Here is a 230,686-nt window from a genome sequence, read left to right as displayed (position 1 = left end):
ATTATGGGCGCGACGGACAAAGGTTCGCACCCTGCCGCCGCGCCACTCGCTATCGGGCTATGTCTCACACTGATTCACTTGATCAGTATCCCAGTGGATAATACCTCGGTAAACCCGGCGCGCAGCACCGGTGTGGCTATTTTTGCCGGGGGTATTGCACTGCAGCAATTGTGGGTATTCTGGCTGGCACCGCTAGTCGGAGGTGCTCTAGGCGGTGCCATTTATCGTGTGCTATTTAGCCCGCCGGAAGAGCTGAACAACCCATAGTGATATACAGGTCACTGCTGTGGTTGTCCCGCAGTTGTGGCCTGTTTCCCGCGCCAACTGACAGCTAACAGTCCTACCAGAGATATGCTCACCAAGAGCAGCATAGCGGCTTGATATCCTTGATAGAAAGTGGTGTAAATCAAGCTCGATACCGCAAGGCCAATAGCCCCGCCAAGATTATGTAAGGTCCAGGCTACTCCCATCGCGCTTCCCCCTTGCTCAGCAGAGACCGCGTTCAGCGCGCTAACAGCCGCAGGGCTGAGAATTGCCCCCCAGCCAATGCCCATTAAACTAAAGGCAACAATAATTATCCATAGCGCACTGTTTGCAGTGAATGTCGCCTGTAAACCGGCAGAGAGTGCCAGTGCAACAAAACCAAGGATCAAAGGAGGACGCGCACCAGCTGCATCAACCCAACGGCCAATCAGTGGCGAAATCAGTGCCATAATGGCGGTGGTAGGGAGTAAGAGCAGGCCGAGGATTAATCCACTGTAATGGCGAGTACCTTCCAGATATATCGGCATCAAGAAGAAAGCGGCACAGTAGAAAAAGGCCAATAACGCACTTGCCAGACAAGCAATAGCAAAAGCGGGGATACGAAATAGACTCAATTTAACCAAAGGGGCAGGGACACGGCTTTCAATATGGAAAAAGGCCACCAAGAGCAATATTGCGACGGCGATAACAGCGAGAGTTTTATGGCTTAGCCACCCCCATTCAGCGCCTTGATTGATGCCCAACAGTAAACTTGCCAGCGCACTGACCAGTAAAACCACTCCTGCGATATCTAATACTGGACGCCCTTCAGATAAGCGGGATTCCCGTATATTGCCGAGACAAAAGGCAAAACTAAGTAGAATTAAGGGGGTATTTAACAAAAATACCCAGCGCCAGCCCAAGGTGCTAACCACGATGCCACCGAGAACTGGCCCTAATGCCAGTCCTAACCCATTCACGCCCAGTAACATGCCAACAGCGCGCCCCCGCTGATGAGCGGGGAATGCATCTGCCACAATAGTCACTGTGACGGTATACAAAACGGCACAGGCGGCACCTTGAATAAAGCGCCAGCCATTCAACACCATGATGCTCTCGGCTAATCCCGCTCCCAGAGATGATAAGCCAAAGGCGATCATTGCCAAATAAAGCATCCGCCGCCGGCCATATAAGTCGGCCAGTCTTCCAGCGGTGACCATAAAAGCGCATAAGGCCATTAGAAATAGTGAAACTACCCATTGGACACGATGAATACTGGCAGACATATCCTGCGCAATCGCCGGGATGGCGGTGTTAACGACTGTAAAATCAATGCAGCCGAGAAAGCTGGCAATACTGATACCCATCAGCATCCTAATCAGATGTGGGGCGGTGTTCGTTGAGGCTGATAGGTTGGGTATGATTTTATGCATGCTGATAGTGACTCATAATCGATTGGTTAGCTGATAGACTTTGTAGTTTACTGGCGAATTCATATAGTCGGTGGCGCTAGTTTGGCGTCTAATTGACGATAATATTTCTCCAATAGACAAGCTCGTTAATAGCAGTAATCAAGGAGTCGCAATGATTTCCAGCGATCGCCTCAATGGCATCCGGGCATTTGTACAGGCAGTGCAGGCGGGGGGGTTTAGCCGAGCGGCCGAGCAACTTGGGTTGTCTCGCTCAACAGTAGGTAAAGCGGTTGCTCGTCTGGAAGAGCGGCTATCAGTGCGTTTATTCCAGCGGACAACTCGCCGCTTATCACTGACGGATGAGGGACGAATTTTCTATGCCGATTGTGTCCGCGCCTTGACTGCTCTTGATGCTGCAGAAGCACACTTAGCCGCGCGGGCGACAGCGCCAAGTGGCCGGTTAAGAATTTCATTGCCGGTATTATTTGGTCAGCAATGGGTGATGCCGACACTGCTCACGCTGGCGGATAATTATCCCGCACTAGAGATTGAAGTGCTGTTTTCCAACCAACGGGTAGATTTTGCCGAGTCAGGTATCGATTTAGCGGTGCGCATTGGGGAGACCGGTGATGCGGCGGGGCTGGTAGCACGCAAGTTAGGTGAACAGCAGCAAGTGTTGTGTGGCAGCCGTGAGTACTTCGCCTCCTATGGTTATCCGCAACATTGGCATGAGCTAGCTGGGCATCGCACTATTAGTAAATTACAAAACGGTCATCTTGAAGCATGGCAGTTATGGGATAGCCAAGGGCAGATTCAGTGGGTAATGCCAGCCAGTCGATTACGCTTTGATAATATTGCCGCGGTAGCGGCGGCAACACTTGCCGGTCAGGGAGTGGCTTTGCTGCCCCGTTGGTTAGTGGGTGAAGCATTGCGCTCAGGTCAGTTATTGGAAATTCTGCCCGGTAGTACAGGGCCGGGTTTGCCTATCCATGCCGTCTGGCTAAAAGGCGGCGTAATGCCAGCTAGATTGCGGGTGGCTATTGATGCCTTGGTTGAGGCTTTTGTCCCACAGGCTCCCTGGCAATAAATCCTCTTACAGTTATTGCTATCAGTGATAAAGTTTAAGCAATATTTTGTCTGATTTATATTTACCGCATACCGACAGGGGAAACACCGCACCATGGATTACAGCAAAATTATCAAAGAGATTGGGCGTGGTAAGAATCATGCCCGCGATCTGGATCAGGCGACGGCCTATGAACTGTATAAAGCTATGTTGGCGGGGCAGGTTCCGGCATTGGAGTTGGGCGGTATCCTGATTGCCTTTCGAATTAAAGGCGAATCTGAGCAGGAAATCTTAGGTTTCTACCAAGCGATGCAAGAACAGGTTATGTCACTGCGAGCGCCGCAGGAGCGTCCACTACCGGTGGTGATCCCCAGCTATAACGGTGCGCGCAAACAAGCTAATCTGACCCCGTTGCTGGTATTGTTGCTTTCCCGCCTTGGCCTGCCAGTGGTGGTGCATGGGGTAACCGAAGACAATAGTCGGGTGACCAGCGCCGAAATTTTCCAACACTTAAATATCCCATGGTCACTCGACTCCAATGCCGCGCAACAGCGTCTGGACCAAGGTTTACCGGTGTTTATCCCAGTATCGGCATTATCAGCCCAATTAGATGAACAGTTACAGCAACGCTGGCGTATGGGGGTCAGAAACAGCAGTCATACGCTGGCAAAACTGGCAACCCCCTTTATTCATGATAAAGCGCTACGTCTGGCCAGTGTTTCTCACCCTGAGTATATGCAAAAAGTGGGCGGTTTCTTCCAGTCAGTCAATGCTCCAGCCCTGCTCCAGCAAGGTACCGAAGGGGAGGTTTATGCCAATCCATTACGCTGCCCGCCTATTCATTATATTAATCATGGTGAGCAGCAAATTTTACTGGATCGCCAACCCGAACCGACGGAGCTGGCCTTGCCAGATTCGAAAGATGCAGCAGTAACGGCAGGCTGGATTGCCAGCTGTCTGGCGGGTGAGTTGCCAATCCCTGATGCTATCCAAAAGCAATTGGCATGTTGTTTGGTGGCAGCTGGGCGGGCAGAGACGGTTGAGCAGGCGCTGCAACAGATTAAAATCAGCTGAATCATCGGCTCAGCTGTGGTGAGCAATATAATAGATAAATAACCTGTAATTATCATATTGGGTTATTTATCTATTTTTTACCGTGCTAAAAAGTGCTGAAAACTTTTCAAAATTCCACTTTTCAGTATGAGATTTTCTATTTTTATCTCTTCCATTGTGTCTTCCGCGATAAAATATTTTCTTCGCACGAAGGGTCAGCTAATCAGCGTTTATGACCAATAAATATATTTTTTGACCTGTTAATTGAATATTAAAAGGGTAATCGCTCTTTTTATCAATTAAGTCGGTTTTTTGCCTCATTTCTGTATGTTTTTACCTCATGATAATCGCCATTTGTTGTCTGTTGTGACAGTGCTAGACTGAGAAAAGGCTATTGATTTTCTTACTCGAATATTGCTGAAAAGGAACGCTATGCAACCGGCTTTGAACTACTTTAATGCTCTGAATCACGATTATCTGGCGGTCCATCAGGCTAAAGAAGATCTCTTCTGGCAGAACTATATGGGGCTGGGTGGTGCTGATATTGCACAGCAATTTTCTGCGGCAGAAACGGCCTACAAGCGGTTTATCGCCCAAAGCCATCGTCTAAAAGAATTACGAGACTTAATGGCCTCGGTGGAAAGTCAGCCTGCTAGCGCAGAGCGCGATGCACTGATGCATGGGCTTCAGGGGTGGTACCGTTTTTTTGACTGTAATGCCATCGAAGACCCGAACACACAAGCACTGCTTGATGAGATTATTTCCGCTGAATCAGATCTTTATCAGCGGCGTAAAGCTTTTACTCTGACACATATTAATGCTGCGGGTGAGCGGGTGCCTGCTTCATTGGGCGAGCTGTTGACCAACCAAGGCACCAATGAAAACGCCGAATGCCGCCACAGTTCACATTTGGCATTGCGTGAGCTGGAACAATGGCTACTGCATAATGGTTTACCGGAGTTAATCAATTTACGTAATAAGTTTGCGCGGCAAATGGGCTATCGCAATTACTTTGATTACAAAGTAAATAAAACCGAGCGCATGACGCCAGAACAGCTGTTCACTATTTTGGACCGCTTTGAAGAACAGACACGTGAAGCTAACCAGCGCAGCTTGCAGCAATTAGCCGCAGAAAAAGGTGCGGAAACACTGGAGCCATGGAATATTCGCTATGCCAGCAGTGGTGATGTTACCCGCCAATTAGACCCTTATTTCCCATTTGCCGACTCCCTTGACCGCTGGGTCAATAGCTTTAAACGGTTGCATATTGGTTTTCGTGGCGCGCAGATGAACTTGGATCTGCTGGTTCGGCCGGGGAAATATGAAAATGGCTTTATGCATGGCCCGGTTCCGCCTTTTGTTGACCAAGGGAAATGGATACCGGCGCGGATCAACTTCACCAGTTTGGCCAAGCCAGATCAGGTCGGAAGTGGTGCCTCAGGGCTGAATACCTTATTTCATGAAGGTGGACACGCGGCGCATTTCGCCAATATTGTGCAAAATGCGCCCTGTTTTTCGCAGGAGTTTCCGCCCACATCTATGGCCTACGCCGAAACCCAATCTATGTTCTGCGATAGCCTGCTCGATGATGCCGATTGGTTAAAACGTTATGCCAAAAACAGTGCCGGCGAACCCGTTCCTGATGCCTTGATTCAAGAAAGTATTCGGGCACGGCAACCTATGCGTGCTTTTAATGAGCGACATATCTTGTTGGTTCCTTATTTTGAATGGCAGCTTTATCAGTGGGATGATGCACAGCGCACGCCACAGGCCATAACTCAATTAGCCCGGGATATTGAGTTAAAAATTCTAGACGTCAGTGGTAGCCCACGGCCAACATTGGCTATTCCTCACTTACTGTCGATGGAGTCTGCGTGCTCCTATCAAGGGTATTTACTGGCGCTGATGGCGGTTGAGCAGACCAGAGCTTTCTTCCTTAAACGCGATGGCTATTTAACGGATAACCCGGCAGTTGGCCCAGATCTGGCTCAACATTATTGGCGGCCGGGCAACAGTGTCAGCCATGACGAGACACTGCGCAGTCTGACAGGAGAGGGTTTTAACCCAGATTATCTGGCAAATGTGTGTAATCAAACCGTTGAAGAAGCTTGGCTGCTGGCACAGCAAACCATTGAACAGGCCGCTTTGCGCCCGCAACCCACCGCAGATTTTGATTTAAATGTCACTCTGCGGATAGTGGATGGCGATAAACTGCTGGCCGACAATCAGCAGGGGGATGAGATGATGTGCCGCACATTCGCCAAAGCAATAAATGCCCTGCTTGATTAAGTATAAATTTGGTATTTTGTAAGCAAAAAAAAGCCCATCCAGCACTGATTAACACAGTACTGATGGGCTTTTTCTTTTTTAGCAGTAATGCTAGTTGGGGGGAAATTTGAATATCGCTAACATTGCTGTAAATTCAAAGATAACAGTAGATTAGTTATAAATAACCGCAGTACCGTGCATCAAGTTATTGCCTGTTGCTGAAGTAATGGTGAAGGCTTTAGCACCGGCAGCATCGGCTTTTTCTGCCAGTTGCGCTTTCAAGCTGCTTAGGCTAGTGGCACCACTGACAGAGATCACACCGACTTGGTCTAATTTAGCAGCATCTTGGCTATTAACGTATTCTGCGGCAAAGCTACCGAAAGACAGAGTAGAGAGGGCGATAACTGCAACGAAATTTTTGATGTTTTTCATGATGTATTCCTATTCGGTTTTAAGGTTGAAAGGGCGCTCCCTTTCGATAGAAGCTATGTTACGCCCTTGTTGAAATTTTAAAACCGGATAGAATTGAGTAAATCATTCAAAATATTTGAATATTTATTGCCGCGGTTGTGTTCCCTCTGGCCGCAGTAAGTCAAAGCGTAAATCGTCGGAGACTTGGTAATAAGTGCTGGGGCCGCCGCCACGTAAAATGGGTTGTGCCGCCATTGCTTGATAAATCCCCTCGGCATTAATTAATTCACGATGAATATGTACCGCAATTACTTCGCCTAGCACTAGCCAGTTATCAATCGTTGCCCCTGCTGCATTTTTTAGCTGTATACATTGGGTCAGTTTACATTCGAAATTCACCGGGCTTTCTGCCACACAATCGACATTGACGCAGCGACCTGCTCTGGGCGTCAAGCCAGCAAACAGAAATTCATCTTGCTCCGGCGGCAAGGTGGCGGAGCTGTTATTCATGGCCATCGCCAGTGGTCGAGTTGCCAAATTCCACACAAACTCACCGGTCTCGGCAATATTGGCGACACTATCCTTCCAGCCACTGCTGGAAAAACCAATAATCGGTGGGCGGTCACTAAAACAATTAAAGAAACTATAAGGTGCGAGATTACGCTGGCCCGCACGATTCACCGAAGATATCCACCCGATAGGACGTGGGCCAATAATCGATTTCAGAGGATCATGAGCCAGGCCATGGCCAGCCGCAGGTTCGTAGTAATAATAATTTTCAGTACTCATACATTCCTACCATTGCACGATGGTCACATGAGGCCAAAACTGGCAAATCCGTCAGCCATTCTGGCTAGCAATAAATGGGCTAGTGGCGAGCAGTCTCTTTAGCTGCTCGCCCGCTGAGCGCTAATTTATGCTATCTTACGCGCCAGAAAATGCCTACCAGAGAGTCAGTACGATGGAAAACAAAAAAGTATTCCCGCAAGAAAAAAGTGGATTGCACCCTAGAAACCGTCATCGCTCGCGTTATGACTTTGATGCGCTTTCAGTGAGTTGCCCAGAATTAATCTCTTTTTTGGCCCCAAATGCCTACGGTGATATTTCTATCGATTTCGCTGATCCTGCGGCAGTGAAAATGTTAAACAAAGCCTTGTTAAAACATTTTTATGGCATTGAATATTGGGATATTCCCGCAGACTTCTTATGCCCGCCGATTCCGGGGCGTGCTGATTATGTGCATCATTTGGCTGATTTATTAGCCAGTTGCAATGATGGTGTGATCCCGCAGGGCAAAAATATCGCGTTGCTGGATATCGGTGTCGGGGCTAACTGTATTTATCCGATTATTGGTCAGCGAGAATATGGCTGGCGCTTTACCGGGACTGACATTGATTCGCAAGCACTCAGTGCGGCAAAAATGGTGGTCTCCATGAACCCGACACTGAAAAATACGTTGCGGCTTAAGCATCAGAAAGACCCACAAGCTATCTTTGACGGGATTTTGGCACTGAATGAGCGCTACGATGCCACCTTGTGTAATCCGCCGTTCCATGGCTCCGCAGAAGAGGCCGCCGCAACCACGCGCCGCAAGTTGCACAAGCTAGGTAAAGGTGAAGTCGCGTTCAAGCCCGTGCAAAACTTTGGTGGTAAAAATAGTGAGCTGTGGTGTGAGGGCGGTGAAGAAGGGTTCGTCAGCCGCATGGTAGCGGAAAGCGCAACCAAGGCGAAAAACTGCTTCTGGTTTACCTCATTGATTTCCAAGAAGACGACATTGCCCGCTATTTATCATGCACTGCGTTATGCCAATGCAGTAGAAGTTCGTACCATTGACATGGCACAAGGGCAGAAGGTGAGCCGGTTTGTTGCGTGGACGTTTTTGACGCCGGAGGAGCAAGCCGCCTGGAAAGCCGAACGCTGGACCCTGCGTTCTTGACGCCGCAGCTGTGTTCGCCGCATTCACTCACCCGAATCACTTACTGATGTAAGCTCATCGGGATGAGTTCACTTGCTGCCTTGCTGCAACGCCAATAACTTTGGGTATCCCTGCGTTTTTGATGCTACAGCGGTGTTCGCTGCATTCACTCACCCAAATCACTTACTGATGTAAGCTCATCGGGGTGAGTTCACTTGCGGCGCTGCTTCTTGTATTTGCTTAGTTGAATAATTTACTTATGTAAGCTTATTACTTGCTGCCTACTTACTTTAGGCTAAGCTGATTAAGATAAGTCTTAGTCAGGCATTATAAGCTGGCAAGTAATCGTTATATTTTGATTTTTAGTTATCTTTTAATTTCATTAACTCATATACCTCATCGTCCAGGGTGAAGAATAAAACCTAAAGAGTTCTAAAGGCTGTTTGGGTTTTATATGGTACGCACGTTGATAAGCACATTGTTAATTTGCAGCTCAATCATTCGCCATAAGGACTTAACTTATGCTGTTTAACTTCAGCTCATCTCATGCCTCCCCGCGCGCAGAACTAACATCAATTGATAATGCTGTTCCGATGATTATTTTTAAGCCTGATGGCACAGTAAAACATGCTAATTCGTTATTTTTACAGGCAATGGGATATCAACAAGATGAGGTGGTAGGTAAGCATCATAAATTATTTTGTGAGCCGCATTATGTACAAAGTGATGCTTATCGCCGTCATTGGCAATTGCTAAATGAGGGGCGACCCATTACCGATAATATTAAGCGTGTCCGTAAAGACGGCACTATTATTTGGTTGCAGGGAACCTATACACCAGTGCTTGATAGCCAGGGAAGAGTGGTCGAGATAATCAAACTGGCGAGTGATATTACTGATCGAATTTTACAATCTCAGGAGCATCAGAGTTTGCTCGCGGCACTTAATCGTTCAATGGGAATGATTACCTTCACTCCGCAAGGCACTATTTTAGATGCCAATGATAACCTGCTAAAAGTTATTGGTTACTCCCTGGCTGATATCCAACATAAATCCCATCAGATGTTATGTACCCCTGAATTTGCTCACTCGGATGAATATCGTAAGCATTGGCAACGGTTGGCGCGGGGAGAGTTTATTATCGGGCGTTTTGAGCGGGTAAATAGCCGTGGTGAACGAGTATGGCTGGAGGCGAGTTATAACCCGATTATGGACAATGACGGGCAAATACTGAAAGTGGTAAAAATTGCCCAAGATATTACGCAACTGATGTTGCAGCAGGAGCATGAAGAAAACCTGATCCGCGATGTGCATCATTTATCATTAACCACTGACCGCTCGGCATCACAGGGAGCCGAGATTGTTCAGCAGGCAGTACGTGGTATGCAAGAAGTCGAGTCTGTTGCCCGTGAAACATCGGATGTCGTCAGTGATTTAGGCCGCTGTTCAAAAGAGATTGGCACCATTGTAGAAGCTATCCGCAAAATCTCTTCGCAAACTAATTTATTGGCGATTAATGCTTCTATTGAAGCGGCTCATGCCGGTGAGCATGGAAAAGGTTTTTCTGTGGTAGCCAGTGAGGTGCGCATGCTGGCAGAGAGGTCACGTAAGGCGGCGACGGAAATCGAACACATGACAAAGACCATTCAGAATGGCGTCACGGCGGCCATTAAGGGTATGGATGTGTGTGTTGAGCATGCGGGGGGCGGGGTAACGCTGACGCAAGATGCCGGTGAGGTCATCAATCAGGTCAATATTGGGATGCAAGATGTTGTGAAGTTGATGGCAGCATTTGCTCAGGTGAAGAATCAGCAAAGCATGGTATGACCGGGCAGATGGCGACAAAATAAAAAACTGGCGGGTATCTTACTGATACCCGCCAGTTTTGTTTTAGCTGCTCATCAAGAAACGTGTTGCAGGAATTCCCGTAAACGTTCACTTGGCGGATTAGAAATCAAGCTATCTGGCTCGCCATCTTGTGCCACCCGGCCTTTATCAATAAAGATCAGGCGAGAGGCCACTTTCTGCGCGAAGCCAACTTCATGGGTCACGATGACCATGGTCATGCCTTCTTCGGCCAAATCTTTCATTACCGTCAAGACTTCGTGGCGCAATTCCGGGTCCAGCGCAGAGGTGGGCTCATCAAACAGCATCAGTTTCGGTTTGACCGCCAGTGCACGGGCGATAGCGACACGCTGCTGTTGACCACCAGAGAGCTCGGCGGGGTAATGATGAGCGCGATCTTCCAGACCCACCTTGGTCAATAACTCCATGGCGAGTTTATTGGCCGCTTCTTTAGAAGCCTTACGCACCCGGATCGGGCCAAATGCCACGTTTTCCAGTGCTGTCAGATGCGGGAACAGATAAAACTGCTGGAACACCATCCCCGCTTCTTGGCGAATCAGGCGTTCATCAACTTTGGGATCATTCACATCCAGGCCGTCGACAATCAATTGACCGCTGGTAATAACTTCCAGCTTATTGATACAACGCAGTAGGGTTGATTTACCCGAACCGGAAGGACCAATAATAACCACCACTTCTCCCTTGGTGATATTCAGATTGATGTCGTGGAGCACCTGGGTTTTACCAAAGTGTTTGGAGACGTTTTTAAATTCAATCATATGATTTTCAGTTTTCTTTCTAACCGGCGCAGAACAAAGCTCAGAGCCAAGGTGATTATCAGGTAGATCACCGCCACCGCACTCCATATTTCCATAGCGCGGAAGTTGCCGGCAATAATTTCTTGACCCTGACGAGTCAGTTCGGCTACGCCAATCACAATAAACAGTGAGGTGTCTTTGATGCTGACGATCCATTGGTTACCTAATGGCGGCAACATGCGGCGCAAGGCCAAAGGTGCAATCACATAACGCAAGGTATCGCGCTTGGATAAACCCAGCGCCAGACCAGCTTCACGGAAGCCATTATGGATTGATAGCACTGCACCACGGGTGATTTCCGCGATATAGGCACCTGAGTTAATCATGATCGTCACAACGGCTGCTGAGAAGGGATCGATGCGCAACGGCATCATCATCGGCAATGCGAAGTAGATAAACATCACCTGTACCACAATCGGCGTGCCACGGATCAGTTCAATAAAAACTAATGCGATATTTCTGCTCAGCCAACCGCCATAGGCGCGGGCAAAACCTGCGGTAACCCCAATAATCAGGCCGCCAAGCAACCCCAGGACCGAAATCCATAGGGTTAACTTGGCGCCTTCAAGCAGGATTGGGATGGCGGGCCAAATAGCGCTCCATTCAAACTGCATGGATATTCTCCTGGTCTAAAAACGGCAAAAATTAATTACTTAGGTTCTACGCCGAACCATTTTTTATAGATTGCAGCGTAAGTGCCGTCTTCTTTCAGGGATTTCAGCGCAGCATTCACTTTTTCACGCAGGTCGCTGCCTTGTGGGAATGCTACACCATACTGCTGAGCTTTGATGGACTCGCCCACGGCTTTGAACTGACCATTGCCCGCAGTTTTGATGAAGTAAAGGATGTTTGGTGTGTCATGCAAAACGGCATCAGCACGGCCAGTACCTAACTCCAGATAAGCATTGTCGATATTCGGGAATTGGCGTAGGTCTTTGGTTTTGATGTTAGCTTTAGCGTAATCAACAGAACCGGTGCCGCTTTTTACTGCCAGCACTTTGCCAGCCAGGTCAGCTTCGCCTTTGATGTCGTTGTTATCTGCTTTTACCATCACCAACAAGCCACTGTTGTAATAGCCATCAGAGAAATCGACTGCTTTTTTACGTTCGTCGGTGATGGTGATACCCGCCAGTGCCAGATCCACGTTTTTGGTTTGCAACGCAGGAATGATGCCACTGAAATCCATCGGTTTCAGGGTGTACTTCAGATCCAGTTTTTTCGCGATGGCATCCCATAAATCGATATCGAAACCGACATATTTATCCCCTTGTTTGAACTCAAAAGGAACGAATGCGGTATCTGTTGCAACAATCAGTTCTTTCTCTGCGGCGTGGGAGCTAACGGCAAAGGCCAGCGCGAGTGCGGCCAATGAAACTTTGACAAGTGACTTCATAAGTGGGAGTTCCTTTGTGCTTTTGTGGATATACCCTGTGATCTTGGTATCGCAGTCAACCTGCAATGCCAATGGCCTGAGGCATGGAGATCCATTTTTATATTTCAGGATGCAATATGAAAAGATCGTGCCAGAAATGCAAGTTATTTAAAAATAAAGAATTTTCTCGAAGTAATTTGCATGCAAATACTTAGTCGACACCAATTGCACCAATATGACCCACCAAAATGGTGCATCAATATCATTTTGGTGCAACTAATCCATTATTTACTTATTATTAACTCGTTAGGCAATAATAAACAATCGGTAATCAACATTAATGTAACAATATTGTTAAGTCCATCGGATTTCTGGGCGAAAAGGGTGCGGAGGAGGAAAAGGAGGAGGGGACTATCTAAGTTGGCTATCTTTACTGCCACGGCGATTATAGCCACTATGAGTTGCTTGGTGTTTATCTAACTCATCTTGGCAAGTCAGACAATATTTAACACCGGCCAATGCTTGGCGCCGGGCCTCTGGAATGGCTTGCCCACACTCCAGACAATATATTTCACTCTCGCCTTTGCCAAGCGCTTGTCGGGCGCGTTGGACTGCGTCTTCAAGGGTGGAGTCAATTTGATCTTGTACTGCGCCGTCTCCGGCCCATCCACTTGCCATATGACCTCCATGAACAGAGCCGGATAATTACCGGCCCTGTCTCGATTCTATCACTTGGAATCTATCGGATAATGGGTAGAGAATTACTCAATATTAGCTTCAATAAACCACAGGAATTTATCCAGATCACGGGATGCGGCAGTGAACATATCTGCACTGTCTTCGTCTTTAACTTCTGATATTGCTTTGCGGACAAAGTTAGCCACGATGCCATAACGATCGGCCAACTCTTTCAGGTGCTCTTGCACACTATGAATATGGGTTGGATAGCTTTTCAGTGGGGTTCTGTCAGTGACCAGTTGTGCAGTACCGAGCGCAACACCGCCTAATTGTACGGCGCGTTCAGCGAAGGTATCCAGGTGATCATTAATGGCCGCGCGGAAGCCATCCAACATTTCATGGACAGCAATAAAGTTGGCACCGCGCATATTCCAGTGAGCTTGTTTGGTGATAAGCGACAAGTCGATAAACTGAATGACCATCTCGTTTAGCAGTTTAATCGTCAACGCTTTAGTGTGCTCATCAACGTCATTACGTGTGTAGATGAGTTCGGAAGATTTTGCTTTTACCAGTTTTGCTGTACTCATAATAGGTATCCCTTTATTGAGTTGATTGCCAATTTCTTCACCGGCATAAGTATAACAAAGATATTTAACTTTGTAGGTTAGATAGTGCCTATCAATTAAATAGCTTATTAGCGAGAGTGTTTGAAAATGTAATTTAGTGTTTCTTTACTAAAATAGGGATGTTTCTCTTTCTGTGTCTAGTTGATAATGACTATCGCTGTGATTTATATGTATTTTATTATTTAAATATTTTTAAGTTATTTATGAGTGGTATTTTATGCTGAAGATGACTTGAAGGTGTTGTTAATTAATAAGTTGGCGTGGCGACTTGCTAATAACTGACATAATAATGATATGGAATCTTAATAGTTTCCTTTCTGGACTATTTTGTTGCCATTTTATCAACATGTTATGCCGGTTAACTCATTTAACCGGCATGTTTAAGTGGCTATTGTGCTGTGCGGGCGACAATAAACAAGCGCGGAAAGGCGAGTAAGCGTCGGCCATCAACTTGCTGTGGATACTCGGCATCAATGATAGCCAGATAATCCTGTAGGAAATCCAATCGCATAGCTTCCGAAAGTGGCTCAAGGAAAGGCCGCAAACCGGTGGAACGTAACCAGTCAACAATCGCCTGTGCCGAGGGCATTGGGTGGTAATAGGTGGTGCGCCAGATATCCACTTGTTCAGCATGGGGGGCTAGCAAATCATAATATTGATTGGCCGTGAGCACTTTTGCCCGAATTGCGCCCGCCTCCTGTAGCGTCTGTTGCCATGGGCCATTTTCTGCGACCTCCCGCATGGCTCTATGGCTGGGTTCATCCAGGTTATCGGGCATTTGAACCGCCAGAATACCGCCGGGCGAAAGTTTGGTAAATAAAGAAGGGAAAAGTTGCTGGTGGTCGGTTAGCCACTGCAATGAAGCATTGGCATAAATGAGATCCTGCGGCTCTGAAGGTTGCCACTGGCGGATATCGGCTTCGAGAAAAGCGCAATCAGGTAAGCGCTGCTGTGCACTGAGCAACATGGCTCTCGAGTTATCGATACCGACAAGTTGGCTATGGGGAAATCGCTGGTGCAGCAATTGGGTGGAGTTACCCGGCCCGCAGCCTAAATCACTGATACGCTGTGGTGCGTCAAGAGCAATATGTGCCAGCAGATCATGGGCAGGGCGGGTGCGCTCGGCTTCGAATTGGCGGTATAAATCAGGATCCCAGTCTTGCATGCATGGCCTCCGGTAAAAAAACAGTGGAGTGATGTGGGTGAGTAACCGTCACTATCACTCTTCTAACCTCAAGTTTTACAACAGCAAATAACAAAAATATCTTACATATTTTGTAATGGCCCACTAAACAATACGGCGCCGGTTGGTTGGCCGGTTGGTGACCCACCGTGGGGCTCCAGACTGATAGCCAGTAATGAATTCCCGCTTAATTGATTGCCGGCCAGTGCCAGTTGCGTTGGGCCATGCGGATTGAGTAAACCCAGTGAGTGGGGTTTTTCGCCCGCAGGAATAGTCCATAATTCAAGGCTATTGTTGTCACTTACTGCAATAGGATTCAGCGGTGTGAGTGTCAAACTGCGGGTTGATTTCTCAAGGCTGACGACCCATTGACCACTTTGCTGACTGTTCGACAACACCGCCACCGGTATGGCTGTTGGAGGCTCTACCAACAAACGGGGTATCACTAACATGGCGGCAAGACCGGCAGCTACTGCCCAGCCAATATAAGACCAACGATTCCGTTTGATGTGGCGTACATTTATAGGTGGCAACTGTAACTCCAGTCGTTTCCAAACGCGCTCAGGCGGCGCTAACGGAGTTAGTTGGTTATCCAATTGAGTAAATAGGCTTTGCCAACTGGCAACATCTGCCGCCAGTCGTGCATCACGGCGTACTCTGCGTTCAAAGCGTATCCGGGCCAGTCCGCGCAGGGTTCCCAGCGCATACTCTGCGGCCAGTGCTGAGTCATATTCGCGTCTGTTTTTCATAAGCCTACGCAGTCCTTCAGGTGGTCCAGTGCACGACGTATCCAGCTTTTTATCGTACCAAGTGGTTGCTGCAAATGAACAGCGATTTCCCCATGAGAAAGCCCTTGGTAATAAGCCAACATAATACTTTGGCGTTGTTCTGCCGTCAGATGTGCCAGGCAGCCCGCCAATTGCTTGGCTTCACTGTCTTGCTGCAATTGTGCCAGGGGCGTCAGAGAGTTATCGATCAGATAATCTGTGTCGTCATCGTCCAAGCTTTGCAGGCGATTATCACTGCCCCGCATCAGATCGATTGCCCGGTTGCGTACGATATGAGTTAACCACGTCAGCGGCGCACTGAGTTGCGCATTATAATTCCCCGCTCGGTTCCAAACGGTGAGAAAGCTGTCGTGTAAAACTTCTTCTGCTCGGGCAGGATTGCGGAGCATTCGTAAAGCGACCGCGAATAATCGGGGGGAGGTGAGTCGGTAAAGCTTTTCAAAAGCGGACTGATCGCCTTGAGCTATGGCATCTATCAGCCCGATCTGTTGTTCCAGCGAACATTCATTCATGCGCCAATCCCTAAAAAAACCCGTCAGGTGCAGTGAGACACTGCACCCAGTATAGACGGGTTTTATTTAGGCATCAGGACAGTATCAATAACATCGATAACACCATTTTTCTGTTGTACATCATAGGTGCTGATATTGGCGATATTGCCTTTAGCATCTTTGAGCTGAATATTATGTGGGCCGTTACTCATAATCCATAGTGGCTGCCCGTTAACTGTTTTCAGTTCAGCAGATCCTCCACCGGCTTTAATTTTACTTTCCAACTGTTTCATATCGTACTTCCCAGCCACCACGTGATACGTCAGGATCTGAGTGAGCAGGGCTTTATTTTCTGGTTTGACCAGATTTTCAACCGTACCTGCTGGCAATTTTGCGAAGGCAGCGTCAGTGGGCGCGAACACGGTAAAGGGACCGGGACCTTGTAGGGTATCAACTAACCCGGCAGCTTTCACTGCAGCAACCAAAGTGGTGTGGTCTTTCGAGTTCACCGCATTCTCAATAATGTTTTTGCTCGGGAACATTGAAGCGCCACCCACCATGACAGTTTCGGACATCATGGCGGCCATTGAAACACTGCTGAACACTAAGGAAGCACAGATAGCGGTACGAATAAGCGTTTTCATAATGTATTCCTTTTAGGGTAGTTGAGGTGAAGTCTTGCCTCACATCTACCTATACGAATCAGCCTGGTGTTTTGGATGCAAAAAAATTGAAAAATAATGAATAAAAAACGCCAGCCCGCGAAATGACTGGGCTGGCGTGTAGTCGATTAAAATTTTTTCTGGGGGAATTGGGCCGTCAGTGCTGATCTGCTACCAGTGCTCGATGCATAACATAGGCATCAACATAACCTAATTCACTATGGTTAAATGCGTCTGGCAGGGTGGCGATTATCTCAAAACCTAACTTTTGCCAAAGTGCAATTGCCAGGGTGTTGGTGCTGACCACAAAGTTAAACTGCATTGCCCGGTATCCCAGAGTGGTTGCCTGCTCAATGCAATGAATCCCCAGTGCTTTGCCAATCCCTAATCCACGAGCTTGCCCGTCAACCATAAATGAAGCATTGGCGACATGAGAGCCAAGGCCACGTTGGTTATCGATTAATTTATACATGCCAACAATGCGTTGCTCATGCAGCGCGACAAAACAGCGAACACCGGGGCCAAACCAGTAATCATAGGCATCTTGTTCAGGCGTATCTGGAGTGAACACGTAGGTGTCACCACGGCTGATTACCGCCTGAAACAAGGGCCATATTTGGCCAAAATCTTCGGCAGTCGCAATTCTGATTTCCATATACGGCTCCTTTTCAAGCAACTTGATCAATTTGTGGTTTGGATTTAATTGTCAGAGTTGCGCCGATAGACGCGCTGATAATGGATGCCAGTGCCAGCCATTGAATCAATGTCAGATGTTCATTTAAAAATACCAGCCCCGAAACCGCTGCTAATGCAGGTTCCAAACTCATTAATGTACCGAATGTGCGTGTAGGGAGGCGGGTTAGAGCGACCATCTCAAGTGAGTAGGGCAATGCGGTAGACAAAATAGCCACAGCCAAAGCAACCGGTAAAATTGCCGGGTCAAACAGCGCCAAGCCATTGTAAGCTATACCAATCGGGCAGAAAACCAGTGCCGCAATCAGAGAACCCACAGCCACGGTTCCGGGGCCATGATCGCCCCCGGCTTTTTGGCCTGAAACGATATAAAGAGCCCAACAAGCCCCGGCACCCAGCGCACAAGCTGCGCCAAACAAATCAATGGTGCCGATGCTATTCCCTAATGGTAAGAGGAACCACAAGCCAAGAATGGCTAAACCGACCCAGATAAAATCAACTGGGCGGCGTGAAGCTAACATGGCGACGGCCAAAGGCCCGGTAAACTCCAAGGCAACGGCAATGCCCAGTGGCACTGTTTTTAACGACAGATAAAACAGGAAATTCATGCCACCTAATGTCACCCCGTAAACAAGCAAAGGCAAGCGGCTACCCGCTTCAAACCGCATCCGCCAGGGTTTAAAGATAACAAACAGAATCAGTGTGCCGATGCCAAGGCGTAGGGAGGTTATCCCTTGAGCACCCACCAACGGGAACAGACTTTTTGCCAAAGATGCACCACTTTGTATTGAGATCATGGCGATTATCAGCAAGAAAATCGGAAGCAGTGGGAGTGAATGTTTGGATGAAGGAGACAGAGACATCCTTTTAAGCCTCAAAGAAAAATAGTCGGTATCAATGTCAGCCAGTGTAAATGAAATGTCAGCGAAGTGTTTGAAAATAACCAAAGACTTTAAATAGGCAGCAGAAAAGAACAAAAAAATTAATTATTTTCTTGAGTTGCTGTTTTTTAACGCTATTTTTGTCGCTAATTTGAGCATGAAAATTAAGAATAGTCTGGAAGGCTTTTAGTGATGGAGGTCACAAAGAGGAGTAGAATAGCAGAAAATCGTAAAGGTATTAACAAGATAGAAGATGCTTGAAATTCTTTGTTACACCAAATAATTAGTTAGACAATCATTATCAGGCAGAGTTTCTAACTGTTTATTGTTATAATTTGATGGTGTTTTTGTTTCATCTAAAAAATTTGCGTCTTTCGAGGTGGTTATGAATAAAATTACATGTCTTTCAGCTGTAGCAGCTTGTGTATTGGCAGTCACTGCAGGTTCTGCTTTTGCTGGTGAAAGTACCGTTTCTGGTGGTTATGCCCAGAGCGACTACCAAGGTGTTGCTAACAAGGCTTCAGGTTTCAACCTGAAATACCGCTACGAGTGGAGTGATTCTCAACTGGGTTACATCACCTCTTTCACTCACACTGAAAAAAGCAGCTTCGGTGATAGCTCTTCTGTATACAACAAAGCGCAATACTACTCCATCACTGGTGGCCCAGCATACCGCATCAACGATTGGGCTAGCATTTATGGCTTGGTCGGTGTGGGTTATGGCCGTTTCAGCCAGAACTTCCCAACTTCTGCTAGCGCTAAAGATAGCACCAGCGAATACGGCTTAACTTACGGCGCAGGTATGCAGTTTAACCTGATGCAAAATGTTGCCCTGGACGTTTCTTACGAACAGAGCCGCATCCGTAGTGTTGACGTTGGTACTTGGGTTACTGGCATCGGCTACACTTTCTAAGTATTTGCTTAGGATTATCAGCATTCATCTTTAATAGTGAGATGCTGTAATTGATAAAAATCCGCTCTCGAGCGGATTTTTTTTCGCTAGTAATCATCTGATTAATATCAGAAAGTGACTTTAGCGCTGCGGCATTGGGGCGGGATAAAACTATCTCACCGCGTTGGCGGCATCCGCAATTAGCTCGATGATTGATTGTGGGCGCGAGAGATGTGCAGCATGGCCAGAGGGTAATTCAATGACTTTTTGTGCCTGAATGCGTTTGGCAAATTCGCGTTGTGTTTCGACGGGCAGCATTCTGTCTTCTGTTGAAATCTGATACCAACAAGGTTTTACCCGCCAGGCTGGCTGAGCCGATTTATCGGTAAAAGCACGTGCTGCTAAGGGTTTTTGTACCAAAGCCATTACCAGAGCTTCATTTTCATCGAAATCCTGACACATATTCTCATGGAATTTATCGGTGTCTACCCACAAAAAACCATTGTCATCCGGGCGAATGTAAGCCGCGCCAACAGGGGGAGCACGCAAAGCAAAAGTGCTTGATAAACTCTCACCAGCATCTGGAGCAAACGCGGAAAGGTAAACCATTCCGACCACATTTTGCAGGTGCCCAACTTGGGTAATTACCATTCCACCATAAGAGTGACCAACTAATAATGTTGGGCCATATAATGCAGTGGTTAGCTTAATTGTGCGTTCCACATCATCAGCCAATGATGTTAGTGGATTTTGGATAGCAATAACCCGATGCCCCATAGCGTGAAGGGCGGGAATAATATATCGCCATTGTGAGCCATCAGCCCACGCGCCATGCACTAATAGAATATTTAGTTTTGCCGCCATATATCCCCCAGAACGGGTATTATCGTAAGTCGAGCATAATATCTCTATGCAGAAACGGTATTATTGACGAATAACAACTTCTTCTCATTTACTACTGATGTTAATTACGACTATCAAACTTGGTTATATGTTATTAAAATTAATAAAATCTGTTATTAGACATAAAGTATAAAGCCTTAGTCGTGAATGGCTTTAAGATAAATACTAAAGTGTGATGGTAATTAACCCATTAGTGCGATATAAAATCCCTTATAACAAAAAACATTCTGTATTAAATAAGAAAAAACAACAGATTAACCAAGTTTTATATTCAGGTTTTCATAGGTAATTTACTGGTAAAATTGGAATAATATGACACACTACTTATAGCTCTGATTGACTTTCACATTTCTTGATTGTGATTAATTCATCAAGCTAAAATAGAAAAATAAATAATATAAAACAATAAGTTGCTATAAAAATAGGTTGTAATCATGACAACACTTAGTAAACCGGTAGCGCCTATGCTGCATGATACTCAACTCGAACAGCAGATTTTACGACGTTCGATCATTTGTACTTTATTTATTGCCATCATGGGGATCATTTTCGGTATTGTATGTGGTTCGATGTCGATTATTTTCGATGGTATGTTCTCTGCTTTAGATGCAGGTATGTGCAGTTTATCTTTGTTGGTATCACGATTACTGGGCCAACCGAATAGTCGGCGTTTTCAATATGGTTTCTGGCATGTCGAACCTCTGGTTTTGGCCTTTAACGGCAGCTTATTGGCTCTCCTTTGTCTGTATGCTTTTGTTAATGCTATTAAAGGTATTATTGATGGTGGCCGGGAATTAGAGCTTGGTTGGGCTATTGTTTATGCCTTAGTGGTCAGCATTTTCTGTTTTACTATTTTCTTAAAACAGCGGCGTTTAAATAAACGTGTTAAGTCTGAATTAATCGCGCTGGATACCAAAAGTTGGCTGATGTCGGCTTGTATTAGCTCTGCTTTATTAGTGGCTTTTTTACTTTCCTGGAGCATGGAAGGTACCCGCTATGAGCATTTGGTTGTTTATACTGACCCTAGCGTATTGGCATTGTTAACGTTGATTTTGATTCCTGTTCCGATAAAAACAGTTATCTCGGCGGTCCGTGAAGTATTGCAAATGACACCAGATACCTTGGATGCTTCGATGGAAAACTTAATGGACAGTTTAATGGCGAAGTACAACTTTGTTGATTATTCGCACTATGCAACTCGTATTGGACGAGGATTGTTTGTTGAAATTCATGTGGTTATCCCGCCTGAAATGGAAAATAGCGGAGTATCCTATTTTGACAAAATACGCGATGAAATCTCTCATGCGATTGGTGAGTCAGGCCCACATCGCTGGTTAACTATTTCCTTCACCCGCAATGCGAAATGGTTATAGCGAAAACGTAATGGGTCAGGTGACGTTACATTAACTAACTTGGGTAATGAATAAGATGATTGCTAAACGCCATGTAAAACTTAACCCTATTGATGCCCCACCAAGATTCGATGCTATCGCCAAAATAGCGATAAGTGATAGCACTATTGCTGCCCGTAAAGCTAAAGTTATCAGCAATATGATTCAGGCTAATATCGACTACTTACTTGTTTATGCTGATAAAGAACATGGGGGTAATTTTGAATATCTGACTGGGTTTATCCCCCGATTTGAAGAAGCCGCCATGGTGTTGCATGCTTCTGGGGACGTCTATTTATTGCTGGGCAACGAGAATTTGAAGTTATCTCAATATGCCCGAGTCAGTAATACAGCAATCCATGTACCCTATTTTTCACTGCCAAACCAGCCAATGGAAAACAGTAAAACGCTGGCCGAATTATTGGCTGATAGCGGAATTCAGCGCGCTAAAAAGGTCGGGGTTGTCGGGTGGAAACTGTTTACCAGTCAGTTGGATGATAATAACCAGCTGTTTGATATTCCTTATTTTCTTCTGGTTGCGATTAAACAGTCTGTTTCATCCGAAACAGCAATTATCAATGCTACAAGCCTATTTATTGGCAGTGATACTGCGGCCAGAGTAACGAATAATGCTAATGAATTAGCACATTATGAATATGGCGCTAATCTGGCTTCTAACTGTGTTCTCAAAGCATTAGCCACGGTAGACGTTGGCATAACAGAAAAGCAACTTGGTCACTTTTTGGCTGATGAAGGGCAGCCAAATACGGTTGTGATAATTGCCGCTACGGGCGAGCGTTTTGAACAGGCTAATTTGTATCCGGGGGATAAAGCGATACAACTTGGCGATAAGATATCTTTGACTACCGGTTTTAAAGGCGGCCTGAGCAGTCGAACCGGTTATGCTGTTCACCATGCTGATGAATTACCTGCGGCACAAAGAGATTATCTCGATAAAGTTGCTATTCCCTATTACACCACGGTAGTTGCCTGGCTGGAAAATATTCGCATCGGAATGCCGGGTAAAGAGATGTATGCATTAGTTGAAACTGTTTTCCCTAAGGCGAAATACCACTGGTCATTAAATCCAGGCCATTTGACTGCAGATGAAGAATGGCTTTGCTCGCCGATTTATTCTGGTTCAGAAGAAAAAATCCGCAGTGGGATGTTATTCCAAATTGATATTATTCCTTCGGTAAAAGGCTATGCCGGGGTGAGTGCAGAAGATTGTATTGCACTGGCGAACCAACAGTTGCGTGCTGAACTGGCGACTCATTACCCAGAAGTTTGGCAAAGAATACAACAGCGCCGTGCCTATCTGAGCAATACACTGAATATTCATCTCAGTGAAGAAGTGCTTCCGATGTCCAATACTGTGGGCTATTTACGGCCTTTCTTGTTGGATAAGTACAGTGCCTTGCAATGCGTCAAGGATGCAACACACTGAAAATAGAGCTGTTTGCATCTTCTATAACAGGGGCTATTTAGCCCCTTTGATGTGTCATTAGCCCCGCTATGCTGTTGGCCTACTACCCGATTTATCCCCCTGCTGAGATTTCATGCAAACTGGAGGCGATACTCTTGCCATCTTGTGGCATAATGCGCGCCGAATCACATTTTCTAGTATTCTTGAATATCCCTATTCAGTAATCCAATCGAGAGCGAGCTCTGTGCTAAGTACTAACAATATCACCATGCAATTCGGCAGCAAGCCGCTGTTTGAAAACATTTCAGTAAAATTCGGCGGCGGTAATCGCTATGGTCTGATCGGCGCTAATGGCTGTGGTAAATCCACATTCATGAAAATCCTTGGTGGTGATCTGGTGCCAAGTGGCGGTAACGTCTTCCTAGACCCGAATGAGCGTCTGGGTAAATTGCGTCAGGATCAATTCGCCTTTGAAAACAACACAGTGCTGGACACCGTTATCATGGGTCACGGCGAACTGTGGGAAGTAAAAGAAGAGCGCGACCGCATTTACGCCATGGCTGAAATGAGCGAAGCAGATGGCTATAAAGTGGCTGATCTGGAAGTTGCCTATGGTGAAATGGATGGTTACAGCGCAGAAGCCCGTGCCGGTGAATTGTTGCTTGGCGTCGGTATTCCGGTTGAACAGCATTATGGTTTGATGAGCGAAATCGCTCCCGGCTGGAAATTGCGTGTATTGCTGGCGCAGGCCCTGTTCTCTGACCCAGAAATTCTGTTACTTGACGAACCAACCAACAACTTGGATATCGATACTATCCGCTGGTTGGAACAAGTGCTGAACGAACGTAGCAGCACCATGATCATTATTTCCCATGACCGTCACTTCCTGAATATGGTGTGTACGCACATGGCGGATCTGGATTACGGCGAATTGCGTGTTTATCCGGGTAACTACGACGAATATATGACCGCGGCGACTCAAGCCCGCGAGCGTCTGTTATCTGATAACGCCAAGAAGAAAGCTCAGATCTCTGAGCTGCAATCTTTTGTTAGCCGTTTTAGTGCTAACGCCTCTAAATCCAAGCAGGCAACTTCTCGCGCCCGTCAGATTGATAAAATTCAGCTTGATGAAGTGAAGGCCTCTAGCCGTCAGAACCCGTTTATCCGCTTTGATCAGGATAAAAAGTTGTTCCGTAATGCGCTGGAAGTTGAAATGTTGACCAAAGGTTTTGATAACGGCCCACTGTTTAAGAACCTGAATTTGCGTCTGGAAGTGGGTGAGAAAGTGGCTATCCTCGGGCCAAACGGTATCGGTAAATCTACTTTGCTGAAAACCTTGGTCGGCGATTATGAGGCTGATACCGGCACGGTAAAATGGTCTGAAAACAGTAAGATTGGTTACTACGCGCAGGATCACGCCAGCGATTTTGAAATCGACCTGACGGTATTTGACTGGATGAGTCAGTGGAAACAGGAAAAAGACGACGAGCAGGCTGTGCGCAGCGTGTTAGGCCGTTTGCTGTTTAGCCAAGATGATATCAAGAAGAAAGTTAAAGTGCTGTCTGGTGGTGAGAAAGGGCGGATGTTGTTCGGTAAGCTGATGATGCAGCGCCCTAACATTCTGGTAATGGATGAGCCAACTAACCACTTGGATATGGAATCCATCGAATCTCTTAACATGGCATTGGAAATGTACGAAGGCACATTGATTTTCGTCTCCCATGACCGTGAGTTCGTCAGTTCTCTGGCGACGCGTGTGATTGAAATGACACCGAAAAAACTGATCGACTTTACCGGTAACTACGAAGATTATCTGCGTAGCCAAGGTATTCAGTCCTGATTGTTTGACTGAGTGTTAATAAAAAAGCTGATGCCTTGCATCAGCTTTTTTTTGCTTGAATAACCCGGTGATTGCCCAGCTACACTTTGCCGCAAACCTCGCAGTTGGCATCTTTTGCCAGCTTCAAACTACGAAACTCGGCCGTCATGGCATCGTACATCAGTAGGCGGCCCGATATAACTTGCCCATAATCAGCCAGCAGTTTTATGGCCTCCATCGCCTGTAGGTTACCAATAATACCCACCAATGGGGCCATGACACCGGCTTCAACGCAGGTTAGGGCATTATCACCAAACAACCGGCTCAAACAGCGATAGCAAGGCTGGTTTTCCTGATAGGTAAATACACTGACTTGCCCCTCCATGCGAATTGCCGCACCAGAAACCAGTGGTTTATGCTGCGCATAACATAGGCGATTAAGTTGCTCGCGGCTGGCGACATTATCAGTACAATCTAATACTAACTGATGCTCAGCTATCACAACGGAGAGTTGCTCATCATTTAACTGCGTATCAATGGTTTCCAGCTGTACATCGGGATTCATCTCTGACAGTGTCAGGGCCGCAGAAGCCACTTTAGCCATCCCGATGCGGTTGTCGCGGTGCAGAATTTGCCGCTGCAGGTTAGAGAGGGAAACAGTATCAAAATCCAGCAGTGTAAGGTGACCGACACCTGCCACTGCCAGATATTGTGCTGCTGCGCACCCAAGACCACCTAAACCAACAATTAATACCTTGGCTGCATTGAGTTTTTCCTGACCATCAAAATCAAAACCACGCAGGACGATTTGCCGGTTATAACGCAGGGTTTGTGCATCGGAAAGTTCAGGCAACATGTCCGCCTCTCAGCAATTGATTGTTCAATTATTCACTAACTCAATAGCCCATTAAATAACTCGATCTCAACGGTTTCACCGACGGCTACCGAGCTACGCTCCCGTTCAAGAACAATAAAGCAGTTACCTTGGCTGAATGAGCTGAAAACGTGAGAACCTTGATGACCGGTGCTACGTACTTCCAGTTCACCATCGGCATTAGTGGAGACAACCCCACGCTGGAAGTCCAATCGGCCCGGTGTTTTTTTCAATTTTGTGGTTGTTTTCGCCTTCAATCGTAATGGCGGATGCCACTCAGAATGGCCCGATAGTTTAGCGATAAGCGGTTGCACCAACTGATAAAATGTCAGGGCCGCAGAGACCGGGTTACCCGGTAATCCGCAAAACCAGGCGTTTTCCAACTGGCCAAAAGCGAAAGGTTTACCGGGCTTGATGGCTAACTTCCAGAAACCAATATCTCCCAGCTCATCTAACATCTGCTTGGTATAATCGGCTTCACCCACTGAAACACCACCACTACTAATGACCAAGTCAGCGGCAGCATCAGCTTGTTCAAAAGCTTTGCGCAGTGCTTGTTGATCATCAGGGATGACACCAAGATCAATAATTTGACAACCGAGTTGTTGCAGCATCAAACGGACCGCAAAGCGGTTGGTATCATAAATCTGACCTTCACCCAAGGGCTGCCCGACCGGTTGCAACTCATCACCGGTCGAAAAAATGGCGACCTTCAATGTACGGAAAACCGTCACCTCCGCAATACCCAATGAGGCCAAGAGCGGCAATTGTGCCACGCCTAATTTTACCCCCGCAGGGAAAACGGCGGCACCTTGTTGGATATCTTCACCTGCCAGCCGGATATTTTGCCCAGCATGTACATTGCCACTAAATATGATCCCTTGTTCACTCACCGTCGCTTGTTCTTGCATGATGACGGCGTCGGCACCCGCGGGTATTGGTGCGCCAGTCATGATTCGCACGCAAGTATTGGCAGGCCATGTATCTTTAAATGGTGCACCTGCAAAAGCCTTACCGGCCACCGGCAATGGCGTTGTACTGCTAAGCTCATTACAGCGCACAGCATAACCATCCATGGCTGAGTTAGCGAATGGTGGTACGGCAATCGGCGATGTAATAGCACAAGCTGTGATACGTCCCGCAGCATCAGTGAGTGCGACGGTTTCTGTAGTCTGTAATGGCGTGACCTGTGACAGCATTTTAGTCAGTGCTTGTTCCAGAGAGAGTAAATCCGAGGTATTACAGTGATCCATGCTGAACTCCGTGGTCTGAGGGCATCGTTGCAAAAAGATAGAATGCCTACCAAATAAGAGAGCCATTATGGCAGAGATTGCCATGCGGGTGAATTGATGGGGGGCAAAGAGGCTTCAGACTGATATTGTCTTAATCAGCAATACTCTTTTTTATTATCAGTTGCCCTTATCAGGCGAAGTAGGAGGGGATATGGACTATCAAAAAATTCTGAAATTCTGGTTTAAAGAAATGGATCAGGCGCTGTGGTTTAAAAAAGACGAGGATTTTGACGCCTATTTACGCCAGCATTTTGGTTCAGTCTGGCAGGCAGCTTCTAAAGGGGAGTTGGCTCACTGGCGGCGGAATATTGAAGGGCGCTTGGCTGAAATACTGATATTAGATCAATTTAGCCGAAATCTGTTTCGCGATTTACCGACTTCTTTCTCCTGTGATGGTATGGCATTGGTGTTGGCACAAGAGGCAGTTAGCAGCGGTCAGGTAGGGCAGTTATCTAAGACGCAGCGTGGTTTTCTCTATTTGCCCTTTATGCATTCAGAATCAGCATTAATTCATCAACAAGCATTGGTGCTCTATACGGAGTTAGGTGATGAGCTCCAACTGGACTATGAACTGCGCCATAAAGCGATTATTGATCGTTTTGGCCGTTATCCGCACCGTAATCATATTCTTGGGCGCGTATCCAGCGCAGAAGAACAAGCCTTTTTATTACAGCCGGGATCAGCATTTTAGCCCGCAGAAATAAAGTACAACAGCTTGGTAATATTCCGCCCCTTCATCGGTAGGCGGAATATTACCTATGATGGCTTATTTCTGCGGTTACTCTCTCAAAAAATTCTAATCACACATGTTTGATTACATATTTATGCAATTGACATCACAAGAGGAAGTGAGGTTTTTCCTAAACTGCCGTCTGGGGGGGAACTCCAATTGAAACGATATTGTTACCAATATATAACAACATAACAATATAGAAATGAGAGTTCAGTGCCTGCACATATTCGGAGCTGGGTTTATGGCGGCATGGACGTCCCACAAGATGACGGACACATCAATATGGCAGACACAACATCAGTAGATGCGGCATCGGCAGAAAGTACAGCAATAGCCGCGCATTCAGCTCGGCTAACGGAACAAGCGGATACTCGGCAGAGAATTCGGGCCATTGTTGGTGCTTCTTCGGGTAATTTGGTTGAATGGTTCGACTTCTACATTTATTCATTCTGCGCGCTCTACTTTGCGCCCCTTTTTTTTCCTAATGATAATCCTACGACCCAGTTAGTTCAAACTGCGGGGGTTTTTGCTGCGGGCTTTTTGATGCGCCCAATTGGCGGTTGGTTATTTGGATATATCGCCGATAAGCATGGCCGTAAGCTCTCGATGCTTATTTCGGTCTACATGATGTGCGCGGGATCGTTAATGATTGCCTGCTTACCCACTTATGCCTCAATTGGTAGTCTGGCCCCTATTTTGTTATTGGTTGCGCGTCTATTTCAGGGGTTATCTGTTGGTGGAGAATATGGTACTAGCGCCACTTACATGAGTGAAGTTGCGGTGAAAGGGCGCAAAGGTTTTTATGCCTCTTTCCAATATGTCACGCTAATTGGCGGACAATTATTGGCATTATTAGTGCTGGTTTTATTACAGCAAACCCTGCCATCGGAAGTATTGCATAGTTGGGGATGGCGTATTCCTTTTGTATTGGGGGCATTACTGGCCGTGGTTGCACTTTACTTACGGCGCTCGCTAAATGAAACTTCGGATGAAAAGACACGCAATAAAAAAGATGCTGGTAGCTTAAAAGGGCTGTGGAAGAACCGCCGTGCTTTTATTATGGTATTGGGCTTCACAGCCGGTGGTTCGCTCTCTTTTTATACTTATACCACCTATATGCAAAAGTATTTGGTCAATACCGCAGGGATGGATGTAAAAACCGCCAGCTTAGTCATGACGGCAGCACTGTTTATTTTCATGATAATCCAACCACTATTTGGTGCGCTATCCGACCGTATTAGCCGGCGAACGTCCATGCTGATTTTTGCTTTATTATCAATGCTGCTCACGGTGCCAATTTTGCATGCACTAAAAGGCGTCACCAGCCCCTATATTGCTTTTGCCCTGATTGTCACGGCCCTAATTATTGTTAGCTTCTACACCTCCATTGGCGGGCTACTGAAAGCAGAAATGTTTCCACCAGAAGTTCGGGCTTTAGGTGTTGGCTTATCCTATGCCGTCGCCAATGCAATGTTTGGCGGTAGTGCTGAATATGTGGCGCTATCACTCAAATCATTTGATATGGAAAGCAGCTTCTTTTGGTATGTCTCGGCAATGTGTTTCTTAACTTTCTTGGTTTCTTTACGTTTACATCGTAAAGGACAAGAAGTTGAACTATAAACGGAATAATAGCGGCCAATAGTATCTAGCTACTGAAGTCACAACTCGGTGGCTTCAGTAGTACTAGTTATATAGTTCTGGATGGTGGCTAGCAATTTCCCGGTGCCGCAGCATGCATCATTATATCCTTTGGTGTGTCTACGATTAATCACTCGATCATGGGGGCAACCGCCATGGCAAATAGAAAACCACTGACAATGATGCATTTTTTTAGTCGCTTCTTTTTCCTCATTGATGGCTTGTTGATTATGTGGTGAGCGTGCTAGAAGATCTGCTAAGTCAGTAGATAATAGTGAACCATAAATACTGTTTTGATCACCGACATATTTATCGCAAGGTGATACATCCCCATTGGGTTCCAGAGTAATAATTTCTTGTGAGCAATTACCTGACCAGTAGCAGGCAGCTGGTTTCTGGCTAGGATTTTTTAGCACCTTTATAAAATCGTCAAAAACGGCAATATGTATTTTTTCTTGGTAATCTTTTACCCAGAGAGTAAATAATATTGAGAGGAAATGAATAAACTCAGCATAACTGATAAAATTATAGCCAACATACTCACCTTTGACCAACCGATTATCTGGCACGATATTAAGAAACTCAATGCAATTTAATTCTATTGAAATAAAATAATCTAGCATTTCTCTCATGTCAGTTTGATATACATCTCGGTCAACAACAATGAGTGCGCCATATAAAATATTATGCTGGCGAAGTTTTTTAATTCCTTGTGCAACACGATCCGATGTCCCTCGCCCTCGATAATCAATTCTCCGCTTATCATTTACAGTTGGGACTCCATCAAGGCTAATCCCGACATTCATGCCAATGCCTTGGATGAATTTTAGCCACTCATCCGAAATGTTGACTAAGTTTGACTGCATGGTGTTGGTTATATATTGTTCTGGTCGTTTAAATTGCTGTTGTAACCATATAAGCTTTTTAAAAAAAGAAGGTTTTAACAGTGTAATTTCTCCTCCATGCCATACAAACTCAAATCTGTTTACATTCGGAATAGCAAGGAGTTGGCGTACAGTATGCACTAAGGTCTGAAATGAAACTGTCTGATTGGGGCCTTCAGCCCATGAGTGGCAATAAGTGCAGCGCAAGTTACATAAACGTGTTGCTTTCAACACAATAACTAACTTCTCTGCTTTAATTGCTTTGGCAGAAATGCTTTGTTTTATTTCTTCATTATATATTTCTAGTTCATCAATCTCTAATAATTTGGGTGCTGGAATCTTCCCTATGAGATAAGCGGATAAATTTTTATATTCACAAGCATCAAGTTTCTTTAAGTTTTGCACATTTATATTATTAATATCAATGCAATCAATATTTTTAATCGGTATGTTATTTTCCATAATGTATTCCTATCTTGTCATGTGAAATTACCATCCTTCATGTTAACGACTCTATTCCCATATGCAGAGGCTTCATCTGAATGTGTCACCATAATAATAGTGGTGCCTTTTTTATTAATATTTTTCAATTGTTGAAGCACTGTATGTGAATTTTTACTATCCAAATTCCCAGTTGGTTCATCAGCTAAAAGTAATGCAGGTTTAGATACCATTGCCCGGGCTATTGCTACGCGTTGTTGTTGGCCGCCAGATAATTGTATCGGTTTATGGTCTCTCCGGTTCTCAATACCGAAAAGCGTCAAGACTTGATCGACTCGTTCAATGCGCTCTTTCTTATTAATACCGCGATATTTAAGCGGTAACGCAATATTATCAAAGACGGATAAATGGGAAATAAGATTAAATGACTGAAAAATATAACCTATAAGTGATCTTCTCAGAATGATTTTTTGTGAATAGGTCAACTTGGTGACATCTTTTCCGGCGAGAGTGAGTGAGCCACTGTCTAGGTTATCAAACATACCAATGATATTGAGTAGTGTTGATTTACCTGACCCGGATGGCCCCATAATAGCAACAAAATCACCTTTTTCTACAGAAAAACTAAGATGATTAAGAACCTTGGTTTTTATTGTTTTAGTGATGTAACACTTCTGGGCATTTTGAATGGTTAGCATATTATTTGAACTCAATGATAGAATATTCATTATTATTGGTATTAGGAGGCATAACAATTTGTTGTCCAGCCATTAATCCTGTGGTGATTTCGGTTTTTATAGCGCTTCTACGTTTAGTTTCAATCTGAGTTTTAACCGCCTGATCCTTTTCTGGTTGGTAGATATAAATAAATTTATCCCCATGCTTATCTGAAATAACACTCTCTGTAGGTACCAGTAATACATTGTTATTTTCTTCGTGTAATGAGATTTGTATTTCAATCGATTGTCCCCTTTTTAGTGGGATGGCGCTATCATGGTAAGGTACAAGTTTTGCTTTAAATTTACCATTTTCAACAATGGTTGATACAGATTCAATGAGTAATGGAATATCTTGACCATTTATTTGTGAAACGATATGGCTCTGTGGGATTATCTTATCAAGATAATATTCACTGAAGTAAACATTAAAATAATAGGACTGTAAGTTATCTATGATTGCAATTTTTTCACCCGGTTTTATTTGTTGGCCTAACTCAATATCTAAAACAGATAATGTCCCATCAATAGGTGCAGTTATTACTAACTGATCCATACCGTTTTCGATCATTTTCATCATCCGTTCAAGCAATAAAATTGAACTATCAATACTATTCAATTGTGGGGGGAATGACTCTTTGTTTTTATTATCATGCACCCGTAGTATATCAATTTTTGCCTGCCAGTTTTTTAACATACCAACCTGATATTCTAATTCTGACTTTGCAATCATCGATTTTTTGTCAAGTTCTTGATGTCTATTTAAATCTTTAGAAATTATAGCTATTTGGTGTTCAGCTTCCTGCAAGCTAATCTTTGTATCTCGATTATCTTGCTCCAGCAGTATTTTCATATTACGCAGGTTATTTATTTTTTCAGCAATGGTGGCTATTCTGGATGTTGCCTCCAGCATAAAGTCATAGTTTGATAAATTGGCAATAACATCCCCTTTTACAACAGTATCAAAGGCCTGTTTAGTAATATTAATAATTTTCCCGCCTCGCTCACTCGATACAATTATACTCTCCTTTGGTACAGTAATAGCTCGGGTAATGAGTCGCTCATGATAAGCTTCTGGTTTTATTGTATGAAAAATAGCATCATCTCGAGAAATGAGTAAGGTTTGTTGTGCGGTAGATAAATAATATACAGAATAAATACCTGAAATAAATATCAGCAATACGCAAATAATGACTAACTTAGCACTTTTATTTATAGATGTTTTTTGTTCTATTTTTATATCCATAATGTTTATTTATTTCTCCTGATAGTCAGTGTGCTGTTATTAAAAATAAGTGTAATAGTCATAACAACAATCACGAATAAAATGAAACTAAGGAGTGCGCAAGTTGCATAGACATAGGATACGCCACTGACTAAACTGTACTGATTCATCCACCGATGTAATAATAAAAAACTGACAGGAAGTGATATTCCGGTGGCGATAACTATAGGGATTAGATTCTGCTGTATAAAGAAAATGATGTTAGTATAAATAGAACCACCAATTGATGTCATTATTTCTAATGTTTTGCCAAGGCGTTTAGTTTCAGATGTGCTGATTATTATTGTGCTAATAATAATTAATATAATTGATAATAGAGTAACTCTACTAATGGTTTTCTGCATGAGTATATTATTGTCAAAATACTCTTCGTGTAAATTATTGACTGATTTTATTTGTTCAGGATTAACACCATAGTGCTGTAGTAATCTTGTTATAGTGTTTATATCCCGTATGTCGTGGAGTTTTACTGCGGCATAGCGTTGAATATCATGTTTAATGAAAATAAGTAGTGGTGATGGAGTGTTTTCACGATCTGCGAGATAAAAATCATCGACTATCCTCATGATTTTTACTGGTTGCTGCATATCCTCTTCGTTTATATAGAATAAATTATTTAATACTTGGTCATAAGAATCTAACCCCATTAAAGTTAAGAAAGACCTGGTTACAATAGCATGATGTATATTTTTATCATCACTGGGTAGGATAGGATTTTCACTACCTGCAAGAGTTTTTATGCCCCACGTATTAATAAAGTGTTTATTTACATTCACTGTATATACTGTAGTTAACTTATCTTTCTCTTGCTGGTTATGATGAAACACCGAGATATTAGTTCTCGACATGTCAAATGGCTGCCAACTACTCATTGCAATATTATTTGTTTGAATTTCTGCTCTTAATTTATCTTGCAAGTTATTTATTGATACATGAGATTTTAATTCATCATTTAGTGCGAATGTCACGATATTCTCAGTTTCATAACCAAAGTTATTATTTTGCATAAACCGCATTTGCGTCGTGATGCCAGCCCACAAATAAATAATGATGCCAGCAATAATCAGCTGTAAACAAAACATGAGGCTCTGTATACCTTGGCTACGAGACTGTTGAGTGTAATAGCTGTTATTCGGGCGAGAAAGGGTAAACAAAAATAGAAAATGAGCCAGTAAAATAGCCAGGTATGTGGCTGCTAGTGTAATAGAGAATGCGGTTAAGAAATCTTGACTACCATGAGTGAGAATTAGCTCTCTGACCCCATCCGAGAGTTGTATTAGAGAGACTAAGATGAATATAACCAACAAAAGCATAAATACAGTTTGCAATGTTGCAATGAAGAATGACTCAATAATGAGTTGATAATGGGAGGCGCCTACGGCTTTTTTGACATAAAAACTGTTTTTCTTGTTTGCATTAATGACATTGTTAATATTGAAGAAATTCATGGTTGTGGTTAAAAAAACAAATAAACCAGAGGCATATAAAATATTTAAATATGCTGATGAAATCACCATGCTGATCTCATCAGGTAATGCATTATCGTAATGAATATCGGTAATATGGCGAGTCGATAACTGGATGAACTCTTCAGGGCTAAAAGGGGCACCAGGAAGTTGAGGGGCGTACTGGCTGATGTACGAATTCAGTTGCTCAGCATTGGGCTTGGTTCCGGGTTCCATAGTAATAAATGCATAGGCGTGTGTATCATACCAATCATGTCTTTTATCTTGGTAGCTATCTATAATTTCAGGGGCCAATGCTATGATTGCTTTGGTGTTAAAACGACTCGACTTATTGAATTCAACTACTTCCTTAATGATAAATTGCCCTTTATCCCCTAATGTAATGACATGCCCTTGCGGACTATCCAAATGAAGATATTGGCGGTTGAATTCTGGAGTGATAATAATTTCATTACGTGCCAGATAGGGGATTTTTTGTTGGTAAGGATTTAAAGTGTTAAAAAAGTTAGCGCTAACGGCATAGATATCTACATTTGAGTGGTTTTTATCGTGGACTTGCAAGCGGGTGAATATACGAACAATGGCGCTAACATGTTTGATATCTTTATCATTCTCCAAAATAGAAATAAGCGGCAAGGGAACTTGTGCTGATTTTATTTCATCACCATTGGGTAAATTAAAACGTGTTTCTATTCGATAAATATCTTTGTAGTTTTCATGCTGTTTTTCAATGCGAAAGTCAGTTAAATAAAGAAGTAACACTAGAAACGATGAGATTAATCCAATGGCCGTTACTATTATTGCTAACAGGCTTGAGATTGGGCTTAGCTTCAAATCATTAAAAAATTCACTTGTCAGCATAGGGGAATATCTCACTGGTTTTAATAAAATCTAGTGATGTTATTACTAATAAAATGGCGTTGTATTACTGATTAGCATTAAAATAAATTACATTCAGCATTCGAACCAGGTTGAAATCTATTGGTTAGCTATTGAAATTAAGATGCTAGTAAAAGCATCTTAATCGATTTACATTAAATGATTTCATTGGCTAGCTTATTGTTGTGTAAAGCTTTTTGACCAGTTCCAAGCGGTTATTTTATTTTCAGACTCACTATTTTTTAGATTTTCAATTTCTTGGGCATCTATAGACAGCCCGCTATTTTTAAAGGATTCCTCTAATGATTCCAGTTTAGTTCTCAGTGCTATCAAATTTGTATTACTTGTTTTCTTCTCTGGTTGATGTGAAGTATATATATAATTCTCCATTTAAATAATTCCCTTTAGATGTGACAGAACAGCGGTAAGTGTTGAGCCATTTATTTGTAATTCTTTTTTTAGAGTTTATCAATGTTTTTTGTGTCTGAGATTTTTATCGCCATTAATTAGTTTCATTATTGTTTTATTCTTTATTAGATATATTCGTAACGGAAGTCATTATATATTTTTGATCAAATAAAAAAGCCCCAACAGGGGCTTGTAATATTTACTGTAGATCATTGAGTTAGTTACATCAGTTATGGATGCAAATACTCTGCGTGGAAGCGCAAATGATCTTCAATAAAGGTCGCTATGGTGAAATAGCTGTGGTCATAACCTGGTTGAATACGCAGCGTCAGAGGCCAGTCACGCTGACGTGCTAACTCAGCCAGTTTTGCTGGTTGTAGCTGGTCGGCCAGGAACTGATCACCATCACCTTGATCAACTAACATCGGCAGTTGGGTTTGCGCATGAGTCAGTAGATGACAGCTATCATATTGCAGCCATTGGCTCTCATCAGCGCCCAAATACGCCGCAAAGGCTTTGCGGCCCCAAGGCACCTGACATGGGTTGACGATCGGCGCAAAAGCAGAAGCAGACTTATACTGCTGCGGGTTTCGCAGTGCCAACATCAGTGCGCCGTGACCACCCATTGAGTGACCACAGATAGATTGCCGCGCACTGACGCTAAAATGCTGGCGGATCAATGCGGGCAGCTCCTGACTGATGTAATCATACATGTGGAAATGTTCAGACCAGGGGGCTTGTGTCGCATTCAGATAAAAACCGGCACCCTGACCCAAATCATAACCGTCATCATTGGGGACGTCATCACCACGTGGGCTGGTATCTGGCATGACCAATACCAGCCCTAGTTCAGCCGCAACCCGCTGTGCACCTGCTTTCAATGTAAAATTTTCATCGTTGCAGGTTAAACCCGACAACCAGTAAAGCACCGGAGGTGGATTATCATCCCGTGGCGGCGGCAGATAGATGCTGAAGGTCATATTGCAATTCAGGCTGCTGGCAGCATGGCGATAGCGTTGTTGCCATCCACCAAACATCCGGTGCTCTTCGAGAAGTTCAAGTGACGTATTCATGCGTTGTCTGCCTCCTTGCCTTATTTATCTTGTGAAGATTGATCGAAATGAATCACGGTACGGATGGATTTGCCTTCATGCATCAAATCAAAGGCTTCATTGATTTGATCCAGACCCATGGTATGGGTAATAAAGTCATTCAGGGCGAATTTACCATCCAGATATTGCTGCACAATGCCTGGCAACTCTGAGCGGCCTTTCACCCCACCAAATGCCGAACCGCGCCAGACCCGGCCAGTAACTAACTGGAATGGGCGGGTTGAGATCTCTTCACCTGCACCGGCGACACCGATGATCACGGATTCGCCCCAGCCTTTATGGCAGCACTCTAAAGCTGAACGCATAACATTGACGTTGCCAATACATTCAAATGAGAAATCTACGCCGCCATCAGTCAGCTCGACAATCACCTCTTGGATAGGTTTATCATAATCTTGCGGATTGATCAGGTCAGTTGCCCCCAGTTTGCGGGCCAGCTCGAATTTGCTGGTATTCAAGTCGATCCCAATGATGCGGCTGGCACCTGCCATTTGCGCCCCAATGACCGCAGACAGACCAATGCCACCCAAGCCGAAGATAGCGACGGTATCGCCCGGTTTGACTTTGGCAGTATTGATAACTGCGCCCATGCCGGTGGTGACACCGCAGCCCAACAAGCAAACTTCTTCTAATGGTGCTTCTTTATTGATTTTTGCCAGTGATATTTCTGGCACAACAGTCAATTCAGAGAATGTTGAGGTCCCCATATAGTGGAAGATAGGTTGACCATTTTTAGAAAAACGCGTGGTGCCATCGGGCATCAAACCTTTACCTTGCGTGCTGCGGATCGCCTGACACAAGTTAGTTTTACCTGAGCGACAGAATTTACATTCACCGCATTCAGGCGTGTACAGTGGAATGACGTGGTCACCCACAGCAACGCTGGTCACACCTTCACCAATCGCTTCAACAATCCCGCCACCTTCATGGCCAAGGATCGCCGGGAATACCCCTTCGGGATCTTTGCCAGATAAGGTGTAGGCGTCAGTGTGGCATACCCCACTGGCGACAATCCGTACGAGCACTTCGCCTTTTTGTGGTGGCATCAAATCCACTTCTTCAACAGATAATGGCTGGTTTGGCCCCCATGCGACTGCGGCGCGGGTTTTAATCATCTCCATGGTGTTGCTCCTATAGCTTCTGCGTGATGAGTGTTATATAAATATATTCTTTATGTATCATATATGTTGCACTCAACTGTTTACGATGAGTGTCAATCGGTATTGTATGAATTATGACCGTAAATTGGGGTTCTGCTCGCCTAATCACGCTGTTTCAATGTGCTCAATGATCAGCTCTTTAAGTGCGCGGACATTGGGGCTAAAAGCATCTTTACGCCAAATCAACCAAGTGGCGGTATCAGCAATATCGGGCGGTAATTGATGGACTTGCACCCGCTCATGCCCCGGTAACAGGGCCAGTACCGAGTGCGGGATCAGCGCTAATCCGGCCCCGCTGGCGACACAGGCTAACATGGCATGGTAGGACTGGATTTCCATGATATGCCCAGGCAATACGCCAGCTTGGCGGAACCAGCTTTCTAGCCGCAAGCGGTATGAGCAACTAGGACGAAAGGCAAATAGCGTTTCATCCACAGCATCTCGGGCTTGCGTAATGAGCGGATGATCCAGACAGGAAATAATCACTAATTGTTCGTCGAAAGAGCGGCAGCCGTGGAGCTCATCATGCTGCACCGGGCCATCAACCAATGCGGTTGCCAAGGTACCCGCGCGAACTTGCTCAATGATTTCACCCGATGTGCCGGTAATGAGTGATAAAGAAACCTTGGGGTAGCGCTGATGATAAGCCGCCAACAAGCCCGGTAGACGGGTGGCGGCTGTGCTTTCCATCGAGCCAAGCGGGAAGTTACCCGCCGGTTCACCGGCATGAGTAATGCGCATTGCCTCGTCGCTCAGTGCCAAAATTCGGTTGGCATAGCAGAGAAAATTATGGCCCATCGGTGACAGGCGCAGGCGCTGTTTTTCACGAATAAACAGGTCGGCTCCCAGCTCGATTTCAAGCTGGCGTAGGCGTGTCGTCAAATTTGAAGGGACGCGGTGCATTTGCTCCGCTGCTCGGGCAACGGAACCGGTTTCTGCTACGCAACAAAACATGCGCAGCTGGGTCAGGTCCATAAGTATTCTCTTTTTGTGATGAACTTAATGAGTATTATTCATTTTTTGTGATTCTAATGCTCAGGCATGATATTGGCAACTTTCTTTTAACAGACTGACAGAGCAACAGGCGGGCAGGGCAGATGGCATTAAGAATTGCATTAAGTGGTTTTCTGGCTCTGGTGGTGGCGATGGGGATTGGGCGTTTTGCCTTCACTCCACAAGTGCCGCTGATGATAACAGAGCATCAATTCACCCTGACCGGTGCTGGGCTAGTTGCGGCCTTTAACTATTTGGGATATCTGTTTGGTGCCTTTGATGCCATGCGTGCCAGTCGCCATGTCGAGCGCCGCTTATGGCTAGGATTGTGGGGCGCGGTAACTTTAACCTTGCTATCTGCGGTCGTCGATGGGGCGTGGTGGCATGGAATAGTGCGTTTTGCTATTGGTTGGGCCAGCGGTTGGTCGATGGTGCTGATTGCCGCCTGGACAAATGAACGGCTGGCGCATTTTGGTCGCCCAGCCTTGAGTGCGGCAGTTTTTGCCGGGCCGGGGGCGGGAATATTCATCAGCGGTATGTTGGCTGTGGCTATCCATAGTTATGGTTTATCTGCCGCAGAAGCCTGGCTGGTCTATGGCGTATTGGCACTGATTATCATTGCGGCCATCAGTATTAATCTGCCGCGCAGTGGGGAGCTGCATCGCCCACATATCGCTGCGGTTCCGCTGACGCTAACACCTGCACTGAAGCGTTTGGTATGGAGCTACAGTCTGGCTGGGTTTGGCTATATCCTACCGGCGACATTTTTATCGCAAATGGCTACCGCCCGTTTCCCTGACAGCCTCTTTGCCCAGTTTGTCTGGCCTGTTTTCGGTGGGGCCGCAGTGATAGGTATCACTATCGGTATTTTGACTCGTCATTGCCTGACATCGCAAACACGGCTGGCATTGACGTTATGGATTCAGGCATTGGGTGTCTTGTGTGCCGAACTGGTGCCGGGGGTAGGTGGGTTGGCGTTGGGTGCATTACTGACCGGTGGCGGGTTCCTCTGTGTTGTTCAACTTTCTTTACAACATGGTCGCGAACTGGCCCCAGAGCACACGCGTTATATGGCCGGTTTACTGACTACCGGCTATGCTGTTGGGCAGTTGGTTGGCCCAATATTATCTGCGTTATCAACGGCATTGACTCACCGGCTGGAGCCTGCGCTATATGTGGCGGTGGTCGCGCTGATTATCGCGGGCGGCTTGGTAATTAAAACCCCCGCTCGCGCTCAAGAAGCCGTCACGGGGTAAATGTTGATAAGGAGCTGGCAGAGATGCAGCTCTTTCATCATGATATAAAGAACAACCGCAAATGAATAACAATCACTGGATAATCATTTTGCTCTCAACTAAAGTGGGGAGCAAAATCTGAACGTGATCTGCATCATGTTTATCCCGCTCAGATACGTACGCCTGTTGGAGAAAAGAATGTCATCGCTGAGTAAAGAAGCTGAGCTGGTTCATGAAGCACTGCTGGCCCGTGGGCTTGAAACCCCACTGCGCAAACAAGAATTAGATGCCGAAACGCGCAAAACTCGGATTCAGGAACATATGACGCAAGTCATGCAATTATTGAATCTTGATTTATCTGACGATAGTCTGGCTGATACGCCGAGACGTATTGCCAAGATGTATGTTGATGAGATTTTCTCCGGACTGGATTACGAAAATTTCCCCAAAATTACCCTGATCGAAAATAAAATGAAGGTCGATGAAATGGTAACGGTGCGGGATATCACCCTGACCAGCACCTGCGAACATCATTTTGTGACCATCGATGGTAAAGCGACCGTGGCTTATATTCCGAAAGATAGCGTGATTGGTTTATCCAAAATCAACCGTATCGTGCAATTTTTTGCCCAGCGTCCACAAGTCCAAGAGCGACTGACTCAGCAAATTTTGCTGGCGTTGCAGACCTTATTGGGGACTAATAATGTCGCAGTTTCCATTGATGCAGTACATTATTGCGTGAAAGCGCGTGGTATTCGTGATGCCACCAGTGCAACCACCACCACATCATTAGGCGGATTATTCAAATCCAGCCAGAATACCCGCCAGGAATTCCTGCGTGCGGTACGCCACAACGGCTAATTAGCCTTTTGCCAGAGCGGGCATCAATGGGTGCCCCAATACAGGATGTCGGGTATGCGTCAACGCATCGCAACGCTAGACAGTGCGCGAGGTCTGGCCATTCTTGGCATTCTTCTGCTTAATATTAGTGCCTTCGGTCTGCCAAAGGCCGCTTACCTTAATCCTGCTTATCTCGGCCTTCCCTCGGTATCTGATGCTTGGACATGGGCCATTCTTGATATCGTGGCACAAGCCAAATTTCTGTCTATTTTCGCCATTTTATTTGGTGCAGGCCTTGAGCTTCTGCTTAAGCGCGGCAAGGGCTGGATACGGGCGCGGCTTTCTCTATTGTTATTGTTGGGATTAATTCACGGTATCTTCTTCTGGGATGGCGATATCCTCTTGGCCTATGGTTTGATTGGCTTAGTGTGCTGGCGAATGATTCGTGATGCTAAAGATGCCACCAGTCTATTGCGCACGGGGGCGGTGATGTATTTGCTGGGGGTCGCAGTATTGCTACTGTTGGGGTTTATTACCGGTGGGGAACCGGGGCGTTTCTGGCAGCCGGGGCCGGCGGACCTGCAATATGAGCAATTCTGGAAGTTACAAGGTGGGATGGAAGCCTGGAAAAATCGTCTGGATCTGTTGTCATCCAATTTGATTGCTATTGGCGCGCAATATGGTTGGGAACTGGCAGGCTCCATGCTATTTGGCGCTGGATTAATGCGTTGCGGCTGGTTACGCGGCCAATTCAGCTTGCGTCACTACCGGCTTCTTGCTGCATGCTTGATACCGCTTTCATTAATTATCCAAATACCCGGTGTGGCGATGCAATGGGCAGTGGGTTGGGACTACCGCTGGACCGGCTTTTTACTACAAGTCCCTCGTGAGCTAGGAGCCCCATTGCAGGCTGTAGGGTATCTGGCTCTGCTATATGGCTTCTGGCCGACATTATCGGCTTGGCGAGTTAGCCACTGGTTAGCACAGGTTGGCCGGATGGCTCTGAGCAACTACTTATTGCAGACACTGTTATGCACACTGCTGTTCTATCACTTCGGTTTATACCAACAACTCGATCGCTTGCAATTATTGGCCGTCGTCCCACTGGTTTGGCTATGTAACATCCTTTTCTCCTTGTTATGGTTGCACTATTTTACTCAAGGGCCAGTTGAATGGCTTTGGCGAAAATTGACCGCTTATGCCTGTGGTCAATCGTTACAACCTCGCAACACTAAGCTTTAAATACGTCCACAAAGTCAAAATGATGAGGCGGTTGCAAATTTGTATGTAAACGTTTTCTTTCTTGTGACGTATTTCACGTGGTAATTTCAACAAACTGGGTAGGATAGGCCACCTGCCATGCTGGGTTGTTGCAACCTATGCATGGTGACTTATTTATAAAATAAGATTCACGGGATAAGGTCATGGCCACTCTGCATTCAGCTGCAAACAATATTACCATTCGCGATGTGGCCTCACGGGCCGGTGTTTCGCTGGCTACGGTATCCAGAGTCCTCAATAATAGTGCCTCTATCCGGCCAGAAACCCGTGCTGCGGTACTGAAAGCGGTATCTGAACTGGGTTACCGCCCGAATGCAAATGCGCAAGCGCTCGCCACTCAGAGCAGTGACACTGTTGGTGTGGTTGTCATGGATGTCTCCGATCCCTTTTTTGGTGCACTGGTGAAAGCGGTAGACACCGTGGCACAACGGCATCAAAAGTATGTGTTGATTGGTAATAGCTACCATCAGGCTGATAAAGAACGTCATGCGATTGAGGTGCTACTGCGTCAGCGCTGTAACGCACTGGTTGTTCATGCTAAGGCATTGAGTGATGGTGAGTTAATCGCTTTTTTGCAGCAGGTTCCCGGTATGGTTCTGATTAATAGGATTATTCCTGGATTTGAACATCGCTGTGTAGGATTAGACAATGTTAGCGGTGCGCACATGGCGTGTCGCTTGTTGCTCAAACAAGGCCATCAGCGCATTGGTTTTCTCGGCTCCAATCACCCCATTGACGATGTTCTTCAGCGCCAGACCGGCTACCTGAATGCGCTTGAGGGGGCCGGTATCACTGGGCCTGATAGTTGGCGCGCCTATGGCACTCCTGATTTAGCGGGAGGGGAGCGGGCAATGATTGACTTACTGGGGCGCAATTTGCAGCTCAGTGCGGTGTTTGCTTACAACGATTCAATGGCGGCAGGCGCACTGGCCGTCTTGAAAGAAAACGGTATCAGCGTCCCTGAGCAGTTTTCGCTGGTGGGCTTCGATGATATCCCCATTGCCCGCTATACCAGCCCCAAACTGACTACAGTGCGTTATCCTATTGTTTCTATGGCAACTTTAGCCACAGAGCTAGCGCTTGAGGGGGCCAGCCATGCACCAGACCCCCATGCCGCTTACTGTTTTAAACCGACCTTGGTGCCTCGGCATTCCGTCGCAATTTGTGGTGTCGCTCACTAGTTAGGTATTTATTCTTGTGTAACCGTTTTCAATCTGTGAGAAAATTCACAGATTCTTAACAACGAGCCGTCTATGCTCTAGTTGTTTTCTACCTGAATGTATCAATATGTCATCGGTTACCGGATAAAAAAATACCAGGTAACGGGTTTTAGAATAGCGATTTACAAACACGAGTTCCGCAAACGACGAGTTTGTAAGTGACATGGTTTTTGACGACTCAGGCAGCTTTTCGGAGTGGAGTGCGCTCAAGGACGATAGATATTCAGTGTCAGCTGCTTTGAACGATGGGTTTTTCTCACGTTAAGGCGATGGTGTTATCACCCTGTACTACCCTACATAAACCCGGAGATATAAATGAATAAGAAGGTTTTCACATTAGCGACTCTGGTTGCCAGCATGATGTTCGGCGCGGCGGCTCAAGCTGATACCCGTATTGGTGTCACTATTTATAAATACGATGACAACTTTATGTCCGTGGTCCGTAAAGCTATCGAGAAAGATGCTAAAGCATCTCCTGACGTTACCTTACTGATGAATGACTCGCAGAATGACCAATCCAAGCAAAACGATCAAATCGACGTGTTGCTGGCTAAAGGCGTAAAAGCACTGGCAATCAACTTGGTTGACCCAGCAGCAGCGCCGGTTGTTATTGATAAAGCGCGCGCAAACGATGTTCCGATTGTTTTCTATAACAAAGAACCTTCACGTAAAGCGCTGGATAGCTATGACAAAGCTTACTATGTAGGGACTGATTCTAAAGAATCCGGTGTGATTCAGGGTGAGTTGATTGCCAAACACTGGAAAGCCAACCCAGCATGGGATCTGAATAAAGACGGCAAAATCCAATTTGTATTGTTGAAAGGCGAACCGGGCCATCCAGATGCTGAAGCACGTACCACCTATGTTATTAAAACTCTGAATGAAAAGGGCATCCCGACACAACAATTGCAGTTAGATACCGCAATGTGGGATACCGCACAGGCTAAAGATAAGATGGATGCTTGGTTATCTGGCCCTAATGCAAACAAGATTGAAGTGGTTATTGCTAACAACGACGCGATGGCAATGGGCGCAGTTGAAGCATTGAAAGCACATAACAAAACCAGTATCCCTGTCTTTGGTGTTGATGCCTTACCAGAAGCTTTAGCTATGGTGAAATCAGGTCAAATGGCCGGTACTGTTCTGAACGATGCGAACAACCAGGCAAAAGCGACCTTCGATCTGGCTAAAAACCTGGCTGCAGGCAAACCTGCTGCTGAAGGCACTACCTGGAAAATCGACAACAAAATCGTACGTATTCCGTATGTAGGTGTTGATAAAGATAACCTGGCTGAATTTACCAAGTAACAGCAAGTATCTGTGAGATATACCCGTCGTCGAACACGAAGGGCAGAGAATTAACTATTAACCTTCTGGCCCCAATATTGGGTTACCAGTGGCGGGGCCGAAGGTTTTTTGCATTAATCCTTATTTTAGAGCGTGCGCTGATCGGCGAGTAGAATATGTATTCAGCAGATTAAGTCGCGGTTCTTAGCCAGGTACAACTATGGCCGATATTAATACAGCAGAACCCCGCGAGTGGTTGCTGGAAATGAGCAATATTAATAAATCATTTCCAGGCGTAAAGGCGTTAGATAACGTAAATCTTAAAGTGCGGCCAAATTCTATCCATGCATTAATGGGAGAAAATGGTGCAGGTAAGTCAACGCTATTAAAATGTCTGTTTGGTATCTATAAAAAAGACTCCGGGAGTATTATCTTTCAGGGGCAAGAAATAGAATTTAAAAGTTCTAAAGAAGCATTAGAACATGGTGTCTCTATGGTGCATCAGGAATTGAACCTAGTATTGCAACGTACTGTAATGGACAACATGTGGTTAGGACGTTATCCAACTAAAGGTCTCTTTGTCGATCAAGATAAGATGTACAAAGACACCAAAGCTATCTTCGATGAATTAGACATTGAGATTGACCCCCGCGATAAAGTTGCCACGTTATCCGTGTCTCAAATGCAAATGATCGAGATTGCCAAAGCATTCTCCTACAATGCCAAAATCGTCATTATGGATGAGCCAACTTCTTCGTTAACCGAGAAAGAAGTTAATCATCTATTTACGATTATTCGCAAATTGAAAGAACGTGGCTGCGGAATTGTTTATATCTCCCACAAGATGGAAGAGATATTTCAGTTGTGCGACGAAATTACTATTTTGCGTGATGGTCAGTGGATTATCACTCAGCCGCTGGCAGGGCTGACGATGGATCAAATCATCTCAATGATGGTAGGCCGCTCGTTGAGTCAGCGCTTCCCTGATCGCCTCAACAAGCCTGGTGAAGTCATTCTGGAAGTAAAAAATCTGACCTCACTGCGTCAACCTTCGATCCGTGATGTGTCCTTTGATTTACATAAAGGCGAGATTTTAGGCATTGCTGGATTGGTGGGAGCCAAACGTACCGACATTGTTGAAACTTTATTTGGTATTCGTGAGAAAGTTACCGGCACTATTAAATTGCATGGTAAGAGTATTAATAACCACAGCGCCAATGAAGCTATCAATCATGGTTTTGCCCTGGTGACGGAAGAGCGCCGTTCGACCGGGATTTATGCTTATCTTGATGTTGGTTTTAATTCCCTGATATCTAATATCCGCAACTATAAAAACAAATTTGGGCTGCTAGATAATACACGTATGAAAAGTGATACCCAATGGGTTATCGATGCAATGCGGGTAAAAACTCCCGGTCACCGAACCAGTATTGGTTCATTATCTGGTGGTAATCAGCAGAAAGTTATTATTGGCCGTTGGCTACTGACTCAGCCAGAAATATTAATGTTGGATGAGCCGACTCGAGGCATTGATGTCGGTGCTAAGTTTGAAATCTATCAGTTAATGACTGAACTAGCGAAGAAAGACAAAGGAATTATTATTATTTCCTCTGAAATGCCCGAGCTATTAGGGATCACTGACAGAATTTTGGTAATGAGTAATGGTCAGGTTGCGGGAATTGTTGAAACCAAACACACCTCGCAGAATGAAATATTACGTCTTGCATCCTTGCATCTCTAATCTAGTCGAAGGTTCTTATTATGAATGCGTTAAATAAGAAAAGCATGCTCACTTACCTTAAAGAGAGCGGGATTTATGTAGTGTTATTCGTATTGTTGGCAATAATTATTGTCAAGGACCCGACATTTTTAAGTCTGATGAACTTAAGTAATATTCTAACCCAATCTTCGGTGCGCATTATTATCGCACTTGGTGTTGCGGGCCTGATTGTTACCCAAGGGACTGACCTGTCCGCTGGTCGTCAGGTGGGGTTAGCGGCAGTAGTGGCCGCCACTATGTTGCAAGCCATGGATAACGTTAATAAAGTTTTCCCTGATTTACATACCGTGCCGATCCCGATTGTTATCTTAACCGTCTGCTTGATTGGTGCGGTTATTGGTCTGGTTAACGGCATTATCATTGCTTACCTGAATGTGACGCCATTTATTACCACATTGGGTACGATGATTATCGTTTACGGGATCAACTCCCTGTATTACGACTTTGTTGGCGCATCACCGATTGCCGGTTTTGACCCCGCCTTCTCGACTTTCGCTCAAGGTTTCTTGCGATTTGGTGATTTCAAACTGTCTTACATTACCTTCTATGCATTGATTGCTATCGGCTTTGTATGGGTACTGTGGAACAAAACTCGCTTTGGTAAGAATATCTTCGCCATTGGTGGTAACCCAGAAGCAGCAAAAGTTTCTGGCGTCAATGTACCACTAAACCTCATCATGATTTATGCCCTGTCCGGTGTGTTCTATGCATTCGGTGGGATGTTAGAAGCGGGCCGTATCGGTAGTGCGACGAATAACCTCGGCTTTATGTATGAGTTAGATGCGATAGCTGCCTGCGTGGTGGGGGGGGTGTCATTCAGCGGTGGTGTGGGTACGGTTATCGGTGTTGTTACCGGGGTAATCATCTTTACCGTTATTAACTACGGGCTGACTTATATCGGTGTTAACCCGTACTGGCAATATATTATCAAGGGCGCGATCATTATCTTTGCAGTAGCACTGGATTCACTGAAATACGCGAAGAAAAAATAATCGGCGGTTGATAGCAGATACTCTGATAGCGGTTAATTGGCTGTCAAAGTATCGATAACAAGAAAAGCCAGTTAGGGATTAACCCGGCTGGCTTTTCTATTATTACTGTCATTATGATTAAAGTCATTTCGTCAAAATTGTCGATATAAACAGCAGTTTTGATTTAATGGGCTGGATTACGTAGATAGATAATCCAGTAGGTCAGCCCCACCAATAGCCCGCCACCAATGATATTACCGATAGTCACCGGAATAAGATTATCGATGATGAAATTGGACATCGTGAGGGAGGCGAATTGGTCGGGGGTGGCATTAATTGCCTGCCAGAATTCAGGTGAAGCAAAATCACGAATCACAATAGCCAATGGGATCAAAAACATATTAGCGATACTGTGCTCAAAGCCGCTGGCAACAAACATGCCGATAGGCAATAACATCACCACGATTTTGTCAGTCAGAGTATGTCCAGAGTAGCTCATCCACACAGCCAGGCAGACCATCAGATTAGCCAGGATACCTAAACATACGGCTTCAATAAAAGTATGATGTAATTTGTGGTCGGCAGTTTGCAACACATTGAGGCCCCATAAACCATTGGCTACGGTGTGCTGACCGGCAAACCAAATCAGGGCGACAAAAAATAGCGCACCAATCAAGTTACCGAAATAGACGTTAATCCAATTGTAGATTAATTGCCGCCAACTGATCTTGCCACTGGCTTTTGCCACCACAATAAGTACCGTAGAGGTGAATAAATCAGCACCACAAATAATAACCAAAATAAGGCCGAGGGAGAAACAGAGCCCACCGACCAGCTTTGCTAGCCCAAATGCCACGCCAGCAGTACCGGTAGTCGCTGTAATGTAGAAGACAAAAGCAATTGAGATAAAAACACCGGCAGTCATGGCTAAATAAAAGGTTGTTGCCGGGTTTTTGGTGGCTTTATATATACCAACTTGCTCTGCAAGTTTTGCCATATCAACCGGAAGTCGTAGATCAAAGGGATTTTCAATACTCATTGATAACTCCTTATTGCTTATTTTAATGTTGAAGGATGTGGTAAGACAAAAATTAAAATAATGACTTTACTAGCGATAATTTCATGCATTTTTCATACCACCCATTCGGCAACATTCTTTATGGTTTATTTCTCTATTCCTTGGGTGATGAGGTATTTATGTCATTCATTGAGGAGGAATATCGCTATGTAATTAGTTATACACCGATGAGTGTTTGATAAGCTGAAACCGAATAGCTGTAACTGTGTGTAACTTAATGTTTTATTTGATTTTGGTATGAATGAGACGTGATTTCACCTGCCAGCAAGAAGACGTAAATTTTGGTAAAATAGTTTGTTAATCCAGATCAAGCTTATTGCTGGTTAATATATATTTGTTCATTTCAATACTTTAAAGTAACTATCATCCATTTTTTGGGCTTAATTACTTTGGGTATATATGGATAGCGCAAAAAAACTACCCCGCCCCACATTGGCTCAAGTTTGGCAAGATACATTGTTCCAAGTATCTAAAAAATTATTATTGCTGCGGGATATAACCGATTTAGTCAATGAACTCAGAAAACTCTCTTTTTCTGTGGTCCGTTTTCAGCGTGTTAATTTATTACTGCTAAACCCGTTGTATAACCAAATGTCACTTTATACTCATGATGAGGTGACAGACAGGGTGGTGGGTTCACAAAATATCTTGTTTGCCGAAGGCCCCGGCGGGGTAGCTTGGCAGCAACAGACGCCTTTGCAAACTGATCCTAACCGTATGCAAAGGGAGTTTTTAGCTGTTTGTGATTTAGCGCCTTATCAGCAATTGCATTCAGGTTGCCATTTTCCCTTAGGTCATGACAATCATTGGTCGGGTTGTGTTGAGTTTATTAAAACCGATGACAGTGAGTTTGATGAACAGGCCGTGACATTTTTGGGATTACTGGCCGAGGTTGTGGCCATTGCAGTTGATAACATTATTGAAATAAACCGCGCATTCTCTGAACGTGAACAGCTACGTTTTGAACGTGATCATTTTCGAATATTAGTGGATGTCACCAACACCGTTATTTCAAAACTGGAACTGGATGTCTTAGCGGTGGAGGTCTCTAAGGAAATACACCGCTTTTTCAATATTGATTACATCAGTCTGGCAATATGCGGCACCCATAGTGACAAAAATAAGCTGAATGTTTTTTCTACCCGTTATCAGACCGGTAAAGCGGTGCAGCATCGGCAGGCATGGGTAGACATGACCGGGACATTAGCTGGTCAGGTATTACAGAGTCGGGAATTATTACTGGCTAATTTGGACGATATTTCACTCTTGGCGCCGGATGACAAACAACTGGCCAATATGTTGGATGACGGCTTACAGGTGGTTTGCCTGTTACCGCTGTTTTTCGGTCATAAGATGTTGGGAATATTAAAACTGGCGCAGTGCCAGAGTGATATTTTCACTGACAGCAATCTTAAATTGTTACGGCAAATCGCTGCCCGCATTGCCATCGCGGTCGATAATGCTCTGGCTTACAACGAAATAACTCGCCTGAAAGATTCATTAGTAAATGAAAATCTCTATCTGACCGATCAAATTATTCATAATGAAGAGTTTGGTGAAATCATCGGGCAAAGTGCGGGGATTAAAGCGGTACTGGAGCAGGTTGAGATGGTGGCTTCCAGTGATTGTACTGTGCTGATTCTTGGTGAAACTGGCACCGGTAAAGAGTTAATTGCCCGTGCCATTCATAATCTAAGTACCCGTAAGAATAAACGCATGGTGAAAATGAACTGTGCGGCCATCCCCTCGGGTTTAATGGAAAGTGACTTATTTGGTCATGAAAAGGGCGCTTATACCGGGGCTTCCTCACAGCGTATTGGTCGGTTTGAAATGGCCGATGGCGGCACGTTATTTCTTGATGAGGTAGGGGATATTCCTCTTGAATTGCAACCCAAACTCCTGCGGGTATTACAAGAGCGAGAAATAGAGCGCTTGGGCGGCAGTAAAATTATTCCGGTTGATGTTCGGCTCATTGCCGCCACTAACCGTGATTTAAAATTGATGATGGTGAATCGGGAATATCGCAGTGACCTCTATTATCGGCTCAATGTGTTTCCGATTGTTATTCCGCCATTGCGTGAGCGCCCTGAAGATATCCCCTTATTGGTAAAATTCTTCACTCAGAAAATAGCCAAACGCATGAATCGCACTATCGATACCATTCCGGGTGAAACTTTGCGATTGCTCAGCCGTTTACCCTGGCCGGGTAATATTCGTGAACTGGAAAATGTGATTGAGCGAGCGGTAATACTCAGCCGTGGAACCACATTGAATTTACAGTTACAAGAACTGGAATATCATTTATCACCACTAGAAGTTGCCAAACCGATACCAGAAAAACCGCTTCATAAACCCCTGCTACCAGAGAGCGAAGAGCCGGAATTTTCAGAATCAGAACGGATGAGAATTATTCGGGTATTACGTGAAACCAACGGCGTGGTTGCAGGCCCGAAAGGGGCGGCAATTAAACTGGGGTTGAAACGCACCACTCTGTTATCGCGCATGCAGCGCCTGGGAATATCAGTAAAAAGTATTGAAGACGAAGACAGCTTGATGTGAAAAGTAATGGAATGCGAGTTAAATAAATATTTCACCTTGGATGCTGTCACCGCTTTGCCAGTCTGGATACACCCAGACTGGCAAAATACAGCCGTTATTCATCTATCAATTGACTTCAGCTTCTCTACGTAACCGCGCCTTCAACTGGCTATACTCCTGTTGCACGTAATTTTCTGCCCAGATCTGATCCGTAATAGGTTCCAGTTTTACGGCACAATATTTGTATTCCGGGGTTTTGGATATCGGGTCTAAATGATCCAGAGTCAATTCATTACAGGCGCCAATCCACCACTGGTAAGTCATATACACCGCACCGACATTGATGCGTTCACTGACTGATACTCGAGTGATAACTTTGCCGCGCCGCGATTCAACCCAAACCAATTGCTGATCTTCCAGATGCATTTTATTGGCATCTTGTGGGCTGATTTGCACATAACCAGGCTCATCGGCCAAGGTCTGTAATGCCGAACAGTTACCGGTCATCGAGCGGCAAGAGTAGTGACCGACTTCGCGAACAGTACAGAGCACCAGTGGATATTCCTCATCTACCTGTTCCATAGGTGCCCGCCATTCACTGGCAAATAACAATCCTTTACCGCCGGGACGGTCGAATTTATTACCAGCATATAACCACGGCGTGCCGGGGCTGTCCTCGGTGGTACAAGGCCAGGGAATATAGCCTAAACCGGCCATTTTCTCGTAGGTTGCGCCATAATACAGCGGGCATAATTCGCGCAGTTCATCCCAAATTTCTTGGGTATTATTATATTTCATCGGATAGCCGAGGGCCGTCGCCATCAGGCTGATAATTTCCCAATCCGGTTTGACATCACCTTGTGGGTCAACCGCTTTCTCAAAGCGCTGGAAACCGCGGTCGGCGGCCGAGTAAACTCCCTCATGCTCGCCCCACGACGTCGCAGGGAAAATCACATCTGCTTCGGCGGCGGTTTTGGTCATAAAGATGTCCTGCACAATCAGCAGTTCCAACTCGCTGAATGCTTCGCGCATCATCGATAAATCCGGTTCAGTTTGCAGTGGGTCTTCGCCCATCACATAGTTGGCTTTGATTTTGCCTTCTTTCACTTTGTGCGGAACATCGGTCAGTGAGTAGCCAATTTTGCCGGACAAAGAAGGCACTCCCCAGGCTTTGGCAAATTTCTCTAGCGTTGCTGGGTCGGTAACGGCTTGATATCCGGGATACATATTCGGCAATGCTCCCATATCGCAGGCACCTTGCACGTTATTTTGCCCACGAACCGGGCCGACACCGACATTGGGCCGCCCGAGGTTGCCGGTCAGTAAGGCCAATCCGGATAATCCCTTAACGACATCGACACCTTGGCCCCATTGAGTCACCCCCATGCCCCACAAAATAGTGGCGGAAGGTGCGGCGGCATAGATGCGCATTGCTTCACGAATGGTTTGTGCTGGCAGGCCGGTAATGCCTTCAACATATTCCGGCGTATATTTGGCGACTATGGCGCGATATTCATCAAACCCTTCGGTATAGCGCGAAACATAATCTTTGTCGTATAACTCTTCGGTGATGAGGACGTTAGCGAAAGCATTAACCAGCGCCATATTCGAGCCATTTTTCATCGGCAACCAAAGATCGGCAATACGCGCGGTTTCGATATGGCGAGGATCGCAAACAATAACTTTAGCGCCTTTCTCTTTTGCCTTGAGAATTCGCCGCGCCACGATAGGGTGGGAGTCGGCGGCATTATAGCCAAACACTAAAATACATTTGGTGTCTTCAATCTCGCAGATGGAGTTGCTCATCGCGCCGTTACCCAGCGTCACTTGCAGGCCCGCCACTGATGGGCCATGACACACTCGAGCGCAGCAATCAATATTGTTGCTGCCGGTGACTGCACGGGCAAATTTTTGCATGACATAGTTAGTTTCATTGCCCGGCCCACGGGAAGAACCAGTGTGCATAATCGCTTCCGGGCCATATTTTTCTTTAATTTCCCTCAGCTTGCTACTGGCGAATTCGATAGCTTCATCCCATGAAACCGCCTCCAGTTTGCCGCCTTTTTGACGACGGATCATCGGCTGTTTTAAGCGCGGTGTCAGCAATTTGGTGTCATTGAGGAAATCCCAGCCATAGTAGCCTTTCAGACACAATTCGCCCTGATTAGTGACGCCATTCGCGCCTTCAGCACCAACAACCTTGCCGTTTTCAACCAGCAAATTTATTTTGCAGCCGGAGCCGCAGTAGGGACAGACAGTGAGTGCCTTGTGCATGTTAATTATCCTTCGTTCCTGGAGCCGCAGCGGGTTAGCTGCTCTCGTCACCCGAATGACTGACCGCGGTCAGTTCTGCGGGATTTGCTCAATTGCTACCTTGCTGCAACGTTATGGATTTATTCGGTGTTGCAGCCGTGTCGACTAGAAACTCATCTCATTGGCTTCATCCAGCGCCGCCCGCATCTGTTTCTTGCGTAGCATGGCCTGCATGGTGTCGCGACCAATCATGTGGAGTGCCTGAGTTGGGCACACGGAAATGCAGGCCGGGCCAGCGGCGCGGCCCTCACATAAATCGCATTTCTGGGCTTCAGCTTTCAGACAAAATCCTTGCGACAGGCCGTTGAACATTACTTCGACCTGTTTGGTCACCACATTCATGGCCCCATATGGGCAGGCAACAACGCAGGTTTTGCAGCCAATGCATTTTTCCTGCAATACCTGAATGCTGTCAGATGCCCGAATGATCGCGCCGTTCGGGCAAACATTGGCGCAAGGTGCATCTTCGCAGTGACGACACATAATGGCGGTACTGACATTGGGCCCTTTGACCACTTTTAGCCGTGGAGCAAAATTAGCTTTGGTCATGGCATCCAGCCTGCCACCGTTATGTGCCAGCACGCAGGCCACCTCACAGGTGCGGCAACCAATGCACTTTTTTGGGTCTGCAATTATGAACCGGTTCATTGCTTAATCTCCTTACCCTTCATCTTTCAAGTTGCAGCGGTGTTGGCTGCATTCGCTCACCCGAATCACTGACTGGAGTCAGCTCACCGGGCTTCACTTATTTGCCGCCTTCCTGCACCTTGAAATCTTTCGGGTATATCTGTCGTCATCTTTCAAGTTGCAGCGGTGTTGGCTGCATTCGGGCTTCACTTATTCACCTACATATTTCATGGTTTATTGCATGGTTTATGCCAAGTTGACGGGAGTCGATGAAAATGAGCTAAAATCATTGTTTTATAATGAGTTATTTGAATTTTATTAGAATGGAAATAAAGGGGGTAACTGTCGGTGGATGTGACGTCGGCAAATTTGACGACGCCACACCGTCACTCAATTAAAGATGATGAAAACCGCCGTCACCTTGCCAGTGAGGCAGTTGCTGATACAAGGTTTCCACCGCCTGCTTGACGACATCGGTCATGGGAAAATAGAACGCCACCAATGTGGGTTGGATCCCCACGAATAGCACCTCGTGGATATCTTCCTTTAGTTGATCGATCAGAAAATTGAGCGGCAAATTATGGGTGCTCATGATGAACATCTCAGCAATCCGCTCTGGGTCAATAATACGAATTTCCCCTGGGGGCAGCTCCATATCGGCAGCATCGACAATAATCAGCCGTGTCGGCTGTAAAGCGCGAATACGATGGACGACATTCTCGGGGGCTGAGCCGCCATCAATTACTTGCCAATCGGCTAATGGTTGCTGGGTCATGCGCTCGGCCAATAGCGGGCCAGCGCCGTCATCGCCCATCATGCTGTTACCGACCGTTAATACCAGGTTAGTGGTTGCGCCTGAATTGAGCGCTCTGTTGTGTATAGTCATGGGCGACGTTTCACCATGAGATAGATTGCCGGTTCCTGCTCAATATCGTACAGGGTTTGCAGCAGTTGTTGGCTCCATGGCTGGTGCAACGAGGCGGGGTCTTGTGCCAGTGGTGCAAAAGCCTGAGCCAGTAATTGGGTATGAGTGCTGTCGATGGTGATTTCACCAAATTTCAGCAAGCCAGCCATTTTGCGGCGTGCTTCCCCTTCAGGTAGCTGACCGAACCACTGTTGATACTCTGCCAGCGGGCACTCCATAATGGCTTTCAGGCAATCGATGACGCCGACATGGTGACCGATAGCCAATGAGTAATACATCACTTGCTGCGCCTGCTCGGGCATATCATCATCACTGTCGAGGAACTTCTGGTTCAGGGCATAAAAAATAACTTTAGCGGACATTAATATGCCCTCCCGCCAGTTGCGTCAGTGTGATTTGTTGCAGGCTGGCAAATATCTCACTTAGCCGTGGGTCATCTTGCTTATTAAGGTAAATCTTGCAGCGCAGCTCTAGCTCCGCCAAGGGCTGATTGACCAGCAGTGACAAGAAGCTGTCGGTGATTTCTCGCCCCTGACGATACCCCGCCATCCGCCGAGCCTCGCGCTCTAATAACACCCGCAGGCTGAGCGGCGCATCAGGGTGAATCAATGCCGCGCGTTCAGCGTCAGCCTCCTGATGATCCTCACCTTTTAGTTTTTGCTCCAACAAGCCAAGTGCGACAGCAAAGCCATAAATAGTGGCAGCGGGAGTGGGCGGGCAGCCGGGAATATAAACATCAATGGGCACAATGGTGTCACTGCCACCCCAGACACAGTAGAGGTCGTGGAAGATACCGCCACCGCAGCCACAAGCGCCATAAGAGACACAAATTTTGGGGTCCGGTGCCGATTCATAGGCCCGCAGCGCCGGGGTGCGCATAGCGCGAGTCACGGCACCGGTGAACAGCAGAATATCGGCGTGACGCGGTGAAGCCACGACCTTGATACCAAACCGTTCGGTGTCGAACAGCGGGGTAATAGCAGCGAAAATCTCGATTTCACAGCCGTTGCAGCCACCACAGTCCACGCGATAAACATAGGCTGAGCGCTTAATATCCTTCAGCAGTTTGCCTTTTAACTGTGCCACCGCAGGATCAAGGGCGACCGGTTGGCTGACATGGTGGCCCCAGGCCGGTTTTAATGAATGTGGCTGACTCATAGGTTGCTCTCCCCATCCCGACGTGTCTGGTTATTCACAGACATGTTATTCTTAGGCAAGATATTATTTTTAAACAGAATATTGTTTTTAAGCAGAATGTTGTCATTGCCGACAATGTTCTGCTTACGTTTACACTCAGGGCAGGTTTCAAAATGGGGCCGCTGCTGTTCAATATCCTCAGCACTCATCCCGGAGTGAATCAGCAGTGCCATGACGTAATCCACCTCTTTCTTGGGCGCAAAGGGCTTTTGGCACTGTCGGCAATGGACGAGGGTAAAGCTGGCGCGCTGATATAAATCGGCTTTATTGAATACCGCCAATTCAAACTCTTGCGACAACACAATGGCGCGTGTCGGGCAGACTTCCTCACAGCGGCCACAAAAAATGCAGCGCCCGAGGAATAACTGCCATTGGCGAGTGCCACTGGCGAGGTCGGTTTCCATGGTCAGTGCATTGGCGGGGCACGCCATCGTGCAGGCGCCGCAGGCAATGCACTGCTCGGCATCATATTGGGGTTTGCCGCGAAATCCTGAGCTAACCTCGAGCGGCTTGAACGGGTATTTCACCGTGGTATCGCCGACTTTCAGGATGGTTTTAAACAGTTTGAACATTTTTCATCCCTCTATTTAAGCGGCGAATGGGTGCGCTCAATGCCATAACGCTCGATCTCTTTGTAGGGCACGGTGACGGATTTTTGCTTGCGCACATCCACTAAAGTCACGCGGTCAGTACAGGAGTAGCAGGGATCGAGGCTACCGATAATCAATGGCGCGTCGGAAACGGTATTGCCGCGCAGCATATAGCGCAGCACCGGCCAATTGGCGTAAGTGGCTGCCCGGCAGCGCCAACGGAACAGTTTTTGATTGTCACCGGTCATGCTCCAGTGGACATCTTCGCCGCGCGGCGCTTCAGAGAATCCGAGGGCAAACTTGTAGGGCTGATAGTGGACTTTTTCTTCCAGCAGCGGCCCGCCGGGCATGTGGTTCAGACCATATTCAATCATGACTAATGAGTCGAAGAATTCACGTACTCGCACCAGCAGGCGCGAGTGCACGTCACAGCCATCAAGACTAAATAGCTCTTTAGGGACATTGGCATAGTTGGCATAAGGGTGGTCGTGGCGCATATCGCGGGCATAACCACTGGCGCGGATCATGGGGCCGACCGGGCTGAAATCGCGAGCCACTTTGCGGTCCAGCAGGCCAACACCGACAGTGCGTTGCTCAATATTGGCGGTGCTCATCAGCATGTCCACCAGCTCGCTGATATCCGCGCGCATCTCAGCCACCAATTGCAGTGTTTTCAGGCGATCAGCTTTCAGGATATCGCGGCGTACTCCGCCAATCAGATTAAGGCCATAGGTTTTACGCGCGCCGGTGAGCATCTCGGCAATGGTCATGGCTTTTTCGCGCACTCGGAAGAACTGCATAAACCCAGTATCAAAACCGACAAAGTGGCAGGACAAACCGATATTGAGCAGGTGGCTGTGCAGCCGCTCCACTTCGAGCAAAATGGTGCGGATCATCTGCGCCCGTGGCGGCACGATAATACCTAACGCATTTTCAATTGATGAGGTGTAGGCCACACTGTGGGTGAAACCACAAATGCCGCAAATACGATCCGAAAGGAAAGTGACGTCGTTATAGCCCATGCGAGTTTCCGCCAGTTTCTCCATGCCGCGATGGACGTAAAACAGGCGGTAATCGGCATCGATAATATCTTCGCCATCGACAAACAAGCGGAAGTGGCCCGGTTCATCGGAAGTAATATGCATGGGACCGATAGGCACCACCCGGCTGCTGCTACCCGCTTCATTTTCAAACTGATAAGTTTCAGTCTCGCTGGTGGGGGTTGGGCGTTGACGATAATCCATCGTGTCTTTGCGCAGTGGATAGAGATCATCCGGCCAATCGTCAGGTAGGACTAAACGGCGCTCATCCGGCAGGCCAACAGGCTGTAGACCATACATATCACGCACTTCGCGCTCGCCCCAAACCGCGGCCGGGACTCTGGGGGTGACCGATGGGAATTCAGGCCGTTCCGGGCTGATGAGGGCTTTGACTATCACCCAACATTTGTCGCCATAGTGTTTGCCGGTATCAATGCCGTATTGTTCACGGCCTTCCATCGACAGCACATAGTAAATAGCAAAATAGCCATTCAAACTGCGCTCGTCATTGCCGAACAGTACCGATAGCCAGCCACCTTGCTGATAATAAAGGTGCTCAACCACATCGGGCAGGCTATTTAACTTGATGGTAATGGTCAGTTGATTATCTGTTTGCCACTCTTCATCAAGGATTGCCGCTGGAAACTGCTCGCGCAGGCGGGCCACATAGGCAGCCCCCAATTTTTCACCGCTGTGTGGCGTCCCTGATACTGGCTGACCGGAAACTGGAATAGCTGAAATAGGCGTTTCGTGAGTCACGTTACATCTCCTGACGAGTCGGGGTGAATGGCAGAGTGGGATGCGTTTCTGCGGCGGAAGTAATAGGTTGAGCCGGGGATATATCTGGTATGAATGACAAATGCTCCCACGGCAAAATAAAGGGCTGATGAATGGCGTCGCTGCTGTTGTCATTGAGCACAATCTGTGCCGCGTCAGTCAATAAACGGGTCACCGGTGAGGGAATATGGACCCCAAGCAGCAGCATCAGCAGTAATAAAATAGCCATGGGGGCGGTGGTGAGAATACCCAGTTCACCTTTGCTGACTGCCGCCGGGGGGGTACCCAGCACAGTGCTGGCTATCATGCGCACCAAACCTGCCAGCACCAGTGTCAGCAGTAACAGCAACACAATGACCAGTGTGATATGCCCGGCTTTAATCGCGGCGGCAACCACCATAAACTCACTAATGAACACGTTAAAAGGCGGCATCCCAGCCAGCGCTAGCGCACCACCAGCCAACATTACCGCCGTGAGTGGCGCAACGCGGATAATGCCTTTAATCGCCCCCATATCCCGGGTACCATATTTCAACAGCACGTTACCAGAGCCGCAGAATAGTAAGGTTTTTGCCAGGCTGTGATTCATGGTATGGAACAGGGCGGCTAACACCCCCAGCGGCCCGCCAATACCGAGTGCCACGGCAATTAAACCCATGTTTTCCACACTGGAGTAGGCTAGCAAGCGCTTCATATCGCGCTGCGCCAGAATAAAGAATGCGGAGACGGCAACTGACATCATGCCAAATACCAGTAACAGCATTTGCGGGAAATGCGGCCCGATAGCAGCACTGATAATGATGTAATAGCGGATAATCACCAGCAGTGCACAATTAAGTAATACCGCGGATAGCAGAGCACTGGTGGGGCTTGGCGCTTCGCTGTGGGCATCCGGCAACCAAGAGTGCATCGGGAACAAACCGGTTTTGGTGCCAAAGCCAATCAGAATAAAGACAAAGGCCAGATGCATCAGACTAGGGTCCAGCTCTTTGGCGTGTTCAGCCACTACCGTCCAGAAAATGGCGCTACCCGGATCAGCCAGCACATTGGCGGCATTGGCATACACCAGCACCGTGCCGTATAGCCCGAATGCCACCCCGACAGTACAAATAATAATGTACTTCCAGGCTGCTTCCAGTGACGAGCGCTGACCATATAAACCGACCAAAAAGGCGGAACTGAGGGTGGTGGCCTCGATGCCGACCCACATCAAAATCAGGTTATTACTGGTGACGACCAGCAGCATGGTGAACAGAAATAGATGGAAAAATCCATAATAGTTACACAGCGTGCTAACGGTTATTTCGCCATTATTTACTTCATGGCGCATATAGCCGAGGGAGTAGAGGCCGGTGATAAAGCCGATAACCCCCAGAATGGCGAGGAACAGGGCGCTGAGGCTGTCGATATGCAGCCAGTTATGGGCGACCAGAATCTCCCCGCCCAGTGCGACCCGACAGACCACCGTCATCGCCACCACCAGCAGCAAAGTGATACCGGTAAAATGCACCCAAGTGGTCGCCATTCGTGCCGCGCCCCCCAAGAAGCGGCAAGCAAATGCCAACAGCGAGGCTATCAGAGGTATCGCCAGCAGTAACAACAGCAGGTCAGTATTACTCATTTCATTACCCCTTTAGCGCCGTCAGTTGTTTAACATCCAGCGTGTGCAATGTGCGGTAAATCTTGCGCGCCATTAGCGTCATCACCACCACGGCGAAAATGGCATCGGTAGCAATGCCAATCTCCACCAACTCTGGCGCGCGGAAGGCCAGCAGCGCCAACATCAAGTGAGCACCATTTTCCATCAGGCAGTAGCCGAAAATATTTTTTAGAATATTGCGCTGGGTGACGATACACAGCAGGCCAATCAGGAAATGCCCCAGCGAGACAGCGAGCGCGGGTTTCAGCGCGCTAACCATCGGTAACTGCACCGGTTCCACCACGAAGTAGCTCAGCAAGATAATGATGGCGGCGATAAAGATTAGCGTGGCCGTGCCAATAACACCGCCGTTGGCTTTGGGGTCTTCCATCTGACGAAAAGCGCGATACATAATCCAGGGTACCAGCACCACCTTAGTGATAAAGGCGGTCAGCGACCACAGATACAGTTCATGAGCATGCAATGTTTCCGCCAATACCAGAAAAATCAGCACCAATACCAGTGATTGCAAGGCGTAAAACAGCGCCGAGGTGGCGGGCTTCTTGACGATGATTACCAGCAGCGAGGTAATAATTAGCAGCCCTGCCAGATTGTTAATGAGTAATGTCCCGGTCATTTTTGACTCCCTTATCCAAGCCAGGCGACGGCAATAAAGCTTGAGCACACTGACATAATCACCAGAATGACCAGCACCCCCTGCATTGCCAATGGCAGTGGTTTGGCACTGGCAACCTCTTCTGATGGCTTGCCGGGCACGGTTTTCCCGAACCAGTACAGGAACCAACCGAAACTGGCCACCGACTCAATCAGTGCCAGCACCAGCAGCGGTATCAGCAGCCAATGCTCATGAGAAAGTGAGAAGCCCGCGGCGAAAATAGGGAATTTGCTAAAGAAGCCGTTGAAGGGTGGCACCCCGGTAATGGCCAGTGCGGCGACGCAGAACCCCACCCCCAAGAGCGGCATTTTCCCCATGATGCCTCTGAGTTTTGGCAGCATGCGGGTACCGCAGCTGTAACTCAGGGCACCTGCGACCAGGAAGAACAGGCTCTTGGCGAAGGCATGGTTGAAGATGTAGGCAATGCCGCCATCAAAGGCCAATTTCGAACCATAGATAGCTAAAGAGAGTGCAAAGAAAATGTAGGACAACTGGGTGATGGTGGAGTAGGCCAGCAGCCGCTTCATATCTTTTTGCGGCAGATACATAAAGAAGCCATAAATCAGAGTGATAACTGCCATCACCATACCCACAGTACCAATAATCTGTGGCACGTCACCGGCAGAGTAAATGGCGCGGGCAAAGATATAGACGCCGACCTTAACCATCGACGCGGCGTGCAGATATGAACTGACCGGTGTGGGTGCCTCCATCGCGTCCGGCAACCAAATATGCAGCGGCAACTGGGCCGATTTCCCCCAGGCCGCAAACAGGATGCCGCCAAACACGATAATTTTGGTGGTGTGGTCCAGCTGCGCCAGTGCGGTCAGGGCAAAGGTGCCGGTATTCACCAGCAGCACCGCCGCGGCTAAATACAGACCGATGGCAGCTACATGGGTGACCAGCAAGGCTTTGAGTGCTGAACGTAGTGACTTTTGGCTCTGGTAGTAACCAATCAATCCCCACGAGCAGCCGCCAGTGATTTCGAAGAAGAATAACTGACCCAGCAGAGTGGATGACAATACCAGCCCGGCCATTGCGCCGATGAATACCAGTAACAATGCATAGTAGCGGTTAGTGCCTTCATGCGGATGCTCGCGGTTCTCCAGTGTCAGATAGCCGGTGGAGTAAAGGCTAACCAGCAAGCCGAGGAAGACCACGGCGAAAGCAATCAAGGTACTGATCCGGTCGATGGTGATCCCGAATAGCGCCATATCACCGTAATGAATCAGATCAACCGTGACGTCAACCTTTCCGCCGGTGAGATAGACATAAGCCAGTAGCACAGTCCCCAAGGTTGCCAGCAGCGCAAAGAAGGTGCAGGACCACTTCGCCATACGCTGCGGTAAACAGGCCGTCAGGATGGCACCCGCAAACGGGAGCAAAATGGTGGCAAAGGCAGTGTTTACAAGGACTGTATTCATAAGAGCCAGGTTCTCCATGATGGGGTTATTAGCTCCTTAAAGACCAGTGAGATAGAAAACCAGAGCAAGGGCGGCGACGCCAAACCCCAGCCAGGTAACACGAGAGGTCAACAGGAAACGCCCGCGGGCGATGCTGTTTTCCACCAAGGAGGCGAGGACATATATCACCACCAATTTGATAACGCCGGCCAATAGCGCCCAGAGCAGGCCCGGCCCACTAAGCACCGCCAGTTTGCCGAAGGGAATAAACACGCCAAGGAACAGTTGCGCCACCACCACTTGCTTGAGGCTGATGCCCCATTTGACCAGCCCCAATGAAGCACCGGAATATTCAGTCAGTGGCCCTTCTTGCAGCTCTTGCTCCGCCTCGGCGACATCGAATGGGATTTTGCCCATTTCGATAAAGACCGCGAAACCACAAGCCAGTAGCGCCAAAGCGGTAGCCGTCGGTGACTGCCAATGTCCTTGGGACAGTGCGGTACTGATGGTGCCGATATTGGTGGAACCAGCAATCAGTCCAACCACCAGCAGTGACAGAATTAATATGGGCTCGACCAACACGCCCAGTGTCAACTCGCGGCTGGCGCCAATCCCGGCGAAAATACTGCCGCTATCCAGACCCGCCAGTGAGAAGAAGAAGCGAAACAGCGCAAACAGATAGAGTAGGGTAATCAAGTCACCCGCCACGCCAAAGGGCGATGCCAGTGTGAAAATTGGCAGCGCCATAGCAATCAACAACATGCTGCCCAGCAACACATAGGGCATCAGGCGGAAGATAATCCCGGCATTGGCGGGGGCCACATCTTGCCGCTTTAGCAGTTTGGCTAAGTCACGATACTCTTGCAGAATGCCCGGCCCACGGCGGGAGTGCATTCTGGCTTTCACCATGCGCGAAATCCCCGACATCAGCGGTGCTAGCGCCAGCATGATCAGCGCCTGCCCGATGGCGAAAGCAATCATAGAGACCGCAGGCATATCAGTAGTTGGCATTGCTTGTCTCCTTAAATAGCCGCGACAATCAGCAGGATCACCAAGGCGGCAACCACATACAGACAGTAGAGGCGGAAATCACCCTGTTGCAGCCATTGAATACGCTGGCTGAGCCATTGGATCAGGCGGATAAGCGGGGCCACCACTTTGTCGTCCCATACCGGTTCCACCCGGCCTGCACCACTCACCGAACTTTCCAGTGCGCGCTGCATCATCGGGGCGGGGTCCAGTGTTTTACGGATGCGATAGAGCGGGGCAAACATCGCCCGCAGTGGTTGTGTAAAGCCGCCAGCTGACACGGTCATGGCCTGCTCATAGGCATAACCGCAAGCCCAGGGATCACCACCATGGCGAAATGCCAGCCGGCTGCCTCGATAGAGGCTGGCGATCAGTAAAATCACCAGTGGCAAGATGAGTAAGCCGCAGAATATATAGAGGGTGGACAGCATGGCTTGGGAGCTGTGCTGCGGGAACAAGACGGCCCCTTGCGCCACCTGCAAGGCGGGCACCGGCTGAGTGGTTATCAGGCTGGAGGCGATACGGGCAATAACTGGAGCAACATGAGTCGCACCTATCCCCAGCACCAGACAGAGCAATGCCAGCAACAGCATGGCAAGGGTCATTGGCCAAGGAACTTCCCGCGCCAGCGCGGCTTTCTCTGTGCGCGGCAGGCCGCAGAAACTGATGCCGTAAACCTTCACAAAGCACATAGCCGCCAGCGCACCGGTGATAGCCAGCATCACGATAGCAATGGGCCCGGCCAGACGAATAATAAAGCCGCCATCTTTGGTCATGGTAAACAGTGATTGATAGGTAAACCATTCACTGACAAAACCATTGAACGGCGGCAGTGCAGAAATCGCCATGCACCCCACCAGAAATGCCAGTGCGGTATAGGGCATCATTCTGGCCAACCCGCCCATCTTTTCCATGTCTTTAGTATGCAGACGGTAAATGACGGCCCCGGCCCCTAAGAACAGCAGCCCTTTAAATACCGCATGGTTAAGCAGATGGTAGAGCGCGCCAAGCAACCCAAGGGCCGCTAATACCGGCTGGTGGCTGGCAATGCCTATCATGCCGACACCGACGCCCATCAGGATAATACCGATATTCTCCACAGTGTGATAAGCCAGCAGCCGTTTGATATCGTGCTCTGCCAGCGCATATAGCACGCCCAGCACCGACGACACCGCGCCAAAGCCCAACACCACCACGCCCCACCACAATTGGCTGGCTCCAAGTAAATCAATGCCCACTTTGATAATGCCGAAAATACCAATTTTGACCATGACGCCGGACATCAAGGCCGAAGCATGAGACGGGGCCGCAGGGTGCGCGCGCGGTAGCCAGCCGTGAAGCGGTAGCATCCCGGCTTTGGCCCCGAAACCAAAGAAAGCCAGCAAAAAGATAACCGAGGCCATGACCGGCTGTGGATGAGTCTGGCGGAAAGCTGCAAACTCCAGACTGCCGCTTTGGCGATACAGCAGGAAGAAAGCAATCATAATCAGCACGGAACCGGCGTGGGCAATCAGGAAGTAAAGCAGGCCAGCACTGATGGCATCGTCGTCCTGATCGGAAATCACCAGGAAGTAAGAGGCCAGCGACATCATTTCGAAGAAAATAATAAAGTAGAACGCGTTATCCACCACCACCAGTGCCACCATTGAGGCGATGAATAGGTTCATAAAGACACCCATTGCCCAAGCCCCGCGACCTTTGTATTCCTGCACATAAGCCAGTGAATACAGAGCGGTTATGATGACCAAGAGTGAGATAACCATCAGCATAAATGCCGCTAATGGGTCAAGCCGTAAGCTGAATGCGGCGAAGGGAAATGGCCCGGCAGTGACAAAAGTTATCGTGTCGCCCCCGAGCAGTGTCGGTGCGGCAGCGAATAGGCCAACAACCCCACCCAGCAGCGAAGACAGCCCAGCGGCATAGATTGCCAGAGTTTCGCGCCGAGCCAGTAGCAAGGAGAGCAGTGCGCCAGCCAGATAGAGCAGTAAGGCGAGCCACAATAGCTCAAGGGAATTCATCATCTTTTCTGCTCCTCGTGAGAGAGGGAGGACGAAGTGTCCGCGACTATAAAGGGCAGCTCGTTGGCAAATCCGCTGGCGGCGGCCAGACGTTTAGCTTGATTGGCTTGTTCAATGCTGTGCTCATCAACCAGCATCAAGGCATTAGTCGGACAGACCCGCACACACTCCGGCCCCTGTGGCTGGAAACTGCATAAATCACACTTCACCGCGACACTGCGCACTCCCGCATTCCAGGCAAGGAACGGATTCATATTGGCCGGACTGAAGGGAACATCGGACAGTTCAGTCATCGGGATATATTCAGGGAAGGCATCCGGCACCGCTAATGGCTTGCTACCCGCAGGGGTAATTGCGCCAAACGGGCAAGCAAGACCACAGAGTTTGCAACCGATGCAGGTGGTCTCATCCAATTCGACCGCGTTATTGGTCAGGGTGATTGCATTGACTGGGCACACCCGTGCACACCATGCATCTTCGCAGTGGCGGCAAAGAATGGGGGCCGTCACTCTGCTGTTACGCATAACGCTCAATCTGGGATGCTCTTGTAAACCTTTGGCTTTATGCACTTGGCTGCAAGCAGCCATGCAGGTATTGCATCCAATACAAAGCCTCGGCTCCGCAATCACAAAGCGGTTCATAGCCATACCCTCCGGGACAAAAATCTGGTGACAGTCAGGCAGATAGAAATCATTTCCCAGCTCTAAAGCATATTCTGTGCCAGTACCGCAGCTAGCAAGGCGAAAGAGTGGTGAAGGCCCGTCGGCTGTGCATTAGGAGGCAAGTGGATAAGGCGGCGAGATTTAAATGGCAGTAAAAACAGTGTGATTGCCGTGGCTCAGTGTCGACATTAGTGACGAAATCCCAGGGTTCTGGTGACACTTCGACAGTGATTTTTCAGTGATTAAGTTAGCTGTGGATGATTTTGAATTAATAGTGTTATTTATCATTTGGTTAGATTGGTTTTCTCACAAGTAAAATGCGCCCTATTGCTGGCACCATCTTTGCATTGTTTTTACGCGAGATATCCACACAGGAAACACAGTCATGCATGAGATTACCTTGTGCCAACACGCGATTACCATGATGGAACAGCAAGCCCGATTACATGGCGCGCAGAGAATTACCGGGGTTTGGCTAGAAACCGGGGCATTTTCTTGTGTCGAGCCGCAAGCATTAGAGTTCTGTTTTGAATTAGTGTGCCGCGGCACGCTAGCAGAAGGTTGCGTTTTACATCTCAGTCAACAGCAGTCACAAGTGTGGTGCCATGACTGCCAGCAGAATGTGAACTTGCTGAGCAGTAAAGTGACGCGCTGCCCGCTGTGTGCCGGGAGCCATTTGCGCATGGGGGCAAATGATGATGGCGTGGTGATTAAACGGCTGGAGGTGGAATGAGTTTATTAACATTATGCCCAGATGCGGCAGGAGCCAGACTATGTGCATAGGCATTCCCGGGCAAATTGTGGCACTGGATGAAACTCAGGCGGGCACCGCGTGGGTAGATGTCTGTGGCGTGCGGCGTTCAGTCAATATTATGCTGGTGGCGGCAGATGAACCGAGCCGTTTGGCCTTGATCGGTCATTGGGTTTTGGTGCATGTGGGATTTGCCATGAGTCGGTTAGATGAAGATGAGGCACTGGAAACATTACAGTTATTGCAGGAGATGGGCGAGGTTGAAAGTGATGTGAGGCGTTTTTTGGCGCAATAGGGAAAAGTTGTTGAGATCCTTGTTTCGCTTGATATTTGACTCGCTCTCAATACGAATACTGTGGCTCAACCGAGTAGGAGGGCGGGTTGCTCAAACTGTAGTTTTCATTGGTTATATTCCCGATTGTACCTAACACCAAGGCGAAAACTACGGGCTTTTCTTTTTCTCATCCGCTAGCCGGTGTTCCAGTTCGACCAGCTGTTCTGGTGAAACAGCCGGATAGCCTTGTGCATCATCGGGGATGACGTGGACCGCGGGAATAGGGATTAATGGCCCAAGGAAGCGGGGTTCACGTTTCAAAATATAGAGGTCAGAGAGGGCGCCGAGGCGGGCAAAAATCTCGCGTACCCGGACATTAAGCATATCTTTCGGTGATGGTACGGCAAAACACTGCGCTTGAATCCCCATATGCAAGGCAATAAATAGCGCCCGCTCACAATGAAAACGCTGAGTAATGATAATAAAATCATTAGTATCAAAGACTTTTCGGGTGCGAACAATGGAGTCAAGGGTACGGAAACCGGCGTAATCCAGCACGATATCAGAAGGTGCAACCCCCGCGGCGATCAAGTCACGCCGCATGGTCATCGGCTCATTATAGCTTTGCAGGGCATTATCGCCACTGAGCAGTAAGTAACTGACTTTGCCACTGTTATAGGCGTTTATCGCGCCCTGAATGCGGTATTGATAAAACTGATTAATACCACCAGTGCGATAATATTTGGCGGTACCCAGAACTACACCAACCTGCCGATGGGGCAAGTCTTGTAGCTCATCATAGATAAAAGGAGCGGTTTTCCAGCTAATCCAGCGATCGAGCGCAATAGCAGTCACCATCAGCAACCCTGCGATGATAATTAAGCTAATAATCAGGCGTTTCCACATTCTCTGGCCTTCGATGCATTCAATTCACTGTGATATTTGCAAGGCTACTGTACCTGTCGTTGCTGCGCAAGCCATTCTACCCTTCGTCCTTGACGCTACAGCGTTGTTAGCTGCGCTCACTTACCCGAATCACTTACTGATGTAAGCTCATCGGGATAAGTTCGCTGGCTGCCTTGCTGTAACGCCAATGACTTTGGGTGACCCTTCTGGCCCTCGACGCTACAGCGGTGTTAGCTGCACTCACTTACCCGAATCACTTACTGATGTAAGCCCATCGGGATAAGTTCACTGGCTGCCTTGCTGTAACGCCAATGACTGTGGGTGACCCTTCTGGCCCTCGACGCTACAGCGGTGTTAGCTGCGCCCACTTACCCGAATCACTTACTGATGTAAGCTCATCGGGATAAGTTAGCTGGCTGCCTTGCTGTAACGCCAATGACGGTGGGTGACCCTTCTGGCCCTCGACGCTACAGCGTTGTTAGCTGCGCTCACTTACCCGAATCACTTACTGATGTAAGCTCATCGGGATAAGTTCGCTGGCTGCCTTGCTGTAACGCCAATGACTGTGGGTGACCCTTCTGGCCCTCGACGCTACAGCGGTGTTAGCTGCACTCACTTACCCGAATCACTTACTGATAGATTAACCAGCCCATACTTATGCATAGGCCGGATAATATTTAGAACGAAGTGCGTTTGTAGCTGCGGTATTGCGGTTGCCAATAGTTATGTTCGATGGCTTTGGCTAAGGCCTCTTCAGACGTCACAATAGCTACACCTTGCAACTGGGCGGCTTTACCGACCTGCATCGCGATACTCTTTGATACAGCTTGAATATCGTCGATATTCGGCAACAGTGCGCCTTCGCCATTCCGTGCCAGCGGTGAACATTCTGCTAATGCACGGCTGGCCGCCATCAACATGCCGTCAGTAACGCGTTTGGCTCCTGATGCCAACACACCCAAACCAATACCCGGGAAGATATACGAGTTATTGCATTGAGCTATTGGGTAGAGCTTATCTTTATAACTAACAGGTGAGAATGGGCTGCCGGTGGCGACCAGAGCAGCGCCTTCAGTCCAATTAATAATATCTTCTGGCCGCGCTTCAACGCGAGATGTCGGGTTAGACAATGGCATGACAATAGGGCGCGCGCAGTGTTTATGCATTTCACGAATCAGTTCTTCGGTAAACAGGCCCGGCTGACCAGAAACACCAATGAGGACGGTAGGCTTGGCATTACGCACCACATCCAGCAGAGAGATGGCATCACTTGTCAGATTCCAGCTTTTCAATGCATCACTTTTTTGCACCAGTTTACTCTGGAAATCCAATAGATTAGGCAGTTTGTCAGTTAGCAGGCCGAAGCGGTCGACCATAAAGACGCGTGCTCGCGCTTGCTCTTCAGTTAAACCTTCCGAAATCATCTGCGCGATGATTTGCTCGGCAATCCCGCAGCCCGCCGATCCGGCACCAAGGAAGGTCACTGTTTGGTCGCGCAACTGGCTACCCGCGGCATGGCTGGCTGCAATCAGGCTACCGAGAGTGACGGCTGCCGTGCCCTGAATATCATCATTAAAACAGCACAGCTCATCACGATAGCGGTTCAGCAGCGGGGTGGCATTATTCTGAGCAAAGTCTTCAAACTGCAACAACACATTCGGCCAACGGCGTTTTACCGCCTGAATGAATTCATCGACAAAAGCATAGTATTCGTCGCCTGAAATGCGCGGATGGCGCCACCCCATATACAGCGGGTCATTCAGTCGCTGCGGGTTGTTGGTACCAACATCTAATACGACCGGCAAAGTATAAGCTGGGCTGATACCACCGCACGCGGTATACAGAGACAGTTTACCAATGGGGATCCCCATGCCGCCGATGCCCTGATCGCCAAGGCCCAGAATGCGCTCACCGTCAGTCACAACGATAACTTTCACATTCTGCTTGGTGGCATTTTGCAGCATGTCATCAATGTGTTCGCGGTTTGGATAAGAGATAAATAACCCGCGCGCCCGGCGATAGATATCAGAGAAGTGCTCGCAGGCTTCGCCCACGGTCGGGGTGTAAATAATGGGCATCATCTCACTGAGATGGGCATCCAGCAGGCGATAAAACAGCGTCTCGTTGGTATCTTGAATGTTACGCAGATAAATGTGCTTATCATCGTCGTTTTTGAAATCTTGATACTGGCGGTAAGCTCGCTCAGCCTGTTCTTCAATAGTTTCAACCGCTTCCGGTAATAAACCGTGTAAATTGAAGTGGCTGCGCTCATCATTGGTGAAAGCGCTGCCTTTGTTCAATAGCGGGAATTCTAATAGGATGGGGCCAGCGTAGGGGATATATAGAGGGCGCTTACTTTCGTATTCAAGTTCCATGAGTTTCACTCTTAAACGTTATCAAGTCGTTGCCCCGATCCTAAAAGATAAGAAAAATATGTACAGCTTTTGTTAGTTAAATATGTCGGTTACCGGTAAAAATGCGAGTTAACTTGCAGATTTGACTGCTTAATTGCCGGATGCGGACTGATTGACGGTCAACTCAATTCGCTGACCATATGAGACTTCCAAAGTGTTGCCATCGGGATCGGCAAAATAGGCCCAATAACCCACGGGTTCCCCCGAATCTACCGGAGCCGAGCGTAACCGGCCCTCCGCAGTCGCTAGCGCAACCAGCGCATCAACATGCTCTCGGCTGCGGCAGGCGACCCCAAGATGGCCGAATGGGCCGAGTGGCGTATCCTGTAATTCTACTGAACTCACCAGCACTAGGGCAAAAGGGCGGCAGTGATCGGTTATCCACGCCACCTCCATCCCAGGCTTACCGCCAGCACGCCGGTGTACCAACGTCATTCCGGCATAGCGATGATAAAAGTCCAGACTGGCATCAATATCCTTAACGACTAAGGCGATGTGGCTCAGGCCAATGTCGGTTGGAGCGGTGTGGGGGGGTGGTGAGTTCATGGCTTTCTCCCATTGTTAGCTAACGGCATTTTTAGCAAAGTGACGAACAAAGATTCACTTCAGTGCTGGGATGATTCACTATTCACCCGATAATTAGAAATCGATATTTAATCTAATAGGTATTCGCCAAATGAATAGTCTGCGCGCGATCGACCTCAACTTGCTGGTCGTCCTTGAGGTATTACTGACAGAACGGCATGTCTCGCGTGCCGCGCAGCAACTGCATATGAGCCAGCCTGCAGTGAGTCACGCACTGAATCGGCTACGTTATTTGCTGGATGATGAGCTACTGGTTCGAGGTGACGGTGGTTTTCAATTGACCAGCCGCGCTCTGGCGTTGATTGGACCGGTACAGGAGGTGCTAAGCCGAGTGCGCGGTATCGTCGGGCCAGCTCACTTCGATCCGGCGCAGGCTCGCCAACGTTTTCGCATTGCTATGTCGGACTATGGCGCAGCTATGTTGCTGCCGAGATTGTTAGCACGCCTACGCCAGAGTGCGCCGGGGGTTGATATTGTGCTGGTGCAGGCCAGCCGTGAACAGATGCTGGCGCAAGTTATGGCCGGAGAGCTGGATCTGGCGCTGGGGGTATTCCCAACATTGCCACAGCCGCTGCGCTCTTCACTGCTATTCGAGGAGCATTTTGTGTGTGTCGCAGATAAAACTCACCCACTAGTTCGGAAAAAAAACATCACTTTGGATGATTATCTGGCTCAGCCTCATCTATTGGTATCGGTGCAGGGGGAGAGCAGCGGAGAAGTAGAGACTGTGCTGGCGGAGCGGGGATTACAGCGGCGGATCGCGGCGATTATGCCGCACTTTCTACTAGCACCACAGGCGGTGGTGGGCACTGATTTACTGCTGACTATCGCCAGCCGAGTAGTCGCACGACAATGTGATACCCAGGCATTGCAGCAACTGATATTGCCTTTTACTGTACCTTCCTTCTCCTTTGTACAGGTATGGCATGGGCGCAATGAGGATAAAAACGGTCACAGCTGGTTGCGCGGACAAATCAACGACAGTGCAAGGCAGGGTGATAACCGGGGCTAATCATGTCACCCCGGTTTGGCTACGATTTAATTAAAATGTCACTCGTTTTACATCTGTGCAGCCCAGTGCCGCCAGCGTTGACTGGGTTGCATCCCACTGCGTCAGCATAGCTTTACTGCCTTCAACCAGCACTGCGCGGCGGATAGTGCCACAATCTTTGCCGGAAAGATTGGCCAGAATCAATGCCGCTTGTAGCGGTGGAAGGCTGGGATTAAATGCTGCATTCTCGGCATAGCGGCCGGCATATATCGAGCCGTCAGCCGCTTCTAGCGCCACACCGCTGTGTGAAAGGCTGTAAGGGGCATGGCTATGATTTGCGCCATCGAGTGCGGCTTGAGTCAGGGCATCCGTCTGGGCCACTTTATAGCCGTGATCCACTGGATCCATCAGCAAGGTGGTGATGGCTAAATCTTTCGGGCCGAAAGAGTCCGGCAGATATTGCCCCAGTGTGGAAGCTGGACGGCCCGGCAGATGAATGTGCAGGTCAGTTCCGCTGTTCAGTTCATTCATAAACTGCCGGCAATGACCACATGGCGTGTAATTGACGGTAATAGAGATCAAACTGGCCTCGCCACGTAGCCAGGCGTGCGTTACAGCACATTGTTCGGCATGGATAGTCTGTTGCAGCGGTACGCCACCAAATTCCATATTGGCACCGAAATAGAGATTACCGCTGATACCCCGGGCAATGGCCCCAACCATAAAATGGGACACCGGTGTTAATGCGCAGGCTGCGGCCAATGGCAACAACGCAAATGCCAGCGCATCGTCATCTAACCCACTGATGCTTTTCACTGTTTTCACCTGCTCTGCTGTCAGCATGGCAGCGAAATCGTTTGCGCTCAAAATCGGTTCAAGTGCGGTTTGCAGTGAGGTGGGCAGCTTAGCCCAAGGGGCTTGAAAACGTGCTTGCATAGGGTTCTCTCCAATAGTAACGGGATACTATTCTAGGCAGCTTACTGCTTTCTTGGTGTGATGTAGATCTCGTTGTATATGAAATTCATGCAAGTAAAATCTCAAATGAGAGATGTATCTCAAATTTATGCCGCAATATTGGTGCTCTTAGCCAAATAAATGTAGCAGCACTGGGAACAGGAAGGGGGCCAGCAGTGAGGTAATAATCCCGCAGATGACCAGCGCCAATGAGCTGAATGCGCCTTCCTGAAAGTCCAGTTCGGCACAGCGGGCCGTGCCGAGGGCGTGCGAAGCAGTACCCATCGCCAAACCTCTGGAGGCCTTAGTAGTAATTTTTAATATATTCAACAAGCTGTGACCAAATACCGCCCCCAGAATACCGACAAAAATAACACATACTGCACTGATGGCTGGCAAACCATGAATAGATTCGGCAACCGCCATAGCTATGGGTGTGGTCACCGATTTAGGTAATACCGAGGCGGCAATTTCTGGGGTTGCCCCCATCCATAAGGCCACTGCGGTACCGGTAACCATGGCGGTAACACTGCCAATAAAACAGATGCTTATGATTGATTTCCAGCGGGCGCGAATTTGGTGTATCTGCTCATACAGCGGGAACGCTAATGCCACCACCGCAGGTTGCAGCAGGTCATTGAGTATTTTGCTGCCAGCAAAATAGTTGGCATAGGGCATATGCGTGACCAGCAGCAATGGGATGATAACAACCATAGATATCAATAATGGGTTAAGCAGCGGCATTTTCAGCCAGCGCGCCAGACGGCGTGCACTGAAAAACACGATTAGGGTCAGCGGTAGCGACCACCATAAGTTGCTTATCATTTGTCCTCCTCGGTATGGGTGGGAGAACCAATTACTTTGCGTTCACGATGGACATAATGTGAGCTGTAGGCCACCACCAGCATCACAATCAAGGTACTGACAAAGCAGGAGACGACAATCGGGCCGAATTGCTTGGTCAGTTGATCGTAATATTGCATTACACCGACACCGATAGGGACAAACAGCAGTGCCATGTAGCGGATTAGCATATGGCAGCCGGGTTTTACCCATGTTGACGGCAAGATCTGCGAGGCGAGTAAGGCAAACAGAATCAGCATGCCAATGATGCTACCCGGAATAGTGATAGGCAGCAGCAGGGCAACAGCCTTACCGGCCCATAAGCACAGATAGATAATGGCGAAAGCCCGCAGGTACTGCCAACAAAGTGAAGTCACGTTGCGCATAAAAAAGATCCTGAGTGACGGAATGCATTCATCATACAATTAACTATGGTTATGTGCTAGCAATCACATTATGAATAATATTAATGGAAATATGCCAATCACGACTAGCTCTAGTGACCCTAAGCCAGATCAGAGCGACGACATTTGGCGGCACTTTCTTGTTCTTTAGCCAGTTGGTAACCGCGATAGAAAAATATCAGCCCCAGCAGAGCGGCGACAATCAGCATATAGAACATCATTTGTGGTGCTGCATACGCGAGTAAGAAACCACAGAGCACCGGGTTGGCGGCACCCCCTAGCTGGCCGAGGTTTTGTACCCCATAGTAACTGCCTTTGAGATTCGCCGGAGCAATAAAATCGATAAACATGTATTCGACCGGGATAACAATAATTTCGCCCAATGAGAATATTGCCATTGCCAGCATCCACAATGGAATTGAGTCCTGAGCCGCCATAAACCCGAACAAGCCAATAATGAAGAACAAGGTACCCAGCACCAGCCAACGCATTAAGTTTTGCTGATTCATACGGCGGCTTAATAAGTATTGCAGAGTAATCACAATAACCGCATTCACGGTCATCACTGCGCCAATCACCTGATAGGCAAATTTAGCATCGGAAACGGTAATCAGATATTGGGATAAATAGCCAGAGAACTGGCCAAAGACAATGGCGCTGAGCATGCTGCCGAGAGTGAAATAAATCAGTCGCTTATCATGACGCAGAATGCGGAATGTCTGGCGAAAATCAGGTACGGATTCAGTAGGTGAACGTTCTGCGACTGACATATCAGTGCTGTCTATCCTGAATTTCAGAATGATGACAACCGACAGTGCCAGTAGGCCGGAAATAATAAACGGTGCTTGCGGGCCAATGCCGACCACCAACACCCCCAACGCCGGGCCGATCGCCCAACCGACATTGACCAAGGTGTAGTTGGCTGAAAAGGCTCTGATTCGCTCATTGACTGGCAACCAGTCGGCAAAACAAGCTTTGATCGCAATACTGTAGACCGAGTATGCCGAGTGCAGCAGGGCCAGAATCAGGATGATCCACGCCGGATGCTCAATCCATGGCAGGGTAAAGAAGGTGACTGAAAATAGCGCGACCGCCAGCAGAATCAGCTGCTTTCTATTAAATTTATCAACCAGATAGCCGCCGTAAAGGCTGGTGAAAATACCCAGAGTCAAACTCGCCCCCAATACCAGTCCAACCTTATCTGGCGCTAGCTGGAAATGCTCTGCCAGATAGATGGTGATAAAGGGCAGGGTGACGGCTCGCCCTATGGTCAAGACTAGCGATGCAATCAGCAGGTTGGTAACACGCGATGGAAAACCTTTCATGGTATTTTCTTATTTTGATTATTTGGGCATACATGCTTGTTTTTCAATCAAAAAAATGACTAGCACAGCATGACGACAAAGCGGCTCAGCCAATTACAGTAGACTATTACGATGAGAAAGAGAGGGGGTAGGAGGAAAAATTTTTCGCAAACAGCAGATCGATCTAAATCGACCTGCTTTTAATAGATAATTAACCTAAATACTCGATGATTGAGAGACCACCATTATAATCGGTGCTGTAGATAATCCCTTGTGCATCAACAAACACATCACATGACTGAATAACTTGCGGGCGTCCGGGCCGTTTATCCATCATTTTTTCGGGTGCGGCGGGGACTAACGCACCGGTTTCCTTGGGTTGATAAGGGTTGCTGATATCATAAGCACGCACGCCGGCATTTTGATAGGTGGCAAAAATTAATGATGAGCTAATAAAGCTGCCGGGCCGGTTTTCATGCAGATTATGCGGGCCAAAATGAGCGCCTTTTTTCACATAATCTTGCTCATCCGGCACAGGGAAGGTCGAGATGCTTACTGGATTAGTTGGCTCGCGAATATCAAACAGCCAAATGTGTTTCTCACCATCTTCCTGATTATCTAATACCGCCTCATCCAGCACCACTAATAAGTCGCGGTCGGGTAGCGGCAGGGCGGTGTGAGTACCGCCACCAAAAGGGGGGCTCCAGTTGCGATGGCTAATCAGTTTTGGCTCATGGCGGTCACTGACGTCCAACAGGGTCAAGCCACCATCACGCCAACTGCCATAAGCGGTGTCGCCACTGATAATGGCGTGATGCAATGCATAGCGTTTACCTTCAGGCCAGCTTGCGTGTTCTCCGGCGGCGGTATGCATACCGGGCAAAGCATAGCGGCCAGCCACCTGCGGCTTTTGCGGGTCAGCCAGGTCAATGGTCAGAAAGATATAATCACTGTAGCCATCTAACAATGCGGAAACATAAGCCCAGCGCCCACCGACATACCAGATGCGATGAATACCAATGCCATCAAGCGGCAGGAAACTTATCTCGCGCGGTTTATCGGGTGTCGAAATATCAAAAATACGCAGCCCGGCACTCCAACTGCGACCTTCCTGACGGGTACTGACGGTCTGCGCCACCGAACGAGTGTAATACACTTTTTCTTCGGTAAAACTGGCATCCGCGAACAGATCTCGGGCATTAATCACCAAAAGCAGGTCATCATGGGCCTGCAAATGCACATTCCAGGTATTGGCTGGGGCGGCAATAAAACCCGCGGGACGAGGTTTTTTTGCATCTCGCACATCAATAATTGATACACCTTGCGACACCATATGACCGACATAGGCATAGCCGCGGTGCACCATAACCTGCACCCCATCGGGTTTTCCGCCTTGATCACTATGACCAATCAGCCGCATATTGCGGCTGTATTCCGGTGTCGGCAAGTATCCTTGTGTAGCCATCTATTTCACTCCAAATCAATTGACCCTATTGGCTTTTACTGGCCGTTTTTGGCCGCCAGAGTGGCAAACCAAGGTGAGTTGAAATCATCTGACTGGCCCCAGCCCGGAATGATTTTACTCAAACCGGCCACGTTGACAGGGCCAGGTTGACTGGCGAGCAAGGCTTGTGGAATTGATGCTGCGCGGAACTCATAACTGGCTGGCGTCTCTTCACCGGCAATTTTCTTGGCAATTAGGCGCAAGTTAACGGCCCCAATCAGCTTAGGATCAACCGCAACACTGACTTTCCACGGGCTATTGGCTTCACGCATCAATTGCAAATCCTGATTTGAAATATCAATGCTGTACAGTTTGATTTCAGTGCGGCCATTTTCTTGTAAGGCTTTATAGGCACCTTGAGTAAAGGCATCCCAAGTACCCCAGATAGCGTCGATTTTCCCTTTCGGATATTTCGCCAATACTGCGCCCACTTTGTTGGCGGTATCACCTTGAACATCTGAGGAGACGGCACCGATAGATTCAAGTTCATGAATGCCAGGATTCTGTTTCAGCAGTGCCTGATAAGCAGCCTGACGACGTTCCATCGGTGGGAAACCGGCCACCCAGAGTTTGATAATATTGGCATTGCCATTGAAATCTTTGATTAATTGACCAAAAGATTCATTGGTCAGAGAAGCATCGTCCTGCTGGGTAACCGTCAGGCCGGGAATGTCGCCTTGAATGGCGGTGTCAAATACAGACACCGCAATGCCACTGGCGGCAATACGTTTAACTAACTCAGTCGAGTAAGGGTCACGGCCCTGAGAAAGAATAATGCCGTCATATTTCTGGCTAATGGCCTGATTGACGAAGTCTTGGAAGCGCGCGTCATCACCGTTACTTAGGAAAGTATCGATTTTGAAACCCAGTTTTTTACCTTCTTTCAATACACCCGACAGGAACTGTGTGGTGTTGTCATCGGAACCCAAATTACGGATCACCGCAATTTTAATCTGCCCTTGATGCTTAGCGATAGCGTCTGGGATTGGAGCAACAGTGGCGGTGTTTGCTGCGAATACCGGCAGTGCCGTCAGCAGGCTCAGGGCCAGTAAAGGGGAAGCGATTTTTTTCATCCGGAACTCCGTCATGGTGTCGATAAGGTATGCAATGTGGTGTGTTGTTGTCATTGTTATAGCTGTCTTTGTGTCTAGACGTCTATCTGTCTCTGCACAGCATCATAACCATAACTATTTTGATAAGGAATTAACTTTGTTATGAATTTTTGGATCGCGTTATATCTTTTAGTTTGGATAGAGTAAATAAGCAGCAAAAGGTAGGGAGGCAAGTCGTCTGTTATTACAATGGAAGCCAATAGAAACTAATAACCTTTGATTTTACATGGTTAATGTGAGGCTAAATATAACCTTATAGTGACTATGACAATAGTCTAATTATTATTTTATTTCGTTACTAACCGAGTGCTGATATTCTAAATAGCACTGAGGGATAATAATAAAGGCTAATAGCCATAACCGATGTGAACTTTTTACGTTTTTAAATATTTAAAGGATTAAAATCACCATGGGTAAAATTAGCAACCTATGTAAATTCAGAATGGACGCTGCCAATCAGGCACAGCTGAATTCGAGGTATATTATCAATACTGCTGTTAGCGATAGCGCTTTTTGTCGCTATATGTCTCGCAGTGAGTTTCTTTTTCTATTTATTCGCTATTTATTAACGTTAATGGTGATTGTTCTCTTCGTCACGATACTGTTTCCTGATTTAATTGATGACATTATATCACTGTCGCTACGTTCTTTTTTTTCGGTACTTTCATTGGTCTTATTATTGCCTTGCTCGTATCGTTTAGCCAGCCAAAGACTAAGCCCTTATTTACTGGTTTTTCACCTTCTTCCTCTTGGACATTATTTTTTGCCCGGTCTACTCCCGTGGCTCTTATCTATTGTATTTTTACTTTACCTGGTATTTATCAATATCTATGACATCAAGCCGCCAGTGTGTGAGCGGAGAAAACAGTTAGCATCAGTCTTGCCCGATGAGTATCCATTTGGGTTAACTCTGCTTTGTTTTAGTTTGTTATATATAAGTTTTTTCCTGCTAATTGAGTTGGACGATGCCATTATTTCACTGATGGTATTGTCGTGGATTTTCTTTTTGCTGGCTAAATGGCACTGGCCTGTTGTGACATTAAATGTTTTGGGGGCGGTTGGCGTATTTTGGTTTTTTTCATCTGGCTTTGTGGAAGTAAAACATCATAAGAATATTATTATTAATGCCCTGGTTAAAATTTCTTTATTGGATAATATTTTATTTTTGATTTTCTCACTAAGTCTATTTATTAATATGCTTTTTTGGTTGGAAGCTTGGCAACGTGAGCGTCAACCTCAAGTTCCCAAAGAGTAAGAATATAGCTGAGATAAACTGTTAGATATAATGAAAATGCTGGTCAAGTTATCCTTGACCAGCATTTAACTGAGTGAATTTACTTCACTTGCATACCGGGTTGAGCACCATTATCCGGGCTGAGCAGGAAGATATCGCTACCGCCAGGACCTGCTGCCATCACCATGCCTTCTGAAATACCAAAGCGCATTTTACGTGGCGCCAGATTCGCCACCATCACCGTTAGACGCCCTTCCAGTACTTTCGGGTCAGGGTAAGCTGAACGGATACCAGAGAAGACTTGACGGGTTTCACCACCGAGATCTAGCTTCAGTTTCAATAACTTATCTGAACCTTCGACAAAATCGGCTTGTTGAATCAGCGCGATGCGCATATCCACTTTGGCAAAGTCATCAAAACTGATGGTTTCTTGAATCGGATCATCGGCTAATGGACCTGTAGCCACAACTGCCGGAGCCATATCTTCTTTAGAAGAGGCGACCATTTCGTTCACCTTGTCCAAATCAATACGGTTAAACAGTGCTTTAAAGGCATTGATCTGATGGCCCAGCAACGGCTGTTCAATGCTATCCCATGTCAATTCAGTATTGAGGAAAGCCTCAGTACGTTCTGTCAGGGATGGCAATACCGGCTTGAGATAGGTCATGAGAACACGGAACAGGTTGATACCCATAGAACAGATTGCTTGCAAGTCGGCATCGCGGCCTTCTTCTTTTGCCACCACCCAAGGGGCCTGCTCATCAACATACCGGTTGGCAACATCAGCCAGTGCCATGATTTCGCGAATCGCTTTGCTTGATTCACGGCTGTTATAAGCATCAGCAATACTGATTGCGGCATCGGTAAAGGTTTTATACAGGGCTGGGTCAGCAAGTTGGTCGGCTAACTTGCCAGCAAAGCGCTTATTGATAAAACCTGCATTACGGGAGGCCAGATTCACCACTTTGTTAACGATATCGGCGTTAACTCGCTGGACGAAATCTTCCAGATTCAGGTCAATATCATCAATGCGTGAAGAGAGCTTGGCGGCATAGTAATAACGCAAGCAATCGGCATCCAGATGTTTCAGGTAAGTGCCTGCTTTAATAAATGTGCCGCGGGATTTCGACATTTTCGCGCCGTTTACCGTGACATAGCCATGAACAAACAGGTTGGTTGGCTTACGGAAATTACTGCCTTCCAACATAGCTGGCCAGAACAGGCTATGGAAGTAAACAATGTCTTTACCAATGAAGTGGTAAAGGTCAGTTGTTGAGCCTTCACGCCAGAATTCATCAAAATCCAAATCGCCACGTTTGTCACACAGGTTTTTAAATGCGCCCATATAGCCGATAGGGGCATCCAGCCACACATAGAAATATTTACCCGGTGCATCAGGGACTTCAAAACCGAAGTAAGGAGCATCACGGGTGATATCCCACTGTTGCAGACCCGATTCAAACCATTCCTGCATTTTGTTGGCAACTTGTTCTTGCAGTGCGCCGGAACGTGTCCAGGCTTGCAGCATATCGCTGAACGCAGGCAGGTCGAAGAAGAAGTGCTCAGACTCCCGCATTACCGGTGTAGCGCCGGAAACCGCAGATTTTGGATCGATAAGCTCAGTTGGGCTATAGGTTGCGCCACAAACTTCACAGTTATCGCCATACTGATCGGGTGATTTGCACTTCGGACAGGTGCCTTTCACAAAACGGTCGGGCAGGAACATACCTTTCTCAGGATCATAGAGCTGAGAAATGGTGCGATTTTTGATATAGCCGTTAGCTTTTAGGCGGCTATATATCAGGCTCGACAGTTCACGGTTTTCATCACTGTGGGTTGAGTGATAGTTATCATAGCTGATAGCGAAACCGGCGAAATCCTGTTGGTGCTCCTGGCTCATTTCGGCAATCATCTGCTCCGGTTCGATACCCAGTTGCTGAGCTTTCAGCATGATTGGGGTGCCGTGGGCATCATCTGCACAGATAAAATGAACCTGGTTGCCGCGCATTCGCTGGAAACGGACCCAGATATCTGCCTGGATGTGCTCGAGCATATGACCGAGATGAATAGAACCGTTAGCGTATGGTAGCGCGCACGTCACCAATATTTTTTTCGCGACTTGAGCCATAGTGGGAAATTGCTTTCTTTATGTCGATTAAAGGGTCTTTGATGTTAACCGATAAGCGGGTTTGTCGCTAGGGTAAGGCAACCCACAGGCTGCCTTAAGTCATAACCGGTCCATTTTGGCTGATTTTCAGCACATTTGGTTATTAACACGATGAATGTCATTAACACCAGACTACAAGGTTATGCGAGTCGCCTCGGTTTTCTCACTATTCGACGCACACAGGTGCTGATGAGTTCTGGTACACTATTAGAGGTTAATAACGATAAATTTAAGGAGCCGGGATGAGCCCAAAATCCCCCGAGCAGACCACCGCTGACCTGCTGCAATCAAAAGTTTCAAAGGTTCTTGCTACCTTTACTCACCCAACCTTGCAAAAGGATCTCAACACCCTGCGTGCTATTCATCACTGTGCCTTGCTGGACAATGTGCTGCATATCGAGCTGGTGATGCCTTTTGCCTGGCAGTTCGGTTTTGACATATTAAAAGAGTCAGTCAGTGCAGAATTGCTGGCAGTGACCGGTGCCAAAGCCATTGACTGGAAGCTTTCTCATAATATTACGACGCTAAAACGTGCCAATGACCAGCCTGGCGTGAAAGGTGTGCGCAATATTCTGGCGGTCAGTTCCGGTAAAGGCGGGGTGGGGAAATCCAGCACTGCCGTTAACCTGGCGCTGGCTCTGGCCGAAGAAGGGGCAAAAGTCGGTATTCTGGATGCCGATATCTATGGTCCTTCCATTCCAAACATGCTGGGCACCATGAATCAGCGGCCAACGTCCCCTGATGGCAAGCACATGGCACCGATTATGGCCCACGGAATTGCGACTAACTCGATTGGTTATTTGGTTACCGACGAGAATGCCATGGTGTGGCGTGGCCCAATGGCCAGCAAGGCGTTGATGCAGATGCTGCAAGATACCCTATGGCCAGACTTGGACTATCTGGTGATCGATATGCCACCGGGTACGGGTGATATTCAGCTGACATTGTCGCAGAACATTCCGGTGACTGGCGCGCTAGTGGTAACCACACCACAGGATATTGCCCTGATCGATGCCATGAAGGGCATTGTGATGTTTGAGAAAGTGCATGTGCCGGTGTTGGGTATCGTTGAAAATATGAGTATGCATATTTGCAGCAATTGCGGCCATCTGGAGCCTATTTTTGGTACCGGCGGGGCAGAGAAGCTGGCGCAGAAATATCATTGCAAGTTACTGGGCCAAATCCCACTGCATATTTCGTTACGTGAAGATCTCGACCGCGGCGAGCCTACAGTTATCAGCCACCCAGATAGCGAGTTTGCGGATATATACCGCCAGTTGGCGTCTAATGTTGCAGCGGAAATGTACTGGCAGGGCGAAGCTATTCCAACCGAGATTTCATTCCGCGCGGTTTAGTCACCACACTTTGTAAATATCTCAAAGGGTTTGTGAGCTAGGTAGGCGGCAAGCAAGAGCATCCCGATGAGCTGACACAGGTCAGTGATTCGGGTGTTCGAGAGCAGCCAACACCGCGGCAACTTCAAGTATGCAGGGTATGACCCAAAATAATTGGAGTTGCAGGTAGGCGGCAAACAAGAGCATCCCGATGAGCTGACACAGGTCAGTGATTCGGGTGTTCGAGAGCAACTAACACCGTGGCAACTTTAAGTATGCAGGGTATGACCCAAAATAATTGGAGTTGCAGGTAGGCGGCAAACAAGAGCATCCCGATGAGCTGACACAGGTCAGTGATTCGGGTGTTCGAGAGCAGCCAACACCGCTGCAACTTCAAGTATGCAGGGTATAGCACTGGCATCAGACCGGTTAACTCCTTATAATTGCCGCGCTCGAAGCAGCTTGCGTGCTTCGTCTCCCCTCACACTTAGTAATCAGGTCTTTAATTTTATGACTGACAAAGCACACCAGTGCGTCATTATCGGGATAGCGGGTGCCTCAGCTTCCGGAAAAAGTCTTATCGCCAGTACGTTGTATCGTGAATTGCGCGAACAGGTTGGTGACCAACATATCGGCGTCATCCCAGAGGATGGCTATTACAAAGACCAAAGTCATCTGTCGATGGAAGAGCGGGTCAAAACCAACTATGACCACCCTAGCGCCATGGACCACAACTTATTGTTGGAACACCTGCAATCGCTAAAAGCCGGCAAGTCTATTGAACTGCCACTTTACAGTTACACTGAGCATACCCGTAAAAAAGAAACCGTCCATTTAGAACCGAAGAAAGTCATTATTCTGGAAGGGATCTTGTTGTTGACCGATATTCGCCTGCGTCAGGAGATGAACTTCTCGATCTTCGTTGATACCCCATTGGATATCTGCTTAATGCGGCGTATGAAGCGTGACGTTAATGAACGTGGTCGCTCAATGGATTCTGTGATGGCTCAATACCAGAAAACTGTGCGCCCAATGTTCCTGCAATTTATCGAACCTTCTAAGCAATATGCTGACATTATTGTTCCACGGGGCGGTAAGAACCGAATTGCGATCGATATTCTAAAAGCGAAAATCAGCCAGTTCTTTGAGTAATGTTCGTCTGGACCTTTGCTTCTTAATATGGCAGCTTTCATAGTATGTAAGCTGTAACATGCGAATTTTAATGGAGATTTAAGCGATGAGACTGTGCGATCGTGACATAGAAGCTTGGCTGGACAGCGGCAAATTGGGTATCGACCCTCGTCCGCCGGTAGAACGTATCAATGGTGCCACAGTCGATGTTCGCTTAGGCAACCAATTTCGCGTGTTCCGCGGCCACACTGCGGCATTTATTGATTTAAGCGGCCCGAAAGATGAAGTCAGTGAAGCCTTGGAACGGGTTATGAGCGATGAAATCAATCTGCCCGAAGGGGAAGCGTTCTTTCTGCATCCCGGTGAACTGGCGCTGGCCGTCACGTTGGAGTCAGTCACTATTCCGGATGATCTGGTCGGCTGGCTTGATGGCCGCTCCTCTCTGGCTCGCCTTGGATTGATGGTGCATGTGACCGCACACCGAATAGATCCCGGTTGGCAAGGCAGGATTGTGCTGGAGTTCTATAATTCAGGTAAGTTGCCATTGGCTCTGCGCCCAGGGATGTTAATTGGTGCGCTGAGTTTTGAGCCACTCTCTGGACCGGCGGCCCGCCCTTACAATAGCCGTCAGGATGCAAAATATCGTGGTCAACAAGGTGCTGTAGCCAGTCGTATAGATAAAGACTAGCCATTTTTCTCGCTGAGATTTTAGCCCGTTTGGGCTTTATCGCTTGTTTAGACAAGAGGATGTCATGAGACGATTACTAACGACGTTAATTATCCTGCTCGTTGTATTAGTTGCAGGTATGAGCGCATTGGTATTGCTAGTAAATCCTAATGACTTTCGTGCGTACATGGTCAAACAAGTCGAGAGGAAAAGTGGTTATCAACTGCAACTTGAAGGCGATTTACGTTGGCATGTCTGGCCGCAACTTAGCATTATTGCTGGTCGGACGGCGTTAACTGCTCCCGGTGCTACTGCCCCGATGGTCAGTGCTGAAAATATGCGCCTTGATGTCAAACTCTGGCCGTTGCTGTCACATCAACTTGATATTAAGCAGGTGATGCTGAAAGGGGCGGTTATCCGCTTAACCCCAGACAGTGAAGCTCAACAGCAGCCAGGGGCTCCGGTTGCACCAAGTGGAAATGCGCCGGTTGATGAGCATCGAGCCTGGAAGCTCGATATCAATAAAGTCCAGGTTGCCGACAGCTTGCTGATTTGGCAACGGACAGACAATGATCAAGTGAATGTCCGCGATATTAATCTTGAACTGCAACAAGATTCGCAGCGGCAAGTTCATATCTCGCTCTCCAGTCGTGTTAATCGAAATCAGCGGGATGTCACTTTCTCGATGGTTGCCGATGCCGATATGGGGCGTTACCCACAGCAATTCAGCGCCAATATCAGCCAATTTACTTATAAAGTAGAAGGGGCAGATATTCCTGTTGGTGGGGTGAGCGGGGAGGGGACACTACAAGCTAGCTATCAAAGTGATATTCAGCAATTATTGTTGAATCAGCTGAGTTTCTCGGCGAATAACAACCAGTTAACGGGGAGTGCCAAAGCAACTCTCGGTGACGTACCTGATTATGTCATCAATCTGGCTGCCGATAATCTTAACTTGGATACTATCTTTGGGTGGGAGCCTAAAAGCACGGCGGGTAGTAAAGACACGGTTAAACAACCGGCCGTGACTGCCCCCGTTATTGCGATTCAGACTGATGATGATGTTGGGCAGGATTTACAGGCACTGCGTGATTTTACGGCGCAAATTAAACTCACTGCGAATAATTTGGTTTATCGCGCCATCAATGTCAGCCAATTGAATCTGCAAGCATCAAACCAACGCGGTGATGTACAAATCAGTCACTTAACGGGCAAAGCCTTAGGTGGTGATTTCTCCCTGCCGGGATCGCTGAATGTAACTGGCAAGAAGGTGTTAGCCACAGTTGGCCCGGTAATAAATAATATGGAGTTGGGGCCAGTGTTATTGGCTGCAGGTTTACCGCAGATGATGACGGGTAAATTCTCCATGAAAGCGCAGCTGGCTGGTGATGGCTTAGATGTTGAGGCATTCAACCACCGCTGGAAAGGCGATGCACAGTTCAGTATGAATGGCGCGCAGTTGCAGGGGCTGAATATTCAGCAACTTATCCAGCAGGCTGTGACCCGCAGTTCCAGTGATGTCAAAGGTCAGGACCGCTATGAGCGCTATACTGAGGTTAAACAGCTGCAAGCGAAGCTGGCTCTGAATAAAGGGAAAGTCGATGTAAGTAGCCTCAGCGCCGATTCTGCATTGATTGCTATCAAAGGCCACGGGGAACTTAACTTGCCGCAGCAGCAATGTGATATGAACTTATCCGTGCGAGTGATGCAAGGCTGGAGTGGGCAAGATAACTTGGTCAAGTTCTTGCAGAACACGGATATCCCACTGCGCATTTATGGGCCGTGGACGCAACTGAGTTATCAACTGAATGTTGAGCAGCTTCTGCGTAATGAATTGCAGCAGCGCGCTAAGAAAGCACTGAGCGACTGGACTGAGCGTAATCAAGAGAACCGTGCGCAGAAGGATCTTAGAAAGCTTATTGATAAGCTTTAACGAGTATATTCCCCTCCGATAAGTCGAGCGGCTTATCGGAGGATAATGACCTTTCTTTGTTATCTTTCTGTTGTTGCATTGATCATCAATCTCGCCTTTTTAAACATAAAATCCTCTCTCCTGCTCACAAACTAATATTTGTTTCTAAAATCTCTGCGAATCATTGATAGATGTCATAAACTCGCCGGCTGACTTTGGGCAGAGTGCAGAGCTATTTCTGCATATTTACAAGAAAAATCTTAATACAACATCCAGCAACAAATGATAATGCCCAAGAACATGGTGTTGCAGATAGCTAACGAGCTAATCCTCTGTGGCTTCATGGACGAAGGGGATATTCGGTGAGAGAGGGTATATGTTAGATCTTTTGATTGGGATTGTAGTGGCTGTAGGTGTAGGTCGCTATATTATTAAAGGCTATTCTGCCACTGGTGTATTGATGGTGGGTGGCCTGCTGCTGCTAATTATCAGCGCCTTGATGGGCAAAAGCGTATTACCGGCCAGCGCCACCTCAACCGGTTGGCGTGCGACGGACATTGTCGAGTATGTCAAAATCCTGCTGATGAGCCGTGGTGGCGATCTCGGCATGATGATCATGATGTTATGCGGTTTTGCCGCTTATATGACTCATATCGGCGCAAATGATGTGGTGGTTAAGTTAGCATCTAAACCATTACAGATGATTAACTCCCCATATTTATTGATGGTTGCGGCTTACATCATTGCCTGCCTGATGTCTTTGGCGGTGTCATCTGCCACTGGGTTAGGTGTGCTATTGATGGCCACATTGTTCCCAGTGATGGTTAACGTCGGTATCAGCCGTGGGGCTGCTGCTGCAATTTGTGCCTCACCCGCGGCGATTATTCTGGCGCCGACGTCTGGTGACGTCGTGCTAGCGGCGCAAGCCTCTGAAATGCCATTGGTTGATTTTGCATTTAAAACGACATTACCTATCTCTATTGCCGCTATCGTCTGCATGGCGATTGCTCACTTTTTCTGGCAGCGCTACCTTGACAATAAGAGCCAGGAAAAGCATGAGATGATGGATATAAATGACATCACCACCAATGCGCCCGGCTTTTATGCCATCTTGCCATTTACCCCTATTATCGGCGTGTTGATATTTGATGGTAAATGGGGGCCTGAGCTACACATCATCACAGTATTGGTTATCTGCATGCTGATTGCCGCGGTGATTGAATTTTTACGTAGCTTTAGTGCCAAATCTGTATTTAGCGGCCTTGAGGTTGCTTATCGTGGTATGGCCGATGCATTTGCGACCGTGGTGATGTTATTGGTCGCTGCGGGTGTATTTGCGCAGGGATTAAGTACTGTAGGTTTTATCAGCGGTCTAATTGGATTGGCGCAATCTTTCGGTACCGGCGGCATTATTATGATGCTGGTTCTGGTGGTGATTACTATGCTGGCAGCAATGACCACCGGCTCAGGTAATGCACCATTTTATGCGTTTGTGGAGTTGATTCCGAAACTTGCCGCTCAAATGGGAATAAATCCAGCTTATCTGGTCATCCCTATGCTACAGGCGTCGAATTTAGGGCGCACTTTATCCCCGGTTTCAGGTGTTGTGGTTGCGGTTGCCGGTATGGCAAAAATATCACCTTTCGAAGTAGTGAAACGGACCTCCGTACCTGTTCTGGTTGGGTTGATTGTGGTGATTGTGGCAACTGAGATTCTGGTGCCAGTACACTTATAATATCGACAGGAACTGATAAAAAAGCCGGGTAGCGATATGAACTGCAACCCGGCTTTATTTTTGATGATTTACTTGGCTTATTTCAGCCGTCTGAGCGAGTCAGCTACACTTCATAATCAGGATCTGGCGCTGTCAACTGCGTTATTTTGACCTTTAAGATACGGTGACTGCTCACTTCTAAAGGCTCAAATAGATAGTCACCAATCTTCAACTGCTCACCAACCTGAGGTATCCGCTGGGTATATTCCATCAATAACCCAGCCAAGGTGTGATACTCGCGTTTATCATCAATTGGTAATGGCATATAGAGCACTAAATCTTCCAGTGGCATATAGCCGTTCGCAATCCAGCAACCTTCTTCCGTTTGCTGAATATCGTGACGGGCATCGAGTTCCTCACCGGCTACTGGCAGATTACCTGCAATGGTCTCCATCACGTCGGTTAGGGTGACAACCCCTTCGATGGAGCCAAACTCATCGACCACAAAGGCGAAATGCGTTTGTGCCTGGCGGAATTGCTCCAATGCCATCAACAGCGAAACTTGCTCCGGGAAAATTAACGGCTGACGAATCAGCACCCGCAAGTCGAGTTTTTCATCCGCTAACTGCTGCCTCAGTAAATCAATTACGTGAATAACGCCCAAAGGTTCATCTGTCGAGCTATCCTCGGTGACAACAATTCGAGTGTGCAGATTTTTTGTCAGCAATTGAGTCAGTTTTTCAGGTGGATCATTAATGTCCAGATATTCAACATCATGGCGCGATGTCATGATGCTGCTGACTGTGCGTTGGGCCAATCCTAATACGCGCTCTATCATTCGGCGTTCTTGCTCATTAAACACCTCCTGACCGGTGCTGGTATTATCTGCAATCAGATTAGCGCTATGGTTATCTAACTCAGCCTCTTCATGTTTGCCGCTGAGCATTCGCAACACGGCTTCTGCGGTCCTTTCGCGTAATGGGCGGACAGTCGACAGAAAGCGGCGGCGGTTGAACTGCGCAAACTGATTCAGTGACTCAATGATGACGGAGAAACCAATGGCAGCGTACAGATAACCTTTCGGAATATGGTAGCCAAAGCCCTCAGCCACCAAACTGAAGCCGATCATCAGTAAGAAGCTTAAACAGAGAATAACAATGGTCGGATGTGCATTCACAAAGCGAGTCAATGACTTACTGGCTAACAGCATCAAACCAATGGCAATACAGACGGCGGCCATCATGACGGCGAGATGGTCTACCATCCCGACCGCGGTAATCACCGAATCAAGAGAGAAGATGGCATCCAATACCACAATCTGTGCCACTACTGGCCAGAAACGCGCACCTTTACGTTGTTGGTTTTGCTGATGGTCTTTCCCTTCAAGTCGCTCATTGAGCTCCATCGTAGCTTTAAAAAGCAGGAATATCCCCCCGATCAGCATAATCAGGTCACGCGCACTGAATGGATGCCCTGAAATAGTGACCAACGGAGTCGTCAATGTCGCTAACCACGAGATACTGGCCAATAGCACCAGACGCATCAACAGTGCGCACAGCAGACCGGTGACTCGGGCCTTATCCCGTAGATGACGGGGCAGTTTTTCCGCCAAAATGGCAATAAATATTAGGTTGTCAATACCTAACACAATTTCGAGCACAACTAGCGTCGCCAGCCCTGCCCAAATAGTAGGATCTGCGATCCATTCCATATATCTAACTTCACCTTTTATTTCTACGGCTTATGCCGCCAAAGCGAATAATGAACCTATAGGATAAAAATTTCAAATTTAACTATAAAAAACGGATGGTATCTATGACAAAATAAAAAACGTGGAAATGAAAATAAATATATATGACGCTAATTTATAATTAGTGTGTAAATAAGATAAATAAAATAACAGGTTCCCCTTGATTGAGATTAATGTTATATAATGGATAACCAGTAGAAGTTAATAAAAGAGCGTAATTTCCTCAGTGGATTATACGATTATACGATTATACGATTATACGATTATACGATTATACGATTATACGATTATACGATTATACGATTATACGATTATACGATTATACGATCATACTATTAGCAATCTTTGGGGAATACTGTGAGTTAACCAAAAATAGTTATTAGTGGTTGTAAAGCTAAGGGCGGTAGCGTTGTTAAACCTATTAATTAGGTCGGCTATTTATTTTAGATAAAGTGATTACTGTTATTATTTTGGTTCGGAATATTTATAACGCAACTTTATAGTGATTAAGGATATATGGAAACTCCTTCAATGTTAAAAATTAAAATAGAGAACTATAAAAAAAACTGGAATTTAGTCTTGCATCTATCTTGGACCGAAATCAAGGTACGGTATGCTCGTTCTGCTATTGGGCCATTTTGGCTTGTCCTGACCACAGCTATTTCAGTTCTGGGATTGAGTTACATATGGAGCATTCTCTTTAATATGGACAAGGAAACATTTATTCCTTCGCTAACGGTTGGCCTCGTTATTTGGCAATTTCTGGCAGCCTGCATCAATGAAGCACCAAATTGTTTCGCTGTCTATAGTTCAACCATAAGAAATTATACTCATCCAGTATGGATATATCCTACTGCGTTGGTAATCAAAAATTTTATTATTTTTCTTCACAATCTTGTCATTCTAGTCGTGGTTTTGGTGATATATCCTCCAGATTTTGGATGGGCAATTGCGATGATCTTTCCTGCGTTATTATTAATTTTATTGGTTCTAATGCAAATCACAACGATCCTGGCGTTTTTAGGGGCGAGGTATAAGGATTTGGGGGCGGCAATTATTGCTTTTATGTCGATTGCTTTTTTTCTTAGCCCGGTGATATTTATACCTAACCAATTGGGGGTCAAAGAGCATCTGATGTGGTTTAACCCCTTTTCTTATTTAATAACAATTATTCGTGACCCGCTTACCGGTCATGTAAGTGGTAGTTTTGTATACCTGGTCACGATAATTTTTATGTTCATTGCAGTAGCTCCGATGTATTTCTTGTTAACGCGCTACCGCTATCGTCTTTTGTATTGGATATAATCTGAAATGGAAAATAATATCGCAATAGCTAGAATCTGCCTAGAAGACGTGTCTTTGGACTATCCAATCTATAATGCACGAGCTTTTTCTTTACGCCATAAGCTTGCTAAAGCAGTAACCGGTGGTCGCATTCTGAGTGATGCTGGCAATACTACAATTGTTAGAGCTCTTTCCAATATCAATCTGGAAATTAATAAAGGGGATCGTGTCGGTATTATCGGCCACAACGGTGCTGGGAAAACGACCCTGCTTCGTTGCATATCCGGCATTTATCAACCAACAAGCGGTAAATTATATCGCGAAGGTACTCTAGGGGCTTATCTTGAAATAGGTGCAGGGCTTGAACCTGAACTCTCTGGGTATGACAATATACGCCGCTTGTTGATGTTGCGCGGTATTTATAATAAGTATCAATTTGAAGTGCTAGCCGCTGATATCCTTACTTTTTCAGAGCTTAATGACTTTATTAACCTTCCTGTTAGAACCTACTCCTCGGGGATGCAAACTAGGTTGATATTTTCAACGATAACCGCTGAAACACCGGAAATTATGGTTATGGATGAATTTTTTGGTGCTGGTGACACCCAGTTCCAAAAAAAAGCGACTGAACGATTAAATAGTAATATTAATCAAGCTTCAATTTTGATATTCGCGTCCCATGATATGGCCTTATTAAAGAGGATGTGTAATCGATTTTTCTTATTAAATCATGGGAACATCAAGGAGGTTGAAATATGAGAAGGTGCTACTTTAACGTGAGCGAGAGAAGTATTCTAACTTCACTAGCCCCCTGTGCCTTTGATTCTGATGTTACTCAATGTTTATTAGCGGGTTTAAAGTGAAGCTGTGTCGGGAATTTCACAAATGTAATACGCATGTGCCTGTTACATTTCAATACTATGGTGAGTTCCTGTCCAAAACCGGGCAGTTTAATCCGCTTCCGGATTAAACCAGAGATTATTTACATTTCTAAAATTAACGAACAGGAAGGCATATGATGCCAAAAAAAGTTCTGATTACTGGTGTAACCGGCATGGTTGGTTCTCACCTGCTCGATTATCTGCTTGGTCACACTGACTGGGAAATCACGGGTATGTTGCGTTGGCGTTCTCCGCTTGACAATATTACCCACCATCTCCCTAGGATTAATGCGAAAGACAGAATAAAACTGGTTTATGCTGATCTGCGCGACACTATGTCGGTTGAGCATGCCGTTGTTAAAAGTAGACCTGATTACGTTTTTCATTTAGCCGCTCAAAGTTATCCGAAAACATCTTTCGATAGCCCGCTAGACACCCTTGATACAAACATTCAAGGAACAGAACGTTTGCTCGGTGCCCTTCGGAAATATGCCAAAGATGCGATTATTCATGTTTGTGCCAGTTCAGAGGTCTTTGGCCGTGTTTCGCAAGAACAGCTCCCTATTGATGAAGAATGTACATTTCATCCCGCTTCTCCCTATGCAATTTCAAAAGTAGGGACGGACTTGGTCGGACGCTATTATGCCGAGGCATATGATATGTGTGTAATGACAACTAGAATGTTCACACACACCGGCCCACGGCGTGGCGATGTTTTTGCTGAAAGCACCTTTGCCAAACAAATTAGCATGATTGAAAAAGGCCTTATTCCTCCGGTAGTTAACACGGGTAACCTAGATTCATTGAGAACTTGGGCAGATGTTCGTGATGCAGTGCGTGCTTATTATATGTTGGTTACACACAATCCAATTCCCGGGGAATATTATAATATTGGTGGCTCATTTACTCTCTCTGTAAAGGGGATGCTTGATAAACTGATCTCTCTTTCAACAATGGCGAATCAAATCACCACTAAAATCGACCCTGATCGTTTACGACCTATTGATGCCGATTTACAAGTGCCTGATACCAGAAAATTCACGGCACACACTGGATGGAAACCAGAAATTTCATTCGAAAAAACAATGCAAGATTTACTGGATTATTGGCATTCTCGTCTCAATTCTGCGCAGAATTTCCTGACACGTTAAGAGAGAGCTAATTAAATGACTGAAGTCGTAGGCATTATTTCATCTTTTAATATTCTTTGCGGAAACGCTACTTATTCGGAACAGTTGGCACAAGGTATAGAGAAACGCGGAGGCCGAGTTATACGGATTGCAGTACCCGAGACCATTCAGAAAGATGATGACAAAAAAGCGATTGCTGAGATCATTAAACAGGCAAAACAGTGTTCTATAATTAACATTCAAATGGAGCTTGGGCTGTATGGAAGTAATCCGAACGCTTCTTCTAAACATTTAGTTAGCATTTTGAAATCATTACCTGCTAAAACAATAGTAACTGTACATCGGATTGAGAAAAAACCAAACAGTTGGCTAAGAACATTGAAAAATAACATGCCATATATGTCATTTGTAAAAGCGGTATTATTTTCCTGGAAACAAATAGCGCGGCAGTCTTACCTCTTTAAATCTTATCAACGTATATTCAATGAAGTGCGTAAACAGGAATTTATAACTATCTCTCATACAATGAGAGATAATAAATTTTTGAAACAATACTTCGCTGTTGAAAGTATCATGCATCCAATTATGTGGCCGGATACCCTTGTAACGAATAACAAAAAAATGCGAAATCACTCCGGCGTTGAAATTGGTGTTTTCGGCTTTATATCGTCATACAAAAATTTTAAGTTGGTTGTCGAGGCGTTTAGTTATTTATTGGAATTGGAATTGATCCCTCAGGACTCAAGATTAGTGATATCCGGGGGGTACCATCCGGAAGCTCCAGGCTATGGCGATAAATCATTACTTTACATTGGATTCGGCGACTGTAGTTGCACTGACTTTGCGATTGATGGCTTGAAACCCACGGAAGAGATCAGTGCCATGATTCAGATTAAGAAGCTCAAAAATGTGGATTGGCGCATTGGAGCAGATGACAATGAAATGGCCAACCTCATCTCACAAGTTGACATTGTTGTTATTCCCTACTTAGAAACAGGACAGAGTGGATCAGGCATTACGAGCCAGGCGATCCAGTTCGCTAAAAAGCTGATTATGAGTGACACCAAAATGACGCGCCAACATAAAGAATTATGTGATAGCAAAATAATCATTTTCGACACCGCTGCGGTTGTATCGCTAGCGACAGCGATCCTACAAGCTCTGGATACCGAAAAGACCCCTCGCTTTAAAAAGGAATATAACTTTAATAACATCATAAATATTATTACCAAAAAAACAGGTGAGAATGAATTAGAATCAAAGGAATCATAAATAATGAAATATTCTCTTGCATCAAAATCTTGGAACGAAGCTGAATATCAAGCAATGATGGGTGTTCTTAGTTGCGACTATTATAAAATGGGTGCAATCTGCAAACAGTTTGAAAAAGAGTATGCCGCATGGGCTGGAGCGAAATACGCTGTTTTTTGTAACAGCGGAAGTTCGGCCAATTTGCTGGCTCTCGCAGCAATGCGATATGATCCAAGATCTAGAAACGATCAAAGAAATGAAATAATCGTGCCTGCGGTAAGTTGGTCAACGACGTATTATCCGGTCACTCAGTTAGGATACACACCCGTTTTCGCGGACGTTTCTGCGAAAACCTTCAATCTTTCGATTGCAGATATTGAGCGCAAGATCACGCTAAATACCAAAGCTATTCTTACTGTAAACCTCCTAGGAAATCCGAGTGACTTTGATGCGTTAAATACCCTTTGTTCCAGACATGATATCGTATTACTTGAGGATAACTGCGAATCAATGGGGGCAGAATACAAAGGCAAGAAAACTGGAACTCACGGCCATATCGGCACGCACTCGACATTCTTTTCCCACCATATGTCTACAATGGAAGGCGGGCTCTGTGTTACAGATGATGAATTAACTTTTGAGTTAATGAAATCACTTAGAGCTCATGGTTGGGTTCGTGACATTGACAATAAAGAATTATTCTACAAATTTTTCGAAAAGCCACAATCTAAGCTATATGAATTTTTCCATTTTGTTCTTCCCGGATACAACTTTCGCCCGACCGAAGTTCAAGGGGCACTAGGGATTGAGCAAGTTAAAAAATTGGACAGTTTTATCGATGCACGGATCAAAAATGCTCAATACCTTCAAAATGCTCTCCAAAAGCTCAATCTTAACATTCAATTGCAGCAAGAGCAGGTAAACGGAAAATCTTCCTGGTTCGGGTTTGGCTTGTTGTGCGCTGATGCTAAGGCAAGAGACGATCTCGTTGAAATCTTGAATGACAACCATATAGAATGTCGCCCAATTGTATCTGGAAACATGTTACGACAGCCCGTTTTTTCAGATTTCGGGAATCCAAAAGAATTTTTAGGAGCAGAAAAGATACATAAATGTGGCCTAATGATTGGTAATCATCAATTCTCAATCCGAAACGAAATTAACTATTTTATTAATATTCTTAAAAAGAATATTGTATCATGAAAATATGTGTATTAGGTGCAACTGGCGCTATAGGTATTCCTATAACAAGTTTTTTTGAAAATAAGGGAACTGTGCTGAAGCTAAACTCGAAAAATTGTGACTTGAACAACGTCCAGTGTATTGATGATTTTTCATTCTCTGACTGCGATGTCTTTGTAAATGCATCCGGTATATTTGGTGGACTTAAAAGTTATGAGGCGGAAGAACTAGAGGTTACGAATATCTATAATAGCAATCTCTCAGCTCTCATAGATAAGCTACAGCCCTGTACAATAATCAATATATCATCCGCGTCAGTATCAAATGGAAAAAATCACGATAAAAAATCTCCTTATTATAAGTATGTAAAAATAAAACATGAAATTGAAAAATTAATTTCACAAAAAAATACTCCATCAATAATTCATTTGAGGTGTACAAATATAATAAGTAAATATGAGAATTTTATGCGATCCGGACATTCAATCTCTTCAATTTATAGAAAATATATTGAAGAAAAAGATCCGATTGAAATTTGGTCTAATGAGCAAGATTGGAGAGAATATCTGGATGCTGATGATCTGGCATCTCTAATTCCTAAAATTCTCAAGCTTGAAGGGCATCACACTTTAACAATCGGTTCGGGCCAAAAGATTCACATGAGTGAGGTAATAAAACACTTCAATAATTACATGAATTATCGAGGTGAAATTGTGTTCACACAGTTGCATAAAGCTGGCCCTCAATCAGATTTGGCTTTAATTCCTCCAATTTTGCTTGAGGGCGGTATGGTACAAATTACAAGAATAGAGGAATCAATAAAGAAATGTGTTAATCAATGGAAATCAATTAACTTTAAGGATCATTCAAATGCTCTACAATAAGAAAATCGCGCGCTCCAGAGCACCTCTGCGATTAGGGCTTGCCGGTGGTGGAACTGATATTAGCCCTTATTGCGATGAATATACAGGTTATGTACTCAATGCAACTATTGATCGATATACCTATTGTACTATTGAATCATCTAACGAGAAACAGGTGACATTTACAGCAAATGATCAAAACAAATCAGTAACTTTCAATATCGATGAGTACCCATTCCAAATAGATGGAGATTTAATTCTTCTCAAGGCGACATATAATAAAATTATTAGGGAGTTTAATAATAATGTCCCTTTCCCACTTAAAATGACAACATTCTGTGACTCACCGGTAGGTTCAGGATTAGGGACATCTTCTTGTCTTGTGGTAGCAATAATCAAAGCGTTTGAAGAATATCTTTCCATTGGATTTGATGACTACCAAATAGCGCATCTCGCTTATGAGATTGAACGCATTGACTGTAGATTAGAAGGAGGGCGTCAAGACCAATATTCTGCCACATTTGGTGGATTTAATTTTATAGAGTTTTATAACCAAAATGAGGTGTTGGTTAATCCTCTTCGTATTCGAAACTGGATACGCTCCGAATTGGAAAGCTCACTCTTGTTGCACTACACTGGTAAATCTAGATCGAGTGCCGAGGTTATTTCTGATCAAGTAAAAAGCTTCACTAATAAAAATACCAACTGTCTGGATAACATGCATCACATAAAAGAATCTGCTCTTCATATGAAGGAATCAATTCTGCGCGGAGATTTTGATACTTTTGTAGACATTATGAGAGCGGCTTGGGATATGAAAAAGAACAGCTCCGCAAAAGTCTCAACTCCTGAAATTGATAATTACATTGAGCGCGCAATTAAAGCGGGCGCCTTGTGCGCGAAAGTTTCAGGCGCGGGCGGTGGTGGTTTCATTATGTATTTTGTACCACCTGAGTATAGGAATAATGTAATTAAGGTAATTTCTGATGCTAATAGTTGGGTCAGCAATTGTCACTTCACAACCGAAGGTTCTCAGTGTTGGACAGCGCGATGATTGATAAAAATATTTTTTTTAATAGCTTGAAAAAATCAAAAGCCGTTATAGACGATATGATAGAAAATCAGGACGTAAGGGATAGCATATATTCTGCTATTAGACTCGTTTTCAATTGTCTCCAAGGTAATAGGAAACTGCTTTTTGCCGGAAATGGTGGCAGTGCTGCAGATGCACAACATATGTCTGCCGAATATGTATCTAGATTTATGTTTGATCGACCAGGCTTGCCCTCTATTGCTCTTACCACGGATACCTCTGCACTTACTGCAATCGGGAATGATTATGGGTTTGAAAAAGTATTTTCCAGACAAATTCAGGCCCTTGGAAATGAAGATGATGTACTGTTTGCCTACTCGACTTCAGGTACTTCACCAAACATTATTCATGGACTGGAAGAGGCTAAAAATAGTGGCGTGAAATGTATTGGCATGACGGGATCTAAGCCTCAAAGCCAAATAATGGCAGATTTGTGCGATGTAACCATACGGGTGCCGAGCTCTGAGACGCCATACATTCAAGAAGGACACCTGATAATTGGTCACCTTATTTGCCTTCATGTAGAAGAGTTAATTTTTAAAAAATAGAGGTGGTAAAAATCTATGCTGGTAAAGGAGGCAATCATTCTTGCTGGCGGTAAAGGAACACGTCTACGTTCAGTCGTTGCGGATGTTCCAAAACCTATGGCAGATATTTGCGGGAAGCCCTTTCTGGAAATATTGATAGACCATTTTCACGCCAAAGGCATCAAACATTTTGTCCTTTCTGTTGGCTATTTGTCAGATATTATTGTTGGGCATTTTGAGCAGAAATACCAGACAATACATATTTCATTCTCTTTGGAGGACGAACCGTTAGGAACAGGAGGAGGTATCCGCTTAGCTTTTGAGCATATTTTGGGAGATCATGCCCTTATTATAAACGGAGATTCTTTATTTGACGTTGATTTAAATAAGTTAAAACCTTTTACCTCCGCCGATCTGCCCATTATCTATGGTCGTCTCGTTGACGACGTTAGTCGATATGGGCATTTTTTGTATGAAAACAATAAAGTATATCACTATATTGAAAAACAAGGTCATGGATCTGGCTATATAAATGGCGGTATATATGTCCTTAAAAGGGATACCCTTTCATCCTTTCCTTTGAATCAGAAGTTTTCAATAGAAACAGAATTCTTCAGCCAGTTTTCCAAAGAAAACCTAGCCACAATCATTCTTTCTGAGGACTATTTTATTGATATTGGTCTTCCAGAGAGTTATCTAGCGGCACAAAAAGAGCTGAAACCGTACCTCAAAAAAAAGGCTCTTTGTAGTAGTCAATAGCTTGTCAGAAGCGGAGAAGTTTCTATGGGCAATAATAAGCTAATCAATATTCTCCACGTCTATAAAACCTCAAGGCCAGCAAGCTATGGTGGAGTAGAGAGTTTTATTGACACACTGTGCAAAACAGGTTCTAAATTAGGCGTTAAGAATACTGTTTTAACTTTGCATCCAAGCCCAGCAAAAAATCCCCTGGAGATGGACGGCTACGCTGTTCATCAGGCGAAACAGGATTTGTTTGCGGCCTCAACAGGATTTTCGTTGTCAGCATTTAGTCAGTTTAAAAAGCTGGCAGGCGTATCGGATATTATACACTACCACTTCCCCAACCCATTTGCGGACATGCTCCACATGGTATACCCCCCGAAAAAACCATGCGTCGTGACCTATCATTCAGATATCATTAAACAAAAGTACCTACTACATCTTTATAGACCACTGATGCGACGCTTTTTAAATTCAATCAATCATATTATTTCAACATCTCCAAATTATTTTGCTTCCAGCGATATTTTGCAACAGTACGCCGACAAGGTATCTGTTATCCCAGTAGGGGTAGATCACGGATCTTATGAGACTGCCGATCCAGAACGCTTCAATTATTGGCGCACACGTTTGCCAGAGCCTTTCTTTCTGTTTGTTGGAGCTATGAGATATTATAAAGGGCTTCATATTGCTCTTGAAGCCATTTCCGGTACAAAAATCAGGGTTGTTATTGCGGGAGTTAACGGAATTGAAGAAAAGCTAAAAGCTAAAGCCGCATCACTTCATCTGGACAATGTTGATTTTTTGGGCTTCGTTAATGACGAAGATAAAGTTGCGCTTCTTCATCTTTGCTATGGATTTATTTTCCCATCTCATCTTCGCTCTGAGGCGTTTGGACTCTCACTTTTAGAAGCAGCGGCTGTTGGTAATCCTATGATTTCATGTGAAATTGGGACAGGAACAACTTTTGTTAATGCTGCCAATGAAACAGGGCTTGTCATTAAGCCGGGTTCATCTGGCGACTTAAGAGAAGCGATGCAATATCTTCTGGATAATCCAGATGCTGCAGCCAAAATGGGAGAAAATGCAAAAAAACGATCTCGTGAGCTCTTTACTGCAGAGCGCCAAGCAAAATTATATTTTGAGATTTATCAAAGCTTGGTCAATAAGGGGACTACCTGAAAAACAGAAAATATCTCACACTAAGATTATTTTTTATATTTCGAGTGAAATGAAGGTAACCTGATCTCATATTGTTAATGATATTCCACTTGAAGTGGAATACCAAATCTGGTCACCTGAATAGAGGTGATATTACCATCTCATAGCCAAAGCTGGTGATCTAATGACCAGTAATAACAGATGTAATTTCAGACCAGAGTTCAAACTTGAAGCTACCGAGTCTTTAGAGGGGATTACCATCAGTTCAGTCTTTCTGGTTATCGACAAGTGAATAAAATATTTACTGATATTTTAAAAATGTAATCAGGAACTTTCTGATGTAAGCTTTGTTGCGGAAAAATTAATAATGAGCAATCTGAGTTTATTCCGCTAAGTTTGCAGAATCAATACTACCAGATTTAACTGTTTAAAGTTGAAGAGGTCATAGTAATGAAATGTTTGAAAGCAGTCATTCCTGTCGCCGGACTTGGCACCCGCATGTTGCCAGCGACCAAGGCGATTCCGAAAGAAATGCTGCCGGTGGTCGATAAGCCCCTGATTCAATATATCGTGAATGAATGTGTTGCTGCCGGGGTCAAAGAGATCGTGTTGGTCAGCCATTCATCGAAGAATGCGATAGAAAACCATTTCGATACATCATTTGAATTGGAAGCGGCACTGGAATCTCGGGTTAAGCGGCAGTTATTAAAAGAGATTAAAAATATTTGCCCGCCGGACGTTACCATCATGCAAGTGCGTCAGGGCCATGCCAAAGGGCTGGGGCATGCCGTACTTTGTGCTCAATCTATGGTGGGCGACAATCCGTTTATCGTGTTGCTGCCGGATGTTTTGCTTGATGATTCAACGGCTGATTTATCTAAAGAAAACCTTGCCAAGATGATTCAGCGTTTTGAGGAAACGGGGCGTAGCCAGATTATGGTGGAGCCGGTACCACAAGCTGATGTTTCTAAGTACGGTATTGCAGACTGTGGCCATGTTGATTTAGCACCGGGTGAAAGCACGCTAATGACCGCCGTCGTTGAGAAGCCTTCCGTCGCTGATGCTCCTTCTAACCTCGCGGTAGTTGGGCGCTATGTGCTGTCAAAAGATATCTGGCCATTGCTGAAGAAAACGCCTCGTGGTGCAGGTGATGAGATTCAGCTTACCGATGCCATTGCGATGCTAATGGAGCAAGAACCGGTTGAAGCTTTCCATATGACCGGTAAATCTCACGATTGCGGCGATAAATTAGGTTATATGAAAGCCTTTGTTACTTATGGCGTCCGCCACAATACCGAAGGTGAAAAATTTACAGCCTGGCTGAAGCAGCAAATCGACTAAGATTGGTTTAGTCGCTGAATATAGAATGATTTAAATTCGCATGAGAAATCAGTAGGTTAATTATGACCAAATTGAAAGCAGTAATTCCTGTGGCAGGTTTAGGCATGAGAATGCTGCCGGCTACGAAAGCCATTCCAAAAGAAATGCTACCTATTGTTGATAAGCCATTGATCCAATATGTAGTTAATGAATGTGTTGCCGCAGGTATTAAAGAAATTATCTTGATAACCCATTCATCAAAGAATGCGGTAGAGAACCATTTCGATACCTCTTATGAGCTGGAAGCCATGCTGGAAGCTCGGGTTAAGCGCCAACTATTGGATGAAGTGCAATCTATTTGCCCGCCAGGTGTAACTATCATGCATATTCGTCAGGGGCATGCTGAAGGTTTGGGCCATGCGGTATTATGTGCCAAGCCGCTGGTAGGGGATGAGCCATTTGCTGTGTTACTGCCAGATGTTCTGATTGATGATGCGAAATCAGATCTGACTCGAGATAACCTTGCCCAATTAGTCAAACGTTTCGAAGAGACGGGGACGAGTCAGGTATTGGTGCATTCAGTCGAACCCGAGGCATTATCAAATTACTCGGTAATTTCTTGTGAGAAGCCAGAACTGGCTCCCGGTGAAAGCAGCCGAATCAAAGCTATGGTCGAGAAGCCTCAAAGCCCGGCAGACTTGCAATCAAATCTGTCGGCGGTTGGGCGTTATGTGCTATCTGCCGATATCTGGCCGCTATTAGAAAAAACCAAACCAGGGGCATGGGGTCGAATTCAATTGACCGATGCCATTGATGCTTTGGCTGAGGAAAAACCGGTCGATGCTGTGGCCTTAACTGGGCAATCTTATAACTGTGGTGAGAAACTCGGTTATATGCAGGCTTATGTTGCTTATGGATTACGCCATCCAAAACAAGGGGTTGAGTTTAAAGCCTGGCTGAAAGATTTTCTGGCGTAAGCAAAATCAGCGATAAATGAAAAGCAATCCATGTGATTGCTTTTTTTTGTACTATTTATTTCGAGTCATTAAATCATATGTACTGTTTGCTCAGATAAAGCAAACGAGTGCGGACAGCAACTGGTCAGTTGTGCTATCTATCGCACCAATCACTACCCAGCTGACATAATCCTGAGTTAACATGTTTCCCACATCAAAAACCTGTTGGCCTCAAGGCCGGTAGCAGGTGTCATCCTTCAGACAGGAGTTTTTTAATGTCCAAACAACAGATCGGCGTTGTCGGTATGGCGGTGATGGGCCGTAACCTGGCGCTCAACATCGAAAGTCGTGGTTATTCCGTCTCTATCTTTAACCGTTCATCAGACAAAACCGACGAAGTGGTTGCTGAGAATCCAGGTAAAAATCTGGTGCCAAGTTATACCGTTGAAGAGTTTGTTGATTCACTGGAAAAACCACGCCGTATCCTGCTGATGGTGAAAGCGGGTGAAGCAACAGATAAAACTATCGCTTCACTGACGCCACATCTTGATAAAGGTGACATTCTGATTGATGGTGGCAATACTTACTACAAAGACACCATCCGTCGTAATCGTGAACTTTCTGCACAAGGCTTTAACTTTATCGGTACTGGTGTTTCCGGTGGCGAAGAGGGCGCATTAAAAGGTCCTTCAATCATGCCTGGTGGTCAGAAAGAAGCCTACGAGTTGGTTGCACCTATTCTTGAGAAAATTGCTGCTCGTGCCGATGATGGTGAAGCCTGTGTTGCTTATATTGGTGCAGACGGTGCTGGCCATTATGTGAAAATGGTTCACAACGGTATCGAATACGGTGACATGCAGTTGATCGCAGAGGCTTATTCTCTGCTAAAACAGTCTTTGGGTTTGAGCAACGAAGAGCTGGCAAGTACCTTTACTGAATGGAATAAAGGCGAGCTGAATAGCTACCTGATTGATATCACGAAAGATATCTTCACCAAGAAAGATGAAGCCGGTAAATATCTGGTTGATGTGATTCTGGATGAAGCTGCCAATAAAGGCACCGGTAAGTGGACCAGCCAAAGTTCTCTGGATTTGGGTGAGCCATTAACACTGATTACTGAATCTGTGTTTGCCCGCTATTTGTCTTCTCTGAAAGACCAGCGTGTTGCTGCATCTAAAGTACTGACCGGCCCTAAAGTACAGCCTTTCGCCGGTGATAAAGCTGAATTTATCGAGAAAATCCGTCGTGCGCTGTATCTGGGTAAAATCGTTTCTTATGCACAAGGTTTCTCTCAACTGAAAGCGGCTTCAGAGGAGAATAACTGGGATCTGCATTACGGTGAAATCGCTAAGATTTTCCGTGCCGGTTGCATTATCCGGGCGCAGTTCTTGCAGAAAATCACAGATGCTTATGCAGAGAATGCCGATATTGCTAACTTGTTGCTGGCACCATACTTCAAGCAGATTGCTGATGAATACCAGCAAGCACTGCGTGATGTTGTGTCTTATGCTGTTCAGAACGGTATCCCGACACCAACATTCTCTGCTGCGATTAACTACTACGATAGCTACCGCTCAGCAGTATTGCCTGCCAACCTGATTCAGGCGCAGCGCGACTATTTTGGTGCGCATACTTATAAGCGTGTAGATAAAGAAGGTGTATTCCACACTGAATGGATGGAGTAATCCACCTTTCGGCTACTGCGCATTCGCATTTTGAGGTTGGGCAGTGCTCGTCACCCTCACGTACTGAGTGTACGTGAGGGTGACTGCTCGCTGTCCGCAATCAAACGACTTCCGCTTGTTATGCCTTTAGTGGTAAATACCCTTGAGTACATTGTGTTGATGAGTGGTTTACCACAATAAAAATGCCCCCGCAGTTAAACCGTCGGGGGCATTTTTTTATCCTGCAGAAGTGTACAAGAAAATTACTTCTCGTGGCGCTCCCGTAGGCGGCCAATCACTTTACTGAGATCCAAATCCTGATCTTGTAATAACACCAACAGGTGATACATCAAATCTGCGGATTCGTTGGTCAACTCTTCGCGATCATTCACTGTCGCGGCAAGGGCGGTTTCTACACCTTCTTCCCCCACTTTTTGCGCGATGCGTTTAGTACCACTGGCATAGAGTTTGGCCGTATAAGAGCTGGCCGGATCGGCTGATTTACGTGATGCTAGCAGCTGCTCTAATTGATACAGGAAACTCCAGTCGCTGGCCGCCGGTGCGAAGCAACTGTTATTGCCCAAATGACAGGTCGGGCCGATAGGATTAACCAGAATCAACAGGGTGTCATTGTCGCAATCAGGGTAGATATTTACCACATTGAGGAAGTGCCCTGAGCTTTCGCCCTTCGTCCATAGCCGCTGTTTGGTACGCGAGAAGAAGGTCACTTTGCCGGTTTCTTCTGTCACCGCCAGTGCTTCCCGATTCATATACCCCATCATCAGAACTTCACCGGATACGGCATGCTGAACGATCGCTGGCATCAGATTGTCGACTTTTTCCCAATCTAGTTGGTTAATTTGTTGTTCGCTTAACACACTCTTATCTCCACGCCTTGTTCAGACAAATACTTTTTCAATTCGCCGATATTAATGATTTGCTTATGGAACACTGAGGCTGCTAGTGCGCCATCAACATCTGCATCACGGAACGCTTCGAGGAAGTGTTCCGGTGTTCCGGCTCCGCCAGAGGCGATCAGCGGTACATGACAGATAGCACGTATCTGCTTCAATTGGCGCAAATCATAACCGTTACGCACGCCATCCTGATTCATCATATTCAGCACAATTTCACCGGCCCCACGTAATTGGACTTCTTTGATCCAATCTTCGGTCTGCCAGGTGGTGGCTTTGGTGCGCTTTTCGTCACCGGTGAACTGATAAACCTGATAACTATTACTTTCCGCGTCATACCAAGTATCAATACCGACAACAATGCATTGTACGCCATAGCGGTCGGCCAGTCGGGTAATTAACGTTGGGTCCGCAAGGGCCGGTGAATTAATGGAGATTTTATCGGCGCCAAAAGTCAGAATCTGACCGGCATCTTCAACACTCTTAATCCCACCGGCAACGCAGAAAGGAATATCAATCACTTCCGCGACCCGTGATACCCAGCTTTTATCGACAACTCGACCATCTGCGGAGGCTGTAATATCGTAAAATACCAGCTCGTCGGCACCTTCTTGCGCATAACGCTGCGCCAGCGGCACGATGTCCCCAATGATTTCATGGTTACGGAACTGGACGCCTTTAACGACTTGCCCGTCTTTCACATCCAGACAAGGAATTATACGTTTTGCCAGCATGCGATCGCCTCCTTCACGTTAAATTTGCCGTCCAGTAGCGCGCGGCCCACAATCACACCTTGCACACCACTGCCACGTAAGCGGGCGATATCATCCAGACAGCCAATACCGCCGGAGGCCTGAAATGCCACTTGTGGATAGCGCTGACACACTTCCTGATACAGCTCGACATTTGAGCCACTCAAGGTGCCATCACGGGAAATATCGGTGCACAGCACATGTTTCAGGCCGAAAGGCAGAAATTGTTCAACAATTTGCTCTAATGTGGCATCGGAGTTTTCCTGCCAGCCACTAATAGCCACTTGCTTGCGACCGGCCTCATTAATACGGACATCCAGAGCTAATACAATGGTTTCTGAACCGTAGCGCTCAAACCACTGTTGCACCATTTCAGGTTGCTTAACGGCGGTTGAACCGACTACAACGCGCGTCGCGCCAGCTTCCAGTAATGCGATAACATCTTGCTCGTTGCGGATACCACCGCCGACTTGCACTGGCACATCAACACCAGCCAGTAACTCGCGCAATAATGGGATCTGGCGAGCCGCAGGATCTTTGGCTCCAGTCAAATCAACCAAATGCAATACCTGAGCGCCTTGCTGTTGGTAATCCTGTAAGCGTGGCAATGGGTGATTGCCATAGTCGCGCTGCTGGCCGTAATCGCCTTGATGCAAACGCACCACCTTGCCTTCGATCAAATCCAAAGCGGGAATAATCATGGTGCTTACATCTCCAGAAAGTTTTTCAGCAGTTGGGCTCCAGCCGCTCCGGAGCGTTCCGGATGAAACTGCACACCAAAGAAGTTGTCTTTTTCGACTGCGGCGGTAAACGGCTCGCCGTAATTGGCTTGGGCGATGGTATTTGGGCATATTGGCATTGCATATCCGTGCACAAAGTAGAAATAAGTTCCGTCTGGGATACCACGGAACAGATGATTTCCCGCCTGCGCGGTAATCTGGTTCCAACCCATATGCGGTAACGGTAAACCGAAGTCCGTCATCTGTTTTACCGGGGTATCAATAATACTGAGCGTCTCGATACCGCCACTTTCTTCACTGCTGGTTGCCAGCAACTGCATGCCGAGGCAGATACCTAACACTGGCTGGGTACAGCTTTTAATTAACTCGATAAGTTCGCGTTGCTTTAATTGGTCCATTGCGGCGTGCGCTGTGCCGACGCCGGGTAGGAATAACTTATCGGCGCGCAGCACAATCTCCGGGTCACGGCTGATAACCGGCGCATAGCCTAAACGCTGCACCGCATAGGTGACAGAGGAGAGGTTGGCACAACCGGTATCCAGAATCACCACTTCCATCACAGCACTCCTTTGGAACTTGGCAGGGTGTTACCCTCAACACGGATCGCCTGGCGCAAGGTGCGGCCAAATACTTTAAACAGACTTTCTACCCGGTGGTGGTCGTTGCGGCCTTTGGTTTTCAAATGCAGGGTGCAGGCCATAGCATAAGAGAGGGAGCGGAAGAAATGCTCGACCATCTCGGTGCTGAGGTCACCAACGCGCTGGTAGTTAAACTCAGCTTTATATTCCAGGTGCGGTCGGCCGGAAATATCCAGCGCACAACGTGCCAGGCATTCATCCATTGGCAGCACAAAGCCAAAACGGCCAATACCGCGTTTGTCACCCAGTGCATTGTTAATGGCCTCGCCCAGTGCCAGCGCGGTATCTTCCACGGTGTGGTGGTCATCAATATAGAGATCGCCACTGACCTGAATATCCATACGGAAACCGCCATGAGTGGCAATTTGATCCAGCATGTGGTCAAAGAAGCCGACGCCGGTTTTGATCTTGCTGCCACCTTCGCGATCCAGCCAGACATCAACGTCAATCGCTGTTTCTTTGGTGACACGGTTAACGTGAGCATGACGATCGCGCTGTGTCAGTTGCTTGGCGATTTGTGACCAATTCAGACCATCACGTTGATAACGTAAACCACTGATGCCCATGTTTTGAGCCAGTTGCAGGTCAGTCTCGCGGTCACCAATCACATAGCTATTGGCGCTGTTCATCACCCCCTCAGCTAAATAGCTTTCGACCAATGCGGTTTTTGGCTTCCGGCAAGCACAGTTATCTGACGGCAAGTGTGGGCAAATCAAAACCTGCTCAAAATTGATCCCCTGAGAGCTGAAAATCTGCATCATCAGGTTGTGCGGCGGATCAAAGGTTTCTTGAGGGAAACTGCTCGTCCCCAAGCCATCCTGATTAGTGATCATCACCAAACGATAATCTGCTTTTTGCAGTGCCAGTAATGCCGGGATCACCTCTGGCTCCAGCGCCAGTTTATCCAACCGATCAACTTGATAGTCTTCCGGTGGCTCAGCAATCAAGGTGCCGTCTCGGTCAATAAAAAGAAATTTCTGGCTCATATCGTTTCCTTACGGATGCTGGAGGTATGGGTCTTCTCAGTTTTATTCGTGCTATTGAGGCTATCAATACCTGGCAAGGGAGCCAGAGCCGCAATGACTCGCTCACACTCTTGACGGGTACCGATAGTAATGCGCAAGCAGTTGGATAAACTTGGCTGCTTATTTTGGTCACGCAAAATAATGCCTTGATCCCACAGTGTTTTGAACACACTGCTGGAAGCAGTGAAGCGCGCCAGCAAATAGTTACTTTCGCTGGTAAATACCTGTTCAACACAGGCGCAGTCTTGCAGCGCATTCTGAAGCCATTCGCGATTGGCTCGAACTTCATTTACCCGCTGGCGCATTTGCTCAAGGCCCTGCGGGCTGAGTGCTTGTGCGGCAATATCAGCAACCGGTGTTGATAATGGGTAGGGCGCTATCACTTTAAGCAGCAGTTGGATGATATCGCTGTTGGCGAGTGTAAAGCCACAACGTAAACCCGCTAATGCGAAGGCTTTCGATAAGGTGCGCAAAATGACTAAATTCGGATAATCTTTTAACCAACCACTCACTGAGGCTTGTGGACAGAACTCAATATAGGCTTCGTCGATAGCCACGATAGCGCGGCCTTGTGCCAGTTCCAGTATTTCACGTAAATCAGCAGGGTTGATTAAGTTGCCGGTCGGGTTGTTTGGGCTGCAAACGTAAATCAGTTTCACCCCATCCAAACTCTCTTTAATGGTGGGTAAATCCAATTGCCAGTCGGCTTTAGCCTGAACTGTACGCCGTTCAACACCAAAGGTTTCGGCACTCACGGCATACATACCATAAGTCGGCGGGCAGAACAGAATGGCATCTTTACCCGGCTCGCAGAAAGCACGAATCAGCAGTTCAATACCTTCGTCGGCTCCACGGCTGACCAGAACTTGCTCCGTCTCTAAACCCGCGTAGGCGGCATAGCGCTCAATAACCAGCTTGGGTTGGCATTCGGGGTAGCGGTTGAATGTTTGCGCCGTGAGTTGGTATTCGGTCGCCAGCGGATATTCATTCGCATTGAGCCACACATCGCCATTTCCCCCCAAGCGGCGGGCAGACATATAAGGGGTCAATGCGCGGACGTTGGCGCGCGCCAAATCAGTGACATTGGCAGACTTACTCATGCTTGCTCCTTATTGGTGGCCGTCAGGGCAGCGACACGTAGGGTGACGGCGTTTTTGTGGGCGGTCAATTGTTCAGCCTGCGCCAGAGTTTCAATGGTTGATGCCAGACCTAACAGCCCCTGTGGGGTTAGCTGCTGCACAGTCATCCGTTTAACAAAGTCGGCCAATCCCAAACTGGAATAGGTCGAGGTATAACCATAGGTTGGCAGCACGTGGTTAGTCCCGGAGGCATAGTCACCGGCTGATTCTGGCGACCAGTCACCCATAAACACGGAACCGGCATTATCGATTTGATCGATAATATCTTGCGGTTGACGTATTTGCAGAATCAAGTGTTCTGGACCGTATTCATTGCTGATATCAATGCATTGTTGTAAATCTTTGGTGATGATCAAACGGCTGCTTTCCAGCGCCTGGCGGGCGATATCAGCACGCGATAACTGCTGGAGTTGCTCTTCAACAGCGACAGCTACCGCTTGAGCAATAGCCGCGTCTGGGGTCAGCAACACGACTTGAGAATCTGGACCATGCTCGGCCTGAGACAGCAAGTCAGAGGCGATAAACGCTGGTGTGGCACCGCTATCGGCGATAACCAACACTTCTGACGGGCCTGCTGGCATATCAATCGCTGCGCCATCCAGCCGTTGGCTGACTTGGCGTTTTGCTTCAGTGACATAAGCATTGCCCGGCCCAAAGATTTTATTCACTTTGGGTACTGACTCACTGCCGAAGGCCATGGCGGCGATGGCTTGCGCCCCACCAATCTGGAACACTTCTTGAATGCCACATAATTGCGCGGCATACAGAATTTCATCGGCAATCGGTGGTGGAGAACATAAAATGACTCGCTGACAACCCGCAATGCGCGCCGGGGTACCGAGCATCAGCACGGTAGAGAGCAGTGGAGCCGAGCCACCGGGAATATATAAGCCGACGGAGGCTATCGGGCGAGTAATCTGTTGGCAGCGCACGCCCGGCTGCGTTTCAACATCCACCACCGGCATTTTCTGCGCATTGTGGAAGATTTCAATATTGCGTACCGCTTGTGCCATGGCTTGCTTGATGTCGTCATTCAGGCGTCCGGCGGCAGCGGCTATCTCATCGCTACTGATGCGGATATCATTAACTTGCACAGTATCAAAACGTTGGCTGAAATCACGTAAAGCGCTGTCGCCCTCGGCTTTCACCCGGTCGAGGATTTCGCTGACTGTCGCGGTAATCCTGTCTGATGCATTAATAGCCGGGCGGCTCAGCAGCGCTTTTTGCTGTTCTTTGCTGCATTGCTGCCAGTAGATTAGGGTATTGAAATTCGTCGGCTGCATGGGTTACTCCATCATTTTTTCAATCGGTAATACCAGAATGGAGCTGGCACCCAGCGCCTTCAGTTTTTCCATGGTTTCCCAGAACAGCGTTTCGCTACTGACCATGTGCATGGCTACGCGGCTCTTGTCTCCTGCCAATGGCAGAATAGTCGGGCGCTCAGCACCGGGCAGCAGGGTAATGATTTCATCCAGACGCTCGCTTGGTGCGTGCATCATAATGTACTTGGATTCACGGGCTTGAATAACGCCCTGAATACGGGTCATCAGGCGGTCAATCAGTTGCTGTTTGTCAGCCGGCATTTCGCCATCACGCTGAATCAGGCAAGCTTTGGAGCGGTAGATAACTTCAACTTCGCGCAGGCCGTTGGCCTCTAAGGTGGCACCGGTTGACACCAAATCGCAGATGACATCGGCCAAACCGGCGCGTGGTGCAACCTCAACCGAACCATTCAGTAAGCAGGATTTGAAAGTAACGCCTTGTTTATCAAGATATTGCTTTAAAATGTGTGGGTAAGAGGTAGCGATGCGTTTATTTTGCAGACATTGCGGGCCGGTATACTCGGTATCCAGTGAGGCGGCGAGCGACAAGCGGCAGCCACCGAAATCCAGGCGGCGCAAGGTGAAGTAACGTGGATCTTCGCCCTGAGCTCGGCGGCTCAATAACTCTTCTTCCAGCACGTTTTCGCCAATAATGCCCAGATCAACCACGCCATCCATCACCAGCCCAGGGATATCGTCATCACGCACACGTAGGATATCGATTGGCATATTTTCAGCGAAAGCAATCAGGCGCTGTTGTTGCAAATTGATTTTAATCCCGCAGCGCGATAGCAGTTCGTGGCAATCGTCACTCAGGCGGCCTGATTTCTGCATCGCAATGCGCAAACGTGTTTTATCTAACATGGTAATCCTCTTAACCTATTAATTTAATTTTATAAAATCGTGGGCAACAAAAAAGCCCTCGGAAGATAATCTTCCGAGGGCTTTCTCTATTGCGTTCTACCGCCACCTGGAAGATTCGTTAACCGTCTTCCAGCACACATCGGCCTGCAAGACTAGTCAGGATGATGGTGATGATGGTGATTAAATTGAACGCGATTCATAGTAGCTTCTCTGTTTAGGCTTGCTGATATAGCCAAAATAGCCATATGCAGGACGTGCCATAATTTCTGTCAATCAACGTAAACCATTAAGCGGGTAGGGCGCAACCTTTTTTTCATTGGACTGTTTTATTTCAAAGCAAGCGCAGTCGTTTATCTGCTGAATGTGCCTTGCCTTTCGGTGATTATCACTTCTATTTGGGACGATTTAAGCAGAAAATTATTACGGATGACTCTTGTGCCGATGAATGAAAAATTGCCATGTTTTATGAGAATTCCAGCCGTTTGTGGAAGTCAACAGAGTCCACAATACCAAAGACTTTGCTACCACGATGGATGGAGTGACGGTCAAACACGATGGCGCGGCGAATATTATGGGGCTGAAACTGGGCGTGGAAGGCCAGATAAATAAGCACGCCAATCTCTGGGAGAATGTTGTCCAACAGGTGGGCAAGGTACCGCCTCATCGTTCAGTTATATTGATTATTTAATATGGGGAGTGGATTTTTTATATAAATAAATACCTATTAGCATGACTATAACGCCGATTGAAAATAAATATAACAATGAATTTACATTTCCAGCCTGATAATTTGGCATTCCAAACAGATCGGTTTCCATAAAGTAGCTTCTTATAGATTCAATACAAAATAAAATCCCACAAATAATGCCTGATGTGCCTAAATATCTTGCCGGATTCTTCATAAACAGTTCAAAGGTATTATTCGAAAAAAACATATGGTGCTCCATATTTTAAAGTAAACGACAAAGTGTACTTAATTAGCTTATGACGACTTTGTTTGTAGAGTCTGAAGCTTGTGTCTATCCATTATTCAAGCTTTATACACTATGAATTAATGTGAAAAAATGAATCTTCATAGCAAGATAAAACGGCTGAATCGTAAGGCGGTTAGATACTCAACATCCACAGAAATATATAACAGGATCATCGGTACATTTATTGAGCGCGGACATTATTTGTTTTAATCATACTCATTATATTGGGTGTACTATCAACCTAAAAGGGATTTTTATGAGAGTATCAACTAAATTTAACATGTTATCGGCCATTGCTGGAATAACAATATTTTTGCATTCTCCTTTATATGCCGCTGATACAGTGAGAAATTATAAATACTCATTATCTGATGGAATAGATATTTGCTTTAAGAAAGTTAAAGAAAAGCTTGGTAGTGAGACAAAGATTTCAACATTAAGTACATTTTTCTCTTCCGGGGGCGAAATTAAGTCCCGTAACGAGCCGCAAGGTGCGATGACAACTTGTAGTGTCTCTTATCTGAACCCGGAAAACGCGAATAGATTGTTAAGTATGCGCATGGATACTCGAACCGGTGAGTTTCAAAGCCCGCGCCAGGTAGAGATCCGCGTGAGTGGTGATTCAGCAAAATTCAATCTGAATAACTACCTGATTCCTCTTGATAAAATAGATATGTCGTCTCTTCCTGCGTTTATGGCAAGTCAGGAGAATAAATTGAGTGAGCGCTACTCAACATTCGCCTGGACCGGTGTCCGTCTAACCAGTCCGGGTACCTTTAGTAATAAGCATCAGTTGCGTGTTGATGTGGGCGGGCGCCTCGCCGTCAATGACATATTGGATACCGGCTATGCTGAACTCTCGGTAGATGGTAAGACAGTCAATAAAAACCGACTAGTCAAATAAGGGGAGCTGTAATCTGTATTCCTCAAGTGAAGTTAATTGGATGGATACCCATCTAACTTGAGTTTTGATGAATATACGGCTTAAGTCCCTTGCCAATCCAGGTAAGTGGACGAATTCCTAGATCGTTATAAAATCAGTCGCAGCCATCAGCGTATGGCTGCGGTAGATCTTTCCTTTGCGCATATCTTTAGATAAATCAATCAGATCCCTCAATAACAAGTCAATACCATGGTATGGTAATTGTTAGCTTTTAATTATTGGCGTAAGTTTAGGGTGAAGCCATTCTGGAGATGATGACAATGAAAAAGGTATCGATTATAGGTCTTGGTTGGTTAGGCCTGCCTTTAGCGCAATCACTGATTCGCCGTGGTGTTCAGGTGGTGGGGAGTAAAACTACGCCAGATGGTGTTGAGGCGGTCAGGATGAGTGGGATTGATTGCTATCAATTGCAACTGACTCCAGAACTGATTTGTGAACCGGATGATTTGGCGCAACTGATGGCGGCCGATGTCCTGATCATCACCTTGCCAGCCAGCCGCACCACTGAAGCTGGGGCGCAGTATTTCCAGGCGGTGCGGATGGTGGTCGATAGCGCACTGGCTTTTGGTGTGCCACGCATTATTTTCACCAGTTCGACTTCAGTTTATGGCGAAACGCGTGGTCGCATTAAAGAGAGTTCACCGCTGCAACCAGTAACTACTGCAGGTAAAACGCTGGAAGAGCTCGAACTCTGGCTGCACCAACTGCCTAATACCTCCGTGGATATCTTGCGTCTGGCGGGGTTGGTGGGTGCGGATCGTCATCCGGGGCGTTTTCTTGCCGGGAAAACCAATGTGAAAGGTGGTTCGCAGGGCGTGAATCTGGTGCATCAGGAAGATGTGATATCCGCTATCGAGTTACTGCTTAATTTACCCAAAGGCGGTCATGTTTATAATCTTTGTGCGCCCAAGCACCCACGCAAACGTGACTTTTACCCAGCCTGTGCACGGGCCTTGGAACTGACGCCGCCCGAATTTGCCCCAGAAGATATTGAAGAGCCAATCCGTGAGATTGACGGCAGTAAGATTTGCAGTGAGTTGGGGTTCGAATATGCTTATCCGGACCCTGAAAGAATGCCTTTAAACTAATGATATAAAAGGCGAGCGGCTCGAAGTGCCGCTTGCCCTTTCACTCAATACATAGCTAAGTATCATCGCTTCTGATGAATATAGGTGAGTGCCAAGGCCATCGCCAATACCAGCCCTTTGATGATGTCCATTGCATAGTAAGGCACTGACAGCATAACCAGCCCATTTTGCAGTACACCCAGAATCACGGCACCAATCAAAGTACCGACAGCATTAGGTTTACCCGAGCCAGCCAGTGAAAAACCAATATAAGCGGCTGCCACGGCATCCATCAGGTAACCGCCACCGGCATTGACTTGTGATGAGCCAATTCTGGATGCCAGTAGAATCCCACCCAATGCCGCCAAAAGTGACGACAACACGTAGGCCAGCACGCGATAGCGTACTGTGCGAATCCCCGCTAAACGGGCGGCTTCCTGATTGCCGCCAATGGCATACATCCGCCGGCCATGTTTAGTGAGCGACAAATACAACTGCACCACAATCGTCACGGCTAACATAATAAGCACGATAACCGGCACTTGCCCCAATGCTGAAAACATCTCAGGAATGACGCCTTCCGCCATATCGCCACTTGGCAGCAACATATTCTGCGTAATAGAGCCGCCGTAGCTGTAGGTCATTGCCACGCCCTGAATCACAAACAGACTGGCAAGGGTTGCCAGCATATCGGGGATCTTCAGGACCACAATCAGAAACGCGTTAAACAGGCCCACTAGCGTACAAATCAGCAGGGTCAGAATGATAGCGCCGGTGGTGCCAAAGCCGTACCAGACAAACAGCGACACCACGATGGCATTAGCCAGCGAAGCTGTCGAACCAACCGACAGGTCAAATCCCCCAATTGATAGTGAGATTGACACCCCGATAGCAATCACCGTGACAATGGCAATGGAACGCAAAATATTGATGATATTGTTCGGGTCGAGAAAATTATCTGAGGCCAGGCCAAATAACGCGATTAGCGCCACAACGGTGAGTAACATCCCCCATTTGTAGAGAAAATCAAACAACTGGTGACGCCACGGTTGCGCGTCCGGCAGGGGTATTTCTTTACTCACTGAGGGGTTCCTCCGGTTGAAAATAGTAATAATGTTTCTTCGTCGATATCTGCGGCATTCAGCTCGGCAACAATGCGGCCATCCCACAGCACACAGATACGATCACATAAGCCGACCAATTCTGAGAATTCACCGGACGCATAAATAATGCCTTTTCCCTGCTGTGCCAACCCGTCAATCAGAGTGAACAGATCCTGTTTGGCTTTGATATCCACCCCTTTGGTTGGCTCATCAAAAATCAACACTTGAGCATTGCCGCGTAACCACTTGCCGATGGCCACTTTCTGTTGATTACCCCCCGATAAACGGGCCAGTTTCTGTTGGGGCGATGAGGTGCGCACCCCAAGGCGCTGAATCAGTTCTTTAGCCCAACTCAACTCTTGGCGGCGGCTGAAAATACTCCAGCGCGAAAAACTGTCATCGGCAGCCACACTCAGGTTCATCGGGATACCTTCGTGGATAAAAATACCTTCCTTGCGCCGCTCTTCCGGAACCAGAGCCAGCCCTTGGGCGACAGACCTTTCCGGCGATTGCGGTTTCCAGGCTTTGCCCTGCAACTCACCGTGATCAACACGGCTGGGGGTGGCACCAAATAGCGCCTTGCACAATTCAGTTTTGCCCGCGCCAGCCAACCCGGCAATACCTAGAATTTCCCCGTCATGTAATGTTAGGGAGATATCGCGCAACTTATGTTGGTCATGCAACCCACTGACGGACAACAGTGTTTTATGGCTGAGGGCTGCTCGTCGTGGCGGGAAAATATCATCCAAGGTGTGACCGAGCATCTTCTCGACAATTTGCTCGCCAGTCAGGTTGCCCATGGCATCATGGCTGACGCGCTTGCCATCACGTAGCACGGTCAGTTGATCGCAAATTTCGCGCAACTCATGGATTCGGTGCGAAATAAAAACAATCGCCATCCCTTCAGATTGCAAGCGGCGCACCACGCGAAACAGCCGAGCACTCTCTTCTTGGTCCAGTGGCGCGGTGGGTTCGTCCAAAATCAGAAAGCGGCATTGATGGGAAAGGGCGCGCGCCAGCAGCACCTGCTGTTTTTCGGCTAATGTGCAAGACTCCAGCCGCTGGCGTACATTCAATTTGAGGTCGAGTTGCTTGAGTAACGCTTCGGCTTGACGGTAAAGCTGTGGCCAGTTAAGCAGATGCCCCTGTTCAGCTAGCGTATCCAGCATAATATTTTCTGCGACAGACAGCGTGGGGATCAGCGCGACATCAACCTCTTGCTGAACCACATGAATACCGTGCTGCTTTGCGTGCCGCGGGGAGTGAATATCTATCTGCTGACCATCAATATAGATCTCGCCACTATAGTGGCTGTGGGCACCGGAAAGAATCGCCATCAAGGTCGATTTCCCCGCACCGTTAGCCCCCACTAGCGCATGGGTAGAGCCGCCTTCTAGTGTGAAATCAACTTGTTGCAGGGCATGGAATCCAGAGAACGAGATAGAGATATTCCGCATCTCAAGGCGGGAGGAGGAGGTGCTGGACATAAATTTCTGCAACTGCCCTATAAAGTATTTTAACAAACCAGGCAGTCAATAATGCTGCGTAGTCCTCTTTTTTAACACAGTTTCTATTATTCGCAACAAACTAAAATAGTTAAGGTATATCAAAAAATTATTAAACAATGATGGGTATGCCCTTAAGATGGGAAAACAGTGATGGCATCGCAACGTGCAAGAAATAATGATTTAAAAGGAACAGTGGCATGAGCACCAACGCAATCCGAGTGCAGGTCGGGCCTGCAAACTATTTTTCTTTTCCGGGCGCTATCGATAAATTGAGCGAGTTTTATCCGCAGACGGCACTGGATAATGCACTGTGGATCTACGGCGAGCGTGCATTGGCGGCGGCCAGTGATTATTTACCTGCGGCTTTCCATAGCCCATATGCGGTGCATGCTTCATTTTCTACCCATTGCAGTGAGTCTACCGTCGCTGATTTGGTACAACAGGCCGGGAGTGACCGTCAGGTGGTGATTGGTATCGGCGGTGGGGCAGTATTGGATACGGCGAAAGTTGTGGCGCGACAATTGGGATTACCGCTGGTGGCGATTCCGACTATTGCGGCTACCTGCGCGGCCTGGACGCCACTTTCGGTTTGGTATAACGATGCCGGGCAAGCACTGAATTTTGAAATTTTCAAAGATGCTAATCACTTGGTGCTAGTTGAACCGCGCATCATTTTGCACGCTCCGGTGGAGTATCTGCTGGCGGGTATCGGCGATACATTGGCTAAATGGTACGAGGCAGTGGTATTGAGCCCGCAACCAGAGACGTTATCGCTGACAGTTCGTTTGGGATTACAAGCCGCGCTAGATATTCGCAATGTGCTGCTAAAGCAGAGTGAAGCTGCATTGCAGGCGGTTAAGCAGAGCGAATTGACGCAAGATTTTCTGGATGTGGTGGATGCCATTATTGCCGGTGGCGGCATGGTGGGCGGGTTGGGGGAGCGTTATACCCGAGTTGCCGCCGCTCATGCAGTACACAATGGTCTGACGCTGCTGCCACAAACTGAGCACTTCTTACACGGCACCAAGGTGGCTTACGGGATTTTGGTTCAGACCGCACTTTTGGAGCAAGATGATGCATTACAGTCACTGATTGTTGCATTCAATAAGCTAGGGTTGCCGACACATCTGGCGGCATTGGATGTGGATATTAATGACCGTGATGCTATTGAGCGCGTAATTGGCCGAATCCTGAAACCGGGAGAGTCAATTCATTACCTGCCTGTCGAGTTGAATTCAGACAAAATGTGGGCAGCAATTGAGCGGGTGGAAATTGCCGCTCAGCGCTGATACAGCGGGGAAGTAGCCGTTTTGCGGCAGCTAAAATAATATTATCGTTTCAGGTGATTTAACATCTTGTTTTTTGCTCTCAAGTTAGGGCAAAATACACCCCATGCAATAACCGACGTTTAAACGCGTCGGTTATTTTTTTGCATTCGTGTTTTCACTAAATCAAGAGGCCGGACAACGATCCGGATAGATAAACAGGTCCGCGAGCGATTATTCACATACGAAAATCGCCGTTATGAGGAAAGAAAGATGGGGCAATTATTCACACTGGCACCGGTGCCCACCGGTATGCGCTGCACATGCAGCGATTATGGAGCAACAGGTATGGCAAATACCCGTTACACCGCTCTCGTTTCCCCACTTACGTATCCCAGGCAGATACGAAGTTTCCCCGTCACCTCTGACCTGCGAGCGACACTTGCAAATTGGGTTAAAGGTATGGGGAGGCTGAATCATGACGCATAATGCTACTGTTGCAGTCGGCACCAATCAAACTGGTGTAAATAACCGCGTTCAACTCAGAAAAACACTGACGTTGGTCCAAGTGGTGATGATGGGTCTGGCTTATTTACAGCCGATGACCATTTTCGATACTTTTGGCATTGTATCCGGCCTGACCGATGGTCATGTCGCGACTTCTTACGCCATTGCGTTGATTGCGGTGCTGTTCACTGCCATCAGCTATGGCAAATTGGTTAAGCGCTTCCCATCCGCGGGATCGGCTTATACCTACGCCCAGAAATCCATTAGCCCGAATGTTGGCTTTATGGTGGGTTGGTCATCATTGCTGGACTACTTGTTCATGCCGATGATTAACATTCTGTTGGCAAAAATTTATCTCGAAGCGATTTTCCCTGGTGTGCCATCGTGGATTTTTGTTGGCGCACTGGTCAGCCTGATGACGCTGTTTAACCTGCGTGGCATCAATGTGGTAGCAAACTTGAACTCCGTCATTGTAGTGGTTCAGGTGGCTATCATGGTGGTCTTCATGGGGCTGTTGATTCATGGGGTTTATCAGGGGGAAGGTGCGGGTACATTGGTTAGCCCACGTCCGTTCTACTCTGAAAATGCCCATTTGGTGCCGATGATAACTGGGGCCACGATACTGTGCTTCTCATTCCTTGGTTTCGACGGCATCAGTTCGCTGTCTGAAGAAACACCGGATGCCGGTAAAGTGATCCCGAAAGCCATTTTCCTGACGGCGTTAATTGGCGGTGTGATCTTTATTGTGGTGTCTTACTTCTTGCAGCTCTATTTCCCGGACATTTCGCGCTTCAGCGATCCTGATGCGTCACAGCCGGAAATTATGCTGTTTGTTGCGGGTAAATTCTTCCAGTCAGTGATTCTGTGCTTCTCTTGTGTCACGGTATTGGCATCAGGTATGGCGGCACATGCTGGCGTTTCGCGCTTGTTGTATGTGATGGGGCGCGACGGGGTATTCCCGGAGAAAGTGTTTGGTTACGTGCATCCGAAATGGCGTACTCCAGCTATCAACGTATTGTTGGTGGGTGGCGTGGCATTGTCCGCTATTTCCTTTGACTTGGTAACGGCAACGGCATTGATTAACTTCGGTGCGTTGGTGGCCTTTACCTTCGTTAACTTGTCGGTGATTTCACAGTTCTATATCCGTGAGCGCCGCAATCGCACGTTTAAAGATCATTTCAGCTACCTGATTCTGCCGATGATTGGCGCAGGGACGGTCGGTGTGCTGTGGATGAATCTGGAAAGCAGTTCAATGACGCTGGGCTTGGTGTGGGGCGCGATTGGCCTGTTATATATGGTCTGGAAAACCCGCGCTTTCCGTCAGGCGTTGCCACAATTTAATGGCGAACTGGCACAGTAATAGTCTGTTATTGCTGACGAAAAACGGAGCCAAATGGCTCCGTTTTTTATTGGCTGATGTTTACCGATGGGATTAGCTCACCAAACCTCTGGCATATTCAAATAGCGCTTTCAGTAGTGCCAGCTTCTCTTTGTCGTCTTCATACTGGTTATAGAATTGCTCCAGTTGCAGCACGTAGTCTTGCACTCTCTCTGGGCTAAGTGCTGCGCGGCGATGCTCTAACCAGCGCTGTTGCTCACTGTCGGTCAAGGTATTCGGGTAATTGCGGGCGCGGAAACGGAACAACAGCGCCTCCAGCCGTGGATCTTGGAATGTGAGATCCAGCGCCGGTAGATTTTGCGGCTCAGTTTGCAGAATAATTTTCATGGTGGCGCGGTCTGCATCACTGAAAAAGCCATTATACAGTTGAGCATCCACATCATCAGAAGCCACAAAAGCCTCGGCTTCCGCAAACAGTGCCACGACTTTTTCGCGGATTTGCGGGTTTTGCCGCAGTAGTTGGAGATTTTCCAGACAGCGCTGGCGATCAATACCCAATCGCTCGGCATTCTCTGCCAACAGAGTTCTTTCCGGTGCCAGTACCGGGCATTTATTAATATGTACCAGCTTCAGTGGCACGGCGGCGTCTTCAGCATTGAGTTTATCGCGGCGGGTATACAGACGCTCGCGCAGCGTATCGCTATCCAGCGAAAGTAACGGCGACATATCCCCCGCCAGGTCACACATAATCACCGCATTTTTATTGTCGGGATGCCATGCCAGCGGCGCCACCCAACTGGTGTTTCCGCGTGCGGCGCCAAACATACCGGACACATGAACCAGTGGCGTCATATTTGCGATATCAATCAATGCGTTTATTTTATGTTTACTGCGGTGTTGGTATAGGTAATCAAATAATCTCGGTTGTGCCTGCTTAACCAACTTTGCCATGGCAATCGTGGCGTGCACATCAGACATCGCATCATGGGCATGCAAATGCTCGACACCATTGGCTTTGGTCAAATGCTCTAATTTGAAGCTCGGCAGGCCATCTTCATTTTCCGGCCAGACAATACCCTCCGGACGCAAGGCATAGCAGGCGCGCATCACATCCAGTAAATCCCAACGGGAGTTCCCACCTTGCCAGCTATAGGCATAAGGGTCATAAAAATTGCGATAGAAAATATTGCGGCTAACTTCATCATCGAAACGAATATTGTTGTACCCGAGGATGCAGGTGCCGGGCACATTGAATGCCTGATGAATTTGGCGGGCAAACTCGGCTTCATTGACCCCATTGGCTAAAGCATGCTGCGGGGTAATTCCGGTAATCATCACCGCTTCAGGCTGCGGCAGATAGTCATCTGCGGGTTTGCAGTAAATCACCAGTGGCTCTTCGATGATATTGAAATCCAAATCAGTACGCACTCCCGCGAACTGTGCCGGTCTGTCCAATGCAGGGCGCTGGCCAAAGGTTTCATAATCATGAACATAGAAAGTCGGTTGTGTGCGGTTGTCTGGCATTGCCTGAATTAGCCTCTCAAATTATGACATCGTCCATTTAAAATAAATTTTATTTAAAACAATGCCTTAATAATTGTATTTATGCGTGATTCTCTCATCTGAAATGCATCTTACCAAATAAAAACAAACTGGCCCACTTGAGCCCTCTGAGAGTGATGGCTTGCTTGTAAGAATATTCCCATTCAATGCTACATCCAATCCTATATACGCAGCATTAAAACCCATATCAAATACCCTCAAATTTAGTGCAAGTATAAAAAATATAAATACATTAACTTTTGTTTGTTATTAACATTTTGATTTTTAAGTAAAAATACTACACCAGGATATTTTGATATGACTAAAATACGTGGATTTACCGCTAAGGCTTTTCCAGGAAAAGTCTCGGTGCTCTCATCGGCTATACAAAAATCAGCTGCATTAAAAAATGGCAAATTAATCATCGCCATTTTTATCAATGCCATGTTCATGATGGCAATACCTGCGCGTGCCGTAACCATCATTGATGGTGGTGATATCGTCACTGTGCCAGACACACAGCCTTCACCATGGGATATTATTGGCGACATTGATATTGGCGATATTGGCAGCGGGACATTAAATATTTTCAATGGTGGCAGCGTAACGAATAGTGGTTATGCCTATATCGGTCGGGCCAATGGCTCTGGCGAGGTTAATATATCAGGGCCAGGTTCATCCTGGAACCATGATGGCAGTCAGATATTTGTTGGCCATGAAGGTAATGGTGCCTTAAATATTACCGATGGAGGGGTTTTATCCAGTGGCCCTGACGCGGCTTTTATTAATAGTAATGATGGCGTTTTTATTGGTAATGAAGTTGGGGTTCGTGGTATTGCCACGGTCTCTGGAGCAGGCTCCAAATTAGATGTTAACAGCGGATCTATTATTGTTGGTTTATACGGTACTGGCATACTCAATATTACCGATGGTGGCGAGTCGAGTGGTCGGCGAATTGATATAGGTAGCTATGCAGGCTCCTCAGGTATAGCGACGCTATCAGGGGTAGATTCCATCATGAAGAGTTCAGAAAGATTTGTTGTCGGCGTAAGTGGTACCGGCATATTCGATATTCTGGCTGGTGGTGTCGTTGCTAACGAAGGTATCGGTTATATCGGCGCTAATGCTGCAGGACATGGTACGGCGACCGTATCCGGTATCGGCTCTCAATGGAACAATACTGATGCTCTCTATTTGGGCCTTACAGGGGCTGGCACACTAACGATCACTGATAATGGTGAGGTTTCAGCTTCAAGCTTAGTTATTGCAAGATATGCGGGCAGTTCTGGAACTTTAAATATCGGTTCGGCGGCAGGAGAGGTTGCCAGTACAGCAGGCACACTGGATACCACATCCATCACTTTTGGTGATGGTAATGGTCAAATTAATTTCAATCATACCGATACCTCCGGTTCATATACCTTCGCCCCTGCAATCAGTGGTGTGGGCAATATAGATGTGTATAGCGGCACCACCGCGATGAGCGGCCTTAGCGATTATTCTGGTGCGACGACAATCTATGGCGGCACATTGGCAGCCGGCACCACAGGAGCTTTCAGCCGTAATGCGAATTATATCACTCAGAGCGGTGGTACTGTGGACTTGCGCGGCTATAGCCAAACAATGGGTAGTTTGAATCACTCCGGGGACTTAAATTTTGGCAGTGTTCCGGGCACGATTTTAACTATTGCGGGTGATTATACCGGCAATAATGGTCTGCTGAATTTCAATACTTTGTTGAGTGATGACACCTCGGCGACCGATAAGCTGGTGGTTGAGGGGAATACCTCCGGCACCACTCTGGTTACGGTAACTAATGCAGGCGGTAGCGGCGCTTATACCCTGAACGGGATCGAGTTGATCACGGTTGCAGGTGTTTCTGATGGTGAGTTTATCCAGAATGGGCGCATTGTCGCCGGTGCCTATGATTACTATTTAGAGCGCGGAATTGGCAGTAATGAAGCTAATTGGTATCTGAATAATACTATGCCGGCAGAGGGGCCGGGTAGTCCAGGAACTCCGGGTACTCCAGGAACTCCGGGCGAACCTTCGCCAGTGATGATTGAGCGCCCGGAAGCCAGTGGTTACAGTGCCAACCTCGCGGCAGCTAATAACATGTTTGTTACTCGTCTGCATGACCGACTGGGTGAAACCCAATATATCGATGCCCTGACTGGCGAGCAGAAAGTCACCAGCATGTGGCTACGTAGCGAAGGCGGCCATAACCGCTTCCGCGATACTCAAGATCAATTAGGGACCCAGAGTAACCGCTATGTGATGCAACTGGGCGGGGATATTGCCCAGTGGAGCAATGACGGGTTGGATCGTTTCCATTTGGGGATCATGGCCGGTTATGGTAACAGCAAAAGTACCACCGAATCGCGTTTATCAGGTTATAGCGCCCGCGCCTCAGTGGATGGCTACAGCACCGGTATCTATGGCACTTGGTATGCCAATAGCGCAGATAAAACTGGCCTGTATGTAGACAGTTGGGCGCAATACAGCTGGTTTAATAACACCGTCAATGGTCAGGATTTAGCTGCTGAAGAGTACAAATCCAAGGGGGTAACGGCCTCGGTGGAAAGCGGCTATACCTTTAAAGTTGGCGAAAATGTAGCGAAAAACGCTAGCTACTTTATTCAGCCTAAAGCCCAGGTCACCTGGATGGGAGTGAAAGCTGATGACCATAAAGAAGCCAATGGGACTAATGTATCCGGTGAAGGTAACGGCAATATACAGACCCGCCTTTGGGTGAGAGCCTTTATGAGCGGTTATGCGGATCAAGATAAAGGTAAGGATCGCGTGTTCCAACCATTTGTCGAAGCTAACTGGATCCATAACACCAAAGATTTTGGCACCACCATGGATGGCATGACGGTGAAGCAGGCGGGAGCCGCCAATATTGGTGAGCTGAAACTGGGTGTTGAAGGCCAGTTGAGCAAAAAGGTGAATGTCTGGGGTAATGTTGGTCAGCAAGTTGGCAATAAAGGCTACAGCGATACGTCAATGATGTTAGGGGTTAAATTCAATTTCTAACCGCATATAATGTCTCATTAATTTGAGATAAACACTCGTTGCCCGGCCAGTCTAAGAACTAACCATTCTATAGATGCCGGGCTCTATATCTCAATTCTTGAGGCTATTACGCTTTAATTTGGCGGATATCAATTTTATCTCTGATTAATATGTGTATTTCATAAAGTACTGCATCACTCTATCGCCACGAACTAAGTAAAGATAATAGCCTTAATATCAGACGATAGACTAGGGTAAAAAGGCTAATTTTATGAGCATAATCAATTCTCGCCAACAAGTGATATTTAATTAAATTGCAAGTTATTAGTTATAGTCATTTATTTAAATTAAATTAGTTGGTCTGATTAGTAAACTTGACAATTAATTATCATCGTCTTTAATCATAATGTTTAATTAGTAACATCCTCGAGCTTATTATCTACAGGATATACATAATGGAAGAGATGCAGTTCCTTGTTGATAGCAAAGATAACTCTATTGCTTCATCGGGGATTTATTATTGTTACATTTATTACCAAGGTGTTTATAAAAGGGTATTTACCTATCGTAGGGCAAAATCAAGGCGATACGAAATATTGATTTTTATATTAAATTTCAACGTGTTATTTATGATTTCTGGTGTCGCTTTCGTATGTTTTCGCATCACCTTACAGCGGAGTTATGGAGGTTTTATGAAAAGAGTTATGCTAGTTCTCGCGTTAATGATGTCATCTTTTTTTACTTTTAGTCAGGATGTAGAGTTAAATAACTCGAGTGATTTATCACCAGTACCAATAGCAGTTGAGTCCCCGTCCTCTGAAGAAATTGATTGTTGTGAAATATGTTGCAATATTGCATGTGCGGGTTGTGGTCCATAAAAATCATTATTGAGTATTTACTGTGTATTGCGAAAATTACGTAAATGAGTTCGGCCTATAGTAAATTCCCTTTTATAAATACATTGGTCAGTTATGTGAATATTGGTGTTAAAAATCTCGCATATAGTCGTTAGTTTAATAACTAAGTATCTACCGGTTGGCAAATGCCTGTCATTACTCTAGAGAGAATATGCCCCTCTAATTTTGGCATCAAATTCTAGCTCAAAGATTTCACTCCCCGGTTTTTGATGACGTGAGTGGTTGGATGTCTTTCAGAAAGAGGCGGACGCGCCCCATAGTCACTAAAAAATAAAATATTAATTAAAATCATGTGGTAACCATCACTCTGGCACTTTTTTGGGCAGAATGGCAACAGCAGTGTATCAGGCGGTGCTAACCCAAAAAGTCATAAGATATATTTTGAAAAAATTATGTTTCTATCTAAATGTGCCGATCTAACTCATATTTACCTGCCGTTTACTTAGCTATTCATACAATCCGCCTACTGAATATCATAGTAGGACTCATGGTGAAAACACTTCTGTTAACCGGTGCCACAGGTTTCTTGGGCGGCGCAGTATTAGAAAAATTATTGTTAGAGAACTCAGATTTTAATTACTTGTTACTTGTACGGGCTAATACACCGGAGCAGGGCGTCACTCGCATTCGAGAGAATCTGGCGAAATTTTATTTACCTAATGCGCTACTGAATAAAATAAATGCCAGCCATATTTTGTTGGGTGACTTGGCGACACCGGACAGTTTTATTAATGATCCGCGTATTGATGACGTGACACATGTTATCAACTGTGCGGCAGTGGCATCATTTGGCAACAACCCACTCATCTGGAAAGTGAATGTTGACGGCACGCTAGCTTTTGGCAGAAGAATGTCACAAGTTGCTGGTTTGCAGCGATTTATTCACGTAGGTACCGCGATGTCTTGCACACCCGATGCCGATACTCTGGTCAGTGAGCGGGTATTATCCGCAGAAGATGACGCACATTTGGTGGAATACACTAAATCGAAATCGGCGATTGAGCGCCTGCTTGCGGAGCAATGCCCAACCTTGCCATTGGTTTTCGCCCGCCCATCTATTGTGGTCGGACATACGCGCTTGGGTTGCCAGCCCTCCAGTAGTATTTTCTGGGTCTTCCGCATGGCACTAATGCTGCGCAAGTTTATGTGTTCACTGGATGATTATATTGACGTTATTCCGGTTGATTACTGCGCGGATGCTCTATTGTGCATCTTGTTGCACCCAAATTTACCCGAAAATATCTACCATATTTCTGCCGGAGCAACGGACAGTGTCAGTTTTGCTGAAATTGATCAGGCCATGTCTTCTGCTGCCAGACAGAAACCTATGGGTACGGATTATCGCCAGGTAGAATATGGTGCTTTGGTGCAGATGAGAAATCAGTTAAAAGGGATTTTTGGCCCCTGCAATGAGCGGTTAATGTTGAAAGCGATGCGGTTATATGGCTCTTTTGCCATGCTAAACGTGCGCTTTAGCAATGAACGGCTGCTTAGCTTGGGCATGCCGCACTCGCCACGTTTCACCGATTATATTGCTTGCTGTGTGGAATCCAGCTCCGGCATGACTATTCAACAACAAATGGCGGTTGATTTTAAATAAGCTCATTTCCCCGTCGAGTTGTATCCGGCGGGGAGGTGCGGTTTCGATTTATTTCTCTCAACGGAATTTCACGACTTTTCACCACCTTTAACTCAATGTTGGTCGGTAATAATTCGGCTAGACTTAGGCTTTAGCATCTTATTGGAAATAGGAATGTTGTGCGCCTGAATAAAAAAATATCGCCATTGGATAACCTGATTTACACCCATTACCGCATTACTCACGCTTTGCGTATTACGCTGGCGTTTATCCTAACCTTCATGATTATCCGTTTGTTGGCCGTTCCTGAGGGCACTTGGCCACTGATCACCTTGGTGGTGGTCATGGGGCCGATATCTTATTGGGGCAATGTTTTGCCCAGAGCGATGCAGCGTATTGGTGGCACGGTTTTTGGTGCTCTTTCTGGTTTGATCGCCCTGTATCTTGAATCTTACTCTTTGACTCTCATGCTGGCATGGTGCGGGGTCGTCATGTTCCTGTGTGGCTATCTTACCTTAGGCAAACGTCCTTATATGGCCCTGCTAATTGGTATCACATTGGCAGTGGTCTGTGGTTCTGCGCCGGGGGATATGAATACCGCACTGTGGCGCAGTGGCGATGTTATTTTTGGCTCACTATTGGCGTTGGTTTTTACCAGCATTTATCCGCAGCGGGCTTTTACGCATTGGCGGATGCAAATGAGTGATAATTTGCGTGCGATTAGCCAAATTTATGCCGCCTATCTGTCACCTAATGTGGTCGAACGTCCGCGTTTAGAACCTAAATTAAAAGCGGCGCTTAATCAATCAGTGAAGATGCGCGCGCTGATTGCTCCCTCTAGCAAAGAATCCCATATTAATAAGGATGTTTTTGAGGCTATTCAGACATTAAGCCGCAATCTGATCTGCACGCTGGAATTGCTGGTGGATGCTTACTGGTCATCGCGGGAAAGCCACTTTATTATGCTCAATGCTAAAGGGTTACGCAGTACGCAACTGCTGACGATCCGCTCTTTGAATACCTTAAGTGACAGCTTGCGTGATGGCTCACCGGCCCGCGAGCGGGAGGTTGCCGCTGAGTTGGGTGAGATTGCCACTGAATTGAAATCCCTGATGTTGGCTGTTACGCAGGAGCAGCAAATAGAAACACCGATTTATGGCTATGTTTGGTTGAGTATGGAATTGACCAAACAGCTTGAGGAATTGGATGATCTGATTAATATGACTCTGCGCCGGTGATCAATTAGGGTTTAAAGTCGATGAAATTTCTGTCTGGCGGGTAAAGCAGGTAAGATAAGTCAATGAATCTTGTCACCAGGTACAGCAAAGCGGTATGGTGCAGGTAGCCTGGTCACCAGCAATTGAATTTGTGTAAAACTTAAGTGAAGGTGTAAAAATGGATAATGCAATTAAGCCGACTTTCCAGGACGTTTTGGAGTTTGTGCGTATGTTTCGTCGCAAAAACAAGTTGCAGCGTGAAATCGTTGATAACGAAAAGAAAATCCGTGATAACCAAAAACGCGTTCTGTTGCTCGATAACCTGAGTGATTACATCAAGCCAGGTATGAGCATTGAAGAAATTCAGGCCATTATCGCTGATATGCGTACTGCTTACGAAGATCGTGTTGATGAATACACCATCAAAAACGCCGATCTGTCTAAAGAACGTCGTGAGTTGTCGAAAAAACTGAAAGCGATGGGTGAAGTTAAGTAATTTTTTACCCGCGTTAAATCAAAAAGGCTGGTAATCAATACCAGCCTTTTTGTTGTCTATGACCATCCTGAATAGTGTTTAATTTGACGGTTTATCTGGTCGCAAGAAGCGAAGAACCGGCATATTAACCCCTTTAATAAAGATAAAGGCCAGCAGCAACGAGCCCCACAAGGCCATGGTGATATAACTACTGACCCCCATGATATTCAGCCCACTCTCCAGCATTTGCAGCAAGAACAGCGCCAGTACAATCCCGAAAATCTTACCAAAGCCGCCATCAGGATTTACCCCACCTAATACCGTGGCCAAAATAGTGATAAGCAACAGTGACTCGCCATAGGATGCTTTAGCCGAGTTCAGTTTTGACATCATCAGCAGCGCAGCAACAGCACACAGCAGTGATGAAATTACATAGACCCAAATTAGCGTGCGGCGAGTATTAATCCCTGAGAAAAAGGTGGCTTTTTCATTGGAGCCAGACAGATAGATCTGGCGGCCCAAGGGGGTTTTAGCCAGTATTAGCCAGATAATCGCCGCCACAGCAACAAACAGGTAGAGCGGCACTGGGATGCCGAGAAAATAGCTGCGATCCAGCGCCAATACATAGTTCGGAAAATTAGAAATAGCCGAGCCTTTGGAGATAAGCACATTCACACCTTTGAGCAAGGTCATGATGCCCAGCGTTGCCAGAATAGGGGATACCCGCACAATCGAGATAAGTATCCCATTAATCAGGCCGACCACTAAGGCGACTGATGCCCCCGCCAGCAGCATTAAAATCATTGAACTGAACGTGGGTGCCAGATGGGTGCAAACCCACGCCATCACCAGTGCACTGGCATTGGCGGTAGCAATAATTGATAAGTTAATCCCACCAGTTAGCATAGTGATAGCCATTGCCAGCGTTAATACTCCAGCCACTGGGATTTGTGAGGCAATGGACTGGAAGTTCGCTGCAGACCAAAAAACCTGCGGGATCAGCACACTGAATACCACCGCAACCAGCACCAACAGTGCGACCAGCCAGCGTTCGGTATGATCACGTTGAGTTGTTTTCGACATGGTTATATCCCTACCTTATGACGTTGGCCCCAGGCCGTCACACTGATGCTGATAACAATGACCAAACCGATAACCACGGTATGCCAGTACGACGAAATACCCAGTAAATTCAGGCCATTTTGCAATATCGCCAGTAAAATCACCCCCAGCAAAGTGCCGGTTAGGGTACCACGCCCGCCAACAATACTGGTCCCCCCCAGAACGACGGCTGCCAGCACCGTTAGCTCATAACCGAGCAATGAATCGGGGGCCACCGTCAATACGGTATAGGATTGCACCACGCCAGCAATACCGGACAAAAAGCCCATATAGCCATAGACAAACAGTTGCAGCTTGAGAATGCTGAACCCCATGCGCGATGCGGCTTCCTGATTGCCACCCAATGCATAAATTTGGCGGCCAATGCTGGTGCGAGTCATCAATAGGGCGGTGACAATAATGGTGGTCAGCAGTGTCAGGATAGGCAGTGAAAGGCCATAGTCATAGCCATCTGCGGCGGTGAATGAAAATAACATTGGCCCATGTTCAAACCATTCCGGGTAGGTATACAGCCAGACTCCCCGGCTGAGATACAGCAATAACCCATAGAATATATTCAGCGTAGAAATGGTAATAATGATGGATGGTACGCGCAGGCGATTAACCAACAGCGCATTTATCAGCCCCAGTAATAAGCCAATCCCCCCCGCTAGCGCGAAAGCTAGCGGGAAATTGCCACCAAACTTCACAATTAAGGTCACCATGACATATTGCGAAATAATGGTCATGGCCGGGAATGAAATATCAATACCGCCAGAAATCAAGACGATAAATAACCCGCAAGCCAGAATAGTTAACATGGCATAGTTATTTATCAAATCATAAATATTGGCGAGCGTCAGAAAATCTGGGCTGGTGAAAGCAAGATAAGTCGAAATAATCAATATAGTGAAAGCCAACATCACTTCATGGCGTTTCAGTTGTTCTTTATTGAATAGACCTGATTTAGCCACCTCAGGTTGATTAACTGCATGGGGGTTAGCCATTTACTACCTCCGCAATGGCTGCTTCGCTGCTGTTGCCCGGCAAAAACTCCTGCACCAGCTGCCCGGACCGCATGACTAAAATACGGTGGCTGTTAAAGTAAGCTTCATCAATCTCGTCGCATACCATCAATACCGCAATCCCCCGTGCGGCCAGTGCATTGATAATATTATAAATACCGGCTTTGTTAGCGATATCGACCCCGACGGTCGGAGAGTCGAGGATCAATATTTGCGGATCGGTTGCCAGCCATTTGGCAATGGCAATGCGCTGTGCATTCCCGCCGGATAACGTATTGACCGGCAAATCACTGTTACCGATTTTGATCGACAGATGTTTGACCATATCTTCCACCAGAGTATCGACCCGCTCAGTGCGCATCAGGTGGAAAGTATTTTTCAGTCGGTGCAAAACCGTGGCACTGATATTGTCGCGAATGGATTGCTCCATAATCAGCCCGGTGCTCATTCGGTCTTCCGAGACATAGCCGACCCCGGCCGCAATGGCATCACGGTTACTGGCAAAAATCATCGGCTCATCATTAATACGAATGGTACCCGACTCTGGCGTGGTTAAACCGAATAGGCTGAGACACAGCTCAGTGCGACCAGAACCCAGTAAACCGACCAACGAAACAATCTCGCCGGGGTGCAGAGTCAGTGAAATATTATGATATTCATTGCTGCGGGAAAGTTCTTCTACGGCCAGTACCGGCGGGCGGGCCGCAGTATAGGGAGGCAATACCTGAAAATCGAATTTCATGCCGGTCATCAACCAAGCCAGCCGTGCGTTATCCACCTCAGCCGCCGGATAGGTGCCGACCCAATCACCATCTTTCAACACCGTGATACGGTCTGAAATCTCCAGCACTTCACTTAAGCGGTGGCTAACAAATACCACACAGATATTGCGTGATTTTAGCTCGTGCACTACGCGCAGTAAGCCGTTAACTTCTTGGCGGGTTAGGGAGGCGGTAGGTTCGTCCATAATAATCAGGCGGGCATCTTGTGCCAGAGCGCGGCAAATGGCGACCAACTGTTTTTGGGCAATAGGTAAATTCTCAACCAATTCATCCAGATCAAGATGGGCATCAATGCTGTTGATGACGCGCTCGGCAGTCGCGCGCATCTGGCGTTTGTTCACCCACAGATGATGGTGGTAATGGTTCATGGCGATATTCTCAGCCACGGTCAGGTTCGGAAATAATGACAAATCCTGATAAATAACCTGAATCCCCAGACGGACGGATTCAATCGGCGTCAGGGTAGAGTAGGTTTTGCCATCGATAGTCATTGCGGCATCAGTATCGGGTTGATAGACACCGGAGATAATCTTGATCAGTGTCGATTTGCCACAACCGTTCTGCCCTGCGAGGCAATGAACCTCACCCGGTAATAGGGTCATAGCCACCTTATTTAGCGCCTTGACGCCATAAAAGGTTTTACTGATATTTTCCAGGGTAATGAATGGCTGCATACCTACATCCTCGTGATTCTGTTGGGCATTAATAGCAGAGCCGAAGACCATCCTCGGCTCTGCGATAACACAAAGAATCAATACAGCGAATCGACGTTATCTTTGGTCACTCTCAGCACATTGTGGAACTGAATCAGATGCTTATCCTGATCAACTTCCGCTTTGCCCACCCCTGGAATCTCCATGCCAGTCTCGATTTTCTCGCCTTTCAGCACTTTGTCAGCCACGGCTGTCAGCGCGTAACCGGCAGAACCTGGGTCATAGGTGACGCCCATGGCGATATCACCGCTTTTAACCAGTGAAGCCGCTTGAGATGGGATCATCATGCCAAACACATGCACGTTGTTTTTCGCCCGTTTCTCTTTCACCGCACGACCAGCACCAATTGGGCCTTGTGAACCGAAAGCGACGATGCCTTTCAAGTCACTGTGGGCTTTCATCAAATCCAGTGTGGTGCGGCGTGAGTCATCAATACTCTCGGCGACAGGCATACGGCTGGTCACTTCGAACATTTCTGGATAGTGCTCTTTCTGATATTTAACAAACAAATCGGCCCACAGGTTATGTTGTGGCACGGTCAGGCTGCCGACATAAATGACATAACCGCCTTTGCCGCCCATGGCTTTCGCCATCTCTTCCACGTTATCTGCGGCGAATTTGGCGTTATCGATAATTTCGATATCCCAGTTGGCGCTTGGCTGCCCCGGTGATTCGTTGGTTAACACCACGATACCGGCGTCACGGGCTTTCTTGAATACCGGCTCCAGCACATCGGCGTCGTTCGGTACGATGCTGATCGCGCTGACTTTTTTGGCAATTAAATCTTCGATGATTTTAACTTGTTGTGGCGCATCGGTGCTGGATGGGCCGACTTGATAGGCTTTGATGCCCAGATCTTTACCGGCATGTTCCACACCTTCACCCATGCGGTTAAACCACGGCATCCCGGCGATTTTCGAGATATTAACGACTTCGACTTCTTGCGCCAGTGCGCTGCCGGAGCACACCATCATGCTAAGCAAACTGGCGGCCAGTAAGGTTTTTACACTCAATTTTTTCATCTAAGGCTCCAAGAGCGGGTGTAGGTTGAGGTTATCGTTATTTCTTGAGGTGCTGGTGCAATATTCTTATCTGTTATTACATGAGTTTTATTTATGTTTTTAAAAAAATGAAGATTTAACAGGCATCAGATTTTACATCTGCACTACATTTCCTGTAGATGGACTCTAATACTCCGATAGCTATTTTCCCCATATCTTTGAATGCTATTTACATGGACAAAATAGCTGCTTTCCCTGTTTGTGACTGGGGTCATGATTCTGAGGGGTAAGGCAAAGGGAGTTACAAAAAAATGGTAGTAAAAAGAGGAATAACAATGCTGTTTACATGGATATTATGGTCTGCTGAGTGCTTGGAAGCTTAACTAGGGTGTAGGACTGAATAGCTGCTTATCTGACTATCGTACTCCGCCAGGTACCATAGCTAATAGGTGCTGGCGTGGGTAATGTTGTGTGATGCCGCGTTGCTGTAATTGCCAATATAACTTTTCGACATCATGACGTTGGCGGTTTAATAGCAAGCCGACCACACTGCCGCTGTGGGCCACATTCAGGCCATATAAATCCAGCTCCTCAACTAATGCCAGCAAGGCTGCAAAGTCGGGTTTGACCAATAAATGCTGGCTGGCTCGTGCACTGAGGGTGGTGGCTTGACCTAACAAGGAGCAATCGTGCTGGGCGGCGGCTTGCGCAAATAATTGCCATGCTTGCTCCAACGTGGCGGCACTTGCCAATAATGCTGTTTGACGATCACGCCGATGGTAGTCTTCGGTGCTGAGGATATGCGGACTTTCCAGTAGCAGAATATCTAGGTTGGGTTGCCAGTCATACGAAATTTGCGTGGCGGCGCTCTGGTGGTCAAATAAGGTTAGTCGCTGAAATAACGTGCTGTCAGTGGGCTCGAGATTAACACATAGGGTAGCAAGTGCAGCCTCATCGAGGGTTTCTCCCAGATGACGGGCAGTAGCCAGCGCGGTGGCAGCAATATCTGCGGTACTGCTGGCCAACCCTTTTGCCACTGGAATGGTGGACTCAAAACTGATGTGCAGGCCACGGGCCATCTCCACCGGCAGGCCGAAGTGCGCCAGTACTGCCGCCAGCATCTGGCGCATGCGCGGCCGCTCATGTTGACTTGGCGCGCCGTTGCTGACGGACACGGTGCTGAACCAGTTGACCGGGCAGGAAATCAGCTTCTCACCCCCCAGTATCCAGCCCTGAATCAACTCACCACAGGAGGCCGGGCAGCGGGCTTCAGCCATGGCTGAAAACCTGCCGCAGGGCGGTGATGAGCTGTTGGTTATCTGCCGCACTTTTAATGGCGACACGGTAGTGGTCGCGCGTCAGACCAGGGTAATTGGCGCAATGGCGGATCAGAATATGGTGCTGTAAAAGTGCTGGCTGCAAGTCAATTTCAGGTTTCAGGCAGCGCAAGAAAATATAGTTTGCCGTACCTTGCCACACCTGCAATGCCGTTATCTGACACAATTCCTGATATAGCCAGTGCTGCTGCTGTTCCAGCCATTGATGAGTGGCCTGAATATAAGGTTGGTCATCAAGAATAATCTCACCCGCCAGTGCCGCAAATGCATTGATAGTCCAAGGCTCGCGCTGTTGCTTCATCTGGCGGATAGCGGCCAAATCACCGCTGAGCAAGTAACCCAAGCGCAATCCCGGAATGGCAAAAAATTTAGTCAGTGAGCGCAATACATATAAGCGAGGGAAATCAGCTAATTGAGGCGTTAATCCCGGCGCATCTGGCAGAAAGTCGATAAAAGCTTCGTCGACAATCAGGGCGATTTGCAGTTGATGGCAGCACTGCACAATGGCTTGCAACAGCGCAGGATCTGGCATCAGGCCGGTTGGGTTATTGGGGGTCGCTAGAAACAGGCAATCAGGGCGCTGTTTTTCCAAGACGCTGAGTAGGCGCTCATCGGGCTGATAGCCGTCGGCTTCGCTCATTGCATAATCATGAATCTGACAACCCGCACGATGCAGGGCACGGCGGTATTCCGCAAAGCCGGGGGTCAGCAGCATTGCTGTTCGCGGTTGCAGATACTCTACTACGGCATAAATCAATTCGGTGGCACCATTGCCCGCCATGATGTTTTCCGGCAAGCAGTGGTGGGCGCGCGCCAGTGCGCTGTGCAATTGGCGGTACTCAACATCAGGGTAGTGTTCAGCACGGGCTAACTGTTCAACAATGGCAACCTTTAAAGAATCCGGCATACCCAACGGGTTGATATTGGCACTGAAATCAATGATGTTCGCTGCATCTGTCCCGATTTTTAGTGCCATTTCCAGCACATTCCCACCATGCTCACTCATCGCTACATTAAACCCTTAGTTAGCTTGTGCGTTTAGAATACCATAGGCGAGGGAATTGAGTTTAGCGACAACACTTCTGGTGTGAATGCCAGAATCTCCCGCAGGCGCACCACCTCGCCAATAACAATCAGAGCCGGGGCCGATAAACCTTGCGCGGCAACTTGGTCTGCCAGAGTGAGCAGTGTGCCGCTGGCGACTTGCTGCTGCTGATGGCTGGCGTACATCACCACGGCGGCAGGGGTGGTTGGCGCTTTACCTCCAGCGATCAATTGCTGGCAAATCGCCGCCAGTTGCGTCATCCCCATCAGGATAACCAACGTACCTTCCAATTTGGCGAGTGTGGCCCAATCTTGCGGCTCATTACCTTGGCGCAAGTGGCCGGTTATCACATGAAAACCGGAGGCATAATCTCGATGAGTTACCGGGATCCCGGCATAGGCCAGCCCGCCAATAGCCGAGCTTATCCCCGGTATCACTTCAAAGGGAATATCGGCCAGTGCCAACGCCTCGGCTTCTTCCCCCCCGCGGCCAAACACATAAGGATCACCGCCTTTGAGCCGCACGACATTTAATCCGCGCTGCGCGCAATCAACCAGAATCTGATTAATCTCTGGCTGTGGGACTAAGTGGTGATTAGGATTTTTGCCCACATTAATCATTTCGCAGCCATCTGGGGCTTCAGCCAGCAACTCGGCACAGACCAAACGGTCATAAACCAGTGCTTGGGCCCGACGAATCGCCTGTAATCCTTTTACGGTAATCAGCGCCGCATCCCCTGGCCCTGCGCCCACCAGCCAAACTTTCCCACTTTTCATATTATTTCTCATTGTATGGCGAGAGCCGGTTGTACCGGCAGATGCAGTGCCACGCGCAGAACATCACGGGCAATCATTAATTCTTCATTGGTATTGACGATAGCAATTTGCACTGGGGCATTATCCTGTTGGATAAAAAACTGATTTTTTAAGTTTTTCTCTTCATCCAGTTCAATTCCCAGAAACGCCAATTCGCGGCATATTTGCTGACGGGCAGTGCGGGCATTTTCCCCAATTCCGCCGGTAAAGATCAGCGCATCAATTCCGCCCAACTGCACAATATAGCTGCCAATCACGGCACGAATTCGTTCGGCAAATAGCTCAAGAGCAACCACCGCGCGGGGGTTACCATTGCTAGCGGCTTGCTCCACATCACGGTAATCATGTGAGATCCCCGAGATACCCAACAAACCGGATTGGTTGTTGATCAGATAGTTAATTTCAGCCGCACTTTTGCCTTCGGTTTGCTGAATAAAAGGCAGAATTGAGGGGTCAATATCGCCGCTGCGGGTACCCATCATGATGCCCGCCTGCGGGGTAAAGCCCATGGAGGTATTCACCGAGCGCCCATTGCCAATGGCGCAGATGCTGGAGCCGTTACCCAGATGACAGGAAACAATTCGCAACTCCTCCAGTGGTCGCCCCATACGTTCGGCACAGACCGCACTGACATACTTATGGCTGGTACCGTGAAAACCATAGCGGCGAATGCCCAGCTCTTCATAGTAGCGCCACGGCAGCGGGTAGAGATAAGAGGTCTGGCTGAGTGTTTGGTGAAATGCGGTATCAAATACCGCCACGGCGCTGGCATGGGGCAGGGCTTGTTGAAACACGCGGATACCCAATGCATTAACCGGGTTATGCAACGGGGCCAGAGTGCCAAGTTGCTCAATTTTATCCAACACTTGCGGGGTTATCAGCACTGAATCGGCAAAAGCTTCGCCCCCGTGCGCGACACGATGGCCGACGCCACTGATTTCATCCAGTGAATCAATAATATTGTGTTCGATAAGCGCCTTAAGCAGGTGTTCGGCACCTTGGCGGCAATCGGCTATTGGCAGGGTTTCCCGCCATTTCACATCACCAGCCCGCAGGTTAAACACCGCATCATCCATGCCGATGCGCTCGATTAATCCCTGACACAGTACCTGCTCATCACCTTGGCCAGTTTGCGCATTTAGCATGGAAAACAACTGAAATTTCAACGAAGAACTGCCGGCGTTAATCGCCATAATCTTACCGGGCATGCGACTCTCCAGAATGATTCAAAAATGTCATAAGGTCAGTTAACCCCTCGCCAGTCAGCGCCGAGGTCACAAAAATATGGGGTGCGCCCGCTTGAGTCAGGCAATCCGCGGCCCACGCCAGTTGCTCTGGGTGGCTGACGGTGTCGGCTTTGCTGATAATGCCGACCACCGGTTTGTTGAAAACCTGTGCCAACATGGGGGCGAACCAGCTTTGTGTGGCATCGGCGTTTTGCACCAATCCCACCACATCGGCCTCACAAGCGCTGGCAAGTAAGGCACTGTATAAACAACGGTTTTCCAGATATTCACCCGGCGTGTCGATGGCATTGTCCTGCCAGATAATGGCCTGGGTTTTCTGGTAATTGAGTGCCTCGCCCTGCAAGCGCTGAATCAGCGAGGTTTTACCGCACTGACTGGGGCCAATTAACATGATGCGCTGCATGGCATCAGGTCCGAGTCATCGGGCAAGCAGTAAACTTCATCATGTCACCCAAGGTGTGAATCACTTGTTTGAGCGCATACTCCACCGCCGAAACATCGCCGGTAAACACCACTGCGCCGGTAAAACGGTCGATAAAACCAATCTCGACTGCACCGGATTTAGTGGCGATATCACTGGCAATAATGGATGCTTCGCTGGGGGTGATGGTCAAAATACCAATGGCACTGCTGACATCGTTTAACCCCAATTTTTTATAAAGTGCCTTATTGGGGTTGGCTATCAGATGCGCGAGAGTTATCTGTTTACCGGGAACATATTCCTGAATCACGCGCTCGGGGGTGCTGTTCGTTTCCATCATGCCTCCTGAACTAACTGACGCCACAGCGCCTCATGGGGACGTGGGATAACGGCGCTGTAAACCAATAATCCCTTTTCACCGGCGCACTGGCTGGCCACCTCCACGGCGGTTTGCACATCGGCAATATCACCACTGAGCACTTGGTAGCATTTGCCGCCAATGCCAAACGCCATATGAATACGTACCAACGTGACATTGGCGGCCTTGACGGCGCGGTCGGCCGCGGTAATACAGGCCGCCACACTCCAGGTTTCGACGACCCCTGCCGCCTGACGGTTTTCCACCGGATTCAAGCCGCTGATAGCCGGTAATACTGAGGGATGAAGGTTGGGGAGCACGATGCTATCAACCAATAAATGGCCGCTGTGTCGCTCGCCATTTTGTACTGACTGGCTGACCGCACCGATATCGCCGCCGACCATCAGCAGATACTTGCCGGGGCACAGAGTTTTGCTCACCAGCAGGTTGACGTTGGCACTTTTTAGCATCAGATCGCAGACTTCCATCCCTTTGGCGATACTGCTTAATTCAACAATTCCAATGGCTTGTGACATGCCCACTCCTCTTTAAGAAACCCGGTCAATGGTGATGGCGCTGGTACTGATGGCGGTGATAACACCGCGGATACTGGCGTGTAGTGGTGCACCCAAGGCACTGTTTGGGATCTGCCCGATCAGTTGGCCTTGCTCTACTTGTTCACCCACAGTGACAATGGCTTCGGCGGCCGCACCAATATGCTGGCGCAGCGGCAAAATGACCTGTTGGGGCAGATAAGCCTCTTGGTTAAATGGAGCGGCTTGATACCAGTCAGTCAGATCCAGGCGGGCAATCAGTCGGGATGTCGGCACCATACGGTAATTAGCCATCGGGTCGGCTGCGCGCAGCTCACCTTGATAACGAGCACCTTGTGCTCGCAACTGGGTTTTCAGCAGGCGATTAATGCGCATTGGCGAGATATCCACCGGGCAGGCGTAGCTTTCACACACCCCACACTCTGAGCAGGTGAGGGCGCTGAGCAAGATATCCGGGGTAGCAACTTGTTGATAGATAATCGCCCGCACCAGCAGATGCGGTGGCAATTCATGGCCGATCAAGTGGCGTGGGCACAGCTCGGTGCACATGCGGCACTGTTCACATACCGTGCGGGCAATGGCTAACACATCTTGATCACTGCGGGCGCGGCGAGTGATGAGTAGATGGTCAGCGGGCAGCACCAACAGGCCACCGGTGGTTTTAGTCACCGGTTGGTCAAGGTCATGCACAGCATGGCCCATCATCGGGCCGCCATTGATATAGGCCGGGTTATTGATGGTGACGCCACCGGCTAGCGCCAGCACTTCCCGCAGCGGAGTACCCAATGGCACCGTAAGGGTTAATGGCCGCGCCACCGCGCCATTCACTGTCAAGGTACGACGAGTCACCGGCCATTGTTGTTCAACCGCGCGCGCCACATTAAGCAAGGTTTGTACGTTATTGACCACCACGCCAATACTGACGGGCAGAGCCGCAGGGGGCACCCGGCGACCGGTAGCCAGCCAGATAGTAATCACTTCATCACCGGCGGGGTAAACGTCGGGTAAAATATGCAGGCGAATCTGTGCGGGCAGCAGAGGAGTCAGCGCCGCGATCGCCGCTACATATTTGGCTTTCAGCGCAATAATTCCCTCGCGCGCGCCAGTGGCGGTCATGCCATACAGCACCCCACGCACCAGCCGCGCAGCCTGACGCGGGATCAACTGCTGGTCCACTTTCAGCATCGGCTCGCACTCAGCGGCATTGACCAGGAAAATATCTGCTTGCGCCTGAAGCTTCACCGCGGTCGGGAACCCAGCCCCACCCGCCCCGACCACACCGGCATCACGTACCCGCTGCTGGATGGTGGCAGCATCACATTGCGCCAGTTCTCCATAAGCAGGGGGAGCGCGCAGTAAGGAGGCATCAGGCATCTGAATATCACTCATAAAGTGCCTCGATAATTGCGCGGATGTCATTATCGTCAGCTGGGCGTGGATTCGTGCGCAGTGTGACGTCCGCCAGTGCGGCGGTTATCATGTCCGGGATCCGTTGTTGTAACTGGCGCTCGTTTACTTTCATCGCCGCTAAGGGTTGAGGTATCCCGCACTGGCGTTTCAATAGCTCAATTTGATGAATGAGCTGATTGACGGCCCCTCGTTCATCACCTTTTACCGGGCTGAAATGGCATATTTTCGCCAGTCGGGCATAACGTTTACGCGCCCGTACATCGGCGGCATTAAAACGAATGACCGGCACTAACAGCAGCGCATTCGCCAAACCATGAGCGATGTGAAATTGCCCGCCCAACTGGTGCGCGATGGCATGATTGATACCCAGCCCAGCCTGACTGAATGCCATGCCAGCCAGGGTGGAGGCATTGTGCATTTTGCCGCGGGTAATCAGGCAATCACCTTTACGGCAAGCGGTTGGCAGGTGACGAAACACCAACTGCACCGCTTTCTCTGCCAGTGCATCGGTAAAATCACTGGCGCGCGGCGACACATAGGCTTCCAGCGCATGTGTCAGCACGTCCAGCCCGGTGTTGGCGGTGATAACCGGTGGCACTGTTGCTACCAGCGCCGGATCCAAAATGGCGATATCCGGGTAAATCTCATCGTCAAATAGAGGATATTTAATACTTTTTTCCGGGTCACTGATCACGCAAGCACTGGTGACTTCCGAACCCGTGCCGCTGGTGGTCGGGATGGCGATACAGGTTTCTATCTCCAGACCTTGCTTGCGACTAAACCAGACAATGGCTTTGGCCGCATCCAGCGCCGAGCCACCACCAAAACCGATCACAATATCCGGGCTTAGCGCATGCATTTGCTCGATACCCTTGACCACGGTGGCGATATTCGGGTCCGGCGTGATATCGCTGAACAGGCTTATCTGATTGTCGGCGGGCAGGGCTGTTTTAAGGCGATCCAACAGCGGGGACGTCGCCAGAAAGCCGTCGCAAATTATCCAGATTTTGCGCTGATGGAAGCGTTGCAGCACTTTGAGGCTGCCTTCCCCGCTATAAATGCGTGTTTGCAGGAAAAAAGTCTTCATACGTCCTCGCTCAGCGAATAGAAAAACCGTTGGTCAGTACACAACGACGTTGGCGCGCAAAGGTGCGAGCTGACGTGGTGCCTTCTCCGGTCGGGGTGGCGATGGTAAAAGTGGTAAAGCCTTCGCCACCGACGCCAATCCCGGCATAGGACGGGCCGTTTTTGACAAAAATAGAGGTCTGCAATAGACGGGCAGCCAGATTCAGGCGCGAAACATTCTGCGAATGCATGGTTGCGGTGTGATGCAGGCCGGCTTCGACTTGCAGTGCCAGTGTCAGGCCGGCATCAAAGTCCTTTACCCGAACGACCGGTAACAGCGGCATCAATTGTTCAGTGGTGACTAGAGGATCGTCACCGGCCACTTCAACCAGTAACAGACGCGGTGCTTTGGCCGGGCAACTGAGTCCGGCGGCTTTCAGCAACTCAACCGGGCTTTTGCCGACCAGGTTTTTATTGGCGTGGCCCTGCGGGGTCAGACAGGCTTTGCGCAGGCTGTCGACATCTTGTGGATCACTGATAAGCAAAGCATCGAAAGCCTGCATTTGTTGCAATAGGCGGTCGGCGACACTCTCCACTACTATCAAGCTTTTCTCTGCAATGCAGGGCAGGTTATTGTCGAAAGATGCACCGGCCACAATATCCTGTGCCGCTTTTACCAATTCGGCGGTTTCGTCCACCAGACAAGGCGGGTTACCGGCTCCAGCCCCAATCACTTTCTTGCCGCTTTTCATGCCCATGGCCACAATGGCTGGCCCGCCAGTAATGGCGAGTAAGGCAATTTTGTCGTGCGCCATCATCTGTTGCGTAGCTTCAAAACTGGGGTCTTTCACCGTCACCACCAGGTTGCGGATGCCACAACTGTGGAAAGCGATCTCTTCAATTTGGGCAATTAAATCCAGCGATACTGCTTTGGCACCGGGGTGCGGACTGAAATAGACGGCATTACCGGCAGCCAACATGCTGATACTGTTGTTGATAATGGTTTCCGTCGGATTGGTGCTGGGGGCGACGGAACCAATCACGCCAAATGGCGAGAATTCAAATAACACCATGCCGCCATCCCCGGTCAGGGCGGTGGTGGACAAATCTTCAATGCCGGGGGTGTTTTCCAATGCCGCTTTATTTTTCAGGAATTTATCTTCTTTATTCCCCATGCCGGTTTCGCTGGCACCGCGTTCAGATAAAGAGGCTAGCTGCGGTTTGAGTTGCTCACGAATAGCGCTGATAATGGCGCTGCGGGTTTTCATCGGGCTCTGCTGATAGCGCAAAAATGCGCTATGGGCGGCATTCACTGCTTCATCCACGCTGGCAAAAATAGCGCTGGAGGCAGACGCAGTTGCGGGCGTCAGTTGCTCGGTGAGGATAGTGCGAATGAGAGACTCAAGGTTATTAATGTTCATTATTCATTCCTCAGATGTAAAGCCGATATGGCCGCTTCTGCTATGTGCATATCTTGTTCGACGCTACCGCCGCTAATCCCTAAACCGCCTACCAGTTGGCCATTGCGCCACAGCGGGTAGCCGCCACCAAAACTCACCACTTTACCGCCGGTGCTGGCTTCCAGTTGGAACAGGTCGGCCCCCGGCTGAATAGCGTTGCTGAGTTGGTGTGTGGCCGTTTTCATCGCCACCGCGGTCCAGGCTTTTTTCGGGGCCAGCTCACTGCTCACCAGTAGGGTGTCGGGCATACGGTAGGTCATAATCATATTGCCGTGGCGGTCGACCAGTGCCACGACCACCGCAATATGTAATTTCATGGCGGCATCGATAGCCAACTTAACCAACTGATGGACATCAGAAAATCCGAGTCCGGCAGTAGCGGGTGGTGTGGTTTGCGCCGCCGCAGTAGGGGGTGCTTGCATGGCTGATGCCTCAGTGGCCGCCAGATAACGGGCTACCACGGTTTGAGCGGTTTGTTGTAACTGCTGGCGCTGGTCTTCATCGCGAGCCAGTGCATACAGGCAATCGGATAACCGATTCAGGTATTGCAATAGCACCGGGCGCACGGGCACTTGCTCTGCCAGTTCAATCAGCCGCCGCTCGCAGCGCCGCGCCAGAGTGCGGGCAAAATGCAGCCGGCTACCGGCTTCGGTATTTCCGGGCAGGATAAAACCGTGCACCGGGGGTAACTGCGCCATGCAGCGGTCAACGGCGTGTTCCAGTGCATGAATGTCTTGTTCGTGAATACTTTTGCGGCCAACTGGCGGAGTCTCGATACCTTCACTGGCCAGTTCGGCACTGAAATAAAACAGCTGATGCTGTACGGCATCGAGTAACAGAAGGTTTTCCTCACCTTGTGCTACACGGGCACACAAACTCAGTGCGGCATTCAGTTCATCCAGGGTGCCGTAGGTTTCTACCCGTGGGTGGCTTTTTTTCACCCGTTGGCCGGTGAACAGGGCCGTAGTCCCCGCGTCACCTGTTTTGGTATAGATGCTCATAAAGTCACCTGCTCAATCAGTAAGAACACTCATCGACGATGGCGACGATCGCCAGATCGATGGCATCATTCGGCTCGGCAAACACCCGCCGGGCGCTGGACCCTCCTGATAACAGCACCAACTCTCCCTGACCGGCACCCACCGAATCGACCGCCACTTCATCCGGCGTCTTGCTATCCGGTGGCAGCGAGCCATCACCGGCAACACGGCGCACCAACAGCAGTTTTTTCCCAATCAAGGTGGGTGATTTTTGCGTTGAGACCACGGAACCTACCACTCTGGCCAGTTGCATGATTTACTCCTGCCTTAACAGTTGAATGTGACCGGCTGACAACTGGTCTTGCGCCAGCGGTGTCACCAGTGTGTGGTGGTCAATAAGCAACCAGCCGGGGCCGAGTGTGGCAATATCGCGATAACTCAGTACCTTACCGGCATAGAACCGCACGGCTATGCCACGGCTGTCACTGAATGTCAGCGGCAACGGGCGCAGCGCAGCGGCGGGCAGTGCGGGCAGTAACTGGTGGTGCAGGCTGATATGGACTTTCATCCCCCATGACCAGGCTTCGTTCAGTGCGGCTACCGCCGGACAGTGGGTATCGGATTGCGCCAAGCGGCAGATAAATGCCAAATCCGGTAGCATCAGGTGCAGATTGGCATGTTGCACGAATACCGCTGGATCAAGCCCGGCGCGCAGTTGAGGCAGCAACAGGGCGTGAACCCGGCGCTCGCGCTCAGCCAACCGCGTGACAATCTGGCTGACCAGTTGCTCGGTTTGCGCCTGAGTCAGATTCATGGTTGCGTTGTCCGTGGTGGCGTCAACAAAGTGGCAAAGGCGGCCGGGTCGTCGGCACCTGCGGCATTGGCCTCGTCGGTATCGATGTGCATTTCCAGTCTCATTTGGGGTGAAACGCGAATAGCGACATCGTCCATAATTAAGCGACGACCACTGCCCTGAATGGCTACCTGCACCCGGTCGCCGTGTTTTACCCGGTAAATAAGGGCATCCAGCGGTGACATATGAATATGGCGCAGTGCCACAATCACCCCATGGGGCAGTTCCAGCTCAGCGTACGGGCTGACCAGCCGGATTGCCGGGGTGCTGTCCAGATTGCCAGACATGCGCAGGGGAGCATTAATCCCCAAGATGCGGGCATCGGTGCGGGAAATTTCCACCTGGCTGCGGCTACGTAACGGGCCAAGAATCCGAACGTTTTTTAGGCTGCCCTTTGGCCCGACCAAGGTTACCGTCTGTTCGGCAGCAAATTGGCCGGGTTGCAGCAGCGTTTTTTTCTCGACCAGCGGTTGGTCTGGGAACAATTGCTGGTAGTCCTGCACCGAGAGATGCAGGTGTCGATTGGAAACCCCAAGCGGGATCGGACGAAGACGCATTTCGTCGAGGATCTTACTGACAACGGGTTCCAGTAACGCTTTTTCCATCAGACTTTTCCTCGTTTACCCAAGTGGATACAGCGAAAGCGAGGCTCACCTTTATGGCGTCGGCAAGCCGGATCGAGACAGAGATTACAACTCACGCGCGGAGCTGGCTGGGCCTCACTTTCATCGGTGCTAACTGCGGGTTCGGCAGCACTAATGGCCTGTTTGGGCGCATCATCGCTGGCGATATCAGCAGGTTGCTGGGTATCGGCTTCTTCTGTCTCTTCAGCAACTGAGCGGGTTTCTACTGCCGGTTCGACAGCTGTCACCTCGGCAGCGGCTACCTCAACAGCAGCCACCGCAACAGCAGCCACCGCAACAGTAGGAGCCAGCCAATAGGTCATCAGCGCTGTTGCCGGACGGGCCAGCACTGCGCGTGAGACCAAACCATGATGCTGTTCGGCAAAGGCGGCACCGGTACTGATTGCCGCCTGAACCGAGGCCACATCACCGGTCAGGCGGATTAACATCCAGCCGGAGCCGTTGGTTTTTTCTATCCCGATCAGCTTGACGGATGCCGCTTTTGCCATGGCATCCGCCGCGCCGATCGCCAGCGCTAGACCGCTAACTTCAAGTAAACCCAGTGACGTTTTCACGCTGTGCTCCTCTTCTTACCCTTAGGCAGAGGTCGGTAAAATGGCTTCTACATCGCTATGCGGGCGCGGGATCACATGGCAGGATTTAACTTCACCCACCGCGCTGGCTGCCGCAGAACCGGCATCAACAGCTGCTTTTACTGCGCCGACATCGCCGCGAACCATGACAGTGACTAAGCCAGAGCCGATTTTTTCGTATCCCACCAGTTGTACGTTGGCAGACTTGACCATGGCGTCAGCTGCTTCGATAGCCGCGACCAGGCCTTTGGTTTCAACGAGTCCGAGTGCGTTGTTCATAGATTTGAGTTCCTTGTTATAAAGTTAGGGCTATCTTGTTTGCCATTTTGAACCCCGGCAGTGCTCGCCATCCTCACGTACTGTTTGTACGCTCCGGTGGCTGTGCGCTGGCGGAGTCCAAACTGCCTGCACTGATAACGCCCTGCTATTTGAGTGTGGAAAACTTAAACGGTAAACCTTTAACCAACCGGGCGGCGTTGTTGCCGAGTCGCCGTAGTTGGTCTTCGTCTTGTGCCCACGCCTGCCGGAACAGCGGGCTAGCGGGCGGTAAATTACGGTAATGCACCACTACTTCGTCGGCCGAACATGCCAACCCCACCAACAGTGGAGAGCGGGTGGCTGCCTGCCAGGCGCGCTGTATGGCATCGGTGTCATCGTCTTGCTGCCATTGCCAGGGAATGCCTTCTTCCTCTATGCCCAGTAACACCTGGTGCCAGATGGCCTCTGGTGTTTGTGAGGTTCGGCTGATTACGATGGCGGGAGCATCATTGGTGAAGTTCATCAGTAACTCTCCCGCTGATAGGCCAGAATCAGCCCGGTTGCCACCGCATTGCGCGGACCTTCACTGGCGCGAATATTGCCGCGCCCTGCCACCAGCTTGTAGTGGGAGAGGGCATCGGTCACCAATTGCGGGATTTCGAAGTCCAGCGACGAGCCGCCGACCAGCACCACGAAGGGAATATCGCGGATATTGCCGGTTGGGCTGACTTGACGCAGGGCGCGTAGCGCATTGGTGACAAACACCCGCTCTTTCGCCGAGCGGCGGATATTGCGCACTTTCTCCAGTGCGTAATCCCCCGGCAGTGGCACCAGACCTTCCGGTTTGACGACCACCAGCCGGGCAAAGACCTCGGGCGGCAGCGGTTGTGGGAAGAACTGCACGCTGCCGTCTTCGTGGCGCAGGTGGAACAGACTTTCCACTTTTGCCAATGGATATTTCTTGATGTCTTCGGCCAGATAGCGGTCTTGAAGATCCAGTTCAGAGGCAATGATCATCGTGACCATGTCTCCGGCTCCTGCCAGATGAGTCGCCACTATTTGACCTTGGGCATTGATGATGGAGGCGTCGGTAGAACCCGCGCCCAAATCGAGGATGGCGAGTGGCCGTCGCGTCCCTGGTGTGGTCAGCGCGCCGAGTATCGCCGCTTCGGCTTCCGCCCCCCCGACCTGTACATCAATATTCAGGGTCTTCTCGATTTCACTGGCAATATGCGCCATTTGCAGACGATCAGATTTCACCATGGAGGCGATACCTACCGCCTGCTCGAGCGAGAACTCGCCCGCCAGACCGCCAATGACATTGACCGGCACGGCGGTGTCGACCGCCAGCAAGTCTTGAATAAAGATTTCATTGGCTGGTTTGTTGGTCAGTTCTGCCATGGTATGGCGCACGTGCTCGAGCATGCCGCCGATATTGGTGCCGGGTTCACCGCTGACATTGTCCAGATGCCGAAAGCTGTTCACTGCGGTCATAATGGCTTCACTGCCGCTGGCAACATCCACACGGACAGTGCGACCCTCGGCAAACAACTCCAGATGACCGGCCGGTATGGCGCGCGCTTTGACATCCCCTTCAGGTGTTTTGACGACCACCGCTGAACGAGTGCCAATCAAGGCGCGCGCGACCGGAACAATGTTTTTGGTTTCTTCGGCACTGAGTTCAAATACCGTGGCAATGCCATAAGGGTTAGAGAGGTTTTCAATCACCTGACCCGGCATGGCAACTTCAACCGCCGCCAACATGCCCATGGGGATGCGGTCGATATGCAGCACCTCATCTACAATCGGCAGCGGGTGGTTTAGGCGGTTGCTAACCAGTACGCCATCATCGCGTTGCAAGATAATCGCGGTAATGCGGTATCCGGCACCGTTAGCGGCGTTGACCACGGCGGCGACATCAGCAAAATCGACAGTTGAGGGCACCACCAGAATGTAAGGTTGGGCGGGATCACGAGTTACCAGCTCATCAATAGTGATGGTCAGCCCGACACCCAGCCCCAGCCCTCCGGGGGTTTTCGGGTTGTGGCCGATCATGGTGGATTCAGTGATTATGGTTTCAGTGATGGTTTCCATCGCCACATCACCAATTACCGGGGTTGCCTCATTGATGCGAATCAGACTGATATCACTGAGGGTGATACCGGCCTTTTCCACCAACATATTCAGCGCCTTATTGATGCCGAATAGATTGCGCTGCGTCCCCTTGACACCGGTGGTCTCCGTCAGAGTGCTGGCAACAAACTGTAACTGACCGTCAGTTGCGCATTGTGCCAATGCCACTTCTGTTGATGAATTACCGATATCCACACCGACTATATACCGCCCCATATTCCTTCCCTTAAATTGCTGACAGCTTATTTGCCCACATAACCCTCTGCTTGCGCCGAGGTGAGCGAAGGGCCTATATGGCTAGGAGCGCTCCGGCGACTTACGCCGCTACGACCCCAATGACATATCTCCCTTCGTTTGCTATTGCTGAATTAATCGTCGCCTTTCAGCTTCTTGCGCTGGACATACAAAACGGCAGCTTCGCGCACAAAAGCGGCGCAAATAGTGGCTTGGTATGTTTTTTCCAGATCATCGGCGATGGCATTCAACTCTTCTTTACTGGAGCGGAATGGGCGCAGGGCGTTATAGATATCCAACACCTTGTCATCTGGCACCGCAGTCAGCTCGGCCGCACGTTCGAAGTTCATTGCCAACAGTGGGCGACCGGCATCTTTGGCGATAGAGGCCTGAATACGCAGGATTTCCGGTGTAATACGTAAATCCTGTGAGGTCACACTGCCGTTCAACACGTTAGCCAGCGTCAAGTCATCCAGAGTTTTATTGGTGGCGGTTTTAACCCAGTCTGGGTGCTTATTCGCCAGCGGATAGTCAGAGACTTTGGCATCGCTGCGCGAACTGGCTGCCGGTGCTGGGCAAGCAGCAGGCGACTGGCCTTGCAAGCTGTTCATCTTGCTCAACACATCGCGAACCATGGATTCAATAGCTTCGGAATTCATTGTGTTTTCCTTTGTTAAAGCGCTACCCGGAGTTCCTGAGGATTCTTGCCAGTCACCACATATTTGGTTTCTTTAATGTGCAGAATCGCTGATTTAGCCTGATATTTTGGCCGGGCCATTTGGTCATTCAGAGTTGGAACCGGTTGTGGTGACTCCCGCTTGGCGTAACGCGCGGCGTTTTTGCCAATCAGCCGGTAGGTTTCCAACGTCAACAACGGTGCTTGCGGGAACAACTCCAGATTGGAGAGTGGCGGCAGACCTTGCTGATGAATAACCGTGGTGCCTTTTGACTGAATGCCGATAGAAATCCCGGAACCACTCAGGCGGTTGCCTTCGACGGCAACAAAGGCCACGTCGGAGGATTTAAAGCAGCGGATAACGCGCGCCTTAATCCCTTCCTCTTCAATACCGGCAATCAGTTCGCGCAGAATGTTTTTATGCGGTATCCCGACGATATTGGCGGTTTGTGACAGACCAAATGCTGGCCCAACCGCAATAATGACTTCGTCCTGTTGGCTGCCGGGGCGGGCTTCACCTACTTCAGTGAGAAAATCCCCTGCTGCTCCAGTGCTTACCGCCGCTACGGGTTGAGTCTCTTGCTTAAAGGAGACGGTATTCTGGTCTCCCTGCATTTCCTGTAATACGCCCTCAATAATTTGGCGTAACAGTTTTTCGTTAATATCCACCATCTCGTGAACCCCTTAGCCAAGCTCATTCGGATCAAGCGCGTTTGGAATATTTTTGATCTCTTCCCAACGTGCACCTTCCAGCCGGTAACCGGTAGCTGGCCCTGCGTAGTCATTGACGTCATTCACTGCCGACAGCACTTGGTTGTCGCCTTTGATGATCGCCGAGGTATGCAGATAGTCACCGGCAATCTTGGCTTTCTGGATGTTGAGCATGTCTTGCGCCACATCTTCGAAACCGCCTTGTGCCAAGGCCTTAACCACTTCCAAACCGGTGCGGTTTTTGCTGATGATTTCCTGAGCGAACTTGATGTCTTCGACGATGTTACGTTCCGGCATATCTTTCGAACCGTGGGCATAAGTCGCCGCAATGACTTCTTCGTCAGTGATCGGTGGCAGGCCCATACCGGCGAACACGGCTTGCAGCGCGCGCGCGGCTTTATTACGAATGGCCACCACGTCAGCTTCCAATACCGGACGCAGGCCACCATCGACTTTCAGGTCGCGTTGCATCACGTTGTAATCGTCAAAGTCTTCGGCATCTTCGTTGGAGCCGGCGAACATGTTGTCGTAGTTCGGCACCGCAGAATAACCAGAGGAGATAAAGTCAGTACCGGGCAGGAACTGCATCAGCAGGCGAGCAGTACGGCGCATATCTGAGTGGGTAAAGGTCTGGTCGTTACTGGACGCACACTCCAAATCCAGCGCTGAACAGATCAGGTTTTCTGCCAAAATAGCGCGAATGCCAGATGGCACCGCCGATGGCACACCGACGCAGCTGACGGAACCGTTTTGCAGCCCCTGAACCCCGGCGGCTTTGGTGATGTAAATGCAGCGCGCTTCCAGATACAGCATGGATTTACCTTCGGCATAACCCATTTGTACTTCAGAGCCGGAACCCGAGGTAAAGCGCATTTTCAAGCCGCGTGATGCATAGGAAGAGGCAAGGAAACCTTTTGACCATGGCGTGTCATCACCGTCGGTGAACACCGGTTCAGTGCCATAAACCGAAATAGTTTCGGCGTAACAGGTGTGGCCTAACATCCCCAGTTTCAGCTCGGTAGCTTCTTCCAGAGAACATTGCGTCAGTACACCCGGGCGACCCACTTGCGAACCTACCAACAGCGCGATGGCGTTGAACGGCGCGTAACGGGCCACAGCCACAGTGGTTTCTTGCTCATCGAAGCCACGGAATGCACCTTCGGCGGCGTCAGCGGCAATCTGCACCGGATTATCTTTCACGTTGGTGACGTGGGCTTGTTGCGATGGGGTACGACGAGCGCGCATTTTCTGCATCGACATCATCATTTCCACCACGTTCATGTGGGATACCACCTCGACGATCTTGGCCGGTGTCATGGCGGTCGTCAGTGGCACAATGGTGCGGCGCGACACATTTGGGTCACACAGCATATTGGCCAGCTTGATGGAATCCATCTTCATCACTTCTTCTGCGTGCTCCAGATTGATACCGTAGCGGGCGATAAAGTGGTCGATCAGGTCGAAACTGCTTTGTGGTTTGCCGTCCAATTCGGTCACCACACCATTAACAATCTTGATGGAAGGTTTCGGATCATTCGGGCTTTCCATGGCAATAAAGCCTTCCTCGATCCACTCTTTGACAAAGCCGTCCTGATTAACCGGGCGTTTCGCCAACGCTTCAAATCTTTTCGATTTCATGAAACAGCCTCACTGTGGCGTCAGATATAAGAAGGGCGGTCGTTTTTCGGTTCAGAACCCAAGGTCGCTAATACCGTTTTGCCGATCTCACGGGCAGAAATCACTGCCTGACGAACTGCGCCAGAATCACCGGAGATAACCAAGATCACTTCGTTACTAAAACTGGTGCCTTGGGCCGGGGAGCTGTAAGCCACCACGTCAACATTGGCGGATTTAACGGCGGTATCGGCCATCAAAACACCAATGGATGCCGGTGCGCCGACAATCACCCCGCAAGAGCGGCCCAGTGGCGCGCCGAATGCTTTTTCTAGTGCATGGCTGGCGCGGGCGCTGTACTGCAATTCGATGTGGCCGGCTTCATTGCCATAAACGTCACCGAACGTCCGGTCTAACTCTTTCAGGGCGACTTCGACGGCGCGTTTTACGTCTGAAACATCGTCACCACCGAAAATAATCAGCGAGCCATGACCTGCGCCGCCTTTGGTATCACGCGGTAATTCAATGCTGACCACTTCGGTATTGGTGGCTTTTACTGCTTCATCCGCCGCCATAATGTGTGGGCCAGCACCGGTACGTGCGCCTAAAATGCCAATGGAGCGATAGCGTTTTTCCAGCTTCATTGCATCGAGCAATGCGCTGTCAACGTTGGCGATTACCAGTCCGACCGTGTCACCGATCGCGGTACCAACAAATTCCGTTAAACTGCAAGTTTTCTCAGCCATAGCCGTATCTCGTTGTTTATAGGATGGTTGTTTATTGAATGATGGTTTATCAAATGAGGGTGAAGAAGATGTCGAAGCCGATTCGCTGACTTTCGCTATCACCTGCGCCATGATTTGGTCGACCAGATCATTGCTGCTCATTAGCGACTTCCTTTAGGTAAAAAAGCCTCGACATCGGTATGTGGGCGCGGAATAACATGGGTGGATTTCACTTCGCCCACGTTAGCGGCGGCAATGGCGCCAGCATCAGTGGCAGCTTTAACTGCCCCCACGTCACCACGTACGATGACGGTGACCAGACCAGAGCCAATTTTTTCGTAGCCCACCAACGTCACATTGGCCGATTTCACCATGGTGTCAGCAGCCTCAATGGCAGCGGTCAGCCCTTTGGTTTCCACCATTCCTAGTGCTTCTTGTTGCATAAATACCTCGACGGAATATCAGGAGCCTTGTTGTGGCTTGAATTGTCATGTTCAGAAATAACGTTGTCAGGTTCGTGCTGGGATTGAATATACAAACAAGCAATGAAAAAGAATGGCTGTAATGAATTTACTGGCGAGAATGGTTGGTGATGAAATAACAAAATATTGTCATTGGATATCTTAACGTATTATTTTATAAGTCTATTTCGCAATCTATTTGTAGTAATAATTGGTTATGGCATCTTCAGAATTACAATTTAAGTAGTGACATTGAATATTATCTTTGATATTTACGCGCATTAATATAAAGGAGGTGTGGCTCACATTAAATGAGAAACTGCGAGCTTGATAACAATAATAGAAAGAATAAATGGCAAGAAAATCACATTATTTAATAATCCACTGAATTGTTTACTCTCAAGACGTTGAGTGGTTTTTTTGACAGTAAAATAGCAATAATTTGTTATTGGTAGTCTAGTTTTTGTTTAATTAATGGCAGATTACGACAACACTTTCATTTTTCGTCTCTTTATAGTGAGTAGGTCATGGGCCGTGCATTCGATACAGAACGTCATATAACTTAATTAATCACAAGCAGGGTAACCCTATGAACGACTCGCTCAAAGCTCAGTGTATTGCGGAATTCCTCGGTACCGGGCTGTTTTTATTTTTTGGTATTAGTTGTCTGGCTGCAATGAAAGTAGCTGGCGCCAGTTTTGGTCTGTGGGAAATCTGTATCGTATGGGGGCTTGGGATTTCACTGGCCGTCTACCTCACTGCCGGTATTTCCGGTGCCCATCTCAACCCAGCTATCACCATTGCTCTATGGCTGTTTGCCTGTTTCCCTGGCCGTAAAGTAATTCCTTACAGCATTGCACAAGTTGCGGGTGCTTTTGGCGGTGCAGCACTGTCTTATATGCTGTATCACAACTTATTCACTGACTTTGAAACTGCCCATCAGATGGTGCGCGGTAGTTTAGAAAGCCTACAACTGGCGAGTATTTTCAGTACCTTCCCATCACCGGCTATCAGTGTTTGGCAGGCCGCCTTTGTTGAAATTATCATTACCTCGATTCTAATGGGGCTGATTATGGCGCTGACCGATGACGGTAATGGTGTGCCGCGTGGGGCATTGGGCCCACTCTTGATTGGTATTCTGGTGGCGGTAATCGGTGCCTCTACCGGCCCATTAACCGGGTTTGCCATGAACCCAGCGCGTGACTTCGGTCCTAAAATATTTACCTTCTTTGCGGGCTGGGGAAAAATATCAATGACTGGCGGGCGTGATATTCCTTATTTCATCATTCCTATCGTGGCACCTATTATTGGTGCATGCTTGGGGGCAGCAGTTTATCGCGTCTTTATTGGTAAAAATCTGGCTTGCAATACCTGTAAGTTAGATGATGAAGAAACAGTGAAATAGTCCTGAAAATTAATGATGACTTCCTCATCTTGGGACTGCAAACAGGTATTAAGGTGAGGAAATTTCGTGATCTGTTCTGGTTAATGCACTGATTATAGTCCCCTGTTGATTATGACTCTGGTAAGGTTGATAGTTATTTCTCTCCAATTTACCGGAGATAGACCGCCACAGGGATATTAGGTTTTCATCTTGTTAATGGGAATTGAAATATAACAATGTAGTAACACATTTATCATTGCAGGGATGATTTATAGCAACAAACGAAACTTAATAACAATAAATTAAAATTAACTGAGAGGTTTTATCATGATTTCTGCCAGTTCTCTAAACTCAGAGCTCATAAATAAAATCGCGCAGGATTTTGCTCAAGCAACTGGGCTGGCAGTGGTGGTGGTGAATATTCACGGCGAAGAGATTTCTGACTTATTTAATTTCACTCCGTTTTGCCAATTGATGCGCCAGGATCCGGTTAACCACCTTCGTTGTCGAATGAGTGATCGTTGCGGTGGCCTTGAAGCTTCCAAATCTAATGAACCTTGTATCTATCGCTGCCATGCCGGGTTAACGGATTTTTCTATTCCACTGGTTATTGCCGGTCACTTGGTTGGTTTTGTTTTATGCGGTCAGGTGCGGTTGCATTCAGATGTTTATCTTATTGATATTCTTAGTATCGATAATAATTGGAAACAGAACCCGGCACTGTTAGATGAATTCCACAATGTGCCCATTATGGATTTCTCGCGAGTGATCGCTTCGGCGGATTTACTGAAGTTGATCGTTGAGAACTGCTTGAAAAAACACCTCAATTTTGTGGTGATTAATGACAATATGGGCAGTAAAGAGCCTGGCAGAATACGGCCGGTCCATCCCCATGACAGTAAAATGAAGAAAGCACTGCGCTATATCGATACGCATCTATCAGAAGAGTTGCGGCTTGAAGAGGTTGCCGCCAAGGTCTATCTCAGCCCTTACTACTTCAGCAAATTATTTAAAAAATATCAGGGCATAGGTTTTAATGCTTGGGTGAATCAACAGCGGATGGTCAATGCGAGAGAAATGTTGCAACACAGCGATTGGAGCATTGCCAGCATTGCCAAGAATCTGGGCTTTTCACAAACCAGTTATTTCTGCAAAGTATTCCGTCAGGCCTATAATGTGACGCCGCAGGTATTTCGTTCACTTTCTTCTGAACGTAATGAAATGGAATGACAGTTATTGATTTAATATCAATTTATCATGTTTTTAATTCATGTTTTCTTATTTAAAAATTAAACGGGTAATTATTTTTTAAAGTAATTAATGACAATTTTTTGTTATAGAATTAAATGAAAAAATTAGTCTAATAGACTGTTACTTCATGCTTTTTTTGAGTTGATGGCAATTTTTTGTTATAAGCGACCCAAAAAATAGCAATAAAAAAATGAAATTAACCATTTTTTATTTGTGGAAAAGAGTATATTAATCTTAATCAAATTTAATAAGTCAGTTGACGTTACAACTGTGTAAATAAAGAGATAAATTCTATCGCGAAGTAGAAATAAAATAACAGAATCTAACATAAAGTAGTTACTGAGTTGGTTATGCCAAAAGTCATTGGAGTTGCAGTTAACACCATGCAGCCTCAAGAACAAAGGCATGTTATGCGCTAAAGCATAACTGGGAAGGGGGTGACAATCCCCCGCAGCCCCCGCTGCTGTGATGCTGACGAACCCGCTAAAACCACTGATCCACCGGATTGGGAAGGTGCGGGAGAGGATGACGCTAAGCCAGAAGACCAGCCAAATCAGTAAAAGATTTTCAACTCCTTCGGTGGGAAGCGGGTTGTCATCAGATGCGCGCAGCGGTGACGCTGCACAATTGCACCTTTTTGACACTGCATATCCCGCTTGAAATGGCGGGATTTTTTATGCAACGGTCAGGCAAACAAGCATTTATCATCGCAGGAACCGGCAGCGGGTGCGGTAAAACCACCGTAACGTTGGGTATATTGCGGGCGCTGATAGCGCGTGGATTGTCAGTGCAACCGTTCAAAATAGGGCCGGATTATTTGGATACCGGCTGGCATACCGCAGTCAGTGGTGTGACGTCGCGTAACCTCGATGCTTTTATGCTGCCCCCCGCCACCCTCAATGGGCTGTATAACCAACATGTGCGCCATGCCGATGTGGCAGTGATCGAAGGCGTTATGGGGCTCTACGACGGTTACGGTACTGATCCCAATTATTGCAGCAGCGCCGCCATGGCTAAACAGCTTGGTTGCCCGGTAATCTTGCTGGTGGACGGCAAGGCGGTATCCACCTCAGTGGCCGCGACAGTCATGGGTTTTTGCCAATTTGACCCTCATCTACGCATTGCGGGAGTTATTGTTAACCGCGTCAATTCAGATAATCACTACCAGCTACTCCGTCATGCCATTGAGCACTATTGTGGCATTCCTGTTTTGGGCCGTTTACCGGTGATGGACGATGTGGCATTGCCCTCACGTCATTTAGGGCTGATCCCGGCGCAAGAGCGCGGCGGGCCCATCGCCAAACAGCCGGATAGTGCCCCACGTTGGCAGCAGCTGGCGCAGCAGGTTGAAGAGTTTATCGATCTGGACCGATTACTGACATTAACGTCGTGCACTGAACTCCCGCCAGGAACTCCGCCAGAGTTACCTCCTCAAGCCCTGGCTGATGGCCTGACACTGGCGCTGGCTGAAGATGAAGCCTTCAATTTCTATTACCCCGATAACCTTGATCTGCTGGAGCAGGCCGGGGTGCGCATTCAACGTTTTAGCCCCTTACATGACCGCCAGTTACCCGCTTGCCAGATGATTTATCTGGGGGGCGGCTATCCAGAAATTAACGCAGCAAAGTTGGCGGCCAATACCGCGATGCATCAAGCATTACAACAGGCCCACAGTCAGCAAATTCCACTGTATGGCGAATGTGGCGGTTTGATGTATCTGGGGGAGGGCCTAACCGATGAAGACGGGCAACGTCACCCAATGGTAGGGATTTTGGCCGGTGAAAGCCGAATGGGAAAACGCCTGACCCGCTTTGGTTACTGTCAGGCCGAGGCTCGCCGTGACACTTTATTAGCGGCGCAAGGTGAAGTTCTGCGCGGTCATGAGTTTCATTATTCCGATTTTACCAGCCCGCTGACACCGCTATTTGATAGCAGTAAGTGGCGCGATGGCGAGGTTATTCAGCGCTGGAGTAGCGGCTACCAAGTGCAACGGACCCAAGCCAGCTATCTGCATATTCATTTTGCCCAACGCCCCGGTCTATTAAATGGCTGGCTGAGCGCGGCCCGGAGCCTGTTATGACTCTTGCAGCATGGTTTGTGGCTTTTCTACTTGATAGCTGGCTCGGCGACCCGCCGCACTGGCCGCACCCGGTGCGCTGGATTGGCAACTTAATCACCGTGCTGCAACGGGCTATTCGTGCCGTTTGTCGCAGCGAACGGGCGCTGAAATGGGGTGGAGCGGTGCTGTGGTTGGTGGTGGTGGGAATAACCTGGCTGACCTGCTGGGGATTCTTATGGTTGATGAGCGAGATTAATCCTTGGCTCGGCTGGCTGGCGCAAGTGTGGATGATTTACACCTTGCTGGCCGGGCGCTGCTTGAGTGACGCGGCACTGGCGGTTTTTGCTGCACTACAGCAGGGTTCATTGGCGCAAAGTCGCGAAAAGCTGTCATGGATTGTTGGGCGTGATACTTCGCAATTGGAAAAGCCGCAAATTACCCGCGCCGTGGTGGAAACGGTGGCTGAAAACAGTGTCGATGGTGTGATTGCGCCGCTGTTCTTCCTAATGCTTGGCGGTGCGCCGCTGGCGATGGCCTACAAAGCGGTTAATACCCTGGACTCGATGGTGGGTTACAAAACCCCGAAATACCGCGCTATCGGCTATGTTTCGGCGCGCATGGACGATCTGGCTAATTGGCTTCCTGCCCGTCTGAGTTGGTTACTGCTGAGTGCCGCCGCTTGGCTGATTCAAGCCGATTATCGACAGGCGCTGCGCATTGGCTGGCGTGACCGTTACCAACATTCCAGCCCGAACTGTGGCTGGTCAGAAGCCACGGTTGCCGGTGCGCTGGGTGTGCGTCTTGGCGGCCCGAATGATTATTTTGGCGAACGAGTGGAAAAGCCCTGGATGGGTGAGGAACGACGCGAAGTGGCGCTCAGTGATATTCCGCGCAGCATTCATTTGATGATGATGGCGTCATTATTAGCCCTTTTACTGTTTGCCCTGATCCATCTGCTGCTGGTTGGCATTTAACTAGGATAACCCGATGAACTATATAAAGAATCCGCAAAAAATCGAGCAGAACAGTTTTGCCATCATTAGCAACATTATTGCCCATGAACGGCCCGATTATGTGTTTGTCAGTGAGATGCATGAAGCGGTGATCAAGCGGGTTATTCACACCACCGCCGATTTTGACTGGCTGGATATTCTGCATTTTTCACCGGAGGTATTGAGCCGTATTGCTAAGGCGATCAGCCGGGGTTGCACCTTGTACACCGACACCACCATGGCCATGTCCGGTATCAATAAAACACTGTTACAGCAGATGGGCTGTGAATGCCGCTGCTATATCAGTGATCCGCGAGTGGTGGACAGTGCGCCAAAGCTGGGCATTACCCGCTCGATGGCAGCGGTGGATATCGCGCTGGCGGAGCCGGGGGAGAAACTGTTTGTGTTCGGCAATGCGCCCACGGCGTTATTCCGTTTACTGGAGCGGCAAGCCGCGCCGGTTGCCGTCATTGGGGTGCCGGTCGGTTTTGTCGGGGCGGCGGAGTCCAAAGATGCGCTGGTAGAAAGCGATTTGCCCTGTATTGCAGCACTGGGCCGCAAAGGCGGCAGCAATGTGGCCGCTGCGATTATTAACGCCATCCTTTATCAATTAAGGGGGACGTTATGAGTGACAGTCTGCTCCATGCCGAGTCGGTGAGTGATGACGCCGCATTGCAAAACCAGCAATTAGACAGCATTTGGCATAACGGTAAGCAATACCGTAAAGGCTATACCACCGGCTCTTGTGCCACTGCGGCGGCTAAAGTCGCGGCGCTGATGGTATTGCGCCAGCAAGTGATTGACCAGATTTCGATTGTCACGCCCTCCGGTGTCACCTTGTGCCTGAATGTCGAACAACCGCTGATTGAGGGCCAACAAGCCACTGCGGCGATTCGCAAAGATGGCGGTGATGATATTGATGCCACCCACGGCATGTTAATTTTCGCCCGGGTAACTCTCACTGAGCAGACCGACATTAGCTTACATGGCGGCGAAGGGGTGGGAACCGTCACTCGCAAGGGTATTGGTTTACCGGTGGGCAGTTGCGCCATTAATCGTACGCCTCGCCAGACCATTGAAGCCGCAGTGCGCGAAGTCATCGGCCCGCTACGCGGGGCAGAGGTCGAGATTTTTGCGCCGGAAGGGGAAGAGCGGGCGAAAAAAACCTATAACGGGCGGCTGGGCATTCTGGGGGGAATCTCCATTATTGGCACCACCGGCATTGTCACGCCGATGTCGGAAGAGAGCTGGAAACGTTCTCTGGCGCTGGAGCTAGAGATGAAGCGCGCGGCCGGTGAAGACCGCGTCATTCTGGTGCCGGGTAATCATGGCGAGCGCTTTGTTCGTGACCATCTGGGCCTCGATAGCCAGCGGGTGGTGACCATGAGTAACTTCGTCGGTTATATGCTGCAAGAAACCGTGCGACTAGGGTTCCGCCACGTACTGCTGGTTGGGCACCCCGGCAAGCTAGTCAAAGTTGCTGCTGGCATCTTCCACACCCACAGCCACATTGCCGATGGGCGCATGGAAACCTTAGTGGCTCATCTGGCACTGATGGGCGCACCGCACGCACTATTACTGGCGGTAAATCAGTGCGATACCACCGAGGCGGCAATGGAACTGATTGCCGAACAGGGCTGGGAAGGGGTCTATTCTCGCATTGCAGAGCGCATCTGCGAACGTGTTGCCGAGATGATGCGCTTCTCCGTGAATCCCCCACAATGTGACGCTGTTCTATTCTCTTTTGATAATCAAGTACTGGGTAGCAGCCGCCCACTGGCAGAGATTGTGGAGGCGCTACGATGATTACTGTTGTAGGCATTGGCCCCGGTGATAGCGAATATCTCACACCCAATGCATTGCGGGCCATTGAACAGGCTGATGTGCTGGTGGGCGGTAAACGCCATCTGGCGACATTGGGTAGCAAAATCAAAGAGTCTCGCCTGCTGGATGCGGATCTGTTGGGGTTATTAGAGTGGCTGGATAGCAACAAAAATCGTGGCATTGTGGTGCTGGCCTCCGGTGACCCTCTGCTGTTTGGTATTGGTAAATTGCTGGCCGCGAACTTCAGTGCCGACGAGTTGCATATCGTCCCCGGCATCAGCGCGATTCAATATCTGTGCGCCAAAGTAGCGCTGGATATGAACGACCTTTTCCTCACCAGCAGCCATGGGCGCGAGCCCGATTTTGACTGGATTTTCCAGCACGACAAAGTGGCCATGGTCACTGACGGTATTATCGGCCCGCGCGCCATTGCCGATGCGCTACACCAGCGCGGCCTGTCTCGCACCTTAATTATTGGCGAAAACCTCTCGCAACCTAACGAACGAATTCACCGCCTGCCCGCCGAGCAGGTAGCGGCCCGCTATGACATGAATGTGGTGGTGATCCTCAATGAAAGATGATCTGTTCTTACGCGGGCAAAAAGTCCCGATGACCAAAGAAGCCGTGCGCGTATTGGCATTGGAACGGCTGGAGTTGCCAGGAGCCGGTCATCTGATTGATGTGGGCGCGGGCACGGGCAGTGTGGCGCTAGAGGCCGCATTGCGATTTCCTCATCTTAGGGTGACAGCCATTGAGCGCAACCCGGCAGCCCTAGAGCTGATTACTGAAAACCGCCAGCGGTTGGGATGCAACAACGTGGCGATTATCGCGGGCATCGCGCCACTGCCACTGACAGATAAAGCCGACGCCATTTTTATCGGCGGCAGCGGGGGGCATTTGACTGAACTTATCGACTGGGCGCTGATGACGCTAAACCCCGGTGGCCGCTTGGTACTGACCTTTATTTTGCTCAATAACCTGAATGAAGCACTAAGCCATTTAGAAACACTGACTCACGGGCCGACCTGTGCCATCAGCCAATTGGACTGCGTTCAATTGCAGCTCTCCTCCCTGACCCCTTTGGGCAGTGGACACTATTTTAAACCGAATAATCCTACTTATCTTATTTCCTGCCACAAGGAGGCGTGCAATGTCTGGGCATCCTAATACTGTTCCACCCGCCGGTACACCCGCATGGGATACACAAAAAGTCTGGTTTGTCGGGGCTGGGCCGGGTGATAAAGAGCTGATTACGCTCAAAGGCTACCGCTTGCTGCAACAGGCGCAAGTTGTCATCTATGCCGGATCACTGATTAACACCGAGTTGCTGGAGTATTGCTCGCCACAGGCGCAGTGCCACGACAGCGCGAGCTTGAATCTGGAACAAATTATTCAACTGATGGTTGATGGCGTGCGCGCTGGCAAGTTGGTGGTGCGGCTACAAACCGGCGACCTCTCTTTGTATGGCTCGATTCGTGAACAGGGGGAGGTTTTAGGTGAGCACGGCATTGGTTTTGTGTCGGTACCGGGGGTCAGTGCTTTTCTTGGCGCGGCGGCCCAGTTAGGGGTGGAGTACACCGTGCCGGAAGTGGCGCAGAGCTTGATTATCACCCGGATTGAGGGGCGCACGCCGATGCCGCCACTGGAACAGTTGGAATCTTTTGCTGCTCACCAAACCTCGATGGCCATTTTCTTATCAGTCCAAGAGATGGACCGGGTGGCTGAGCGCCTTATCGCAGGGGGCTATCCGGCTACAACTCCAGTGGCCGTCGTGTACAAAGCAACTTGGGCCGAAAGCCGCACCGTACGCGGCACTTTGGCGGATATTGCCGAGTTGGTTCGGGCGGCGAGTATTCATAAAACTGCCCTGATTTTGGTGGGGGCTTTCCTCGGTGATGAATACCACTATTCCAAACTTTATGACGCGGGGTTTAGCCATGAGTATCGTCAAGCCTGAGTCGATAGCTGTTTTTTGCCTGACCCCCGGAGGGGTTCGGCTCGCGCGGCGTTTGCAAACCCATCTGCCACTGACCTGTTTTACCAGTGACAAACTGATGGAAGCGGGATTCTTGCCATTCAATGGCAGTTTTGGCGACACCCTGCGCGAGGCTTTTAAACAGTATTCGGCGTTGGTGGTGGTGGGCGCTATCGGCTTGACTGTGCGGGTTATCGCCCCCTTAGTTAATGACAAAATGACGGACCCTGCGGTGGTTGTGATTGATGAACGCGGGCAGCATGTCATCAGTTTGTTGTCAGGCCATGTAGGAGGCGCCAACACGCTGACCCGTTATCTGGCGGGCATCTTGGGCGCGGACCCGGTTATCACCACGGCAACTGATGTTAATGAGATGGCTGCGCTGGACACCTTAGCCACCCAATTAGATGCTGAAATGCAGGATTTCCGTCACGCGGTCAAAGTGGTCAATCAAATGTTGGTCAGCCAGCAAAAAGTTGGCTTGTGGTGGGATACGCCATTGGCGGCGGAACGCGAGCGCTGCGATACCCGCGGTTTTGTGCCGGTAGATTCATTGGATGCCTTGCCACAGCTGGATGCGCTGGTGTGCGTCACACTGCGCGATACCCTGCCGTCGCTGCCATTGCCCGTGTATAAATTGGTGCCGCGCCGCGTGGTTGCAGGCATTGGTTGCCGTCGGGCGACCTCACTGCAAACACTGGTTGAATTGCTGCAACAGCAAATGGCCGAAAATCACTTTGACCTCATGGCGCTACGGGCTATCGGCAGTGTCACCATCAAAAAAGACGAACCCGCGCTGCATCAGTTGGCTCAATGCTGGCGGGTGCCATTCGAACTGTTCAGTGTCGGCGAATTGAGCCGCCACGAGCAACGTTTCCCTGCTTCTGATTTTGTCCGCCAAACGGTGGGTGTCGGCAGCGTTTCACAACCGGTCGCCTGGCTGATGAGCGACGGTAAATTGGTTGGCAATACTCTGCGCCAGCAGGGCGTCACCATCACTCTGGGAGTATCGCATTAATGTTAACCGTGATTGGCATTGGGCCGGGCAGTGAATCGATGATGACACAGGAAGCCATTGCGGCAATCCGCGAGGCCGAAATTATCGTCGGTTATAAGACCTATACCCATCTGGTAAAGCCCCTGACTGGGGATAAGCAGGTGATCAAAACCGGCATGTGCAAAGAGATTGAGCGCTGCCAAACCGCGATTGATCTGGCGCTGGCCGGGCATAACGTGGCGCTGATCAGCAGTGGTGATGCGGGCATTTATGGCATGGCCGGATTGGTGCTGGAGTTGGTCACACAACAAAAATTAGAGCTGGAAGTGCGGCTAGTCGCCGGGATCACCGCCAGCATTGCCGCCGCCTCATTGCTTGGCGCGCCACTGATGCATGACTTTTGTCATATCAGTCTAAGTGATTTGATGACGCCTTGGGCAGTCATTGAGAAACGGATTATCGCAGCGGCACAAGCCGACTTTGTTATCTGCTTCTATAACCCGCGCAGTCGTGGTCGTGAAGGGCATCTGGCGCGCGCGTTCGAGTTAATGCAGCCATGGAAAAAGGCCACCACGCCGGTCGGGGTGGTGAAAGCCGCTGGGCGCAAGAAGCAGGAAAAATGGCTCACCACCTTAGGTGAGATGGATTATGAACCGGTTGACATGACCAGTCTGGTGATTGTCGGCAATCAGGCAACGTACTGCCGCGATGGGCTGATGATCACCCCGCGGGGCTACTCATTATGACGGCTTATTCACGATGAAGAGCTATCTATGATGACTTCCGGTTATTCACCCATTCATATTTTCGGTGGCACCAGCGATGCGCGGCTAATTTGCCAGTTGCTGGATGCGGCGGGTGAGCGCTACAGCCTGTCGGTCGCCAGTGATGCAGGTCAGCAACTGGCGGGTGATATTCAGGGCGAGGTAGTTGTCGGACGGATGGATGCGGCGACAATGGTCGATTTTCTTATCAATCGACAAGTGCAGTGGGTGATTGATGCCTCGCACCCTTATGCCGAGCTGCTCAGTGACAATGTGGTCGCGGCCTGCGGGCAAGCGGATGTGCCACTGACCCGCTATCTGCGTCCAAGTGAAATTGAGGTTCTCAATCACCCACTGTTGCACAAGGTAGACAGCGTCGCGGCGGCTTGTGCGGTGGCGCAGGGCTTGGGGCCACGAGTATTACTCACCACCGGCAGCAAACAGTTGGCTGAGTATCAACAGGGGCTGATAGGTAAAACTCTGTTGGTGCGAGTGCTGCCTACCGCCGAAGTATTGCGTCAATGCGAGGCTCTAGGACTGGGCGTAGACCAGATTATCGCGCTGCGTGGGCCATTTAGCGCTCAGTTTAATCAGGCACTGTATGAGTTTTGCCAGCCGGATATCGTCATCACCAAAGAGTCTGGCGCACAAGGGGGTTATCAGGAAAAAGTGGCCCCCTGTTTGGCACTGAATATTCCCTGCATTGTGGTGCGCCGCCCGGCCACAGCGCTATTGGGCAGTCTTGGGCAGCAAGTGACTTCATTGGATGAATTTACCCAGCATCTGATGCACTGGCAGCAACAACGAGGACAATAAAATGAAAAAAGCACTGTTGGTGATCAGTTTCGGCACCAGTTACGAACAGACTCGGCAAAAGAATATTGCTGCTTGTGAGCAGCAACTGGCAGCCGCCTACAGCGACCGTGATGTTTTCCGCGCTTTTACCTCGGAAATGATCATCCGCAAGCTGCGTAAACGCGATGGCTTGTTGATTAATAATCCGCGAGAGGCGCTAAAACTCTTGGCTGAGCAGGGCTACCAGGATGTGGCGATTCAATCTCTGCATGTGATTAATGGCGATGAATACGAGAAAGTGGCCACTGAAGTTCGTGCTTTCAGTGACTGCTTCCACCACTTGGTGTTGGGCACTCCGCTGCTGAGTAGTTTTGCTGATTACCAGCAATTGCTGGTGGCGCTGCAAGCACAAATGCCGTCGCTGGTCGCTGATGAGCGCGTGGTATTTATGGGGCACGGTGCCAGCCATTATGCTTTCTCGGCTTATGCCTGCCTTGACCATCTAATGACGTCACTGAACTTCCCAGCACTGGTCGGGGCGGTCGAAAGCTATCCGGAAATCAGCCATATCATTACTCGATTACAACAACAGGGCGTGCGCAAAGTGCATTTGATGCCATTGATGCTGGTGGCGGGGGATCACGCTATTAATGACATGGCTTCTGCTGAGCCGGATTCGTGGCGATCACAACTGGAAGCCGCGGGTATCAGCGCCCAGTCATGGCTGCAAGGATTGGGGGAAAACCCATTGATTCGCCAGATGTTTGTTGAGCATTTAGACCATGCTTTGCAACAAAAACAGCAGGAGGCGGCGTAATGAGCGGCAGACTTTATGCATTGGGTGTGGGGCCCGGGGCCAGTGATTTAATAACTGTTCGTGCCGCGCGGCTCGTCGCCCAACTTGATGTGCTGTATGCCCCTGCCGGGCGTAAAGGCGGTGACAGCCTGGCATTGTCTATTGTGCGCGAGTATCTCTCGCCAAACACCGAAATACGCACCTGCCATTTCCCGATGAGTGCTGATGATAGCGAAAAACAAGCGGTTTGGGATGAGGTGGCGCAGCAGTTACAGGCGGAAGTCGCTAACGGACGTCAGGTCGGATTTATCACCCTCGGCGACGCTATGTTATTTAGCACTTGGGTATTTTTACTGGAACGCATTGGTCGGCCTGATTGGTTGGAAATCGTACCGGGCGTGACCTCCTTTGCGGCAATAGCCTCGCGTGCAGCTTTACCGCTGGCAATGGAACAGCAATCGCTGGCCATTATGTCTTGCACGGCACCGGAAGCGGAGCTGGAGCGAGCATTGCGTGACCACGACTGCGTGGTATTGATGAAGGTTTATGGCCGCTTTGCCCAAATACAAGCGCTGTTGGCGCGGTTAAATCTGTTCCCGCATGCATTGTTGATGTCGGAAGCCTCATTACCAGGGGAAGTGTGCTGGCGACAACTGGATACCGTTGCTCCTGACCAGTCACTGCCCTATTTCTCGACTATTTTAGTTAATAAACAACAGGTTATTAGTTAAAGACTGGGTTAATTAATTTAACAATACATTCCCAGATTAATTGGCATTGTCAGCCACGAGTTTATCTCGTCACGACATCAAATAAGAAGGGGATAAGGGGTCACCGATGGAAATGGAAAAGCAGCTAAAGAAACTCTCGTTAACTGGGGTTGCCATGGCAATCTTGTTAACGCTGGCACCGAATGATGTTTTTGCTATGCACATTATGGAAGGCTTTTTGCCACCGATGTGGGCACTGGCCTGGTGGATACTGTTCTTACCCTGTCTGTTTATGGGGCTGGTACGTTTGAAACAAATTGTCGCTGAAGACAGCAATCAAAAAGTCCTGCTGGCATTGTGTGGTGCCTTTATTTTCGTGCTATCCGCGCTAAAAATACCTTCAGTCACCGGCAGTTGCTCTCATCCAACCGGTGTTGGGCTGGCGGTTATCCTGTTTGGACCGGTAGTGGTGGCGGTCTTGGGGGCCATTGTGCTGTTGTTCCAGGCTCTGTTACTGGCACACGGCGGGTTGACGACGTTGGGGGCGAATGGCATGTCGATGGCGGTCATTGGGCCAGTCGTCGGCTATCTGGTATGGAAAATGGCCTGTAAAGCAGGATTACGCCGTGATGTCGGGGTATTTCTGTGTGCCATGTTAGCAGATTTAACCACTTACTTTGTCACCTCGGTACAGCTCGGTTTGGCTTTCCCCGATCCGCAATTTGGTGTTAGCGGCTCAATTGTCAAATTTATGGGCGTGTTCTGCATTACCCAGATCCCGATTGCCATTGCCGAAGGTTTGCTGACGGTGATGATTTACGACCAGTTAACCAAACGCAAACTCATCACTGCGGAGACTCACTAACATGAAAAAGACGCTTATTCTGCTGGCGATGGTTATCGCTCTGGTTATATTGCCATTCTTTATCAATCATGGTGGTGAATATGGTGGCTCTGACGGCGAAGCCGAAACCCTGATTCAATTGACCGCGCCACATTATAAACCTTGGTTCCAGCCCTTGTATGAACCGGCCAGTGGTGAAATTGAAAGTCTGTTGTTCACCTTGCAAGGCAGTATTGGTGCGGCGGTGATCTTCTATATCTTGGGCTATTACCGGGGGAAACGCGGTGAGCATGCTGGGGATTGATAAACTAAGTTATCAAAGTCGCTGGCGGCAGGCCGACCCGATGGGGAAACTGGTGCTGTATGGGGTTTTCCTGCTGTTGGCCATGCTCAGCCCGCCGATGTATCAGGCTCTGCTGCTGGTATTTATCGCCGGACTGACATGTTATCTGCTGCGGGTTGGCCCGCGCCGCTATCTGCGCTGGCTGGCGATACCACTCTCTTTTCTGATGGTGGGCTTGGTCACCATCGTGTTATCCCTCGCCCGCCAGCCGGAGAGCCTGTGGTGGGGAGTACATATTGGCAATTGGTGGTTAGGGATTGATAGGGTTGGATTAGATACCGCCAATCAAACTCTGTGGCGCAGTCTGGCGGCATTGGCGGCAACCTTCTGGTTTGTGCTGAATACGCCATTTCCACAACTTATTCAGATACTGAAACGTTGCCATGCACCGCGGTTGCTGACTGAGCAAATCCTGCTGACCTGGCGTTTTATCTTTATCTTGATTGAAGAGGCGGCGGCTATTCACCATGCGCAATCTCTGAGATTTGGTTATATCTCACTGCGAACTGGCTACCACTCGCTGGCAATGCTGGTCGGCATGCTATTTACCCGCGTGATGATCCGCTATCAACAGATGGTCATCTCGCTGGATATGAAACTTTATCAGGGCGATTTCCACCTGTAAGGCAGGATTTGATGTTAGCCACCCAACAGTTAGGTTTCAGCTATCAAGATGAGCAGGTATTGCATGATTTGACCCTGGATTTCAGTCAGCATGCGGTCACCGGTGTCTTAGGTGCCAATGGCTGTGGCAAATCGACGTTGTTTATGAATCTGACCGGCATCCTGCAACCCCAACAGGGAGCGGTGATGTGGCAAGGTGAGCCGCTGAGTTACAAAAAGCCTCATCTTCGTGAGCTTCGCCAGCGGGTGACCACGGTATTTCAAGATCCAGAACAGCAGATTTTTTATACCGACATAGACAGCGATATTGCTTTCAGTTTGCGCAATCTTGGCATGCCGGAAGCGGTGATTGCCGAGCGCGTTGATCGGGCGCTGACCTTGGTCGACGCACAAAGCTTTCGCCATAAATCTATTCAACACCTGAGCCATGGTCAGAAAAAGCGGGTGGCGATTGCCGGGGCGTTAGTGATGGAAGCGGAGTATCTGCTGCTGGATGAACCCACCGCCGGACTAGACCCGGCGGGGCGGCAGCACATGATTACTATCATTGAACGTATTGTCGCAGAGGGAAAACGGGTTATTCTCTCCAGCCATGATATCGATTTGATTTATAAGGTTTGTGACTATCTTTATGTCTTATCGCATGGTCATCTGATGATTGCGGGTGAAACAACCGAGGTTTTTCTGCAACAGGATAAACTGCAAGCCGCCGGGCTGGTTCAGCCATGGTTGGTGAAAATGCACAGTGAGCTGGGTTTACCACTGTGCAAAACCGAAGAGCAACTATTTGCGTTGATGCGTCAGCGCAAAGCGGAGGAAGTGCAATGAGTCAGTCTGCGATGAATTTATCGATAATGGTGCAAGGCACGGCATCGGATGTCGGTAAAAGTGTGTTAGTGGCGGGGCTATGCCGCATTTTTATGCAAGATGGTTATCGTTGCGCACCCTTTAAATCGCAGAATATGGCACTCAATTCGGGAATTACGCCGCAAGGTGAAGAGATGGGGCGTGCGCAGATTTTTCAAGCGGAAGCCGCAGGAATTGCGCCGGATGTCCGCATGAATCCGGTGCTGCTCAAACCCACCAGTGACCGCAAGGCGCAGGTAGTATTGATGGGCAAAGTCGCCTGTAATATGGATGCGGTGGAATACCATCAATACAAACCGCAGTTGCAGCAGCAAATCAGCGAGGTTTACCACAGTCTGGCCAGCGAGTATGACGTCATGGTGTTGGAAGGGGCTGGAAGCCCGGCAGAAATTAATCTGCGCGACCGTGATATCGTCAATATGGGCATGGCCGCACTAGCCGATGCCCCGGTTTTATTAGTGGCTGATATCGATCGCGGTGGTGTATTTGCTTCAATTTATGGCACATTGGCACTGTTACATCCTCATGAGAAAGCGCGGGTCAAAGGGGTCATCATCAACAAGTTTCGCGGTGATATCGCGCTACTAAAACCCGGCTTAGAGCAGATTGAAGCCTTGACCGATGTGCCCGTTTTAGGTGTGATGCCGTGGCTGGATATTGATTTGGAAGATGAAGACGGCGTAGCGCTGCAAAACGGGAAATATAAGGGCGCGGCGGAAAAAGCGCTGGATATTGCGGTGATCCGCCTGCCACATATTGCCAATTTTACCGATTTTAATGCGCTAGCCGCCCAACCTGATGTGCGCCTGCGCTATGTTTCTCACCCTTCGGCTTTGGGCCAGCCGGATCTGATCATCTTGCCGGGTAGCAAAAATACGCTGGGTGATTTGCAATGGCTGCATCAATGCGGGCTGGCGGCTGCACTGCTGGCACAGCATCAAGAAAATGTGCCGGTTATTGGTATTTGCGGCGGCTATCAGATGCTGGGCAAACGCATTATTGATGGCGTGGAGTCAGGTCTGGATCAGATGGATGGCTTGGGTTTACTGGATGTTGAAACTCAGTTTGCCCATGAGAAAGTCACCACCAGGGTGAGTGGTTATTGTCAGGCTGACTTGCCGGGGATGCTAACCAACTGTAGTGAGCAACAACTGGAAGGCTATGAAATCCACATGGGGGTATCCCATCTGGGGGCTGGTGCCAGGCCATTTGCATGTTTGACATTACGCAATGGGCAGGCGGAGCAGTGGGTGGATGGCGCGGTGAATACTGCGGGCTCCGTATTGGGGAGCTATATTCATGGTTTGTTTGACCGCCACCACTTTACTCGGGCACTGCTGGATAATTTGCGGCAACGTAAAGGGCTGCCTGCCTTTGACGGTGTGACGCTAGATTATGCTGAGCATAAGCAACAACAGTTCGATATTCTAGCCGAACAGATGCGGCAGCATATTGATATTGATAAGATTTTAACCTTAATGAAAACACATCAACAGGAGCGCGCACAGTGATTTTGATTACTGGAGGGGCGCGCAGTGGCAAGAGCTCTCTGGCGGAGCGTCTGGCAGCACAAGCGGGTGAACGGGTATTTTATATCGCCACTTCGGTGGTCACTGATGCTGAAATGGCTGAGCGAGTGGCACTGCATCGTGCGAGCCGTCCGGCACACTGGCGCACTTGGGAAGGGTATCGCGATCTGGGTGCAGTGCTCGATAAGCACGTCGAACCCGGTGAGGTGGTCATGCTGGAGTGTATTACCACACTCATCACCAATCTGCTGTTTGAGTTGGCGGGCGATACTCCGCCGGAGCAGATGGATTTTGCCGCACTCGAAGTGGGGATTGAGCAGCAAATTACGCATCTGCTGGCGGCCTGCGCGCGCAGCCGTGCGCCTGTTTTTCTCGTCACCAATGAATTGGGTATGGGGATTGTGCCGGATAACCGTCTGGCGCGGCACTTTCGTGATATTGCCGGCCGGGTCAATCAGCGTTTGGCGGCGGCGGCCGATGAAGTATTTTTAGTGATTTCTGGTATTGAGGTAAAGATTAAATGAGTCTGCGGCTATTTCTTGCAACATTGCAGTTTATGACCCGTATTCCGGTGCCTGAGCGCTGGACTCAAGGGCTGGCGATGGATAATTACGAGCGCGGTATTGTGGGATTCCCCTTTATTGGCCTGATTGTCGGTGTGATAGGCGGGGGCGTTTTTACCTTGTTGGCACCTTGGTGCGGTGTGCCGCTGGCGGCACTGGGCTATGTCTTGGCGCTGGCATTGATTACCGGTGCTTTTCACCTTGATGGGTTGGCAGATACGTGTGATGGGGTATTTTCAGCCCGTAAGCGCGAGCAGATGTTAGAGATTATGCGCGACAGTCGGCTCGGTACTAACGGCGGTTTAGCACTCATCTTTATCGTAGTAGCAAAAGTTTTAGTGGTCAGTGAACTGGCGCTGCGTGATGTGTCGATGTTTGCCATGCTGACGGCGGCCTCGGTAGTCGGGCGCACGGTGATTGTCTTGCTGATGTACCGCCAGCGCTATGCCCGTGAAGGTAATGGGCTGGGCAATATTTATATCGGCAAAGTCACTGGCCGACAAACAGCGGTGACCTTGGCTGGCGGGGCAATATTAACGCTGTTATTGGGTCACAGTGCGGCGGTGTGGGCATTAGTGATAACCATGGTGGTCGTGCTGCTATTGGCGACCTATCTACGCCGTCGTTTAGGCGGGCAAACCGGTGACACACTGGGTGCAGCGGCTGAAATGGGTGAGTTAGTGTTCTTGCTGGCACTGTTGTAATCACTATTGATGGGGTGTGTATGCGACTTTTTTTGCTGCGCCATGGGCAAACTGAAGCCAATTTGCGCGGTGTTTTTTGCGGTCTGACTGATTTGGCTCTCACCCCGCAGGGGGTGGAACAGGCCGGAGAGGTTGCGGGCTGGTTAGCCAATGTGGATTTCGCGCAGGGTGTCAGTAGCCAACTCCTGCGCGCGCGCCATACCGCCGATATCGTGCTGGCAGGTCATCAAGTTGATGCTCACACTGATAGCCAATTGAATGAAATGCATTTTGGTGAGTGGGAAATGCGCCATCACCATGATTTACAACGTGAAGACCCTGATGCCTGGGCTGCATGGGTGGCAGATTGGCAGCAAGCCAGCCCCACCGGTGGGGAGTCTTTTTCACAATTTTCAGCCCGGGTGGAAGCGGTGGTTCAGCCTCTGCTGTCAACATCGACTCACTTACAACAACAGCCAGATAATAATCAGTTACTGGTTGCTCATCAGGGGGTTTTAAGCCTGATGTTAGCGCGTTTGCTGGCTATGCCTGCGGCGGCTATGTGGCATTTCCATTTTGAACAGGGGGCATACAGCGTGTTGGATATCCATGATGGATTTGTCACGCTGCGTGCGTTTAACAGTCGGGCTGTTTGGCAGCCTGCAACCAGAGATTAAACCCATGCAAACACTTTCATCCGTCTTACGTACCATTGCACCGCTCGATAATCGAGCCATGACCCGCGCCCAACAACGGCTCGATGGCCTGCTTAAACCCCCTGGTAGCTTAGGCCGTCTGGAGCAGTTAGCTGTTCAATTGGCGGGGATGCGCGGTCTGTATGGTCATCAGGTTGATCGTAAACAAGTCATTGTTATGGCGGCGGATCACGGCGTTTATGATGAAGGTGTTGCGGTCTCGCCACGGGTAGTGACGATGGTTCAGGCACTGAATATGGTGAAAGGCATTACTGGGGTTTGTGTGTTGGCGGCCAATGCCGGTGCCGAAGTGAAAATCGTTGATGTCGGGATCGATAGCGACGAGTTACCCGGTGTACTGAATATGAAAGTGGCACGCGGCAGTGGCAATATTGCCCGTGAAGCGGCAATGACCCGTCAACAGGCGGAAGAGCTACTGCTGGCCAGTGCCATGCTCACTCTAAAACAAGCTGCAGATGGGGTGAAAGTCTTCGCCGTGGGCGAGTTGGGTATGGCAAACACCACACCCGCAGCGGCGATGGTCAGTGTCTTTACCGACAGTGACCCGCAACTGGTGGTTGGTATTGGCGCTAATTTCCCCAGTGATCAGTTGCATCACAAAGTGGCGGTGGTACGGCGAGCCATTGAGACCAACCAGCCGGATGGCAGTGACGGTATTGACGTGCTGGCTAAAGTAGGGGGCTTTGATCTGGTAGGCATGACCGGGGTGATGCTTGGTGCCGCGGCTGCTGGGTTACCGGTTATTTTGGATGGTTTTCTCTCTTATGCTTCGGCGTTGGCTGCTTGCCGGATTGCACCAGGCGTGCGTGACTATCTGATTCCTTCTCATTTATCGGCAGAAAAAGGTGCGGTTATTGCACTGAACCACTTGCAACTTGAGCCTTATTTGCAAATGGGCATGAGATTAGGCGAGGGCAGTGGCGCGGCACTTGCCATGCATCTGGTGGATGCCGCCTGCGCGATGTATAACAATATGGGGTCGTTGGCAGAGAGTAATATTGAGTTGCCAGTATCAGGCTCATAATCCCCTTTATCCTTGAAGTTGCAGGGGTGTTAGCCGCACTCACTTGCCCGAATCACTTACTTGAGTAAGTTCATCGGGACTCGCTTGTTTGCTGCCTACCTGCAACTCCAATGATTGTGGGGAACTCCCTTTATCCTTGAAGTTGCAGGGGTGTTAGCTGCTCAAACCTGCAACTTTGACATATATATTGGTTTTTACTCATTGAATTATCAGATGATGTTACTATTAAAATAATAACTCAGGTTAAGCATTAAAATAATTGGATGTCGGGTATGCAAAAGCTTCTTTTCTCCGGGCGCATCAATTTGAAGATGATTCGCTATTTTCTCGTTGTTTCGGAAGAACTGCACTTCGGAAAAGCTGCTGAACGTCTTCATATCTCCCAGCCCCCGCTAAGCTTGCAAATTAAAGAGTTAGAAGATGCCTTAGGATTCCCTTTATTTATCCGGGATAGCCGTAATGTGGTGCTAACCTTAGCTGGCGAAATGATGCAGGCAGAAATGAAAGAGGTTTTCGAGAATATAGAAAACTCATTAAGCCGTGTCTCCTATATTGCGCGTCATGAACAAAGCCACCTTAATATAGGTATTATTGGCTCAGCCCTTTGGCATCAGCTATTAGAGAAGTTCAAGAATTTTAAGGAGCTTAATCCTAATACCACTTGGTCGTTACATGAGTTTCCACCCAGCAAGCAGTATGACTCGTTATTAAATAAGAAGCTTGATATTGGGTTTTGGCGCTGTGCCTCTTTGGAGCAGAATCCCGCGTTGGTGTATAAACGAGTGGAAAAACAACGCGTCGCCGTCGCGGTATCTCATGAAAGCGTGCTGGCTGGCTGTGAGATACTCTCTCTGCAAGAGTTATCTGGCCAGAACCTGATATTCCTCACCTTCGCTAACTCCGGCTACTCTAAAAGTTTATATAATAGCTGCCTGAGTGCGGGTTGTAAGCCGCAGACTATTTATCAATTTGATGAGCCTCAAACCCAATTGGCATTTGTAAACAGTAATCTTGGTATCGCCTTGGTTCCTGAAAGTATGCAGGAAATCCCTTGGCCGAATATAAAGTTTATCCCGCTCAAAGAAGATCTCTCTGCCGATTTATTTGCCGTTTATCATCCCAGTAGCATGACTCAGGCATTAGAGCGCCTGCTCGAGTTATTTTAAATGTGCCGTGCTAGCTAATATCACTTCGCTTTAACCAAAATAGCCATTGCGACAACCACTAACGCCACACCACTGGCTATTTCTTGCCAATTTATGGTCTGCCCTAACATTGCATTAGTCGCAATAACCGACAATGGAATGAGATACACATAGCCCGATACTTTGGTTGGGGATAGCACCATGCAGGCTTTTTGGAACAAGAAGAAGCTCAATGCAGTGGCAAAGGTGGCAAGATAGAAAATACCACTCCAGGTGATTAGGCTGATATTGCGCCATTTAATTTCTGGCAGTTGGTAGGCGACCACGCAGGTCAGTAATAACGTGGCACAAATTAAACTCCAGCCCGTCAACACTAGCGCTTGTTCACCGCGATGCAATTTTTTTACTAGGATAGGATTCAGCGCCATACCTAAGCAACCAAACAGAAAGAGATAATCAGAGGGAATTAGCGACAATTGTAAAAGCTGGGATAAATCACCTTTAAAAATGATTAATAATGCGCCCAAAATACCGATTAATAGTGCAGCGAGCACCAACCAGGTAGATTTTGAGTTCAATAACACCATGCTCATGATCATGCTCATCAACGGCACTGTGGTGTATAACGCGCTCGAATTTAATGCGCTGGTGGTCTGAAGTGAAAATATCATGCAGGCGAAATAGAGCAGAGGTGGCAGGCTAATCAAAGTATAACGGCCTAAGTCGCGATAGTGGGGTAATTTCAGTAGCCCTTGACTGACCAGCAACACCATAAAAAATAGGCTGGCAATCGCATATCTCAACCAGGTGATAACCATGGGTGGCAAGGCATTGCTGATGGTGGCGCTGGCAATAAAAGAACCGCCAAGTAGTGCAGTAAATCCCAGCATCTGCAAATGTGCTTTAAGTATTCTGGTTGTCATGTGCATACCTATTACCATCTTGTGATCAACGATAATTACGTGGAAACACATTCTCAACCATTACATTTTAAGTATGGATGAGCGGGATTTTAGTATTGGTTGTGTAATAACCCACTACATATGATGAGTTATCCCCTTCGTACCCGAGGTCGCGATATAGCTTCAATGATCTTGGGTATAGATTACCGACAACTCTACTGTATTTATTATTTAACAGGTTTATTTAATCGATACTAAATTAAAATAATTAAGGGTTTTATTATGACAATCGTAAATTCAAATATTGATACTGATTTTAGTGAATTACCATTTCAAGCTGTCGAATATATTCAGAAAATAAAGCCCGGATTTAAGCCTCAGATTGCATTCATTTTAGGTTCAGGACTAGGCGACTTGGTCGCGCAAATTAGCAATGAAACCACCATTAGTTATGCAGATATTCCTGGCTTCCCGGTAAGTTCCGTCCATGGTCATGCCGGAGAACTGGTATTAGGTACTCTGTTTGGTGTTCCAGTGATGTGCATGAAAGGCCGTGGTCACTTCTACGAAGGCAAAGGCATGAGTATCATGACCAACCCGGTGCGCACATTCAAGTTGATGGGGTGCGAATTCCTCTTTTGTACCAATGCCGCCGGCTCATTACGCCCAGAAGTTTTACCGGGTTCAGTGGTGATGCTGAAAGATCACATTAACACCATGCCGGGGACGCCACTGGTTGGGCCTAATGATGATCGTTTTGGTCCGCGTTTCTTCAGTTTGGCGAATGCCTATGATAAAGGTCTGCGTGCTGATATGGCCAAAATTGCCCAACAGCTTGATATTCCGCTGACCGAAGGTGTGTTTGTCTCTTATCCTGGTCCTTGCTTTGAAACCCCAGCCGAAATTCGCATGATGCAGATTATTGGCGGTGATGTGGTGGGAATGTCGGTGGTGCCGGAGGTTCTGTCTGCGGCTCATTGTGGTTTAAAAGTGATTGCATTAACTGCAATTACTAACTTGGCTGAAGGCCTTTCTGATGTGGTTCTGTCTCACGAGCAAACCTTAAAATGCGCAAAACTGGCTTCAGTGAATTTCACCAAGCTGATTGAAGCTTTCTTGAAAAGCAAAGCTGCGCATTGATCAAGAGAAAATTATAAAAGTTGTTGTTAGTCCCCTGGTTGCTAACGTGCGAATCGCCAGCAATTAGGGGGCCGCCTCTGAAGAGGGAAGTACCCTACAAACTCCATAAGCAAATATATTCCCTCGACGCGTTTAGTATCACGGAGAATAAAAATGATAATAAAAAAACGGCTTAAAGTGATGTTCTTCCTTCAGTTCTTTATCTGGGGAGCCTGGCTGGTTACGCTGGGAGCTTACATGATGAATACACTGAACTTCACTGGTGCGCAGGTCGGGCTGGTTTATGGGGCCAAAGGTATTGCCTGTATTTTAATGCCAAGTATTGTCGGTATTATTGCTGACCGTTGGGTTAAAGCCAATATTCTCTATGCTTGCTGTCACCTGTTAGGTGCCATTGCATTATTGATTGCAGCCAATATTACCGCCCCAAATATCATGTTCCTTGTCATGCTATTTAATGCGATGGTTTATATGCCGACGATTGCATTAGCCAACACCATTTCTTATATCTGTTTAGAAAAAGCCGGATTGGATACGATTAAAGATTTCCCGGCGGTGCGAGTGTTTGGCACGATTGGTTTTATTTTCGCTATGTGGGCGATCAGTTTGTCCGGGTTCGAATTGAGTAATATTCAACTCTATATTGCTTCAGCTGCGGCACTGGTGTTGGCGATGTACGCATTTTCATTACCCAGTTGCCCGACGTCTAATGTTAAAAAAGACCGTACTTGGGTTAATATGTTAGGGCTTGATGCCTTTGTATTATTTAAACAAAAGAAGATGGCTATTTTCTTCCTGTTTGCCATGTTGCTTGGTGCTTCATTACAGATTAGCCATACTTTCAGCAGTCCATTCCTGCATGATTTTGCAAAAAATCCTATTTATCATGACAGTCTGGTGGTGCAATACCCGTCAATTTTATTGTCGATGGCACAAATTGCAGAAGTGTTTTTCATTCTGACCATTCCTTTCTTCTTATCTCGCTTTGGTATTAGACGCGTCATGATGATCAGCATGATTGCCTGGACGCTGCGCTTCACCTTATTTGCTTATGGTGACCCGTCTGCCACTGGCATCGTTTTATTACTGTTATCAATGGTGGTATACGGTTGTGCCTTTGACTTCTTTAATATTTCTGGCGCAATTTATGTTGAGAAAGAAGTAGATCGAAATATTCGAGGCAGCGCACAGGGCCTGTTTATGACAATGGTAAACGGTGTTGGGGCTTATGTCGGCGCAATAAGTAGCGGGCATGTGGTCGATTTCTTTACTGTCGACGGTGTAAAAGACTGGAACAGTATTTGGCTATCTTTTGCAGCTTATACCGTGGTTCTGGTCATCGTTTTTGTTTTCGTTTTTCAATATAAACATGATCCGGCTGAGCTGAAAGATCGGCAGTTATCACATTGATCCCTCGCTGGGCTGAATGCTTCTGGTCATTCATCCAAGAGACTGGTAGTTGAAAAGACGAAACCGCCCTGAAGGCGGTTTTGTCTTTTTGCATTGGCTTAAGAGAATAATTATTTACTCTTATCCTGCAAGCCACGGGCACTCAGATTGTTATTATCTACCTGTGGTAAACCTGTGGCCGCAGAAGAGGATAACAGCCCGGTCTCAACATAGTTAAACAGCTTCTCACGGGTATCGGTAATATCCAGATTGCGCATGGTTAACTGACCGATACGGTCATCTGGTGAGAAGACAGAATCGCCTTTCTCCATGGTCAGACGCTCTGGTTTATAAGTCAGATTGTCAGAAACAGTATTCAGGATGGAGTAATCATTACCGCGACGCAGTTCCAGTGTCACTTCACCGGTAATCTCGCTGGCAACCCAACGCTGGACTGAATCACGCAGCATCAGTGCTTGTGGATCAAACCAACGGCCTTGATACAGCAAGCGGCCCAGAACCCGGCCATTAGCATGATATTGCTCAATGGTGTCTTCGTTATGAATACCGGTCAGCAGGCGCTCGTAAGCGATGTGCAGTAAGGCCATCCCCGGGGCTTCATAGATGCCGCGGCTCTTGGCTTCAATAATACGGTTTTCGATTTGGTCGCTCATGCCCAGACCGTGACGGCCACCAATGCGGTTGGCTTCCATCATCAGCTCGACGCTGTCATCAAAAACGACGCCATTCAAGGCCACTGGATAACCGCGCTCAAAACGGACAGAAACTTGTTCCGCTTTCACCACGACATTTTCGTCCCAGAATTTCACGCCCATAATCGGGTTAACGATTTTGACGCTAGAGTTCAGGAATTCCAGATCTTTGGCTTCGTGAGTCGCCCCTAACATATTAGAGTCAGTGGAATAGGCTTTCTCGGTCGACATTTTATAATCGAAACCGGATTGAATCATAAATTCAGACATTTCATGACGGCCACCGAGTTCATCGATAAAGTCGGTATCCAGCCAAGGTTTATAAATTTTCAATTCAGCATTGGTCAGCAGGCCGTAACGATAGAAACGTTCTATATCGTTACCTTTATACGTACTGCCATCACCCCAGATATTCACGCCATCTTCTTTCATGGCGGCCACCAACATAGTACCGGTTACGGCGCGGCCCAGTGGGGTAGTGTTGAAGTAGGTGACACCGGCGGTGGTGTTATGGAATGCGCCACATTGAATTGCGGCAATCCCTTCGGCAACCAGCTGTTTACGACAATCAATCAGGCGAGCTTTCTCTGCACCATATTCCATCGCTTTACGCGGAATGGCATCGTAATCTTCTTCGTCAGGTTGACCCAAATTAGCAGTGTAGGCATAAGGAATTGCGCCTTTTTTCTGCATCCACAGCAGTGCTGCGCTGGTGTCTAAACCACCGGAAAAAGCAATACCAACACGCTGATTAATAGGAAGGTGTTTGAGAATAGTTGTCATCAATTAAATCCTGTATGAATTAGGTCTGTCTGGCAAAGGTTTCAATGCCTACATTGATATCGCAAAACCCGAGCCTGGTCAAAGAGATTTTGCATATTTATGTGTGTTTCATTGCATAACTATTTCATTATCATTTCGTCGAAATGATGTTTCATTTAAATTAATTTACCGTTCTGTTATGGTGTTTGCATCAACTTTTTATCACCTATAACCAGCTAAAATTTAAAGTGGTAAATCGCTTTTGTAAATCAGCGCATAGGGATATTTCACCATAGTGGTGGAAAGCGCAGATGTATGCAAATAGACATGGTTTCAGGGACTGTTACGTTGAAAATCTTTCGCGAAAGTGCGTGGTATAAAAAGCGAAAATCCTACCGAGTGTTGTTTTGGCGTGAAATAACACCGCTGGCTATTCCGCTGTTTATTGAAGGACTGTGTGTGTTGCTGATGGGGGTGTTCAGTACCCTGTTGGTGAGTTGGTTGGGTAAAGAGGCGATGGCTGCGGTGGGTTTAGCCGACAGCTTCAATATGCTGATTGCTGCTTTTTTTGCCGCAGTCGCGCTCGGCACCTCGGTGGTAGTGTCATTCAGTTTGGGGCAACGTAAACGCAAGCAGGCGCAAACCGCCGCCCGTGAGTCCATCTCTCTGTTAGTGTTAATTTCACTATTATTGGTGTTGCTGGTGCATTTTTCCGGTGAAACCATTATCAATCTGATGGCCAGTCAGGCGGATCCTGCGGTGAAGGCGATGGCCTTGACCTACCTGCATCTGACGGTCTGGAATTATCCTGCAATGGCGATCGCGCTGGTGGGCTGCGGCGCACTGCGTGGTGCCGGTAATACGCGGCTGCCGATGTTTATCAATATTGGTATGAATATTCTCAATATTGTTATCAGCAGCGTGCTGATTTACGGCCTGTTCAACTGGCAGGGATTGGGCTTTGTTGGCGCGGGGATTGGTATCACACTCTCCCGCTATATTGGGGCATTGGTGGTGATTTTGGTGTTGATTTTTGGCACGAATAATACACTGAGAATCCCCTTTAAAGCCTATTTTATGCCCTTTACCGCAGCCATCATGTTTGAGGTGTTGAGTATTGGTATTCCTGCCAGTGTTGAGTCGGTGATGTTTAGTGTTGGTAAACTGATTACTCAGCGCTTTGTTGCCGGAATGGGGACGGAAGTGATTGCCGGTAACTTTATCGCTTTCTCAATTGTTGGGTTGATTAACTTACCCGGTAATGCACTGGGATATACCTCGACCATTATTATTGGCACTCGCTTGGGGAAAGGGCAGATTTTGCAACCTATCCGCCAGATCAAGCATATATTCTGGTTATCCACCCTTGGGGTCTGCTTTATTGCTTTATTATCAATTCCCAGTGCTGGTTTTCTGGCGTCGCTGTATACCAATGAGCCGGGTGTTATTGATGTTGTGAAGCACTTAATCTGGATTAATGCGCTGTTTATGCCAATTTGGACCGCCGCTTGGGTGCTGCCCTCAGGTTTGAAAGGCGCGAAGGATGCCAGTTACACCATGTGGGTGGCACTGGCCGGAATGTGGGGCTGTCGTATTATCGTCGGTTATATTCTGGGGGTTACTCTGGGGTTCGGTGTCACGGGCGTGTGGATGGGGATGTTCCTCGATTGGATAGTGCGCGGCGTGCTGTTTTACCGACGAATGTCCACCGGCCGCTGGTTGTGGCGTTATCGACCCGCGGCGTAATAGCGCAATATTTTCCGTGCTTATCCGGCGAATGGTACCAAGATTTTCGTCGCCAGATACTGGCCTGCAGAATGAATAAAGGGGGCGGCGACACGGGTAATGCTAAACCCATAAACAATCTGTCGTACTCCACATCTATTGTCCCTATCATTTTCTGATAGCCCCTTAGCAGCGCCCGATGCTGGGGGGAGTAGATGCCAAACAAATCACTTTCTCTGGTTCTCTTTCCCGCCAAAAGCGTCACTCTGCAATAGTTTGAACTTCATCACGAAAACAACAAAACAAAATAAAACCACAAAATGACTGCCTGTGGTTTTTAATTCCTCACTATCTTAATTTTAAAGAATATTAGTTTAACTTTATGAGTTTAGAATTTAATTAGTAGAATTAATTGCTGTCATGTTAGTGGGGCTAATCGATGTCATTATGTTGTTTAATGTTGCTTTGCATGGCTGTTTCTGTGATTGTGAATTGCAGTTAAAAACATAATAACACTTTCTAACATTTCTTATCTTTTGAGGCCCGACATGAAAAATGTAGCAATACTCGGAAGCAGCGGGGGAAATCTGTTCAATCTTGGTGGTGCATACCCCGAAAGGCTGTTACAAGAGATTTATACCCAACTCCATTCTGCCGGTTTAGCTGTCAGCGCCGTACAATTCATTGCCGCGGAAGAGTCCATGGATGTGGCTAAGCCCACAACCGCCGCCGCAGTTTATTCCATCACTGCTGAAGATGATGATAAACCTCGTATCAGCTTTCAGGGGAAACTGTCCGAGGTTAATGATGCGGTAAAATCGTCAGATGCAACCATCGCGGCACAAATTCGTGCTGGTGATATTGATGGCATCATTATCATGAGTGCAGACCCCGACCGCAGTAATAAAGAAGCCATTCTGGCCGCGATAGAAAAGAAAATCCCTATTGTGGGTACCGGCGGTACTTCAATGGCGATTATCACCTCCAAAGGGGCGAATGTGATTGCCACCTCGGGCACCACAGGAACCAATAGCCGCACTCGTGCCATCTCTTTTACTGCCTCATTATGCAAACACTGGCAGATAAAATATACCCCAGTGCTGGGCAGCGGCGATGTCAGTGCACCAGGGAGCGACAAGAGCCTGCTAAAAAGAATCAATATTCGCAGCATCATGATCCCAGCTTTACCCGGCTTTATTGCCATGGCAATTGTGCTGGCATTAAGCCACATCCCCGGGCTGCAATCACTGAATGCAATCTTCGAACTGTTACTGAAAGGGTTGCCGGTGATTGTCGCAGTTATTGCGGCAAAACAGGTTTCTGAGCTGGACGAAGTGTCGATTGTGGCCGGTGTTGTGGCTGGCGTGCTGTCGGTAGAAGGGGGATTAATTGGTGGCATTTTAGGTGGGATAGGGGCCGGTATTATGGTGCGCTATCTGTTTGGGCTGTGCTTGAGATGGCAATTTCCGATGACCACCATCAATATCGTGGCTGGTGGGTTATCCGGCTTATCTTCCGGTTTGGTGATGTATTACCTGCTCAGCCCACTCGCACTGGCCGCAGGTGATTATATTAAATTAGCTATCGAAGCGACTCTGGCTTTTAGCCCAATTTTAGCGGGATTATTGGCAGGTTTGGTTATTTGGCCCGCTATTCTGGGAGGTGTCTATCACGCGGTTATATTGCCTTTGGTCTTGCTGGAAATGGAAAAATCCGGTGTCAGCTTCCTAGGTGCGGTAGATATGGTTGGCCTGGTCATGGTGGCAGCAGGAATTAACCTAGCTAATGTCATCGCTCCACGAGAAAAAAGTGAGGCGGCAGTGGCAGCGCCGGGGCTGTTAATTAACCTGGGCTTTGGGACTTTCGTCGAATCAGCTTATCCCTTCATGTTCTCTAATAAAGTCGTCTTTGCCGGTGCCATATTCTCAGCCGGTGTTGGTGGCATGTTGTTGGGACTATTAAATATTAAAGGTGTGGCTTATGTGCCGGCGTTTGCCTCGCCATTCTTGTCGAATAACGCATTTTATATGGCAGTGGTGATGACCGTAACCTTAGTGTTGACCTGTATTATCACACTGTTAGCCAATAAGTTTGTTGCAATTAAAAAGGCAGTACCCGAATCCACAACACCAGGGATCTCGGCTAAGAGTTAACAATTAAAAAAGCAGTTTTATATAAATCAAGTAGAGGTAAATATGTTCCACGCTGATATGAGTAAGAAACGTTCCGTCGCCATGGATAAAGTACGCAATGCAATTGAGTTACATGGCGGTCAAACTATTCTGAGTACCGGAATAACTGGAGATGATGCTCGCTTAGCGAAGGCAGTATGCGATTCAGGGGTTAAATTATTGGAGCCTAATCACCCAGCATTGGCATTAGCACGCGGCCATAATGGCGTGACTAATATGCATGCCGCAGAGCGTATCCGTCATGAGATAACTATTGGTCAAATGGCTGAGGCGGTGCAGGGGGTGCGCAATGTGGTTGCCGACGATATTTTTATTACTGTCGGAATTGCTGGCGGTTTTACTGAAACTGTCCCTACGCCCGTGACTGAGCAGGATATTTTATTGATAGCTCAATCAGGTGCTGATGGTTTGCATACCCATAAATCCAGCTTTGAGGATTTAAAGGAATTAGTCGATTTGGCCCATAAATATGGCCTGACAGTAGATGCTTATATTGGTCATCCCAGTGATTTACACACCTTCGGTATTGCAGCTGAAACACCGGCAGATGTTGCCGCAGTGGCAAAAAAGATGGAAGCATTGGGTGTCGATATGATTGGTTTAATGACGGGTATGAGTTATGAAGGGGTCACCGCCGGTGATATTCCAGAGGCGATTAAACAGCGGCTTCTGGCACTGGTGGCGGCGGTTTCAGTGCCAACATTAGCTGAAGGCGGTATCAATCTGGAGAATGCGAAGGCATTTAAAGATACCGGGGTAAATATTCTGGTGGTGGGCACCGCCATTGATAATGTTGTTTGTAATGCTGCCAAAGATGTTGTTGCGCAGTTTATTACTCATTAATTGCAGTCAGCAAGCAGGGAGGGAGAATATTTTCTCCCTTTTTTTATTGGAGTAAAATTATGTATAAATTACTGGCCCTTGATCTTGATGGCACCTTACTCAATAAGGAAAATAAAATATCAGCACAGAATATTAGCGCGATAAAGCAGGTTATCAATGGTAATGGTATTGTCGTTCTATGTTCAGCCCGGCCGGTTAATGCCATGATAGCAGTCATTCGCAATACTGAATTAGCGTATCTGATTCGCTATTTTATTTCGTTCAATGGTGCATGGATATATGACCGAGTTGAGGAAAAAGACCTTTGCTTTACGCCGCTCTCCGGCCGTGATGTGAAAGTGATTATCTCGCTATTAGCAGAACATCAATTTCCTCATCACTTTTTTACCCGCAATAATATTATTTCATCATCAAGCCATATCAGTGATTATACAAAATATGAGTCTGAGCTCTTTGATATGGAGATATTGATATCTGATCCTGTCAATATTTCTCAGCGAGATGATATTGTTAAAGTCTCTATTGTTGGCTCAACTGATTTTATTGCTAGTATTGCCGATAAAATAGATCAAAAATTTCATCAGCAATATTCACTCAGTAAGACCAGTAATCATTACTATGAAATAATGAGTCAGAACATCAGTAAAGGCAGTGGGCTGCATTATTTGTGCCAGCACCTAAATATCAATGCTGAATCAGTAGTCAGTATGGGGGATCAGGAGAACGATATCAGCATGTTCCAGTTTTCCGCGCTGGGTATCGCGATGGGAAATGCCAGTGATTTTGTCAAATCTCACGCGGATAGAGTGAGTCTGGATAATAACCAGCATGGCGTGGCTTTTACCATTAATCAGCTCTGGCCATTGTGACTAAATAGCCTTTTGTTTCAGAAAATTATTGAGTAGAATGACACACAAATGCATCGCAGTCGGGCCGCTATTCTTATGAATCAGATCAAACGTAAACAGTTTATTTTGGAAAAGCTGGATAGCCTTGGTGAGGTTTCTGTTATTGGTCTTTCCGAGGAACTGGGTGTGACGTCTGAAACGATCCGCAGAGATCTTTCCTATTTGGAAAAGAGCGGCGAGGTCACTAAAGTCCATGGCGGTGCGATAAAAGTTCAAAATATACAAGAGGGCAGTTTTGCTCAGCGCATGGATTTAAATCGCCAGGAAAAAATGGTGATTGGTCAATATGCCGCCTCATTGGTAACAGAAAACGATACTTTATTTATTGACTCTTGCACCACGACGCTTATTTTTGCGTCATTCTTGCCATTAGTTAAATTCACTGTTTTTACCAACTCCTCATTAATTGCTGACCAAATTAAAAGTAAAAATAATATGGCAATCGTGCATGTTCTGGGCGGTGAATATAACCATACTTATAAAGCTAATTTAGGTATTCAGACAATTGAACAAATGAATGATATTCACACTGACTTCTCCTTTGTGGGGGTGGGTGGGATAGACAGTGACTTTGGTGTGATGGTGAAAAATCTGGATGAAGGGCGCATTGCCAAGAAAATGTTGGCGATGGGGCGGCAGAAAGTCATTCTGTGTGATACCAGTAAATTCGGTCAAAGTGGATTAATGAAAATAAGCAACATCAATGACATTGATATTATTGTCACGGATAAAAAGAAAAACCCGCATAAACAGGCGATTGAAGCCGTCTATGCGGATAAAATTATTTACGCTAATTAATCTTATTTTCTATGGCCGCGTTGATATAAAGAAATCTTCCGCCGAATAGTAAGAAATCGGATTATTTCAACACTTAGCTGAACCCATCGCGGTACGAACTCCCGGCTTGAATCCATGTCGCTGTGCTTGCCAGACAATTGCTAATCCGATAATTAATAATCCCAGTACCGCCCATGGGAAGCTCACCGCCCCGGCGCTTTGTAACAGCAAGCCGCCAGTGATCCCGCCCCCGGCAATAGCCAGATTCCATGCCACCACAATCATTGATTGTGCAACATCAGCATCTTGTTTTGCGGCGTCCGCCGAGGCGGTTTGCAGTAAGGTGGGCGCACCGCCAAAACTTAATCCCCACAGCACCATACAGCTATAAACCGCTGCCGGGGAGTTCCCAACGATAGCTAAAACCAGCGCCGCTACAGCAAACGCAGTGAGGCTGAGTAACACTGCGCCACGCAACCAGCGGTCCACAACCAGACCGGTAAACCCTATGCCGGCGAGTGCACTAATTCCAAATACTAACAATACCTTATCGACCTGATTTCCCAACCCGGCAGGGACGATAAAAGGGGCAATGTAGGTGTAAAGAATATTGTGAGCTAGCATCCACAATACAATGACCAAGAGAATGGGCCGGACACCCGGTGTTGTAAATACTTTGCGCACCGGTTGCTGCTGTTGGGATGATTGCCCCGGGAAATCAGGAACTTTGGCGATGACCCAGATAATCAGCAACAAGGTTAACCCCGACATAATGGCAAATGTACTGCGCCAACTGAGCACCGTGCCCAACCATGCTCCCAGCGGCACCCCCAGCGCCAGTGCTGTTGGGGTTCCCGTCATGGCAATCGCCATAGCGCGCCCTTGTTGGTGTGGCTGCACCATCCGCCGAGCATAACCGGCGATTAGCCCCCAAGCCAGACCTGCTGCGGCTCCGGCCATAAAGCGGGCCAGCAAGGTTAAACTAAACCAAGGGGAAATGGCTGTCAGAGTATTGAATAAGAAAAAGCCAACAATGGCGCTGAGTAATACTTTACGTCGTCCCCAACTGCGCGTCAGGGCAATCAGTGGGATCGCCGCCAGTAAAGAACCCAAGGCATAGAGTGTCACCAATTGGCCCGCCAGTGCTGGCGAGACCGCCAAACCCTGACTAATTTGTGGCAATAATCCGGCGGGCAATGTCTCGGTCATAATAGCAATAAAGCCGGTCATGGCCAGCGCCAGCAGCGCCGCCAGAGGAAAAGGCCGAGCAGCAGCTTCAACACGGATCATTGGGCACCACCGCCGTAAACAGCATCACGTAGGTCATTGACGAATTGCCCAGACATACCTTCATACAAGGTATTGGTTAAGGCGACAACACTGATGCCTTGTTTTCTATCGACAAACCATGAGTGACCATAAGCCCCACCCCAACGCCAAGTGCCTACCGACTCCGGCGAAGCCGCTGCTAGTGGGTCACGCAGCACGGAAAAGCCCAGACCAAAGCCTAGGCCGGGAGAGTCTGGCAACGTCATACCCTCAGTTTGATCTCGGCCCATTTCATCGACCAAATTGGCCGGAAGCAGTGGTGAACCCCCTTGGCGCAGTGTTTCCAGCAAGCGCAACAGATCGCCAGCGCTGCCCACCATTCCGGCGCCACCGGAAGGAAATGCCTGGCGATTGAGTGCACGGGCAGGCGAAAATTGAATACCGACGGTATCGGGGAATACAGCAACCAACTCACCTTCCTGTAGCGGATGTGGGGCAGGGGAATCGCTGACATAAGGGGTGGCTAATCGGTTGATATTAGAGGTGAAAAAAGCGGTATCATTCATCTGCAGCGGCCCAGTGACCAGGCAACGTACCGCTTCGTCCAATGGCTGGTCACAGATTTTTTCAATCACCGCACCTAATACATCAATGGCTAATGAATAAGCCCATGAAGTGCCCGGCGCATAGTAGAGTGGCTCAGCTGCCAGTCGGCGCACATTCTCACTGAGCGTGATGGCGGATTGATCCATGCCATCAGAAATACCTGCGCGAGCATAGGGGCCATTTTCGTCAGCTTCAACAAAGCGATAGCCCAAACCGGCAGTGTGGCTGAGTAATTGCCGCACTGTTATGGTTGTTAATTCCCCAGCGGCTAGCTGAGGTTGAAAATCAGGTAGCCAGCGGCGTATATCACCATCAAGCTCCAGTTTACCTTGTGCGACAAGGGCCATGGCCGCAGTGGATACAATGGGCTTGCTGATAGACGCGAGGCGGAACAACGTGTCGATCATCATGGGTTGCTGAGTTTCGCGGTCAGCCCATCCGGCAGCCCGGCTGAAAGGTATTTCACCATTAACGGCGACCATGACCACCGCGCCGACCAGCCGTTGTTCACTGAGTGCGCTATCAATCACAGTATTTATTCTGGTTGCCAGATCTGCTGGCTGTATAGCGGTTGACGAACTAGCGGACATGGTGATTCCTTAATTTGGATAAATATGATGTAGCTCTAATGGGTAATGCAACAATAGATAACTACGCAATCAGGATAAAGTGGGGTAGATTTCCTGTATTAGCGGACAAAAATATCCGCAATGAGGAGATAAGATGGATAGCTTGAGTAGCCTGACTGTTTTTGTGCAAGTGGCCGAAAGTCGCAGCTTTGTGATCGCAGGGCGTATATTGGGCGTTTCTGCATCGGCGGTGGGCAAGAGCATTGCCCGGCTTGAGACTCGCTTGGGTGTCAGGTTATTTCATCGCAGCACGCGCAGTATCACCTTGACCTCCGAGGGCGCACTTTTTCTAGAACGCAGTCGGCGGATTTTGGCTGAAGTCGAAGCCGCCGAACTTGAAATGTCGCAACTGACTGATAAGCCTCGCGGTAGGTTGCGGGTGAGCTTGCCATTAGTGAGCACATTGCTACTGCCCGTTTTGGCTGATTTTATGCTCGCGTACCCAGATATTGAGCTGGATCTTGATTTTAGCGATCGGATAGTTGATGTCGTGGAGGAGGGGTTTGATGCGGTGGTCCGTACCGGCGAGCTGACAGATTCTCGTTTATCGACGCGCAAATTGGGGCAATCTGTCATGCTGCTGGTAGCCTCTCCCGCCTATCTAGAGCAGCATGGCGAGCCGCTGTACCCCACTGATTTGGCGCATCATATCTGCCTACATTACCGCTTTCCCAATAGTGGCAAATTAGAAACCTGGCCGTTACCCAATGAGTCTGATTTACGGATACCTATTTCAATGGTGTGCAATAACATCGAAACGCGGTTGTGTTTTGCTCTACGGGGGCTGGGTATCGCCTGTCTGCCTGATTTTTCTCTCGGCAGTGCGCTGGCGGATGGCAAGCTGCGGGTGATACTCAATGACGCAGTAAAGCGTAGGGTGGATTTACATGTAGTGTGGCCCTCTGGGCGCTTTATTACCCCCAAATTGCGGGTGTTTATTGATTTCCTCAGTGAGCGGATGTTTGCAGGAAAGCCCCAACGCTAAAAATTTTCTCTGCTGCTTAAGCTGAATTATTAATCATTTCTCACCGATTGCCGATATAGAGAGTAGTGACTCCATCGTGAGAACGAGAAAAGGCAATGGGAAGACGTGGGACGAGAAGATTTCAAGAGTATTGGACTTTTCTGTTCCCGATTGAAAGGGTGAAGCATTAATTGCCATTGAGCAGAATGTTATTCCTTATTTTCCGACTGGCTGATATCGCCTTATTACTGCACATCAATCATTATTTGCACTGGGGAAAGTATGGATAATTTTCAAAAAGAGATTGAGGAGAGAACCAATCTCACCTCGTCAAACAGATTTGAACTGTTGCTGTTCCGTCTGGGGGAATCCCAAGAAGAACAACAATCTGAGTTGTATGGTATTAACGTCTTTAAATTACGCGAAATAGTCCCGATGCCGCCGCTAACCAAGGCTGCGGGCATGGCATCACCAATGATGGGTATGGCGAATATTCGCGGAGAAATCATTCCTGTGATTGACCTTCCGGCCATTGTCGGTTGTGTGCCTAAAACCGGATTAAATATTTTGCTGGTGACGGAATATGCCCGCAGCACTCAAGCATTTGCGGTGGAATCGGTGGATGACATTGTGCGCCTTGAGTGGAGTCAGGTACTGGCAGCTGACGCGGGGGTGAAGAGCCGCAATATCACCAGCATTGCTCGCCTCGACAATGATAAAGCCAGTAACCGGCTGGCACTGGTTTTGGATGTTGAGCAGATTTTATATGACATTATTCCAGCTAACCGCGATGTCAAAATAGACAGCGAGAAGAGCAAAGCGTTTGATCTGAAACCGGGCGCAGTGGCCATTGTGGCCGAAGATTCGAAAGTTGCCCGTTCAATGCTGGAACAAGCAATGAAGATGATGGATATTCCAGCCGTGATGCATATCACCGGCCTAGAGGCTTGGAATAAAATCAGAAAGATAGCGGATGAAGCGAGAGCCGAAGGCCGACCTATTTCGGATAAAATCGCCTTTGTGTTAACCGATTTGGAAATGCCAGAAATGGATGGTTTCACACTCACATTGAATATTAAGCGCGATGAGTTCTTGAAGAATATTCCGGTTATTATTCACTCTTCGTTATCTGGCAGTGCCAATGAAGATCATGTGCGCAAAGTTGGGGCCGATGCGTACGTGGCAAAATTTGAAGCCAACGAATTAGAAGCCGCTATTCACAGTGCGCTGGATGCTAAGAAAGCCATTAATTCGTAGTCGCCTGAGACTTTCCGCAGACCCGTTCCTGAGTGTGACATTGGCAGGAACGGGCTTGCTATGGTGAAGCTAGAAGTTATATTTAACCCCTAACATTACGGCGGTATCACTGTAACCTTTGCCACCTATTTGTTGACTTACATTCCCCCAAACATTCAGCTGCTTATTAATTTGGCCTTCCACCCCGGTTTTCAGTTCGCCAATATTGCGAGCTCCAGCTTGTTTCACGGTAATACCATCCATTTGCGTACCAAAGTCCTTGGTATTGTGGAGCCAGTTAGCCTCAATAAAGGGTTGGAATACTCGGTCTTTGCCTTTATCACTTTCATGGAAACCATTCATAAAGGCTTTCACCCCTAAACGGGTTTGGATATTACCCTCGCCAACACCAGAAACGCGGGTGCCGTTAGCTTCTTGATGGTCATCTGCTTTCACGCCCATCCAGGTGACTTGCGCTTTGGGTTGAATAAAGTAAGTGGCGTTTTTAGCCGGGTTTTCACCGATTTTAAAGGTATATCCGCTCTCGATTGATGCGGTAACCCCTTTGGATTTATACTCTTCGGTATTCAAGTACTGGCCGTCAACACTGTTATTAAACCAGCTGTATTGCGCCCAACTATCTACATATAAACCTGATTTATCGACTTCATTGGCATACAAAGTGCCGTACATGCCCAAACTATAGCCATCGATAGCTGCACGCGCGCTATAGCCGGAAATCCGCGACTCGGTTTTACTCTTACTGTTGCCGTAACCGGCCATCACACCTAAGTGCAGGCGGTCCAAATCATTATGACTCCACTGCGCAATATCGCCGCCCAACTGCACCACATAGCGGTTCGATTGCGTGCCTAACTGATCTTGTGCATCGCGCGAACGGTTGTGGCCCCCTTCACTGCGCAACCACATGCTGGTCACTTTTTGCTCGCCAGTCAGAGCATCGATGTATTGGGTTTCCCCCAGACGGTCATGCAGGCGAGTGACAAACATATTGTTGGCCGCAGCCAGGTTGGCGCTGTAAGAGCTGGCTTCAGGCCGTTCAATCATGACTGATGGGTCTGGGGTTCGCACTCCAATTGGCTCTGGCTCAGGTTCGGGATCTGAGTAAATGGTACTGATCAAATACCAATTGCTGACATTAGCATCTAAGCCGCGCACCAGAGAGTAATCAAATGCGCCGGCAACAATACGACCGTAATTAACAAATACGCCGTCAGAACTGCCGTTAACTCGCACCAACTCAATACCGTTTAAGGTTGCAGCCCCGCTGCCACCGGCATTGAGTACACTCACCCATGTCGTCCCTGAAGTATTGCCGTTTACCACTAATTTATCGGTAGCGGAATTATCATCACCTAATACGGTGTTAAAGATAATTTCTCCGCCATTGGAATGCAGGTCTCCATTAATAGTTAGCAGATTATTCGCCTGTGCGCCGGTAACTTCAGTGGTATGAAATTTGATGAAGCCAGCATTGGTCGTCGTACCAATAGTTTGCTGATAGCCAGCTAAATCTAATATGCCGCCGCTGCTGATGTTGTAGCTTGAATTGGCGCTAAAGGCATTATTAACGCCAGCTTTTAATATGCCGCCGTTATGGACTTCAGTCTGACCAGCATAAGTTTGATGATTACTAAATTGCGTCATGCCATTATCAGCAACGACAGTACCTGTGCCACTCAATAAATGGTCAAATTGGTAATTAGTATCGGTGTGGTTAAATACCACGCGCCCCTCTCCGGCACCAAAACTAATCTGATTGGCATTTATTGTCCCGGTTGCTGTTGCTGCCTGATTTTCAGCTGAGCCGAAATTTAGTGCGCCAGTTGAACCGGCAAGCTCAGCAATTAACAAACTATTACCAACATTCACCACGCCACCATTAGAAACAGTGAGCGCTCCATCGCCAGCACTGCCGACAGTGACATCACCACTGTTATTCCATACGGAACCGACATCACTTACTGCGACTGTGCCGGTATAACCGGCTTTTAACGCAATACGGCCGCGATCATTTTCAACGCTAGCGCCGTCAGAGATAATTAAATGGCCATTAGCCAAATAACCGACAATGGCATCCTGATCCATATGCCATAAAGAGTTGTTGCCTGTAACATAGGCATAGGCATCACCGATATTACTGCCGCCACCTCTGCCGATTACCCCCTGTCCTTGAGCGGCAAAGCCGGTTCCCGGAGTATGTAGTGAATATAATTTAGCGCCGTCTTCAATTCGAATAATGCCGCTTTCGACATTATTAATATCGCCGTAGCTGGTGATGGTTGAACCCGCACCGCTGATAGTGAGGTTTTGTGCCGCACCATTTTTCCCACGGCCAAAATAGACTCCGCCATATAATGTTAACTCGCCGCCATTTTCGACAGTCACATCGGCTGCGCCAGCCAACATAAATATCCCGGCCCAACCGGTATCACCTAACGAACTGTTGCCCAATAGCATGCTTGAGCCCGCGCCGCTGACTAAAACAGAGCCGGAAGAACCCTCTTGTTGAGCCAGAGAAATCCCTCTCGGGGTGACGACGCTCGCGCCATCGAGTACTGAGAGTTTACCGGTTCCGTAGTTACCGATTTGTACGTTGGTCTGATTACTGGCGTGGGAAGCATCAAGATAAACACTGCTCCAGAGCGAGCCGGTACCACTGACAATCACTTCACCATCAGAACCGACTTGATTACCTAAAACTGTCGGTGAGTTAGCGGCATACAAGACTTTGCCGCCATCTTCAATCGTCAGCGTGGCTTTTCCCTGATCGCCAATATATTGTTTAAATCCATTGGCACTGGAGCCGGATAAGGGTTTACCGAGAGTCCATTCATTGCCATTATTAACCGTGATTGAGGCGTCGCTCCCTGAAGAGACCCCCATTGCCAAACTCCAACTTTCGCCGTTTATGTCTAATAACAGATTGCCGTTATCAACCAGAACATTAGTATTACTGTCAGGTAAAGTAGCAAGACTCCAGTTATTCGTATTACTCCATTCGGACGAAAGGGTGCCAAGCCATTCATTAGTGGCAGCATGTACATTAGACACGCCAGTATTTGCTAGAATAGCGATGGAGATCAGTAACGATAATGTATTTCTTACTGGTGATTTTGGCGGAAAACTAAAATAGTGCCTCTGATGTGCCATATTAAAATTCCTTACTGATGTTGATAGATCTATGGCGCAATCAATAAAGTTATTTATTTAGCGTCATTGAATTTAACTAAATGGTAAAATTCATTTTTTTAATTATTTAGTTCTTTATTTTACATATTGGTAACTTTATGTTCGTCTTCCAAGAAACTACTGGTATTACAGGATGAAACTTGAGGTACAGAATAAATAGCAATGTCAGTGCTATGATTTATTTCAGAAAAAGAATATGGCCCATTCAGAATGAAGCCTGAAAGAGCGGCGAAATAGCATGTTTGACGGAATATGAACCTCACTGCTTGACGTTTTGCCATATAAGGTTGCGACCTGGTGTTAAGTTAATATTAATTAATGAAAGTCATTTTTATTTAATGCTTATTGTTTCTAATATGTTATTTGAATGTTTCAATAATAATCATAAAAAGTAACGCTGTGAGTATTAATACTCCCTCATTAATGCAAGTGATTATCATTTTAATTATTAATGTGGCGATTCTGTCTCAAAATACAGGATGAATATAGGGTGGGATATAAGATAAGGAGCCAGATCAATGTAGGATATTTCCTTTATTGGTTGTTATTTGCGCCATTCGTGATAATTGCTAATTCCGCTGAGCTCTATATAAAACCGAGCAAAGTGTAAGGGGGGATAGCATGCTGGGTGCAAGTTGATTGTGCTTGACTTGTTTTGTTCATTTTGTATTTTAAGGACATGCATACATTTCTGATTATCGTCCCCGATGGGGGCATGTTATTTGAAGCGGCGGGAATCGCCGACATCCTGATGCAGGCCAGCCGCTTGGGGTCTACTGATGCTCCACTTTATCAGGTGGCAATCGCCACGACACAATCTCACCGAGTGGTGCATGGGTTGTCAGGGCTCAATCTGTTAGCCGACCATCGCCTCGCCGATCTCGACCCAGAGCAGCCGCGTGACACGATCATGGTCACGGGCAGAGGGGCGACCGATGCAGAAAGTTCGTATATTGCCGATTGGATTCGCCGTGCTGCCCCCCATGCACAGCGTGTTGCATCCGTTTGTGGCGGTGCTTTGGTGTTGGCAGAGGCGGGCTTACTGGATGGGCGGCGGGCGACCACACACTGGCGATTGCTGGATACTTTGCAATCTCGCTTCCCTAAAGTGAAAGTCGAAAGTGGGCCACTTTATGTTCAAGATGGCTCAGTCTGGAGCTCTGGTGGTGTCAGCTCCGGTTTTGACCTCACTCTGGCGCTGGTTGAAGAGGACTACGGTTTTACTCAGGCGCGTGATGTGGCGCAAGACCTGGTGATGTTTCTTCGTCGACCCGGTGGACAGACTCAGTTCAGCCGCTATCCTTTGAATCAGGCCAAAACACTTGGCCCCATTAGCGATCTCCAGTCATGGATTCTTGAAAACCTCGCCTGTGACCTTTCCGTTGAGAAACTTGCAGAACGAGTTGCCATGAGCCCGCGTAACTTTACCCGGGTGTTCACCCGCGAGACGGGTATTTCTCCTGCCAAATTCGTAGAAGATGCTCGCCTGCACATGGCCAGACAGTATCTGGAACAGAGTTCGGAAAGTATTGAGCAAATCGCCACCACCACGGGTTTCGGTAATAGCCTTAACCTACGGCGAGTTTTCGAAAGGAATCTGCAACTCACCCCGACTGAGTATCGTGCCCGTTTTCATTCTCGTAAGTTGGCGTAAATTGATCTATTAATGTCATTTACGCCATTTATTTCTCAGGCTAGATTTAAAGCAGAGCAAATAACTAAGGAGTAGATCATGGTCAAAGTAGGCATCAATGGATTCGGTAGGATCGGACGAAATGTTTTGCGTGCGGCGTTAGGTCGCAATGACTTTGAGGTGGTGGCGATCAACGATTTGACCGACAGCAAAACCTTGGCGCATCTCCTAAAATATGATTCCCTATCAGGAACATTAGCCGCCAGTGTTGAAGCCGGTGAAAACCAATTGCTACTTGATGGCAAGCCTATTCATGTTTTCTCAGAAAGAGACCCAGGCGCGATCCCATGGAAAAGCGTGGGGGTTGACGTGGTCATCGAAGCCACCGGCTTCTTTACCGATAAAGCTAAAGCTGAAGTACACATCACCAAAGGAGGAGCGAAGCGAGTTATTATCTCCGCGCCCGGCAAGAACGACGATATTACCCTCGTGATGGGCGTTAACCACGATAAGTACGATCCCGCCATTCACAAAGTCGTCAGTAACGGCAGCTGCACCACCAACGGCCTGGCTCCTGCAGCTCAGGTTCTTCATCAAGCTTTCGGCATTGAATATGGTCTGATGAATACGACCCATGCCTACACTAATAGTCAGGCTTTACACGACCAACCTGAAAAAGATTTACGCGGTGCTCGAGCTGCGGCGCTCTCGATTGTTCCTTATTCCAGTGGGGCGGCCAAAGCGCTCGGTAAAGTTATCCCAGAATTGGATGGTCGTTTGACCGGTTATTCACTGCGAGTCCCGGTTCCGGTGGTTTCTATCGTGGACTTAACCGTGACGCTGAAACGCGAAGTCACTGCGGATGAAGTGAATGCCGCCTTCCGTAAGGCGGCAGAATCTGGTCCTCTCAAGGGAATTTTGGGTTACAGCGACGAACCTTTGGTGTCGAGCGACTACAAAGGTGACCCTCGGTCATCGATTATTGATGGACTTTCAACTTTAGTGATTGGCGGTAACTTGGTTAAGATCCTGGCATGGTATGACAACGAGTGGGGGTTCTCTAACCGTCTGGTTGATCTTGCGGTACTGATGGAGAAACGCGGGCTATAGTGATTTGAGACGATAAACAGAGCGCTCGCGTTTTTTTGACCGACGTGAGCGCTAAAAGCTAGAAAGCCGCTGAGTTTCTTAATATTAATAATTAAGATACGATTTCTATTAGGTTGCCATCCGGATCTTCGATGACAGCTTCATAATAGCCATCGCCGGTAAATCTCGGTGCTCCGACTAAAATTCCTTTTTCTTTGGCAATTAACGCCAGTTTATCTACTGCTTCTTGACTTCCTACTGAGATAGCCAGATGCGCCCAGCCGCACATATTATTGGTTTGTGGTTGTTTTTCGAGGCCCGGTTTTGTCATCAACTCAATAGTTGGCCCTTGGTCTAATTGAATAAAATAGGATTCAAAACCCGGGTTATTTGTACTGCTATATTTTTCATTCGCTATACCGCCGAAGAAATCTCGCCAGAAAATAGCCTGCTTTTCCAGATCAGAAGTCCATAACGCAATATGAGCAACTTTCATTCCTAAACCTCCGCTTGATGATACTGAATATAGTTAACAACAAGGCATTAGCGCTGCTACAGATATAAAATAAAAATATCGGGAAGGGGGTTTGGTATTTAATCCCTATGCCGCCATAATCATGGTTTTCCGCTATTTAGGATGTTAAGTACTTCTTGATGTAATGTCGGATTAGCACTGGCGACAATAGCCCCGCCTTTTTCCGCTCTTTTGCCATTGATCGTGGTCACCACACCACCGGCATGCTCAATAATAGGAATAAAGGCAACAATATCGTAGGGTTGCAGTGAATATTCGACACATATATCAATATTACCCGCAGCTAACATTGCCATGGCATAGCACTCCCCGCCATACCGAGTCATCAGTACTTTCTTCTGAAGTAAATCAAAATTATTACCCTGATACAGGTTTACCGATTCTGGCGATGTGGTATGGAGGATTGCCTGTTCCAGTGGAATATTTCTTCTGGTTGCCATGCGAGTGTCACCCAGTCGCCCTGAAAACCGAGAGATTTGGCCATCAGACCAGAATTTATCGCCGGTATAAGGTTGGCTCATCATTCCCATGACTGCTTTGCCATTGTGCAATAATCCAATCAAACATCCCCAGACCGGCAGTCCACAGAGAAATGGCCGCGTGCCGTCAATGGGGTCGATTACCCATTGGTACTCAGACTCACCTGTGCGGCCAAACTCCTCGCCCATGATGGCGTGGTCAGGGTAGCGCTCGCTAATAATGCCTCTGAGTAATAGCTCGGTTTCACGATCGACATTGGTCACCGGATCAAAACGAAATCCCTCTTTAACTTTGGTATCAATATCAATCAGCTTTGGACTTAAATAACTTTGCAGCGTTCTGGTTGCGGCAATATCAGCGAGTTCATGCAAAAAGTCTGCATTGGGCAAGGAAGCACTCATGTGAAATCCTTCAGAGGTCGATAATCGGACAGTAATTATGCTTTTTTGTGCTCGATCGTGCAATGTTTGAGGCGAGATCTAATGATTGCTAGCTATAACCAATTGATTAAATGTTAATTTAAGGTTTTTGAGAATTTTTTCGGCACTTTTTGTCGACAGAATTATCATCATATTGCACAATGATGCAATATCGAGCATGGCTTGACCATTTGTCGAATCTTCTGGTCATCATGCCTCTGGTAACGGTAGTAGAACATTAACCTAACCATGTTCACGGTGACAGAATGATAAAGCTAATTATCACAGACCTTGATGGCACTTTCCTGAATAGTCAGGGAGACTATGATAGAGAATTATTTGCCAACGTCAGAATGCTGATGGCCGAAAAAGGCGTTCAGTTTGCAGCCTGCACAGGGAAGCAGTGTGAAAGAGTTGAAGAGTTATTTGGCGAATTCAGCCGAGATATCTGGATTGTGGGTGATAGCGCCACCCGGATTAAATATAACGGTGAATATATATTTCAGTCTTTGATCTGCAATGAGCTAGGTCTGCGCATTATTAACCGGCTGCAAGAAATCAATCCGCACCATGTGGTCATCGCCTGCACCCCAGAAGGGGCGGTCATCTCTGCCAGTGTTCCCACGCGACTGAAAGATAAAATCAGGAATTCTTATACTAATCTTACGCAGGTTGAGGATCTGGGTTCCCTGCAAAGTGATTTCGTCAAAATCACCGTCTATGATGAAGAAGGCAATTGTCCTGAGACACGTTTGGGCTTAGTTCCTTTTGACAATGATGTTTACATCGTTGTATCGGAAGCTTCCTGGATCGACATTGCGGATTATGGCGTGCATAAAGGAACGACGGTACAGAAACTTCAAGAACTTCTGCAAGTTGGCCCGCATGAAACCATGGCCTTTGGTGATGGTTATAACGATATCGAATTGTTGGCCGAAGCGGAGTATAGCTTTGCTATGCGAAATGCATTTGAAGAGACAAAAGCTGCTGCCAATTACATTACGGGGACAAATGACGAGAGTGCGGTGCAAAAAACCATTTGCAGATTGATATCACTGCAATCCTAATCGGACTCGGTAGCAAGAGCTATTTCGTCAGTAAATTTGTGTTCAAGAAGGCAGAATTAAGCATGCCTTCTTGAAGCATGATGGCAACGAAATACAACGGCTTATTCCGCAAATTCAATATGCATGCTGACACCGGAGAAATTCTGAATCTTCGCCCCTTTGATCACCACCGCAATATCAATATCTTCACAAGTCGCGACTTTATATCTTGCCACCTGTGAGATTTTGTCTTCTGTGGCTGCGGCGATGACTTCATTACTTTGCGCCAGCACTTCTTTTTTAAAGCAGGCATCTTCATAGTAAACCGCACTCAGCCCGGCTTGAGGGTCAAGCCCACAGACGCCAATAAATGTCTGATCGAAAACCATGCCCCGGATTTGGTTAACCGGTTCTGAGCCAAGTGTACTACCTGTTAGTGCATTGACCTTCCCGCCAAGCAGGATCAGCTCACCTTTTGTTCGCCCACAAGCCGCCGCCGCAATTTGCGGGGAGTTTGTGACGATAGTCAGTTCCAGGTCATCAGGGATGAACTCCACCATGGCCAGGTAGGTAGAACCCGCATCAATGAAAAGGCACGTATCTGGTCTTATCAACTGGGCACACTTTTGCGCCAGTTGTGATTTCTCGTGCACGTTTTGTGACATGCGAGTATCGAAACTGGCCGACTGTTTTAGTTGACTGACAGCCCCGCCATAGACTTTTTTACATAAGCCTTTTCTGGCCAGTTCCTGCAAATCCCGACGTATGGTGTGTTCCGAAACGCCAAGTTTGCGAGCCGCATCCGCGCAGACAACCCGACCTGTTTCAGTCAGCATCTGATGGATAATAGACTGCCGCTGTTCGGGGAAGACATCATAATCGCTCACATCGAGTCCTTAAATAATCATAAAGTATCGGAATCAAGCTAAATCGTGCGACTAGCGAGCGCGCTATTGGAAGCTTGTAGTACATTGTTATCTGTTTGTGCTTGGGTAATATGATGGCTTAAAACTAGAGATGAGGCCAGTGATGTTGCTATCCTAAAAGAATGACTTAACACAATTGCGTCACTTGATTGGGTAAAGTAGCAATCTATCACTTGCCGCAGCTTTTTGCGGAAAGGTGCAGAAACGCTCATTAAAGCAGAACTCTTCACATCATCATCTAGGTGACGTTAGGCCAAAATTAATCGAAGATATCGCTCTCGCTGTAAGGAGTGATTATTCCTACAGTTAGGGCGGTAATCCAGAAACTGGGCTACTCCCGCTCTGAAAGTTAGCTTGGTGGTAGAGGCGGACGTTATACTAATCAATGATGAGGTGATCAGACTGGATCGTACGTTTAGCCAGTTTCTTTTGCAGAATTATAATGATAATTGGGAACCCTGATGCGGAAATTGCACATACCGCCAGCAACATGTTCACATCAAGTGGTGCCATGCCATGATCAGGTAATAGAAAAGCGGACAGGAAAAATGCAACGGTTGTAATCAGATACATTATTGATGTCTGTAATGAAGAGAATCCCGCTCGTTGACTATCATCAGGAAACTGAATCGTAACCGCCGAAGATGAAACCAAACGACTGTAAGATGCACCGAGAAATAAAGTAATAAATAACGCCGCATGCTGATAGCCCAGCATTGGTATTAGCAAACTCAGTATAAAAACTATGGTTGAACCTGTAGCCAGAATCAAAGCAGAAAAACGGGATGTTAACGCGCCTGTCATTTTTGTAGACAGGTACCCTGTAACACCCCCGCCGAAGAACAGCCAAGGCAACAGGTCTTGAGAAGCACCCAGTTGCTGTGTCATTAATGGTACCAGAATAGGAATGACCAGCATTGGACTAAACTGTACTAGCGCATTACCTGAAGCAAACAGTAAAGTATCCACATCGAGAGGCAGCGCGTGGAGTGAGGCGAAAGATATTGGGTCTTGAGGGATGATGGAGATAATCAGTGGCAATGACAACAAACACAAAGCACTGATTAACCACAAAGCGACATGCCAGCCATAATGTGTACACAAAAATAATATAGTGGGCATTCCTACAATACTTACCATCGAAAATGACGCAATCACGGTCGCCAATATTTTTCCGCGCAAGTTAGTCGGTGCGTAGTTTATCAATATACTGATCCCCACCCCCATTGTTGTACCTCCAACTAATCCTGCACTGAATCGTAATGTAAGCAGAAAACTAAAGCTGGAGGTAAATGTAGTCAACAGTGTCAGTAGGCCTAGTAGTGCCATATTGGCGATTAAGAAACGTTTCTTATTGAAACTACCAATCCAGTAAAAGGCGACAATTCCCGATATGACTGCCCCAGATGTGTACATACCGGAGACATAGCCTGAGAATGACACGGGAACTGCGAAATCCGCTGCCATATAAGCAAAAATTGGGTTGAACATCATATATTCCAGCGCATTAGTGAACTGGATAAAAGCCATTACAATGGCTATCCGTATGAGGGCTTTATGATTAAACGTTGTTATGACCAATGACATAGCAAGCGACCTATGGATGAAAGATATCCGAGTTTAACCGCTATCAATGCTGTTCATTAGATGGTAAAAATGGCACTTATTATTATCATTTATGGGATAGTTGATGCGTCCGGCTCTTGATTTTAATGCCCTGAAAGTGTTCATTGCTGTAGTTGAAAGAGAAAGTTTTGTTGGGGCATCGAAAGCCCTCGAAATGCCGACATCGAATGTGAGCCGTAGTATTTCTCAGTTAGAAGACAAACTGAACCTTCAGCTCATTGAGCGCAGCACCCGACATATGAAACTCACTCAGGCGGGGCACCTACTCTATACCCGAGCGAAGCCATTACTGGAGGCGCTTGAGCAAACTGAAACAGAATTAACATTGCGGCAAATGCAATTCAAGGGCCCATTACGTATCTGTATTCCCAATGAAATAGGTCCTGCATTGCTGGGTTCTGTGGTTGCCGATTTCGCCTGTCAGCACCCTGACTTGGAGATAAGCTGCGTCACAAATTTGTCTGGTTTTGAATCCCTGCGAGATGATCTGGATTTAGCTATCATTGTTAGCCGTGGTCAGATGGATGACAGTGACTACATAGCCCGTCATCTGGTGACTATCCCTTGCACCATCGTTGCAGCCCCCTCCATCATTCAGCGTTATGGCACCCCGTCTCGTATACAGCAATTTGAAGAATTACCCTGTATTACAACGGTAAGTGCACTTAAAGGTGCTCCCTGGCAGTTTGTTAATAAAAAGGGGGGATTCGAGACTATTAAGGTTAAAGGCCATTATCGGGTAAACAGCGGAGAGATGGCTGGACGAGCGGCGGTATCAGGTGTCGGTTTTGCCATTCTATCGAAACAAGCCTGCCAACCCTACCTTAACGATGGACGGTTAATCGAGATTGAGTTTGAACAATCGGTAGCCCCATTGCAACTGTTCGCACTTTATTCAGATCGGCGTTACTTGCCCGCTAAAACAAGAGCGCTCATTGATTTCATGCATCAGAAATTGAGTAATATATCCTTCGCACCAAAAGGCAGCATTGAATAGCCACAAAGAGTCCTGTTGGCGCAATGGGCATCTAAACACAGAACGTCCGCTTCACGCCCTGAGACATTCGACAAGCTTTTTATGGCTTCAGTAAGGGTGAGTGTCGCGCTTCGAGAGCCAGCAAATACTTCGCTTCATCGTACGGGGTTCTGGTCTTCCAGCAGCGGTAAATGATCCTTATCCATTTGAAGGCAAGAGCCCGGATTGCAGACTGGTGAGATTTTCCTTTTTCTCGCAGTCCCTGATAATACAGCTTGGCCCAGTATGATGAGATAACCGTCTTGGCAGCCCATTCAACAAAGGTCTGCCTGACGAACTTGGCACACTGCCATCGCCAGTGAACCCAGGATTTCTGGCCACTTCGTTCTGTCACCGGTGCAATACCTGCGTAGTTTTGAATTTCTTCAGCGCTGTTAAACCGGTCACGGTTATCACCAAGTGCAGCAAGCATCCGTGGGCCCATACACGGCCCCATGCCCGGAAGTGATTTGAACAGCCCCGCATCTGGCAATGTGTCAAACAGCGCTTCGATTCGTTCGTCATAGGTTTTGATGATTTCACTCACGACTTTAATTTGTGTCGCCAGTGCTGTTGCCATCAAAGCATTAGCCTCTATAACACTCGGGTCTGTCGTCAATGGGATCGCGTTATCAATACTCGCAACACGCTGCTCGGTAAGGGCTATTGCGCGGCCACCTTTGGCATTCAGAAAGTTGCGGATCGTGTCGCGCCTGGCTCGTTTCAGTTGTTGCAGACTGGGCCACCGGATAATCAGCTCACACAACAGTAAGCTACCCCGATGTGAGAACCACTCCAGTGGCTGAGGATAATACTGTTTAAGCGTGTTGATTATCCGGTTCACAAAACGGCGTTTATCTTCAACCAACTGACGACGTTGCTCAACCAGTTGCTGAAGTAAGCGAATATCCGCATTGTCGGGTTCAATAGCTTTTATCTTCTGGGGGTAACGCAGCATTAACTCTAATGCCAGCTCGGCATCCTGCGGATCATCTTTAGCGCCGCTGGGCGAGAAGGCTTGCCGGTAACGAGCCAGGGACAAAGCGTGGACGGGGAAAACGGTGATAAACGGATATTTCTGAAGAGCATACACCACGGGGCCTTTCTTCAACTCAACGGCGATAGCGATCCTGCCTTTTACCTTCTGGTGTAACTCGGTAAGCCAGACATCAAGCGCTTCTGCTGTATGTTCAATCACATGGAATACGCGTTCACCGTTTTTAAACTGAACACAGACATCGTGTTTTTTATCTGCCCAGTCCAGACCAACGTGCGCAGCAAATTGATTAGTCGCAGTCATCACCAACTCCTTTTCATCGGGGATTGGTATGCATTCCACGCTCTTCGAAAGAAATATAGCCAGCAGTTTATCTGCATGCCCTGAGTATTCGTTAGCGAACGTGGAGCACCTACTGGCTCGAAAGAAAAGCGGCGATCATCGCATGATTCTCGCTCAATATTCGTAACCAGTAAGCGCATACCCTGAATCACTTCAAAGTGTAATTCTCAGGGTGCGAATGACTATACTTCGCTCATAGCTGACCCTTCTGCCTTTCCTTCGGCGACTTGGTGCCATAGGCAGACGTTTCTAACCTCATGATGTATCAATAGTGTGGAGTAGAGTTATCCGCGTGAATAACGTTTGCCAGTTAAATAATTGTCACGTGCTGTCGATACTTCTTTTTCAAAACAAAGGCAACTGGGATGCATAGATGAACACTCTCTTACCGAAATATCTGGCGATTGTCAGTGCTACACTGTTACTCACGGCCTGCTGAAATGATGCTATCACTTCCAACCAACCCCATCGCGATCAACTGCAGCTGATCCACTCAGCTAAGGTTGTTTTCACGTATAGCCTTTAATCCGGCAAGAGAAAAAAGTTTAAAATGCGCTGTCAGCGCTTTCGTTTGCATCGCGACGATTTCCTGTACCGGTCCAGGTATACGATTACCCGCCACCATCAGCATCATGCACGGTGCAACTACACTCAGCATGCAGGGGAGCAGGCGGGGATCATCTTCTGAAAGTCCAGCGGCTTCACCGACGATCTGTCTTACCGACTGAATCTTTTTTGTGCCTTCAACATTAATAAAATCCGAGAGTTGCGCAGAAGGAGACAGCATCTCACGCGCAAACACTCTTCCGTGCCAGTCATCTGGGTTGCTCAGTTTTGCCAGAAACGTTTCTAAGAAAGTGCCTAATTTATCTTCTGCGGATAGCTCTGATGCAGCCAGTTGGGCAAGTTGATCTCCATCCAGGTAATGGTGATGAGCAAGCGTCAGAACAGCGAGATATAACCCGTCGCGACCACCAAAGTGATAGTTGATCGCGGCTAGGTCAACACTGGCTTTTTTGGCAATCTCTTTGTTGCTCGTTTGCGCGAATCCTTTTTCTGCGAGCGCCTTTGTGCCAAAAACAGAAGTTGGTGCTATCGTCATCTGGTTGAGGTAAGTGGTGCGTAAAGAGCAACATTGTAAGATTCATTGATTTGGTAAGTGAAACAATGGCGGGTAATCTACCCACCATACATGTACCTAGTTACTGAAAGATTTTGACTGTCCTTGCCAGCCTGTAGTACGCAGAAATTGCTCCCAGGTCAAAGTCTGGGGGTTAATTTTCCGGCTCCATAGCAAATCACGATTTTTATGGTAATAACCATATTCAAATGCGTATTCAGCCATGCCCACAATTTCTGCCGTTAAGCCATCCATGCCTGAGTATGACGGGAAATGGTGCAATAATTCCTGGAGGGTGATGGCTGGACGGTACTGCGCTTTTATCCCCGTCACACGAGTGAATGTTTCGACCATTTCTCGAGGCGAAAGAATTTCGCCAATAACCGGCAACGAACAACCTGCGTATTTATCTTGATTATCAAAAATTTCCAGCACTGCCGGGCCGGTTGCCGTCAGCGGGTCAACAAAAGGCGCACAGAAATCTTCGGGTAAATAGAGAGGGAAAATTAATGTGTCACCTTCCTGATACGGCGGATAATACTCCATTAAATTCGTATAAAAGAACCCCATATAAACAAACGAACTCTTGATTGGCAGCGTGCGAATATATTCCTCAATTTGTGCTTTATCCGTGAAATGTGGCACCCATTTTTTGCCTTTGGTAATTTTATCAACATTCTCAAGACTGGTAAAAACCAGATGCTGCACACCCGCTTCCACCGCAGCATCGGCAATCTCCTGTCCTAATTCTCTTTCGTGCGTTAGGGCGAGTGGCGCGTCTGGCGTGATACCTGGAGTCATCATAAATACCCCGTTAGCGCCTTTAAAAGCCTCAATGAACTCCGCTTTGTGGCCGAGTGAAAGGGGGACCTGAATCAGTTCAGCGCCCAAATTTATCAGTTCTTTCGCTTCCGGTGAGCTGACACGACGAGTTAATCCGCGAACACGATAACGATGGCTTTCCAGCAATGAGCGTACAACGCTGCGCCCTTGTTTGCTGAGTGCGCCGACCACGGTGATGAGAGGTTTGGTATTCACTTGCATAATTTTATTCCTGACCTTTTTGATATTGAGCTTGAATTATCAGAAGCGGTGAGGGATAAGTAAAATCGATTATTTTATATTTAGGAATCCACCATATGGATACCACAAAGCTTGATCTAAACCTGTTACTCACACTTGAAGCATTGCTTGCTGAACAAAATGTGACAAAAGCGGCAGTGCGATTGCATCTTAGCCAGCCTGCTGTCAGCGCCCAGCTAAATCGTCTGCGAGAAATGTTTGATGACCCATTATTGCTCCCTGCAAGGCGAGGAATGACGCCAACAGATAAAGCCCTTGAGCTGTTGATTCCGCTGCGCGAATCACTGGAGAAACTACGCCGCACGCTGTATTCACATCAGAATTTTTATCCTGAACGGGCCAACCTGACAGTGACTATTGCCTGCACTGACTACATCCAGGCTGCCGTGATCATGCCGCTGGTGCTTGCTCTGCGAAAAAAAGCGCCGGGAGTGCGTATCGCTGTCCGGCATCTCGATATGGCACAGTTAGACCAGCAGTTAGCTCGCAGCGAGGTGGATCTTGTTTTTGCTTCTCATGATTCCTTTCACACGCAGTTACGAACCCGCTACCTGTTTGATGAAAGTTATGTACTGATTGGACGACATGACCACCCTGCACTTAAAACTAATCTGTCACTGGAGGAATTTGTGAAACTGGAGCACGTCATCGTCTCACCCTCAGGGGGCAGTTTTACTACGCCGATTGACGACGCACTTAAAGCATTCGGGCATAAACGTAACGTGGTGATGTCGGCAGCTTCATTTTTATTTCTTCCTGAAATTGTTAAGAAAAGTGACCTTGTTGCGCTTATTCCCCGGCGTTTAGTGCAAGCACACTCGGGACTACTCAGTGTCACAGAACTACCTTGGCTTGCCGAACAATTTGATATTTGTCTGATCTGGCACGAACGCAGCCACAGTCACGCTGGGCATCGCTGGGTGAGAGAGTTGATCATTGAAATGAATAGCTGAGAAACGTCCGTTTTTCGCTCGAAGCAGCCCAATGTCAGCCGTCCTTTTAGCGTGAGCGGAAAAATTTTGTGCATCGAAGACCGCTTCACGCTCTTAGCCAACGGACAGAAACCACCAGAAGCAAAAAGCCCGCTTAAGTTTCCTTAAGCGGGCTTCTCTAATTTGGCTCCTCTGACTGGACTCGAACCAGTGACATACGGATTAACAGTCCGCCGTTCTACCGACTGAACTACAGAGGAATCGTGTGAACGAGGCGAATAATAACGGGGGTGCTGGTGTTTGTCAAAGTAGAAAAACACTAAAAATGCGCGTTTGCTGAGAGAATGAGCTTATTGGCTTGTTTTTCAGCAAACTTGTCTATTTTCCCGCGATTTATCCCACTGATTGTATACCCATTGACAGAAAGTTATTGGCTGAGCAGCAAAAGATTGCTGCGTGTTACGGTGTCACTTTCACTAACTGACTGTTTTTAACTTGATTCCCGGCATCGTCAAAGTAGACGTAATCCAGTGTCAGTTCGCCACTGAGTGATGTTGGCTGCTGTTCAAATTGATATTGGCGTTCTGAGAATGGAGAAACCATCATGTCCATTTGTTGGGCGATGGCATAGTTTTGCGGTGGATGGTTTTGTTGTCGGTTTTGTAGTTGAATTTGGCCGAATGAAACATGGTATGGCGAGGGATTTTTAGCGACGAGAACATATTTTTTATCTTGTTTGTGTAGGGTAAAACTCACTTTTTTCATCGCTTCCAATGGTTTTGGCGTCAGACCCGCAGGGCGATAGAAAATTTTCATCTGCGTATTCATCGCCATGGCAACTTGCGCATAGGCATCGTCATTGCGCCGCGATTTGGGTGGGATTTCATAAAGGTTAAGCCAATAGACCGACTCTCGGTCGGTGGGCAGATTGTCACCTTTATTGATGATCCGCAGCCCCTGAGCGGCTCCCGGTTGCATCTTAAATACCGCTGGTAATACCATAAAAGGGGCTTTGGCTTGATCCGGTGTGCTGTCGACATCACCATCATCAACCCAGGTTTGTACCACTACCGGGTAATCATTGGTATTCGCCAGCATCAGAGTGCGCTCCCTCGACTCAGGCTGATAAATCATCCGTGTTGCTCCGGCGACCAGACCGGCGATGGCCTGTTGATGGATGCTGAACATCAGTAACAATAGGCAAAGATATCTCATTGTATTTTCACCAGAACATAAGCAGTGGCATCCACCTTGCCAGCGGTAGGTGTGCCATTAGGCAGCTTTTTTAATGTAGCGGTGAAGTTGTGTGAATAGTTGTTGAAGCCCGCGGCACTGCTGCCTGTACCAGTAGCCCCGGTGAGCACAGGATACCAACCGGCACTGGCGGTGGAAGCACAATCCTTGACACACCCACCCCAGCCAACAAAGTTCATGGCACCTCCGCTGCTATCACTCAAGCTGATGCCGACGCCGGTGGCAATACGGCTGTCAGTCCCATAATGGTCAGAAAGTAAGTAGCTCACGCCGCCAGCAGAATTGACCAGCCCTAAACCTTGAGCTTTTAGGTATCCGGGTAATGAGGTTTGGATGCCGAGGGCGGTTTGTCCACTATTAACCCCTGATTCCGCACCTGCCTGGCATTCGATATCGACAGTGATATTGACGCTACGGGTTTGATTATCAATAAGTTCATTAACAGTGATAATCGGGAAAACGACATAGGGCGTGACATTGCGAACGACGCAGGTATTTTTACGCGTCAGGATGGAAACTGGCGAGGTATTCATGCCAAATGCCATATAGCGGCCTGTTCCCCAGGTTTGGTAATTGGTGGCGGAGTCATAGCCGGTTTCGGGCACGGGCATGCCGGGGCCTTTGAAAACCACATAGCCATTAGGTTGATTGCAGGTATAGCTGCCGGAGTAGTTATCAGCTGCCGGCCCAGGGCAGCCCCAAGTCGCAGGGCCAGGGGTGCGATCGACTGAGCCCACTTTTTTCAATTCGGCACGAATCTGGCTGAAGTGCTTGCCTTTAATCTGAATTTTATTGCCGGCGACGTCGTATTTCCGTAGCGGAACTTGCTGCCAAATACGGGTGAATTCGATACCTGAATCAACATGAATTAGTTTCAATGCGGTATAAGGAAAGAAAGTCTGAAAAAAGTTATCGCCCATATTGGTATAGCCGCCGACATTGCTGTCACCGTTCGTGGCGAAGACTTCGAATAAGCTGTCTTTATCAGCCAAGTCGCATTCATAGATGACGGCTTCAGGATCTGACCAGAAGCGGGCAGGGACCAAACTAATCATGCTGGAGGCCAGAATTGAATCAACCGGCTGAATGTAATCGCTAGTTATATTGATATTGCCCAGTTGCAATGAGGCACCATAGTTATCACCACCAATATTGGCACCTTTCCAAACACATTGTGCATAGCTGGGTAAAGCAATAGCGAGCAATCCGAGGGATAAAAATAGTTGTAATCCTCGCCAGAGCAGGGGCCGGCGAGGGGATAGATTAGCGCTGTGCTGAGTAATCGAATTCATACTTTTTCTCTGATTCAATGCTGGGTAACGACACACAAGGCATCGAGTTTATAGAGCTCTCTATCGTTATTGGGCTTGCCTAAATCGTAATCCAAATGGCAACGTTCGTTGGCCGCATCCCCCCAAACTAAAAGAAGGGTGCCGCGCGGTTTTTCAGCGCGTAAATATGCCTGGCTGGCTTGGCCGACCATACCAACCTCACGATTTTGGTGACTATCACCACTCTCGTTATCCGCTTTGCTTTCGGGGTTATAAACCAAGGTTCCCATCGGCAGTTGGCTGCCATCAGCCAGTTTGACGCTAATTAATAGCGGATATCCGCTAAGGGTTCTAAAGGTCACTTTCACCGCAGAGCCAGCATAGGGGGCAATTTGCCGCTCACCATCTTGAAGCTCGGTATTGAAATCCATGCCATCAGGATCGAGGGTAATGGTGTTGTAGCGGTAAGGGGTCAGCGTCGGCACCAAGGCATAACCATTGCCGTCAATCTTCGCCCCTTGTCCATACATCACTTTGGCACCACTGGCCCCTTTGGCTTCTACCAGCGCAAAAGTATCACTCAGGTATGGGCCTAATGTGGCGCCGCCACTATGAAATGCGACCGAGCCACGAGCACTGGCTGAACCTTGCCAGTAACCCGGGCTGCGCGATGCACTGCCACTCAGACTGGTCGTTGGTAGCCGTTTTTGCAGGCTGCCACTAAAGGTGTTTTCTTTGGTTTGCTCACTGCGCGCAAAATCCATGCTGTAGCTGGCAGACTGGTCATCGCCCATCACGCCGGATAACGAGGTCTGATAGCTAGCCCCACTGACTTTGCTATTGACAGCACCAGCGGAGACATAAGGTGCCTGCGGGCTCCCTCCCAGCGGGAATGAAATGGACATCTGCACCACGGTTTCATTGGTGGCGAACATATTTGCCCCGTTTGCTGCGGGCATACCACTGCCGGGGTCGACAAAGTAAGTTTCATTTATGCCCCCGGTTTTTTGCTGTGATACCGCCAAATTGAAACTGGTGTTATGCCATAGCGTATTGGCATAACCCAGTTGCAACTGAGTGTCACGTTTGCGGTCATTACGGTAGTCTTGCGAAGAGGCAGTTAAATACAGCGACCCATAGCTGTTGAAGTTCTGATTAAGGGATATTTCAGCGCGACTGCGTTGTTTATAGGTGCCGGAGTTCCACGCTTTGCCATTGCTGGCTGCCCGTATACCTAAAACATCACTTAAATCACGGTAACCTTCGGTTGAATAACGATAACCGGCTACAGATAACGTGGTATTGGTGGTTTCAAATGTGCGGCTAAACGAGGCGCGCGCCATCCAGCCACTTTGTTGCTCATCGTCGGGTAAACGGGCATTGGAGTAAGTGGCATCCAGACCTAAAGCGCCAATATAGTGGGTGAATACCCCACCGAGCATCGCAGCCTGATAGCCGGATGCCAGACGCAAACCGCTATTTGCGGTAATGGCGTTGCTGATCCCTCGTTGATAGGTCAGCTCGCTGAATACCTCGTGGCTCCCCAGATCGCGCACCTGTCCCGCTGCAAAGCTATAGCGAGAATAGCCGGGGCGTAATGATTCAGGGACTGAGGAAAATGGCACCTGAAAAGTACTTAAACTGCCGTCTGCTTCCTGAATTTCTACGGTTAAATCACCACCAAAATTGGTGGCAGACAGGTCATTAAACTCAAAAGGGCCGGGTGAGACGGTGCTTTGGTAAATTGACCGGTTATTTTGATATACCGTAACTTTGGCATTGGTTCTGGCAATACCCCGGACCACGGGAGCATAACCGCGTTGCGATTCCGGCAGCATGCGGTCATCGGTGGACAATGCCACACCGCTAAAGCCTAAGCTTGAAAAAAACTGGCCGGAGCTGAATGTCTCACCGACCGTAACTTCACTGCCAATCGTCGGCAGAGCACGTTGACTGTACAGCCGATTAGAGGTCCAGTTTGCGCCTCGGGTATCGTCGTAGCGCAGAGAACCCTGCTGACGAAAGCGCCACATGCCGGCATTGATGCCATTGTTCAAGCTCAGATAACTTGAGTTGGTTGTGCGTTTAATGCCATCTTTGTTATAGCCGACATGATATTGGTTCAGATTGTAATTACTAAAACCAATAGTCTCTCCCGCGGTGAGGTTGCGTGGGTCGACATAGCCGCGCGGCAGATTTTTAACAAACAGTTGCGGGATCGACAAATCAAAACGTAGCTTGGCATAATCGAAGCGGTAATCACTGGCGGGGAGCAGTGCTTTAAAATCCAGACAGTTATCGTCGTGATCGACTTTTTCCAGCGCATCTTCTCTAACACCGGCCTGCAACAGTTGCGAAACCGATAAGCAGGGAACAACCGCATCATTTTTTACGATAAACAGCAGTTCGACGCGATCGACAAACTTGTTGTTCATAAAGAGATCAACTTGGTATTTACCGGCTTCATAACTGTCTTTTTTATTAAAGCGGGAGATAGAACCTAAGCCGAGTGATGAACCACGTAATAACGCATCCTCAAACACATATTCGTCTTGATTGCTCTCATCCGCCGCCGACACGATATGGCTGACTAATAGGCCGTGGGTCAGGAGACAGAGAAAACCAGGAGAAAACCTCACTGGTTATCCCTGTGTCTGGGCACACTTTGGCTTATCATCGCGGTAACATTACAACGAATAATTGAAGGAGATATTGGTGCCATAGTCATTAACCACATTCAGTGTCAACAGCTCACCTTTCTTGGCTTTAACACCCGCGGGTAAGGCCAAATCAGTCGTTGAATTGGGGGCAAACATTTCGCTGGTCGCAAATGAAATGGTCTTCCCATCACTCAATAACTTGGCATCACGTAGACTGATATAGTAACTGGTAGGGTTATGAATTTTGATTTTATCGCCATTAACACTATCAAGTGTGACGTGGATTTTTTCACCCAATGTATCGACATTTTCTTTTAATGCGGCGGGGCGATAAAAGACTTTCAGCCGATTATTGACGATCAGAACCAGTTTGTTTTCAGATTGCGTGTCAGCTTTTTTTAATGCGGGGATCTGTAGGAAATTCAGATAGAAAACGGACTCCCTATCTTTGGGTAAATTTTTCTCAATATAGGATAAACGCACTACCTGCCCACTGTTTGCTTCCATGCGAAATATCTGCGGCGTCAATGTGAAAGGGACATCGCTTTTTGATGGCGAAGACTGATTATTGCCATCATCCATCCATAATTGAACCAGGTTAGGGTGGTCGTCTTTATTACTCAGTTGCAGTACTTTTTCCCTGGTGCCTTCAGAATAAATGATACGAGTCCCTGTCATGACAACACTGGCTTTCGCCCATATGGGTACGCCGCTAAGGAGCAGCAACGAGCAGGCGATAATTTTGTGGGCAGTCAGTGTCATAGCGCTTACATATCCTTGGTTTTTCTGGTTTGTATCGGCTCCGTTACCGGGTGGCCAACGTATTCATGAAACTGTTCGAATTTCACGAATAGTCAGGGATAAGTGATCGCATACTGAGCTGAAGCAATAACGCTCCCCGCTGTCGCGCGACCTTCTTCCGTAATATATTGCGCTGCCAGATCCTGAGAGGCTGATGTCGCGCCCGCGGCCAGCGTAATGCCCGGCACGGCAACACTGCTCCCAGACATGCGAATTGGCGCGCCGTTAGTATCAAGCAACTGAATTGCAACGTTTTGTGCTGTGCCTACATTGCCCAGATTACCCGCAGACGTCACATTCATCCCTTGAAAAACCGAGCTGATTTTGGTGTCTTGGATGGCAATGTTGCAACCGGTGAGATTGATGGTGAAATTGGTTTTACCGGCGACCGAATTGACTTGATTCAGGTTACTGGTAGAGACGGTTGGTAATAAAACCACAGGTGTGTTGGCTGTGCCATTGATATCAACCATGCAAGTCTGTTCAGCCACTTCTCCCTGAAACTTGATAGTATTATTTGAGGTCGCTGCCAACACCACACCCGGTAGGGTAAGTAGTACCAGCGCCATTAGAGTTTTTCCCATGTAATTCCCACTTAAATTTATGATTTATATTTTTGCAAACGAAGATCATAAGCATTCAACAAAATGAGCGATCATTAAGCCAAATATGATCATCCGTTATTTATATTGACTATCTGGTTTCAGGACGGGGGTAGTGTAAGGGGAAATAGAAAAGGACAGAATGAGAGGCGTCTTTATTTTATGACTGAAATTTCCCACAAAAGATGTAGGAACTTATCCTGTAAAAATAAGGTGGAATTATAAAATCTTTTTATTTCAATTGGTTGTTGTGTATTTGGTTGGCTAATTATGTTTTTGTTGTCAAAAATAAATATTGAGAAATTAAGGGGGGAACTCGCCAGAATATCTGACGAGCTTTCTGTGACCCTATTTTTTTAATTTCTAATCTACAGAGGGCGAGCCTATTTCTGAACGAGCGGCAATTAATTTTACTAATAATTGGTTAGTCTCAGTTAACAATGCCAGATAATCGACGCCGTGTGCAATAGCGGCATGTCTATTCTGTTTATGCAGCAGAGATTCAAATTTAACGCCGCTTTCCACCAGTACTTGGGCATCAATAAGTTGCACGCCACCTTTAATCCGGTGTACCAGACTGGCCATCTCTTGATAAGTCTCTGCGGCAATGGCATTGCCTTCATCGGTGGTGAGGCGCGCATATAGCTGTGTCAGCGTGGCAGTATCTTGCACATTACTTTCTAGTAAGGATTGCAATAACTGTAACTCGACTTCAGCACTGCCTCCAGATAGTGACTTCAGCTTAAGCTGTGCGGCAATAAAGGAAGGAGATTGCCCACTTTCTGTATTGTTTGACGCCAGCTCTTGCGGAACAGCCGTGTCTGGCGGATTAACGTCGTGATCTTCCTGATGATAAACCACAGCAACATGACTGCCGATAATTTCTTGTCGCAGCAGCGTGCTACGCAATGTATCGATAGTCACGGGTTTAACCATGCAATCATTCATTCCCGCCTCACTGAAACGGTTGGCACTTTCTTCCCGTGCATCTGCGGTACAGCCAATGATTATCATGTCTTTCATCACCGGGCTATTGCGGATATGGGCGGCCAATTCGTAGCCATTCATCAACGGCATATTGTAATCTGTGATGACCGCGTCAAAACTATAGTGCTGCAATATTTGCCAGGCTTCCGCGCCGTTTTCCGCACTCATAACCTGCTCGATACCAATAAAAGCCAGCTGCTGTTGAAGCAACTGACGGTTGGCCGGTAGGTCATCCACAACTAGAATACGTAAGTTTTTCAGCTGATTAAGTTGTGTTTCATCGGCATGTATAATGCTTGAATCTTGTGGCAAATCATCAGCAGTGGCAATCTCAAGCGGCAAAGTGATAAACAAGCTGGTCCCTTTGCCAAGCTGACTTTCTAATGTAATCTGCCCACCCATTTTATGAATCAATTGATGGCAAATCCACAAGCCCAATCCTGAGCCACCGAAGCGCGGAGACTTGCCCTCATTAGCCTGACTGAATGGCTGGAATAGGGTGGCTTGTGCTGCCGGGGAAATACCAATGCCGGTATCGGTAATATCAATATTCATGATACCCCGCTTTTCATCTATCGGTTCCCATGTGACATCCACCGAAACACCGCCTTGCTCGGTAAATTTCAGGGCATTGCCCAGCAGATTACCCATCACCTGGCGTATCCGTAGCATATCGGCCATCAGCAACTCAGGAATGTGGTCATCCATCCAGCCGGTGAATCTTAGTCTGCGCTCGTCGGCGATAGGCTGATAAATGGTGAACATCCGCTCCATTTCCTGACGGAAATCGACAACAGCGGGGTGAACACTTAATTGACCCGCTTCAATTTTGGCGGAATCGATAATGTCATCAAGCAACAGCATTAAAGACTGAGCAGTCTTGGAAACGGTGACTAGCGTATTTTTATCAACCGGTTGCTCGTTGCGAATTTCAAGCTCAAGTAAACCCATAATGGCATACATTGGTGTCCGCAGTTCATGGCTGATAGTCGCCAGGAATGTGCTCTTGGTGCGGTTGGCACTTTCTGCTTCAACCCGTGCAGCTTCCAATTCCCGCTCAACGGTTTTGCGTTGACTGATGTCCAGCCAGCCGCCGAGCAGGCTGCGATCAGCATTATTTAAAGGAATAATCCACAGGAAGATATCACGCAACTCACCATTGATCTCGAGGGATAAGTCGACCATTTGTGGCTTTCTATCCAGCAATACATAGCGACAGTATTTATCTATCTCGCGATCCAGCGGACTGGTCATTGGCCAGTTAGCTTGCTCAATATTCTGATTAAGTATGTCGTTCAGTTTATCTTGATGCGCATCGGCAAAGTGGCTGTTATAAACTGCCAGTTCACCATTCTTAGTACGAATAAATACCGCGAATGGCAAGGCATTAATGATCAACTCTTGTTGCTGTAAACGGGTGTGCAATAACTTGGCCTGACGGCGTTTGTTAAATACCAGATAACAAAGGTATAAACCGAAGACGAGTAATAGTCCTGAGCTTATTTTTAACGCCAACATCAGCCATTCATTTTCTGATGATCTGTCATCAAAGCTGACAGGGTTGGGTTTAAATGTGCTCCACTCGCTAATTAGATTGTCTAACTCTTCTGGCGGGATAGATTCAATCACTTTATCAATAATGGCTTTTAATTCTGGCAGGCGCGGGCTAATGCCAAATGCCATCATCAGCGGCTCTTCACCGGCCACTGCCACAGTTTTAATATTCGGTGTGAAGTTCTGAGCTGACAGATAGTTAGCGGTCATCATATTTTTGATGATGGCGTCAACTTTCCCTTGTTGCAGCCAGCGCACCAAGGTCATGGTATCCGGGGCTTCAGTAAAAGTAATTTTTTGGGCCAAAAGTGGATTGCCAATTAGCCCACTGGACGAGCTGCCTGCTTGTATACCTACCCGTTTTCCTGCCAGATCGGCCACGTTATTAATATCAACGCGATCTCCGCGAGTCAGGATGCCCCACAAGGATTGGGCGACAGGGGAAGAGTAAAGGTTATTACCATATTGACCATTACGTACCGCCACAATTGGCAGCATATCAATTTTCCCGGCAATAAAATCACGCAGGGCTTCACCGGTGTCTTTGGTATAAATCGGTTTAAATTTAATGCCAGTTCGGCGTGAAATAATATCGATAAGGTCGACGGAAAAACCCGCCATCTCACCGGTTTGGCGATCACGGAAAATTAATGGTGCCAAATCAAGTGGGGCAACATAGCTGACGACCGGATGACTCTGAATCCAATTCACTTCTTGGTCTGTAAGAAGTAATTTGGCATCAATATTATAATGGTGCTTGCTGCCAAACCAGCGCTGTTGAATATCACCGGTAGCGCGGGTTGGTAATAATTCTAGAATCTGATTAATGTAATCAATGAGTTTTTGATTTTTTGCCAACGCCAAGAAGGTATAGGGCGCTGGATGATAAGGGGCAAAATTGCGAATTTGCAGTGTCAGCAGCTGCAACTGGTCAATCAAATAGTTGGCTGAGGTGGCATTGGCTACAAATACATCGGCATTACCATAAGCGACAGCCAGTAACCCTTGTAATTGGTTAGGGTAAGCAACAATCTTATCGGCGTGATAATTAAATAAAAACTCAGGGGAGAGTGGCTCATTATTAACGATAGCCACGGTTTCTGGGTGTGTACGTTTGGTTGGGTCCCAATTTTTACTGCGCACTTCAACATGGCGGTTAGTAAAGAAAGCATGGGAAGCAATTAGCCCCGGTTGTGCGGGCATTGGCGTACCAGCCATTAAATCAATCTGGCCGTTTTCTAATGCATTTAATACCAAGCCATAATCACAATAACCAAACATTTGAAATGAGATTTGGCTGGCATCGCTAATAATCTTTAAGTAATCCGCCACAATCCCTTCAATGGAATTATCATCGCGGTTAACGACAAAAGGTGTATTAGCATCAATGACCACACCCACTTTCACGGTTCGCCGGCTTGATTGGCGAGTGTCAGTGGAGGGGGTAAGTAATAAGTCTTCACTGTAACTATTGGCGATACTGTGTAATGTCAACGGCTGCCCAGTATCACATCCCTGGCGACCTGTTATCAGGGCGGCATTAAGCTGCCCGCTAAGCAATAGCAAACAGCACAGTAAAATGCGTAAAGAAAACCAACTACGTAAAGATAACTCCGTACGCCATAAATCAGATTTGGTTGAACTACACCAAATTATGGGTATGTGCATAGTCTGCCAGTTCAATTACGGAGCTTAGTCCTAATTTGGTTAGGATTCGCGTTTTATAGGTACTGACTGTTTTGTTACTGATAAACATTTCGTCGGCGATCTGTTTATTAGACAAGCCATTAACCAAATAACGCAAAACATTTATTTCCCGTTCTGACAACAGACGAGCCCGATTGACAGGATCATGGCTTGAAGGTTGGCCCGCTAATTGGGTCAACGTTTCAGATGGGAAGAAAGAATACCCACGTAATACGTTTTGTGCGGCAAAAAGAATTTCACTAATATCTTTATTTTTACTAATGAAGCCGTTAGCGCCAGCCTGTAATGCTCGTACAGCAAAGACTTGCTCATTCTTCGCTGACAAGAATAATGATTTACCAGTGAATCCACGTTGTTGCAGTTTTTTCAGCAATGAGAAACCATCAAAATTAGGCAACTCAATATCGATAATAACTAAATCAACAGGATTATTCTTTAATGTTTCTAAGGCTTCACTGCCATCAACTGACTCATAAATAGTTGAAAATTCGTTGCTTTGCGACAGCAATGCACGAATGGCAACACGAATTGCCGGGTGGTCATCAACTATCATCACTGATTTTGTCATGTTATCTCCGTAAACCGTTATATCTTGGGATTCGCAGAGTTTATTCACTGCTCCTCGCTCGCACCGATCGACTTCAAATGATTACCCAAGATGAGATAAACAAGAACCGTTACTGCCGATGCCCAAAGTACTATTTCGGTGATTTTAATCTCTAATTATAGATTATCAAGAAAAGATTCTTGCTTATGTAAAGGCCGCTCGATCAGATTTATCCTAAAAGGTTTATATTGCTTAGTGATTTGATTATAAACGAATTAGGAATTTTTTTATTAAAATTAGAATAGATTATTCAGAAAAAAAGAGAAGAAATAGTTAAGTTGTAATTCTAAATGTAAATATATACGATTTTTCAGATCTACGCGTAGGAAACTTCTACTCTCTAGTGTATGGATTATTCCGGTATAAATATCAGAGAGATAGCAACTTATTTGATAATGGTTTGCTCAATGATAAACGAATGAAATTAATAATATTGTATTAAGAATCACAACACAACTGCAAAAGGTGATGTGGTGGCCAAAGCAAGAAACCCGCTTAGTTTCCTAAGCGGGTTTCTCTAATTTGGCTCCTCTGACTGGACTCGAACCAGTGACATACGGATTAACAGTCCGCCGTTCTACCGACTGAACTACAGAGGAATCGTGTGAACGGGGCGAATAATAACGGGGTATGAGGAACATGTCAAAGGGGAAACAGTAAATTTGGATTGTTTGCTTACACTTTGTGCAACTTATTGAGATTTTTGGCTTTTAGCTCAACATTTACCCGAAAAAAGCAGGGTGCGAGCTAAAAAGGCGAGCAGCGAGGTGAATGTGCTGCTCGCCTGCAGGGGTTACTGTGGCGTATCTGCCAATACAAACATGCCGTACGGATGAATTTGCAGATAATAACTATCGCCCGGCGCGGGTTGTAGCTGTGTGGCATTCACTTGCAGTAATAATGATTGCCCCTGCCAATCCACCAAGACTTCATATTGTGGGCCCATATAGGCCACTTTACTGATAATGCACCTTTGGCTTGGCTCACCTTGCTGACTCAGAGTAATGGCCTCTGGTCGGACGCCGACGGTCGATTGTTGATAACCCGCCGCAAATCCTTGTGGCCTGGGGATGTGATAACCAAAGATTTCCACACTGTCGCTGTTGATTCGCGCCGGAAAAACGTTGGCATCCCCCATAAAACTGGCCATAAAGTGAGACGCAGGCTGGCGATATAACGTCTGTGGCGCGCCAATTTGCATGATTTTGCCTTTATTCATCACCAGCACGGTATCAGAAACAGCAAAGGCTTCGCTTTGGTCGTGGGTCACATACAGCGAAGTAATATTAAATTGCTGCTGCAATTCACGAATTTTATCGCGCATACTGCGGCGCAAGTTGGCATCCAGGTTACTTAATGGCTCATCAAAAAGTAGCACTTTTGGTTTAAGAATCAATGCTCTTGCCAATGCGACGCGCTGCTGCTGACCGCCAGAGATTTGATCGACAAAACGGTCGGCAAACCCCTCTAAATCGACCAGTGCCAGAGCTTCTTGCACCCGGTCACGAATTTCATCTTTGGGACGCCCCAACATCTTTAGGCCATAGCCAATGTTCTCGCCGAGTGACATATGCGGGAACAAGGCATAGGACTGAAACACCATACAGATATCACGATGCTGTATTGATCTGTCGGTAACATCCTCGCCATCAATAAAAATTTGCCCACTGCTGGGTTTCTCTAACCCGGCAACCAGCCGCAATACCGTGGTTTTTCCACAACCCGATGGCCCAAGTAGAGTGACCATTTCCCCTTTGGGGATGGCCAGATTTAACTCGTCAATGACGGTATTGGTGCCAAAGCGCTTGGTTATTTGTTTGAGTTCGACAAAATGTTTTTTATCAGACCCATGATTTTTATCAGCCTCGTGATCTTTATTAACTCCATGACGTTTTTCAGAGTCATGATTTTCTGCGGAACTATAATTTTCTACAGACATAGTATTCAGCCTTATCAGTGCGCCGTTATTGGGCATTACTGGCTTTCGAGCGGGCAATACGCGCTTCGCCGACCAGATAGTCAAACAGGAAGATGATGGCCAGCATCACCACAATCAGAATTGAGCCATAAGCAATCGCAATACCGTATTCACCGTCTTCGACCCGATTAAGAATGTAAGAGGTGGCGACGCGGGTGTCTGGCGTCACCAAGAAAACAATGGCGCTGACAGTCGTCATAGCCCGCACAAAGCTGTAAATCAGCGCCGACAAAATCGCCGGGCGCAGTAATGGCAGCAAAATGTAAATCACGGTACGCAGCGAACCGGCACGTAAACTCAGCGAGGCCTCATCGAGTGATTTATCCAATTGCCCCAGCCCGGCAATCCCGGCACGTATTCCTACCGGCACATTGCGCATCACCATTGAGATAATCACGATGGCGGCAGTACCGGTCAGGTACACCGGAGCACTGTTAAAGGCCAGAATATAAGAGACACCGGCGACGGTTCCGGGGACGGCGAAACACAGCATAGTGCTGAATTCGATGGTTTTTTTACCGCGAAATTGCTGACGTACCACAATATAGGCAATCAGCAGACCAAAGGCGGCGGTGATCGGGGCGGCAATTCCGGCATATAGCAGGGTATCGAGCAGTGAAGGCCATGCGCCGTCACTGAACCCTTGCCCAAATAGCTGGTTAAAGTTATTCAGTGTTAGGGTGTAATCCACTCCCCAGTTGACGGTGAAGCTGCCGTAGAAAATGCTGCCGTATAGCAACACGTTAAAGGCAATCCACACATACAGCATGGCGGTGGTGCCCCACACTAATGAGACCGGTAATGGTTGGACATCGCCGCGCGAAGATTTACCAGAGATGGTGACGTAAGAGCGTTTGCCTATCCACATATACTGAATACAGAAGATAAACAGTGAGAACATCAGCAGAATGACACCCAAGGTAGACGCCGCCGGATAATCGAGCTGCGCGCCGGTAATATAGAAGTAGATTTGCGTGGCGAGTACGTCAAAGTTCCCCCCTAATACCAACGGGTTACTAAAATCAGCCAGCGATTGCACGATAACTATCAAGAATGAGTTAGCCAGTGCCGGTTTTAGTAGCGGCAGGAACACTTGCATAAAGGTCTGCCAGCGGCTGGCGCGCAGGGTATAAGAGGCTTCTTCCAGCGACGGGTGGATGGTTTTTATTGCACCGTCGAGGATCATAAATGACATTGGCGTAAAGGCCAGAACCTGTGCCAGCCAGATCCCCGTAAAACCATATAGCCAGTTAGTGTTCGTTAGGCCGAACCAAGTGACCATTAATTCAGTGACATAACCGGAGCGACCCATCATCAGCGTGACGCCCAGCCCGACAACAAAGGGTGGGGTGACAATAGGTAAAATAGAGAAGATTCGCCCCAGTAATGCCGAGCGCTTGGCAATTCGGGTGGTATAAATCGCCAGCACCATGCCGAAGAAAGTACAGCCAATCCCCACGGCAACAGATAACAGGAACGAGTTCCAGATAACTTGCAGGATGTGGGCCTGTCCGAGAATCGCCATAAATTGCCATGGCGCAAAAGCCCCGCTTTCATCGGTAAATACCGGAATAAAAATAGCAACGCTGGGGAACAGGATAAAAACGGTGATCAGCGCAATAATGGCGACCAGCGACCCGAGAACAAAACGGTCACCGCCCAGCCATTCAAGGCGCGCCAGTGCCAGCGTGATCACTGCACCTAAAGCAATGAATAGCCCGATAGTGGCAAATCCCAGTCCGCGATCCAACCAGGCTGAGGTTATCACTACGAACAGGGCGCAACAGAGGGCATAACCCGCATCAAATAAATGGCGAGCACGGTGTTCGCGCCCCTGCGGGGAGAGTGGTCTGAAAAGCAACACTAATGGTAGGGCAAACCATAAAGTGCTGATGTTTAGCCCAGACCAACCATAAGCGGCCAGTAGCTCAGAACGGCTCGCTTCAAGCAGGCCGTAATCCAGACTGAAAGCGGGTAATAAGGCAAAAGCAGCCACGGCAAACGCCAGCCAATAGAAAATAGCATCCCGTGTCTGCGGGAGCCGCAGAGTATGTGTCATGGTGTTCCCTAGATAACCACCCGGTGTCTTTGGCGCTACAGCGGTGTTGCTAGCGTTGCTGCAACGCCAATGACCTTGGGTAGAGAAGTAGTCGATAAGTTATTAATATTTATACTTGGCGGTTATTGACCCATCTTGACGTCATTGACCCACTTGGTGATCAGCTTCTTACGCATTTCAGTGGCACCATAAGTGTCCATGTCGTAGTTAATCAGCTTCAGATCGTCGAGCTTGAGTGAGTTAGGGGAGGTTGCAGCAGTGGTATTGGTCAGAATCTGGTAGGACTGGCCTTTCTGCCATGCCAGTTCTTGGGCATCTTTTGACAGCACCCAGTCAACGAATAACTTGGCATTATCCAAATTACGCGCGCCTTTCAGAATGCTGACGCCGCCAATTTCGTAGCCAGAACCTTCACAAGGTGAAATCAGTTTTAGTGGTGCGCCTTTTTCTTTCTCTAACGAATAGTCGTGCAGGAAGCCAATGCCGATGGTGGTTTCACCACGGGCGGCGTTACGGGCAGGGGCGATGCCGGATTTCGTGTATTGCGACACGTTGGCATTGAGTTTTTTCAGGTAGTCAAAGGCGGCATCTTCTCCCCACAATTGTGAGAAGGTTGCCAGCGCAGTGTAGGCGGTGCCGGAACTTTGCGGATCGGCAATCTGGATTTCACCTTTGTAGACCGGGTTGGTTAAGTCTTTCCAGCACTTGGGCTCTGGCAGACCTTTTTCTTTCAGGCGGTCAGTATTGACCCCCAGGCCGAGAATGCCGATATAAACTGCAGAGGAGTAGTTGCCTTTACGTTTGGCCGGATCACGAAATTGCGGCATGATTTGCGCCAAATTCGGTGACTGGTAAGGATAGAGTAAATCCATTTCACCAGCTTGCGATTGCGGGTCCAGGGTGCCGCCATACCAGACATCCGCCTGTGGGTTCTTTTTCTCTGCATCTACTTTGGCCAGTGTGCTGCCGGAGCCATTACGGATAAAGCTGGTTTTGACATCATATTTTTCGCTGAATGCTTTGGCTTCTTCTTCACACATCGCATTGGTTGCGCTGCAATAAATGACTAATCGACCTTCCGCTTTGGCGACGGTAGTAAAGGCGCTCAGTGCGAGGCCCGCAGCAATCAGTACAGAGAGAGGTGCAAGTTTCATAACATTATCCTTTTTATACCCTGATGCTCCCCAACATCGGGTTACAAGCAGAGCTGTAGTGGTAGTAGAGAGGTATGACTTACTTTGCTTAAGGTACTTTTAGTTTTTGTTTATCGGGATAAATCGCTTTCCTGCCGGTTCGAACCCTAATCGATTAATGCCGGTCATTAGTAGCGGCATTAATAACAATCCTACACAGGCGGCTGCCAGGGTTAGTAACGCAAAAAAGCCTTGCCAGCCATAATGTTGCAGCACTTGCGCTAATGGCCACCCGGCTAAAGCAGCACCGAGATAGGCGAATAAACCTAGAAACCCTGTGACGGTACCGGCGGCATCTTTATGGGTATATTCGGTGGCCGCCAAGCCAATCAGCATTTGTGGTCCGAAGACAAAAAAGCCGATACTGAAAAATGTCACTGAGAGCAGCGGATAGTTATGCACCGGAGCCAGCCACAGTGCGGTCATGGTCAGAAATAGCCCGAGTGCGAATAACAAAATCATCGGTGCCCGCTGACCACGAAACAGTAAATCTGATCCCCATCCAGCAAACAGTGCGCCAAATAATCCCCCCAACTCGAACAGCGATAAGGTGGCATTGGCGCTGAGTAAATTGACGCCATGACTCTCCGCCAGCCAGATATTGCCCCAGTCGTTGAGGGCGATGCGGATCAGATAGACCAGCACATAAGAGACTCCCAGTAGCCAGATGGTGCGGTTGCGTAAAATAGCATCGCGAAAAATGCGCCCCATCGGCATCGGTGGGCTTTGCTGCTCTTGCCACTGGTCCTGCGGGTCACGCCGCCATTGGCCAATCGTCGGTAAACCTTGTTGCTGCGGTTTGTCACACAGTTGCCAACACAGCCAAATCCCTAGAACAATGCCAATCGCGCCCGGGACCAACAGGGCCGCCTGCCAACCATAATGTGAGGCCAGAAAAGCAGATAGCAGGGGAACCGCCGCCCCGCCAATGCTGATGGAGGTGTTCCAACAGCCCCACCAACTGCCACGTTCATTGCGCGAATACCATGTGCTGAGCAACTTGGCGCAGGGTGGCCATCCCCAGCCCTGAAAGAACCCATTCAATGTCCAGACCACCAGCAAGGCGGGCAGGGAGTGACATAAGGTAAAAACCATATTCAGCACTCCGGTCATCATCAGGCCGATGCCCATAATCCAGCGAGCTTGGGTGCGGTCACTGACAATGCCGGAAACAAATTTGGAGCCGCCGTAGGCCAGATAAAACAACGTGCCCAGTAAGCCGATATCCCCTTTATCTAATCCCAGTTCCAGTTGCATCACCGGCATGGCGTAGTTGACACTTTTGCGCGTCAGATAAAAGGCGGCATATCCCATCACCATGGCGGCCATCAGGCGCGGCCGCCAATAGCGATAACGCGCATTCACCTGTTCTGGCGTCAAAGGCTCAGCGGGTAAAGTCTTCGACGACAGGGACGATGCAGGCATAGATTCCTCCGGTAATTGAATTGAGTGTAAGGAAGGCAAAAGTAAAAGAGATGAGACAAGGTTGTAGACGATTAGGAATAATGCTTATTTATGAGGGCTTTTGATGCAGTTCTGTGGACAGGCTCACAGAGTCGTTGGTACGCACATGGGTCGGCAGGTTCACCACCACACGGGTTCCCAGACGGCGCTGTAATAACCAGTCGCCGCCAAGCGCCCGCACTCGCTCTTCAATTCCGCGCAGGCCAAATCCACTACCTTGCGGTTGTGCCGGGATACCCATACCGTCGTCGCGCACATCCAGAGTAATAATATCGTCGGCTAAACGCAGGCTGACCTGAATATTGCGGGCATTGGCATGCTTATTGATGTTATTGAGTAGCTCCTGCACCAGTCGGTAGAGGGTTAAGATCACCACATCTTCACCGGGAGTTGGTGGCAGCGCATAGTCCAGTTGGAAGTTAATTCCTTGTTCGGCAAACGCAAACTCTTCCGCCAGATGGTGGAGCGCCTGATCCAGCGGCATCTCATCCAGCACCGGTGGGCGCAGTTGGCGTAATAATTGACGCGTAGTTTGGTGAATCCGCTGTGACAAGCTGCTGATTTGATTGGCGGCTGACTGTGCTGCCGGAGAGGGCGCGCTGCGGTTAACCAGCATCGCCTGAATTTGGATGGCAGTGATATTCTGGCCGATTTCATCGTGTAGCTCGCGGGCAATCTCTTTGCGCACATCTTCCTCGGTATGCACCAATCTTTTCATCAGCTTGCGGCGGGTTTGCAGCTCTTGTTCCAACTGATTGCGATAGCGGTGCAGGTGCTGCGCGAGTTGCTGCTGGCGGCTAATGGCTATCCCCAGCGTCATCCCCAGTAATGCCTGGGTCGAGAGGAACAGCTCCAGTTCGGCCAGATCATGAAATGCACCACTGGCCTGACGGGTTACGGTGATCATCAGGCTACCTAAAACCGCCGCCAAAACCCCACCCTGCCAGCCAAATTTGTAGGCCATAAACACATTGGGTAGGAAGACAAAAATCAGTAGCAGCCGCTCCATATTGGGGGCGATCGCCATTTGCACACAAACTCCAATGGCGAAAATCAGCGAGCACCACACCAGCAGCGAGGTGCGCAGCGGCGGGTCAGGCATCTGCTGAGAAAACAAGTTCCTAATATGTTGCTGCTTTAAATATTCGTAAATTAGATAAGTAAACGGTACCAGCAGAATGCCACCGGTGAAGGTGGCGAGCAGGGTTTGGGTTAGCGGCAAAGGTAGCCAAAAGCCCAATACCAACCCGTGTAGCAGACTGTTGCCGGTGACGGCGGTGAGGAGCAGTAACAGCCGTTGCCAATAGAGGGTGTAGTGATGCCAAAAACGTTGTGTCAGCCCGGCGGGTAGTAAGCTTAGGAACGGAGACAGCATAACCCAGGCGGTGGGTTGCAACTCTTCACTGTGCAGCCACCATAATGCGGCGCACTCGGTCAGCAAGAGTACCGACCAATAGCGCCGAGGCAGCAGAATCATCAGTGCCAGCCGCAGACCTTGCGGCAATAACAGCACGGCGTGCAAACCATCATCACTGAGGTAAAAGCTGATGGTCCACAGTGCCAGCCAGCTCAGGGAGAAGAAGATCACCAGAAACAGTGATAGCCCCACTGAGCGCAGTTGCCACATCAGTTACCTGCCAGCAACTGGTGTTGCAGGGCGAAATGCACCAGCTCGACCGTGGTTTCGCAATTCAATTTGCCCAGAATATTGGCGCGATGAACATGAACGGTTTTATGGCTGAGGGAGAGTTGCTCAGCAATGGATTTAACACTAATCCCATTGATCAATAGCTGGAAAACTTCTTTTTCCCGTGGGGTGAGCACCGCCAGCTGTTGCGGTTGCTGCGGCATATGGCGCAGTGCTCGTAGCGCATCGGCACACAGATAAAGGCCGCCACCACTGACAGTGCGGAGTGCTTGCACCAACTCATCCGGGCCACAACGTTTGGTCAGATAACCACTGGCACCTGCATCCATCGCGCTTTGTACAAATGCGGTGGTGTCATAGATACTCAGAATGATGGCGCGGAAATGGGGGATTTTCTGGCGCAGACGTTTGAGCAAACTTAATCCACTTTCGTCTGGCATTGAAATATCCATGACGGCGACATGCACATCAATATTGGGCAAATCGACCCAAGCCTCAGCCGCTGAACCATATTCGCCAATAATACGAATATCTTTTTCCAGCGATAGCAACTGCGCAAACCCCGAGCGGACGACAATATGGTCATCTATCAATGCGACGTTAATCATGATTTTTCATTATTGCGGAACACAGTCTGCATGATGCTCATCAATCATTAGCGTGGCAATAATTGTTATCAGAAATGTAAGAGGCTTAACATATGCAGGATAAATCCGACCAAGGAATAGGCATTTATTGCTGAAAAATGCAGCGCCCCACAGAGAGTGGTGGCGCGCGGGAGACGAGTGATGGCGCTATTACAGCGCTTTCTTGCTGCGATAAATGCGCTGTGGTCGGCCTACCTTGCCATAAATAATCTCGGCTTGCAGGGCTTGATTAGCGGCACAGAACTCCAGATAACGGCGGGCAGTGGTGCGGCTTAACCCGAGCATTTGTGCGACATTTTCAGCCGTGTACTCATTGGCATTATCACTGAATAGGGTCTGGACTTTATCCAGCGTCATTTGATCAATTCCCAGCGGCAATGTCACTTTTTGCTCGCCACGGGCATAAGTATTATACATTTCATCAATTTGGCGCTGATTAACCTTAGTTCCATCCTGCAAGACTTGATGGCGGTGACTGTAGCGGGCTAATGACTGCTCTAGCCGCTCATAGGCCACTGGTTTTATCAGGTAATCAAAAACCCCATAGCGGATAGCTTCTGAGACGGTTTCACTGTCGCTGGCCGCAGTGACGAAAATAATGCCGCCGGAGAAGCCTTGTAACGTCATTTCACGTAATAATTCCAAACCACTGCCATCTGGCAGATAGTTATCCAGCAGAATCAAATCAGGATGAAAACGAGCCACCATACTGCGGGCTTGTTGCAAATTACCTGCCAGCCAAACTTCACGGCAATAGCTGCTCTGCTTGATAAATTCTGCATGCATTTCTGCCAGTGGTGTTTCGTCTTCTACCACTAAAATATTAAGCCATTCCATGGGATCTCCCCGTCTTTGAGATCAATGCGTCTTCGGAATAAAGACTGTAAATAAGCTGCCGCACGGCGGATTCTCTTCTATCGTAATGGTGCCGCCACTTTGCTGAACATAGGTCGCGACCAAATACAGGCCAATACCATGATCATCGGAATTTTTGGAACTGATACCGCGTTCGAACAAACTGTCCTGCAGTTGTGGGTCAATACCACAGCCGTGATCAGCGACCTCTAAAATCAGGTCATCGCCTTCATCAGACAGGTAAATTTCAACTTGCTTATCACCCTCTGGGTTTTTCAAGCTGGCCTCAAAGGCATTATCCAGTAGGTTTCCCATAATGGCGGCCAATTCATTTTCGCCAATATTAGGCGGCAGATTAGCTAACTGGCAACCCGGAACAAAGTTCAAATTCAACCCTAACTCCCGTGCCCGGTGATATTTGCCAAATAATAACGCCGCAATTTGCCGGTTATTGAAGGCGGTACGTAACATATCAATCAGCGCCTGATGGGAGGATGACTCGGTTTTGACCATTTCTAGCGCGCGGTCAAACTCTTTCATCTGCAATAAGCCACTCATGGTGGACATCCAATTCAAATGTTCGTGACGTACGGTGCGCAGATTTTCAACATATTGTTTAATCTGACTCAGTTGAGCACTGAGAGTATGAATATCATCCTGACTTCGGAAGCTCACCACCCAGCCTTGAAACGCCCCGTCTTCTGACCAAATACCGGCACGGTTGGCGATAGCATTCAAGCCATTGAAAGTACAAAGCTCATCTTGGCGATTATCACCGGCTTGATCGCGGAAGAAGTGATCAGGAGAAACCACCTCACTGACTTTTCGACCAATCAACTGCTGTGGCGTGGCAGATATGTGCAGCATTTTACGCGCATTTTGATTGATTGCAGTGATCCTTCCCTCAGGATCAACGGCTAATAGACCTTCAAATACTGCCCCGAATAGCGCCTCTTGCTGGCGTAACACTCGCGCTATCTCTTTGGGTTCCATCCCCATCATTTGCCGGCGAATATGGTTGGCAAATTGCCATGACAACAGCAGCAATACCGCCAGCACAATGAGAAAAGAGTGGGTGAGTGGCAGGAGGTAAACCAGTCGCCAGTGATCAATTTTGCTGATCAGATAACCCAGAGAAACCACGCCGATAATTTTCCCCTGTTCATCGCGAATCGGGGTTTTGGCGCGCATAGCTTCGCCCATCGAGCCTTTGCCGAAAATAATATAGCTTTCGCCCCGCTCCAATGCGCCGGGCTTAGTCCACTGCATCGGGTAGCCAATCATCTCCGGATTAGGGTGATAGAGGCGAATCGACTGCGTGTCGCCAATGACGAGGTAATCAAGATCCGAGGTATTGCCGAGTCTGCTGACAATGTTTGCCAACTGGGCTTTATCACGATGTTTGACGGCATTGACTACAGAATCCATCGACGCAATTATTTTGGCCTGATTCATGGCCGTTTTACTAACTTGATCCAGCAGATATTGCTCAAAATTGTGACTGAGAAAACGGTCTAATGCTCCGGTCAACAGGATTGAAACAGTTAATAGCAGGAAAAATATACGCAGCGGGAAGGCCATATTTTTCAATCGGCTCCATATTCGACCACGCCATGTTAATTTTCCCACTGTGCAAGGAATCGACAAGCTACTCACCTTAATTAACAAATATCCTTGGTATTTGAGGTTGCAGAGTTGCTGACTGTCTATCTGTAACCTTAAATTTTCGAGAAATTAGAATCTATGGCATTAACATAAGTTAATTTAAGAAATAATTAAATAGCTAAGAGAAATAAAAATATATATTAATAATTAAGAAAATTAAAACCATTAAATAACTTATATTTACTCTCTTATATGTGAAATAGGTCAATTAACCGCGCAATTTTTATGTTTAGCATGTGCTCGTAATTTAATTCAAATTAAAAATTCTCCGCTTTTGATTTATTTTATATTGTTGTTTTTATGTGAATTATTTATTTAAAGAGCATATTTTTTATTAATTTTATTCTCGATATTTTAACTTGTTCTTTATTTGTTATGTAAACGTTATGGTAGAGAGTGAATTATGGATACGGTATTTAATAGAGTTAATCGTTCAGACCATCAGCAAATCG

At 47.9% G+C, this 230,686-nt stretch carries 208 protein-coding genes, 2 tRNA genes, 2 pseudogenes, 1 riboswitch and 1 other annotated feature (2 of these 214 running past the window's edge); of the genes and pseudogenes, 93 read left to right on the top strand and 119 right to left on the bottom strand.

From position 1 onward, the window contains the following. On the top strand, positions 1-267 hold the 3' end of the coding sequence (gene aqpZ / locus N0H69_RS17790; RefSeq protein ID WP_050107624.1) for an aquaporin Z. 438 nt of this gene lie to the left of the window's left edge; 267 of the gene's 705 nt are visible here — the last part of the coding sequence; its start codon lies off the left edge, out of view; its stop codon occupies positions 265-267. A gap of 11 nt (positions 268-278) precedes the next feature. Here aqpZ and N0H69_RS17785 read toward each other — a convergent pair whose 3' ends face one another. Further along, a complete protein-coding gene (locus N0H69_RS17785) occupies positions 279-1,610 on the bottom strand; it encodes a DHA2 family efflux MFS transporter permease subunit (RefSeq protein WP_235897807.1) in 1,332 nt (443 codons plus the stop codon). A gap of 217 nt (positions 1,611-1,827) precedes the next feature. Here N0H69_RS17785 and N0H69_RS17780 point away from each other — a divergent pair, with 217 nt between their 5' ends. The 3 genes from N0H69_RS17780 (at position 1,828) to N0H69_RS17770 (ending at position 6,063) form a co-directional block, all read left to right on the top strand. After that, on the top strand, positions 1,828-2,742 hold the full coding sequence (locus tag N0H69_RS17780; protein WP_050151629.1) for a LysR family transcriptional regulator: 915 nt from the start codon (positions 1,828-1,830) through the stop codon (positions 2,740-2,742). A 93-nt stretch (positions 2,743-2,835) separates the two neighbouring features. Further along, the gene (gene ybiB, locus N0H69_RS17775) at positions 2,836-3,795 is read left to right on the top strand and encodes a DNA-binding protein YbiB (protein WP_050151630.1); all 960 of its coding nucleotides are present in this window, start codon (positions 2,836-2,838) and stop codon (positions 3,793-3,795) included. Between the two features lie 411 nt (positions 3,796-4,206). After that, positions 4,207-6,063 (top strand): M3 family metallopeptidase, encoded by a 1,857-nt coding sequence (locus tag N0H69_RS17770; protein WP_050151631.1) that lies wholly within the window; start codon positions 4,207-4,209, stop codon positions 6,061-6,063. Positions 6,064-6,213: 150 nt separating this feature from the next. On the opposite strand, the gene bhsA is transcribed toward N0H69_RS17770, so the two are convergent. Beyond that, a complete protein-coding gene (gene bhsA / locus N0H69_RS17765) occupies positions 6,214-6,474 on the bottom strand; it encodes a multiple stress resistance protein BhsA (RefSeq protein WP_050107614.1) in 261 nt (86 codons plus the stop codon). A 123-nt stretch (positions 6,475-6,597) separates the two neighbouring features. Next, a complete protein-coding gene (locus N0H69_RS17760; RefSeq protein WP_050122345.1) occupies positions 6,598-7,242 on the bottom strand; it encodes a flavin reductase family protein in 645 nt (214 codons plus the stop codon). Between the two features lie 172 nt (positions 7,243-7,414). Between N0H69_RS17760 and rlmF the strand changes: the two genes are divergently transcribed. Further along, the gene (gene rlmF, locus N0H69_RS17755) at positions 7,415-8,389 is read left to right on the top strand and encodes a 23S rRNA (adenine(1618)-N(6))-methyltransferase RlmF (protein ID WP_172665442.1); all 975 of its coding nucleotides are present in this window, start codon (positions 7,415-7,417) and stop codon (positions 8,387-8,389) included. 500 nt (positions 8,390-8,889) lie between these two features. Next, positions 8,890-10,194 (top strand): methyl-accepting chemotaxis protein, encoded by a 1,305-nt coding sequence (locus tag N0H69_RS17750; RefSeq protein WP_050122343.1) that lies wholly within the window; start codon positions 8,890-8,892, stop codon positions 10,192-10,194. A gap of 74 nt (positions 10,195-10,268) precedes the next feature. On the opposite strand, the gene glnQ is transcribed toward N0H69_RS17750, so the two are convergent. The 11 genes from glnQ to rhtA form a co-directional block, all read right to left on the bottom strand. Continuing rightward, positions 10,269-10,991 (bottom strand): glutamine ABC transporter ATP-binding protein GlnQ, encoded by a 723-nt coding sequence (gene glnQ, locus N0H69_RS17745; protein ID WP_050107606.1) that lies wholly within the window; start codon positions 10,989-10,991, stop codon positions 10,269-10,271. Next, complete coding sequence (glnP, locus tag N0H69_RS17740; protein WP_048616417.1) at positions 10,988-11,644, bottom strand: glutamine ABC transporter permease GlnP; 657 nt, start codon at positions 11,642-11,644, stop codon at positions 10,988-10,990. Before glnP ends, glnQ begins: the two co-directional genes overlap by 4 nt. A gap of 35 nt (positions 11,645-11,679) precedes the next feature. Then, a complete protein-coding gene (gene glnH, locus N0H69_RS17735) occupies positions 11,680-12,423 on the bottom strand; it encodes a glutamine ABC transporter substrate-binding protein GlnH (RefSeq protein WP_050107604.1) in 744 nt (247 codons plus the stop codon). A 390-nt stretch (positions 12,424-12,813) separates the two neighbouring features. Further along, complete coding sequence (locus tag N0H69_RS17730; RefSeq protein WP_050107602.1) at positions 12,814-13,080, bottom strand: DksA/TraR family C4-type zinc finger protein; 267 nt, start codon at positions 13,078-13,080, stop codon at positions 12,814-12,816. 83 nt (positions 13,081-13,163) lie between these two features. After that, complete coding sequence (dps, locus tag N0H69_RS17725; protein WP_050107600.1) at positions 13,164-13,667, bottom strand: DNA starvation/stationary phase protection protein Dps; 504 nt, start codon at positions 13,665-13,667, stop codon at positions 13,164-13,166. A gap of 427 nt (positions 13,668-14,094) precedes the next feature. Then, positions 14,095-14,871, bottom strand: a complete 777-nt coding sequence (gene tam, locus N0H69_RS17720; RefSeq protein WP_050107598.1) for a trans-aconitate 2-methyltransferase — start codon at positions 14,869-14,871, stop codon at positions 14,095-14,097. 101 nt (positions 14,872-14,972) lie between these two features. Next, entirely contained in the window at positions 14,973-15,638 is a 666-nt protein-coding gene (locus tag N0H69_RS17715; RefSeq protein ID WP_050107597.1) for an anti-sigma factor, read from the bottom strand. After that, complete coding sequence (locus N0H69_RS17710; RefSeq protein ID WP_050107596.1) at positions 15,635-16,189, bottom strand: sigma-70 family RNA polymerase sigma factor; 555 nt, start codon at positions 16,187-16,189, stop codon at positions 15,635-15,637. The genes N0H69_RS17715 and N0H69_RS17710 overlap by 4 nt, the downstream gene beginning before the upstream one ends. Before the next feature lie 62 nt (positions 16,190-16,251). Next, positions 16,252-16,812 (bottom strand): fasciclin domain-containing protein, encoded by a 561-nt coding sequence (locus N0H69_RS17705; RefSeq protein WP_050107594.1) that lies wholly within the window; start codon positions 16,810-16,812, stop codon positions 16,252-16,254. A gap of 175 nt (positions 16,813-16,987) precedes the next feature. Next, positions 16,988-17,485: a GNAT family N-acetyltransferase gene (locus tag N0H69_RS17700; protein ID WP_050136018.1), complete on the bottom strand. Its 498-nt coding sequence runs from the start codon at positions 17,483-17,485 to the stop codon at positions 16,988-16,990. Between the two features lie 13 nt (positions 17,486-17,498). Then, entirely contained in the window at positions 17,499-18,386 is an 888-nt protein-coding gene (gene rhtA, locus N0H69_RS17695) for a threonine/homoserine exporter RhtA (RefSeq protein WP_050122341.1), read from the bottom strand. A gap of 403 nt (positions 18,387-18,789) precedes the next feature. Here rhtA and ompX point away from each other — a divergent pair, with 403 nt between their 5' ends. Continuing rightward, a complete protein-coding gene (ompX, locus tag N0H69_RS17690) occupies positions 18,790-19,317 on the top strand; it encodes an outer membrane protein OmpX (protein WP_050107590.1) in 528 nt (175 codons plus the stop codon). Positions 19,318-19,467: 150 nt separating this feature from the next. Here ompX and N0H69_RS17685 read toward each other — a convergent pair whose 3' ends face one another. After that, the gene (locus N0H69_RS17685; protein WP_050122339.1) at positions 19,468-20,160 is read right to left on the bottom strand and encodes an alpha/beta fold hydrolase; all 693 of its coding nucleotides are present in this window, start codon (positions 20,158-20,160) and stop codon (positions 19,468-19,470) included. Between the two features lie 473 nt (positions 20,161-20,633). On the opposite strand from N0H69_RS17685, the gene N0H69_RS17680 reads away from it, so the two are divergent. The 3 genes from N0H69_RS17680 to N0H69_RS17670 all read left to right on the top strand — a co-directional run bounded on the left by N0H69_RS17680 (position 20,634) and on the right by N0H69_RS17670 (position 24,856). Then, positions 20,634-21,572: a cation diffusion facilitator family transporter gene (locus N0H69_RS17680; protein ID WP_050122337.1), complete on the top strand. Its 939-nt coding sequence runs from the start codon at positions 20,634-20,636 to the stop codon at positions 21,570-21,572. A 46-nt stretch (positions 21,573-21,618) separates the two neighbouring features. Beyond that, the gene (locus N0H69_RS17675; protein ID WP_172665443.1) at positions 21,619-23,037 is read left to right on the top strand and encodes a M24 family metallopeptidase; all 1,419 of its coding nucleotides are present in this window, start codon (positions 21,619-21,621) and stop codon (positions 23,035-23,037) included. A gap of 223 nt (positions 23,038-23,260) precedes the next feature. Then, a complete protein-coding gene (locus N0H69_RS17670; RefSeq protein WP_072077593.1) occupies positions 23,261-24,856 on the top strand; it encodes an ABC-F family ATPase in 1,596 nt (531 codons plus the stop codon). 79 nt (positions 24,857-24,935) lie between these two features. On the opposite strand, the gene moeB is transcribed toward N0H69_RS17670, so the two are convergent. Further along, positions 24,936-25,691, bottom strand: coding sequence for a molybdopterin-synthase adenylyltransferase MoeB (gene moeB / locus N0H69_RS17665; RefSeq protein ID WP_050151634.1), 756 nt, complete (start codon positions 25,689-25,691; stop codon positions 24,936-24,938). Between the two features lie 35 nt (positions 25,692-25,726). Beyond that, positions 25,727-26,962, bottom strand: coding sequence for a molybdopterin molybdotransferase MoeA (moeA, locus tag N0H69_RS17660; protein WP_050122334.1), 1,236 nt, complete (start codon positions 26,960-26,962; stop codon positions 25,727-25,729). A gap of 190 nt (positions 26,963-27,152) precedes the next feature. Between moeA and N0H69_RS17655 the strand changes: the two genes are divergently transcribed. Both N0H69_RS17655 and N0H69_RS17650 read left to right on the top strand, forming a co-directional pair. Then, positions 27,153-27,692 (top strand): DUF924 family protein, encoded by a 540-nt coding sequence (locus N0H69_RS17655; protein ID WP_050107582.1) that lies wholly within the window; start codon positions 27,153-27,155, stop codon positions 27,690-27,692. A 324-nt stretch (positions 27,693-28,016) separates the two neighbouring features. Next, positions 28,017-29,354 carry an MFS family transporter gene (locus tag N0H69_RS17650; protein ID WP_050107935.1) on the top strand — a complete coding sequence of 446 codons (1,338 nt, stop codon included), beginning with the start codon at positions 28,017-28,019 and terminating at the stop codon, positions 29,352-29,354. 38 nt (positions 29,355-29,392) lie between these two features. On the opposite strand, the gene darE is transcribed toward N0H69_RS17650, so the two are convergent. The 8 genes from darE to ptrR all read right to left on the bottom strand — a co-directional run bounded on the left by darE (position 29,393) and on the right by ptrR (position 38,698). Further along, positions 29,393-30,718, bottom strand: coding sequence for a darobactin maturation radical SAM/SPASM protein DarE (gene darE / locus N0H69_RS17645; RefSeq protein ID WP_050151636.1), 1,326 nt, complete (start codon positions 30,716-30,718; stop codon positions 29,393-29,395). 17 nt (positions 30,719-30,735) lie between these two features. After that, on the bottom strand, positions 30,736-31,395 hold the full coding sequence (darD, locus tag N0H69_RS17640; protein ID WP_050122328.1) for a darobactin export ABC transporter ATP-binding protein: 660 nt from the start codon (positions 31,393-31,395) through the stop codon (positions 30,736-30,738). Between the two features lies 1 nt (position 31,396). Then, on the bottom strand, positions 31,397-32,659 hold the full coding sequence (gene darC / locus N0H69_RS17635; RefSeq protein ID WP_050151638.1) for a darobactin export ABC transporter periplasmic adaptor subunit: 1,263 nt from the start codon (positions 32,657-32,659) through the stop codon (positions 31,397-31,399). A 5-nt stretch (positions 32,660-32,664) separates the two neighbouring features. Continuing rightward, on the bottom strand, positions 32,665-35,025 hold the full coding sequence (darB, locus tag N0H69_RS17630; protein WP_050151639.1) for a darobactin export ABC transporter permease subunit: 2,361 nt from the start codon (positions 35,023-35,025) through the stop codon (positions 32,665-32,667). A 195-nt stretch (positions 35,026-35,220) separates the two neighbouring features. Continuing rightward, entirely contained in the window at positions 35,221-35,421 is a 201-nt protein-coding gene (darA, locus tag N0H69_RS17625; protein ID WP_050122324.1) for a darobactin family peptide antibiotic, read from the bottom strand. Positions 35,422-35,681: 260 nt separating this feature from the next. After that, positions 35,682-36,524 carry an S-formylglutathione hydrolase gene (gene fghA / locus N0H69_RS17620; RefSeq protein ID WP_050107572.1) on the bottom strand — a complete coding sequence of 281 codons (843 nt, stop codon included), beginning with the start codon at positions 36,522-36,524 and terminating at the stop codon, positions 35,682-35,684. Between the two features lie 20 nt (positions 36,525-36,544). After that, on the bottom strand, positions 36,545-37,684 hold the full coding sequence (locus N0H69_RS17615) for an S-(hydroxymethyl)glutathione dehydrogenase/class III alcohol dehydrogenase (RefSeq protein WP_050107571.1): 1,140 nt from the start codon (positions 37,682-37,684) through the stop codon (positions 36,545-36,547). A gap of 144 nt (positions 37,685-37,828) precedes the next feature. After that, complete coding sequence (ptrR, locus tag N0H69_RS17610) at positions 37,829-38,698, bottom strand: putrescine utilization regulator PtrR (protein ID WP_050151642.1); 870 nt, start codon at positions 38,696-38,698, stop codon at positions 37,829-37,831. 122 nt (positions 38,699-38,820) lie between these two features. On the opposite strand from ptrR, the gene N0H69_RS17605 reads away from it, so the two are divergent. The 7 genes from N0H69_RS17605 (at position 38,821) to mglC (ending at position 47,351) form a co-directional block, all read left to right on the top strand. Then, on the top strand, positions 38,821-39,972 hold the full coding sequence (locus N0H69_RS17605) for a YbfB/YjiJ family MFS transporter (RefSeq protein WP_050151643.1): 1,152 nt from the start codon (positions 38,821-38,823) through the stop codon (positions 39,970-39,972). Positions 39,973-40,149: 177 nt separating this feature from the next. Beyond that, a complete protein-coding gene (folE, locus tag N0H69_RS17600) occupies positions 40,150-40,812 on the top strand; it encodes a GTP cyclohydrolase I FolE (RefSeq protein WP_004709152.1) in 663 nt (220 codons plus the stop codon). 54 nt (positions 40,813-40,866) lie between these two features. Continuing rightward, positions 40,867-42,033: a DUF418 domain-containing protein YeiB gene (yeiB, locus tag N0H69_RS17595; RefSeq protein ID WP_050107560.1), complete on the top strand. Its 1,167-nt coding sequence runs from the start codon at positions 40,867-40,869 to the stop codon at positions 42,031-42,033. A 182-nt stretch (positions 42,034-42,215) separates the two neighbouring features. Then, complete coding sequence (gene galS / locus N0H69_RS17590; protein ID WP_050136045.1) at positions 42,216-43,253, top strand: HTH-type transcriptional regulator GalS; 1,038 nt, start codon at positions 42,216-42,218, stop codon at positions 43,251-43,253. A gap of 354 nt (positions 43,254-43,607) precedes the next feature. Continuing rightward, entirely contained in the window at positions 43,608-44,600 is a 993-nt protein-coding gene (gene mglB / locus N0H69_RS17585) for a galactose/glucose ABC transporter substrate-binding protein MglB (protein WP_050107555.1), read from the top strand. Between the two features lie 199 nt (positions 44,601-44,799). Next, entirely contained in the window at positions 44,800-46,320 is a 1,521-nt protein-coding gene (gene mglA, locus N0H69_RS17580) for a galactose/methyl galactoside ABC transporter ATP-binding protein MglA (protein WP_050107553.1), read from the top strand. A 20-nt stretch (positions 46,321-46,340) separates the two neighbouring features. Further along, positions 46,341-47,351 carry a galactose/methyl galactoside ABC transporter permease MglC gene (mglC, locus tag N0H69_RS17575; protein WP_050107551.1) on the top strand — a complete coding sequence of 337 codons (1,011 nt, stop codon included), beginning with the start codon at positions 46,341-46,343 and terminating at the stop codon, positions 47,349-47,351. A gap of 163 nt (positions 47,352-47,514) precedes the next feature. Here mglC and focA read toward each other — a convergent pair whose 3' ends face one another. Beyond that, positions 47,515-48,369 (bottom strand): formate transporter FocA, encoded by an 855-nt coding sequence (gene focA / locus N0H69_RS17570; protein WP_050151644.1) that lies wholly within the window; start codon positions 48,367-48,369, stop codon positions 47,515-47,517. Between the two features lie 438 nt (positions 48,370-48,807). Here focA and flhA point away from each other — a divergent pair, with 438 nt between their 5' ends. Continuing rightward, positions 48,808-50,967 carry a formate hydrogenlyase transcriptional activator FlhA gene (gene flhA, locus N0H69_RS17565; protein WP_050145103.1) on the top strand — a complete coding sequence of 720 codons (2,160 nt, stop codon included), beginning with the start codon at positions 48,808-48,810 and terminating at the stop codon, positions 50,965-50,967. Between the two features lie 105 nt (positions 50,968-51,072). On the opposite strand, the gene fdhF is transcribed toward flhA, so the two are convergent. The 13 genes from fdhF to N0H69_RS17500 all read right to left on the bottom strand — a co-directional run bounded on the left by fdhF (position 51,073) and on the right by N0H69_RS17500 (position 65,821). Further along, positions 51,073-53,220 (bottom strand): formate dehydrogenase subunit alpha, encoded by a 2,148-nt coding sequence (gene fdhF, locus N0H69_RS17560; RefSeq protein ID WP_050151645.1) that lies wholly within the window; start codon positions 53,218-53,220, stop codon positions 51,073-51,075. A gap of 144 nt (positions 53,221-53,364) precedes the next feature. Further along, the gene (locus N0H69_RS17555; RefSeq protein WP_050151646.1) at positions 53,365-53,907 is read right to left on the bottom strand and encodes a 4Fe-4S binding protein; all 543 of its coding nucleotides are present in this window, start codon (positions 53,905-53,907) and stop codon (positions 53,365-53,367) included. Positions 53,908-54,280: 373 nt separating this feature from the next. Then, positions 54,281-54,703, bottom strand: a complete 423-nt coding sequence (gene hycI / locus N0H69_RS17550) for a hydrogenase maturation peptidase HycI (RefSeq protein WP_172665447.1) — start codon at positions 54,701-54,703, stop codon at positions 54,281-54,283. A 65-nt stretch (positions 54,704-54,768) separates the two neighbouring features. Beyond that, positions 54,769-55,173 carry a formate hydrogenlyase maturation HycH family protein gene (locus tag N0H69_RS17545; RefSeq protein WP_050107539.1) on the bottom strand — a complete coding sequence of 135 codons (405 nt, stop codon included), beginning with the start codon at positions 55,171-55,173 and terminating at the stop codon, positions 54,769-54,771. Then, positions 55,163-55,969 (bottom strand): NADH-quinone oxidoreductase subunit B family protein, encoded by an 807-nt coding sequence (locus N0H69_RS17540; protein WP_050107538.1) that lies wholly within the window; start codon positions 55,967-55,969, stop codon positions 55,163-55,165. The genes N0H69_RS17545 and N0H69_RS17540 overlap by 11 nt, the downstream gene beginning before the upstream one ends. Continuing rightward, positions 55,966-56,580, bottom strand: a complete 615-nt coding sequence (hyfH, locus tag N0H69_RS17535) for a hydrogenase 4 subunit H (RefSeq protein ID WP_050151647.1) — start codon at positions 56,578-56,580, stop codon at positions 55,966-55,968. The genes N0H69_RS17540 and hyfH overlap by 4 nt, the downstream gene beginning before the upstream one ends. Before the next feature lie 11 nt (positions 56,581-56,591). Further along, complete coding sequence (locus tag N0H69_RS17530) at positions 56,592-58,397, bottom strand: hydrogenase large subunit (RefSeq protein WP_072077582.1); 1,806 nt, start codon at positions 58,395-58,397, stop codon at positions 56,592-56,594. A 1-nt stretch (position 58,398) separates the two neighbouring features. Further along, positions 58,399-60,036 (bottom strand): hydrogenase 4 subunit F, encoded by a 1,638-nt coding sequence (locus tag N0H69_RS17525; protein WP_050136062.1) that lies wholly within the window; start codon positions 60,034-60,036, stop codon positions 58,399-58,401. 4 nt (positions 60,037-60,040) lie between these two features. Then, the gene (gene hyfE / locus N0H69_RS17520) at positions 60,041-60,691 is read right to left on the bottom strand and encodes a hydrogenase 4 membrane subunit (protein WP_050107532.1); all 651 of its coding nucleotides are present in this window, start codon (positions 60,689-60,691) and stop codon (positions 60,041-60,043) included. Between the two features lie 11 nt (positions 60,692-60,702). Continuing rightward, a complete protein-coding gene (locus tag N0H69_RS17515; protein WP_050151648.1) occupies positions 60,703-62,172 on the bottom strand; it encodes a hydrogenase 4 subunit D in 1,470 nt (489 codons plus the stop codon). Between the two features lie 18 nt (positions 62,173-62,190). Continuing rightward, complete coding sequence (locus tag N0H69_RS17510; protein ID WP_050151649.1) at positions 62,191-63,144, bottom strand: respiratory chain complex I subunit 1 family protein; 954 nt, start codon at positions 63,142-63,144, stop codon at positions 62,191-62,193. Between the two features lie 11 nt (positions 63,145-63,155). Further along, a complete protein-coding gene (hyfB, locus tag N0H69_RS17505; protein WP_072077583.1) occupies positions 63,156-65,183 on the bottom strand; it encodes a hydrogenase 4 subunit B in 2,028 nt (675 codons plus the stop codon). Further along, positions 65,180-65,821: a 4Fe-4S dicluster domain-containing protein gene (locus N0H69_RS17500; RefSeq protein WP_050107526.1), complete on the bottom strand. Its 642-nt coding sequence runs from the start codon at positions 65,819-65,821 to the stop codon at positions 65,180-65,182. Before N0H69_RS17500 ends, hyfB begins: the two co-directional genes overlap by 4 nt. 406 nt (positions 65,822-66,227) lie before the next feature. Here N0H69_RS17500 and hypA point away from each other — a divergent pair, with 406 nt between their 5' ends. Together hypA and N0H69_RS17490 are read left to right on the top strand one after the other, a co-directional pair. Further along, the gene (gene hypA / locus N0H69_RS17495) at positions 66,228-66,575 is read left to right on the top strand and encodes a hydrogenase maturation nickel metallochaperone HypA (RefSeq protein ID WP_050151650.1); all 348 of its coding nucleotides are present in this window, start codon (positions 66,228-66,230) and stop codon (positions 66,573-66,575) included. Between the two features lie 40 nt (positions 66,576-66,615). Next, entirely contained in the window at positions 66,616-66,888 is a 273-nt protein-coding gene (locus N0H69_RS17490) for a HypC/HybG/HupF family hydrogenase formation chaperone (protein ID WP_050107521.1), read from the top strand. Between the two features lie 147 nt (positions 66,889-67,035). Here N0H69_RS17490 and sanA read toward each other — a convergent pair whose 3' ends face one another. The 3 genes from sanA to N0H69_RS17475 all read right to left on the bottom strand — a co-directional run bounded on the left by sanA (position 67,036) and on the right by N0H69_RS17475 (position 70,733). After that, positions 67,036-67,773 carry an outer membrane permeability protein SanA gene (gene sanA / locus N0H69_RS17485; protein WP_050122308.1) on the bottom strand — a complete coding sequence of 246 codons (738 nt, stop codon included), beginning with the start codon at positions 67,771-67,773 and terminating at the stop codon, positions 67,036-67,038. A gap of 677 nt (positions 67,774-68,450) precedes the next feature. After that, positions 68,451-70,148, bottom strand: a complete 1,698-nt coding sequence (locus N0H69_RS17480) for an NAD-dependent malic enzyme (RefSeq protein WP_050106865.1) — start codon at positions 70,146-70,148, stop codon at positions 68,451-68,453. A 129-nt stretch (positions 70,149-70,277) separates the two neighbouring features. After that, complete coding sequence (locus N0H69_RS17475; RefSeq protein ID WP_050134577.1) at positions 70,278-70,733, bottom strand: VOC family protein; 456 nt, start codon at positions 70,731-70,733, stop codon at positions 70,278-70,280. 130 nt (positions 70,734-70,863) lie between these two features. On the opposite strand from N0H69_RS17475, the gene N0H69_RS17470 reads away from it, so the two are divergent. Further along, positions 70,864-71,784 carry a LysR family transcriptional regulator gene (locus tag N0H69_RS17470; protein WP_050134578.1) on the top strand — a complete coding sequence of 307 codons (921 nt, stop codon included), beginning with the start codon at positions 70,864-70,866 and terminating at the stop codon, positions 71,782-71,784. A 30-nt stretch (positions 71,785-71,814) separates the two neighbouring features. On the opposite strand, the gene cdd is transcribed toward N0H69_RS17470, so the two are convergent. From cdd to N0H69_RS17440, 6 genes are all read right to left on the bottom strand, one after another. Then, a complete protein-coding gene (gene cdd / locus N0H69_RS17465; protein WP_050151651.1) occupies positions 71,815-72,699 on the bottom strand; it encodes a cytidine deaminase in 885 nt (294 codons plus the stop codon). Positions 72,700-72,846: 147 nt separating this feature from the next. Beyond that, entirely contained in the window at positions 72,847-73,542 is a 696-nt protein-coding gene (locus N0H69_RS17460; RefSeq protein ID WP_050106861.1) for a CidB/LrgB family autolysis modulator, read from the bottom strand. Next, positions 73,539-73,946: a CidA/LrgA family protein gene (locus N0H69_RS17455; RefSeq protein WP_050106860.1), complete on the bottom strand. Its 408-nt coding sequence runs from the start codon at positions 73,944-73,946 to the stop codon at positions 73,539-73,541. The genes N0H69_RS17460 and N0H69_RS17455 overlap by 4 nt, the downstream gene beginning before the upstream one ends. A gap of 119 nt (positions 73,947-74,065) precedes the next feature. Next, positions 74,066-75,289, bottom strand: coding sequence for an MFS transporter (locus N0H69_RS17450; RefSeq protein ID WP_050106859.1), 1,224 nt, complete (start codon positions 75,287-75,289; stop codon positions 74,066-74,068). Between the two features lie 190 nt (positions 75,290-75,479). Further along, the gene (locus N0H69_RS17445; protein WP_050151652.1) at positions 75,480-76,733 is read right to left on the bottom strand and encodes an LVIVD repeat-containing protein; all 1,254 of its coding nucleotides are present in this window, start codon (positions 76,731-76,733) and stop codon (positions 75,480-75,482) included. A gap of 35 nt (positions 76,734-76,768) precedes the next feature. Next, the gene (locus tag N0H69_RS17440) at positions 76,769-77,845 is read right to left on the bottom strand and encodes a sugar ABC transporter substrate-binding protein (protein WP_050122301.1); all 1,077 of its coding nucleotides are present in this window, start codon (positions 77,843-77,845) and stop codon (positions 76,769-76,771) included. A gap of 448 nt (positions 77,846-78,293) precedes the next feature. Here N0H69_RS17440 and N0H69_RS17435 point away from each other — a divergent pair, with 448 nt between their 5' ends. After that, a complete protein-coding gene (locus tag N0H69_RS17435) occupies positions 78,294-79,139 on the top strand; it encodes a transporter permease (protein WP_072077585.1) in 846 nt (281 codons plus the stop codon). Positions 79,140-79,218: 79 nt separating this feature from the next. Here N0H69_RS17435 and metG read toward each other — a convergent pair whose 3' ends face one another. After that, positions 79,219-81,246: a methionine--tRNA ligase gene (metG, locus tag N0H69_RS17430; RefSeq protein ID WP_050106856.1), complete on the bottom strand. Its 2,028-nt coding sequence runs from the start codon at positions 81,244-81,246 to the stop codon at positions 79,219-79,221. 281 nt (positions 81,247-81,527) lie between these two features. Here metG and apbC point away from each other — a divergent pair, with 281 nt between their 5' ends. The 5 genes from apbC (at position 81,528) to dcuC (ending at position 88,064) form a co-directional block, all read left to right on the top strand. Then, positions 81,528-82,640 carry an iron-sulfur cluster carrier protein ApbC gene (gene apbC / locus N0H69_RS17425; RefSeq protein ID WP_050106855.1) on the top strand — a complete coding sequence of 371 codons (1,113 nt, stop codon included), beginning with the start codon at positions 81,528-81,530 and terminating at the stop codon, positions 82,638-82,640. A gap of 489 nt (positions 82,641-83,129) precedes the next feature. Beyond that, on the top strand, positions 83,130-83,771 hold the full coding sequence (gene udk, locus N0H69_RS17420; RefSeq protein WP_004388770.1) for a uridine kinase: 642 nt from the start codon (positions 83,130-83,132) through the stop codon (positions 83,769-83,771). Between the two features lie 85 nt (positions 83,772-83,856). Beyond that, a complete protein-coding gene (dcd, locus tag N0H69_RS17415; protein WP_050106854.1) occupies positions 83,857-84,438 on the top strand; it encodes a dCTP deaminase in 582 nt (193 codons plus the stop codon). Positions 84,439-84,502: 64 nt separating this feature from the next. Next, the gene (gene asmA / locus N0H69_RS17410) at positions 84,503-86,350 is read left to right on the top strand and encodes an outer membrane assembly protein AsmA (RefSeq protein WP_050151379.1); all 1,848 of its coding nucleotides are present in this window, start codon (positions 84,503-84,505) and stop codon (positions 86,348-86,350) included. A 355-nt stretch (positions 86,351-86,705) separates the two neighbouring features. Further along, complete coding sequence (gene dcuC / locus N0H69_RS17405) at positions 86,706-88,064, top strand: anaerobic C4-dicarboxylate transporter DcuC (RefSeq protein ID WP_050106852.1); 1,359 nt, start codon at positions 86,706-86,708, stop codon at positions 88,062-88,064. Positions 88,065-88,167: 103 nt separating this feature from the next. Here the strand turns inward: dcuC and N0H69_RS17400 are convergent, their stop codons facing one another. Beyond that, positions 88,168-89,754: a TerC family protein gene (locus tag N0H69_RS17400; RefSeq protein ID WP_050151378.1), complete on the bottom strand. Its 1,587-nt coding sequence runs from the start codon at positions 89,752-89,754 to the stop codon at positions 88,168-88,170. 570 nt (positions 89,755-90,324) lie between these two features. Here N0H69_RS17400 and N0H69_RS17395 point away from each other — a divergent pair. The 13 genes from N0H69_RS17395 (at position 90,325) to gnd (ending at position 103,867) form a co-directional block, all read left to right on the top strand. After that, on the top strand, positions 90,325-91,098 hold the full coding sequence (locus N0H69_RS17395) for an ABC transporter permease (protein ID WP_050151377.1): 774 nt from the start codon (positions 90,325-90,327) through the stop codon (positions 91,096-91,098). Between the two features lie 6 nt (positions 91,099-91,104). Further along, positions 91,105-91,836 carry an ABC transporter ATP-binding protein gene (locus N0H69_RS17390; protein WP_050151376.1) on the top strand — a complete coding sequence of 244 codons (732 nt, stop codon included), beginning with the start codon at positions 91,105-91,107 and terminating at the stop codon, positions 91,834-91,836. Between the two features lie 256 nt (positions 91,837-92,092). Then, positions 92,093-93,109: a GDP-mannose 4,6-dehydratase gene (locus tag N0H69_RS17385; RefSeq protein ID WP_235895950.1), complete on the top strand. Its 1,017-nt coding sequence runs from the start codon at positions 92,093-92,095 to the stop codon at positions 93,107-93,109. Between the two features lie 15 nt (positions 93,110-93,124). Further along, a complete protein-coding gene (locus N0H69_RS17380) occupies positions 93,125-94,360 on the top strand; it encodes a glycosyltransferase family protein (protein ID WP_050151375.1) in 1,236 nt (411 codons plus the stop codon). Positions 94,361-94,363: 3 nt separating this feature from the next. Beyond that, entirely contained in the window at positions 94,364-95,542 is a 1,179-nt protein-coding gene (locus N0H69_RS17375; protein ID WP_050151374.1) for a DegT/DnrJ/EryC1/StrS family aminotransferase, read from the top strand. Next, positions 95,539-96,405, top strand: coding sequence for an NAD-dependent epimerase/dehydratase family protein (locus tag N0H69_RS17370; RefSeq protein WP_050151373.1), 867 nt, complete (start codon positions 95,539-95,541; stop codon positions 96,403-96,405). The genes N0H69_RS17375 and N0H69_RS17370 overlap by 4 nt, the downstream gene beginning before the upstream one ends. Beyond that, a complete protein-coding gene (locus N0H69_RS17365) occupies positions 96,392-97,438 on the top strand; it encodes a GHMP family kinase ATP-binding protein (RefSeq protein WP_050151372.1) in 1,047 nt (348 codons plus the stop codon). Before N0H69_RS17370 ends, N0H69_RS17365 begins: the two co-directional genes overlap by 14 nt. After that, positions 97,435-98,025: a D-sedoheptulose-7-phosphate isomerase gene (locus tag N0H69_RS17360; RefSeq protein ID WP_050151371.1), complete on the top strand. Its 591-nt coding sequence runs from the start codon at positions 97,435-97,437 to the stop codon at positions 98,023-98,025. Before N0H69_RS17365 ends, N0H69_RS17360 begins: the two co-directional genes overlap by 4 nt. A gap of 15 nt (positions 98,026-98,040) precedes the next feature. Then, a complete protein-coding gene (locus N0H69_RS17355) occupies positions 98,041-98,763 on the top strand; it encodes a sugar phosphate nucleotidyltransferase (protein WP_050151370.1) in 723 nt (240 codons plus the stop codon). Positions 98,764-98,787: 24 nt separating this feature from the next. Beyond that, a complete protein-coding gene (locus tag N0H69_RS17350; protein ID WP_145530466.1) occupies positions 98,788-99,927 on the top strand; it encodes a glycosyltransferase in 1,140 nt (379 codons plus the stop codon). 429 nt (positions 99,928-100,356) lie between these two features. Further along, on the top strand, positions 100,357-101,247 hold the full coding sequence (gene galU, locus N0H69_RS17345) for a UTP--glucose-1-phosphate uridylyltransferase GalU (protein WP_050106836.1): 891 nt from the start codon (positions 100,357-100,359) through the stop codon (positions 101,245-101,247). Between the two features lie 62 nt (positions 101,248-101,309). Further along, positions 101,310-102,203, top strand: coding sequence for a UTP--glucose-1-phosphate uridylyltransferase GalU (gene galU / locus N0H69_RS17340; RefSeq protein ID WP_050106835.1), 894 nt, complete (start codon positions 101,310-101,312; stop codon positions 102,201-102,203). 254 nt (positions 102,204-102,457) lie between these two features. Further along, entirely contained in the window at positions 102,458-103,867 is a 1,410-nt protein-coding gene (gnd, locus tag N0H69_RS17335) for an NADP-dependent phosphogluconate dehydrogenase (protein WP_050106834.1), read from the top strand. A gap of 242 nt (positions 103,868-104,109) precedes the next feature. On the opposite strand, the gene hisIE is transcribed toward gnd, so the two are convergent. The 9 genes from hisIE to hisL all read right to left on the bottom strand — a co-directional run bounded on the left by hisIE (position 104,110) and on the right by hisL (position 111,440). Continuing rightward, complete coding sequence (gene hisIE, locus N0H69_RS17330) at positions 104,110-104,724, bottom strand: bifunctional phosphoribosyl-AMP cyclohydrolase/phosphoribosyl-ATP diphosphatase HisIE (protein ID WP_050106833.1); 615 nt, start codon at positions 104,722-104,724, stop codon at positions 104,110-104,112. Next, the gene (gene hisF, locus N0H69_RS17325; RefSeq protein WP_050151369.1) at positions 104,718-105,494 is read right to left on the bottom strand and encodes an imidazole glycerol phosphate synthase subunit HisF; all 777 of its coding nucleotides are present in this window, start codon (positions 105,492-105,494) and stop codon (positions 104,718-104,720) included. The genes hisIE and hisF overlap by 7 nt, the downstream gene beginning before the upstream one ends. After that, positions 105,476-106,213: a 1-(5-phosphoribosyl)-5-[(5-phosphoribosylamino)methylideneamino]imidazole-4-carboxamide isomerase gene (hisA, locus tag N0H69_RS17320; protein ID WP_050151368.1), complete on the bottom strand. Its 738-nt coding sequence runs from the start codon at positions 106,211-106,213 to the stop codon at positions 105,476-105,478. The genes hisF and hisA overlap by 19 nt, the downstream gene beginning before the upstream one ends. 5 nt (positions 106,214-106,218) lie before the next feature. Continuing rightward, complete coding sequence (gene hisH, locus N0H69_RS17315) at positions 106,219-106,809, bottom strand: imidazole glycerol phosphate synthase subunit HisH (RefSeq protein ID WP_050106830.1); 591 nt, start codon at positions 106,807-106,809, stop codon at positions 106,219-106,221. Beyond that, on the bottom strand, positions 106,809-107,876 hold the full coding sequence (gene hisB / locus N0H69_RS17310; RefSeq protein WP_050151367.1) for a bifunctional histidinol-phosphatase/imidazoleglycerol-phosphate dehydratase HisB: 1,068 nt from the start codon (positions 107,874-107,876) through the stop codon (positions 106,809-106,811). Before hisB ends, hisH begins: the two co-directional genes overlap by 1 nt. After that, the gene (gene hisC, locus N0H69_RS17305) at positions 107,873-109,015 is read right to left on the bottom strand and encodes a histidinol-phosphate transaminase (RefSeq protein WP_050122276.1); all 1,143 of its coding nucleotides are present in this window, start codon (positions 109,013-109,015) and stop codon (positions 107,873-107,875) included. Before hisC ends, hisB begins: the two co-directional genes overlap by 4 nt. After that, entirely contained in the window at positions 109,012-110,337 is a 1,326-nt protein-coding gene (hisD, locus tag N0H69_RS17300; RefSeq protein ID WP_050134589.1) for a histidinol dehydrogenase, read from the bottom strand. The genes hisC and hisD overlap by 4 nt, the downstream gene beginning before the upstream one ends. 3 nt (positions 110,338-110,340) lie before the next feature. Continuing rightward, positions 110,341-111,240 carry an ATP phosphoribosyltransferase gene (hisG, locus tag N0H69_RS17295; protein ID WP_004388789.1) on the bottom strand — a complete coding sequence of 300 codons (900 nt, stop codon included), beginning with the start codon at positions 111,238-111,240 and terminating at the stop codon, positions 110,341-110,343. Between the two features lie 46 nt (positions 111,241-111,286). After that, positions 111,287-111,417 (bottom strand) — a sequence feature (His leader region). Continuing rightward, positions 111,393-111,440 (bottom strand): his operon leader peptide, encoded by a 48-nt coding sequence (hisL, locus tag N0H69_RS17290; RefSeq protein WP_002231208.1) that lies wholly within the window; start codon positions 111,438-111,440, stop codon positions 111,393-111,395. It overlaps the preceding feature by 25 nt. Positions 111,441-111,712: 272 nt before the next feature. Here hisL and N0H69_RS17285 point away from each other — a divergent pair. Then, positions 111,713-111,928: pseudogene (locus N0H69_RS17285) on the top strand (autotransporter outer membrane beta-barrel domain-containing protein); the annotation flags it as partial. Here the strand turns inward: N0H69_RS17285 and N0H69_RS17280 are convergent. After that, positions 111,921-112,175, bottom strand: coding sequence for a hypothetical protein (locus N0H69_RS17280; RefSeq protein ID WP_050151365.1), 255 nt, complete (start codon positions 112,173-112,175; stop codon positions 111,921-111,923). The pseudogene N0H69_RS17285 and the gene N0H69_RS17280 sit on opposite strands and share 8 nt — an antisense overlap. A gap of 123 nt (positions 112,176-112,298) precedes the next feature. Between N0H69_RS17280 and N0H69_RS17275 the strand changes: the two are divergent. The 3 genes and pseudogenes from N0H69_RS17275 to N0H69_RS17265 form a co-directional block, all read left to right on the top strand. Beyond that, positions 112,299-112,424, top strand: a pseudogene (locus N0H69_RS17275) (IS1 family transposase); the annotation flags it as partial. A 46-nt stretch (positions 112,425-112,470) separates the two neighbouring features. Next, positions 112,471-113,118, top strand: a complete 648-nt coding sequence (locus N0H69_RS17270) for a hypothetical protein (protein ID WP_050122269.1) — start codon at positions 112,471-112,473, stop codon at positions 113,116-113,118. 299 nt (positions 113,119-113,417) lie between these two features. Continuing rightward, entirely contained in the window at positions 113,418-114,245 is an 828-nt protein-coding gene (locus tag N0H69_RS17265) for an SDR family oxidoreductase (RefSeq protein ID WP_050106825.1), read from the top strand. Positions 114,246-114,307: 62 nt separating this feature from the next. On the opposite strand, the gene N0H69_RS17260 is transcribed toward N0H69_RS17265, so the two are convergent. Together N0H69_RS17260 and N0H69_RS17255 are read right to left on the bottom strand one after the other, a co-directional pair. Then, on the bottom strand, positions 114,308-115,306 hold the full coding sequence (locus N0H69_RS17260) for an ABC transporter permease (protein ID WP_050122267.1): 999 nt from the start codon (positions 115,304-115,306) through the stop codon (positions 114,308-114,310). Then, complete coding sequence (locus tag N0H69_RS17255) at positions 115,303-116,814, bottom strand: sugar ABC transporter ATP-binding protein (RefSeq protein ID WP_050151364.1); 1,512 nt, start codon at positions 116,812-116,814, stop codon at positions 115,303-115,305. Before N0H69_RS17255 ends, N0H69_RS17260 begins: the two co-directional genes overlap by 4 nt. 218 nt (positions 116,815-117,032) lie before the next feature. Between N0H69_RS17255 and N0H69_RS17250 the strand changes: the two genes are divergently transcribed. The 3 genes from N0H69_RS17250 (at position 117,033) to N0H69_RS17245 (ending at position 119,967) form a co-directional block, all read left to right on the top strand. After that, the gene (locus N0H69_RS17250) at positions 117,033-118,124 is read left to right on the top strand and encodes an oxidoreductase (protein ID WP_050106822.1); all 1,092 of its coding nucleotides are present in this window, start codon (positions 117,033-117,035) and stop codon (positions 118,122-118,124) included. A gap of 249 nt (positions 118,125-118,373) precedes the next feature. Further along, the gene (locus N0H69_RS22215; protein WP_050106821.1) at positions 118,374-118,589 is read left to right on the top strand and encodes a hypothetical protein; all 216 of its coding nucleotides are present in this window, start codon (positions 118,374-118,376) and stop codon (positions 118,587-118,589) included. Beyond that, complete coding sequence (locus tag N0H69_RS17245) at positions 118,579-119,967, top strand: APC family permease (RefSeq protein ID WP_050106820.1); 1,389 nt, start codon at positions 118,579-118,581, stop codon at positions 119,965-119,967. Before N0H69_RS22215 ends, N0H69_RS17245 begins: the two co-directional genes overlap by 11 nt. A 72-nt stretch (positions 119,968-120,039) precedes the next feature. Here N0H69_RS17245 and sbcB read toward each other — a convergent pair whose 3' ends face one another. After that, the gene (gene sbcB, locus N0H69_RS17240) at positions 120,040-121,470 is read right to left on the bottom strand and encodes an exodeoxyribonuclease I (protein ID WP_050151363.1); all 1,431 of its coding nucleotides are present in this window, start codon (positions 121,468-121,470) and stop codon (positions 120,040-120,042) included. A 336-nt stretch (positions 121,471-121,806) separates the two neighbouring features. On the opposite strand from sbcB, the gene N0H69_RS17235 reads away from it, so the two are divergent. The 5 genes from N0H69_RS17235 (at position 121,807) to tmaR (ending at position 128,712) form a co-directional block, all read left to right on the top strand. Beyond that, positions 121,807-124,524 carry an autotransporter outer membrane beta-barrel domain-containing protein gene (locus N0H69_RS17235; protein WP_259705559.1) on the top strand — a complete coding sequence of 906 codons (2,718 nt, stop codon included), beginning with the start codon at positions 121,807-121,809 and terminating at the stop codon, positions 124,522-124,524. A 434-nt stretch (positions 124,525-124,958) separates the two neighbouring features. Further along, the gene (locus N0H69_RS22210; protein WP_301280472.1) at positions 124,959-125,381 is read left to right on the top strand and encodes a hypothetical protein; all 423 of its coding nucleotides are present in this window, start codon (positions 124,959-124,961) and stop codon (positions 125,379-125,381) included. A 529-nt stretch (positions 125,382-125,910) separates the two neighbouring features. Further along, positions 125,911-127,020, top strand: a complete 1,110-nt coding sequence (locus N0H69_RS17225) for an SDR family oxidoreductase (protein ID WP_050106885.1) — start codon at positions 125,911-125,913, stop codon at positions 127,018-127,020. A gap of 158 nt (positions 127,021-127,178) precedes the next feature. Next, complete coding sequence (locus N0H69_RS17220) at positions 127,179-128,237, top strand: FUSC family protein (RefSeq protein ID WP_050106818.1); 1,059 nt, start codon at positions 127,179-127,181, stop codon at positions 128,235-128,237. 157 nt (positions 128,238-128,394) lie between these two features. Next, positions 128,395-128,712 (top strand): PTS system regulator TmaR, encoded by a 318-nt coding sequence (tmaR, locus tag N0H69_RS17215; protein ID WP_004711143.1) that lies wholly within the window; start codon positions 128,395-128,397, stop codon positions 128,710-128,712. Positions 128,713-128,790: 78 nt separating this feature from the next. On the opposite strand, the gene N0H69_RS17210 is transcribed toward tmaR, so the two are convergent. From N0H69_RS17210 to pduA, 27 genes are all read right to left on the bottom strand, one after another. Next, a complete protein-coding gene (locus N0H69_RS17210; RefSeq protein WP_050122263.1) occupies positions 128,791-129,774 on the bottom strand; it encodes an ABC transporter permease in 984 nt (327 codons plus the stop codon). Between the two features lie 2 nt (positions 129,775-129,776). Further along, a complete protein-coding gene (locus N0H69_RS17205) occupies positions 129,777-130,799 on the bottom strand; it encodes an ABC transporter permease (RefSeq protein ID WP_072077535.1) in 1,023 nt (340 codons plus the stop codon). Continuing rightward, a complete protein-coding gene (locus N0H69_RS17200; RefSeq protein WP_050151391.1) occupies positions 130,792-132,273 on the bottom strand; it encodes a sugar ABC transporter ATP-binding protein in 1,482 nt (493 codons plus the stop codon). Before N0H69_RS17200 ends, N0H69_RS17205 begins: the two co-directional genes overlap by 8 nt. 77 nt (positions 132,274-132,350) lie before the next feature. Continuing rightward, a complete protein-coding gene (locus tag N0H69_RS17195) occupies positions 132,351-133,286 on the bottom strand; it encodes an autoinducer 2 ABC transporter substrate-binding protein (RefSeq protein ID WP_235895492.1) in 936 nt (311 codons plus the stop codon). 443 nt (positions 133,287-133,729) lie between these two features. After that, complete coding sequence (locus N0H69_RS17190) at positions 133,730-134,590, bottom strand: GHMP family kinase ATP-binding protein (protein ID WP_050145153.1); 861 nt, start codon at positions 134,588-134,590, stop codon at positions 133,730-133,732. Continuing rightward, complete coding sequence (gene cobD / locus N0H69_RS17185; protein WP_050122261.1) at positions 134,583-135,656, bottom strand: threonine-phosphate decarboxylase CobD; 1,074 nt, start codon at positions 135,654-135,656, stop codon at positions 134,583-134,585. The genes N0H69_RS17190 and cobD overlap by 8 nt, the downstream gene beginning before the upstream one ends. Positions 135,657-135,688: 32 nt before the next feature. Beyond that, positions 135,689-136,471, bottom strand: coding sequence for a uroporphyrinogen-III C-methyltransferase (cobA, locus tag N0H69_RS17180; RefSeq protein ID WP_050106813.1), 783 nt, complete (start codon positions 136,469-136,471; stop codon positions 135,689-135,691). A gap of 8 nt (positions 136,472-136,479) precedes the next feature. Further along, complete coding sequence (locus tag N0H69_RS17175; protein ID WP_050134605.1) at positions 136,480-137,718, bottom strand: acetate/propionate family kinase; 1,239 nt, start codon at positions 137,716-137,718, stop codon at positions 136,480-136,482. Next, positions 137,708-138,160 (bottom strand): EutP/PduV family microcompartment system protein, encoded by a 453-nt coding sequence (locus N0H69_RS17170; protein ID WP_050106811.1) that lies wholly within the window; start codon positions 138,158-138,160, stop codon positions 137,708-137,710. The genes N0H69_RS17175 and N0H69_RS17170 overlap by 11 nt, the downstream gene beginning before the upstream one ends. A 4-nt stretch (positions 138,161-138,164) precedes the next feature. After that, positions 138,165-138,515, bottom strand: a complete 351-nt coding sequence (gene pduU, locus N0H69_RS17165) for a propanediol utilization microcompartment protein PduU (RefSeq protein WP_050151362.1) — start codon at positions 138,513-138,515, stop codon at positions 138,165-138,167. Then, positions 138,515-139,072, bottom strand: coding sequence for a BMC domain-containing protein (locus N0H69_RS17160; RefSeq protein ID WP_050106810.1), 558 nt, complete (start codon positions 139,070-139,072; stop codon positions 138,515-138,517). Before N0H69_RS17160 ends, pduU begins: the two co-directional genes overlap by 1 nt. A 12-nt stretch (positions 139,073-139,084) precedes the next feature. Next, positions 139,085-140,479 carry a 4Fe-4S dicluster domain-containing protein gene (locus N0H69_RS17155; protein WP_050151361.1) on the bottom strand — a complete coding sequence of 465 codons (1,395 nt, stop codon included), beginning with the start codon at positions 140,477-140,479 and terminating at the stop codon, positions 139,085-139,087. Beyond that, positions 140,472-141,587: a 1-propanol dehydrogenase PduQ gene (locus N0H69_RS17150; protein WP_050151360.1), complete on the bottom strand. Its 1,116-nt coding sequence runs from the start codon at positions 141,585-141,587 to the stop codon at positions 140,472-140,474. The genes N0H69_RS17155 and N0H69_RS17150 overlap by 8 nt, the downstream gene beginning before the upstream one ends. Before the next feature lie 10 nt (positions 141,588-141,597). Next, on the bottom strand, positions 141,598-142,986 hold the full coding sequence (locus N0H69_RS17145; RefSeq protein WP_050145163.1) for an aldehyde dehydrogenase family protein: 1,389 nt from the start codon (positions 142,984-142,986) through the stop codon (positions 141,598-141,600). Continuing rightward, positions 142,986-144,026, bottom strand: a complete 1,041-nt coding sequence (locus tag N0H69_RS17140) for a cob(I)yrinic acid a,c-diamide adenosyltransferase (protein ID WP_050151359.1) — start codon at positions 144,024-144,026, stop codon at positions 142,986-142,988. The genes N0H69_RS17145 and N0H69_RS17140 overlap by 1 nt, the downstream gene beginning before the upstream one ends. A 16-nt stretch (positions 144,027-144,042) precedes the next feature. Next, on the bottom strand, positions 144,043-144,318 hold the full coding sequence (locus N0H69_RS17135) for a EutN/CcmL family microcompartment protein (protein ID WP_004710233.1): 276 nt from the start codon (positions 144,316-144,318) through the stop codon (positions 144,043-144,045). 3 nt (positions 144,319-144,321) lie between these two features. After that, positions 144,322-144,819 carry a microcompartment protein PduM gene (gene pduM, locus N0H69_RS17130; RefSeq protein WP_050151358.1) on the bottom strand — a complete coding sequence of 166 codons (498 nt, stop codon included), beginning with the start codon at positions 144,817-144,819 and terminating at the stop codon, positions 144,322-144,324. Further along, positions 144,816-145,463, bottom strand: coding sequence for a phosphate propanoyltransferase (locus N0H69_RS17125; RefSeq protein ID WP_050134614.1), 648 nt, complete (start codon positions 145,461-145,463; stop codon positions 144,816-144,818). Before N0H69_RS17125 ends, pduM begins: the two co-directional genes overlap by 4 nt. Further along, positions 145,463-146,056 (bottom strand): BMC domain-containing protein, encoded by a 594-nt coding sequence (locus N0H69_RS17120; protein WP_050151357.1) that lies wholly within the window; start codon positions 146,054-146,056, stop codon positions 145,463-145,465. Before N0H69_RS17120 ends, N0H69_RS17125 begins: the two co-directional genes overlap by 1 nt. Positions 146,057-146,077: 21 nt before the next feature. Then, positions 146,078-146,353: a propanediol utilization microcompartment protein PduJ gene (gene pduJ, locus N0H69_RS17115; protein ID WP_004090424.1), complete on the bottom strand. Its 276-nt coding sequence runs from the start codon at positions 146,351-146,353 to the stop codon at positions 146,078-146,080. Between the two features lie 145 nt (positions 146,354-146,498). Next, the gene (locus N0H69_RS17110) at positions 146,499-146,855 is read right to left on the bottom strand and encodes a glycerol dehydratase reactivase beta/small subunit family protein (protein WP_050106802.1); all 357 of its coding nucleotides are present in this window, start codon (positions 146,853-146,855) and stop codon (positions 146,499-146,501) included. Continuing rightward, positions 146,855-148,681 carry a diol dehydratase reactivase subunit alpha gene (locus N0H69_RS17105; protein ID WP_050106801.1) on the bottom strand — a complete coding sequence of 609 codons (1,827 nt, stop codon included), beginning with the start codon at positions 148,679-148,681 and terminating at the stop codon, positions 146,855-146,857. The genes N0H69_RS17110 and N0H69_RS17105 overlap by 1 nt, the downstream gene beginning before the upstream one ends. A 152-nt stretch (positions 148,682-148,833) precedes the next feature. Further along, on the bottom strand, positions 148,834-149,358 hold the full coding sequence (gene pduE / locus N0H69_RS17100) for a propanediol dehydratase small subunit PduE (RefSeq protein ID WP_050106800.1): 525 nt from the start codon (positions 149,356-149,358) through the stop codon (positions 148,834-148,836). Positions 149,359-149,372: 14 nt separating this feature from the next. Continuing rightward, the gene (locus N0H69_RS17095; RefSeq protein WP_172665435.1) at positions 149,373-150,044 is read right to left on the bottom strand and encodes a propanediol/glycerol family dehydratase medium subunit; all 672 of its coding nucleotides are present in this window, start codon (positions 150,042-150,044) and stop codon (positions 149,373-149,375) included. A 15-nt stretch (positions 150,045-150,059) separates the two neighbouring features. Beyond that, positions 150,060-151,724, bottom strand: coding sequence for a propanediol dehydratase large subunit PduC (gene pduC, locus N0H69_RS17090; RefSeq protein ID WP_050106798.1), 1,665 nt, complete (start codon positions 151,722-151,724; stop codon positions 150,060-150,062). A 20-nt stretch (positions 151,725-151,744) separates the two neighbouring features. Beyond that, positions 151,745-152,587 carry a propanediol utilization microcompartment protein PduB gene (gene pduB, locus N0H69_RS17085; protein ID WP_050106797.1) on the bottom strand — a complete coding sequence of 281 codons (843 nt, stop codon included), beginning with the start codon at positions 152,585-152,587 and terminating at the stop codon, positions 151,745-151,747. After that, positions 152,587-152,868, bottom strand: coding sequence for a propanediol utilization microcompartment protein PduA (pduA, locus tag N0H69_RS17080; RefSeq protein WP_050106796.1), 282 nt, complete (start codon positions 152,866-152,868; stop codon positions 152,587-152,589). The genes pduB and pduA overlap by 1 nt, the downstream gene beginning before the upstream one ends. A 607-nt stretch (positions 152,869-153,475) precedes the next feature. On the opposite strand from pduA, the gene pduF reads away from it, so the two are divergent. From pduF to N0H69_RS16960, 24 genes are all read left to right on the top strand, one after another. Then, positions 153,476-154,291 (top strand): propanediol diffusion facilitator PduF, encoded by an 816-nt coding sequence (gene pduF / locus N0H69_RS17075; RefSeq protein ID WP_050106795.1) that lies wholly within the window; start codon positions 153,476-153,478, stop codon positions 154,289-154,291. A 306-nt stretch (positions 154,292-154,597) separates the two neighbouring features. Then, positions 154,598-155,500, top strand: coding sequence for a transcriptional regulator PocR (gene pocR, locus N0H69_RS17070; RefSeq protein ID WP_050106794.1), 903 nt, complete (start codon positions 154,598-154,600; stop codon positions 155,498-155,500). Between the two features lie 414 nt (positions 155,501-155,914). Then, a riboswitch (cobalamin riboswitch) is annotated at positions 155,915-156,088 on the top strand. Between the two features lie 109 nt (positions 156,089-156,197). After that, positions 156,198-157,601 (top strand): cobyrinic acid a,c-diamide synthase CobB, encoded by a 1,404-nt coding sequence (locus N0H69_RS17065; RefSeq protein WP_050151390.1) that lies wholly within the window; start codon positions 156,198-156,200, stop codon positions 157,599-157,601. Next, positions 157,598-158,554, top strand: a complete 957-nt coding sequence (gene cbiB / locus N0H69_RS17060; protein WP_050145175.1) for an adenosylcobinamide-phosphate synthase CbiB — start codon at positions 157,598-157,600, stop codon at positions 158,552-158,554. Before N0H69_RS17065 ends, cbiB begins: the two co-directional genes overlap by 4 nt. A 13-nt stretch (positions 158,555-158,567) precedes the next feature. Next, entirely contained in the window at positions 158,568-159,200 is a 633-nt protein-coding gene (locus tag N0H69_RS17055) for a cobalt-precorrin-8 methylmutase (protein WP_050106792.1), read from the top strand. Beyond that, positions 159,197-160,378, top strand: a complete 1,182-nt coding sequence (gene cbiD, locus N0H69_RS17050; protein WP_050151356.1) for a cobalt-precorrin-5B (C(1))-methyltransferase CbiD — start codon at positions 159,197-159,199, stop codon at positions 160,376-160,378. The genes N0H69_RS17055 and cbiD overlap by 4 nt, the downstream gene beginning before the upstream one ends. Beyond that, the gene (locus tag N0H69_RS17045; protein ID WP_050145179.1) at positions 160,375-160,977 is read left to right on the top strand and encodes a cobalt-precorrin-7 (C(5))-methyltransferase; all 603 of its coding nucleotides are present in this window, start codon (positions 160,375-160,377) and stop codon (positions 160,975-160,977) included. Before cbiD ends, N0H69_RS17045 begins: the two co-directional genes overlap by 4 nt. Continuing rightward, complete coding sequence (locus tag N0H69_RS17040; protein WP_050151355.1) at positions 160,967-161,563, top strand: decarboxylating cobalt-precorrin-6B (C(15))-methyltransferase; 597 nt, start codon at positions 160,967-160,969, stop codon at positions 161,561-161,563. The genes N0H69_RS17045 and N0H69_RS17040 overlap by 11 nt, the downstream gene beginning before the upstream one ends. Next, complete coding sequence (locus N0H69_RS17035) at positions 161,547-162,353, top strand: cobalt-precorrin-4 methyltransferase (RefSeq protein ID WP_050122250.1); 807 nt, start codon at positions 161,547-161,549, stop codon at positions 162,351-162,353. Before N0H69_RS17040 ends, N0H69_RS17035 begins: the two co-directional genes overlap by 17 nt. Further along, the gene (gene cbiG / locus N0H69_RS17030; protein ID WP_050122249.1) at positions 162,334-163,389 is read left to right on the top strand and encodes a cobalt-precorrin 5A hydrolase; all 1,056 of its coding nucleotides are present in this window, start codon (positions 162,334-162,336) and stop codon (positions 163,387-163,389) included. Before N0H69_RS17035 ends, cbiG begins: the two co-directional genes overlap by 20 nt. Further along, the gene (locus N0H69_RS17025; RefSeq protein WP_050106786.1) at positions 163,389-164,114 is read left to right on the top strand and encodes a precorrin-3B C(17)-methyltransferase; all 726 of its coding nucleotides are present in this window, start codon (positions 163,389-163,391) and stop codon (positions 164,112-164,114) included. The genes cbiG and N0H69_RS17025 overlap by 1 nt, the downstream gene beginning before the upstream one ends. A gap of 30 nt (positions 164,115-164,144) precedes the next feature. Next, positions 164,145-164,948, top strand: coding sequence for a cobalt-precorrin-6A reductase (locus N0H69_RS17020; protein WP_050151389.1), 804 nt, complete (start codon positions 164,145-164,147; stop codon positions 164,946-164,948). A 1-nt stretch (position 164,949) separates the two neighbouring features. Then, on the top strand, positions 164,950-165,744 hold the full coding sequence (gene cbiK, locus N0H69_RS17015) for a sirohydrochlorin cobaltochelatase (RefSeq protein WP_050151354.1): 795 nt from the start codon (positions 164,950-164,952) through the stop codon (positions 165,742-165,744). After that, positions 165,744-166,454, top strand: a complete 711-nt coding sequence (locus tag N0H69_RS17010) for a cobalt-factor II C(20)-methyltransferase (protein ID WP_050122246.1) — start codon at positions 165,744-165,746, stop codon at positions 166,452-166,454. Before cbiK ends, N0H69_RS17010 begins: the two co-directional genes overlap by 1 nt. Positions 166,455-166,560: 106 nt before the next feature. After that, positions 166,561-167,298 carry a cobalt ECF transporter S component CbiM gene (gene cbiM, locus N0H69_RS17005; RefSeq protein WP_050106783.1) on the top strand — a complete coding sequence of 246 codons (738 nt, stop codon included), beginning with the start codon at positions 166,561-166,563 and terminating at the stop codon, positions 167,296-167,298. A 1-nt stretch (position 167,299) separates the two neighbouring features. Further along, complete coding sequence (locus N0H69_RS17000) at positions 167,300-167,581, top strand: energy-coupling factor ABC transporter substrate-binding protein (RefSeq protein ID WP_050106782.1); 282 nt, start codon at positions 167,300-167,302, stop codon at positions 167,579-167,581. Further along, positions 167,568-168,245, top strand: coding sequence for an energy-coupling factor ABC transporter transmembrane protein (locus N0H69_RS16995; RefSeq protein WP_050106781.1), 678 nt, complete (start codon positions 167,568-167,570; stop codon positions 168,243-168,245). The genes N0H69_RS17000 and N0H69_RS16995 overlap by 14 nt, the downstream gene beginning before the upstream one ends. 11 nt (positions 168,246-168,256) lie before the next feature. Next, entirely contained in the window at positions 168,257-169,072 is an 816-nt protein-coding gene (locus N0H69_RS16990; RefSeq protein WP_050122245.1) for an energy-coupling factor ABC transporter ATP-binding protein, CbiO family, read from the top strand. An 11-nt stretch (positions 169,073-169,083) separates the two neighbouring features. Next, entirely contained in the window at positions 169,084-170,622 is a 1,539-nt protein-coding gene (locus N0H69_RS16985; protein ID WP_050151388.1) for a cobyric acid synthase, read from the top strand. After that, positions 170,619-171,164, top strand: a complete 546-nt coding sequence (cobU, locus tag N0H69_RS16980; protein ID WP_050151353.1) for a bifunctional adenosylcobinamide kinase/adenosylcobinamide-phosphate guanylyltransferase — start codon at positions 170,619-170,621, stop codon at positions 171,162-171,164. Before N0H69_RS16985 ends, cobU begins: the two co-directional genes overlap by 4 nt. Further along, on the top strand, positions 171,161-171,907 hold the full coding sequence (cobS, locus tag N0H69_RS16975) for an adenosylcobinamide-GDP ribazoletransferase (RefSeq protein WP_050134634.1): 747 nt from the start codon (positions 171,161-171,163) through the stop codon (positions 171,905-171,907). Before cobU ends, cobS begins: the two co-directional genes overlap by 4 nt. A gap of 20 nt (positions 171,908-171,927) precedes the next feature. Beyond that, the gene (locus N0H69_RS16970; protein ID WP_050151352.1) at positions 171,928-172,563 is read left to right on the top strand and encodes an adenosylcobalamin/alpha-ribazole phosphatase; all 636 of its coding nucleotides are present in this window, start codon (positions 171,928-171,930) and stop codon (positions 172,561-172,563) included. 4 nt (positions 172,564-172,567) lie between these two features. Further along, positions 172,568-173,626, top strand: coding sequence for a nicotinate-nucleotide--dimethylbenzimidazole phosphoribosyltransferase (gene cobT, locus N0H69_RS16965; RefSeq protein ID WP_050106879.1), 1,059 nt, complete (start codon positions 172,568-172,570; stop codon positions 173,624-173,626). Between the two features lie 272 nt (positions 173,627-173,898). After that, positions 173,899-174,792 (top strand): LysR family transcriptional regulator, encoded by an 894-nt coding sequence (locus tag N0H69_RS16960; protein ID WP_050151351.1) that lies wholly within the window; start codon positions 173,899-173,901, stop codon positions 174,790-174,792. Positions 174,793-174,812: 20 nt separating this feature from the next. Here the strand turns inward: N0H69_RS16960 and N0H69_RS16955 are convergent, their stop codons facing one another. After that, positions 174,813-175,661, bottom strand: coding sequence for a DMT family transporter (locus N0H69_RS16955; RefSeq protein WP_050151387.1), 849 nt, complete (start codon positions 175,659-175,661; stop codon positions 174,813-174,815). 294 nt (positions 175,662-175,955) lie between these two features. On the opposite strand from N0H69_RS16955, the gene xapA reads away from it, so the two are divergent. Both xapA and N0H69_RS16945 read left to right on the top strand, forming a co-directional pair. After that, positions 175,956-176,813, top strand: coding sequence for a xanthosine phosphorylase (gene xapA / locus N0H69_RS16950; RefSeq protein WP_050134640.1), 858 nt, complete (start codon positions 175,956-175,958; stop codon positions 176,811-176,813). Positions 176,814-176,966: 153 nt separating this feature from the next. Continuing rightward, a complete protein-coding gene (locus N0H69_RS16945) occupies positions 176,967-178,223 on the top strand; it encodes a nucleoside permease (protein WP_050151350.1) in 1,257 nt (418 codons plus the stop codon). 110 nt (positions 178,224-178,333) lie between these two features. On the opposite strand, the gene argG is transcribed toward N0H69_RS16945, so the two are convergent. Continuing rightward, positions 178,334-179,698: an argininosuccinate synthase gene (gene argG, locus N0H69_RS16940; RefSeq protein ID WP_050106774.1), complete on the bottom strand. Its 1,365-nt coding sequence runs from the start codon at positions 179,696-179,698 to the stop codon at positions 178,334-178,336. A gap of 327 nt (positions 179,699-180,025) precedes the next feature. Here argG and N0H69_RS16935 point away from each other — a divergent pair, with 327 nt between their 5' ends. The 5 genes from N0H69_RS16935 to N0H69_RS16915 all read left to right on the top strand — a co-directional run bounded on the left by N0H69_RS16935 (position 180,026) and on the right by N0H69_RS16915 (position 186,143). After that, entirely contained in the window at positions 180,026-181,423 is a 1,398-nt protein-coding gene (locus N0H69_RS16935) for an EmmdR/YeeO family multidrug/toxin efflux MATE transporter (RefSeq protein ID WP_050151386.1), read from the top strand. A 527-nt stretch (positions 181,424-181,950) separates the two neighbouring features. Then, entirely contained in the window at positions 181,951-183,555 is a 1,605-nt protein-coding gene (locus tag N0H69_RS16930) for a hypothetical protein (RefSeq protein ID WP_050151349.1), read from the top strand. A gap of 42 nt (positions 183,556-183,597) precedes the next feature. Further along, positions 183,598-184,437: a beta/alpha barrel domain-containing protein gene (locus tag N0H69_RS16925; protein WP_050106772.1), complete on the top strand. Its 840-nt coding sequence runs from the start codon at positions 183,598-183,600 to the stop codon at positions 184,435-184,437. Between the two features lie 59 nt (positions 184,438-184,496). Further along, positions 184,497-185,306 (top strand): Cof-type HAD-IIB family hydrolase, encoded by an 810-nt coding sequence (locus tag N0H69_RS16920; protein WP_050106771.1) that lies wholly within the window; start codon positions 184,497-184,499, stop codon positions 185,304-185,306. A 75-nt stretch (positions 185,307-185,381) separates the two neighbouring features. Continuing rightward, the gene (locus tag N0H69_RS16915; RefSeq protein ID WP_050106876.1) at positions 185,382-186,143 is read left to right on the top strand and encodes a DeoR/GlpR family DNA-binding transcription regulator; all 762 of its coding nucleotides are present in this window, start codon (positions 185,382-185,384) and stop codon (positions 186,141-186,143) included. A 66-nt stretch (positions 186,144-186,209) separates the two neighbouring features. On the opposite strand, the gene N0H69_RS16910 is transcribed toward N0H69_RS16915, so the two are convergent. Continuing rightward, positions 186,210-187,412 (bottom strand): MFS transporter, encoded by a 1,203-nt coding sequence (locus N0H69_RS16910; protein WP_050122237.1) that lies wholly within the window; start codon positions 187,410-187,412, stop codon positions 186,210-186,212. Further along, the gene (locus N0H69_RS16905) at positions 187,409-188,587 is read right to left on the bottom strand and encodes a serine hydrolase domain-containing protein (protein WP_050151348.1); all 1,179 of its coding nucleotides are present in this window, start codon (positions 188,585-188,587) and stop codon (positions 187,409-187,411) included. The genes N0H69_RS16910 and N0H69_RS16905 overlap by 4 nt, the downstream gene beginning before the upstream one ends. 133 nt (positions 188,588-188,720) lie before the next feature. On the opposite strand from N0H69_RS16905, the gene N0H69_RS16900 reads away from it, so the two are divergent. Both N0H69_RS16900 and N0H69_RS16895 read left to right on the top strand, forming a co-directional pair. Further along, positions 188,721-189,611: a LysR family transcriptional regulator gene (locus N0H69_RS16900; RefSeq protein ID WP_050106768.1), complete on the top strand. Its 891-nt coding sequence runs from the start codon at positions 188,721-188,723 to the stop codon at positions 189,609-189,611. A gap of 261 nt (positions 189,612-189,872) precedes the next feature. Then, complete coding sequence (locus tag N0H69_RS16895) at positions 189,873-190,847, top strand: chemotaxis protein (protein ID WP_050106767.1); 975 nt, start codon at positions 189,873-189,875, stop codon at positions 190,845-190,847. A 69-nt stretch (positions 190,848-190,916) separates the two neighbouring features. Here the strand turns inward: N0H69_RS16895 and N0H69_RS16890 are convergent, their stop codons facing one another. Beyond that, positions 190,917-194,000, bottom strand: coding sequence for an autotransporter outer membrane beta-barrel domain-containing protein (locus N0H69_RS16890; protein ID WP_050151347.1), 3,084 nt, complete (start codon positions 193,998-194,000; stop codon positions 190,917-190,919). Positions 194,001-194,718: 718 nt separating this feature from the next. Here N0H69_RS16890 and N0H69_RS16885 point away from each other — a divergent pair. Both N0H69_RS16885 and gap read left to right on the top strand, forming a co-directional pair. Beyond that, positions 194,719-195,693 carry a GlxA family transcriptional regulator gene (locus N0H69_RS16885; RefSeq protein ID WP_050151346.1) on the top strand — a complete coding sequence of 325 codons (975 nt, stop codon included), beginning with the start codon at positions 194,719-194,721 and terminating at the stop codon, positions 195,691-195,693. A 78-nt stretch (positions 195,694-195,771) separates the two neighbouring features. Continuing rightward, positions 195,772-196,782: a type I glyceraldehyde-3-phosphate dehydrogenase gene (gene gap, locus N0H69_RS16880; protein WP_050106764.1), complete on the top strand. Its 1,011-nt coding sequence runs from the start codon at positions 195,772-195,774 to the stop codon at positions 196,780-196,782. Positions 196,783-196,873: 91 nt separating this feature from the next. Here the strand turns inward: gap and N0H69_RS16875 are convergent, their stop codons facing one another. Both N0H69_RS16875 and N0H69_RS16870 read right to left on the bottom strand, forming a co-directional pair. Beyond that, complete coding sequence (locus tag N0H69_RS16875; RefSeq protein WP_050106763.1) at positions 196,874-197,257, bottom strand: VOC family protein; 384 nt, start codon at positions 197,255-197,257, stop codon at positions 196,874-196,876. A 119-nt stretch (positions 197,258-197,376) separates the two neighbouring features. Next, positions 197,377-198,177 (bottom strand): inositol monophosphatase family protein, encoded by an 801-nt coding sequence (locus tag N0H69_RS16870; RefSeq protein ID WP_050151345.1) that lies wholly within the window; start codon positions 198,175-198,177, stop codon positions 197,377-197,379. Between the two features lie 284 nt (positions 198,178-198,461). Between N0H69_RS16870 and N0H69_RS16865 the strand changes: the two genes are divergently transcribed. Then, positions 198,462-199,262, top strand: coding sequence for an HAD-IIB family hydrolase (locus N0H69_RS16865; protein WP_050151344.1), 801 nt, complete (start codon positions 198,462-198,464; stop codon positions 199,260-199,262). A 101-nt stretch (positions 199,263-199,363) separates the two neighbouring features. Here N0H69_RS16865 and N0H69_RS16860 read toward each other — a convergent pair whose 3' ends face one another. Both N0H69_RS16860 and N0H69_RS16855 read right to left on the bottom strand, forming a co-directional pair. Further along, positions 199,364-200,128: a DeoR/GlpR family DNA-binding transcription regulator gene (locus tag N0H69_RS16860; RefSeq protein WP_080987039.1), complete on the bottom strand. Its 765-nt coding sequence runs from the start codon at positions 200,126-200,128 to the stop codon at positions 199,364-199,366. A 417-nt stretch (positions 200,129-200,545) separates the two neighbouring features. Next, positions 200,546-201,754 carry an MFS transporter gene (locus N0H69_RS16855; protein WP_050151343.1) on the bottom strand — a complete coding sequence of 403 codons (1,209 nt, stop codon included), beginning with the start codon at positions 201,752-201,754 and terminating at the stop codon, positions 200,546-200,548. A gap of 103 nt (positions 201,755-201,857) precedes the next feature. Between N0H69_RS16855 and N0H69_RS16850 the strand changes: the two genes are divergently transcribed. Continuing rightward, complete coding sequence (locus N0H69_RS16850; RefSeq protein WP_050151342.1) at positions 201,858-202,790, top strand: LysR family transcriptional regulator; 933 nt, start codon at positions 201,858-201,860, stop codon at positions 202,788-202,790. 79 nt (positions 202,791-202,869) lie between these two features. Here N0H69_RS16850 and N0H69_RS16845 read toward each other — a convergent pair whose 3' ends face one another. The 3 genes from N0H69_RS16845 to N0H69_RS16830 all read right to left on the bottom strand — a co-directional run bounded on the left by N0H69_RS16845 (position 202,870) and on the right by N0H69_RS16830 (position 206,311). Further along, positions 202,870-204,108, bottom strand: a complete 1,239-nt coding sequence (locus tag N0H69_RS16845) for an IS110 family RNA-guided transposase (protein ID WP_050151341.1) — start codon at positions 204,106-204,108, stop codon at positions 202,870-202,872. 532 nt (positions 204,109-204,640) lie between these two features. After that, entirely contained in the window at positions 204,641-205,249 is a 609-nt protein-coding gene (locus N0H69_RS22205) for a TetR/AcrR family transcriptional regulator (RefSeq protein ID WP_050151340.1), read from the bottom strand. 96 nt (positions 205,250-205,345) lie between these two features. Next, a complete protein-coding gene (locus N0H69_RS16830) occupies positions 205,346-206,311 on the bottom strand; it encodes an NmrA/HSCARG family protein (protein WP_050121855.1) in 966 nt (321 codons plus the stop codon). 95 nt (positions 206,312-206,406) lie between these two features. Between N0H69_RS16830 and N0H69_RS16825 the strand changes: the two genes are divergently transcribed. Beyond that, a complete protein-coding gene (locus tag N0H69_RS16825) occupies positions 206,407-207,303 on the top strand; it encodes a LysR family transcriptional regulator (protein ID WP_050151339.1) in 897 nt (298 codons plus the stop codon). Positions 207,304-207,466: 163 nt separating this feature from the next. Here the strand turns inward: N0H69_RS16825 and N0H69_RS16820 are convergent. The 17 genes from N0H69_RS16820 to dpiB form a co-directional block, all read right to left on the bottom strand. Continuing rightward, positions 207,467-207,542: transfer RNA gene (locus tag N0H69_RS16820), tRNA-Asn, on the bottom strand. A gap of 199 nt (positions 207,543-207,741) precedes the next feature. Continuing rightward, positions 207,742-208,497 carry a fimbrial biogenesis chaperone gene (locus N0H69_RS16815; RefSeq protein ID WP_050121858.1) on the bottom strand — a complete coding sequence of 252 codons (756 nt, stop codon included), beginning with the start codon at positions 208,495-208,497 and terminating at the stop codon, positions 207,742-207,744. Next, positions 208,494-209,828 (bottom strand): fimbrial protein, encoded by a 1,335-nt coding sequence (locus N0H69_RS16810; protein ID WP_050151338.1) that lies wholly within the window; start codon positions 209,826-209,828, stop codon positions 208,494-208,496. The genes N0H69_RS16815 and N0H69_RS16810 overlap by 4 nt, the downstream gene beginning before the upstream one ends. 14 nt (positions 209,829-209,842) lie before the next feature. Beyond that, a complete protein-coding gene (locus N0H69_RS16805) occupies positions 209,843-212,446 on the bottom strand; it encodes a fimbria/pilus outer membrane usher protein (protein ID WP_050151337.1) in 2,604 nt (867 codons plus the stop codon). 48 nt (positions 212,447-212,494) lie between these two features. Next, positions 212,495-213,229 carry a fimbrial biogenesis chaperone gene (locus tag N0H69_RS16800; RefSeq protein WP_050121863.1) on the bottom strand — a complete coding sequence of 245 codons (735 nt, stop codon included), beginning with the start codon at positions 213,227-213,229 and terminating at the stop codon, positions 212,495-212,497. A 92-nt stretch (positions 213,230-213,321) separates the two neighbouring features. Then, positions 213,322-213,852, bottom strand: a complete 531-nt coding sequence (locus tag N0H69_RS16795; protein ID WP_050151336.1) for a fimbrial protein — start codon at positions 213,850-213,852, stop codon at positions 213,322-213,324. Positions 213,853-214,233: 381 nt separating this feature from the next. Then, positions 214,234-218,079, bottom strand: a complete 3,846-nt coding sequence (locus N0H69_RS16790; RefSeq protein WP_072077534.1) for a response regulator — start codon at positions 218,077-218,079, stop codon at positions 214,234-214,236. Then, positions 218,054-218,686, bottom strand: a complete 633-nt coding sequence (locus N0H69_RS16785; RefSeq protein ID WP_004391176.1) for a response regulator transcription factor — start codon at positions 218,684-218,686, stop codon at positions 218,054-218,056. Before N0H69_RS16785 ends, N0H69_RS16790 begins: the two co-directional genes overlap by 26 nt. Before the next feature lie 562 nt (positions 218,687-219,248). Next, positions 219,249-219,324: transfer RNA gene (locus tag N0H69_RS16780), tRNA-Asn, on the bottom strand. Between the two features lie 194 nt (positions 219,325-219,518). Beyond that, a complete protein-coding gene (gene fbpC / locus N0H69_RS16775; protein WP_072077770.1) occupies positions 219,519-220,664 on the bottom strand; it encodes a ferric ABC transporter ATP-binding protein in 1,146 nt (381 codons plus the stop codon). Between the two features lie 25 nt (positions 220,665-220,689). Beyond that, a complete protein-coding gene (locus tag N0H69_RS16770; protein WP_050111043.1) occupies positions 220,690-222,762 on the bottom strand; it encodes an ABC transporter permease in 2,073 nt (690 codons plus the stop codon). A 122-nt stretch (positions 222,763-222,884) separates the two neighbouring features. Continuing rightward, positions 222,885-223,916, bottom strand: a complete 1,032-nt coding sequence (locus tag N0H69_RS16765; protein ID WP_050121865.1) for an ABC transporter substrate-binding protein — start codon at positions 223,914-223,916, stop codon at positions 222,885-222,887. A 99-nt stretch (positions 223,917-224,015) separates the two neighbouring features. After that, positions 224,016-225,380 carry an MFS transporter family glucose-6-phosphate receptor UhpC gene (uhpC, locus tag N0H69_RS16760; RefSeq protein ID WP_050134695.1) on the bottom strand — a complete coding sequence of 455 codons (1,365 nt, stop codon included), beginning with the start codon at positions 225,378-225,380 and terminating at the stop codon, positions 224,016-224,018. An 88-nt stretch (positions 225,381-225,468) separates the two neighbouring features. After that, the gene (locus N0H69_RS16755; RefSeq protein WP_050152531.1) at positions 225,469-227,046 is read right to left on the bottom strand and encodes an MASE1 domain-containing sensor histidine kinase; all 1,578 of its coding nucleotides are present in this window, start codon (positions 227,044-227,046) and stop codon (positions 225,469-225,471) included. Next, positions 227,046-227,675 carry a response regulator transcription factor gene (locus tag N0H69_RS16750; protein WP_050111047.1) on the bottom strand — a complete coding sequence of 210 codons (630 nt, stop codon included), beginning with the start codon at positions 227,673-227,675 and terminating at the stop codon, positions 227,046-227,048. The genes N0H69_RS16755 and N0H69_RS16750 overlap by 1 nt, the downstream gene beginning before the upstream one ends. A gap of 189 nt (positions 227,676-227,864) precedes the next feature. Beyond that, the gene (gene dpiA / locus N0H69_RS16745; RefSeq protein WP_050121873.1) at positions 227,865-228,551 is read right to left on the bottom strand and encodes a two-component response regulator DpiA; all 687 of its coding nucleotides are present in this window, start codon (positions 228,549-228,551) and stop codon (positions 227,865-227,867) included. Positions 228,552-228,572: 21 nt separating this feature from the next. Then, a complete protein-coding gene (gene dpiB, locus N0H69_RS16740; RefSeq protein ID WP_050152530.1) occupies positions 228,573-230,150 on the bottom strand; it encodes a sensor histidine kinase DpiB in 1,578 nt (525 codons plus the stop codon). A gap of 487 nt (positions 230,151-230,637) precedes the next feature. Here dpiB and citC point away from each other — a divergent pair, with 487 nt between their 5' ends. After that, positions 230,638-230,686, top strand: the 5' end (the start) of a protein-coding gene (gene citC / locus N0H69_RS16735) for a [citrate (pro-3S)-lyase] ligase (RefSeq protein ID WP_050152529.1). It continues 1,037 nt past the right edge of the window; only the first 49 of its 1,086 coding nucleotides appear in the window; its start codon is at positions 230,638-230,640; its stop codon lies off the right edge, out of view.

Source organism: Yersinia alsatica (assembly GCF_025133195.1).
In the GTDB taxonomy this organism is placed as follows: Bacteria; Pseudomonadota; Gammaproteobacteria; order Enterobacterales; family Enterobacteriaceae; genus Yersinia; species Yersinia alsatica.
Note: the sequence above shows the minus strand (reverse complement) of the source record. Positions and strands in the feature narration are given on the sequence as shown.

Excerpts from the sequence above, each read along its gene's own strand:
- N0H69_RS17785 (WP_235897807.1), bottom strand. The coding sequence starts at position 1,610 with ATGGGTATCAGTATTGCCAGCTTTCTCGGCTGCATTGATTTTACAGTC.
- N0H69_RS17780 (WP_050151629.1), top strand. The coding sequence starts at position 1,828 with ATGATTTCCAGCGATCGCCTCAATGGCATCCGGGCATTTGTACAGGCA.
- ybiB (WP_050151630.1), top strand. The coding sequence starts at position 2,836 with ATGGATTACAGCAAAATTATCAAAGAGATTGGGCGTGGTAAGAATCAT.
- N0H69_RS17770 (WP_050151631.1), top strand. The coding sequence starts at position 4,207 with ATGCAACCGGCTTTGAACTACTTTAATGCTCTGAATCACGATTATCTG.
- bhsA (WP_050107614.1), bottom strand. The coding sequence starts at position 6,474 with ATGAAAAACATCAAAAATTTCGTTGCAGTTATCGCCCTCTCTACTCTG.
- N0H69_RS17760 (WP_050122345.1), bottom strand. The coding sequence starts at position 7,242 with ATGAGTACTGAAAATTATTATTACTACGAACCTGCGGCTGGCCATGGC.
- rlmF (WP_172665442.1), top strand. The coding sequence starts at position 7,415 with ATGGAAAACAAAAAAGTATTCCCGCAAGAAAAAAGTGGATTGCACCCT.
- N0H69_RS17750 (WP_050122343.1), top strand. The coding sequence starts at position 8,890 with ATGCTGTTTAACTTCAGCTCATCTCATGCCTCCCCGCGCGCAGAACTA.
- glnQ (WP_050107606.1), bottom strand. The coding sequence starts at position 10,991 with ATGATTGAATTTAAAAACGTCTCCAAACACTTTGGTAAAACCCAGGTG.
- glnP (WP_048616417.1), bottom strand. The coding sequence starts at position 11,644 with ATGCAGTTTGAATGGAGCGCTATTTGGCCCGCCATCCCAATCCTGCTT.
- glnH (WP_050107604.1), bottom strand. The coding sequence starts at position 12,423 with ATGAAGTCACTTGTCAAAGTTTCATTGGCCGCACTCGCGCTGGCCTTT.
- N0H69_RS17730 (WP_050107602.1), bottom strand. The coding sequence starts at position 13,080 with ATGGCAAGTGGATGGGCCGGAGACGGCGCAGTACAAGATCAAATTGAC.
- dps (WP_050107600.1), bottom strand. The coding sequence starts at position 13,667 with ATGAGTACAGCAAAACTGGTAAAAGCAAAATCTTCCGAACTCATCTAC.
- tam (WP_050107598.1), bottom strand. The coding sequence starts at position 14,871 with ATGCAAGACTGGGATCCTGATTTATACCGCCAATTCGAAGCCGAGCGC.
- N0H69_RS17715 (WP_050107597.1), bottom strand. The coding sequence starts at position 15,638 with ATGAAAAACAGACGCGAATATGACTCAGCACTGGCCGCAGAGTATGCG.
- N0H69_RS17710 (WP_050107596.1), bottom strand. The coding sequence starts at position 16,189 with ATGAATGAATGTTCGCTGGAACAACAGATCGGGCTGATAGATGCCATA.
- N0H69_RS17705 (WP_050107594.1), bottom strand. The coding sequence starts at position 16,812 with ATGAAAACGCTTATTCGTACCGCTATCTGTGCTTCCTTAGTGTTCAGC.
- N0H69_RS17700 (WP_050136018.1), bottom strand. The coding sequence starts at position 17,485 with ATGGAAATCAGAATTGCGACTGCCGAAGATTTTGGCCAAATATGGCCC.
- rhtA (WP_050122341.1), bottom strand. The coding sequence starts at position 18,386 with ATGTCTCTGTCTCCTTCATCCAAACATTCACTCCCACTGCTTCCGATT.
- ompX (WP_050107590.1), top strand. The coding sequence starts at position 18,790 with ATGAATAAAATTACATGTCTTTCAGCTGTAGCAGCTTGTGTATTGGCA.
- N0H69_RS17685 (WP_050122339.1), bottom strand. The coding sequence starts at position 20,160 with ATGGCGGCAAAACTAAATATTCTATTAGTGCATGGCGCGTGGGCTGAT.
- N0H69_RS17680 (WP_050122337.1), top strand. The coding sequence starts at position 20,634 with ATGACAACACTTAGTAAACCGGTAGCGCCTATGCTGCATGATACTCAA.
- N0H69_RS17675 (WP_172665443.1), top strand. The coding sequence starts at position 21,619 with ATGAATAAGATGATTGCTAAACGCCATGTAAAACTTAACCCTATTGAT.
- moeB (WP_050151634.1), bottom strand. The coding sequence starts at position 25,691 with ATGTTGCCTGAACTTTCCGATGCACAAACCCTGCGTTATAACCGGCAA.
- moeA (WP_050122334.1), bottom strand. The coding sequence starts at position 26,962 with ATGGATCACTGTAATACCTCGGATTTACTCTCTCTGGAACAAGCACTG.
- N0H69_RS17655 (WP_050107582.1), top strand. The coding sequence starts at position 27,153 with ATGGACTATCAAAAAATTCTGAAATTCTGGTTTAAAGAAATGGATCAG.
- N0H69_RS17650 (WP_050107935.1), top strand. The coding sequence starts at position 28,017 with ATGGCAGACACAACATCAGTAGATGCGGCATCGGCAGAAAGTACAGCA.
- darE (WP_050151636.1), bottom strand. The coding sequence starts at position 30,718 with ATGGAAAATAACATACCGATTAAAAATATTGATTGCATTGATATTAAT.
- darD (WP_050122328.1), bottom strand. The coding sequence starts at position 31,395 with ATGCTAACCATTCAAAATGCCCAGAAGTGTTACATCACTAAAACAATA.
- darC (WP_050151638.1), bottom strand. The coding sequence starts at position 32,659 with ATGGATATAAAAATAGAACAAAAAACATCTATAAATAAAAGTGCTAAG.
- darB (WP_050151639.1), bottom strand. The coding sequence starts at position 35,025 with ATGCTGACAAGTGAATTTTTTAATGATTTGAAGCTAAGCCCAATCTCA.
- fghA (WP_050107572.1), bottom strand. The coding sequence starts at position 36,524 with ATGAATACGTCACTTGAACTTCTCGAAGAGCACCGGATGTTTGGTGGA.
- N0H69_RS17615 (WP_050107571.1), bottom strand. The coding sequence starts at position 37,684 with ATGGAGATGATTAAAACCCGCGCCGCAGTCGCATGGGGGCCAAACCAG.
- ptrR (WP_050151642.1), bottom strand. The coding sequence starts at position 38,698 with ATGGACCTGACCCAGCTGCGCATGTTTTGTTGCGTAGCAGAAACCGGT.
- N0H69_RS17605 (WP_050151643.1), top strand. The coding sequence starts at position 38,821 with ATGGCATTAAGAATTGCATTAAGTGGTTTTCTGGCTCTGGTGGTGGCG.
- folE (WP_004709152.1), top strand. The coding sequence starts at position 40,150 with ATGTCATCGCTGAGTAAAGAAGCTGAGCTGGTTCATGAAGCACTGCTG.
- yeiB (WP_050107560.1), top strand. The coding sequence starts at position 40,867 with ATGCGTCAACGCATCGCAACGCTAGACAGTGCGCGAGGTCTGGCCATT.
- galS (WP_050136045.1), top strand. The coding sequence starts at position 42,216 with ATGGCCACTCTGCATTCAGCTGCAAACAATATTACCATTCGCGATGTG.
- mglB (WP_050107555.1), top strand. The coding sequence starts at position 43,608 with ATGAATAAGAAGGTTTTCACATTAGCGACTCTGGTTGCCAGCATGATG.
- mglA (WP_050107553.1), top strand. The coding sequence starts at position 44,800 with ATGGCCGATATTAATACAGCAGAACCCCGCGAGTGGTTGCTGGAAATG.
- mglC (WP_050107551.1), top strand. The coding sequence starts at position 46,341 with ATGAATGCGTTAAATAAGAAAAGCATGCTCACTTACCTTAAAGAGAGC.
- focA (WP_050151644.1), bottom strand. The coding sequence starts at position 48,369 with ATGAGTATTGAAAATCCCTTTGATCTACGACTTCCGGTTGATATGGCA.
- flhA (WP_050145103.1), top strand. The coding sequence starts at position 48,808 with ATGGATAGCGCAAAAAAACTACCCCGCCCCACATTGGCTCAAGTTTGG.
- fdhF (WP_050151645.1), bottom strand. The coding sequence starts at position 53,220 with ATGCACAAGGCACTCACTGTCTGTCCCTACTGCGGCTCCGGCTGCAAA.
- N0H69_RS17555 (WP_050151646.1), bottom strand. The coding sequence starts at position 53,907 with ATGAACCGGTTCATAATTGCAGACCCAAAAAAGTGCATTGGTTGCCGC.
- hycI (WP_172665447.1), bottom strand. The coding sequence starts at position 54,703 with ATGATGGGCGATGACGGCGCTGGCCCGCTATTGGCCGAGCGCATGACC.
- N0H69_RS17545 (WP_050107539.1), bottom strand. The coding sequence starts at position 55,173 with ATGTCCGCTAAAGTTATTTTTTATGCCCTGAACCAGAAGTTCCTCGAC.
- N0H69_RS17540 (WP_050107538.1), bottom strand. The coding sequence starts at position 55,969 with ATGAGTCAGCCACATTCATTAAAACCGGCCTGGGGCCACCATGTCAGC.
- hyfH (WP_050151647.1), bottom strand. The coding sequence starts at position 56,580 with ATGTTCAAACTGTTTAAAACCATCCTGAAAGTCGGCGATACCACGGTG.
- N0H69_RS17525 (WP_050136062.1), bottom strand. The coding sequence starts at position 60,036 with ATGAGTAATACTGACCTGCTGTTGTTACTGCTGGCGATACCTCTGATA.
- hyfE (WP_050107532.1), bottom strand. The coding sequence starts at position 60,691 with ATGACCGGGACATTACTCATTAACAATCTGGCAGGGCTGCTAATTATT.
- N0H69_RS17515 (WP_050151648.1), bottom strand. The coding sequence starts at position 62,172 with ATGGAGAACCTGGCTCTTATGAATACAGTCCTTGTAAACACTGCCTTT.
- N0H69_RS17510 (WP_050151649.1), bottom strand. The coding sequence starts at position 63,144 with ATGCCAACTACTGATATGCCTGCGGTCTCTATGATTGCTTTCGCCATC.
- hyfB (WP_072077583.1), bottom strand. The coding sequence starts at position 65,183 with ATGATGAATTCCCTTGAGCTATTGTGGCTCGCCTTACTGCTCTATCTG.
- N0H69_RS17500 (WP_050107526.1), bottom strand. The coding sequence starts at position 65,821 with ATGAACCGCTTTGTGATTGCGGAGCCGAGGCTTTGTATTGGATGCAAT.
- hypA (WP_050151650.1), top strand. The coding sequence starts at position 66,228 with ATGCATGAGATTACCTTGTGCCAACACGCGATTACCATGATGGAACAG.
- N0H69_RS17490 (WP_050107521.1), top strand. The coding sequence starts at position 66,616 with ATGTGCATAGGCATTCCCGGGCAAATTGTGGCACTGGATGAAACTCAG.
- sanA (WP_050122308.1), bottom strand. The coding sequence starts at position 67,773 with ATGTGGAAACGCCTGATTATTAGCTTAATTATCATCGCAGGGTTGCTG.
- N0H69_RS17480 (WP_050106865.1), bottom strand. The coding sequence starts at position 70,148 with ATGGAACTTGAATACGAAAGTAAGCGCCCTCTATATATCCCCTACGCT.
- N0H69_RS17475 (WP_050134577.1), bottom strand. The coding sequence starts at position 70,733 with ATGAACTCACCACCCCCCCACACCGCTCCAACCGACATTGGCCTGAGC.
- N0H69_RS17470 (WP_050134578.1), top strand. The coding sequence starts at position 70,864 with ATGAATAGTCTGCGCGCGATCGACCTCAACTTGCTGGTCGTCCTTGAG.
- cdd (WP_050151651.1), bottom strand. The coding sequence starts at position 72,699 with ATGCAAGCACGTTTTCAAGCCCCTTGGGCTAAGCTGCCCACCTCACTG.
- N0H69_RS17460 (WP_050106861.1), bottom strand. The coding sequence starts at position 73,542 with ATGATAAGCAACTTATGGTGGTCGCTACCGCTGACCCTAATCGTGTTT.
- N0H69_RS17455 (WP_050106860.1), bottom strand. The coding sequence starts at position 73,946 with ATGCGCAACGTGACTTCACTTTGTTGGCAGTACCTGCGGGCTTTCGCC.
- N0H69_RS17450 (WP_050106859.1), bottom strand. The coding sequence starts at position 75,289 with ATGAAAGGTTTTCCATCGCGTGTTACCAACCTGCTGATTGCATCGCTA.
- N0H69_RS17445 (WP_050151652.1), bottom strand. The coding sequence starts at position 76,733 with ATGGCTACACAAGGATACTTGCCGACACCGGAATACAGCCGCAATATG.
- N0H69_RS17440 (WP_050122301.1), bottom strand. The coding sequence starts at position 77,845 with ATGAAAAAAATCGCTTCCCCTTTACTGGCCCTGAGCCTGCTGACGGCA.
- N0H69_RS17435 (WP_072077585.1), top strand. The coding sequence starts at position 78,294 with ATGGGTAAAATTAGCAACCTATGTAAATTCAGAATGGACGCTGCCAAT.
- metG (WP_050106856.1), bottom strand. The coding sequence starts at position 81,246 with ATGGCTCAAGTCGCGAAAAAAATATTGGTGACGTGCGCGCTACCATAC.
- apbC (WP_050106855.1), top strand. The coding sequence starts at position 81,528 with ATGAGCCCAAAATCCCCCGAGCAGACCACCGCTGACCTGCTGCAATCA.
- udk (WP_004388770.1), top strand. The coding sequence starts at position 83,130 with ATGACTGACAAAGCACACCAGTGCGTCATTATCGGGATAGCGGGTGCC.
- dcd (WP_050106854.1), top strand. The coding sequence starts at position 83,857 with ATGAGACTGTGCGATCGTGACATAGAAGCTTGGCTGGACAGCGGCAAA.
- asmA (WP_050151379.1), top strand. The coding sequence starts at position 84,503 with ATGAGACGATTACTAACGACGTTAATTATCCTGCTCGTTGTATTAGTT.
- dcuC (WP_050106852.1), top strand. The coding sequence starts at position 86,706 with ATGTTAGATCTTTTGATTGGGATTGTAGTGGCTGTAGGTGTAGGTCGC.
- N0H69_RS17400 (WP_050151378.1), bottom strand. The coding sequence starts at position 89,754 with ATGGAATGGATCGCAGATCCTACTATTTGGGCAGGGCTGGCGACGCTA.
- N0H69_RS17395 (WP_050151377.1), top strand. The coding sequence starts at position 90,325 with ATGTTAAAAATTAAAATAGAGAACTATAAAAAAAACTGGAATTTAGTC.
- N0H69_RS17390 (WP_050151376.1), top strand. The coding sequence starts at position 91,105 with ATGGAAAATAATATCGCAATAGCTAGAATCTGCCTAGAAGACGTGTCT.
- N0H69_RS17385 (WP_235895950.1), top strand. The coding sequence starts at position 92,093 with ATGATGCCAAAAAAAGTTCTGATTACTGGTGTAACCGGCATGGTTGGT.
- N0H69_RS17380 (WP_050151375.1), top strand. The coding sequence starts at position 93,125 with ATGACTGAAGTCGTAGGCATTATTTCATCTTTTAATATTCTTTGCGGA.
- N0H69_RS17375 (WP_050151374.1), top strand. The coding sequence starts at position 94,364 with ATGAAATATTCTCTTGCATCAAAATCTTGGAACGAAGCTGAATATCAA.
- N0H69_RS17370 (WP_050151373.1), top strand. The coding sequence starts at position 95,539 with ATGAAAATATGTGTATTAGGTGCAACTGGCGCTATAGGTATTCCTATA.
- N0H69_RS17365 (WP_050151372.1), top strand. The coding sequence starts at position 96,392 with ATGCTCTACAATAAGAAAATCGCGCGCTCCAGAGCACCTCTGCGATTA.
- N0H69_RS17360 (WP_050151371.1), top strand. The coding sequence starts at position 97,435 with ATGATTGATAAAAATATTTTTTTTAATAGCTTGAAAAAATCAAAAGCC.
- N0H69_RS17355 (WP_050151370.1), top strand. The coding sequence starts at position 98,041 with ATGCTGGTAAAGGAGGCAATCATTCTTGCTGGCGGTAAAGGAACACGT.
- N0H69_RS17350 (WP_145530466.1), top strand. The coding sequence starts at position 98,788 with ATGGGCAATAATAAGCTAATCAATATTCTCCACGTCTATAAAACCTCA.
- galU (WP_050106836.1), top strand. The coding sequence starts at position 100,357 with ATGAAATGTTTGAAAGCAGTCATTCCTGTCGCCGGACTTGGCACCCGC.
- galU (WP_050106835.1), top strand. The coding sequence starts at position 101,310 with ATGACCAAATTGAAAGCAGTAATTCCTGTGGCAGGTTTAGGCATGAGA.
- gnd (WP_050106834.1), top strand. The coding sequence starts at position 102,458 with ATGTCCAAACAACAGATCGGCGTTGTCGGTATGGCGGTGATGGGCCGT.
- hisF (WP_050151369.1), bottom strand. The coding sequence starts at position 105,494 with ATGCTGGCAAAACGTATAATTCCTTGTCTGGATGTGAAAGACGGGCAA.
- hisA (WP_050151368.1), bottom strand. The coding sequence starts at position 106,213 with ATGATTATTCCCGCTTTGGATTTGATCGAAGGCAAGGTGGTGCGTTTG.
- hisH (WP_050106830.1), bottom strand. The coding sequence starts at position 106,809 with ATGGAAGTGGTGATTCTGGATACCGGTTGTGCCAACCTCTCCTCTGTC.
- hisB (WP_050151367.1), bottom strand. The coding sequence starts at position 107,876 with ATGAGCCAGAAATTTCTTTTTATTGACCGAGACGGCACCTTGATTGCT.
- hisC (WP_050122276.1), bottom strand. The coding sequence starts at position 109,015 with ATGAGTAAGTCTGCCAATGTCACTGATTTGGCGCGCGCCAACGTCCGC.
- hisD (WP_050134589.1), bottom strand. The coding sequence starts at position 110,337 with ATGCAGCCGACGAATTTCAATACCCTAATCTACTGGCAGCAATGCAGC.
- hisG (WP_004388789.1), bottom strand. The coding sequence starts at position 111,240 with ATGTTAGATAAAACACGTTTGCGCATTGCGATGCAGAAATCAGGCCGC.
- N0H69_RS17280 (WP_050151365.1), bottom strand. The coding sequence starts at position 112,175 with ATGTTTTTTTCGAATAATACCTTTGAACTGTTTATGAAGAATCCGGCA.
- N0H69_RS17270 (WP_050122269.1), top strand. The coding sequence starts at position 112,471 with ATGAGAGTATCAACTAAATTTAACATGTTATCGGCCATTGCTGGAATA.
- N0H69_RS17265 (WP_050106825.1), top strand. The coding sequence starts at position 113,418 with ATGAAAAAGGTATCGATTATAGGTCTTGGTTGGTTAGGCCTGCCTTTA.
- N0H69_RS17255 (WP_050151364.1), bottom strand. The coding sequence starts at position 116,814 with ATGTCCAGCACCTCCTCCTCCCGCCTTGAGATGCGGAATATCTCTATC.
- N0H69_RS17250 (WP_050106822.1), top strand. The coding sequence starts at position 117,033 with ATGAGCACCAACGCAATCCGAGTGCAGGTCGGGCCTGCAAACTATTTT.
- N0H69_RS22215 (WP_050106821.1), top strand. The coding sequence starts at position 118,374 with ATGGGGCAATTATTCACACTGGCACCGGTGCCCACCGGTATGCGCTGC.
- N0H69_RS17245 (WP_050106820.1), top strand. The coding sequence starts at position 118,579 with ATGACGCATAATGCTACTGTTGCAGTCGGCACCAATCAAACTGGTGTA.
- sbcB (WP_050151363.1), bottom strand. The coding sequence starts at position 121,470 with ATGCCAGACAACCGCACACAACCGACTTTCTATGTTCATGATTATGAA.
- N0H69_RS17235 (WP_259705559.1), top strand. The coding sequence starts at position 121,807 with ATGACTAAAATACGTGGATTTACCGCTAAGGCTTTTCCAGGAAAAGTC.
- N0H69_RS22210 (WP_301280472.1), top strand. The coding sequence starts at position 124,959 with ATGGAAGAGATGCAGTTCCTTGTTGATAGCAAAGATAACTCTATTGCT.
- tmaR (WP_004711143.1), top strand. The coding sequence starts at position 128,395 with ATGGATAATGCAATTAAGCCGACTTTCCAGGACGTTTTGGAGTTTGTG.
- N0H69_RS17210 (WP_050122263.1), bottom strand. The coding sequence starts at position 129,774 with ATGTCGAAAACAACTCAACGTGATCATACCGAACGCTGGCTGGTCGCA.
- N0H69_RS17205 (WP_072077535.1), bottom strand. The coding sequence starts at position 130,799 with ATGGCTAACCCCCATGCAGTTAATCAACCTGAGGTGGCTAAATCAGGT.
- N0H69_RS17200 (WP_050151391.1), bottom strand. The coding sequence starts at position 132,273 with ATGCAGCCATTCATTACCCTGGAAAATATCAGTAAAACCTTTTATGGC.
- N0H69_RS17195 (WP_235895492.1), bottom strand. The coding sequence starts at position 133,286 with ATGATGGTGTGCTCCGGCAGCGCACTGGCGCAAGAAGTCGAAGTCGTT.
- N0H69_RS17190 (WP_050145153.1), bottom strand. The coding sequence starts at position 134,590 with ATGGCTGAAGCCCGCTGCCCGGCCTCCTGTGGTGAGTTGATTCAGGGC.
- cobD (WP_050122261.1), bottom strand. The coding sequence starts at position 135,656 with ATGAGTGAGCATGGTGGGAATGTGCTGGAAATGGCACTAAAAATCGGG.
- cobA (WP_050106813.1), bottom strand. The coding sequence starts at position 136,471 with ATGAAAAGTGGGAAAGTTTGGCTGGTGGGCGCAGGGCCAGGGGATGCG.
- N0H69_RS17175 (WP_050134605.1), bottom strand. The coding sequence starts at position 137,718 with ATGCCCGGTAAGATTATGGCGATTAACGCCGGCAGTTCTTCGTTGAAA.
- N0H69_RS17170 (WP_050106811.1), bottom strand. The coding sequence starts at position 138,160 with ATGCAGCGCATCATGTTAATTGGCCCCAGTCAGTGCGGTAAAACCTCG.
- pduU (WP_050151362.1), bottom strand. The coding sequence starts at position 138,515 with ATGGAAACGAACAGCACCCCCGAGCGCGTGATTCAGGAATATGTTCCC.
- N0H69_RS17160 (WP_050106810.1), bottom strand. The coding sequence starts at position 139,072 with ATGTCACAAGCCATTGGAATTGTTGAATTAAGCAGTATCGCCAAAGGG.
- N0H69_RS17155 (WP_050151361.1), bottom strand. The coding sequence starts at position 140,479 with ATGAGTGATATTCAGATGCCTGATGCCTCCTTACTGCGCGCTCCCCCT.
- N0H69_RS17150 (WP_050151360.1), bottom strand. The coding sequence starts at position 141,587 with ATGAAGACTTTTTTCCTGCAAACACGCATTTATAGCGGGGAAGGCAGC.
- N0H69_RS17145 (WP_050145163.1), bottom strand. The coding sequence starts at position 142,986 with ATGAACATTAATAACCTTGAGTCTCTCATTCGCACTATCCTCACCGAG.
- N0H69_RS17140 (WP_050151359.1), bottom strand. The coding sequence starts at position 144,026 with ATGAGCATCTATACCAAAACAGGTGACGCGGGGACTACGGCCCTGTTC.
- N0H69_RS17135 (WP_004710233.1), bottom strand. The coding sequence starts at position 144,318 with ATGCAACTGGCCAGAGTGGTAGGTTCCGTGGTCTCAACGCAAAAATCA.
- pduM (WP_050151358.1), bottom strand. The coding sequence starts at position 144,819 with ATGAATCTGACTCAGGCGCAAACCGAGCAACTGGTCAGCCAGATTGTC.
- N0H69_RS17125 (WP_050134614.1), bottom strand. The coding sequence starts at position 145,463 with ATGGAAAAAGCGTTACTGGAACCCGTTGTCAGTAAGATCCTCGACGAA.
- pduJ (WP_004090424.1), bottom strand. The coding sequence starts at position 146,353 with ATGAACAACGCACTCGGACTCGTTGAAACCAAAGGCCTGGTCGCGGCT.
- N0H69_RS17110 (WP_050106802.1), bottom strand. The coding sequence starts at position 146,855 with ATGAACTTCACCAATGATGCTCCCGCCATCGTAATCAGCCGAACCTCA.
- N0H69_RS17105 (WP_050106801.1), bottom strand. The coding sequence starts at position 148,681 with ATGGGGCGGTATATAGTCGGTGTGGATATCGGTAATTCATCAACAGAA.
- pduE (WP_050106800.1), bottom strand. The coding sequence starts at position 149,358 with ATGAATTCCGAAGCTATTGAATCCATGGTTCGCGATGTGTTGAGCAAG.
- pduC (WP_050106798.1), bottom strand. The coding sequence starts at position 151,724 with ATGAAATCGAAAAGATTTGAAGCGTTGGCGAAACGCCCGGTTAATCAG.
- pduB (WP_050106797.1), bottom strand. The coding sequence starts at position 152,587 with ATGAGCAGCAATGATCTGGTCGACCAAATCATGGCGCAGGTGATAGCG.
- pduA (WP_050106796.1), bottom strand. The coding sequence starts at position 152,868 with ATGCAACAAGAAGCACTAGGAATGGTGGAAACCAAAGGGCTGACCGCT.
- pduF (WP_050106795.1), top strand. The coding sequence starts at position 153,476 with ATGAACGACTCGCTCAAAGCTCAGTGTATTGCGGAATTCCTCGGTACC.
- pocR (WP_050106794.1), top strand. The coding sequence starts at position 154,598 with ATGATTTCTGCCAGTTCTCTAAACTCAGAGCTCATAAATAAAATCGCG.
- N0H69_RS17065 (WP_050151390.1), top strand. The coding sequence starts at position 156,198 with ATGCAACGGTCAGGCAAACAAGCATTTATCATCGCAGGAACCGGCAGC.
- cbiB (WP_050145175.1), top strand. The coding sequence starts at position 157,598 with ATGACTCTTGCAGCATGGTTTGTGGCTTTTCTACTTGATAGCTGGCTC.
- N0H69_RS17055 (WP_050106792.1), top strand. The coding sequence starts at position 158,568 with ATGAACTATATAAAGAATCCGCAAAAAATCGAGCAGAACAGTTTTGCC.
- cbiD (WP_050151356.1), top strand. The coding sequence starts at position 159,197 with ATGAGTGACAGTCTGCTCCATGCCGAGTCGGTGAGTGATGACGCCGCA.
- N0H69_RS17045 (WP_050145179.1), top strand. The coding sequence starts at position 160,375 with ATGATTACTGTTGTAGGCATTGGCCCCGGTGATAGCGAATATCTCACA.
- N0H69_RS17040 (WP_050151355.1), top strand. The coding sequence starts at position 160,967 with ATGAAAGATGATCTGTTCTTACGCGGGCAAAAAGTCCCGATGACCAAA.
- N0H69_RS17035 (WP_050122250.1), top strand. The coding sequence starts at position 161,547 with ATGTCTGGGCATCCTAATACTGTTCCACCCGCCGGTACACCCGCATGG.
- cbiG (WP_050122249.1), top strand. The coding sequence starts at position 162,334 with ATGAGTATCGTCAAGCCTGAGTCGATAGCTGTTTTTTGCCTGACCCCC.
- N0H69_RS17025 (WP_050106786.1), top strand. The coding sequence starts at position 163,389 with ATGTTAACCGTGATTGGCATTGGGCCGGGCAGTGAATCGATGATGACA.
- N0H69_RS17020 (WP_050151389.1), top strand. The coding sequence starts at position 164,145 with ATGACTTCCGGTTATTCACCCATTCATATTTTCGGTGGCACCAGCGAT.
- cbiK (WP_050151354.1), top strand. The coding sequence starts at position 164,950 with ATGAAAAAAGCACTGTTGGTGATCAGTTTCGGCACCAGTTACGAACAG.
- N0H69_RS17010 (WP_050122246.1), top strand. The coding sequence starts at position 165,744 with ATGAGCGGCAGACTTTATGCATTGGGTGTGGGGCCCGGGGCCAGTGAT.
- cbiM (WP_050106783.1), top strand. The coding sequence starts at position 166,561 with ATGGAAATGGAAAAGCAGCTAAAGAAACTCTCGTTAACTGGGGTTGCC.
- N0H69_RS17000 (WP_050106782.1), top strand. The coding sequence starts at position 167,300 with ATGAAAAAGACGCTTATTCTGCTGGCGATGGTTATCGCTCTGGTTATA.
- N0H69_RS16995 (WP_050106781.1), top strand. The coding sequence starts at position 167,568 with ATGCTGGGGATTGATAAACTAAGTTATCAAAGTCGCTGGCGGCAGGCC.
- N0H69_RS16990 (WP_050122245.1), top strand. The coding sequence starts at position 168,257 with ATGTTAGCCACCCAACAGTTAGGTTTCAGCTATCAAGATGAGCAGGTA.
- N0H69_RS16985 (WP_050151388.1), top strand. The coding sequence starts at position 169,084 with ATGAATTTATCGATAATGGTGCAAGGCACGGCATCGGATGTCGGTAAA.
- cobS (WP_050134634.1), top strand. The coding sequence starts at position 171,161 with ATGAGTCTGCGGCTATTTCTTGCAACATTGCAGTTTATGACCCGTATT.
- N0H69_RS16970 (WP_050151352.1), top strand. The coding sequence starts at position 171,928 with ATGCGACTTTTTTTGCTGCGCCATGGGCAAACTGAAGCCAATTTGCGC.
- cobT (WP_050106879.1), top strand. The coding sequence starts at position 172,568 with ATGCAAACACTTTCATCCGTCTTACGTACCATTGCACCGCTCGATAAT.
- N0H69_RS16960 (WP_050151351.1), top strand. The coding sequence starts at position 173,899 with ATGCAAAAGCTTCTTTTCTCCGGGCGCATCAATTTGAAGATGATTCGC.
- N0H69_RS16955 (WP_050151387.1), bottom strand. The coding sequence starts at position 175,661 with ATGCTGGGATTTACTGCACTACTTGGCGGTTCTTTTATTGCCAGCGCC.
- xapA (WP_050134640.1), top strand. The coding sequence starts at position 175,956 with ATGACAATCGTAAATTCAAATATTGATACTGATTTTAGTGAATTACCA.
- N0H69_RS16945 (WP_050151350.1), top strand. The coding sequence starts at position 176,967 with ATGATAATAAAAAAACGGCTTAAAGTGATGTTCTTCCTTCAGTTCTTT.
- argG (WP_050106774.1), bottom strand. The coding sequence starts at position 179,698 with ATGACAACTATTCTCAAACACCTTCCTATTAATCAGCGTGTTGGTATT.
- N0H69_RS16930 (WP_050151349.1), top strand. The coding sequence starts at position 181,951 with ATGAAAAATGTAGCAATACTCGGAAGCAGCGGGGGAAATCTGTTCAAT.
- N0H69_RS16925 (WP_050106772.1), top strand. The coding sequence starts at position 183,598 with ATGTTCCACGCTGATATGAGTAAGAAACGTTCCGTCGCCATGGATAAA.
- N0H69_RS16920 (WP_050106771.1), top strand. The coding sequence starts at position 184,497 with ATGTATAAATTACTGGCCCTTGATCTTGATGGCACCTTACTCAATAAG.
- N0H69_RS16915 (WP_050106876.1), top strand. The coding sequence starts at position 185,382 with ATGAATCAGATCAAACGTAAACAGTTTATTTTGGAAAAGCTGGATAGC.
- N0H69_RS16910 (WP_050122237.1), bottom strand. The coding sequence starts at position 187,412 with ATGATCCGTGTTGAAGCTGCTGCTCGGCCTTTTCCTCTGGCGGCGCTG.
- N0H69_RS16905 (WP_050151348.1), bottom strand. The coding sequence starts at position 188,587 with ATGTCCGCTAGTTCGTCAACCGCTATACAGCCAGCAGATCTGGCAACC.
- N0H69_RS16900 (WP_050106768.1), top strand. The coding sequence starts at position 188,721 with ATGGATAGCTTGAGTAGCCTGACTGTTTTTGTGCAAGTGGCCGAAAGT.
- N0H69_RS16895 (WP_050106767.1), top strand. The coding sequence starts at position 189,873 with ATGGATAATTTTCAAAAAGAGATTGAGGAGAGAACCAATCTCACCTCG.
- N0H69_RS16890 (WP_050151347.1), bottom strand. The coding sequence starts at position 194,000 with ATGGCACATCAGAGGCACTATTTTAGTTTTCCGCCAAAATCACCAGTA.
- N0H69_RS16885 (WP_050151346.1), top strand. The coding sequence starts at position 194,719 with ATGCATACATTTCTGATTATCGTCCCCGATGGGGGCATGTTATTTGAA.
- gap (WP_050106764.1), top strand. The coding sequence starts at position 195,772 with ATGGTCAAAGTAGGCATCAATGGATTCGGTAGGATCGGACGAAATGTT.
- N0H69_RS16875 (WP_050106763.1), bottom strand. The coding sequence starts at position 197,257 with ATGAAAGTTGCTCATATTGCGTTATGGACTTCTGATCTGGAAAAGCAG.
- N0H69_RS16870 (WP_050151345.1), bottom strand. The coding sequence starts at position 198,177 with ATGAGTGCTTCCTTGCCCAATGCAGACTTTTTGCATGAACTCGCTGAT.
- N0H69_RS16865 (WP_050151344.1), top strand. The coding sequence starts at position 198,462 with ATGATAAAGCTAATTATCACAGACCTTGATGGCACTTTCCTGAATAGT.
- N0H69_RS16855 (WP_050151343.1), bottom strand. The coding sequence starts at position 201,754 with ATGTCATTGGTCATAACAACGTTTAATCATAAAGCCCTCATACGGATA.
- N0H69_RS16850 (WP_050151342.1), top strand. The coding sequence starts at position 201,858 with ATGCGTCCGGCTCTTGATTTTAATGCCCTGAAAGTGTTCATTGCTGTA.
- N0H69_RS16845 (WP_050151341.1), bottom strand. The coding sequence starts at position 204,108 with ATGACTGCGACTAATCAATTTGCTGCGCACGTTGGTCTGGACTGGGCA.
- N0H69_RS22205 (WP_050151340.1), bottom strand. The coding sequence starts at position 205,249 with ATGACGATAGCACCAACTTCTGTTTTTGGCACAAAGGCGCTCGCAGAA.
- N0H69_RS16830 (WP_050121855.1), bottom strand. The coding sequence starts at position 206,311 with ATGCAAGTGAATACCAAACCTCTCATCACCGTGGTCGGCGCACTCAGC.
- N0H69_RS16825 (WP_050151339.1), top strand. The coding sequence starts at position 206,407 with ATGGATACCACAAAGCTTGATCTAAACCTGTTACTCACACTTGAAGCA.
- N0H69_RS16815 (WP_050121858.1), bottom strand. The coding sequence starts at position 208,497 with ATGAGATATCTTTGCCTATTGTTACTGATGTTCAGCATCCATCAACAG.
- N0H69_RS16810 (WP_050151338.1), bottom strand. The coding sequence starts at position 209,828 with ATGAATTCGATTACTCAGCACAGCGCTAATCTATCCCCTCGCCGGCCC.
- N0H69_RS16800 (WP_050121863.1), bottom strand. The coding sequence starts at position 213,229 with ATGACACTGACTGCCCACAAAATTATCGCCTGCTCGTTGCTGCTCCTT.
- N0H69_RS16795 (WP_050151336.1), bottom strand. The coding sequence starts at position 213,852 with ATGGGAAAAACTCTAATGGCGCTGGTACTACTTACCCTACCGGGTGTG.
- N0H69_RS16790 (WP_072077534.1), bottom strand. The coding sequence starts at position 218,079 with ATGCACATACCCATAATTTGGTGTAGTTCAACCAAATCTGATTTATGG.
- N0H69_RS16785 (WP_004391176.1), bottom strand. The coding sequence starts at position 218,686 with ATGACAAAATCAGTGATGATAGTTGATGACCACCCGGCAATTCGTGTT.
- fbpC (WP_072077770.1), bottom strand. The coding sequence starts at position 220,664 with ATGTCTGTAGAAAATTATAGTTCCGCAGAAAATCATGACTCTGAAAAA.
- N0H69_RS16770 (WP_050111043.1), bottom strand. The coding sequence starts at position 222,762 with ATGACACATACTCTGCGGCTCCCGCAGACACGGGATGCTATTTTCTAT.
- N0H69_RS16765 (WP_050121865.1), bottom strand. The coding sequence starts at position 223,916 with ATGAAACTTGCACCTCTCTCTGTACTGATTGCTGCGGGCCTCGCACTG.
- uhpC (WP_050134695.1), bottom strand. The coding sequence starts at position 225,380 with ATGCCTGCATCGTCCCTGTCGTCGAAGACTTTACCCGCTGAGCCTTTG.
- N0H69_RS16755 (WP_050152531.1), bottom strand. The coding sequence starts at position 227,046 with ATGTGGCAACTGCGCTCAGTGGGGCTATCACTGTTTCTGGTGATCTTC.
- N0H69_RS16750 (WP_050111047.1), bottom strand. The coding sequence starts at position 227,675 with ATGATTAACGTCGCATTGATAGATGACCATATTGTCGTCCGCTCGGGG.
- dpiA (WP_050121873.1), bottom strand. The coding sequence starts at position 228,551 with ATGGAATGGCTTAATATTTTAGTGGTAGAAGACGAAACACCACTGGCA.
- dpiB (WP_050152530.1), bottom strand. The coding sequence starts at position 230,150 with ATGGCCTTCCCGCTGCGTATATTTTTCCTGCTATTAACTGTTTCAATC.